207 protein-coding genes, 2 pseudogenes, 1 riboswitch and 2 other annotated features (1 of these 212 cut by a window edge) are annotated in these 230686 nt (G+C 44.2%); of the genes and pseudogenes, 87 read left to right on the forward strand and 122 right to left on the reverse strand.

The features are described 5' to 3' along the window. Positions 1–319 precede the first annotated feature (319 nt). Genes pgsA through uvrY form a run of 3 tightly spaced genes read right to left on the reverse strand, consistent with a single transcriptional unit; the run spans position 320 to position 3416 of the window. The gene (gene pgsA / locus AB6D07_RS00005; RefSeq protein ID WP_012604331.1) at positions 320–877 is read right to left on the reverse strand and encodes a CDP-diacylglycerol--glycerol-3-phosphate 3-phosphatidyltransferase; all 558 of its coding nucleotides are present in this window, start codon (positions 875–877) and stop codon (positions 320–322) included. A gap of 46 nt (positions 878–923) precedes the next feature. Continuing rightward, on the reverse strand, positions 924–2756 hold the full coding sequence (gene uvrC, locus AB6D07_RS00010; protein ID WP_029223126.1) for an excinuclease ABC subunit UvrC: 1833 nt from the start codon (positions 2754–2756) through the stop codon (positions 924–926). A 15-nt stretch (positions 2757–2771) separates the two neighbouring features. Then, a complete protein-coding gene (gene uvrY, locus AB6D07_RS00015) occupies positions 2772–3416 on the reverse strand; it encodes a UvrY/SirA/GacA family response regulator transcription factor (protein WP_004729778.1) in 645 nt (214 codons plus the stop codon). Between the two features lie 426 nt (positions 3417–3842). Between uvrY and AB6D07_RS00020 the strand changes: the two genes are divergently transcribed. Continuing rightward, complete coding sequence (locus AB6D07_RS00020) at positions 3843–6206, forward strand: DNA polymerase II (protein ID WP_017104063.1); 2364 nt, start codon at positions 3843–3845, stop codon at positions 6204–6206. Between the two features lie 133 nt (positions 6207–6339). On the opposite strand, the gene AB6D07_RS00025 is transcribed toward AB6D07_RS00020, so the two are convergent. Further along, positions 6340–7107, reverse strand: coding sequence for an elongation factor P (locus tag AB6D07_RS00025; RefSeq protein WP_017104064.1), 768 nt, complete (start codon positions 7105–7107; stop codon positions 6340–6342). Between the two features lie 137 nt (positions 7108–7244). Here AB6D07_RS00025 and yeiP point away from each other — a divergent pair, with 137 nt between their 5' ends. The 3 genes from yeiP (at position 7245) to AB6D07_RS00040 (ending at position 8735) form a co-directional block, all read left to right on the forward strand. Continuing rightward, positions 7245–7814, forward strand: a complete 570-nt coding sequence (yeiP, locus tag AB6D07_RS00030; protein WP_009848748.1) for an elongation factor P-like protein YeiP — start codon at positions 7245–7247, stop codon at positions 7812–7814. A gap of 10 nt (positions 7815–7824) precedes the next feature. After that, a complete protein-coding gene (locus AB6D07_RS00035) occupies positions 7825–8154 on the forward strand; it encodes an HI1450 family dsDNA-mimic protein (protein WP_012604336.1) in 330 nt (109 codons plus the stop codon). A gap of 89 nt (positions 8155–8243) precedes the next feature. Then, positions 8244–8735, forward strand: coding sequence for an RNA methyltransferase (locus AB6D07_RS00040; protein ID WP_017104065.1), 492 nt, complete (start codon positions 8244–8246; stop codon positions 8733–8735). 161 nt (positions 8736–8896) lie between these two features. Here the strand turns inward: AB6D07_RS00040 and rluB are convergent, their stop codons facing one another. From rluB to rnm, 3 genes are all read right to left on the reverse strand, one after another. Beyond that, the gene (rluB, locus tag AB6D07_RS00045) at positions 8897–9925 is read right to left on the reverse strand and encodes a 23S rRNA pseudouridine(2605) synthase RluB (protein ID WP_017104066.1); all 1029 of its coding nucleotides are present in this window, start codon (positions 9923–9925) and stop codon (positions 8897–8899) included. Positions 9926–10084: 159 nt separating this feature from the next. Then, positions 10085–10705, reverse strand: a complete 621-nt coding sequence (locus AB6D07_RS00050) for an L-threonylcarbamoyladenylate synthase (RefSeq protein ID WP_009848751.1) — start codon at positions 10703–10705, stop codon at positions 10085–10087. Positions 10706–10767: 62 nt separating this feature from the next. Continuing rightward, complete coding sequence (rnm, locus tag AB6D07_RS00055; RefSeq protein WP_009848752.1) at positions 10768–11622, reverse strand: RNase RNM; 855 nt, start codon at positions 11620–11622, stop codon at positions 10768–10770. Between the two features lie 120 nt (positions 11623–11742). Between rnm and AB6D07_RS00060 the strand changes: the two genes are divergently transcribed. The 7 genes from AB6D07_RS00060 (at position 11743) to trpA (ending at position 18877) form a co-directional block, all read left to right on the forward strand. After that, entirely contained in the window at positions 11743–11868 is a 126-nt protein-coding gene (locus tag AB6D07_RS00060) for a trp operon leader peptide (protein ID WP_017104068.1), read from the forward strand. Continuing rightward, positions 11815–11929: a sequence feature (Trp leader region), on the forward strand. (Overlaps the previous gene by 54 nt.) Before the next feature lie 125 nt (positions 11930–12054). Further along, on the forward strand, positions 12055–13644 hold the full coding sequence (locus AB6D07_RS00065; RefSeq protein ID WP_029223127.1) for an anthranilate synthase component 1: 1590 nt from the start codon (positions 12055–12057) through the stop codon (positions 13642–13644). 2 nt (positions 13645–13646) lie between these two features. Next, positions 13647–14273, forward strand: a complete 627-nt coding sequence (locus tag AB6D07_RS00070) for an aminodeoxychorismate/anthranilate synthase component II (protein ID WP_017104070.1) — start codon at positions 13647–13649, stop codon at positions 14271–14273. Positions 14274–14282: 9 nt separating this feature from the next. Further along, positions 14283–15278 (forward strand): anthranilate phosphoribosyltransferase, encoded by a 996-nt coding sequence (gene trpD, locus AB6D07_RS00075; RefSeq protein ID WP_012604340.1) that lies wholly within the window; start codon positions 14283–14285, stop codon positions 15276–15278. Positions 15279–15298: 20 nt separating this feature from the next. Then, complete coding sequence (gene trpCF / locus AB6D07_RS00080) at positions 15299–16750, forward strand: bifunctional indole-3-glycerol-phosphate synthase TrpC/phosphoribosylanthranilate isomerase TrpF (RefSeq protein WP_017104071.1); 1452 nt, start codon at positions 15299–15301, stop codon at positions 16748–16750. 130 nt (positions 16751–16880) lie between these two features. Beyond that, complete coding sequence (gene trpB / locus AB6D07_RS00085; RefSeq protein WP_009848758.1) at positions 16881–18071, forward strand: tryptophan synthase subunit beta; 1191 nt, start codon at positions 16881–16883, stop codon at positions 18069–18071. Then, complete coding sequence (trpA, locus tag AB6D07_RS00090; RefSeq protein ID WP_017080965.1) at positions 18071–18877, forward strand: tryptophan synthase subunit alpha; 807 nt, start codon at positions 18071–18073, stop codon at positions 18875–18877. Before trpB ends, trpA begins: the two co-directional genes overlap by 1 nt. An 89-nt stretch (positions 18878–18966) precedes the next feature. On the opposite strand, the gene AB6D07_RS00095 is transcribed toward trpA, so the two are convergent. Both AB6D07_RS00095 and AB6D07_RS00100 read right to left on the reverse strand, forming a co-directional pair. Then, the gene (locus AB6D07_RS00095; RefSeq protein ID WP_017104072.1) at positions 18967–19764 is read right to left on the reverse strand and encodes a slipin family protein; all 798 of its coding nucleotides are present in this window, start codon (positions 19762–19764) and stop codon (positions 18967–18969) included. Positions 19765–19846: 82 nt separating this feature from the next. Further along, positions 19847–21253, reverse strand: coding sequence for a nodulation protein NfeD (locus tag AB6D07_RS00100; protein WP_017104073.1), 1407 nt, complete (start codon positions 21251–21253; stop codon positions 19847–19849). A gap of 410 nt (positions 21254–21663) precedes the next feature. Here AB6D07_RS00100 and AB6D07_RS00105 point away from each other — a divergent pair, with 410 nt between their 5' ends. Further along, on the forward strand, positions 21664–22983 hold the full coding sequence (locus AB6D07_RS00105; protein WP_017104074.1) for a cation:dicarboxylate symporter family transporter: 1320 nt from the start codon (positions 21664–21666) through the stop codon (positions 22981–22983). Positions 22984–23074: 91 nt separating this feature from the next. Here AB6D07_RS00105 and AB6D07_RS00110 read toward each other — a convergent pair whose 3' ends face one another. The 4 genes from AB6D07_RS00110 to AB6D07_RS00125 form a co-directional block, all read right to left on the reverse strand. After that, complete coding sequence (locus AB6D07_RS00110; RefSeq protein WP_032500848.1) at positions 23075–24019, reverse strand: class I SAM-dependent methyltransferase; 945 nt, start codon at positions 24017–24019, stop codon at positions 23075–23077. Between the two features lie 8 nt (positions 24020–24027). Then, entirely contained in the window at positions 24028–24726 is a 699-nt protein-coding gene (locus AB6D07_RS00115) for a TIGR01621 family pseudouridine synthase (protein ID WP_029223129.1), read from the reverse strand. Positions 24727–24931: 205 nt separating this feature from the next. Next, on the reverse strand, positions 24932–26548 hold the full coding sequence (locus AB6D07_RS00120) for a methyl-accepting chemotaxis protein (RefSeq protein ID WP_069592159.1): 1617 nt from the start codon (positions 26546–26548) through the stop codon (positions 24932–24934). 188 nt (positions 26549–26736) lie between these two features. Beyond that, positions 26737–28170, reverse strand: a complete 1434-nt coding sequence (locus AB6D07_RS00125; protein ID WP_012604350.1) for a sodium-dependent transporter — start codon at positions 28168–28170, stop codon at positions 26737–26739. 367 nt (positions 28171–28537) lie between these two features. Between AB6D07_RS00125 and cls the strand changes: the two genes are divergently transcribed. After that, positions 28538–29992, forward strand: a complete 1455-nt coding sequence (cls, locus tag AB6D07_RS00130; protein WP_012604351.1) for a cardiolipin synthase — start codon at positions 28538–28540, stop codon at positions 29990–29992. A gap of 183 nt (positions 29993–30175) precedes the next feature. Then, positions 30176–31360 carry a cystathionine beta-lyase gene (locus AB6D07_RS00135; protein WP_017104078.1) on the forward strand — a complete coding sequence of 395 codons (1185 nt, stop codon included), beginning with the start codon at positions 30176–30178 and terminating at the stop codon, positions 31358–31360. An 85-nt stretch (positions 31361–31445) separates the two neighbouring features. Here AB6D07_RS00135 and AB6D07_RS00140 read toward each other — a convergent pair whose 3' ends face one another. The 9 genes from AB6D07_RS00140 to pspA all read right to left on the reverse strand — a co-directional run bounded on the left by AB6D07_RS00140 (position 31446) and on the right by pspA (position 40368). After that, positions 31446–31919 carry a hypothetical protein gene (locus AB6D07_RS00140; RefSeq protein ID WP_017104079.1) on the reverse strand — a complete coding sequence of 158 codons (474 nt, stop codon included), beginning with the start codon at positions 31917–31919 and terminating at the stop codon, positions 31446–31448. After that, positions 31910–32932, reverse strand: coding sequence for a winged helix-turn-helix domain-containing protein (locus AB6D07_RS00145; RefSeq protein WP_017100082.1), 1023 nt, complete (start codon positions 32930–32932; stop codon positions 31910–31912). Before AB6D07_RS00145 ends, AB6D07_RS00140 begins: the two co-directional genes overlap by 10 nt. 109 nt (positions 32933–33041) lie before the next feature. Then, positions 33042–33608, reverse strand: coding sequence for a DNA-3-methyladenine glycosylase I (locus tag AB6D07_RS00150; RefSeq protein WP_009848770.1), 567 nt, complete (start codon positions 33606–33608; stop codon positions 33042–33044). A 78-nt stretch (positions 33609–33686) separates the two neighbouring features. After that, positions 33687–36797 carry an efflux RND transporter permease subunit gene (locus tag AB6D07_RS00155; protein WP_009848771.1) on the reverse strand — a complete coding sequence of 1037 codons (3111 nt, stop codon included), beginning with the start codon at positions 36795–36797 and terminating at the stop codon, positions 33687–33689. Next, positions 36790–37875: an efflux RND transporter periplasmic adaptor subunit gene (locus tag AB6D07_RS00160; protein WP_009848772.1), complete on the reverse strand. Its 1086-nt coding sequence runs from the start codon at positions 37873–37875 to the stop codon at positions 36790–36792. The genes AB6D07_RS00155 and AB6D07_RS00160 overlap by 8 nt, the downstream gene beginning before the upstream one ends. A 1-nt stretch (position 37876) precedes the next feature. Continuing rightward, positions 37877–38911 carry an efflux RND transporter periplasmic adaptor subunit gene (locus tag AB6D07_RS00165; protein ID WP_029223131.1) on the reverse strand — a complete coding sequence of 345 codons (1035 nt, stop codon included), beginning with the start codon at positions 38909–38911 and terminating at the stop codon, positions 37877–37879. Positions 38912–39068: 157 nt separating this feature from the next. After that, positions 39069–39455 carry an envelope stress response membrane protein PspC gene (pspC, locus tag AB6D07_RS00170; protein ID WP_032499058.1) on the reverse strand — a complete coding sequence of 129 codons (387 nt, stop codon included), beginning with the start codon at positions 39453–39455 and terminating at the stop codon, positions 39069–39071. Further along, positions 39448–39681, reverse strand: a complete 234-nt coding sequence (gene pspB / locus AB6D07_RS00175; RefSeq protein ID WP_009848775.1) for an envelope stress response membrane protein PspB — start codon at positions 39679–39681, stop codon at positions 39448–39450. Before pspB ends, pspC begins: the two co-directional genes overlap by 8 nt. Before the next feature lie 15 nt (positions 39682–39696). Beyond that, positions 39697–40368: a phage shock protein PspA gene (gene pspA, locus AB6D07_RS00180; protein ID WP_009848776.1), complete on the reverse strand. Its 672-nt coding sequence runs from the start codon at positions 40366–40368 to the stop codon at positions 39697–39699. Between the two features lie 316 nt (positions 40369–40684). Between pspA and pspF the strand changes: the two genes are divergently transcribed. The 7 genes from pspF (at position 40685) to AB6D07_RS00215 (ending at position 47864) form a co-directional block, all read left to right on the forward strand. Further along, entirely contained in the window at positions 40685–41707 is a 1023-nt protein-coding gene (pspF, locus tag AB6D07_RS00185) for a phage shock protein operon transcriptional activator (RefSeq protein WP_017104080.1), read from the forward strand. A 102-nt stretch (positions 41708–41809) separates the two neighbouring features. After that, entirely contained in the window at positions 41810–43432 is a 1623-nt protein-coding gene (sapA, locus tag AB6D07_RS00190; RefSeq protein ID WP_017104081.1) for an ABC transporter substrate-binding protein SapA, read from the forward strand. Next, positions 43432–44394: an ABC transporter permease subunit gene (locus AB6D07_RS00195; RefSeq protein ID WP_009848779.1), complete on the forward strand. Its 963-nt coding sequence runs from the start codon at positions 43432–43434 to the stop codon at positions 44392–44394. Before sapA ends, AB6D07_RS00195 begins: the two co-directional genes overlap by 1 nt. Then, complete coding sequence (sapC, locus tag AB6D07_RS00200) at positions 44381–45268, forward strand: putrescine export ABC transporter permease SapC (protein WP_009848780.1); 888 nt, start codon at positions 44381–44383, stop codon at positions 45266–45268. The genes AB6D07_RS00195 and sapC overlap by 14 nt, the downstream gene beginning before the upstream one ends. Next, complete coding sequence (locus AB6D07_RS00205) at positions 45268–46269, forward strand: oligopeptide/dipeptide ABC transporter ATP-binding protein (protein WP_009848781.1); 1002 nt, start codon at positions 45268–45270, stop codon at positions 46267–46269. Before sapC ends, AB6D07_RS00205 begins: the two co-directional genes overlap by 1 nt. Continuing rightward, positions 46266–47048, forward strand: coding sequence for an ATP-binding cassette domain-containing protein (locus tag AB6D07_RS00210; RefSeq protein ID WP_009848782.1), 783 nt, complete (start codon positions 46266–46268; stop codon positions 47046–47048). Before AB6D07_RS00205 ends, AB6D07_RS00210 begins: the two co-directional genes overlap by 4 nt. Positions 47049–47084: 36 nt before the next feature. Continuing rightward, positions 47085–47864, forward strand: a complete 780-nt coding sequence (locus AB6D07_RS00215) for a DUF2927 domain-containing protein (protein WP_017098171.1) — start codon at positions 47085–47087, stop codon at positions 47862–47864. 93 nt (positions 47865–47957) lie between these two features. Here the strand turns inward: AB6D07_RS00215 and AB6D07_RS00220 are convergent, their stop codons facing one another. Further along, on the reverse strand, positions 47958–48347 hold the full coding sequence (locus AB6D07_RS00220; RefSeq protein ID WP_004734596.1) for a DUF2750 domain-containing protein: 390 nt from the start codon (positions 48345–48347) through the stop codon (positions 47958–47960). A 149-nt stretch (positions 48348–48496) separates the two neighbouring features. Continuing rightward, positions 48497–49402 carry a manganese-dependent inorganic pyrophosphatase gene (locus AB6D07_RS00225; RefSeq protein ID WP_017104082.1) on the reverse strand — a complete coding sequence of 302 codons (906 nt, stop codon included), beginning with the start codon at positions 49400–49402 and terminating at the stop codon, positions 48497–48499. Between the two features lie 201 nt (positions 49403–49603). Between AB6D07_RS00225 and AB6D07_RS00230 the strand changes: the two genes are divergently transcribed. Beyond that, positions 49604–50818 (forward strand): putative manganese transporter, encoded by a 1215-nt coding sequence (locus tag AB6D07_RS00230; RefSeq protein ID WP_012604363.1) that lies wholly within the window; start codon positions 49604–49606, stop codon positions 50816–50818. A 347-nt stretch (positions 50819–51165) separates the two neighbouring features. On the opposite strand, the gene torA is transcribed toward AB6D07_RS00230, so the two are convergent. Genes torA through torE form a run of 3 tightly spaced genes read right to left on the reverse strand, consistent with a single transcriptional unit; the run spans position 51166 to position 55067 of the window. Beyond that, positions 51166–53628: a trimethylamine-N-oxide reductase TorA gene (torA, locus tag AB6D07_RS00235; RefSeq protein ID WP_017100089.1), complete on the reverse strand. Its 2463-nt coding sequence runs from the start codon at positions 53626–53628 to the stop codon at positions 51166–51168. Between the two features lie 24 nt (positions 53629–53652). Beyond that, a complete protein-coding gene (torC, locus tag AB6D07_RS00240) occupies positions 53653–54834 on the reverse strand; it encodes a pentaheme c-type cytochrome TorC (RefSeq protein WP_009848788.1) in 1182 nt (393 codons plus the stop codon). 50 nt (positions 54835–54884) lie between these two features. Continuing rightward, the gene (gene torE / locus AB6D07_RS00245; RefSeq protein ID WP_008222628.1) at positions 54885–55067 is read right to left on the reverse strand and encodes a trimethylamine N-oxide reductase system protein TorE; all 183 of its coding nucleotides are present in this window, start codon (positions 55065–55067) and stop codon (positions 54885–54887) included. A 436-nt stretch (positions 55068–55503) separates the two neighbouring features. Here torE and AB6D07_RS00250 point away from each other — a divergent pair, with 436 nt between their 5' ends. Further along, positions 55504–56298 (forward strand): ABC transporter permease, encoded by a 795-nt coding sequence (locus tag AB6D07_RS00250; RefSeq protein ID WP_017100090.1) that lies wholly within the window; start codon positions 55504–55506, stop codon positions 56296–56298. Positions 56299–56681: 383 nt separating this feature from the next. Here AB6D07_RS00250 and focA read toward each other — a convergent pair whose 3' ends face one another. Both focA and AB6D07_RS00260 read right to left on the reverse strand, forming a co-directional pair. Continuing rightward, on the reverse strand, positions 56682–57524 hold the full coding sequence (gene focA / locus AB6D07_RS00255) for a formate transporter FocA (protein ID WP_009848790.1): 843 nt from the start codon (positions 57522–57524) through the stop codon (positions 56682–56684). A 362-nt stretch (positions 57525–57886) separates the two neighbouring features. Then, positions 57887–59191: a hypothetical protein gene (locus AB6D07_RS00260; RefSeq protein ID WP_017104083.1), complete on the reverse strand. Its 1305-nt coding sequence runs from the start codon at positions 59189–59191 to the stop codon at positions 57887–57889. 259 nt (positions 59192–59450) lie between these two features. On the opposite strand from AB6D07_RS00260, the gene AB6D07_RS00265 reads away from it, so the two are divergent. From AB6D07_RS00265 to AB6D07_RS00275, 3 genes are all read left to right on the forward strand, one after another. Then, positions 59451–59681: a TIGR02647 family protein gene (locus AB6D07_RS00265; protein ID WP_009848792.1), complete on the forward strand. Its 231-nt coding sequence runs from the start codon at positions 59451–59453 to the stop codon at positions 59679–59681. Positions 59682–59795: 114 nt separating this feature from the next. Beyond that, the gene (locus tag AB6D07_RS00270) at positions 59796–60650 is read left to right on the forward strand and encodes an NAD(P)H-binding protein (RefSeq protein ID WP_017104084.1); all 855 of its coding nucleotides are present in this window, start codon (positions 59796–59798) and stop codon (positions 60648–60650) included. Further along, positions 60643–61308, forward strand: a complete 666-nt coding sequence (locus AB6D07_RS00275; protein ID WP_017104085.1) for a YdcF family protein — start codon at positions 60643–60645, stop codon at positions 61306–61308. Before AB6D07_RS00270 ends, AB6D07_RS00275 begins: the two co-directional genes overlap by 8 nt. Positions 61309–61451: 143 nt before the next feature. Here the strand turns inward: AB6D07_RS00275 and AB6D07_RS00280 are convergent, their stop codons facing one another. Next, entirely contained in the window at positions 61452–62030 is a 579-nt protein-coding gene (locus tag AB6D07_RS00280) for a thymidine kinase (protein ID WP_009848795.1), read from the reverse strand. 97 nt (positions 62031–62127) lie between these two features. After that, entirely contained in the window at positions 62128–63513 is a 1386-nt protein-coding gene (gene cysS / locus AB6D07_RS00285) for a cysteine--tRNA ligase (RefSeq protein ID WP_017104086.1), read from the reverse strand. 190 nt (positions 63514–63703) lie between these two features. On the opposite strand from cysS, the gene AB6D07_RS00290 reads away from it, so the two are divergent. The 4 genes from AB6D07_RS00290 (at position 63704) to AB6D07_RS00305 (ending at position 66989) form a co-directional block, all read left to right on the forward strand. Continuing rightward, complete coding sequence (locus tag AB6D07_RS00290; protein ID WP_004734582.1) at positions 63704–64198, forward strand: peptidylprolyl isomerase; 495 nt, start codon at positions 63704–63706, stop codon at positions 64196–64198. 84 nt (positions 64199–64282) lie between these two features. Next, positions 64283–65017 carry a UDP-2,3-diacylglucosamine diphosphatase gene (lpxH, locus tag AB6D07_RS00295; protein WP_017101636.1) on the forward strand — a complete coding sequence of 245 codons (735 nt, stop codon included), beginning with the start codon at positions 64283–64285 and terminating at the stop codon, positions 65015–65017. Positions 65018–65140: 123 nt separating this feature from the next. Continuing rightward, a complete protein-coding gene (locus AB6D07_RS00300; protein WP_017098162.1) occupies positions 65141–66358 on the forward strand; it encodes an EAL and HDOD domain-containing protein in 1218 nt (405 codons plus the stop codon). A gap of 118 nt (positions 66359–66476) precedes the next feature. Then, positions 66477–66989, forward strand: coding sequence for a YchJ family protein (locus AB6D07_RS00305; protein WP_017101634.1), 513 nt, complete (start codon positions 66477–66479; stop codon positions 66987–66989). Between the two features lie 241 nt (positions 66990–67230). Here the strand turns inward: AB6D07_RS00305 and hisIE are convergent, their stop codons facing one another. From hisIE to AB6D07_RS00350, 9 genes are all read right to left on the reverse strand, one after another. After that, positions 67231–67881, reverse strand: coding sequence for a bifunctional phosphoribosyl-AMP cyclohydrolase/phosphoribosyl-ATP diphosphatase HisIE (gene hisIE / locus AB6D07_RS00310; RefSeq protein WP_017098160.1), 651 nt, complete (start codon positions 67879–67881; stop codon positions 67231–67233). After that, positions 67878–68651 (reverse strand): imidazole glycerol phosphate synthase subunit HisF, encoded by a 774-nt coding sequence (gene hisF, locus AB6D07_RS00315; protein ID WP_017104088.1) that lies wholly within the window; start codon positions 68649–68651, stop codon positions 67878–67880. Before hisF ends, hisIE begins: the two co-directional genes overlap by 4 nt. Then, complete coding sequence (gene hisA, locus AB6D07_RS00320) at positions 68633–69370, reverse strand: 1-(5-phosphoribosyl)-5-[(5-phosphoribosylamino)methylideneamino]imidazole-4-carboxamide isomerase (RefSeq protein ID WP_012604374.1); 738 nt, start codon at positions 69368–69370, stop codon at positions 68633–68635. Before hisA ends, hisF begins: the two co-directional genes overlap by 19 nt. A gap of 43 nt (positions 69371–69413) precedes the next feature. Further along, positions 69414–70028, reverse strand: coding sequence for an imidazole glycerol phosphate synthase subunit HisH (hisH, locus tag AB6D07_RS00325; RefSeq protein WP_017101631.1), 615 nt, complete (start codon positions 70026–70028; stop codon positions 69414–69416). A gap of 24 nt (positions 70029–70052) precedes the next feature. Next, positions 70053–71141, reverse strand: coding sequence for a bifunctional histidinol-phosphatase/imidazoleglycerol-phosphate dehydratase HisB (gene hisB / locus AB6D07_RS00330; protein WP_017104089.1), 1089 nt, complete (start codon positions 71139–71141; stop codon positions 70053–70055). Between the two features lie 129 nt (positions 71142–71270). Then, on the reverse strand, positions 71271–72311 hold the full coding sequence (gene hisC, locus AB6D07_RS00335; protein ID WP_017098158.1) for a histidinol-phosphate transaminase: 1041 nt from the start codon (positions 72309–72311) through the stop codon (positions 71271–71273). Positions 72312–72320: 9 nt separating this feature from the next. Beyond that, on the reverse strand, positions 72321–73640 hold the full coding sequence (gene hisD, locus AB6D07_RS00340) for a histidinol dehydrogenase (protein ID WP_372091229.1): 1320 nt from the start codon (positions 73638–73640) through the stop codon (positions 72321–72323). Beyond that, positions 73640–74536: an ATP phosphoribosyltransferase gene (gene hisG / locus AB6D07_RS00345; protein ID WP_029223133.1), complete on the reverse strand. Its 897-nt coding sequence runs from the start codon at positions 74534–74536 to the stop codon at positions 73640–73642. Before hisG ends, hisD begins: the two co-directional genes overlap by 1 nt. A gap of 52 nt (positions 74537–74588) precedes the next feature. Then, positions 74589–74724, reverse strand: a sequence feature (His leader region). A 189-nt stretch (positions 74725–74913) separates the two neighbouring features. Next, a complete protein-coding gene (locus AB6D07_RS00350; RefSeq protein ID WP_029223134.1) occupies positions 74914–76506 on the reverse strand; it encodes a Na+/H+ antiporter NhaC family protein in 1593 nt (530 codons plus the stop codon). A 112-nt stretch (positions 76507–76618) separates the two neighbouring features. Further along, positions 76619–76796, reverse strand: a riboswitch (Lysine riboswitch). Between the two features lie 378 nt (positions 76797–77174). Between AB6D07_RS00350 and AB6D07_RS00355 the strand changes: the two genes are divergently transcribed. Together AB6D07_RS00355 and AB6D07_RS00360 are read left to right on the forward strand one after the other, a co-directional pair. Further along, positions 77175–77585, forward strand: a complete 411-nt coding sequence (locus tag AB6D07_RS00355; protein WP_012604381.1) for an H-NS family nucleoid-associated regulatory protein — start codon at positions 77175–77177, stop codon at positions 77583–77585. A 191-nt stretch (positions 77586–77776) separates the two neighbouring features. Continuing rightward, a protein-coding gene (locus tag AB6D07_RS00360) for an IS3 family transposase (protein WP_139137523.1) occupies positions 77777–78981 on the forward strand; the annotation gives its coding sequence in 2 pieces (ribosomal slippage) (positions 77777–78164 and positions 78164–78981; 1206 coding nt in all). A gap of 66 nt (positions 78982–79047) precedes the next feature. On the opposite strand, the gene AB6D07_RS00365 is transcribed toward AB6D07_RS00360, so the two are convergent. Both AB6D07_RS00365 and AB6D07_RS00370 read right to left on the reverse strand, forming a co-directional pair. Continuing rightward, positions 79048–80352 (reverse strand): inosine/guanosine kinase, encoded by a 1305-nt coding sequence (locus tag AB6D07_RS00365; protein WP_009848810.1) that lies wholly within the window; start codon positions 80350–80352, stop codon positions 79048–79050. Between the two features lie 102 nt (positions 80353–80454). Beyond that, the gene (locus tag AB6D07_RS00370) at positions 80455–80724 is read right to left on the reverse strand and encodes a hypothetical protein (protein WP_004734567.1); all 270 of its coding nucleotides are present in this window, start codon (positions 80722–80724) and stop codon (positions 80455–80457) included. Positions 80725–80927: 203 nt separating this feature from the next. Between AB6D07_RS00370 and mnmA the strand changes: the two genes are divergently transcribed. The 3 genes from mnmA (at position 80928) to purB (ending at position 84242) form a co-directional block, all read left to right on the forward strand. Further along, positions 80928–82064, forward strand: a complete 1137-nt coding sequence (gene mnmA, locus AB6D07_RS00375) for a tRNA 2-thiouridine(34) synthase MnmA (protein ID WP_017098156.1) — start codon at positions 80928–80930, stop codon at positions 82062–82064. Positions 82065–82110: 46 nt separating this feature from the next. Beyond that, complete coding sequence (gene hflD, locus AB6D07_RS00380; RefSeq protein WP_017098155.1) at positions 82111–82728, forward strand: high frequency lysogenization protein HflD; 618 nt, start codon at positions 82111–82113, stop codon at positions 82726–82728. 143 nt (positions 82729–82871) lie between these two features. After that, positions 82872–84242 carry an adenylosuccinate lyase gene (gene purB, locus AB6D07_RS00385; RefSeq protein WP_009848814.1) on the forward strand — a complete coding sequence of 457 codons (1371 nt, stop codon included), beginning with the start codon at positions 82872–82874 and terminating at the stop codon, positions 84240–84242. A gap of 309 nt (positions 84243–84551) precedes the next feature. Here purB and htpX read toward each other — a convergent pair whose 3' ends face one another. Then, complete coding sequence (gene htpX, locus AB6D07_RS00390) at positions 84552–85415, reverse strand: protease HtpX (RefSeq protein ID WP_017098153.1); 864 nt, start codon at positions 85413–85415, stop codon at positions 84552–84554. A 277-nt stretch (positions 85416–85692) separates the two neighbouring features. On the opposite strand from htpX, the gene AB6D07_RS00395 reads away from it, so the two are divergent. Beyond that, complete coding sequence (locus AB6D07_RS00395) at positions 85693–85860, forward strand: hypothetical protein (protein WP_009848816.1); 168 nt, start codon at positions 85693–85695, stop codon at positions 85858–85860. 168 nt (positions 85861–86028) lie between these two features. Here AB6D07_RS00395 and AB6D07_RS00400 read toward each other — a convergent pair whose 3' ends face one another. Then, positions 86029–86919 carry a LysR family transcriptional regulator gene (locus AB6D07_RS00400; protein WP_017104092.1) on the reverse strand — a complete coding sequence of 297 codons (891 nt, stop codon included), beginning with the start codon at positions 86917–86919 and terminating at the stop codon, positions 86029–86031. 95 nt (positions 86920–87014) lie between these two features. Between AB6D07_RS00400 and AB6D07_RS00405 the strand changes: the two genes are divergently transcribed. Then, on the forward strand, positions 87015–88403 hold the full coding sequence (locus AB6D07_RS00405) for an MATE family efflux transporter (RefSeq protein ID WP_050546673.1): 1389 nt from the start codon (positions 87015–87017) through the stop codon (positions 88401–88403). 33 nt (positions 88404–88436) lie between these two features. After that, positions 88437–88652 (forward strand): hypothetical protein, encoded by a 216-nt coding sequence (locus tag AB6D07_RS00410; protein ID WP_017104094.1) that lies wholly within the window; start codon positions 88437–88439, stop codon positions 88650–88652. Between the two features lie 71 nt (positions 88653–88723). Here the strand turns inward: AB6D07_RS00410 and bioD are convergent, their stop codons facing one another. Genes bioD through bioB form a run of 4 tightly spaced genes read right to left on the reverse strand, consistent with a single transcriptional unit; the run spans position 88724 to position 92458 of the window. Beyond that, positions 88724–89407 carry a dethiobiotin synthase gene (gene bioD / locus AB6D07_RS00415; RefSeq protein WP_029223136.1) on the reverse strand — a complete coding sequence of 228 codons (684 nt, stop codon included), beginning with the start codon at positions 89405–89407 and terminating at the stop codon, positions 88724–88726. After that, a complete protein-coding gene (gene bioC / locus AB6D07_RS00420; RefSeq protein WP_009848818.1) occupies positions 89404–90207 on the reverse strand; it encodes a malonyl-ACP O-methyltransferase BioC in 804 nt (267 codons plus the stop codon). The genes bioD and bioC overlap by 4 nt, the downstream gene beginning before the upstream one ends. Continuing rightward, complete coding sequence (gene bioF, locus AB6D07_RS00425) at positions 90208–91419, reverse strand: 8-amino-7-oxononanoate synthase (RefSeq protein ID WP_029223137.1); 1212 nt, start codon at positions 91417–91419, stop codon at positions 90208–90210. Next, positions 91406–92458 (reverse strand): biotin synthase BioB, encoded by a 1053-nt coding sequence (bioB, locus tag AB6D07_RS00430; protein ID WP_010439965.1) that lies wholly within the window; start codon positions 92456–92458, stop codon positions 91406–91408. The genes bioF and bioB overlap by 14 nt, the downstream gene beginning before the upstream one ends. A gap of 159 nt (positions 92459–92617) precedes the next feature. On the opposite strand from bioB, the gene bioA reads away from it, so the two are divergent. Together bioA and AB6D07_RS00440 are read left to right on the forward strand one after the other, a co-directional pair. Next, the gene (bioA, locus tag AB6D07_RS00435) at positions 92618–93901 is read left to right on the forward strand and encodes an adenosylmethionine--8-amino-7-oxononanoate transaminase (RefSeq protein ID WP_017104097.1); all 1284 of its coding nucleotides are present in this window, start codon (positions 92618–92620) and stop codon (positions 93899–93901) included. Positions 93902–94358: 457 nt separating this feature from the next. Continuing rightward, positions 94359–96026, forward strand: coding sequence for a response regulator (locus AB6D07_RS00440; protein ID WP_017104098.1), 1668 nt, complete (start codon positions 94359–94361; stop codon positions 96024–96026). Between the two features lie 110 nt (positions 96027–96136). Here the strand turns inward: AB6D07_RS00440 and serS are convergent, their stop codons facing one another. The 5 genes from serS to lrp all read right to left on the reverse strand — a co-directional run bounded on the left by serS (position 96137) and on the right by lrp (position 103474). Then, the gene (gene serS / locus AB6D07_RS00445; RefSeq protein ID WP_004734554.1) at positions 96137–97444 is read right to left on the reverse strand and encodes a serine--tRNA ligase; all 1308 of its coding nucleotides are present in this window, start codon (positions 97442–97444) and stop codon (positions 96137–96139) included. A gap of 142 nt (positions 97445–97586) precedes the next feature. Then, a complete protein-coding gene (locus AB6D07_RS00450) occupies positions 97587–98942 on the reverse strand; it encodes a replication-associated recombination protein A (RefSeq protein WP_017098146.1) in 1356 nt (451 codons plus the stop codon). A gap of 64 nt (positions 98943–99006) precedes the next feature. After that, positions 99007–99603, reverse strand: coding sequence for an outer membrane lipoprotein chaperone LolA (gene lolA / locus AB6D07_RS00455; protein ID WP_372091227.1), 597 nt, complete (start codon positions 99601–99603; stop codon positions 99007–99009). 75 nt (positions 99604–99678) lie between these two features. Further along, complete coding sequence (locus AB6D07_RS00460; protein WP_017104100.1) at positions 99679–102816, reverse strand: DNA translocase FtsK 4TM domain-containing protein; 3138 nt, start codon at positions 102814–102816, stop codon at positions 99679–99681. 163 nt (positions 102817–102979) lie between these two features. Beyond that, entirely contained in the window at positions 102980–103474 is a 495-nt protein-coding gene (gene lrp / locus AB6D07_RS00465; RefSeq protein ID WP_004734558.1) for a leucine-responsive transcriptional regulator Lrp, read from the reverse strand. 156 nt (positions 103475–103630) lie between these two features. On the opposite strand from lrp, the gene ald reads away from it, so the two are divergent. Then, positions 103631–104755 (forward strand): alanine dehydrogenase, encoded by a 1125-nt coding sequence (gene ald / locus AB6D07_RS00470; RefSeq protein WP_012604392.1) that lies wholly within the window; start codon positions 103631–103633, stop codon positions 104753–104755. Between the two features lie 191 nt (positions 104756–104946). Here the strand turns inward: ald and AB6D07_RS00475 are convergent, their stop codons facing one another. Both AB6D07_RS00475 and cysB read right to left on the reverse strand, forming a co-directional pair. Further along, positions 104947–106149, reverse strand: a complete 1203-nt coding sequence (locus tag AB6D07_RS00475; protein WP_017104101.1) for a methyltransferase — start codon at positions 106147–106149, stop codon at positions 104947–104949. A gap of 158 nt (positions 106150–106307) precedes the next feature. Then, a complete protein-coding gene (gene cysB / locus AB6D07_RS00480) occupies positions 106308–107282 on the reverse strand; it encodes an HTH-type transcriptional regulator CysB (RefSeq protein WP_009848858.1) in 975 nt (324 codons plus the stop codon). 322 nt (positions 107283–107604) lie between these two features. Here cysB and AB6D07_RS00485 point away from each other — a divergent pair, with 322 nt between their 5' ends. Together AB6D07_RS00485 and miaE are read left to right on the forward strand one after the other, a co-directional pair. After that, on the forward strand, positions 107605–108369 hold the full coding sequence (locus tag AB6D07_RS00485) for a hypothetical protein (protein ID WP_017104102.1): 765 nt from the start codon (positions 107605–107607) through the stop codon (positions 108367–108369). Positions 108370–108467: 98 nt separating this feature from the next. Beyond that, positions 108468–109262, forward strand: a complete 795-nt coding sequence (miaE, locus tag AB6D07_RS00490) for a tRNA isopentenyl-2-thiomethyl-A-37 hydroxylase MiaE (protein WP_012604394.1) — start codon at positions 108468–108470, stop codon at positions 109260–109262. 107 nt (positions 109263–109369) lie between these two features. On the opposite strand, the gene pyrF is transcribed toward miaE, so the two are convergent. The 11 genes from pyrF to AB6D07_RS00545 form a co-directional block, all read right to left on the reverse strand. Next, a complete protein-coding gene (pyrF, locus tag AB6D07_RS00495) occupies positions 109370–110065 on the reverse strand; it encodes an orotidine-5'-phosphate decarboxylase (RefSeq protein ID WP_017104103.1) in 696 nt (231 codons plus the stop codon). Positions 110066–110187: 122 nt separating this feature from the next. Continuing rightward, positions 110188–111363 carry a lipopolysaccharide assembly protein LapB gene (gene lapB / locus AB6D07_RS00500; protein WP_029223138.1) on the reverse strand — a complete coding sequence of 392 codons (1176 nt, stop codon included), beginning with the start codon at positions 111361–111363 and terminating at the stop codon, positions 110188–110190. A gap of 12 nt (positions 111364–111375) precedes the next feature. Further along, a complete protein-coding gene (locus tag AB6D07_RS00505; RefSeq protein WP_012604397.1) occupies positions 111376–111648 on the reverse strand; it encodes a LapA family protein in 273 nt (90 codons plus the stop codon). A 129-nt stretch (positions 111649–111777) separates the two neighbouring features. Beyond that, positions 111778–112062: an integration host factor subunit beta gene (gene ihfB / locus AB6D07_RS00510; RefSeq protein ID WP_010439923.1), complete on the reverse strand. Its 285-nt coding sequence runs from the start codon at positions 112060–112062 to the stop codon at positions 111778–111780. 121 nt (positions 112063–112183) lie between these two features. Further along, entirely contained in the window at positions 112184–113854 is a 1671-nt protein-coding gene (gene rpsA / locus AB6D07_RS00515; RefSeq protein ID WP_012604398.1) for a 30S ribosomal protein S1, read from the reverse strand. 106 nt (positions 113855–113960) lie between these two features. Continuing rightward, positions 113961–114641, reverse strand: coding sequence for a (d)CMP kinase (gene cmk, locus AB6D07_RS00520; protein ID WP_017104105.1), 681 nt, complete (start codon positions 114639–114641; stop codon positions 113961–113963). Positions 114642–114919: 278 nt separating this feature from the next. Beyond that, complete coding sequence (kdsB, locus tag AB6D07_RS00525; protein WP_017104106.1) at positions 114920–115666, reverse strand: 3-deoxy-manno-octulosonate cytidylyltransferase; 747 nt, start codon at positions 115664–115666, stop codon at positions 114920–114922. After that, complete coding sequence (locus AB6D07_RS00530) at positions 115666–115845, reverse strand: Trm112 family protein (protein WP_004736429.1); 180 nt, start codon at positions 115843–115845, stop codon at positions 115666–115668. The genes kdsB and AB6D07_RS00530 overlap by 1 nt, the downstream gene beginning before the upstream one ends. Continuing rightward, on the reverse strand, positions 115826–116833 hold the full coding sequence (gene lpxK / locus AB6D07_RS00535) for a tetraacyldisaccharide 4'-kinase (RefSeq protein ID WP_017104107.1): 1008 nt from the start codon (positions 116831–116833) through the stop codon (positions 115826–115828). Before lpxK ends, AB6D07_RS00530 begins: the two co-directional genes overlap by 20 nt. A 14-nt stretch (positions 116834–116847) precedes the next feature. Beyond that, a complete protein-coding gene (msbA, locus tag AB6D07_RS00540; RefSeq protein WP_009847143.1) occupies positions 116848–118596 on the reverse strand; it encodes a lipid A ABC transporter ATP-binding protein/permease MsbA in 1749 nt (582 codons plus the stop codon). Between the two features lie 31 nt (positions 118597–118627). Further along, positions 118628–120760 (reverse strand): DNA internalization-related competence protein ComEC/Rec2, encoded by a 2133-nt coding sequence (locus AB6D07_RS00545; RefSeq protein WP_371701031.1) that lies wholly within the window; start codon positions 120758–120760, stop codon positions 118628–118630. 215 nt (positions 120761–120975) lie between these two features. Here AB6D07_RS00545 and AB6D07_RS00550 point away from each other — a divergent pair, with 215 nt between their 5' ends. After that, entirely contained in the window at positions 120976–121488 is a 513-nt protein-coding gene (locus tag AB6D07_RS00550) for a DUF2062 domain-containing protein (RefSeq protein WP_017104109.1), read from the forward strand. A 212-nt stretch (positions 121489–121700) separates the two neighbouring features. Here AB6D07_RS00550 and lolE read toward each other — a convergent pair whose 3' ends face one another. Genes lolE through lolC form a run of 3 tightly spaced genes read right to left on the reverse strand, consistent with a single transcriptional unit; the run spans position 121701 to position 124839 of the window. Then, positions 121701–122945 (reverse strand): lipoprotein-releasing ABC transporter permease subunit LolE, encoded by a 1245-nt coding sequence (lolE, locus tag AB6D07_RS00555; protein ID WP_017096879.1) that lies wholly within the window; start codon positions 122943–122945, stop codon positions 121701–121703. Next, complete coding sequence (gene lolD, locus AB6D07_RS00560) at positions 122946–123638, reverse strand: lipoprotein-releasing ABC transporter ATP-binding protein LolD (RefSeq protein WP_009847148.1); 693 nt, start codon at positions 123636–123638, stop codon at positions 122946–122948. It lies immediately after the preceding gene. Beyond that, positions 123631–124839, reverse strand: a complete 1209-nt coding sequence (lolC, locus tag AB6D07_RS00565; RefSeq protein ID WP_009847149.1) for a lipoprotein-releasing ABC transporter permease subunit LolC — start codon at positions 124837–124839, stop codon at positions 123631–123633. Before lolC ends, lolD begins: the two co-directional genes overlap by 8 nt. 227 nt (positions 124840–125066) lie before the next feature. Here lolC and AB6D07_RS00570 point away from each other — a divergent pair, with 227 nt between their 5' ends. From AB6D07_RS00570 to AB6D07_RS00585, 4 genes and pseudogenes are all read left to right on the forward strand, one after another. Next, complete coding sequence (locus AB6D07_RS00570) at positions 125067–125636, forward strand: hypothetical protein (RefSeq protein ID WP_009847150.1); 570 nt, start codon at positions 125067–125069, stop codon at positions 125634–125636. Positions 125637–125642: 6 nt separating this feature from the next. Continuing rightward, positions 125643–129104 carry a transcription-repair coupling factor gene (gene mfd, locus AB6D07_RS00575; protein WP_017104110.1) on the forward strand — a complete coding sequence of 1154 codons (3462 nt, stop codon included), beginning with the start codon at positions 125643–125645 and terminating at the stop codon, positions 129102–129104. Positions 129105–129167: 63 nt separating this feature from the next. Beyond that, the gene (locus tag AB6D07_RS00580) at positions 129168–129935 is read left to right on the forward strand and encodes a peptidoglycan binding protein CsiV (RefSeq protein ID WP_017104111.1); all 768 of its coding nucleotides are present in this window, start codon (positions 129168–129170) and stop codon (positions 129933–129935) included. A 136-nt stretch (positions 129936–130071) separates the two neighbouring features. Beyond that, positions 130072–130616 (forward strand): annotated as a pseudogene (locus AB6D07_RS00585) (GNAT family N-acetyltransferase). 110 nt (positions 130617–130726) lie between these two features. Here the strand turns inward: AB6D07_RS00585 and AB6D07_RS00590 are convergent. The 7 genes from AB6D07_RS00590 to hinT form a co-directional block, all read right to left on the reverse strand. Further along, entirely contained in the window at positions 130727–132016 is a 1290-nt protein-coding gene (locus AB6D07_RS00590) for an NAD(P)/FAD-dependent oxidoreductase (RefSeq protein WP_017096883.1), read from the reverse strand. Positions 132017–132643: 627 nt separating this feature from the next. Further along, positions 132644–133183 carry an alpha/beta hydrolase YcfP gene (ycfP, locus tag AB6D07_RS00595; protein WP_012604408.1) on the reverse strand — a complete coding sequence of 180 codons (540 nt, stop codon included), beginning with the start codon at positions 133181–133183 and terminating at the stop codon, positions 132644–132646. Between the two features lie 96 nt (positions 133184–133279). After that, positions 133280–134146: a phosphotransferase gene (locus tag AB6D07_RS00600; protein WP_017104112.1), complete on the reverse strand. Its 867-nt coding sequence runs from the start codon at positions 134144–134146 to the stop codon at positions 133280–133282. A 226-nt stretch (positions 134147–134372) separates the two neighbouring features. Further along, on the reverse strand, positions 134373–134963 hold the full coding sequence (gene lpoB, locus AB6D07_RS00605; RefSeq protein ID WP_009847157.1) for a penicillin-binding protein activator LpoB: 591 nt from the start codon (positions 134961–134963) through the stop codon (positions 134373–134375). Positions 134964–135102: 139 nt separating this feature from the next. After that, positions 135103–135486: a YcfL family protein gene (locus AB6D07_RS00610; protein ID WP_009847158.1), complete on the reverse strand. Its 384-nt coding sequence runs from the start codon at positions 135484–135486 to the stop codon at positions 135103–135105. Then, positions 135486–136877: a COG3014 family protein gene (locus AB6D07_RS00615; RefSeq protein WP_017104113.1), complete on the reverse strand. Its 1392-nt coding sequence runs from the start codon at positions 136875–136877 to the stop codon at positions 135486–135488. Before AB6D07_RS00615 ends, AB6D07_RS00610 begins: the two co-directional genes overlap by 1 nt. Positions 136878–137105: 228 nt before the next feature. Beyond that, positions 137106–137456, reverse strand: coding sequence for a purine nucleoside phosphoramidase (gene hinT, locus AB6D07_RS00620; RefSeq protein WP_012604413.1), 351 nt, complete (start codon positions 137454–137456; stop codon positions 137106–137108). A gap of 275 nt (positions 137457–137731) precedes the next feature. On the opposite strand from hinT, the gene AB6D07_RS00625 reads away from it, so the two are divergent. Continuing rightward, the gene (locus tag AB6D07_RS00625) at positions 137732–139723 is read left to right on the forward strand and encodes a methyl-accepting chemotaxis protein (protein ID WP_017096887.1); all 1992 of its coding nucleotides are present in this window, start codon (positions 137732–137734) and stop codon (positions 139721–139723) included. A gap of 196 nt (positions 139724–139919) precedes the next feature. Further along, positions 139920–141086 (forward strand): DUF1887 family protein, encoded by a 1167-nt coding sequence (locus tag AB6D07_RS00630; protein WP_009847162.1) that lies wholly within the window; start codon positions 139920–139922, stop codon positions 141084–141086. A 345-nt stretch (positions 141087–141431) separates the two neighbouring features. On the opposite strand, the gene udp is transcribed toward AB6D07_RS00630, so the two are convergent. From udp to AB6D07_RS00650, 4 genes are all read right to left on the reverse strand, one after another. Continuing rightward, positions 141432–142190, reverse strand: coding sequence for a uridine phosphorylase (udp, locus tag AB6D07_RS00635; protein WP_009847163.1), 759 nt, complete (start codon positions 142188–142190; stop codon positions 141432–141434). Between the two features lie 313 nt (positions 142191–142503). Continuing rightward, positions 142504–144861 (reverse strand): zinc/cadmium/mercury/lead-transporting ATPase, encoded by a 2358-nt coding sequence (locus tag AB6D07_RS00640; RefSeq protein WP_017104114.1) that lies wholly within the window; start codon positions 144859–144861, stop codon positions 142504–142506. 171 nt (positions 144862–145032) lie between these two features. After that, on the reverse strand, positions 145033–146496 hold the full coding sequence (locus tag AB6D07_RS00645; protein ID WP_017104115.1) for an MATE family efflux transporter: 1464 nt from the start codon (positions 146494–146496) through the stop codon (positions 145033–145035). A gap of 188 nt (positions 146497–146684) precedes the next feature. Further along, entirely contained in the window at positions 146685–147101 is a 417-nt protein-coding gene (locus AB6D07_RS00650) for a CBS domain-containing protein (RefSeq protein WP_009847166.1), read from the reverse strand. Positions 147102–147387: 286 nt separating this feature from the next. Between AB6D07_RS00650 and AB6D07_RS00655 the strand changes: the two genes are divergently transcribed. Continuing rightward, positions 147388–147621, forward strand: a complete 234-nt coding sequence (locus AB6D07_RS00655; protein WP_017104116.1) for a hypothetical protein — start codon at positions 147388–147390, stop codon at positions 147619–147621. 238 nt (positions 147622–147859) lie between these two features. Here the strand turns inward: AB6D07_RS00655 and AB6D07_RS00660 are convergent, their stop codons facing one another. Further along, entirely contained in the window at positions 147860–148846 is a 987-nt protein-coding gene (locus AB6D07_RS00660; protein WP_017096890.1) for a glycosyl transferase family protein, read from the reverse strand. A gap of 167 nt (positions 148847–149013) precedes the next feature. On the opposite strand from AB6D07_RS00660, the gene AB6D07_RS00665 reads away from it, so the two are divergent. The 5 genes from AB6D07_RS00665 to AB6D07_RS00685 all read left to right on the forward strand — a co-directional run bounded on the left by AB6D07_RS00665 (position 149014) and on the right by AB6D07_RS00685 (position 152105). After that, entirely contained in the window at positions 149014–149622 is a 609-nt protein-coding gene (locus AB6D07_RS00665) for a TetR/AcrR family transcriptional regulator (RefSeq protein WP_009847169.1), read from the forward strand. A gap of 149 nt (positions 149623–149771) precedes the next feature. After that, positions 149772–150131, forward strand: coding sequence for a hypothetical protein (locus AB6D07_RS00670; RefSeq protein ID WP_017104117.1), 360 nt, complete (start codon positions 149772–149774; stop codon positions 150129–150131). Positions 150132–150222: 91 nt separating this feature from the next. Then, a complete protein-coding gene (locus tag AB6D07_RS00675; protein WP_017104118.1) occupies positions 150223–150822 on the forward strand; it encodes a thiol:disulfide interchange protein DsbA/DsbL in 600 nt (199 codons plus the stop codon). Positions 150823–151059: 237 nt separating this feature from the next. Beyond that, positions 151060–151554 (forward strand): peptidylprolyl isomerase, encoded by a 495-nt coding sequence (locus tag AB6D07_RS00680; RefSeq protein ID WP_017101604.1) that lies wholly within the window; start codon positions 151060–151062, stop codon positions 151552–151554. Between the two features lie 122 nt (positions 151555–151676). Then, positions 151677–152105: a MarR family winged helix-turn-helix transcriptional regulator gene (locus AB6D07_RS00685; RefSeq protein WP_017101603.1), complete on the forward strand. Its 429-nt coding sequence runs from the start codon at positions 151677–151679 to the stop codon at positions 152103–152105. Positions 152106–152203: 98 nt separating this feature from the next. Here the strand turns inward: AB6D07_RS00685 and AB6D07_RS00690 are convergent, their stop codons facing one another. From AB6D07_RS00690 to AB6D07_RS00705, 4 genes are all read right to left on the reverse strand, one after another. Next, the gene (locus tag AB6D07_RS00690; RefSeq protein ID WP_081324585.1) at positions 152204–153064 is read right to left on the reverse strand and encodes a DMT family transporter; all 861 of its coding nucleotides are present in this window, start codon (positions 153062–153064) and stop codon (positions 152204–152206) included. 110 nt (positions 153065–153174) lie between these two features. Continuing rightward, positions 153175–154272, reverse strand: coding sequence for an alkene reductase (locus AB6D07_RS00695; protein WP_017104120.1), 1098 nt, complete (start codon positions 154270–154272; stop codon positions 153175–153177). A 14-nt stretch (positions 154273–154286) separates the two neighbouring features. After that, complete coding sequence (gene gloA, locus AB6D07_RS00700) at positions 154287–154664, reverse strand: lactoylglutathione lyase (protein ID WP_017104121.1); 378 nt, start codon at positions 154662–154664, stop codon at positions 154287–154289. A gap of 216 nt (positions 154665–154880) precedes the next feature. Next, positions 154881–155816: a LysR family transcriptional regulator gene (locus tag AB6D07_RS00705; RefSeq protein WP_017104122.1), complete on the reverse strand. Its 936-nt coding sequence runs from the start codon at positions 155814–155816 to the stop codon at positions 154881–154883. Between the two features lie 330 nt (positions 155817–156146). On the opposite strand from AB6D07_RS00705, the gene AB6D07_RS00710 reads away from it, so the two are divergent. From AB6D07_RS00710 to AB6D07_RS00730, 5 genes are all read left to right on the forward strand, one after another. Beyond that, a complete protein-coding gene (locus AB6D07_RS00710) occupies positions 156147–157076 on the forward strand; it encodes a hypothetical protein (RefSeq protein WP_017096898.1) in 930 nt (309 codons plus the stop codon). A 633-nt stretch (positions 157077–157709) separates the two neighbouring features. Next, the gene (locus tag AB6D07_RS00715) at positions 157710–158351 is read left to right on the forward strand and encodes a hypothetical protein (protein ID WP_017104123.1); all 642 of its coding nucleotides are present in this window, start codon (positions 157710–157712) and stop codon (positions 158349–158351) included. Beyond that, the gene (locus tag AB6D07_RS00720; protein WP_017096900.1) at positions 158351–159340 is read left to right on the forward strand and encodes an efflux RND transporter periplasmic adaptor subunit; all 990 of its coding nucleotides are present in this window, start codon (positions 158351–158353) and stop codon (positions 159338–159340) included. The genes AB6D07_RS00715 and AB6D07_RS00720 overlap by 1 nt, the downstream gene beginning before the upstream one ends. Positions 159341–159604: 264 nt before the next feature. Then, a complete protein-coding gene (locus AB6D07_RS00725; RefSeq protein ID WP_017104124.1) occupies positions 159605–161581 on the forward strand; it encodes an alkyl sulfatase dimerization domain-containing protein in 1977 nt (658 codons plus the stop codon). Between the two features lie 223 nt (positions 161582–161804). Next, a complete protein-coding gene (locus AB6D07_RS00730) occupies positions 161805–162293 on the forward strand; it encodes a hypothetical protein (protein ID WP_017104125.1) in 489 nt (162 codons plus the stop codon). Between the two features lie 91 nt (positions 162294–162384). On the opposite strand, the gene AB6D07_RS00735 is transcribed toward AB6D07_RS00730, so the two are convergent. After that, positions 162385–165483: an efflux RND transporter permease subunit gene (locus AB6D07_RS00735; RefSeq protein ID WP_017104126.1), complete on the reverse strand. Its 3099-nt coding sequence runs from the start codon at positions 165481–165483 to the stop codon at positions 162385–162387. Positions 165484–165491: 8 nt separating this feature from the next. Beyond that, on the reverse strand, positions 165492–166616 hold the full coding sequence (locus tag AB6D07_RS00740) for an efflux RND transporter periplasmic adaptor subunit (RefSeq protein WP_017104127.1): 1125 nt from the start codon (positions 166614–166616) through the stop codon (positions 165492–165494). A 236-nt stretch (positions 166617–166852) separates the two neighbouring features. Between AB6D07_RS00740 and AB6D07_RS00745 the strand changes: the two genes are divergently transcribed. Then, positions 166853–167467 carry a TetR/AcrR family transcriptional regulator gene (locus AB6D07_RS00745; protein WP_017104128.1) on the forward strand — a complete coding sequence of 205 codons (615 nt, stop codon included), beginning with the start codon at positions 166853–166855 and terminating at the stop codon, positions 167465–167467. Between the two features lie 50 nt (positions 167468–167517). Here AB6D07_RS00745 and AB6D07_RS00750 read toward each other — a convergent pair whose 3' ends face one another. Further along, the gene (locus AB6D07_RS00750; protein WP_241810811.1) at positions 167518–168384 is read right to left on the reverse strand and encodes a LysR family transcriptional regulator; all 867 of its coding nucleotides are present in this window, start codon (positions 168382–168384) and stop codon (positions 167518–167520) included. A 201-nt stretch (positions 168385–168585) separates the two neighbouring features. On the opposite strand from AB6D07_RS00750, the gene AB6D07_RS00755 reads away from it, so the two are divergent. Continuing rightward, entirely contained in the window at positions 168586–168891 is a 306-nt protein-coding gene (locus AB6D07_RS00755; protein ID WP_012604433.1) for a monooxygenase, read from the forward strand. A 74-nt stretch (positions 168892–168965) separates the two neighbouring features. Next, positions 168966–169352, forward strand: a complete 387-nt coding sequence (locus AB6D07_RS00760; RefSeq protein ID WP_017104129.1) for a hypothetical protein — start codon at positions 168966–168968, stop codon at positions 169350–169352. Between the two features lie 117 nt (positions 169353–169469). On the opposite strand, the gene AB6D07_RS00765 is transcribed toward AB6D07_RS00760, so the two are convergent. Then, a complete protein-coding gene (locus tag AB6D07_RS00765) occupies positions 169470–170000 on the reverse strand; it encodes a lipocalin family protein (protein WP_017104130.1) in 531 nt (176 codons plus the stop codon). Between the two features lie 322 nt (positions 170001–170322). Here AB6D07_RS00765 and AB6D07_RS00770 point away from each other — a divergent pair, with 322 nt between their 5' ends. Next, positions 170323–172038 carry an amidohydrolase gene (locus tag AB6D07_RS00770; protein WP_017104131.1) on the forward strand — a complete coding sequence of 572 codons (1716 nt, stop codon included), beginning with the start codon at positions 170323–170325 and terminating at the stop codon, positions 172036–172038. A 101-nt stretch (positions 172039–172139) separates the two neighbouring features. On the opposite strand, the gene AB6D07_RS00775 is transcribed toward AB6D07_RS00770, so the two are convergent. Further along, a complete protein-coding gene (locus tag AB6D07_RS00775; RefSeq protein WP_017104132.1) occupies positions 172140–173396 on the reverse strand; it encodes an MFS transporter in 1257 nt (418 codons plus the stop codon). A 101-nt stretch (positions 173397–173497) separates the two neighbouring features. Between AB6D07_RS00775 and AB6D07_RS00780 the strand changes: the two genes are divergently transcribed. From AB6D07_RS00780 to AB6D07_RS00800, 5 genes are all read left to right on the forward strand, one after another. After that, positions 173498–174265: an ABC transporter ATP-binding protein gene (locus AB6D07_RS00780; protein WP_017104133.1), complete on the forward strand. Its 768-nt coding sequence runs from the start codon at positions 173498–173500 to the stop codon at positions 174263–174265. 17 nt (positions 174266–174282) lie between these two features. Continuing rightward, entirely contained in the window at positions 174283–175194 is a 912-nt protein-coding gene (locus AB6D07_RS00785; RefSeq protein WP_017096909.1) for an iron-siderophore ABC transporter substrate-binding protein, read from the forward strand. Beyond that, positions 175194–177191: a Fe(3+)-hydroxamate ABC transporter permease FhuB gene (gene fhuB, locus AB6D07_RS00790; protein WP_017104134.1), complete on the forward strand. Its 1998-nt coding sequence runs from the start codon at positions 175194–175196 to the stop codon at positions 177189–177191. Before AB6D07_RS00785 ends, fhuB begins: the two co-directional genes overlap by 1 nt. A 281-nt stretch (positions 177192–177472) precedes the next feature. Continuing rightward, the gene (locus AB6D07_RS00795; RefSeq protein WP_017104135.1) at positions 177473–178429 is read left to right on the forward strand and encodes a GntR family transcriptional regulator; all 957 of its coding nucleotides are present in this window, start codon (positions 177473–177475) and stop codon (positions 178427–178429) included. A gap of 602 nt (positions 178430–179031) precedes the next feature. Continuing rightward, on the forward strand, positions 179032–181185 hold the full coding sequence (locus tag AB6D07_RS00800) for a TonB-dependent receptor (RefSeq protein WP_017104136.1): 2154 nt from the start codon (positions 179032–179034) through the stop codon (positions 181183–181185). Between the two features lie 140 nt (positions 181186–181325). Here AB6D07_RS00800 and AB6D07_RS00805 read toward each other — a convergent pair whose 3' ends face one another. From AB6D07_RS00805 to AB6D07_RS00820, 4 genes are all read right to left on the reverse strand, one after another. Beyond that, positions 181326–181805 (reverse strand): hypothetical protein, encoded by a 480-nt coding sequence (locus AB6D07_RS00805; protein ID WP_012604442.1) that lies wholly within the window; start codon positions 181803–181805, stop codon positions 181326–181328. 898 nt (positions 181806–182703) lie between these two features. Further along, positions 182704–183429 carry a DsbA family protein gene (locus tag AB6D07_RS00810; RefSeq protein WP_372091222.1) on the reverse strand — a complete coding sequence of 242 codons (726 nt, stop codon included), beginning with the start codon at positions 183427–183429 and terminating at the stop codon, positions 182704–182706. Positions 183430–183439: 10 nt separating this feature from the next. Further along, entirely contained in the window at positions 183440–183967 is a 528-nt protein-coding gene (locus AB6D07_RS00815; protein WP_009847199.1) for a protein disulfide oxidoreductase, read from the reverse strand. After that, the gene (locus AB6D07_RS00820) at positions 183964–185964 is read right to left on the reverse strand and encodes a protein-disulfide reductase DsbD (RefSeq protein ID WP_139137524.1); all 2001 of its coding nucleotides are present in this window, start codon (positions 185962–185964) and stop codon (positions 183964–183966) included. Before AB6D07_RS00820 ends, AB6D07_RS00815 begins: the two co-directional genes overlap by 4 nt. Before the next feature lie 935 nt (positions 185965–186899). On the opposite strand from AB6D07_RS00820, the gene AB6D07_RS00825 reads away from it, so the two are divergent. Beyond that, the gene (locus tag AB6D07_RS00825; RefSeq protein WP_017104139.1) at positions 186900–188171 is read left to right on the forward strand and encodes an alpha/beta fold hydrolase; all 1272 of its coding nucleotides are present in this window, start codon (positions 186900–186902) and stop codon (positions 188169–188171) included. 416 nt (positions 188172–188587) lie between these two features. On the opposite strand, the pseudogene AB6D07_RS00830 reads toward AB6D07_RS00825, so the two are convergent. Then, positions 188588–188707 (reverse strand): annotated as a pseudogene (locus AB6D07_RS00830) (manganese-dependent inorganic pyrophosphatase); the annotation flags it as partial. A gap of 269 nt (positions 188708–188976) precedes the next feature. On the opposite strand from AB6D07_RS00830, the gene AB6D07_RS00835 reads away from it, so the two are divergent. Beyond that, complete coding sequence (locus AB6D07_RS00835) at positions 188977–189528, forward strand: hypothetical protein (protein ID WP_009847203.1); 552 nt, start codon at positions 188977–188979, stop codon at positions 189526–189528. Positions 189529–189636: 108 nt separating this feature from the next. On the opposite strand, the gene AB6D07_RS00840 is transcribed toward AB6D07_RS00835, so the two are convergent. Further along, a complete protein-coding gene (locus tag AB6D07_RS00840; protein WP_009847204.1) occupies positions 189637–190089 on the reverse strand; it encodes a septal ring lytic transglycosylase RlpA family protein in 453 nt (150 codons plus the stop codon). A gap of 309 nt (positions 190090–190398) precedes the next feature. Next, a complete protein-coding gene (locus AB6D07_RS00845) occupies positions 190399–190890 on the reverse strand; it encodes a VOC family protein (protein WP_029223140.1) in 492 nt (163 codons plus the stop codon). Between the two features lie 454 nt (positions 190891–191344). Here AB6D07_RS00845 and ahpC point away from each other — a divergent pair, with 454 nt between their 5' ends. Both ahpC and ahpF read left to right on the forward strand, forming a co-directional pair. Continuing rightward, positions 191345–191902: an alkyl hydroperoxide reductase subunit C gene (ahpC, locus tag AB6D07_RS00850; RefSeq protein WP_016798107.1), complete on the forward strand. Its 558-nt coding sequence runs from the start codon at positions 191345–191347 to the stop codon at positions 191900–191902. Between the two features lie 198 nt (positions 191903–192100). After that, entirely contained in the window at positions 192101–193693 is a 1593-nt protein-coding gene (ahpF, locus tag AB6D07_RS00855) for an alkyl hydroperoxide reductase subunit F (RefSeq protein WP_372043872.1), read from the forward strand. Between the two features lie 136 nt (positions 193694–193829). On the opposite strand, the gene AB6D07_RS00860 is transcribed toward ahpF, so the two are convergent. After that, positions 193830–194429, reverse strand: a complete 600-nt coding sequence (locus AB6D07_RS00860; RefSeq protein ID WP_017104141.1) for a LysE family translocator — start codon at positions 194427–194429, stop codon at positions 193830–193832. 122 nt (positions 194430–194551) lie between these two features. On the opposite strand from AB6D07_RS00860, the gene AB6D07_RS00865 reads away from it, so the two are divergent. Further along, positions 194552–195037 carry an Lrp/AsnC family transcriptional regulator gene (locus tag AB6D07_RS00865; protein WP_017065258.1) on the forward strand — a complete coding sequence of 162 codons (486 nt, stop codon included), beginning with the start codon at positions 194552–194554 and terminating at the stop codon, positions 195035–195037. Positions 195038–195136: 99 nt separating this feature from the next. On the opposite strand, the gene AB6D07_RS00870 is transcribed toward AB6D07_RS00865, so the two are convergent. Both AB6D07_RS00870 and AB6D07_RS00875 read right to left on the reverse strand, forming a co-directional pair. Continuing rightward, positions 195137–196507, reverse strand: coding sequence for an L-serine ammonia-lyase (locus tag AB6D07_RS00870; protein ID WP_017104142.1), 1371 nt, complete (start codon positions 196505–196507; stop codon positions 195137–195139). Positions 196508–196533: 26 nt separating this feature from the next. Further along, on the reverse strand, positions 196534–198075 hold the full coding sequence (locus tag AB6D07_RS00875) for a sodium:solute symporter family transporter (protein ID WP_017104143.1): 1542 nt from the start codon (positions 198073–198075) through the stop codon (positions 196534–196536). A 348-nt stretch (positions 198076–198423) separates the two neighbouring features. On the opposite strand from AB6D07_RS00875, the gene AB6D07_RS00880 reads away from it, so the two are divergent. The 4 genes from AB6D07_RS00880 to AB6D07_RS00895 all read left to right on the forward strand — a co-directional run bounded on the left by AB6D07_RS00880 (position 198424) and on the right by AB6D07_RS00895 (position 203428). Continuing rightward, the gene (locus AB6D07_RS00880; RefSeq protein WP_017104144.1) at positions 198424–199728 is read left to right on the forward strand and encodes an MFS transporter; all 1305 of its coding nucleotides are present in this window, start codon (positions 198424–198426) and stop codon (positions 199726–199728) included. Between the two features lie 125 nt (positions 199729–199853). Continuing rightward, entirely contained in the window at positions 199854–200870 is a 1017-nt protein-coding gene (locus AB6D07_RS00885; protein WP_017065254.1) for a nuclear transport factor 2 family protein, read from the forward strand. 248 nt (positions 200871–201118) lie between these two features. Further along, entirely contained in the window at positions 201119–202204 is a 1086-nt protein-coding gene (locus AB6D07_RS00890; RefSeq protein WP_372091769.1) for a porin, read from the forward strand. Positions 202205–202402: 198 nt separating this feature from the next. Next, positions 202403–203428, forward strand: a complete 1026-nt coding sequence (locus tag AB6D07_RS00895; RefSeq protein WP_017104146.1) for a LacI family DNA-binding transcriptional regulator — start codon at positions 202403–202405, stop codon at positions 203426–203428. A gap of 68 nt (positions 203429–203496) precedes the next feature. Here the strand turns inward: AB6D07_RS00895 and AB6D07_RS00900 are convergent, their stop codons facing one another. After that, entirely contained in the window at positions 203497–204999 is a 1503-nt protein-coding gene (locus tag AB6D07_RS00900) for an arylsulfatase (protein WP_017104147.1), read from the reverse strand. A gap of 9 nt (positions 205000–205008) precedes the next feature. Beyond that, positions 205009–205398, reverse strand: coding sequence for a DUF4345 domain-containing protein (locus tag AB6D07_RS00905; RefSeq protein WP_017104148.1), 390 nt, complete (start codon positions 205396–205398; stop codon positions 205009–205011). Between the two features lie 139 nt (positions 205399–205537). On the opposite strand from AB6D07_RS00905, the gene AB6D07_RS00910 reads away from it, so the two are divergent. Next, positions 205538–206305, forward strand: a complete 768-nt coding sequence (locus tag AB6D07_RS00910; protein ID WP_017104149.1) for a DUF481 domain-containing protein — start codon at positions 205538–205540, stop codon at positions 206303–206305. A gap of 111 nt (positions 206306–206416) precedes the next feature. Here the strand turns inward: AB6D07_RS00910 and AB6D07_RS00915 are convergent, their stop codons facing one another. From AB6D07_RS00915 to AB6D07_RS00940, 6 genes are all read right to left on the reverse strand, one after another. After that, positions 206417–206836 carry a globin gene (locus tag AB6D07_RS00915; protein ID WP_029223141.1) on the reverse strand — a complete coding sequence of 140 codons (420 nt, stop codon included), beginning with the start codon at positions 206834–206836 and terminating at the stop codon, positions 206417–206419. Between the two features lie 83 nt (positions 206837–206919). Next, positions 206920–207300, reverse strand: a complete 381-nt coding sequence (locus AB6D07_RS00920) for a VOC family protein (protein WP_009847216.1) — start codon at positions 207298–207300, stop codon at positions 206920–206922. Positions 207301–207454: 154 nt separating this feature from the next. After that, positions 207455–207895 carry a redox-sensitive transcriptional activator SoxR gene (soxR, locus tag AB6D07_RS00925; RefSeq protein ID WP_009847217.1) on the reverse strand — a complete coding sequence of 147 codons (441 nt, stop codon included), beginning with the start codon at positions 207893–207895 and terminating at the stop codon, positions 207455–207457. 163 nt (positions 207896–208058) lie between these two features. After that, complete coding sequence (locus AB6D07_RS00930) at positions 208059–208580, reverse strand: NADPH-dependent FMN reductase (RefSeq protein WP_017104151.1); 522 nt, start codon at positions 208578–208580, stop codon at positions 208059–208061. A gap of 248 nt (positions 208581–208828) precedes the next feature. Beyond that, positions 208829–210391, reverse strand: coding sequence for a glutamate synthase-related protein (locus AB6D07_RS00935; RefSeq protein ID WP_017104152.1), 1563 nt, complete (start codon positions 210389–210391; stop codon positions 208829–208831). A gap of 203 nt (positions 210392–210594) precedes the next feature. Then, positions 210595–211152: a DUF1439 domain-containing protein gene (locus AB6D07_RS00940; RefSeq protein WP_029223142.1), complete on the reverse strand. Its 558-nt coding sequence runs from the start codon at positions 211150–211152 to the stop codon at positions 210595–210597. A gap of 286 nt (positions 211153–211438) precedes the next feature. Here AB6D07_RS00940 and AB6D07_RS00945 point away from each other — a divergent pair, with 286 nt between their 5' ends. Then, positions 211439–212782 (forward strand): sigma-54-dependent Fis family transcriptional regulator, encoded by a 1344-nt coding sequence (locus AB6D07_RS00945; protein ID WP_017104154.1) that lies wholly within the window; start codon positions 211439–211441, stop codon positions 212780–212782. 94 nt (positions 212783–212876) lie between these two features. Here AB6D07_RS00945 and AB6D07_RS00950 read toward each other — a convergent pair whose 3' ends face one another. Beyond that, positions 212877–214667, reverse strand: coding sequence for a hypothetical protein (locus tag AB6D07_RS00950; protein ID WP_017104155.1), 1791 nt, complete (start codon positions 214665–214667; stop codon positions 212877–212879). 399 nt (positions 214668–215066) lie between these two features. Between AB6D07_RS00950 and AB6D07_RS00955 the strand changes: the two genes are divergently transcribed. The 4 genes from AB6D07_RS00955 to AB6D07_RS00970 all read left to right on the forward strand — a co-directional run bounded on the left by AB6D07_RS00955 (position 215067) and on the right by AB6D07_RS00970 (position 218271). After that, positions 215067–215453, forward strand: coding sequence for a thiol-disulfide oxidoreductase DCC family protein (locus AB6D07_RS00955; protein ID WP_017104156.1), 387 nt, complete (start codon positions 215067–215069; stop codon positions 215451–215453). 385 nt (positions 215454–215838) lie between these two features. After that, entirely contained in the window at positions 215839–217158 is a 1320-nt protein-coding gene (locus AB6D07_RS00960) for an AarF/ABC1/UbiB kinase family protein (protein ID WP_017104157.1), read from the forward strand. Positions 217159–217261: 103 nt separating this feature from the next. After that, positions 217262–217807: a glutathione peroxidase gene (locus AB6D07_RS00965; protein WP_017104158.1), complete on the forward strand. Its 546-nt coding sequence runs from the start codon at positions 217262–217264 to the stop codon at positions 217805–217807. Then, positions 217804–218271, forward strand: coding sequence for a DUF3429 domain-containing protein (locus tag AB6D07_RS00970; RefSeq protein WP_372091775.1), 468 nt, complete (start codon positions 217804–217806; stop codon positions 218269–218271). Before AB6D07_RS00965 ends, AB6D07_RS00970 begins: the two co-directional genes overlap by 4 nt. A 113-nt stretch (positions 218272–218384) precedes the next feature. Here AB6D07_RS00970 and AB6D07_RS00975 read toward each other — a convergent pair whose 3' ends face one another. The 4 genes from AB6D07_RS00975 to AB6D07_RS00990 all read right to left on the reverse strand — a co-directional run bounded on the left by AB6D07_RS00975 (position 218385) and on the right by AB6D07_RS00990 (position 221947). Then, entirely contained in the window at positions 218385–218999 is a 615-nt protein-coding gene (locus AB6D07_RS00975) for a LysE family translocator (RefSeq protein WP_017104159.1), read from the reverse strand. A gap of 98 nt (positions 219000–219097) precedes the next feature. Beyond that, complete coding sequence (locus AB6D07_RS00980) at positions 219098–219430, reverse strand: hypothetical protein (RefSeq protein WP_029223143.1); 333 nt, start codon at positions 219428–219430, stop codon at positions 219098–219100. A gap of 136 nt (positions 219431–219566) precedes the next feature. After that, a complete protein-coding gene (locus AB6D07_RS00985; protein WP_029223144.1) occupies positions 219567–221003 on the reverse strand; it encodes a lipopolysaccharide biosynthesis protein in 1437 nt (478 codons plus the stop codon). Positions 221004–221020: 17 nt separating this feature from the next. Then, complete coding sequence (locus AB6D07_RS00990; protein ID WP_017104162.1) at positions 221021–221947, reverse strand: glycosyltransferase; 927 nt, start codon at positions 221945–221947, stop codon at positions 221021–221023. Positions 221948–222262: 315 nt separating this feature from the next. Between AB6D07_RS00990 and AB6D07_RS00995 the strand changes: the two genes are divergently transcribed. Beyond that, complete coding sequence (locus AB6D07_RS00995; protein WP_017104163.1) at positions 222263–223411, forward strand: glycosyltransferase family 4 protein; 1149 nt, start codon at positions 222263–222265, stop codon at positions 223409–223411. A 196-nt stretch (positions 223412–223607) separates the two neighbouring features. On the opposite strand, the gene AB6D07_RS01000 is transcribed toward AB6D07_RS00995, so the two are convergent. The 5 genes from AB6D07_RS01000 to AB6D07_RS01020 all read right to left on the reverse strand — a co-directional run bounded on the left by AB6D07_RS01000 (position 223608) and on the right by AB6D07_RS01020 (position 226874). After that, positions 223608–224381 (reverse strand): ribonuclease H family protein, encoded by a 774-nt coding sequence (locus tag AB6D07_RS01000; RefSeq protein ID WP_017104164.1) that lies wholly within the window; start codon positions 224379–224381, stop codon positions 223608–223610. Positions 224382–224464: 83 nt separating this feature from the next. Next, positions 224465–224767 (reverse strand): NIPSNAP family protein, encoded by a 303-nt coding sequence (locus AB6D07_RS01005; protein WP_017104165.1) that lies wholly within the window; start codon positions 224765–224767, stop codon positions 224465–224467. 56 nt (positions 224768–224823) lie between these two features. After that, complete coding sequence (locus tag AB6D07_RS01010; protein WP_009847233.1) at positions 224824–225153, reverse strand: AzlD domain-containing protein; 330 nt, start codon at positions 225151–225153, stop codon at positions 224824–224826. Next, a complete protein-coding gene (locus tag AB6D07_RS01015; RefSeq protein WP_029223145.1) occupies positions 225150–225884 on the reverse strand; it encodes an AzlC family ABC transporter permease in 735 nt (244 codons plus the stop codon). Before AB6D07_RS01015 ends, AB6D07_RS01010 begins: the two co-directional genes overlap by 4 nt. 156 nt (positions 225885–226040) lie before the next feature. Further along, entirely contained in the window at positions 226041–226874 is an 834-nt protein-coding gene (locus tag AB6D07_RS01020; protein WP_009847235.1) for an AraC family transcriptional regulator, read from the reverse strand. Positions 226875–227177: 303 nt separating this feature from the next. Between AB6D07_RS01020 and AB6D07_RS01025 the strand changes: the two genes are divergently transcribed. After that, on the forward strand, positions 227178–227516 hold the full coding sequence (locus AB6D07_RS01025) for a hypothetical protein (protein WP_017104168.1): 339 nt from the start codon (positions 227178–227180) through the stop codon (positions 227514–227516). Between the two features lie 517 nt (positions 227517–228033). Here AB6D07_RS01025 and AB6D07_RS01030 read toward each other — a convergent pair. From AB6D07_RS01030 to AB6D07_RS01045, 4 genes are all read right to left on the reverse strand, one after another. Beyond that, entirely contained in the window at positions 228034–228456 is a 423-nt protein-coding gene (locus AB6D07_RS01030) for a hypothetical protein (protein WP_017104169.1), read from the reverse strand. Positions 228457–228524: 68 nt separating this feature from the next. Then, on the reverse strand, positions 228525–229427 hold the full coding sequence (gene mobV, locus AB6D07_RS01035) for a MobV family relaxase (protein ID WP_017104170.1): 903 nt from the start codon (positions 229425–229427) through the stop codon (positions 228525–228527). A gap of 178 nt (positions 229428–229605) precedes the next feature. Continuing rightward, a complete protein-coding gene (locus tag AB6D07_RS01040) occupies positions 229606–229956 on the reverse strand; it encodes a hypothetical protein (RefSeq protein ID WP_017104171.1) in 351 nt (116 codons plus the stop codon). A gap of 38 nt (positions 229957–229994) precedes the next feature. Continuing rightward, positions 229995–230686, reverse strand: the 3' portion of a protein-coding gene (locus AB6D07_RS01045) for a replication initiation protein (protein WP_017104172.1). It continues 166 nt past the right edge of the window; 692 of the gene's 858 nt are visible here — the last part of the coding sequence; its start codon lies off the right edge, out of view; the stop codon is at positions 229995–229997.

Genomic DNA, 230686 nt, shown 5'->3' on the forward strand with positions numbered 1-230686 from the left:
AACCGAGGTCCACGGATTTGCAATCCGCTGCATAGCCACTCTGCCAAGGCGCCTTAATAACTCCAATCGAATCGCTTATTGCCATCCTCTTGGGTACGGGATGCATTCTACGGATTCGAGCGTTTGAGTCAATATTATTTTTGTATTTTTAATTCGTTTGAATAGATTTTATACGAAACAGGCTAAATAGCTGACTTTGTGTGCAAAGCACTTTGTGGACAGGCTATTCAAAGGAGATCTATATCACATTAGATATCCACTATTGATAATTTAACCTTAGGTTAAAGATCAAAAAAGCGAGCCTCAGCTCGCTTCTTCATCAATGGTGTTTTTCGTCTAACAAATCATCTTTGGCGGCCATCAAGTATTGCGCCATTGACCAGTAAGTAAGAACGGTTGCAACATAGAGTGCAATGTAACCCACCCAAACCATCCAGTCGTCGTATCGCCAGATAAGTACCCAAAGAGCAAACATCTGAGAAACGGTTTTCACTTTACCAACCCAAGATACCGCAACGCTTGCACGTTTGCCGATTTCAGCCATCCATTCACGAAGCGCCGAGATGATAATTTCACGACCAATCATGGTCACAGCAGGAATAGTCACCCAGATCGAGTGATAATGCTCGGTAACTAAGATAAGAGCAGTAGCAACGAGCACCTTATCCGCCACGGGGTCAATAAAGGCACCAAAGCGAGACGTTTGTCCTAGTTTACGAGCCAGCATGCCATCTAGCCAGTCAGTAAAACCCGCTACCCAAAACACCATTGCAGCAGCAAAAGGAGCCCATTCATAAGGTAGGTAAAAAACAACAACGAATACTGGGATTAAAAATAGTCTCAGTAAGGACAAAATGTTAGGTATATTCAAACGCATATTATTAGGCTCTTATCAATTGCGCTTTAATGGTGCGGGATTTTTACTATTGTTTCAATGCTTGATAAATGTTTTCTGCCAAAGAATGACTAATGCCCGGCACTTTGGCTATTTCTTCGACAGTTGCACGCTTAAGTTCTTGTAAGCCACCCATATATTTCAACAAAGATTGACGACGCTTAGGCCCTACCCCTTCAATTCCTTCAAGTGCACTGGTTCTACGCGTTTTACCACGTTTTGCTCTGTGCCCGGCAATAGCATGATTATGGCTTTCGTCACGAATATGTTGGATAAGGTGTAACGCTGGCGCATCACTGGGTAAATTGAACTCTTCGCCTTCAAGAGTCACCAAGGTTTCTAAACCCGGTTTACGCGTAACCCCTTTGGCTATACCCATCATTCTTGGTCGAAATGGCCAATCACCCCAATATTGAGAAATGATCTCATGAGCGCGGTTGAGCTGACCTTTACCGCCGTCGATAAAAATGATGTCTGGGATCTTATCGACATCAAGTTGCTTCGAGTAACGCCTCTCAAGCGCCTGAGCCATTGCCGCGTAATCATCACCACCGGTAATGCCAGTGATGTTGTAACGGCGGTATTCCGGCTTAACAGGGCCTTCCTGATTGAACACCACACAAGACGCTATCGTACTTTCACCCATAGTATGACTGATATCAAAACATTCCATCCGTTTAATCACATCCATCGACAACACTTCTTGAAGCTCTTTAAAGCGCTGGTTGATGGTCATCTTGTGATTAATCTTGGTGGTAATAGCCGCCAATGCATTGGTATTCGAGAGTTTAAGGTAACGACCTCGAGTACCTGAAGGGTTGGTATTGAAGTGAATCTTACGACCCGCCACTTCACACAAGGCTTCTTGAATCGGTGTGATATCTTCCATCAAATCGGCATTGAGAATCAAACGAGTTGGGATGGTTCTAGCTTCATTATGCGCCAAATAATATTGACTTAAAAAGCTCGAAAAGACCTCTTCTCGCACCGTATTGTTGGGAATTTTAGGGAAATGACTTCTACTGCCTAAAACCTTGCCCTGGCGAATCATCAAGATATGAATACACGCTACGCCATTCTCTTGAGCAAAGCCCAACACGTCCATATCTTCCATTGAGTCGTCGGATACATATTGTTGTTCTTGCACGCGTCGAATCGCTTGGATTTGGTCACGGAACGCGGCAGCTTGCTCAAAGCGAAGCTCTCGGCTTGCTGTGTCCATCTTTTCGATGAGCGTCTCAAGCACTAACTTGTCCTTCCCTTGCAAGAACAGACGAACGTAGTCGATAAGTTCACTGTACTCTTCATCAGAGATGATTGAGCTGACACATGGCGCAGCACAACGGCCAATCTGATACATCAAACACGGGCGCGTTCTGTTGGCATAAACCGTATCTTCACACTGGCGAGCAGGAAAGATTTTTTGTAGTAGGTGCAACGTCTCACGCACAGCGCCGGAATCAGGGTAAGGACCAAAGTATTCGCCCTTTTTCTTTTTAGCACCACGATGCATCGACAAACGAGGATGCTTGTGACCGCTAATAAAAATATAAGGGTACGACTTATCATCACGCAAAAGTACGTTGTATTTAGGCAAGTACTGCTTGATGTAGTTATGCTCAAGGATGAGCGCTTCTGTTTCCGTGTGCGTTACAGTGACATCGATCTTGTCAATATTGCTGACTAAAGCGCGTGTTTTTTCACTGTCGACTTTTTTACGGAAATAACTGGAAAGGCGTTTTTTGAGGTTCTTAGCTTTACCGACGTAAATAACAACAGCCTCGGCGTTATACATTCGATAAACGCCGGGCTGCTCTGTTACTGTCTTGAGGAATGAGACTGAGTCAAACAAGTTGGTCACTATACGATCTCAGTGTTAAAGGGTCTCAGTGTCTAACATTCCATGTCTAATCGCTAAATGCGTCAGCTCTACATCGCCACTGATATCCAGCTTACTGAACAAGCGGTAGCGGTAACTGTTGACTGTTTTAGGACTTAGATTGAGTTGTTCTGAAATATCCGTCACTTTCTGACCTTTGGTAATCATCATCATGATTTGAAGTTCACGTTCAGATAAGTCTGCGAATGGATTTTCAGACGCAGGCGAGAATTGGCTCAAAGCCATCTGCTGCGCAATTTCTGGCGAAATGTATCGTTGGCCACTATTAACCACTCGAATTGCATTTACCATTTCATCCGGACCTGCCCCTTTAGTAAGGTAACCAGCAGCTCCAGCTTGCATCACTTTAGTTGGAAACGGATTTTCCGTATGAACAGTTAAAACGATGATTTTAACATCAGGGTTGAAACGCAAGATTTTCTTGGTTGCTTCTAAGCCACCAATACCAGGCATATTCATATCCATCAAAATAACGTCAGTATTGTTAGTACGACACCATTTTGCAGCATCTTCACCGCTTTCAGCTTCCCCTGCTACGTTCATTCCACGGACGTCTTCAATAATACGTCGTATCCCTGTGCGAACCAGCTCGTGATCATCTACAAGGAAAACATTTATCAAACTTGTATCTCCACACTATTAATTGGCTCTGCAACCACTGTGTCATTTCATCTGTTTGAAACAATTGAACAAAGGAACAGTGAATCGCAGCATTGAGTACATCTTAACTTAATTACTAAAAAAAAGCTCTGTTGAATATGTGCTGAAACACGAACTTTAGCAAGTACTTATTAACAAATAAGCCAACTAAAACAACAAGCTTTTTCTAAAAATCAACCAGTTAAAACAACACCCAATAAAATTACACAAGATAAAGATATTTTCAATACCATTGAATAGCCATTCACGACAATTTCACTTATTTGCTTATAGAGTCCCGTTATTTGCCTCTGTTAACTAGAATTTAGTTAGTATTTTTGCTGCCTGTTATGCGCTGAGGGTCGCTAGGTGGTAGTATTCGATTCCCAATTTCAATAGGTTACTACATTGGATATTCAGCAAGGCTTTGTACTCACAAGACAAGCAAGAGACTTTTCAGGGCGCACACAAATCGACTTGTGGTTAAGCACCCCTCAAGGCCCTACTCTACTGACAATTCAAAATGAAAAGCCTGTCTTTTTTGTTGCTCAATCTGATATCGAAACGTGCCAATCTATTGCCGATAAAGAGGCCATAGATTGTCAGTTTAAGCCTTTAGAGTTGGCGACATTTGACCAAACCCCTTTAGCCGCTTGTTACACTTCCTTATCGAGAAGCAGCTTCGGGTTAGCTCAAGCCTTTAACGGTGAAGAAATCCAAACCTTTGAAAGCGATATTCGACTCGCCGATCGATTCTTAATGGAACGCTTTATTAAAGGCAGTATCGAATTCACAGGGACTATCACCCCAAAAAGACAGCATCGCAGAGTATCGAACGCAAAATGTCGAGCTGGCGATTACTTGCCAAACTTGTCTGTGGTTTCGCTTGATATTGAGTGTTCGGAAAAAGGTGTGCTTTATTCCATCGGCCTAGACAGTCCAATGGATAGCCGAGTGATAATGATTGGCGATCTACAAGAAGCCGACACCAATATCCAATGGGTTACCAACGAGAAAGCGCTGCTTGAAGCTATGATTGCGTGGTTCTCCGAGTTTGACCCGGACATCATCATCGGTTGGAATGTCATTGATTTCGACTTTAGGCTGCTGCACAAGCGTTCGGAATGGAACGAAGTGAAACTCAGTATCGGTAGAGACAATCAAGCAAGCTTTTTCCGTAGTTCTGCACAAAACCAGCAGGGCTTCATTACCATTCCTGGTCGCGTGGTTTTAGATGGCATCGACATGCTCAAGACAGCGACCTACCATTTCCGTTCTTGGTCTCTTGAGTCCGTCTCACAAGAGTTGCTGGGCGAAGGCAAAGACATTCATAATGTTCATGACCGCATGGATGAAATCAATCGAATGTTTAAGTTCGATAAACCTTCGCTTGCCAAGTACAACCTTCAAGACTGTGTGCTCGTAAACCGAATCTTCGAACACACTCACCTACTCGATTTTGCTATTGAACGTTCTCGCTTAACTGGTGTTGAACTTGATCGCGTTGGCGGCTCTGTCGCGGCTTTTACTAACTTATACATGCCTCAGATACACCGAGCGGGTTATGTCGCGCCGAACTTAGAACCCGAGAACTGGATCGCTAGCCCCGGTGGCTATGTGATGGATTCGATTCCCAACCTTTATGACTCGGTTTTGGTACTCGACTTTAAAAGCCTGTACCCATCGATAATTCGATCTTTCTTGATTGATCCTATGGGGTTAATTGAAGGGCTAAAGTTAGAGTTAGGCTCTGAAGAAGACCAAGCAGTGGCTGGGTTTCGTGGCGGTCAATTCCACCGTTCTAAGCACTTTCTACCAGAGATGATCGAAAACCTCTGGGCAGCGCGTGATGTCGCAAAGAAAAACAACGAGAAAGCTTTTTCTCAAGCGATTAAGATCATCATGAACTCTTTCTATGGCGTGCTGGGTTCTTCTGGTTGTCGTTTCTTTGATACTCGCTTAGCATCCTCTATCACCATGCGTGGGCATGAGATCATGAAGCAAACCAAGGTTCTGATAGAAGATAAAGGGTATCAAGTAATTTACGGAGATACCGATTCAACTTTCGTGTCTCTTAATGGCAGTTTTGAGCAAGAACAAGCAGACGAGATTGGTCACTCCCTTGTGGCTTACATCAACGACTGGTGGACGAATCACCTGAAAGAGGTCTACAACCTCACCTCGATACTTGAATTGGAATACGAGACCCATTACCGCAAGTTTCTAATGCCGACCATTCGAGGCTCTGAGACAGGATCGAAGAAACGTTATGCAGGTCTAATCAATCAAGGTGACCAAGAGAAGATCATTTTTAAAGGCCTTGAAAGTGCACGAACCGATTGGACGCCCCTTGCACAACAGTTCCAACAAACCTTGTATGAGATGGTCTTTCACGACCAAGATCCAAGTGATTATGTTAGACAGTTTGTCGATGAAACATCCGCGGGCAAACACGATGACCTACTGGTTTATCAGAAGCGCTTGCGCCGTAAGTTGCATGAATACCAGAAGAACATTCCGCCACAGGTTCGCGCTGCTAGATTAGCCGATGAAATCAATGCTCAGATCGGTCGCCCGCTTCAATACCAAAACAAAGGGCGTATTGAATATTTGATTACGCTGAGTGGCCCTGAGCCCAAGGAGTATTTGAAGAGTGGCATCGATTATCAACATTATATCGACAAGCAGATTAAACCGGTCGCAGAAGCTATTTTGCCGTTTATAGGACTGGATTTTGAAAGAGTTAGCGGGCAGCAGCTAGGTCTGTTCTAGATTGAATCCTCTTTTCGAAGCGACATGAGACTCGAGATACCTATTAAAACTCGAGCCAGACATAAAAACGAAAAAAGCAGAGGAGTACTTAACTCGCTCTGCTTTTTAGTATTCATAGGGAGGTTACGAATCTCTATCCGATTCGAAACTCAGTTTTCTGATACTGCTTAACCAGCCATTCACCAAAGCCATCAAGAATCCCTATCACCGAACGTTTGGGAATCGCTCGTCCAGACAGCAGAATACCCAATCTTTGAATCTCAACTTCTTTCTCTGGATGATATCTCAAGAACTGTTGACCGCACTCCATAGGTGCATCGAACCAGTTCTTGTCTCGGTACATAACCAAAGAGTAACTGGCTCGCAGAAGCTTCTTGGCAATAATCACTTGCGCGGCGACTTGCTGCTCTGGCGTTGTTGCTCGGGCAATCTTATTACGATAAACCGCTAACCAATTTTCCGCGTCCATATTCCAGTGCTTGGCAATTTCCCAACTCGTTTCGAAATCGCCATAGCAGTCTGATAAATCTTCACCATGCACACACACAGCTAAATGCTTAAGCATGAAGCCCCACGTAAAGATGTTGTCGAAATCAACTATCTCGCTCACCAAGGTAGTTTTGATCGCCACTTGTGTGACCTGAGGGAAGCTCTTTTGGAAGCGCCATTTAATGGTATTCAGCAGCGTGGTTCGTTGGTCTGGGAAAGAACGATGAGTAACCACAACCACATCTAGATTCGAGCGACCGACAACGGCTTGCTTGCGTGCCACACTGCCATAAACATAGACACTGTGTAGATTAGAACCTAACCCACCTTTTAGAAAGGTAATCAGATCGTTAACCACAGGTTGAAATTCAGGTTGAAATGGCTGTGTTGGGTCAATAACAGGTAGCTGCATAGGTCGTTTCGGTAAATAAAATAATGATTTAACTGTCTCTCTATGATCGCTTAGGTGACTTTATGATTCAAGCTATTCCTATTTATAGCGTCTACGAGATATAATCAACGGATAGACCCAATAAGGACAAACACAAAATGCCTAGAGCAAGTGAGATTAAAAAAGGTTTTGCGATCAATGTTGATGGCAAAACAGTACTAGTTAAAGATATCGAAGTAACAACACCAGGTGGCCGTGGCGGTCAAAAGATTTACCGCTTCCGTGGTCACGATGTAGCAACTGGCGTTAAAACAGAAGTTCGTCACAAGGCTGACGAAATCGTTGAAACGATCGACGTAACTAAGCGTGCGGTGATGTTCTCTTACGTTGATGGCAACGAGTACATCTTCATGGATAACGAAGATTACACACAATTCATCTTCAACGGTGAAATGATCGAAGACGAACTGCTGTTCATCAACGAAGATACGCAAGGTATGTACGCGATTCTTATCGACGGTACTGCGGCGACTCTTGAGCTACCAACTTCAGTTGAGCTAGTAATCGAAGAGACAGACCCTTCAATCAAAGGTGCTTCTGCTTCTGCTCGTACTAAGCCAGCTCGTCTGTCTACAGGCCTTACTGTTCAAGTTCCTGAGTACATTGCAACTGGCGACAAAGTTGTTGTGAACACAGCTGAACGCAAATACATGAACCGCGCAAGCTAAGATACTGATTATGACCGAAGCTAACGACCTAATGTCTTACGACGACGCAATTGACACTGCATACGACATCTTTCTAGAGATGGCTGCTGATAATCTTGAACCTGCAGACGTGATCTTATTCACGGCTCAGTTTGAAGATCGTGGCGCTGCAGAACTTGTTGAAACTGGTGACGATTGGGTTGAACATGTTGGCTTTGAAGTCGACAAAGAGATCTACGCTGAAGTACGCATTGGTCTTGTAAATGAAGCTGATGATGTCTTAGATGACGTATTCGCTCGTCTACTGATCAGCCGTGACCCTGAACACAAGTTCTGTCACATGTTGTGGAAACGCGACTAGGCTCTTCTTAAACCAGCTCAGAGTACTGAGCTGGTTTTCTTACGACTTCATAGCCTCATCACTTTACCAAACTGCAACTCTACAAAATTATGACCAAAGCAAAGACAGATACCCTATCCAAAGGCTATGCCTGTGTTGGATTAGTAAATCCCAAAACCCCTGAAAATGTTGGCTCAGTAATGCGAGCAGCTGGTTGCTATAGAGCAAACTCTGTATTTTATACTGGCACCCGTTATGACCACGCTCGACAGTTTCATACCGACACCAAAGAAAAGCACCTTGAGTTGCCATTAATTGGTGTTGAAGATCTTAAAGATATTATTCCTGTTGGCTGCGTGCCCATCGCGGTTGATTTGATAGAAGGCGCCAAGCCTCTGCCTGATTATAAGCACCCACCTCGTGCTTTTTATATCTTCGGCCCTGAAGATGGGACTCTGAAAAAAGAGATCACAGACTTCTGTCGTGAAACCATCTACGTTCCGACTAATGGCTGCATGAACCTTGCTGCCGCGGTCAATGTTATTTTGTATGACCGCATGGCGAAGGGTGACAACTTCTCGAATCATTTGAAAGTGACCTAATATCAATCGTAGCGAGTCAGCCGAGCTGGCTAAGCACTTCTACCTGATCAAGCACTTCCACATGATTTGAACTGCGCCATATTCAAGACATAAAAAAACCTGCTAAATTAGCAGGTTTTTTTGTATTCGAAACGTTGGATTAAGCTATAGAATCCACGAAATTACTTACGTGATCTCGGCTTAGCCGGTTTAGCCGGGCGTCCGTTGTTCAGTTTAGGCTTTTTGGTAGACTGAGGTTTACCATTGGTCGCTGGAGCACTACGACCTGAATCAGGTGTTGTAGTACCGCGAGTTGCAGGCTTCTTACGCTTAGTCTGGTTGCTACGGCCTTTAGGAGCATTTGCGCGCTCTTCGTGACGCTTAACAGCACGACGAATTTTCTGGCTGCGAGAACGCTCACGCTTACGAGAAGTGTTTGCAGGATCAAGATCCAACAGTGTCTCTTTTTCTGGCTGAAGTTCAACAAGCTCACGCAAGTAGTTTACTTCTTGAAGATCTAGCTCTTTCCAACCGCCACGAGGCAGTTTCTTATCAAGGTAGATATCACCGTAACGTACACGTTTCAGACGGCTTACTGTTGTTTCTTGTGATTCCCAAAGACGACGAACCTCACGGTTACGACCTTCGTTAATTGCTACGTAGAAAGTATGGTTCATACCTTCACCGCCAGCGTAAACCACATCTTCGAAACGAGCCATACCATCTTCAAGTTGAACGCCACGAGTCACGTTCTTAACTTTTTGCTCGGTTACTTCACCAAATACACGTACTAGGTACTCACGCTCAACCTGACGGCTTGGGTGCATTAGGCGGTTTGCTAGTTCACCATCGGTTGTGAACAACAGTAGGCCAGATGTGTTTGCATCAAGACGACCAACTGAAATCCAACGAGAACCACGGATCTTAGGTAGACGATCGAAAACAGTACGGCGACCTTCAGGATCGTGACGAGTACAAAGCTCACCTTCAGGTTTGTAGTAAGCAAGTACACGACAAACCACTTCTTCAGAGGCTTTGCCTGTAATAGTGTGGCCATCGATACGGATCACTGAGTTCTCGTCTTCAAGACGCTCACCCAATTTCGCAACTTGACCGTTAACACTTACACGACCAGATTTAATTAAACCTTCTAGTTCACGACGAGAACCGTGACCAGCTCGCGCTAAAACCTTCTGTAATTTTTCGCTCATTTACTCTTTTCTACCTAATTGTCGTCTTCACAGACGTCGAATGAATTTTTCGCGACCAAATCGCGGTCGCGTATTATCGCAAATAACCTGCCAAAAAGCACTTGTTATTTACTCTGGCAGGTTTGCTGTTTCGTTACAGACTGTTAATCAGTAACGCTATTATTCAAACGGCGCTGGATCGCCGGCACCACGACGTAAAACAACGGCGTCATCGTCACTGAAGTCAATAACCGTAGTCGGTTGCTCACCTAAGTAGCCGCCATTCAAAATGACATCAACCGCATGCTCTAGGCTGTCGCGAATTTCTTCAGGATCCGATTCGGTTGTCTCGTTACCCGGAAGAATCAGAGACGTCGACATCAATGGCTCGCCCATTGCTTCTAGAAGGTCTAGGGCAATTTTGTTATCCGGTACACGAATACCGATCGTTTTACGCTTAGCGTTCATCAAACGCTTTGGCACTTCTTTTGTTGCTTTGAAAATAAACGTGTAAGCACCTGGCGTGTGCGCCTTAAGCAAACGGAAAGCAACGTTATCAACTCGTGCATACAGTGACAATTCAGAAAGATCACGGCATAACAAAGTGAAATTGTGCTTATCATCGATTCGACGAATTTTACAGATGCGTTCGAGTGCTTGTTTATTCTCAAGCTGACAACCCAGTGCATAACCTGAATCTGTTGGATAAACCACAACGCCGCCATTGCGGATAATCGCAACCGCTTGAGTAATTAAGCGCGCTTGTGGGTTATCTGGGTGTACATAAAAAAACTGGCTCATTGTTGATCCTCGTTATCGAATCTCTCGACTCTATCATCAAAAGGAGCTGGCTCACCTAAAGACTATTCAGATGGTGAAACCGTTTGAAACTCCCAATCTTTCCATACTTCTTCGACCCCAGAAGGTAGCCAGAGATTACGTCCAAGTTCCATCCATGGGGATGGGTAATGGAAGTCGCTGCCTTGGGAGGCTAATAGTTTGTATTGTATAGCATAATCCGCAAGTGTGCGTCTTTCTTGTTGCGCTTGCTGAGGTTGAGCCACTTCCATAGCGTCACCATTTGCTTCAACAAATGCAGCGAGAAGGCGTTTAACCCACTTGGCGGTAAGGCCATATCGCGCAGGGTGAGCTAATACCGCTTGACCACCAGCCGCATGAATAGCCGTGACAGCATCACTCATTGAGCACCATGTTGGCGGCACATAACCTGGGTTATTGCGAGTCAGAAACTTTTTAAATACCTGCTGCATGGTTTTTGCGTAGCCATTGTCGACTAACCATTTCGCAAAGTGTGCTCGAGTAATTGGTGCATCACCTGCAATCAACTTAACCTCTTCTAACACACCTTCACGGGTCGCTTTCTCAAGACGTTGAGCAATCATCTCTGCACGTCCGACACGGTGTTGCTTCTGTTGTTCAATTAACGCTTTCAATTCTGGTGATTCAGGATCGACGTTTAACCCAACAATATGGATATCTTTGTTTTGCCAAACGGTTGAGATCTCGATGCCGTTAATCAACTGAATAGGAAGATTGTTATCAGCAATATAGCTGCGTGCTTCTGCAAGCCCATCAGTCGTATCATGATCTGTAATCGCTAACGCTTCGATGTTAAAGCCTAGCGCTCGGTCAATCAGTTCAGGTGGAGTAAGTCGGCCATCTGAGGCTGTTGTATGACTATGTAGATCAATTCTCATATATTCTTTTTCATTGTTTTCAATTTTTATCGTTATATTTGTGTCAACGCACTTGACCTTCAAGCGCAAAACTAGTTAACTAGTACACAAATACGAAGTGTCACATTTGATAGGTTCACTATGTTACAAGAATTTAACCAAAACCATAAAGATAAAGTTTTAGAACTTTCTTCAGTAGAAACAAGTTCAGAGCTTAATTGGTGGCGCACTTGGACAAGTTCTTGGTGGGCCAACGTGTACTTCTAATTAAACAGTTTGTTTATAAAAAAGTTATCACTAAGCCCGCTTTCATAGCGGGCTTTTTAATTTGTCGAACATCTCACATTCAACTGACTAACAAATCAACGAATTAACCATATTCTAGATTGGGTGAAAGGTATCTTTATGCGACTATGTACGGCAGGAAATTTAAAGAATCATAAAGGAGGTCTTGTGAACAAGGCCATTGAAATCAAAAAGCTGGGAACCATTGAGGTCATCAATTCTTCCGTTCCTTACTCGCAAGATCCAACCAGTGTTTTTCATACTCTGTGTGAAAACAAAACAGACAGTCTGTTGTTGGAATCTGCTGAGATTGAATCTAAACAGAACCTGACAAGCCTACTCCTTATCGACTCTGCTGTTCGCATCGTATGTCGCGGACATGAAGTAACCTTTCAAGCGTTGACTCAAAATGGTCAAGCGCTTATCGAACACTTATCTCAAAACGTTAAAACAGAGATAAAATCTGACCTTACGGATAACGTTTTGACGCTGACTTTTGTTGAGCCAAGCAACGAATTAGACGAAGATTCACGTTTAAGAGAAGCGTCTTCATTCGATGCACTGCGTTTGGTTCAACACAGCTTTGAGCAAGACGCGGATAACAAACACGCGTTATTCATGGCTGGCCTATTCGCTTACGACATCGTGGCGAACTTTGAACCGCTAGGCGATGCTGAAGCAACCAACAACTGCCCTGACTTTGTTTTCTACGTTGCCGAGACTCTATTACGTTTCGACCACCAAGAAAACGAAGGCCTACTTCACGCGAGCTTGTTTGCTCAAGATGAAAGCATCAAAGCGCAATTAACAGAGCGCCTAGCCGACATTCAAACACAGTGTCAGTCATTGAAAGCCATCACAGAAGTTACACCACTCGACAACGTTGACGCTGTACCAAGCGTTTCAGATGAAGACTTCTACCAAACGGTTCGTGATTTAAAAGAATACGTCGTTAAAGGCGATGTATTCCAAGTGGTACCTTCACGTCGCTTTACGCTACCTTGCCCTGCTCCACTGGCGGCTTACAAAGAACTCAAGCAAAGTAATCCAAGCCCTTACATGTTCTACATGCAAGACGAGCTGTTTACTCTGTTTGGTGCTTCTCCAGAAAGTGCACTGAAGTACGAAACTGAAACCAACCAAATCGAAATTTACCCAATTGCTGGTACTCGTCGTCGTGGTAAGCGCCCGAATGGTCAAATTGATTTCGACCTAGATAGCCGCATTGAACTTGAACTGCGTACCGACAAGAAAGAAAACGCTGAACACATGATGCTGGTCGACCTAGCACGTAACGATGTAGCACGTATCGCAGAAGCTGGCACTCGCCACGTAGCAGACTTGCTGAAAGTTGATCGCTACAGCCATGTAATGCACTTGGTTTCTCGTGTTGTTGGTCAGCTCCGTGAAGACTTAGATGCCCTACACGCTTACCAAGCTTGTATGAACATGGGTACGCTAACGGGTGCACCAAAAATCCGCGCAATGCAGCTTATCCGTGACGTAGAAAAAACGCGTCGTGGTAGCTACGGTGGTGCAGTCGGTTACCTAACTGGTGAAGGCACTTTAGATACTTGTATCGTAATTCGTTCTGCTTACGTTGAAGATGGCGTAGCACAAGTACAAGCGGGCGCGGGCGTGGTGTTCGACTCTGACCCACAAGCAGAAGCAGATGAAACTCGCGGCAAAGCTCAAGCGGTTATCTCTGCGATTCAAGCAGCTCATACTAAAAACCAAACAACTAAGAAGGAGTCGTAATCATGGCTGATATTGTATTCATCGATAACTTCGACTCGTTCACTTACAACCTTGTAGACCAGTTCCGTTCATTAGGTCACAGCGTGAAAATTTACCGTAACAACATTCCTGCAAAGGTAGTTGAAGCGGCGATCAATGAACTAGACAACCCTGTTGCATTGCTCTCGCCAGGCCCAGGCGCTCCGGCTGATGCGGGCTGCATGCCTGAGCTGATTCAGCTACTAAAAGGCAAAGTGCCAATGATTGGTATTTGCTTAGGCCACCAAGCGATTGTTGAAGCCTACGGTGGCACCGTTGCAGGCGCTGGCGAAATCATTCATGGTAAGGTGTCGATGATGGAGCACCAAAATCATGCGACTTACCAAGGCTTACCTTCGCCGCTGGCTATCGCTCGCTACCACTCTTTAGTAGCAACGCATGTATCAGATAGCTTAACAGTGACAGCTGAAGTCGATGATTTGGTGATGTCTGTCGTTCAAGAACAAGACAAGGTTTGTGGATTCCAATTCCACCCTGAATCAATTATGACGACCTACGGTGCAACGCTTCTAGCAAACGCTATCGAATGGGCTCTTGAGAAACCTATTCATTTAGAGAAAAGCTCTCCCCTTGAGAAGACAGGAAAATAGGACGAAATCATGGAACAGATTAATAAACTTTACGAACAGCAGTCTCTTACTCAAGAAGAAAGCCAACAATTGTTTGATGTGATCATCAAGGGTGAGCTAGACCCAATCTTGATGGCTTCGGCTCTGACTGCATTAAAAATCAAAGGCGAAACGCCTGATGAAATCGCTGGCGCGGCGAAAGCACTGCTTGCCAATGCAAACCCGTTCCCACGTCCTGATTACGATTTTGCAGACATTGTAGGTACCGGTGGCGACGGTCACAACACCATTAACATCTCGACGACTTCTGCTTTTGTTGCCGCAGCGTGTGGCTTAAAAGTCGCGAAGCACGGTAACCGCAGTGTATCGAGCAAATCAGGCTCTTCTGACCTACTGGATTCGTTTGGCATCAACCTAGCGATGACCGCGGAAGACACTCGTACGGCTGTCGATGAGCTTGGCGTAGCATTCCTATTTGCTCCGCAATACCACGGTGGCGTGCGTCACGCGATGCCTGTTCGTCAAACTATGAAAACACGTACTATCTTCAACATCCTTGGCCCACTGATTAACCCTGCTCGCCCTAACATCGAGCTAATGGGTGTTTACAGCAAAGAGCTAGTACGCCCTATCGCGGAAACCATGCTGCAAATGGGCATGAAGCGTGCTGCCGTTGTGCACGGTAGCGGCCTTGATGAAGTGGCTATTCATGGCGAAACCATCGTTGCCGAAATCAAAGACGGCGCAATTCACGAATACACAGTGACACCGGCAGACTTTGGTTTGAACACTCACCCTCTTGAAGCAATCAAGGGCGGCGAGCCAGAAGAAAACAAAGCCATCACAACCGATATCCTAACGGGTAAAGGCACTGAAGCCCAAGTTGGCGCAGTAGCCGTGAACGTTGCTCTATTGATGCGTCTATTTGGTCACGAAGATCTAAAAGCCAACGCACAGCAAGCGATTGACGCAATGAACTCTGGCAAAGCGTACGAGCTTGTACAAAAACTTGCTGCACACGCCTAACGAACGACGAGACAAAGAACATGACACAGACTACCGATAAATTGTCGACCCACGTTTCAGTCAAAGAAGCTGAAATGGCGGAAGTACTAGCAAAAATCGTTCGTGATAAATACCAATGGGTTGAAGCGCGTAAGCAGACTCAACCACTGGACGAGTTTAAAGCATCGTTAACCGCAACAGACCGCAGCTTTTATGATGCATTGAGCGGCGAACAAACGGTTTTCATCACTGAATGTAAAAAGGCATCACCGTCAAAAGGTTTGATCCGTGACGAGTTTGATTTGGACTACATTGCATCGGTGTACAACAACCACGCCAACGCGATTTCAGTGCTGACAGACGAGAAATACTTCCAAGGTGACTTCGAGTTTTTACCTAAGGTTCGCTGCATTGCTAAGCAACCTGTCCTGTGTAAAGACTTCATGGTTGATACCTACCAGGTTTACTTAGCTCGTCACTACTCTGCTGATGCTATCTTGTTGATGCTATCGGTATTAGATGACGAAGAGTACCAAGCACTGGCGGAAGTTGCTCACTCGCTCAACATGGGTGTACTAACCGAAGTCAGTAACGAAGAAGAGCTTCACCGCGCAGTCGCTTTAAAAGCAAAAGTGATCGGTATTAATAACCGTAACCTGCGTGACCTTTCGACGGATTTGAACCGTACTAAAGAGTTGGCTCCGCTGGTTCGCGAACTGGCTCCAAACGCAGTCGTGATTTCAGAGTCTGGCATCTACACACATCAACAAGTTCGAGACCTTTCAACGTTTGCAGATGGTTTCTTAATCGGCAGCTCTCTGATGGCTGAAAAGAACCTAGAGCTTGCAGTGCGTAAAGTAACACTCGGTGAAAACAAGGTGTGTGGTTTAACTCACTCTGACGATGCCGCGAAGGCTTATCAAGCTGGTGCGGTATTCGGTGGTTTGATTTTCGTTGAAGCGTCTAAGCGTCATGTGGATATCGAAGCGGCTCGTTTAACTATGAGTGGCGCACCGCTGAACTACGTGGGTGTGTTCCAAAACCACAGCGAAGCAGACGTTACGAAAACGGTATCTGAGCTAGGCCTATTCGCTGTGCAACTGCACGGTGATGAGTCTCAAGCATTTGTCGATGAGTTAAAACAATCACTACCTGAAAGCGTTGAGATTTGGAAAGCTTACGGTGTGGCTTCTGGTGGTGAAAACGGTGCTAAAAGCGCGCTACCAGAATTACTGAAAAGCAACGTAACTCGTCACCTGCTAGATACTAAAGTAGGTTCTCAAACGGGTGGTACTGGCCAAGCGTTCGATTGGAGCCTAATCAACAACCAAAGCGCAATTATGTTAGCGGGTGGCCTAAACCCAGAAAATGCTAACCAAGCGGCTAAGTTGGGTTGTTTAGGATTAGACCTAAACTCTGGCGTTGAATCCGCTCCAGGTAAAAAAGACGCAGACAAACTGCAACGCGCTTTTGCAGCGATTCGTAATTACTAGTCCAAGCTCGGCTCTAGGAATTAGAAAGCAGAAACTAAAAACATATTTGTGAGCTTTGCTTTAGCGAAGCTCAAACAAGATTAAATGACTTGGTGTGAAGACACATCAATAGAATTGAAGGAATAACACAATGGCTAAACTCGATGCCTACTTCGGTGAATACGGTGGTCAATACGTACCGCAGATCCTAGTGCCAGCACTAGACCAACTAGAACAAGCATTTATCGATGCACAAGCCGATCCTGAGTTCCGCAGTGAATTCATGACGCTTCTGCAAGAGTACGCAGGTCGTCCAACGGCACTAACGCTAACGCGTAACCTGACTAAAGGTACAAAAACTAAACTGTACCTTAAGCGTGAAGATCTACTTCACGGCGGTGCTCACAAGACAAACCAAGTACTTGGTCAAGCGCTGCTAGCGAAACGTATGGGTAAGCAAGAAATCATCGCTGAAACAGGCGCAGGCCAACACGGTGTTGCCACTGCTCTAGCATGTGCTCTACTAGGCCTTAAGTGTCGTGTTTACATGGGTGCAAAAGACGTTGAACGTCAAAGCCCGAACGTGTTCCGTATGAAGCTAATGGGCGCAGAGGTTATCCCTGTTCATTCTGGCTCTTCAACGCTAAAAGACGCATGTAATGAAGCACTACGTGACTGGTCTGCAACTTATGAAGACGCGCACTACCTATTGGGTACTGCAGCAGGCCCTCACCCATTCCCAACGATTGTTCGTGATTTCCAACGCATGATTGGTGAAGAAACGAAAAACCAAATTCTAGCTCGTGAAGGTCGCCTTCCTGATGCCGTTATCGCTTGTGTAGGTGGTGGTTCTAACGCTATCGGCATGTTCGCTGATTTCATTGAAGAAGAGTCTGTTCGCCTAATCGGTGTAGAGCCTGCTGGTAAAGGTATTGATACCGACCAACACGGCGCACCACTTAAACACGGTAAAACAGGTATTTTCTTCGGTATGAAAGCCCCACTGATGCAAGATGAGAACGGCCAAGTAGAAGAGTCTTACTCTGTTTCTGCGGGTCTAGATTTCCCATCAGTTGGCCCTCAACACGCGCACCTAAATGCGATTGGTCGTGCTGAATACGACAACGTGACCGATGACGAAGCGCTAGAAGCGTTCCAATTGATTGCACGTAAAGAAGGTATTATCGCAGCGCTAGAGTCATCTCATGCTTTGGCTCATGCAGTTAAAATGGCTCACGACGACCCTGAGAAAGAACAGCTATTAGTCGTTAACTTATCTGGTCGCGGTGACAAAGACATTTTCTCTGTACACGACATTCTTAAAGAGAAAGGAGCATTATAATGGATCGCTATCAATCACTCTTCACTCGCTTAGCTGAAAAGAATCAGGGCGCATTTGTACCATTCGTAACGGTTGGCGATCCTAACCCTGAGCAATCACTTAAGATCATGGAAACCTTGGTTGAAGCGGGTGCAGATGCACTTGAGCTTGGTATTCCATTCTCAGATCCGCTTGCAGATGGCCCGACAATCCAAGGTGCGAACATTCGTGCTTTAGATTCTAAAGTAACGCCAGATGTGTGTTTTGATCTTATTGGTCAAATTCGCGCTAAATACCCAGAGCTGCCAATCGGCCTACTGATGTACGCGAACTTGGTTTACGCACGTGGTATCGAGAACTTCTACGAACGCTGCGCAAAAGCAGGTATCGATTCAGTATTGATTGCTGATGTACCAACCAATGAAAGCGGCGAGTTTGTTGCTGCAGCGAAGAAGTTTGGAGTTCACCCAATCTTTATTGCTCCGCCAACAGCAAGCGATGAAACACTTCAATCAGTTTCTGAGCTAGGTGGCGGTTACACATACCTGCTTTCTCGCTCAGGCGTAACGGGTGCAGAAACAAAAGCAAACATGCCTGTGACTGCCCTACTTGATCGTTTGAACAAGTTTGATGCGCCACCAGCACTGCTTGGTTTCGGTATCTCTGCTCCTGAACAAGTGAAAGAAGCGATTGTAGCTGGCGCTGCAGGTGCTATCTCTGGCTCAGCGGTTGTGAAAATCATTGAAAACAACGTTGAACAACCAGAAGCAATGCTTAAAGCTCTTGCTGAGTTTGTTACGCCAATGAAAGCGGCTACGCAGAAATAATCGACGGTCACTAAATAGAACCTATGATTCAAAATATTAAAAGGCTCCACAACTGTGGAGCCTTTTTTATAACTCGTCATTCACGCTAACTACTCCTCAGCTTTCATCGCTTTCTTAATCGCTGCCTCATTGAGCGTCGCTTTGATCGGATCGGTTATCTTCTCCACTAGATCGATGGGCATTGGGAAGATGATGGTGGAGGTTCTTTCGTTAGCCACCTCGGTTAACGTTTGCATATATCGCAATTGAATAGCGTTGGGCGCTTGATTCAGCACTTCGGCCGCTTCACGTAATTTAGTCGATGCTTCTAACTCACCCGTCGCATGTATCACCTTGGCTCGACGAGAACGTTCCGCCTCTGCTTGTTTAGCAAGAGCACGCACCATACTGTCATCCAGATCAACATGCTTGATCTCGACATTGGCAATCTTGATCCCCCAGTTATCGGTGTGTTGATCCAGTATCGCTTGTAAGTCTCTATTAAGCTCTTCTCGCTCAGACAACAGCTCGTCCAACTCATGTTGCCCAAGCACCGAACGCAGCGTTGTTTGTGAAAGTTGGCTGGTCGCTTCAAGGTAATTCTCAACGTTGTTGATCGCCATCTTCGGATCCAGCACTCGGAAGTACACCACGGCATTCACCTTAACCGACACGTTATCGCGTGTGATCAAATCTTGTGTTGGAACATCCAACACGATAGTTCGTAGATCCACTCGCACAATTTGTTGGATAAAAGGAATGATGATAATCAAGCCCGGCCCTTTCACACCGTAAAAGCGCCCGAGGAAAAACACCACTGCACGCTCGTACTCGCGCAGCACTCTGAACATGCTGGCTATTAACAAGATAACGAGCACAATGACAATACCTATAGTGTGTATAAACATAACCGCCCCCTAATGGTAACGATGGCTAAGCAATTAATAATTCAATAACGTTTGTACTAGCATTCCACGCTAACAGTCCGCGCTAGCTAGGTTTCGATGATGTCTCATCGGGCAGCGCCTCCACATCCAACAACAACCCAGTCAGTTTGGTCACTCTAATAAGCTGTCCCGCTTGTAATTCACTCGCGCATTTGGCTTGCCAGATCTCACCTTCAACCAATACTCGACCCGCACCGGGGAAGCCGCTTACCACTTTGCCAGTGTCGCCGACAACCGCTTCCATCCCCGTAGTCACCGGCTTGTTTCTCACTCGGACTAGCATTGATATTGTTACGACGATAAAGGCAACAGAGAACAAACTGATCCCAATGATTAGTGGCAATGCGATTTGATAACCTGGCACTTCGGTATCCATCAACATGATCGAGCCGAGCGTAAACGCAGCGACGCCACCCAAACCGAAAATACCGAAGCTCGGGCTAAAGGCCTCTGCGACCATTAAGGCAATTCCAAGCAGAATCAACGCAAGGCCTGCGTAACTCACCGGCAGCATTTGTAAAGAATACATAGCTAATAACAGACAGATACCGCCCAATACACCCGGTAGCCCGACTCCAGGGTTATAGAATTCGAGTAACAAACCGTAGATACCAATCAGCATCAAAATATATGCAACGTTCGGGTTCGTGATCACCGAAAGCAAACTAAAGCGCCAGTCTTGTTCTCGCTCGACAAAAGCAACATCACTCAGTTGGACTTCCTGACTGACACCGTTGATGGTGATGGTGCGTCCGTTGCTCAGTTCAACCAATTGCTGAAGATCGCTGGCAATAAAATCAATCACGTTAAGAGTCAGTGCATTCTCAGAATCCAAGCTGGCTGCCTCTCTTACCGCTTTTTCTGCCCATTCTTCGTTACGTTTGTGCAGCTTAGCCAAACTGACGATGTAGGCAGCTGCATCATTAATGACTTTCTTTTCCATCGCAGTGGTGGCTTTTACTTGGTCTGAGTTCCCTTGTTTGGTTGCGTCTTGCTCACTCGCAGAAGTGTTGTCGTCTTTATTGGTGTCGTCTTGAGGAGATAACGGATTAGTCGGCGCTTTGCCACCGCCAAGAGACACAGGAGTTGCTGCACCTAGATTAGTTCCAGGTGCCATGGAAGCAACGTGGCTGGCAAGTAAAATATAGGTACCGGCGCTCGCTGCTCGTGAACCCGCAGGCCCAACCCAAGTAGCGACTGGAATCGGTGAGGTGGTGATGGATCGAATAATGTCACGCATCGACGAATCTAACCCGCCGGGCGTGTTCATTTTCAAAATAATGAGCTTTGCTTGCTCATCGTGAGCTTGTTCTATTTCTCTAGTGAGGTAATCACTGGTCGCCGGACCTATCCCTCCGTTCACCTCAATCACCCAGACATCATCGGCCTGAGCAAACACTGAGCTGAACAACAGAAGAAACGCAAACAAGTACTTTAATATAAAAGTCATAGCCCCTCTCCTTACAACTGAGATGCTAGATAGACGTTTTATTTAAAGCGCAGAGGTAACATCTTGGTAATAAATAGATACCTTAAGCATAGTTCAGGCTAAATTTCACACAACACGTACCTGTGGATTTACCCCAACATAAACGTTCAAAAAACACTCGCAAATGAAATCAAAATGTTAATGGGACGTTTTCAACACCAACGCTTGCAAATCATTCACAAAATCTCCAGTCAAAAAGCTTTTATAAATTCAACAAATAACATCGCTATAAAAAACCAAGGCAAACGATTGCATTTTTGTGCAAAATCAACAAATGACATTAGACCACCTGTTTTTCAGAGACTTTCACCTCTGCTCATATTGATAAATGTAAAGGATACGTGTAAAACTCGTCGCGAAATATTAATCCAATGGTACATCGTACATTGGTGAGTAGTTCTGGGATTTTTATATTTAGTAGCACAGAGGTTATGGAAGTGTTAAAAGAAAAGAGTTTACTAAGCAACATCGGCATTCAAGTCGTTATTGCAATGATCATCGGTACTGTAGTCGGTGCGATGATGGGTGACAGCGCAACAATGTTCGCTCCACTGGGTGCTATCTTCATCAATTTGATCAAGATGCTGGTTATTCCTCTAGTCGCGGTTGCCCTAATTTCAGGTGCTGCAGGTCTAGGTAATAGCTCATCGGCTGGTAAAGTCGGTGTAACAACACTGGGTTACTTTGCACTAACGTCAGCACTTGCTGTAGCACTAGCGCTTGTAATGGGTGAAGTGTTCGAACCCGGTCGTGGTATCGATGTTTCTGGCGTTGAAGGTATGTTCTCTTCAGAATACGCTGCGAAAGGCGAACTTCCAACGTTCTGGGCAACCATCACTGGCATGATCCCTACCAACGTTTTCCAATCACTGAATGAAGCAAACATTCTGCAAATTCTCGTTTTCTGCTTATTCTTTGGTATTGCGATTTCTAAACAAGCAAAAGAGAAACGTGACCCTATCATCAACGGTGTAAATGCTATCGTTGACGCTATGGTATGGATGATCAACAAAGTTATGATCATTGCACCACTTGGCGTATTCGGCCTAATGGCTGAAGCAGTAGGTACGTTTGGCTTTGGCGCGCTTATGGTCGTGTTCAAGCTGTTCATTGTTTACATCGCTGCGATTCTTATCTTCGGCTTTGTTGCTTACCCACTGATGATTCAAATCTTCACTAAGACTTCAGCTAAGAAGTTCCTAGTGGCAATGAAGAAGCCTCAAGCGGTTGCACTATCAACAGCATCTTCAATGGCGACACTACCAGTAACAATGGAAACGGTAGAGAAAGAACTTGGCGTTCGCAACTCTACGGCTTCATTCGTTCTGCCACTTGGTGCGACGATCAACATGTCTGGTAATGCAATTTACTACGGCCTAGTTGCTATCTTCTTCGCACAGCTGTTCAACATCGACCTTTCTATGGGCGCTTACGTTGCTATCATCGTAACGTCTACGCTAGGCGCAGTTGGTCAAGCGGGTGTTCCAGGTCCTTCTTTCCTAGTGGTTGCGGTTCTTCTAGCAGCTGGTATCCCTATCGAAGGTCTACCTCTATTATTCGCTCTAGACCGTATCTTCGACATGATTCGTACTGCTCTGAACATCACTGGTGATGCAGCATGTGCGGTAATCGTTGATTCTCTAATCAAAGACGAAGTGAAAGAAGCTGAGCTAGAGAAACAACAAGCTTAAACTTCTTCGAAACCTAAAGCCCAAAAAGCCACTCATTGAGTGGCTTTTTTACTTTCAAACGTTGATATTTGTTAACTCCAAATTAAGCGTCTTAAGAAACGTTAAATTTAAATCTCAGGACTTTCAAACTTGAATCGAGGTCAATATCGACAAACTCAGGTGGGTTATCTAGACGCTCGATAAACTCAACATTTGGCGCTTCTTCTACCATCGTCTCAATCAAGAAGTTTGGTGAGACTGCTGGTGAGTTAACACAAGCAATCACTTCACCACCTTCGGTTAGAAGCTCAGGCAAACGACGTAAGATCTTTTTGTAGTCTTTAGTCAGTGCAAAGCTGCCTTTTTGGAACGAAGGCGGATCGATAATAACCAGCTCGTATGGGCCACCCTTCTTGATTTTTCCCCACGACTTAAAGATGTCGTAGCCAAGGAAGTTCACCGATCGCATGTCATGCTCATTCAAGCGGTGGTTATCACGGCCTTTATTCAGTGATCCGCGAGACATGTCTACGTTCATACATTGTCGAGCGCCACCCGCAATCGCCGCCACAGAGAAGCCACAAGTGTATGCGAACAGGTTAAGAACGTTCTTATCCTTGGCATTATCTTGTACCCACTGACGACCATTACGCATGTCTAGGAACAGACCGAAGTTCTGATTGCGGCCAATGTCTAGTTGGTACTTAAGCCCATGTTCAACCACGACTGGTGAGTCGTTCAATTGACCCCACAACACTTCAGAGGGCGCGCCATCAGCATAACGGTGTTGCAGCACAATGCTTGTGCCCTGTTTTACTTGCCAGATATCTTTGTTAGTGAGGTCGACCAATCCAGTCTTTAGAGATGATAAGAACGCTTGGTCCACTTCTTTAAACACGTTAACCAATAACTGTCCATCAACCCAATCACAAGTGAGTTGATCTAGGCCGGGCCAAAACTTGCCACGCCCGTGAAAAATACGACGTAGTTCATTCGGCACTTCATTCAATTGCTGTTCAATATGACTAAAAAACAGAGGTAAAGCTGATGCTTCCATTATTTCACTCACTTAGTGTTTAGCTTTGGCCACGTTAATGACCAAGGTTCAAGCCAACTGTCTAAACCATTAGACACGATCTCTTGATGCCATTTCTCACCCAAAGAGTCGAGGTTTCTTGGATCGCAGACATATTCGTAGGCTTGTGATTGATAGGTAAATCGAATCGCGAAGGCATGCAGATAGCCTCTGTCAGCCTCGTTCGATGGATTGTAAATAGGATCACCAACAATAGCCGAGCCAATGGACTTCATCGCGACACGGATCTGATGAGTTCGCCCCGTATAGGGTTTACATAAAAGTAGACGCTCACCGGGTTCAGCCGTTGCAGATAAAAATTGGGTAATCGCTGGGTTTTCTTTGGTTGTCAGCAGCTTCCAGCTTGAGCGTCGTGAACGCTCCATATCTCCTGAGATCAGCCCCTGCTTTTTCTTCGGCTTCTTGGAGCCTATCGCAAGGTAGTACTTCTCTACTTCACGCTTTGCAAACAACTGTGAAAGTTCACTCGCTGCCGGGGCATCTTTTGCCAGCAGTAGAATTCCTGACGTCATTTTATCGAGACGATGGACTAAATATAGCTTCGGCTCATTGACTGCCTTAGCAACTTCTTGCAATAACATCGTATCACCATCGTCTTTATGGACGCTGACGCCTGGATGTTTGTTTATAAGTAAAAAATCAGAGTGATTCAGAAGAATGTCGAACATGTATAGGCTAGCTCCATTGTAGAACGTGGAGTATACCGTGTCTGAATCCAGATTCCAGCTACGAAAAAGCCCAACGAGTTCAATAAACATTGAATCGTTGGGCTTATGTTTCAATAGTCAACTTTCACTGGGAAGTCTTTAATCAATTCGCTCTAAGCTTATGTTCTAGACTTATGATCCAGCTCTAAGCTCTAAGCTCTAAGCTCTAAGCAAGTTTGAACTTACCTACTAAGCCTTCAAGTTCGGCAACTTTAGCATTCAAACCTGATGTGTTCTCAGAGCTGCGAGTCGCTAACTGTAATGACTGTTCAGAGATATCACTGATTGCCGTAATATCCGCTGCGATTTCTTTTGTCACCGCTGTCTGTTCTTCTGCCGCAGTCGCAATTGAGTTAACCATGCTTTGTACGTTGCCCGCACCGCTAACAATTGCTTCTAGAGCCGATACCGCCCCTGTACTTTGCTCTACACCAATTTCAACTAAGCGACAGTTGTCTTGAGTGTAAGTAACCGCTTCTTGAGTACCAGATTGAATAGATTGGATGATACCAGACACTTCTTGTGTTGCTTTAGTCGTTCTCTCCGCTAGCGCTCGTACTTCATCAGCTACCACGGCAAAACCACGACCGAACTCACCAGCACGCGCAGCTTCAATAGCCGCGTTCAGAGCCAAGAGGTTGGTTTGTTCTGCGATATCTTCGATTACCTTGATAACACTGCCAATCTGCTCACCATGTGAACCCAGCGTGTTCATTTGTAACGACATGTCGCTCATTTGAGTAGACACTTGTTGGATGCTCGCAACCATCTCCACGATCACTTTACGACCGTCTTCTGCAGACGTTTCTGAGCGGCGCGCTTCTTCATAAGTAGAAGTACCTTGTTGCGCTACTTCAGAAATGGTTAAGCTTAGTTCTTCTGCCGCAGTCGCAATCAATGTCGCTTTATCTGCTTGAGCAGAGGCGCCAGATACGATGTCGTGGCTGATTGATGATAGCTCACCAGTAACGGATTGAACTTGGGTAGTCACTGATGAGATAGAACCGAGGAGATCGACCAATGACTTTTGCATCTGGTTGATCGATTGAGCAAGGTCAGCCAACTCATCACCAGATTCATCAACAATGTCACCTGCCGTTAGATCACCATTTGCTACGCGTCGTGCAACTTGCTCTACACGAGTTAAGCGATTAGTAATAGAGCTAGACAATACAAACGCAATTACGCAACCAAACACAATCGCAACCGCAGTCAACACCATAATCGTGCGTTCGATTGTAATAAACGAATCCGTTAGTGTTAGCAGAGCTCGCTCTGTATCAGCAATCTCACTTTCAGATGCTTGATCAAGCAAATTTTCAATCGGGATAAGATTACTCTCATACAAAGAGCGAAGCTGCTGGATATTTGATAACAATGCAGTTTCATCATTAAGCATAGGTACGAGCTTCGATTCAAACTCTTGAGTAAAGCGCCCCATTAGCTCTTCAATTCGCTGAACACGACGATGGTCCTCTGAGCCTTTACTCTCTAAACGCTTTGCTTCTTCAATTGCTTGAGAAAATTGAGTCTTATTAGCTCGATAATCATTGAGCGCATTACCGCCCTGAACAACCGCACCCAAAGCATCACGGTAAACATCACCAGCTTCATCGATCAATATAAGGTAGGTAACAGTTCCTGGAACATCATCCAGTCTAATTTCATCAGAGCTCTCGTGAGCCCCAATCACTTCTATCGATACAATCCCTACTAACGTGACAAGCACCGCCAATATAGATCCAAAACCCAAATATAGTTTTTTTCTCACTGACAATTTCACAGAACACCTACCTAAAATAAATACAGGCCGATATAGCCTAACCGAAAGATATATCGGCCACCACACGGACAACTTTAGGGGACGATGTTTTTATTTCTCGAAAAATAATAAGTACGTCGCATAAAAAACGGGAGCCAATGGCTCCCGCTTATCAATTAACTTTAGTTTGCGATTAGAGTTTCTAAGAATTATAGCTTCTTAGAAATAAGCGCAGAGCCGGCAATGATACCAATACCTAGTAGCATGATTGCACCTTTACCGCTGTCGAAGCCAGAAGAGATGCCCATGAACGCTACGATAGCGATAGCTACTGGGATGATGTACTTAACGAGTGTGTACCATAGACCGAATAGAGGGAAAGATACTTCACCGTCGTTAGTGATTTCTTTCTCTAGGTCAGCACGGTTTAGTCTCCAACCAGCGAAGATACATACCAACATACCGCCAACTGCTAGGAAGATCTTATCCGTTAGTAGGTCGAAGATATCGAATGCGCCAGTACCGAACAGTGTAGGACCGAAGCCACCAAGTGATAGAGAAGCGAAGATACATAGAATCGCCATTACGACACTTGCAGACAGTACAGCTGTTACACGCTTCATGCCTTTCTCATCGATTAGGTACGAAACAACAACTTCAAGTAGAGATACTGAAGAAGTCAGTGCCGCAACACTTAGACCAACGAAGAACATAAGAGCAAATAGAAGACCAACTACGCCGCCCATTTCAGCGAATAGCTGAGGAACAACAACGAATACTAGACCAGGACCTGCTGCAGGTTCCATACCGAATGCGAACATTGCAGGGAACATTGCAACACCAGCTAGGATAGCAACGCCTGTATCCATCGCCGTAACCATAGCTGTAGTTTGAACTAGGTTCTCTTTCTTCTTAAGGTAAGAACCGTAAGTCAACATACAACCCATACCAAGAGATAGTGAGAAGAATGCTTGACCCAGTGCAGCTAGGATTACACCGCTGTCTACTTTAGAGAAGTCAGGGCTGAATAGGAATTCAAGACCAGCCATCGCGCCCGGAAGCATTAGGCCTTTGATTGATACCACGATAAGGATGATGAAAAGAAGCGGCATCAGAATCTTACCCGCTTTCTCAATACCGCCAGAAATACCCTTCATAACGATGACAACGTTAAGTAGTAGGTATAGGCCCATCCACATTAGTGGCTGAACTGGGTTTGAGATAAAGCCACCGAAGCTGTCGCCAATTGCTTCAGGTGCGTCTAGTAGACCACCAGCAATTTTACCGATGTATGCGATAGACCAGCCACCTACTACAGGGTAGAAACCCATGATAAGTAAACCACTGACTACGCCAATAACACCAGCGAACGTCCAGCGACGGTCAGTTGATTTAAATGCACCTACTGCTGATTTTTGCGTATGACGGCCAATCGCAAATTCAGTTAGCATCACACTAAAACCGATGAAGATTACAAAAAACAGATAAATTGCAACGAATGCACCGCCGCCACTTTCACCTGCTGTGTATGGGAATTTCCAGATGTTACCTAAGCCAACAGCAGAACCTGCTGCAGCCATTACGAATCCTAATTTCGAACCCCAGGTATCGCGGGGTGTAGTGGTTGTATTACTAGTAGCCACGTTTACTCCAAACTTTTGTGTTATGTGATGTTGTATTTTGCTTTGTGTGGCGTCATTAAAAGATAAGGTGTATATAATAATTTACACCATTAAAAGATTTGATTGACGCTCGTTATCTAGCAAGTAAACCAGTTTAAGAATACAATTGGAAGCCCGAACCGTATATATTTCGTTATCAATGTAAATCTTTATGGTTAAATGCCGGTTTTTCATACAAAACAATTGCATTCGTCTTAAGTTAACTAAAACTTAACAACTTTAACCTGTTTACAGCTTTTGCTCTATTTTGTAAATAGTTGATTCCTTAAATTCCCATATCCGTAAAATAGCATTACTATCTAAGTGTCTCTTTTTTCGAGTATTCAATGTGGAAAAGCTCTACCATTTTTTAACTTTAGCTTCTGTCGCTTTATACTGGGTCCTTGTCGCCGGTGTGACTTTTCGTGTCGTACTAAAACGACGCTCTGTCAGCGTTTCTCTCGCATGGTTGATGGTTATCTACATTATCCCTATTGTTGGCGTCGCTTGTTACTTCCTTTTCGGAGAGCTAAATCTTGGTAGAAAGAGGGCTGAGCGGGCACATCGCATGTTTACGCCTTTTGGTGATTGGTTCCGCCAATTAAATGATTGCCAAGTCCACCTTCCAGGTAAAGTCGGCTCGCCTATCCACAAAATTGATGAGCTTTGTAACAATCGGATGGGCATTCCAGCTCTCAGCGGAAACACACTTTCACTACAGGCTTCTCCTAATGAGATCCTACACGCAATTATCGAAGATATAGAAAACGCCCAGACTAGTATCAAAATGGTTTTCTATATTTGGCACCCCGGTGGCTTAACTGACTCCGTTGCTTCCGCACTTATTCGAGCAGCAAAACGTGGTGTCGATGTTAAAGTTTTACTCGATTCTGCAGGTAGCCCGCGTTTTTTCAAAAGTCACTGGCGTTCAATGATGAAAGACGCTGGCGTTCACGTTGTCCAAGCATTAGAGGTTAGTCCTTGGCGTATTTTCTTACGCCGTTTAGATCTAAGGCAGCACCGGAAGATCATCGTGATTGATGAGTCCATCGCCTATACCGGGTCAATGAATATGGTAGATCCAGCTCATTTCAAACAGAGCTCAGGGGTCGGCCAATGGATTGATGTCATGGTTCGCGTCACTGGGCCAACCGTTAACGTGTTGTCAGCAATTCATGGTTGGGATTGGGAAGTGGAAACCGGTGAACGCATTCTTCCTGATTTACCAGAGTGCCCGGTTGAAGAAATAATGACGCATCATCCAGTTCAAGTAGTGCCATCTGGGCCGGGCATGCCGGAGTATTTGATTCTGCAAGTTCTTACTATTGCGATTAATCAAGCAAACCATTCAGTTCGTATTACAACACCCTACTTTGTACCGAGTGCCGACTTATTAGAAACACTCAAAATGACGGCACAACGTGGTGTCAGCGTAGAATTAATCATTCCACATAACAACGATTCATTAATGGTTAAATGGGCTTCTCGCGCCTTCTATACCGAACTGCTTGAAGCCGGAGTGAAGATATATGAGTTTTACGGCGGGCTTCTTCACACCAAATCGGTAGTGATTGATGAAGAGTTTTGCTTAATCGGAACGGTCAATATCGACATGCGCAGCCTATGGCTTAACTTCGAAGTAACGCTAGCCGTTGATGATGTGCACTTCACCAAGCAACTGTTTGATTTGCAGCAATCCTATATTGAATCATCTCATCCAGTGGAATTGGAGCAATGGGAGCAGAGAAACCTACGCAACCGCTTCTTCGAAAGGTTGTTTTACTTATTCAACCCGCTGCTTTAATTCCATCAATGCGTCCACCGCGGCTCATCACTCGCCGACTATCGGATTTTAAACCTTTCACGATAAACGACGTGGAAGGTTAAAAAGCGAAAGAAAAGCGCAAAAACTCCCGCTCTGCTCTTGCTTTGAAGGCTATTGGCATGTTTTAAATAGGACATAACCGATTGATAAGGAATTCACAGCATGTCCGAGAACAAAACCACTAAACTGATCACTGCAGGTCGTGATAAGAAGTGGACTAATGGTGTCGTTAACCCACCAGTACAACGCGCTTCAACTGTCGTGTTCAACACAGTAGAAGAGAAACGCAAAGCGACCATTAACCGCGCTAACAAGACACTTTTCTACGGACGCCGTGGCACCACGACTCATTTCGCATTTCAAGATGCAATGGTTGAAGTTGAAGGTGGTGCAGGTTGCGCACTTTACCCTTGTGGTACGGCAGCCATCTCTAATGCCATCCTCTCTTTTGTTGAAACAGGTGACCATATTCTGATGGTCGATACCTGTTATGAACCCACTCGTGATTTCTGTGACACCATAATGAAAAAGATGGGTGTAGAGACCACTTACTACGAGCCAACGATCGGTGAAGGTATCCAAGACCTTATTAAGCCAAATACTAAGGTTCTATTTACTGAATCTCCTGGTTCAGTCACCATGGAAGTTCAAGACATCCCAACACTCGCACGTATTGCCCATGAACATGACATCATTGTAATGCTCGATAACACGTGGGCGGCTGGTGTTAACTTCTCACCGTTCGATTTTGGCGTCGACATCTCAATTCAAGCGGCGACTAAATACATTGTTGGTCACTCTGATGTGATGCTAGGAACGGCAGTAGCCAACGAAAAATGTTGGGATCAACTGAGAGAGCAGAGTTACTTGATGGGACAGTGCGTATCTCCAGATGACGCTTATCTTGGTCTTCGCGGTATTCGCACTCTTGACGTTCGACTTCGCCAACATGCTGAAAGCAGCCTAAAAGTAGCAAAGTGGTTAGAAACACGCCCTGAGGTTGACCATGTTCGTCACCCTGCCCTTGAGTCTTGTCCCGGTCATGAATTCTTCAAACGAGACTTTACTGGCGGTAATGGTTTGTTCTCTTTCGTTCTTAAGAACTCAAACACAAAAGCAACGACTGCTCTGCTTGATGGTATGACGCACTTTAGTATGGGTTACTCATGGGGTGGATTTGAAAGTTTGATTCTAGCGAACGAACCGAGCAGCTTTAATAGCTTGAGAACGGTAGCGAACCCTAACTTCGAAGGAACCTTGATACGCGTTCATATCGGCTTAGAAGACGTCGATGACCTGATTGCGGATCTAGAAGCTGGACTAGATCGTTACAACGCTCTGGTTTAAGTAAAACAATAAACAAGTTTCCACAAAAAGGCAGGGACAACCTGCCTTTTTAGTTCGGTAAGCTCTTGGTGTAGAAGTTATATGACTACTTCTGAACCTTAAAACATACCCAATTAAAAATTTCGAAACGATTTTTATTAAATAAATAGAGTGAGTCATCGGTGACAACAACTGAATAATCAATATTCAGCCCCTTATACGAGCTATACTCTCGATTAATAACAGGGTCATCAGTTTCAGTTGTCGGCGAATAATCAATGATAGAGATAGACAACTCGCCATCTTCTAACGAATAACGACCTGAGGAGTGGTGCTCCAATTTACTCACCTGACCATCCTTCCTTTCAATCTTCACCGACTCTGAAATCATAAACGTATTGTCGGATTGAAAGGTAAAAGTCATACGTTCATACAACGATTGATAAGGTTGAAATGCCTGCGTCATAAAACCTGTTTTGATAGTTTTACAGTGCCAACGAGTACCCGCTAATGTGTTCCTATCAATCATAAAACTTGCAGCGGTGAGTGCTAATACTAATAGCAAACCAATTATTCGCAAAAGTAACTCCTTTGAGCCATGTAATTCACAAACGAATCAAAAGATGACTCAACTTCAAAAATAGATGACAAGTAATTAAGAGCTTCGCCATCCTTTCTCTCAATTAGCATATACAAAGCATCATTTTCAGGTTGGTTGACAGATGGATAAATGCGAACAAAAACATCAACATTACAGTGGCTGGGTATAACTTGTATCAGTCTCTCAGTGATCGCAGGCAACGAGTAGGCTTCATTGCGAACAATATGGAAAAAGTAGTGATTCGTTTCATCTACGAAACTGTCGTGATACTCATTTTTATCAACAAAATATGGCAATGGCTGATAGTAAGCCTGAAATATATTAAACAAAGAGATCAACACACAGGTAAAGGCTAAAAAGTAGCCCACGCAGGCTAAATGACGATGAACAAAAAGCTTAAAGCTAGGTGGTACCGCGTTGACTGAACCCCTCGGGCTAACTGTGGACAATGGCATTTCCATGTCGCCTTCAACGCTTTGTGTTACTGATGCAGGCATAACATGAGCCTGCTCATCTTGCGGCTTTTTCTCAGGTGACTCGCCTGAGGTTTGTGTTTGATTTGTCGTTATTGATGATGGGTTAAGTTCGGCTTGCGATAATCCTATCGTTTGAGGAGACTCTGATACTAAATCCGCCTCAGGGACTGTCGCTTTAGGCTCTGTATTTTGAGGTTGAGATGATTCCTCTATCTCCAGAGAATACCCCATTTTACTGACGGTACGAATCGTGGCGCAACCACAAGTCACTCTGTTCAGTGTTTTTCTAAGCTTAGATATCACGTTGGTCAACGCTTGCTCAGAGACAATCACATCCCCCCAACATCTATCAAAGATCAGGCCTCGCTCAATGCATTCGCCTGTATTTTCAAGCAAGAATAGGAACACTTTACCTTCTAGCGGCGCGATAGTTTCTACGTGGCCATCCTCACGCATAAACTGCCTAAGCAAGGGATCATAGTTAGCATCACATATTTGGTAGTTTTGTTGATTCACTATCGTTGTCTACATTTGAATTTGGTCGCATATAATATTGAAAAGTTTATAAATGACCAGTGAATTTTTCAATTTACACACAATTATTTCGCGTCGAGAAATAACACCTTTATTTATGTGGGCAACCTTCTAAATGGTCATTAACCATACCTGTCGCTTGCATTAACGCGTAACAGATTGTTTCCCCAACAAACTTAAAGCCTCTCTTCTTCAAAAACTTACTCATCGCTTTGGATTGCTCGGTAGAAGCTGGAACTTGAGTCATCTCAATCCAGTGGTTTTCGATCACCTTGTTATCGACAAATTGCCATAAGGCGTTTGAAAGAGAACCAAACTCTTTCTGCAGTTCAAGCGTTGCTCGAGCGTTGTTATACACAGAGGCAATCTTGCCTTTATGCTTAACCACATCAAAGTTCTCTATGACGTGTGGCACATTGTCTTCATTCAATTCGGCTAACTTGTTTAGATCGTAATTATCAAAGGCAGCACGATAGCCTTCGCGCTTTTTAAGGATCGTAATCCAACTCAGGCCCGCCTGAGCGCCTTCTAAAGTAATGAACTCAAACAGAACTTGGTCATCATAAACAGGCACGCCCCACTCTGCGTCGTGGTACTCCCTTTCCAGTTCGTGCTTCAGTGCCCATGCACACGTTCTACCTTCAGTGTTTGTTTCCATGTTATTGCTACCTATTTTAAATCACTCAGAAATGATAATGCCCCTAAACAGGGGCATTAATTCAAAGACTCACTCGTCTTACGAGACTTCAATTTTATGGAATAGACGATACAGCACAGGTACCACGATTAGCGTCAGTACGGTGGCGAAGCCTAAACCAAACATGATGGTTACCGCCATTGGCTTGAAGAAGATATCCGGTAACAATGGAATCATACCGAGAATCGTTGTGATAGCCGCCATACATACAGGACGTACACGACTCAATGCCGCATCAACAACCGCTATATATGGGTCTTTACCTGACTTCATCTCAATCTCAATTTGATCAAGCAGTACGATACCGTTCTTCAGAAGCATTCCAGACAAACTCAAGAAGCCCAGAAGCGCCATAAAACCGAACGGTGTATTCAAGGCTAGCAAGCCTGTCGTTACCCCTATCAAGGCGAGTGGTACCGTTAACCAAACAATCAGAGGCTCTTTCACCGAATTAAACAAGAACACCGTGATTAAGAACATGAACAAGTAGCCTAACGGCATAGTTGTGAACAGTGACGCTTGAGCGTCAGCTGACGACTCGTATTCACCACCCCATTCCAATGAATAACCCGGTGGCATCTCAATCGCTTCTATTTGTGGCTGTAAGCGTTTCTGTAAAGTTGATGCTGTCTCTTCACCCAGTAGGTCAGGATCCGCCATTACCGTCAGCATACGCTTACGGTTCTTACGGATGATCAGTGGATCTTCCCATTCCAATTCGTAGCCTAGTGTTACTTGTTGTAGTGGGATGTATTCACTTAATGCCGGGCTCCAAATCTTCATACCTTCGATGTTGCGAATATCAATTCGCTCATCTTCAGGTAAACGAGCCACAATAGGCATCAGCGTAGTACCATCACGATACACACCAATCGACTTACCAGAGAAAGACATCGCTAGGAAATCATCAACGTCAGATTTGGTAATACCATAACGACGCGCTTGGCTTTCGTTGAACTGAGGTTCCAGTACCTTAGTTCTTTCACGCCAATCGTGACGAACGTTAAACGACCCATTGTCAGCACGCATGATGTCCATAACTTGAGCTGCGATTGAACGTAAAACCGTTGGATCAGAACCCACAATTCGCGCTTCAATTTTAGCACCGCCACCAGGACCTAATTCGATCTGCTTAAGTTTGTAATTAATTTCAGGGAACTGGCCGTTTACATGCTCACGAAAGCGTAACATCAAACCTTCAAGTACTTCATAACTCTTCACACGAACCGTTATCTCACCGTATGCGCTATAACTTTTCTCTGGCGCATAAGTCAGCATGAAACGTTGTAGGCCTTTACCCGCCGTTGTCGTGATGTGCTCAACTTCGTCCTGCTCTGCTAACCAACCTTCAAGCACTTTAAGCTTAGTGTTGGTCGCACGAATATCGGTACCTTCCGGCATCCAAACATCCACTTGGAACATTGGCGTAGTCGAAGATGGGAAGAAGGCTTGTTTTACAAAACCAAAGCCGTAAACACTCGCACCCAAACCAATAATCAGAACGAACATCGTGAGCCACGCACGCTTCATACAGAACTCAAGGAAGTTTTTATAGATAACAAAAACCATCCCGTTGTATGGGTCTTTACCTTCACTATCTGGATCGACTTTCTGGCCTTTGAAGAACATATCGGCAAAGAATGGCGTGAGTGAGATGGCCGTAAACCAACTCAGCATCAAGGAGATAAGTAGAACCGTGAACAAGGTGCCACAATATTCGCCCGTTGAGTCTTCAGACAAACCGATTGGGGCAAAAGCGGTGACCGCAATAACCGTTGCACCAAGCAGTGGCCATTTGGTTTGGGTCACAATATCTGTGGCGGCCTGCATTCGGGTTCGCCCCTTCTGCGTGCCGATCAATATCCCTTCCACCACCACAATGGCATTATCCACCAGCATCCCCAGCGCGATAACCAACGCGCCCAATGAAATACGTTGAAGATCGATTTTGAAGTACTGCATGAAAATAAAGGTACCGAAAACGGTCAATAGCAGTATCAAACCAATCAACAAACCCGATCGTAATCCCATGAAGAACAGCAACACTACGATTACGATCGCAACCGCTTGTCCTAAACTCACTACAAATCCACTAACTGACTTATCGACTTCTTTGGGTTGGTTATAAACCTCAGATATGTCAATACCTACGGGCTGTTGGTATTTCAGCTCGGCGAGCCTTCGATCAAAGGCTTCACCCACTGCGACCACGTTCACGCCTTGTGCAAAAGAAACACCAAGGTTAAGTGCGAGCTTCCCGTTATAGCCAATGATGTTAGTAGGCACTTCAACATAACCACGAGTTACATTCGCCACATCTTTTAGATAGATAAGCCCTTGAGCGCCACCTTCCGTAAGAATCAAATCACCGAGCTGTTCAACATTCTGGAACTCTCCTGTTGGATGGATTCGAATGTACTCGTCACCAATCCTTACAGCACCTGCACTTGAAACAATATTTTGAGTGGATAAAAGGTTAAATACAGTATTTGGAGACAAACCCAGAGAGCTGATCCGTTTCATCGATATCTCAATGAACACTTGCTCTTGCTGTTGGCCGGATACCGAGACTTTACTGACCCCATCAACAAGTTCTAGCTCTCGCCTTAGGTAATCAATGTAATCAAGTAACTCTTTGTAACTGTAACCGTCCCCCGTTACGGCAAGCAAAATGCCGTAAACATCACCAAAATCGTCTATGACTTGAGGGTCATTTACCCCGGGTGGAAGTTGACCTTTCAAATCATTCACTTTACGTCGAAGTTCATCCCAAATTTGTGGAAGATCATCAGGGCCGTAATTATTCTTCATCGTTACCGTAACCTGAGACAGGCCACGACTAGAGATAGAGTTAACTTCATCAACATAGGTAAGCTGTTGAATCGCTTTCTCTAATGGGTAAGTCACTTCCTCTTCCACTTGCTGAGGCGTCGCTCCCGGATAAGAGGTCACTACCATGGCATCTTTGATGGTAAAGGCAGGATCTTCTAAACGGCCCAAACCAAAGAATGCAGACACACCACCAATAAGAAAGATCAGTGATAGCATCCAGCTAATGACCTTATTTCGTATAAAATAAGCCGCCACTCCAGTGATTTGGTCATCACCCTGTTGATCGTCACTTTGGGGCTTGTTATTGACTTCACTCATTGTTCGTCTCCTGAGACAATACTTCCACTGTCATCCCATCTCGCAATCGCGATACGCCTGCAACAACGACATGCTGCCCCATTTCTAATCCTTTGATTATCTGCAATGTTTTCTGATTCGCTTTGCCTAATACGACTTGCTGTTTAGATACTGTATTGTCGTCATTAAGAATCCACACGTAAGAGTTTTGACGAGTTAACTCATCCCCATCGGCATTGAACACAGCCTCAATAGGAATAAGTACGCCGGCTTTTAATTTCAACCCGATATCACGCCCATTTGACGTGACCTCAACGGCCATACCGTCAAGAATCAAATCATCTTCTGGCATAGGTAAAGCAAGCGTGACGGTAAATGTACCTGTGTTTGGATCGGGTTCAGTCGTAAACTCTTTTATCCCCGCACTGTATTCATTCCCACTTGGAACTCTAACTACTGCCTCAATATTCGAGATAGTCGCTTCATTTGGTTGATTTACATAGATTTGGTCAGGCAATTGGATAACAACTTCAACATCCTCAACACTGTGAATATTCACAATCTGTTGGCCAACCTGAATATTTTCGTATTGGTCAACACTGACACGAGAGATAATTCCATCAACCGGTGCGCGAAGCTTGGTAAATGACAAACGCAGTTTTGCCAATTCTAACTCGGCATAAGCGATTTGACGCTGAGCGGCAATCTCATCGAATTGAGACTTAGCCAATAACCCCTTTTTGACCAACGGACTTGAACGTCTGTATTGGCTGTTAATCACTGTGTATCTAGCTTGAGCGTTATCAACGTCCAACTGATAATCTGTTGGATCTAACTCGGCAAGAACATCACCCTTTTTAACTTGTTCACCTTCTTTGACATCAAGTTTAAAAATCTCACCAGCGACACGGAAACTTAGGTGCGCTTTCTCAGCAGCATTAGCCACTGCTGGAAAATAGAGTTTATCGTTAAAGTCTAAGACGGAGATTTCAATGGCTTTAACAAGAGGAAGCTTTTCGACTTCAGTGACACCTTTGTCTTTACAGGCTGTCAACAACGCCAAACATGATAGGCCGATGGCTTTTGATACTGTCTTCATGTTAGAGCCCCCTTTCCTTGATCCACTCACGAACTTTGACACCAGTTTCTAATCCATTAACGCCCGAGGTCACAACGCGATCTCCGTCGTTAAGACCCGAAATAATATGCCGTTTTTCATCAATGACTATCGCGACTTCTTCGACGATACCATCGTTGTTAACGCGCCATACTGAGACATCATCTCCATTGGTCATCATTGCTGAGGTTGGAATTTTTGTCGCCGCTGCTTGTGAAGAAACAAGGTTAACCGTGCCAGACATACCCGGCAGGATGCCTATATCAGTCGGTCTCTCCATTACCATAGTGACCTTGTATGAACCGGTTTTAGGATCGGCTTCGGTATCGACTTCTTGAAAGGTGAGGACATAAGAATGTTCAGGGAAGGCATCGAATACCATAGTTGCGTCTGTCTCAAACCCTGCAGAAAAGCGTGCAATTAATTGATCAGGCAATAAGAAGACAACTTTGAGGATCTGATTCGTTTGGATATTCATTACACCTTGCTTAGCCGCGATGTATTCGTGGTTTTCAGCAGGAATAATAGAAATAGTACCATCATAAGGCGCAACGAGTGTGGTGTAGCGAAGATTAGCTTTTGCTTGATTTAAAACCGCTCTTGCAGAGTTATGATTTGCTTTCGCTTGGTCAAAATCTTGCTCAGAAACCACTCTATCCTTACGTAGCTTGATGGAGCGTTGGTATTGCACATCGGCAAGTTTGAAGTTAGCTCTTGCCTGCTTTTCTAGCAACTGATACTCATCAGGATTAAGCGTTGCCAATGCATCTCCTTTGGAGACCTGTTGACCCGCAGTGACGTCAATCGTTTTTAGTAAACCGGGGACTCGAAATGCCAATACGGCTTTATCGCCCGCTTCAGTAGTCGCTGGAAAATTTCGTTCGAAGGCATTGTTACCGACCGAGACGGTGAAGAGTTTGGCTGGTCGTGATTCGGGTTCTGGAACCGGAGGGAGCTCCTTACCACACCCAGATAACCCGGATAAGGTCACCAATAGGACTAGGGAGGCTTTGTACATTGCGATCATCCATATCTATAAATATTTTATTAACATAGATTAATCACATGTAACTTACCAGTTATCGTAAGATTTATTTAGACAAAATTATTAAAAAAAATAACGGCTTGGGATAAATTTTCCTAAACCGTTATCTAATCTTTTTGAGGCTTGACCACTACATGTTCTTAAATGCACGGTCGACTTTAAAAGTGTCCGAAGTCACATAAGCTTCCATATTGCGTACACTGGTCTCTAACGTCTGGAAATCACCCTCTAAAGTGCCCAACAAAGACTCTGCTGTTTGCCCTTTTTCCCAGGGTTTTTGCTTGAGTGTGTGCTCTTGTTTGGCTTTCATCTGATCGACATATTGAGGTGGTTGTTTTTCCAGCATAAATGTCAAAGCTAAATACGCTAACAATACCAAAAAGCTACCACCTAGCAGTGCGGCTGAGATCACTAAGATACGAACCAACCAAACTTCAAGGCCAAAATAGTTCGCTAATCCGGCACACACGCCAGACAATTTACCGTTAATCGGATCGCGATACAGTTCTCTACTCATAGTTTCGTCTCCAGTTAGGTGACTCCGCATCCAGTATTTTTTCTAACGTTTTCACTCGGTCTTGCATCGACTCAGCTTGCTCAGAAAGCTTATGCAGACGCTGAAGATCCGTTTCTGAAAGACCATTGCTGGATTTCTTCTTGCTGCGGTAGTGTAAGAATAACCATAGCGGAGCCACGAAGATCAAAAATACAATCAGTGGACCTGCAATTAGAAATGTTGACATAGACAACTCCTAAAATTATTTATCGCGGTTTTCAACTTGTTGCTTCAGTTTCGCCAGCTCTTTTTCAATCTCATCTTGAGCTTGTAGCTCTGCAAACTCTTGGTCTAAAGATTTTGCGTTACCGGTTTTTGCGTAAACGTCAGCTTCAGCTTCTAATTCATCCACTTTACGTGAGAATTGCTCAAACTTCGCCATTGCTTCGTTGGTTTTGCTTGAATGCAGATGTTTTTGAACATCACGACGATTGCTCGCCGCATTATTACGAATCATTAATGCTTGTTGCTTTGCGCGAGTTTCTGCAATTTTAGTTTCAAGCTTGCCGATCTCACTGGTTAGCTTTTCGATGGTTTCATGAACCAAAGTTTGCTCGGTATGAAGGCCCTTGATGATATCTTCAAGTTTTTGCTTTTCGATTAGCGCCGCTCTAGCCAGATCTTCACGTTGCTTAGTCAGTGCGAGTGTCGCTTTGTTTTGCCAATCTAGAATCTGAGTTTCGATAGCTTCAACTTTACGTGCTAACTCTTTCTTGTCTGCGATTGCTTTTGCTGAGTTAGTACGAACCTCAACCAGCGTGTCTTCCATTTCTTGGATAATCAGGCGAATCATCTTTTCAGGATCTTCGGCCTTATCTAATAGTGCACTGATGTTTGAATTTACAATGTCTGCAAAGCGAGAAAAAATACCCATGAGGAACTCCTTAATTACAATGATGGCAAATAGGTTTTAAATCGTTTTTCGATTTCTCAATCCACTTGCTCAAAAATCTACGTTTGTTGTTAAACCTACCATAAGTAATCCAAGTAGCGTGCCAACTTTTAAGCCATTGTTTATCAAGCACTTACAATAAAATGGTGATTAACCCGAACCATGCTATGATGAATTTAGCCAAGTATTGGTATTTTTCACCACTACAGCTTTGTGATTAATGCTATTTACATCAAGTGATGTAAATAAAACTCTCTATATCATGCCCATTGGAAATCAGACCATACAAGGACCCATTATGCAGCAGAATCTCATTGGTGAATCCCCTAGTTTTCTCTCTGTTTTGGATAAAGTGTCTCAACTCGCGCCAATCGAGAGACCGATTCTGATCATTGGTGAACGTGGTACAGGTAAAGAGTTAATCGCTCAAAGGCTGCATTACCTTTCAAGACGCTGGGACCAGCCATTGATCTCACTTAACTGCTCAACCCTTAGCGAAGGGTTGATTGATTCAGAGTTGTTTGGTCATGAATCAGGTTCTTTTACCGGTTCAAAAGGTCGTCATCAAGGTCGTTTTGAAAGGGCTGAAGGTGGAACTCTGTTCTTAGATGAACTAGCGACCACCCCCCTTGCCGTTCAAGAGAAGCTATTGCGTGTTATTGAATACGGGCAATATGAGCGTGTCGGCGGACAAAAGGCGCTAAGTGCCAATGTAAGACTGGTGTGTGCGACCAATGCTGACTTACCAAACATGGCGTTAAAAGGCGAATTCAGACCCGATTTATTAGATAGACTGGCGTTTGATGTCATTACTATCCCACCTCTTCGCGAACGAAAAGAAGACATCACGCTGCTAGCAGAATACTACGCCATTAAGATGTGTCGAGAGTTAGAATTGGAGCTGTTTGTCGGTTTTGCTCCATCTGCTGTTGAGGCACTATTGGATTATTCTTGGCCGGGAAATGTGAGAGAACTCAAAAACGTCGTTGAACGAGCTATCTACCAGCACGGTAAAGATCCATATCCTATTGAATCTTTGGTGTTTAACCCATTTAAACCAACATGGCAAATAGATCAAGATTCCACGCACGAAACTGGCAATGATCTGTCCAACAGCCATACTCCATTAGAGCACTCATTTTCTTTGCCGCTTGATTACAAAGCATGGCAAGAACAGCAAGACATTAAATTACTCAATCAAGCTCTAAAACAGAGCAAGTATAACCAGAAGCAAGCAGCAGAATTACTTGGGTTAACCTATAACCAATTACGTGGAATGGTGAGGAAGTACGCGATTGTAGGGCAAGCTAACGATAAATAGCTGTCCACACTTGATTATTATTTGGAGCCGAATAAATAAAATGTTAAATTGTCGGGATCTTGAGGCTCCTCTAACGCCTCGTTTCGAAAAGTATTTCTTTTTATGAAAGCACTAATAAGACTATCACTTAGCATCTGCACGCTTGGCTTTTTAGCTGGATGTGGTGAAAGTGTCACTCACGAGCAAATCCGTGAAAAAGGCTTCATTTATTGCGGCCAAGGTAATCCTAGTACCTTCAATCCACAATTGGTTGATAGTGGCATTACCTCAGAATCGCTGAGCCCTCAAATTTTCGATACCCTGCTCACTCTTGATCCTATGACTTACCGACCAAAACAGAACTTGGCAACAAGCTGGTCTGTCGATAAATCAGGTACAGAGTACACTTTCAAGCTGCGCCCAAATGTTGCGTTTCAAACCACAGATTGGTTTACCCCAACCCGCAGCATGAATGCACAGGATGTGGTCTTTAGTTTTGAACGTATCATTGATAGTTCAAACCCATTTCATTATGTGGGTGGCGGTTTATATCCATGGTTCGCTGGCATCGACTTTCAAAACCTGATTGTTGAAATCACAGCGGTGGATGACCTAACGGTGAAGTTCCAGTTAAGTCGCCCAGATAATTCATTTCTTAACAATATCGCCACCAGCTATGCGGTCATTCACTCCAAAGAGTATGCCAACAAGCTGATTACCACAGATGAAAAAAATGAAATAGACTCCAAGCCCGTAGGCACAGGCCCTTTCTACTTGGATGAATATCAAATTAATGATCTTGTACGCTTGAAAAAGAACAAGCATTACTGGAAGGGTGAAGTACAAATGGACCAAGTTGTGTTCGACACTTCCCAACGTGGTACCGGAACACTGGCCAAGTTGCTTCGCAGTGAATGTGACGTGTTGAATTCTCCGATCTCTAGCCAAATCCCAATTATTCAAGCTCATAAAGAGTTAAAGATTTCCGCCACGCCTGCGGTGAATGTCTCTTTCATCGCGCTCAACACTGAGCACCCTGCACTGCGTGACTCTCGTGTAAGAAAGGCGTTGAATTTGGCCATCAACCGCCAAAACATTCTCGACTCGGTTTATTACGGTACGGGCACGAAAGCCTACACGCTGTTGCCTCCAACTTCTTGGGCTTACCAAAAAGACAGTGTTCAAGTTCGCTATGACCGCAACTATGCTGTTGCGCTTCTTAAAGAAGCTGGCGTAGAACCTGGGCTAGAGTTGTCAATGTGGGTGCCTTTAGAGCCACGCGCATACAATCCAAGTCCAAGAAAAACGGCAGAACTGATCCAAGCAAACTTGGCTGATATTGGTATTGAACTCAAACTCTATACCGACGACCGATTTGACCGAACACAGCTGTCTTCAATTTCCTCAACAGATTTGTTGCTCACAGGTTGGATTGGCAGTACGGGCGACCCAGATAACTTCTTGCGTCCACTTCTATCATGTAGTTCGGAACGCGCGGGATTAAACGTCTCTATGTGGTGCAACTCAGACTTTGATTTCCTTCTCGACTTGGCATTAGAGATTAATCAACAAAGGCATCGCGTGAACTTGTATCGACAAGCCCAAAACATTCTTAATGAAGAAGTTCCTGTGATACCTCTCGCTCATGGCGTGCAATTCCGTGTGCACGATCGTTCGCTAACAGGTTTTAAACGTAGTCCTTTTAATGCTCAACCTTTTGATCAAGTCAGAAGGGAGGTGAACTGATGTTTTGGTATACATTAAGACGTGTAAACTTATTCATTATTACACTTGGAATTCTGACTTTAGTGGGCTTTGCTCTACTTCGATTAGACCAAACCTCACCTTGGGCAATTCAAGATTTTTGGCCCGGCTGGCTTAGCTACGTCACCGAATTATCGACGCTGAATTTCGGCCTGAGCAAACACGGTGTTCCTATCATCGAAGAGCTTGTCGTGGTATTTCCTGCGACGTTAGAATTGTGCTTCTTTGCTTTTCTACTCGCACTGTTTATCGGCATCCCTTTCGGCACAATTGCCGGCATGAGACAAGGTAAGTTTGTTGATACCACCATATCGTTTACTTCAATGGCAGGCTACTCAGCACCTATATTTTGGGTCGCATTGCTAATGATCATGGTGTTCTCACTGCACTTCGAGATGTTCCCTGTTGGGGGGCGATACGATCTACTTTACGAAATTGAACACGTGACTGGCTTTGCAATGATTGATGCCTTCTTTGCCGAAGGTAACTATCGAGCACACGCCCTACAGAGCGTAATAGACCATATGGCGTTACCTTGCCTTGTTTTGGCGCTCGCTCCAACAACCCAGGTTATCCGACTAATGAGAGCGTCAGTGGCTGAAGTGATGGCTCAAAACTACATCCGTGCCGCACGAATCAAAGGTCTTTCAACAAGAGAGATCGTCACTCAACACGTATTAAGAAATGCAATACCACCGATTATTCCTAAGGTCGGCGTTCAACTCTCCAGTATGTTAACGCTCGCTATCATCACCGAGTCTATCTTTAACTGGCCGGGTATTGGCCGCTGGTTGCTGGATGCATTATCCAATCAAGATTACGTTTCAATTCAAGCTGGTGTAATTGTGGTAGCAACCTTGGTTTTGACCGCGAATATACTGTCAGATCTACTGGGCGCGATGGTCAATCCTCTGGTAAGGAAGGAATGGTATGCTAACAAATAACGTCTACCAAGAAGAACAGATTCCAACCCAATTCGAGCGTTTCTGGCGCAGCTTCCGTGGCAATAATCTCGCAATGTTTGGACTATGGTGTTTGGTCTTGATCATTTTGATCACCATCACTTCACCATGGCTAGCACCACATGATGCTCAAGAGCAGACGGGGCACCTACTAACACCTCCTTCTTGGGATCCGGCTGGAACAGTTGAGTATTTTCTAGGCACTGATGATTTAGGGCGAGATATTCTATCCCGTCTGATTATTGGCTCTCAGCTGACATTTGGTGCCGCAGTAGTGATTACCTTTATCGCAGCAGTCATCGGTTGTCTGATTGGCGTACTTGCAGGTATGACTCGCGGGTTGTTATCAAGTACGCTAAACCACCTGCTTGACACGGTAATGTCTATTCCGTCGTTGCTACTTGCGATTATCTTCGTGGCATTTCTTGGCTTTGGCGAGTTTAATATCTTGCTAGCCTTATGTTTGGCATTGATTCCACGCTTTATTCGTTCGGTATACATTGCCGTGCATGCAGAAGTAGAAAAAGACTATATTTTGGCTTCTCGCCTTGATGGTGCGAATGACTTCTACCTGTTATGGAATTCAATCCTTCCTAATATTCTTACTGTAGTGGCACTTGAAATTACACTGGCATTGTCAGTCGCCATTCTTGATATCACGGCCTTGGGTTTCTTAGGGCTTGGCGCTCAAGCACCCAGTACCGAATGGGGCTCAATTTTGGGTGATTCTGTAGAGCTGATTTACCTTGCGCCATGGACAGTAACTCTACCCGGCTTAGCCATTATGTTTACAGTGATCGTGATTAACCTTGTCGGTGAAGGTGTTCGCCAAGCGCTAAATGCAGGAATCGAATAATGCCGTTACTTGATATTCGACATCTAACCATCGAGATTGAGACCCCTCAAGGGATGGTTAAAGCAGTAGATCGAATGAGTATTACCCTCAATGAGGGAGAAATTCGTGGCTTAGTAGGTGAATCAGGTTCTGGTAAGAGCTTGGTTGCAAAAGCGATCGTTGGTGTTTGCAAAGAAAACTGGAAAGTGTCTGCCGACCGAATGCGCCTTGGCAATATCGACCTGCTACAACTAACGCCCAAAGAACGACGCCGTGTGATCGCTCGCGATATCGCGATGATCTTCCAAGAACCATCGACATGTCTTGACCCTTCCGAAAAAGTGGGACGCCAGCTAATAGAGGCGATTCCTTCGCGTTCATTTGAAGGTCGATGGTGGCAACGGTTTAAGTGGCGAAAAAAGCAAGCAATAGCATTACTGCATAAAGTGGGGATCAAAAATCACTCTCACCTAATGGACAGTTATTCTTATGAGTTGACCGATGGTGAGTGTCAAAAAGTCATGATCGCCATGGCGATCGCTGCCAAGCCAAAAGTGCTAATTGCCGATGAGCCAACCAACGATTTAGACCCGATTACGCAGTCTCAAATATTGCGCTTATTGAGCCGAATGAATCAACTTCATAACACGACAATTCTCCTCATTGGGCACGATTTAACGACTATCACTCAATGGGCGACACGAATAACCGTGATGTACTGCGGTCAGTCCGTTGAGTCTGCAGATACGACAAAACTGTTGGATGTACCAAAGCATCCTTACACCGTTGCACTGCTAAAAGCGATGCCAGACTTTAACGACTGGATTCCTCACAAAGAAAAACTGCAATCTTTACCAGGGTCAATTCCGCCGCTGCAGCACCTTCCGATTGGTTGTCGACTTGGACCACGTTGTCCATACGCGCAAAGACAGTGTGTCGAGATCCCGCATACTAAACGTATAAAGACCCACAAATTTAACTGTCATTTCCCTCTGAATATGGAGAAGAAAAAGAAATCATGAGTGCATTATTAGAGGTCAGTGATTTATCTAAAGACTTTACGACTCGCTCTGGTCTTTTCCGTAAAAAGATTCATCAGGCAGTGAAGCCAGTCAGCTTTTCCCTTGAAGCGGGGCAGACTATTGGTTTTATCGGTCAGAATGGGTCGGGGAAATCGACATTAGCTAGAATGCTAGCGGGTATGGTGGAACCAACAGCAGGTGAGATCCGAGTGAACGGTGAAAAGCTAGAACACAAAGACTACTCAACTCGCTGTAAACTGATTCGAATGATCTTCCAAGATCCGAACACCTCGCTAAACCCACGCATCCAGATTGGTCGAATCCTTGAAGGACCATTGAAGCGAAATACCAACATGCCACCAGAAGCCCGCATGCGCCGCGTAAAGGACACATTATTACGTGTTGGGCTTCTACCAGAACATGCTTACTTCTATCCTCAGATGCTTGCTGCAGGTCAGAAGCAGAGGGTTTGTTTGGCTCGCGCATTGATACTTCAGCCTTCCATCATTGTGGCTGATGAAGCGTTGAATGGTTTGGATATGGCGATGCGTTCGCAAATCATCAATCTGTTCCTAGAACTTCAAGAAGAGATGGGCGTATCGTTCGTTTATGTGTCCCAACACATCGGTATTGTTAAACACATCACAGATAAGATCATCGTCATGCACGAAGGCAATGTGGTTGAAAGTGGCGAAACACATGAAGTACTGACTAACCCAACTCACCAAATCACACAAAGGTTAGTTGAGAGCCACTTCTATAAAGCACCAAGCCATTAATCAGTGATCGCGCTATATTCCGCAAAGGGGAAAGATATGTTACCAAGAGCTTCAATGCTTTCCCTCTTGTTGGCGCTGCTGTCCTTTAATGCAGCAAGCACACCACTCACATGGCTAGATAGAACCTTCGTCGAAACTGCCTTTTATCACGTCGCACTTCAACACGAATATTCACAAGGCGACAAGCTCCTCGCTAAATGGAAACAACCTATTAAGATATGGATCGATCACCGAGTCGGCGACGAAGAGCTTCATCAAGAACTCACCGAATTACACGTCCAGCACCTATCGCAAGTCACCCAACATCCGATTAAAATCGTCACACGAGAATCGGATGCAAACGTTAAATGGATATACACAAGGCAGAGTCAGTGGATAGCTGAAGCCAAAACTGTACTCAAACTGAAATCGACACAGCATCTAAACAGCGCTATCTGTACTGCAGGTTATCGAACCAACTCTAAAGGTGAGATTGTATATGCAGGAATTGTGATCCCAGTAGATCAAGCGAGAGCAAGAGGAAAGCTGGTCGCATGTATTGTTGAAGAGATCACACAGGTACTTGGGTTACCCAATGACTCAGATAAAGCCTACCCTTCTATTTTCAATGATCACACGCCAGAAGACTTGTTATCCCCCTTAGATGTAGTGCTGCTAAAGCTACTGTATGAACCTCAATTGAAAGTGGGAATGACAAAAGAACAGGCAAAACCAGTTGTGCGAAAAATACTGAAAAGATACAGCAAAACAGGTGTACTTCAGCAAGCTTCTAAAGCAGCACAGCAGGCGCCTTTGTATCAACTTATTGGGTATTGACGAAAATACGTTGGAAAGTAGCTTAGAAGGGAAGAATAGAACAACAGCGTTGCCCGAGGTAAGACAACGCTGGCTTACAATTTGACGAGAGAATTAGCGCTTAGCAGCCTGCTTCTTCAGCTCGAAGTCGAACTCATCCGGGAACAAGATAACACCTTCTTCCTGTTCGTTCGGGAACACAACAACTGCAAGCTCGTCGTCTTCTAGACCGTTAGTCCAACGGCTATGCCATTTGTTTAGTGAAATAGACTCAGCTTTACACTCAGACCAATCACCCGTCGCCCAAGACTCCGCAAACTCTTGATTTGGCCATACAGGAACACAGTCTTCATCTTCTGTGTTCAGCATTACACAACCGTGTTCATCGGTTAAGATCCATACTTCACGGTTCGCTACGATTTCTTTCACACAGTACTTCAGGCGTTGCTCACCCGTATACTTATTGATTTCAGCGATTTTTTTATCGTCTAGCTGTGTAGTCATCTCAATTTCCTACTTTAGTCAGTAACTATGTTCTTAAAGCTATTTTATGCCGAGTGTTTTTAACTTCAAACACTATCGATGAAGAAGAAAGCCTACTTCAAAGAAAAACGCCTGCTAAATTAGCAGGCGTTTATAATTAAGCGACTTGGTTAAACAAGCTCGCCTTGAAGCCAAGGCCAACCTTGCTTCTTACGGCTCAATGTATTTTCCATCATCAATACACCGTCTTTCTCGAATTTAACCAGCTTATCAGCCCACTCACCTTTGTATAGAAGACGAGTTTGAGCTGTAGTGATATCTGTCAGCATTACTGCAGCGAATGCTAGACCATCTTTCTCACAACGCGCTTCAAGATCAGCTTCTAGCGCTTCGATCATGCCGTCTACTTGCTCAAGAGTCGCAAGCTCAACTTGACCAACAACAACATCACGACCGTTGAATGGATAGCCTTTAAGGTCTTTTTCTACTAATTGTGCCGCAGATAGGCCTTCGATGTTTGTCTTAGCGATTAGAAGCGCTTTGATAAATGCATCAACGTCAGTCACGCCAGCGATTTCAGCAAGCTCAGCAACCGCGTCTTTGTCTTTTTGAGTACATGTTGGAGAAGCAAAACCAACTGTGTCTGAAAGAATTGCAGACATCATCAGTTTAGCGATTTGTTGAGAGATAGCGTGACCTTCAATCTTGAACATGTTGAAAAGTACTGTATTTGTACAGCCAACAGGCCAGATCCAAGCTTCCATAGGGTTAACTGTCATCACGTCACCTAGACGGTGGTGATCGACAATACCTACGATCTCTGCTTCAGCTACATCGTCTGGTGCTTGTGCAAGATCTGAGTAGTCTACTAGCCAGATTTTCTCACCAGCAACAGAAGTACGAAGTTCTGGCTTTTCAGCACCAGCGACTTCTAGAATGTGTTGAGTTTCGCGGTTGATCTCGCCTTGGCGAATTGGTGTCGCTTCCTCGCCACGAGCTTTAAGAAGCTCAGTTGCAACTAACGCACTACAAATACTGTCACTATCAGGGTTTTTGTGACCAACAACTAAAATCATGTTTCTTCCTATTACACTAACAATTATGACTCTACCTTTAGAGTCTCTCTTTATTAGGCATACTTTACCTCATTTTTTTAGATTGGTCATGTTTCGTGGGTTTGGCCAATGGTAACAAAAGATAAAAAAACAACGAATGCAATTGATAATTATTATCATTCGTATATGATTATCTTAATACACAAATTTTGAGTGACACTTATGGATCGACTAATCTCTTTTTTGCCAAGCAGCAGCGCTGCGAAAACAACTCAGTTTTCACTGTCTTTTAAGCGCCTGCTTTTACCTATTTCACTTGCGGCGTTAGTTGCAGCTCCTGCTACGCGAGAATTGACGGTCACTACCTTGTCTGACGCCTTCTGGGCAGTGTCATGTTACGTTGCGCTAACCCTAGCGATTTACCACTGGTTAAGTCTATACATCAACAAAGATAACGTCTTCAATAAGCTCGTCCATCAATCTCGTTCAAACCAAGTTGTATTTGCCGCGCTAATGGGCGCATTGCCAGGCTGTGGGGGAGCGATTGTGGTCACCACACAATTTATTTCAGGCAAACTCGGATTTGGTGCGGTTGTGGCTGTACTCGTCTCAACCATGGGTGACGCGGCCTTCCTGTTAATTGCTAGCGAACCCAAAACAGGTTTAGCCATGATGGCGATGGGTGTAATCGTGGGTACCGCCTCAGGACGAATCATAAACTTGTTTCACGCAGACGACTTTTTACGCCCGAAACAGGCAGAGAGAAATGAAGCGGAAAACAGCTGTACCTCACAACCTCAAGGTCAAAGCCCTGTCTCTAAAAAAGCGATAAACCTTCAGGGTTACCTATGGTCTGTGCTTATTATTCCGGGAGCCGCTGTTGCCCTGCTTGGCTCTTTTCAAATCGATGTAAACCAGTTGCTGACACTGCCTGAGATGTCTATGGAATGGACGGGAACGATTTTACTGATCAGCTCGATGTTTTTGTGGGGGCTTACTCGTGAAATTGAGGATTACAAATCGGCCGTAAGTGAAGATGAAAAATGTATAGGTTCTCACCCACTACAAAAAACAGCTCAAGATACAAACTTTGTCACTGCATGGGTGGTGGTGGCTTTTCTTTTCTTCGAGTTTGGCTCTGTGCTTGCAAATGTCGATTTTGCGACGCTATTCTCAAGCTGGGGGATGATGCTCCCCCTGGCGGGTGTGTTGATGGGCTTACTGCCGGGGTGTGGTCCACAATTGTTGGTCACTAGCCTTTACCTTTCAGGTGCACTGCCACTTTCAGCTCAGGTCGGTAACGCAATTTCAAATGATGGTGATGCTTTATTCCCTGCTATCGCAATGGCACCGAAAGCGGCTCTTGTGGCCACATTATATTCAGGCATACCCGCATTAATCTGTGCATACGGTTATTGGTTTATGTTCGAAATTTAACTCAAGCTGATTCAATTCCATAGGTCTCTATTAGGTCGATACTTTGTATCGGCCTTTTTGTTTCCGTCTGCCTAAGCCCTTACAACAGATTCTTTATACATTCCCTTCCTGCTTCATTGTTCATAGTTCATAGTTCATAGTTCATAGTTCATAGTTCATAGTTCATAGTTCTACAGCCTATCTCAAACGGCACGTCGTTATAGCCGGTCTCAAAAACGCCCCCTGTTGGCGCTATGACAATGCTTAATTACAAATCCCGCACACAGGCTAGAAAAACAAAAAGCCCCTGTAAGAGTGCTTACAGGGGCTTTAATTCAAGCTTTAATCTTGGTTCTTAAGTACAAGACTTAAGAAACTTCGATTGGACCACCGAATGAAGTTACTGGAGGCAGTTTGCCTTGGAACTTCTCGAAGTTAACCAAACATGTGTTTGCTGACGTTGCTTGAGCAAGTTCAGACGTACCGATGTCTTGAGTTAGTGTGTTTGGATCGCCGTATGTATCTAGCGCCCCCACTTTCTCGTTGATCGGGCCATACCAAGCGCCTTCTTCGATACGAACAACACCAGGTGCGTAGCTATCCATTAGAACAGCACCTGCTAGTAGTTGACCACGGTCATTGAACACACGTACTACGTCGCCATCTTTGATGCCTTTCTTCTTAGCATCGATTGGGTTGATGTAGATTGGCTCACGGCCTTGTACCGCGTAAGTCGCACGCCACTCTTCAGATTCACACATCTGAGAGTGAAGACGCTTGTCTGGGTGACAAGATTGTAGCCAGTACGGATGTTTGTCAGAGCCTGGACCACCGTGTGAACGTTCAGATTTCTCAAACCACATAGGGTGTTCTTGACAGTGCTCGTAACCCATGTTGCCAACAGTACGGCTTGTGATTTCGATGAAACCAGAAGGCGTACCTAGTGCGTTGATCTCTGGATCTTCACGGAATGAAGCGTGACGAGTCCATGGCTTACCTTTACCGAAGTCTAGGAAACCTTTCTCCCAGAACTCAGCAAACTCAGGCATTTCGAAGCTGCCTTCGTTTGATGCACGACATTCGTCATACAGAGATTTAACCCACTGCATTTCGTCCATACCACGCGTATAATCGTCGTAACGACCCCAACGCTTAGTTAGGCTAGACATAATCTCGAAGTCAGTTTTAGACTGGAACAGAGGATCGACTAGTTTGTGCATCGCGATCAAACCACGACCAGAGTACGCGCCGTAACCATCAATATCGTTACGTTCCCACTGAGTACATGCAGGAAGCACGATATCAGAGTGACGACAAGTTGCAGTCCAAGCGAAATCAACAGCCACTACAGTTTGTAGGCTCTTGAATGCTTTACGCATCTTGTTGCGATCTTGGTGGTGGTGCCACGGGTTATTACCACTGAATACCATCATCTTGATATCCGGTAGTGTAACCGTTGAACCGTTCGCTTTGATCTTCTTACCTGGCTCTAGCAAGCTATCTACCCAACGAGCAACAGGGATTACACGGCTGTAACCGTTGTAATCAGTGTTAGTGTGCTTAGGCGATTGACCTTGGTCGATGTTCAACGGGAATGAACCCGGAGCAGCGAAGCCAGTTGAAGAAACACCGATACCAGAGTAATGGTGACCGTAAGAGATACCACCGCCAGGTAGACCGATTTGGCCAACCATTGCTGCGATAACGGCACACATCCAGTAAGGCTGCTCACCGTGTTGTTGACGTTGGATACTCCAACCGACAAGAATCTGCGTACGACCGTTAACCAGCATCTTAGCGAATTCACGGATAGAGTCCGCGCTTGCACCACAGATAGCCGAAGCCCACTCAGGTGTCTTCTCAACTTTATCTTTCGTTTCACCTTGAACGTACTTGATAAAGTCTTCAAAACCTAGACAGTAAGTTTCGATGAACTTCTTGTCGTATAGATCTTCGTTGTAAAGAACGTGAGCAACACCAAGCATGAACGCCACATCAGTTTGTGGGTTGATGTACATTTGCTCGTTTTCTAGGTAACGGCCTGTTTTGTTTTTAACAGGGTCAACAGAAACAACGTTGATCTCTTTCTTAGCAACTTTTTCTTTCAGCTGTTCTAAGTATGCGAATGACTCGTGAGTCTCACATGTCCAACCTACTTGCAGGTTTTTAACTGGATCGTTACCCCAAAGAACAATGTTGTCACTGTTTTCTAGGATAAGTTCCCAAGATGTACCTTGTGCGTAAACTTCAGTAGAACCTAGCACGTAAGGCATGATCGTTTGACCAGCACCTGTTGAGTAGTCACCGATTTTCTTCACAGAGTAACCGTGAAGTGCCATTGCACGTTGCATATGGTTAGTACAGCTGTGGAACTGACCCGTTTGTCTCCACCCAGTTTGACCTGTGTGAAGCGCCCATGGACCGTAATCTTTCTGTACGCGCTCTAGTTCGCGGTAAACAAGGTCTAGTGCCTCATCCCAAGTCACACGAATAAAACGGTTGTTACCACGCGTGTCTGCGCTGTATTTATGCTTCTTCAACCAATCTAGGCGAACCATTGGGTAACGCACACGTGATGGGCTGTAGATAATACCTTTAATACCTTTCAACATCTCAGTTGGGTGTTGATCGATTTCTAGAGGTTTAATCTCTTGTACTTTACCCGCATAAACGCGAGCTCGAAATGCACCCCAGTGAGAACCAGAGACTTTCCACGCGCCGTCTGTTTCTGCTGCAGACACTGATGCCGACGCCAATAAGCTTGGACCGATAACCGATGCCGCACTTGTAGTCGCGACACCTTTCAGAAAACTTCTTCTTGTAATTGCCATTGTGTTACTCCAATTGACGTCTTATTAGTGATGGCCTTCAGAAAAATCTGATGAGTGCTTCTGTAGATACTTAAGAACAAGTGCTTCTGTATCTGTATCGAAGTTAACGAATGCAATCATACCATCTAACATGCCTACCCAACCGTTAGCGCTGAAGTGAGCTTCATCTGGCTGTGAGTGACACGTTGAACAGTTAGATTGGTACGCTTGACCCGCTGCGTTCCAGATTGGATCGAAGTTATCAACCATAGACTCTTTCTTCATCCAAAGTGCTAGGTTAACTTCTTCCCATGGAAGGCCAGTAAGCTCATCTTCTTTCTTCTCACCAACAGTGATAACGTCACTTTGAGATACTTCTTTGGTCAAGATTGCAGTTGAGATATTCATACCGAAGTCTTCTTGGATTACACGTCCGAAACCTTTCGCTTTACGCCAACCATCGATTTGAATCTTGATCATGTCGCCTTTTTCGTCGATAACCGCAACTTTACTTGCAGGGCTGAGTAGACCCGCTTCAACTGTTGCTGTTTCATCTGTGTACATTGGTAGGTGACGAATAGAGATCACGTCAGAACCATTTGCGTAAGATGTGCTGCTTGCTACATTTTCTAGCTCGCCAACAATACCGCTTGCTGATGCCATATCCATTGGAAGGTTGTGAGCAATACCTTTGTGACAGTCAACACAGCTTTGATCACGTTCTGCTGCATTCTTCATCTGGATACGCGCTGTTGGGCGCATGTTCTCGAAGTCCATTGAATCGTAGTTGTGACAGTTTTTACACTCTAGAGATTTGTTCGAAGAGAAACGATCCCATTCGTGTTTAGCCAGTTCGATACGACGAGCTTCGAATTTCTCAGGTGTATCTAGGTCACCAAATACTTGAGCAAATACTTCTTTAGATGCTTGCATCTTACGAGCGATTTTTGCTGTCCATTCATGTGGAACGTGACAGTCAGGACAAGTAGCACGTACACCAGAAGTGTTTTTCCAGTGAACCGTTTCTTGTAGCTCTACGTAAACATTGTCACGCATGGTGTGACAACTTACACAGAACTCTTCTGTATTTGTGTGCTCTAGAGCTGTGTTAAAACCGCCCCAGAAAATAACACCGGCGATAAAGCCACCCATAGTTAGTACACCAAGACTGATGTGTACTGCAGGGCGAGTCATTGTGCGCCATAATTTAACTAAAAATGATTTCATGTTTAGCTCTCTTAAATATTGATTTTAAAAAATGTTGTTACTAGAGGGCATTACATGCCGCCGTGAGCACCAGGAGGTCCGAATACAAACACTTGCAGTGCCCAAACTAGGAAGCCGTAACCGCCTACAAAAGCCACACTTAATATTGGAAAGAGAACCACCGCAATGAAGAGGAAAGACTTCCACTCCAACGAGCGTTTTTCGCCAGTTTCAATTTTATTAACATCACTCATACATTTTGCCTATTTTGTATTTAGTAATTTCGAGTAACCCATTCTATGGGGCTAAAGTTCTTGAGTATCTAACAACAAATTTTAGACCATACACAAAGTAGGGTTCAATCAAATCCCCCGTTATAACCCTTGCTAATCAATACTTTTTTGAGGTCATCCAAACTTGTTTTCAGTTAAACAAAGTTATTAAAAAGTATTAACAAATGTGAAGAATTAAGTATATTTCACAAATGTTAAAAACCAACATATACGCAACCATCTGACAACCAATTTTAACTTTTTACCTACTAAGTAGTAGCTAAAAAAGCCTCAAACAACCACTATTTTGTGTTTTGTTTGTTAAATTATTGATCATTTTTAGAATTGGCGACTTTACAGGTGAAATGCATCATTTGGCACTTTCAGATATGATGGAGACCACTTAAAAGGAATCATTATGCAAGACGTTATTGATATATCTTGGTGGCAGTTATTGTTCTTCAGCTCACTTCTCTTGCTACCCATTACCATCAACTACAAGTTAAAACTCGGCCTTGGCAAAGAGGCTTCTGTCAGCATAATCCGTATGGTTATTCAGCTATTTCTAGTGGGACTTTACCTAGAATACTTGTTCACCTTAAATAGCTTATGGGTCAATTTACTGTGGCTATTTGCAATGATCATCGTTGGGGCAAGCTCAATTGTTGAAAAATCTAGGCTCTCCAAAAACCTACTTTTAGGTCCTATAGCCGTTAGCCTTGCTGTAACTTGTGTACCTATTGTCTTGTTTATCTGCTTTTTCATCATTAAACCGACACCGGTTTTTAACGCACAGTACCTTATCCCTATTGCAGGGATGCTGTTAGGTAATAGCTTAAGCAGTAATATCGTGGCATTGCAGAACTTGTTTGGGGCTTTTGAAACGCAGAAATCAGAGTACGAAGCGGCTATCGCTTTGGGCGCATCTCCTTCCTATGCAGCCGCGCCTTTTGTTCGTAATGCGATACAGAAGGCGATGTCACCAATTATGGCCTCTATGGCAACTACAGGCTTAGTCACGCTACCGGGAATGATGACAGGACAGATCTTAGGAGGTGCATCACCGATGATTGCGATTAAGTATCAGTTGATGATCATGTTAGCTATCTTCGTGATGATGAGCTGCTCTTTAGCACTTGCACTTCAGCTCTCATTGAAGACATCTCTTACTAAAGAAGGCCGAGTTCTCGCGCAAATACAGCCTTCGAAATAGCCTCCCTACCCCACTTAGATCTGGTTACTCACTGAATTTGAGACAGGTTATCCACAGAAATTGTGGATAACCAAATCAATATAGATCCTTTTTTGTCCATTCCCACCTAGGGAAAGATCATTACCTTTGATCTTTGGGTGTTTTCAAAGACATATACACACACGGTGATCATCGCTATTGAGCGTTCACATGATAATTTAAGAAATGAATAAGTAGGTTTTCCACAAATAAAAACGGCCTGCAATGCAGACCGTCTTTTAAATGTCATAAGTCAGTTCAGTGTTTTCACTGAGTCCAAGTTACCCAGTTAACTCGTAAACTGGATTAACCGCGTAATCGGAATTAATCACGAAACCTTTGCTTGGTGGATCACGCCACCCTTATTAGTCACGTAGGTAGATCAACCAGTACCACATACCAACAAAGATACCACCGCCAATGATGTTACCAATGGTAACGGGCAGCAAGTTGTTCATCAAAAAGTCCATCATGTTCAGATCAACGTAGTCCGCAGGGTTAGCGCCTGTCATTGTCCAAAATTCTGCGGGAGCAAATGTTTTGATACCGATAGCTAAAGGGACTTGGAACATGTTGGCAATACAGTGCTCAAAACCGGCTGATACGAACATCGCCACAGGTAAAATCATAACTGCGATTTTGTCAGTCAGTGTACGTCCACTAAACGTCATCCATACCGCGATACAAACCAACACATTACACATGATGCCAAGCGCGATAGCTTGGATAAAATCATGGTGCATTTTGTGTTGGGAAATCGCCATGGCATTCAAACCCACTTGCCCATGATCGAACATGTACTGTTTAGTCAGAAGCATACAGGCCACCAGCAGCAATGCACCAATTAAGTTACCGACATAAACCGTGGTCCAGTTCTTAACTAATGTACGCCAGGTAATCTTGCCACTTGCGCGAGCAACAAGCGTCAACACCGAGCTGGTAAACAGTTCACCACCAGTAACAACAACAAGGATTAATCCTAAGCTAAAAGCTAGACCACCCAATAAGCGAGTAATACCCCACGGTAAATCACCAGCGCCGGTAGTCACGATTGTGTAGAACACAAACGCGATACCAATATGTATGCCAGCAGAAATCGCTAGGAGAAAAGATTTGATTGGATCTTTGGTTGCTTTACCTACGCCAATATCTGCAGCGCGCTCAGCCATTTGTGGCGGTAATAATGAGTCGAATTGGTTTAGATTCATGATGATTTACATTTTGAAACATGTCGTCGGGAGCGCGATAATCCTCTCTTTCATTTCTGAATTCAAGAGCTATTTTAGGTTCAAAATGCCTCTCACAGCCTTGTTGAAAGCAAATAGTCCGAGTTATTCCAAATTCATACGACTTTAGTAGTAAAAAGAAAACTCTGCTGAATGATTAGTTATCAGCATAGAAATTGACACACCTATAAATATCAACAAGTTACGTTAAAACCAAAAGAATAACGTACACTAAAATGGCTCACTGAGCGCTTTTATTTCTAGATTTTGACATAGATCAACAGAACGTAAAAAAGCGCCCTTAGGCGCTTTTAACTCAATCACAAATAAAGAAATTAGTGATGCTAAACCGAAGGTTCAACCATTTCTTCTAATGATTGTTCGAGAGATGCATCCTCTAGGCTAGATTCAATACTAGGAACAATCACATCAGAGTCACTTTCGCTGGCAACTTTACCACCTAAGCTTTTCAAACTATCCACTAACTCTTCTAGGCTCTTTATATGAGCATCACTCTTGGTAACCTGATCATCTAACAATTGGTTGTGCTTGGTCGCTTCAACCAATTTCTGTGATTGTTTCTGATTCTCAATTTCTAACTTAGCGAGTCGCTCAGTCAAAGTTTTAATCTCCGACTTTAATGACGCCGTCATGTCTGAGCCTTTCAGCGCTTTAACACTCGCTACAATTTTTTGAGACTGAAGACGCAATACAACATCACGGTGATCTTCATCATTAACCACTCGTGAAATGCTCAATAACTGGTTCTCTGCATTCAAAACCGACTGTTCGAACTGGTCGCCTTTTACGCTCGCCAGCACTTTGACTTCATGAGCAACACTGCGTACGTGGTTTAATTCGAACTCCGCAGCGTGAACTGCGTCTTCAATGATCGACTTTTCACGGGGACTGGCTTTCACTTGGCTTTCTGCCAAAGCAATTTGAGATGCCGCTTTAGCAAACGTCAGTGGAACAACGTCATCGAAATCTTCATCTTCCAAGAACTCCAACTCATCCTTCAAAGGTTCGATGTACTTCTTGTGGGCCACTTTAACTTCTAACAAACTCGCGTTATTAAGAAACTCTACCTGTGCTTCCTGAGCATCTTCAAGTTCGTCGACCAGCACATACTCAAACAGCTCGCTGTATTCTGAATACAAGCGCTTGTAGCTCGATGCAAACATAGTGTCGGCACCAAGAAACTTTAAGTAATCCATTTGCACTATCGAGTCGGCTAATACTCTGTCAGCCTTTTCCTTTAGCACTAAGATCGAGTCATAATTTGATCGAATCAACGCGATTTTTTTATCAAAGGCTTCAGCGTAAGTTAATGTCGAAAAAATCGAGTAACTCTTGGTTAACCGTGTTTGATCTTTCAGTAAGTCCGCATAAATGCTTTCAGCATCATCCCAAGCGTCTAATAGTTCATTGTAATTCTCTGGAGCATAGAGAGACAATTGAGCGTGTTCTTCAAGCTTAGCCTCCCACTCGGAGTAAACACTTTGGACAGACTGAAATGAACGGACCTCTACTGTTGATTCATTGTCATTTGTGGTTTGGTTCGCGCCTGTCTGCTCTGAGGGTGTACTTTGACAACCTGAGATAGCAAATAGCATACTGATCGTTAATGCTACTTTGTTCACTCTCACTGATGCGTTTCCTTTTTATACAATATTAGCTGGATGCAATATATTTCTAGTAACACAATATATTACAACCACTTCCCAATAAACATCGTTCAGAATTTAAGTGGCTGCAAATCACGCAATCTAACTAAAATAAACCCACCATACGACGATTAATCATTCAATTTGGTATCACTTATCAATTCTATTTATTTGCTATTGCTTGAGCCGTGAATGCGCACTAAGGTGAAGGTAGAGAACGTTATGAATATATAGGTTAATTATGAAGTACAACGCTGAACATATTGCTGATTTAAACCTCCTTCTTCAATTTGATGTAAGTAGCGCCGCTACTGGAATTAAAGTTCATCAAGAGGCTGCTCAAGAAACTCAAGACGCTGTTAAGCGCCTATTCGAAAAGAATCTTTGCACTCAGCCAGACGGTGGTTACCTAACAGATGAAGGTATCCAGATGGCAGAGCGCGCAGACAAGTTACTTCGCGTACTGAACTAAAACTCCACGGTTCTAGTAAAAACTCCACTCGCTTCGGCCGTGGAGTTTTTTCATTTTTGGGCAAAGGTTTGTTAGGCTTATTGTAAATTCGTCATTTGCAGTTGTGAGGAACACATGGCTTCTATATTTATTGTTGGTGCAGGATGGGTCGGTGCACCTTTATCTGAACATTTAGAAAAACATGATAACCAAGTCGTCGTGACGAAGACTACCCAAGCAGGCGCTGACGCTATTGGCAACGAACGCATTCCTTGTGAAGTATTCAGTTTTGATGCAATACAACCTGAACGCTCTATTGGCCAACTCTACTCACTCCTATTGGAAAACAATACTGAGATAGTGATTGGTAGCTTTCCTCCAGGCTTTAGAAAGGGAGCAGGACAAGAGTACGCCGACTACTGGCAACAACTGACCAGGGCTTGCCAGAAGGCTAACGTGAAAAAGCTCATTATGGTCAGTTCAACAACCGTATACCCAACTAAACCTGGCGTATTGAACGAACTGGATGCTTCACTCCCCCTTTCAACCTCAGGCAACGAGCTCGCGTCTTCATTCACCGATAGCGCGAGAGTGATGCTGCGAGCGGAACAATCAGTGATTGATTCAGGCATCGACTACACCATTCTTCGCTTCAGTGGATTAATTGGCCCGAACCGTCACCCATCGAGGTTTGCAAGTAAATTGAAGCAGGTTAGTACTCAAGCTCCTGCCAACATGCTTCACCTTAACGACGCGATTGGCGCAGTCGATTTCGCTATCAGTCAACTGCACAACGAAGTGGTCAACGTCACCACACCGAATACGGTGAGCAAAGCAGAGTTCTATGCCGCAGCACTAAAAAGTGCCAATAGCAGCGAACCACTTCCCCCTCTTGTCGATACACCAGACAAACTGATCTCTTCGAAAAAGATTCTCGACTTAGGTTACTCGTTTAAATTCGAATCCACACTGGACGCACTTCATGACTGAGCAATCTACAGCTAAGAGAAATCCCAATATAAAACTGCATCGCTCAGTCGACACCCTTTGGAACTTTATGTCTATGGGTCACAAGGTTACGCCTTCAGACTGTATTTTTGTATTGTGTAGCAACGATACTCGCGTCGCTGAATATGCAGCCGAGCTTTATCACCAAAAGATAGCGCCTTACATCGTTTTTTCTGGTGGTGTGGGACGTTTTACAGAAGGAAGCTTTGAGCGTTCAGAAGCAGAAACGTTCGCTTCTATCGCACGAGACTGTGGTGTGCCTAACTTAGACATTATCATTGAGAAGCACGCGACAAACACTGGGGAAAATGTACGGTTTACCTACGAGCTACTGGATCAGCGAGGATTATCACCTAAACGGCTGACCCTAATTCAGAAGCCCTTTATGGAGAAACGCACTTACGCAACGTTCTGTAAGCAATGGCCTGACGAAACTTCCGAGATAACAGTGACATCACGATGGCAGAATTGGGATGATTACTTTAACGAAGAGTTGCCGTTAGACATGGTGTTAGGTGCATTGATTGCTGATTATGAGCGAATCAAATCCTACCCCGCTCAGGGCTTTCAAATTGAGATGCCCATCCCTGACGACGTTGACCATGCCTATCAAGCATTAAAGAGGCTCGGTTTCGAATAAAGCAAAAGATCGACTAAGAATAAAATAGAAGCTCGGCTTGGAATAAAACAAAAGCTCGGCTCAATAAACAAAAACGGTGACACTAGGTCACCGTTTTCTAATTTGAACGCTATTGGTTTTAGCAATGCCGACTTGTAGGCTGCTTATTTACCTAACGCTTCTTTATAATGTAAACGGCAAGCCGAAACATATTGGTCATTGCCACCAATAGCGACTTGGTCACCTTCAGCAATTGCCACACCGTGCTCATCTGTACGAATTACCATATTGGCCTTACGGCCACAGTGGCAAATTGTTTTAAGTTCTACTAATTTGTCAGCCCAAGACAACAAGTAGCGGCTACCTTCAAATAATTCACCCAAGAAGTCAGTGCGCAAACCGTAACAAAGTACAGGGATGTGCAGCTTATCAACCACTTCTGTTAGTTGGTAAACCTGCTCTTTCGACAAAAACTGACACTCATCGATCAATACACAATGACGCTTTTCTTCTTCGTTGAGTTTTTGAATTGCCTCAAACATATTGGTGTCGTTTTTAAACAATTGAGCTTCAGATTGAAGACCAATTCGTGAACTCACTTTACCGATACCATAGCGATCATCTAATGCAGCCGTAAAGATCACTGGTGTCATACCACGTTCTTGGTAGTTGAATGAAGATTGAAGAAGCGTTGTTGATTTACCCGCGTTCATTGCCGAGTAATAAAAATACATCTGAGCCACAGAAATATTCCTGTTAATTAAAAGTTGAAGATAAAAAGGTGAAATTAGAGAATTTTTGCTAGAAAAAAGGGCTGAAAATCAGCCCTTTTTATAAGATTTACTTACGACGCCAAGTCGTACCTTCTGGACCATCTTCCAGAACAATACCTAGCTCGTTCAGCTTATCACGTGCAAGATCGGCATTTGCCCAATCCTTCGAAGCGCGAGAGTCATTACGTAGCTTAACTAGGCCTTCGATTTCAGCGACTTCGTCATCGTTACCGGCTGCATCGCCTTGCAAGAAAGCTTCTGGATCTTGGTGAAGAATACCGATGATGTCTGCCAGTTCACGCATCAACGCACCTAGTGCACTTGCTTTTTCTATGCTTTCAGTCTTGATACGGTTGATTTCACGAGCCATTTCAAACAGCACTGAATAAGCTTCAGGTGTGTTGAAATCATCGTTCATCGCTGTAGAGAAACGAGTCACATACTCTTCACCACCAGCAGGGGCTGCGGTAACGTCTAGACCACGAAGTGATGTATAGAGACGTTCAAGTGATGCACGAGCCTGATTTAGGTTATCTTCGCTGTAGTTTAGTTGGCTACGGTAGTGACCAGACATTAGGAAGTAACGAACTGTCTCTGCATCGTAATGCTGAAGTACGTCACGGATAGTGAAAAAGTTACCCAGTGACTTAGACATTTTTTCTCTGTCTACCATCACCATGCCACTGTGCATCCAAGTATTCACATACTGGGTGCCATGTGCGCAGCAAGATTGTGCGATTTCGTTCTCGTGGTGCGGGAACTGTAGATCCGAACCACCACCATGAATATCGAAGTGATTGCCAAGAATAGACGAGTTCATTGCTGAACATTCGATGTGCCAACCTGGACGACCTGGCCCCCATGGCGATTCCCACGTCGGCTCACCAGGCTTAGACATCTTCCAAAGAACAAAGTCTAACGGGCTACGTTTTGCAGAATCGATGTCAACACGGGCGCCAGCTTGAAGCTGCTCAAGATCTTGCTTAGAAAGCTTACCGTATTCGTCAAACTTCTTAACTTCGAACATCACGTCACCGTTGCTTGCAACGTAAGCAAAGCCACGTTGAATTAGCTTTTCTACTAACTCAATGATCTCTGTGATGAATTCAGTCGCACGAGGCTCGACATCTGGGCGTTTCATGTTCAATGCATCGAAGTCCGCGTGCATTTCACCGATCAGACGCTCAGTCAGAGAGTCACAAGACTCGCCGTTTTCATTAGCGCGCTTGATGATTTTGTCATCGATATCAGTGATATTACGAACGAAATTCAAATCGTAACCAAGGTAACGCAGGTAACGAGTTACCACGTCAAATGAAACGAACGTACGGCCATGACCAATATGACAGAGATCGTATATGGTTACCCCACAGACATACATACCGACTTTGCCAGCTGTAATTGGTTTGAATTCCTCTTTCTGTCTTGTGAGCGTGTTATATATCTTCAGCATGATCTCTATCTATTTTATGGATTAATCAAAAATAAGATCGCAGTATAACAAGTCATACCTTAATAGGTAATCCCCCAAAGCAGGAATTACCTCAAACATCCGAGTTAAGTTAATGATTTGGTGATTTGAAAGTCCGCCAACATGCGCTAGAATTCGAACTTCATATTAAAAAGACAGTAAGGTAACAATCATGATCATCCTTCACACAAATTTTGGTGACATCAAAGTCCAACTTAACGAAGAAAAAGCACCAGAAACAAGCGCAAACTTCCTACAGTATTGCCGTGACGGTTTTTACGACAACACGCTATTCCACCGTGTTATCGATGGTTTCATGGTTCAAGGCGGCGGCATGACTTCTGGCCTTAAAGAAAAAACAACTCGCGCGACTATCAAGAACGAAGCAAACAACGGCCTAGCGAACAAAGTGGGTACGCTAGCAATGGCTCGTACTATGGAACCGCATTCAGCGAGCTCTCAGTTCTTCATCAACGTTAACGACAACTCTTTCCTAAACTTCCGTAGCGAAAGCCTAGACGGTTGGGGCTACTGTGTATTCGCAGAAGTTGTTGAAGGCATGGACATCGTAAACAAGATCAAAGGTGTTAGCACTGGTTCTATGGGTATGCACCAAGACGTACCTCTAGAAGAAGTGATCATCACTGGTACTACAATCGAAGCTTAATCACTTGCTTTCGGTTAGTATTAATAATTGATGAGCCGATAAAATCAGGATATAGGGAGCGAATCGCTCCCTTTTTTTAGACCTATGAAAACATATTTTATATCAGATCTACACCTTGCTCCGTCGCGACAAGACATCACAGACTGCTTCTTAACCTTCATGAAGAACGAGGCCGTAGAAGCGGATGCACTCTACGTGTTGGGTGATCTTTTCGAATTCTGGATTGGTGACGACGATACAAGCGAGTTCGCGAATTCAATTCGCCAAACGTTTATAGACTTAGTTAACACTGGCGTACCTTGTTATTTCACACAAGGCAATCGGGACTTTTTAGTTGGCAAAAAATTTGCGAAACAAACAGGCGTACAGCTTCTAGATGAAGTTTCTACTATCGATATCTACGGACAAAAAGCAGTGGTATTGCATGGTGATACTCTGTGTACCGAAGATATAAAGTACCTCGCCTTTCGTGAAAAAGTTCATCAGCCCTGGTTACAATGGGTCTTTAATAGAATTCCATTTTTTATCAAAAAGAAAATTGTCTCCAAGGTTCAGTCTGATATCAAAGATGATAAGCAGACAAAGTCACTCGACATCATGGATGTAACACAGCAAGAAGTCGACAATGTGATGAAACAACACAACGTCGATTTGATGATCCACGGTCATACTCACCGTCCAGACATACACTCCTTCAGTGCTAACAATTGCACTAAAACCCGTATCGTACTGGGTGATTGGTATACCCAAGGATCAGTTCTGGTGTTCACTCCGCAAAGTTTTGAACTACAGAATCGCGAGTTTAGCAATCGCTTTTAGCATCACGCTTAAACTTTCACTTTTATTATTATCATCGGTCAGATTTTCTTCACTTGTATATGGTAATTTCTCCTGAATTAGCTATTATTTGTCTATCAAAAATAAACCGAACACAGTACCAAGTTGAAATATTCATACGTAGCGCGTCAACCAATACTCGATGCAGACAAGAAGACCATAGGTTACGAGTTGCTATTTAGGGATGGTCCTAAGAACACTTTCCCTGAAGTAGAGCCGGAGCTCGCTACTAGCCGTTTGCTTTCCGACCACTTCTTATCTACCCACTATAATACATTGGGCGATAAGCTTGGATTCGTTAATTTTCCATATGCAAGCTTGGTTAACCTAGTCCCGACTCTATTTCCGAAAGAGAGCTTAGTTGTCGAGGTACTGGAAGACTGTGAGCCAACAGACGAACTGCTAGAAGCCATCATCACAATTTATGATGCGGGTTACACGATCGCGTTAGATGACTTTGTGCCTAGCAAAGCATGGAAACGCTTCTTACCTTACGTATCAATTATCAAATTCGACATACGTTTGATCTCAATCGCTAAAGCTGCGATGTTCATGAACACTCTGAAAGACTTGAATATCGAGTTTCTAGCGGAGAAAGTAGAAACTCACGAAGAATACCAAGAAGCAATCCAAGCCGGGTTTAACTATTTTCAAGGCTACTTTTTCAGTAAGCCGGAGATGATCCAAACTCGCGCATTAAACCCTGCTTTTTTAACCATTGTTCAACTGTTGAAAGAGATTGCCAACGATCCTATCAACTTTGCCGAAGTAGAGCGTTTGATTACCCTTGATATGACTATGTCGTATAAGCTGCTCTCTTACGTAAACTCCGCTGGTGGCTCATCAACACCGATTCGTTCATTCCACCAAGCGCTTGTTTATCTTGGTGAACAAAAACTACGTAAGCTAGTGTCACTGGTTGCTATCGCATCCGCGAAAGAAGATAAACCAGACTCACTTTATGGTTTAGCCGTGATACGCGCGCGCCAATGTGAACTGTTGGTCGAGAAAATGAACGTTAAGGTTGAGCCCGGGCAAGCCTTTTTAACTGGCATGTTCTCGCTGCTCGACTCCCTATTCGATCTGCCGTTAGTAAAAGTACTGGACTCGGTGCCGATCGATGATGAGATTAAACAAGCCTTGATTCAACGTAAAGGCGTATTAGGTGCCATTTTGGCGATGGTCATAGCTTATGAACAAGCTCGCTGGGATGAAGCAACGCGCATTCGTAAACTGCTCAAACTCAACGAAGCAGAGCTAGGTCAAGCTTATGACGAAGCAACTTCTTGGGCCCAAGACCTGCTGTCTCCTACTTTGAAATAGTTCACATCACACAGCTACTTCAATCGAAACTCAGCTTTGGTGAGCAGTCGTTTCTTGATAAACTCCAACACATTCATTTATGGCCTCTTAACAGAGGCCATTTTTACAGGATTTGACCATGTCTTTATGCCCATGCGGTAGCAAAAATACTTACCAACAGTGCTGTAAATCAGCACACCTTAACCACAGTGCCGTTGAAACACCCGAGCAATTGATGCGCTCACGTTATTCTGCACATGTACTTGGTTTGGTGGATTATGTTGTTGCGACTTACCACCCTAGCTGCAACGCAGAAGCGCAAAGAGAAGGTATTGCCGAATCTATCAACAGTGATTGGGCAGGACTAGAAGTCATCGATACTGCGGTAGGCTCGCACCAAGACGAAGGCTTTGTTGAGTTTAAAGCTTACTTCAATGAAGAAGGCGCACAATACTGCATGCAAGAACGCTCTCGCTTTATACGTGAAGACGGTCTTTGGTACTACATTGATGGTACCTTCCCAGAGCAGGAACAAACTACACAACCAGAAATTGACCCACGCTTAAATCAAACCGTTGAGAGCTTTAAAATCGGCCGTAATGATCCGTGTATTTGTGGCAGTGGTAAGAAATACAAGAAGTGCTGCGGGTAACTCGTTCGACTAAGAAGTCAGATTAAGAGAAGAGATTCCTGATGTCGCTTAGGCTCCTCGGAATGACGCAAAGTCAGAGGTTAGAAAAGTGACGTAGGGCTTAGAAATCTTGAAATCTTGAAATCTTGAAATCTTGAAATCTTGAAATCTTGAAAATTAAAAAACTAAAAAGCCCCGTAAACATGTTTGTTTGCGGGGCTTTTGCCTGTCTTTTACGCGGTTCTATTAATCTAAAGAGAGCTTACTTATGACGCTCTTTCAGCTTGTTTACCACATCATCCATCGATAAGCCTTGATCTTGAAGAAGAACCATTAGGTGGTAAATCAAATCTGCTGATTCACACACTAACTCCGCCTTATCGCCCGACGTCGCCGCAAGCGCGACTTCAACGCCTTCTTCGCCCACTTTTTGCGAAATACGCTTGGTGCCACGGGCATATAGACTGGCAGTATAAGAAGATTCAGGATCGGCGTCCTTGCGGGCAGCCAATAGCTGCTCAAGCTGATGAAGCCACACCATCTGAGACTCTTCTTGCTTGTCTCCATCCCAACACGTTGTTGTACCTGTGTGGCACGTTGGACCAATGGGATTAACTTTAACCAGTAAGGTGTCGCTGTCACAGTCCAAGGCGACGTTGTGCAGTTGCAATACGTTGCCTGACGTTTCACCTTTCGTCCAAAGGCGCTCTTTGGTGCGAGAGAAAAACGTCACTTGGCCAGTCTCGCCTGTTTTCTCTAGTGCTGCTGGGTTCATATATCCCATCATCAGCACTTGGCTAGACTGGTAATCTTGAACAATCGCTGGCACTAAGCCATCGACTTTTTCCCAATCAATACGCTCTGACAATGCGCCTACTTCTGTTTTTGATAAGCTTACGGGTTCAAAACTCATAGTCGCACCTCTACATCTTGTTGTTTTAAATACTGTTTAAGTTCACCAATATTGATGACTTGTTTGTGGAATACCGAAGCCGCAAGTGCTCCATCCACGTTGGTCTTTTTATAAGCTTCAGCAAAGTGTTCCATTGCACCTGCGCCACCTGATGCAATCAGGGGTACATTACACACCGAACGTACCATATTTAACTGGTCGATATCATAGCCGTTGCGAACGCCATCTTGGTTCATCATGTTTAACACGATCTCACCGGCGCCACACTTCTGTACTTCCTGCACCCAATCTTTGGTTTCCCACTTGGTTGCTTTGGTACGCGCTTCATCGCCTGTGAATTGGTAAACCTGATATTTACCCGTCTCTTTATCGAAGTATGAATCGATACCGACAACGATACACTGTACGCCGAACTTATCGGCTAGGTCAGTGATTAGCTGTGGGTTAGCCAATGCAGGCGAGTTGATGGATACTTTATCTGCACCAAACTCAAGAATGCGTGCTGCATCTTCCGCAGACTTAATACCACCAGCCACACAGAAAGGAATATCAATCACTTCTGCTACACGTTTCACCCAGCTTTTATCGACTACACGCCCATCGCTTGATGCAGTGATATCGTAAAATACTAATTCATCAGCGCCCTCTTCCGCATAACGTTGCGCTAACGGAACGATGTCACCAATAATTTCGTGGTTACGGAACTGAACGCCCTTAACCACCTGTCCATCACGGACATCCAAACAAGGGATTATTCGCTTTGCCAACATGCAAATGCCTCCTCTGCGGTAAACTTGCCGTCAAGTAACGCACGACCAACAATCACACCAGCAACACCGCTGCCTTTAAGCGCTTCGATATCAGCTAAGCTGCCAATGCCGCCCGATGATTGGAATTGTACTTGTGGGTACTGCTTACAAAGATCAACATAGAGCTCTACGTTTGATCCTTCTAGCGTGCCATCACGTGAAATATCAGTACACAGAACGTGTTTAAGGCCAACCGTGAGGTAATCTTCAATTAGCGCTTCAATGGTCACGCCTGAATCTTCTTGCCAACCTGAAATCGCGACTTTACGTGTGCCGCTTTCGTCGATGTTAATATCCAGAGCCAGCACGATTTTTTCAGCGCCGTACTTCTCCATCCAACCTTTCACCAACTCAGGTTGCTTAACTGCTGTAGAACCAACTACAACGCGTTGTGCGCCAGCTTCTAGCAGATCAACAACATCTTGCTCGTTACGCACGCCACCACCAATCTGGATGTTTGCAGGCGTGCTAGCCAGTAGCTTAGCAATCAAGTCTAACTGACGAGCCGTTGTGTCTTTTGCACCCGTTAAGTCAACAAGGTGAAGCCAACCTGCGCCAGCTTGGTGGTACAAGTTAAACTGCTCAGCTGGGTCTACTTTGTATTCTGTTACTTGCCCGTAGTCTCCTTGGAATAAGCGAACTACTTGACCTTCAATTAAATCTAACGCGGGAATAATCATTTACATTCCTTATAGGGCAACGTTAGCCGCTGCCTAGTCCTTATTACAATTCCAAGAAATTCTGAATCAGCTTAGAGCCAGCTTTCGAAGATCGCTCTGGGTGGAACTGAACACCATAATAGTTGCCACTTTGCACTGCGGCTGTGAACGGATTGCCGTAATCACATTGTGCGATTGTGTAGTCACCCACCGGCATTGCGAAGCTGTGAACAAAATAGAAGTATTCACCTTCTTCAATGTCTTTAAATAGAGGGTGATTAGGTGTCGCGGTTACTGTGTTCCAGCCCATGTGTGGTAATGGCAAATCACCCGTTTCAAGTAAACGAACTTCACCATCACACAAACCTAGGCATTCAACTAACTCGTCAGCCTTTTGGCCTTTCTCTTGAGACAGTTTGCCTAACAGCTGCATACCTAAACAGATACCTAGCAGAGGCTTCTCTACTTGCTTCACAAGGGTAACAAGGTCACGTTCTTGCAGGTTCTTCATTGCCTCACTTGCTGTACCTACACCGGGTAGGAATAGCTTATCGGCAGCAAGAACAACGTCTGGTTCTTTTGAAATTTCAACTGCGTAGCCTAGACGTTCAATCGCAAACTTCACCGAGGAAACATTGGCACAACCAGTATCAATAATAACGACTTTTTGATCTTTCATTGTTTTTCCTTGCTCACGTTAGCCTTACAGAACGCCTTTGCTGCTTGGTAACTCGTTACCTTCAACTTTGATTGCTTGGCGAAGAGTACGGCCAAACGCTTTGAATAGGCTCTCAATGATGTGGTGATCATTATTACCGTCAGAAGAAAGGTGTAGCGTACAAGCCAATGTATCGGTTAGAGAACGGAAGAAGTGAACCACCATCTCTGTTGAAAGGTCACCCACTTGCTCGCGGCTGAATTTAGCATCGAACTTCAGGTATGGACGGCCAGAAAGGTCTAGCGCACACTGAGCCAAACACTCATCCATTGGTAGGCTGAAACCAAAGCGGCCAATACCACGTTTATCGCCTAATGCATCTTTCAATGCTTGGCCTAAAGCAAGAGCGGTATCTTCTACTGTGTGGTGATCATCAATGTGTAGATCGCCCTTCACAGTCAGGTTCATTTGGAAACCGCCGTGTGTCGCGATTTGATCAAGCATGTGATCGAAGAAGCCCATGCCTGTGTCGATCTTGTTGCCACCGGTTTCATCAAGGTTTACTGCCACCTTGATGTCCGTTTCTTTAGTGGTACGAACCACTTCAGCAATGCGCGAATTAACCGTCAGATCTTTAACGATTTGTGGCCAGTTAAGCGTGCCTTCAGTTTCTGCATCCGGGCCATATTGGATACCACGAATTGCCATGTTCTCAGCAAGTTGAAGATCCGTCATTCGATCACCAATCACGACTGACTTTTGGAAGTCAACTTTACCGCCCTGTAGGTATTCTTTAACCATACCCAGCTTAGGCTTGCGGCAAGAGCAACTGTCTTCATCAAAGTGAGGGCAGATTAGAACATCATCAAACTTAACGCCCTGAGACTCAAAGAACTCCATCATCATATTGTGTGGAGCATCGAACTCTTCTTGCGGGTAGCTATCTGTACCTAGACCATCTTGGTTAGTCACCATCACTAAGCGATAACCCGCATCTTGCAGTGCAAGTAGGCTAGGAATCACTAACGGTTCGAATTTTAGTTTGTCTAAACGGTCTACTTGAAAGTCAACTGGCGGCTCAACAATTAAGGTGCCGTCACGGTCTATAAAAAGTATTTTCTGTTGTTTACTCACTTGAACTTCCTTTTAATTTAAATCTGCTGGCCTAGCTAAAATCAACGCTAACCCAAAATATTGGTTTCACTTGCCAGCCTGCAATTAATCCAATCAAACTGGCAAATGTTATTACTGGTAAGCCTTTCGTTACTGATAAAAGTTACGAATGAATCCAAGTGTCTTTTCGCACTCTTCGCGATTACCAATACTAATACGAACACAGTCTTCAATTGGTGAATTACGCAAAATGATGCCCGTATCCCAAGCCGCTTTAAATAACTCATCGCCGTTCGGGAATTTAACCAGTAGGTAGTTACCCCAACCATCAAATACCGTTACTTGAGGCATGCCTAATAGACCTGCTTGTAAATACGCTCGGTTAGCACTTAAATCCAAAACTTGGAACTTAGCACGCGCTAGTCCTTGCTCTGAAAGAGCTTGAACGGCAATGTCAGCAACAGGGATTGGCACTGGATAAGGAGCAATTACTTTTAACAATACATCGATAAGCTCTTTGTTCGCTAGCGTAAAGCCACAACGTAAACCCGCTAAAGCAAATGCTTTCGAGAGAGTTCGAAGAATCGCTAGATTCGGATACTGAGCAAGCAAATCCACCGTTGATGCTTCAGGGCAGAAATCGATATACGCTTCATCCATCACCACAATCGCTTTGTCTTGTGTCATTTCAAGCAGTTTAACGATGTCTTTACGGTTAACTAAGTTACCTGTTGGGTTATTTGGACTACAAACAAACACCACTTTTACGTTGTCAAGTTGAGCTTCAATAGCAGGAAGATCCAATTGCCATTCAGAAGTCAGAGGCACCACTTTACGCTCAACACCAATCGTCTCTGCACTGATTGCGTACATACCGTAAGTGGGTGGGCAGTAAAGAATAGCGTCTTCGTTCGGCTCACAGAAAGCACGAATCAGTAGTTCAATGCCTTCGTCAGCACCACGAGTAGTCAACGTTTGCTCTGGTGCAACACCCGCATATTGAGCGTAAGCATCGATTAGCTCTTTAGGCTGACACTCGCTGTAGCGATTAAGTCGAGTCAGATTTAAGGTGTACTCGTTATCAAACGGAGATTCGTTGGCGTTCAACCATACATCTCCGCTGCCACCAATGCGTCTTGCAGACAAGTAAGGTGTTAGAGCCTGAACTTGTTTTCTTGCTAACTTTTCCATGCCCTACCCTTATTTCGCTTTATTTAGCTGTTCAAATCGATTTAATTTTTCAACTCGGATGGTCACCGCACGTTTGTGTGCGTCCAAACCTTCGGCTTCCGCCATTGTGACTACCGTTGGCGCTAGGCCTTGTAAGCCATCAGCTGTTAACTCTTGTACCGTCATACGCTTAGAGAAATCCGCCAAACCTAGGCTTGAATAAGTCTTGGTATAGCCGTAAGTCGGAAGAACGTGGTTTGTGCCTGATGCGTAGTCACCTGCAGATTCTGGAGACCAGTCACCCAAGAAGATTGAACCAGCATTGTCTAGTAACGGCAGTAATTCTCGTGGACTCTTGGTCTGAACAATCAAGTGCTCAGGACCATAGAAATTCGAAATCGCAATCGCTTGAGTGATCGATTCAGCAATGATGATTAGACTTGAAGCCAATGCTTGCTGAGCGGTGTTCGCACGAGACAGCTCTTTCAATTGCTTCTGAACCGCATCGGTTACTTGGTCGGCAATAACTGGTGATGGTGTTACTAATACAACCTGTGAATCTGGCCCATGTTCAGCTTGGCTCAGTAGATCAGCAGCAATGAAGTCAGCATCCGCAGTTTCGTCTGCAATCACTAACACTTCAGACGGGCCAGCAGGCATATCAATCGCCGCGCCGCGGAAGTCGTTACTTACTTGGCGTTTAGCTTCCGTTACGTAAGCGTTACCTGGGCCGAAGATCTTATCAACCTTAGCCACGCTCTCGGTCCCGTACGCCATCGCAGCAACCGCTTGACCACCACCAACATTGTAAACCTCATCGATTTTACAAAGATTAGCGACATACAAGATTTCATCAGCAATTGGCGGAGGTGAGCAAAGCACAACCTTACGACAGCCCGCAATTTGAGCAGGTACACCTAACATAAGAACCGTTGACGGAAGTGGCGCGCTGCCACCCGGAATATAAAGTCCAACAGTATTAATCGCGCGCGTCACCTGCTCACACACAACACCAGGCTGTGTTTCAACCTTAATTGGCTGTGGCTTTTGAGCTTCGTGAAACTTAGCAATGTTGCTGTAAGCTTGCTCCAACGCTTGCTTCATCTCTGGTGTTAGACGAGCACATGCCTCTTCGATCTCACCCGAACTAACTCGGATAGATTCTGGAGTCACACCATCGAACTTTTCAGTCAGTTCCTTAAGTGCGGCATCGCCTTCATTTCGTACTTTTGCAATAACATCAGAAACAGTCGCTGTGATGTTTGCACCTTCAGTAATAGCTGGACGCTCTAATACCGAGTCTTGCTGTGATTCACTTAAAGATTGCCAAACAACGGTTCTCATCGTCACTACCCCATCATTTTTTCGATTGGTAATACTAGAATCGAGCTTGCACCCAACTCTTTCAGCTGTTCCATAGTTTCCCAGAACAAGTTCTCTGTACTTACTAGGTGAACGGCAACTTTGTCTTTGTCTGTAGATAGAGGAAGAACCGTAGGATCTTCAGCCCCAGGTAGTAGAGCTTTGATTTGCTCTAGCTGAGACGTTGGTGCGTGAAGCATGATGTACTTCGACTCTTTCGCTTGTTGAACACCCTGCATACGAGTCAGTAGTTTTTCAATCAATGCCGTTTTGTCTGCATCGAAATCACCCACACGTTGAATCAGTGTTGCTTTAGATTGGAAGATAGCCTCTGCTTCCTTTAGACCGTTTGCTTCTAACGTTGCACCTGTAGAAACTAAATCTGCGATAGCATCTGCTAGACCTGCGCGAGGGGCAACTTCAACTGAGCCAGTTAGCATACAAGCGCTGAATTCAACACCCTGCTCGTCCATGTAGGCTTTTAGTAATTGTGGGTAAGTTGTCGCAATACGTTTACCCGCTAGGTCTTGTGGGCCGTTGTATTCTTCATCTTTGTTGATAGCGATAGAAAGGCGGCAACCACCGAAGTCTAAGCGACGTAGTGTACGAAACTCTGAAGGCTCCTTTAGAGCGACACGGTCTAGGCGAACTTCTTCTAGTTCATTCTCACCGATAAAACCAAGGTCAACCACACCATCCATGATAAGACCTGGGATGTCGTCATCACGAACGAGTAACAAGTCGATTGGCATATTTAGTGAATGAACAACTAAGCGCTCACCCATAATGTTAAATTTCACACCACATTTTTTAAGTAGATCTTGGCACTCTTTACTTAAGCGACCTTTCTTTTGAATTGCGATTCTTAGGCGTTGTGTCTGCATTGCTATATCCCTGTGCAAATATTTGAATTTATTGATTATTTAAAGTGCTAAAACTAAAAAACCCTCGGAAGACTTTGTCGTCCCGAGGGTTTAAATCTAAATTCTTTGACTTAACCTCCGGGAGAATTCTTGCTCCCGGGTATACGTAAATCTCCCCGAAAGACTAGATAGGGTGATGATGGTGATGAATGTTCATTACTAATTTACGCATACTTATCAGCTCTTAGGTTGTTTGCTGTCTTGTCTCCACACTAACTAAGCTGACACCCTTTTTCAACCATTTATTCGAACTTTTTTCACGAAATTTAAAATTAAATTAACGAACACAAAAAAAGGGAGGCAAACGCCTCCCTTCTCATTATTCAATCAAATGATGATTAGCTTTTACACGTTGCTATCTTGCAACGAGAGAAATAAGCCAAAGCAAAACATACCGCAACAAACGTTAGAGACGCTGCGCCAAATGCAATGCCAGTTGATGATGTCATTCCTAGGGTGATAAAACCAATACACGATACGAACGCCACAGACAGCGCATAAGGGAGCTGAGTCGATACGTGGTCAATGTGGTTACAACGCGCACCTGTAGAAGACAGAATCGTTGTATCCGAGATTGGAGAACAGTGATCACCAAATACAGAACCCGCAAGAACCGCACTTAGCATAGGAAGAATTAGCGCGATGTCAGAGGCAGCAGCCATGTCACCCGCAATCGGTAACATGATACCGAACGTACCCCAAGATGTACCTGTCGAGAACGCCATTAGGCCAGCAAGAAGGAACAAGATAACCGGTAGCCAGTGGTAATCGATGTTACCTGTTGCTAGAGAGGATAGGTACGAACCTGTTTTCATGTCGCCAATAACAGAACCAATCGTCCATGCAAATACAAGGATAAGGATAGCGCCAAACATTGAGCTTGCACCAATCCACATTGTTCTTGTGATATCAGCCATAGGCAGTTTCTGTTTGAATACCGTTGCTAGCGCAACGAGTAAACCAATAACACCACCGTAAACCAGAGACTTACCTACATCTGTATTTTCAAATGCACCAAGCAAGTTGAATGCTTGACCATCAGCAGTAAGCGCTTGGCCACCGGTGTAAAGCATTGCTGCAACCGTCGCGACGATTAACGCTACGATTGGCATAACGAGATCAGAAACAGAACCGTTTTCGCTCTCTTGAATATCTAGCTCTTCGTTTAGATCGTGCGCTTGCTTTTGATCATTATCACCTTCAAAACCACGGCCTTGAGAGGCTTCAATCTCATGCTCGCGCATTTTGCCAACATCTAAACCAAACCACGCAACGGCAAACACCATTAATAGTGCGAACACAGCGTAGAAGTTCATTGGGATAAGGCGAACGTAAGCACCCAGTGCAGAATACTCTGTCACACCGTGTGTCACTAAGATGCCACCAATGATAGTGATTATGTAAGCACCCCAGCTAGAAGCCGGCATGATCACACACATAGGAGCAGCAGTTGAATCTAGGATATAAGCTAGCTTAGCGCGAGATACGTAGAAGCGGTCAGTTACAGGGCGAGAGATGGCACCTACCGCTAAGCTGTTGAAGTAATCATCAACAAAGATGAATACGCCTAAGAAGGCAGCAAGTAGTTTTGAACCACGTTTGCTCTTAACACGAGACTGTGCCCACTCAGCGAATGCGCGAGTACCGCCAGACAGTGTTAATAATGCCGTTGTCATTCCAAGGATAATTAGGAAAGCAACGATGCTCATGTTCCAAGTGTTAATACCACCATCTTCGATGAAAACACCAGATACTTTAGTAAAGACGTAGCTAGCTGCGTTACCTACTGAGTAGTCAGCAAGTAGAATCGCACCCATGACGATACCGACACCCAAGGAAACTAATACACGACGGGTAACAATAGCAAGAGTCAAGGCAACCAAGGGAGGAAGCAGCGATAAAGGCGATGTTGCAAAATCTATTAAATTCATGATCTTCAAAAACCAGTTTTTTATTTGGCTAGAGATCTACTGCAGATAAACTTGATACGGCTTATCAAGCTCATGTTGAACTAAGCGAAAGGGAAGTGAACACTTCACCCAACCCTACAGTAGCGCTCCATAGTTTAAAATTAAGACTATGGCAGTGTTGTACCTATTGAGCACAACCCCAGCAAATTGCTTAGATATACAATTTACTTCGGCAATTACACCTTTCATTCCCGTTCATTGGCATCACCCCAACGAAAACTACTCTTTATAATTGCACCTCTACGTGCGGTAACATTATTAACCGTGTAAACCAGAGTTTAACAACAGATTAACCAAAGCACCGCATCAGGTAGCCGCAATTGTACCCATCAATAGCAACAATGCAACATATCATTCCGAGAAAAATAGTTTTTTGTTAATGAAGTAATCAATAGAAGAATAGTCAACTTTTACGGATTACTCCACTTAACACATATCAGATCTCACCTGTTTTTTTTAAAGATATTCTTAATAGTTATTATAAGTTCATTAGAGGTCTATCTTTTCATCTTAAAGCACTCGTCTCATTTTTTTATTTAAATAACTAATAGAAGAAATACTATTTGTTTTATTCTTAGCCTCTGTTTATTATTAGGAGGATTATTTAGTTTACCTTGATGGGAAGTATCATGTCTGAATTAACAAAAACTCTATTAAATATCCGTAGCCTTCGTGCGTTCTCACGTGAATTAACTCTTGAGCAACTTGAAGAAGCGCTAGACAAGCTGACTATTGTTGTACAAGAACGTCAAGAGTCTGAAGCTGAAGAACGCGCAGCAAAAGCAGAGCAAGAAGCTAAACTTTCTGCTATCGCAGAACAAATTGCAAAAGACGGAATCGATGTTGCCGATCTTATTGCTGCACTTTCTGGTGAAGCAAAATCTAAAACAACAAAATCTAAACGTGCTCCTCGCCCTGCGAAATACAAATACGTAGACGCGAATGGCGACGAGAAAACTTGGACAGGTCAAGGCCGTACGCCTTCAGCTATCCAAGAACAACTAGATGCTGGTAAATCTCTAGAAGAGTTTGCTCTTTAAGGCATCGAGTTTGCTAAGTGAATAATCAATAACCCACTAAGCAATAGAATTAATATTTAAGTCGACTAAAGTATTATTTACGGCTTCAATATATTCAGAAACAAAAAAGGCTCCTTTCGGAGCCTTTTTTATATTTCATGTACCGTCCTAAATATGGTTGACACATTTCCAACATGAAATTGGAGAGTGTCATGAAAACAACAAGTAGACGTACTCAACGAGATTATTCTCTTGCCTTTAAATTGGCAGTCGTAAGCCAAGTTGAAAAAGGCGAAATGACTTATAAGCAAGCTCAAGAACGTTATGGGATCCAAGGTCGCTCTACCGTTTTAGTTTGGCTTCGTACACATGGTCAACTAGATTGGTCTAAAGGAATAGAACAATCGAGAGCGTTAGGAGCGACTATGTCAAACTCTTCCTCAACTCAAACCCCAGAGCAACGAATCAAAGAACTCGAGCAGCAATTAGAAGAGACTCAGCTCAAAGCTGAGTTCTTTGAAGCGGTTGTAAAAGTCATGGATCGAGATTTCGGTGTCCGAATCTCAAAGAAGCGCAAGGCCGAGTTATTAAGGAAAAAACGGTCAGAAAGTTGACCGTCACTAAAGCTTGTCACTTCATAGGTATTACACGACAAGCTTTCTACAAGCGCTGTGTTGCAGAAATTCATCAGACAAAGAAAGATGAATCAGTACTCGGTTTTGTGAAGGAGCAAAGGATGATGCACCCTCGTATAGGAACTCGTAAGATCAAGTATTTACTTGCTCAGAACGATATTGAAATAGGGCGAGACCGCTTATTCTCTCTGCTGAGAATGAATCGATTATTAGTGCAGAATCGAAGGGCTTATCATCGAACCACAAACAGTAATCATCGCTTTTACTGCCATCCGAATCGTGTCAAAGAAGGCTTAATACCGGAAAGACCAGAGCAATTATGGGTTGCCGATATTACTTATCTAGCAACGCGGCGTGGTAGTACTTATCTCAGTTTAGTGACGGACGCTTACTCAAGAAAAATCGTGGGCTATCACATAAGTGATGATATGAAAGCTCGCACGGTCAAGCAGGCCTTTTTAAACGCGTTGAAAGAACGGAAGAATACAGGTGAGCTTGTACATCACTCAGATCGAGGTGTTCAGTACTGCTCTGTTGAATACCAAGAGTTGCATCGACAGTATGATGTATCTTGCTCAATGACTGATGGCTATGACTGTTATCAGAATGCGTTGGCAGAGAGGATCAACGGAATACTGAAGATGGAGTATCTGTTGAATAAGCCTAATGATTTAGATGAAGCAAAGAAAATGGTCGCCGAATCAGTAAAAATCTATAATGAATATAGGCCTCACACAGCTCTAAAATACAAAACGCCCGATGAAGTACATCGAGCGTTTTAGTCAATCAAGTGTCAACCCATATCAGGACGGGTCATCACTATTAGAAATATAAATCAAAAAAATGCCTTATCTTTCCCAGTACGCTTCTTCTAGACTATCTTCTCTTTCAGGAAGGCCTCGAGATAATCGTGGCGAGTGCTGAACTAATACTTCATAACTTGCGCGGTTTGAATATTTACAAACTTGTGAGAAAGAAGAATACGTCAAGAATGAATGCTGATGCTTACTTGAGTTAGGCACATTTTCTTTATGGTACTTATTAGCGGCCATATCATGTAATAGAGCAGACAACGCAGCATCACCGGCACCATTAGTATTCTTAATCTTTTCTGGGCCGCCCATGTAAGGTGCGATATGCGAATAGATTTTCGTTGGATTTTCGCATAAATCTTTATGTGCGGGACGACTAAACTCATAACGGTTAAATTCAGCAATCGAGCCTGGTAACAACGGTAATGATGTTTCACGCTTCACTGCATCTTCTGTGTAACCCGCCATAAACAAGCCCACAGGGCCTGCTGTACATAGAACTAAGTCTACCCAATCTAGTGCTTTGTCTGAAGCAGCTAGAGGATCGCTTTCACCAGTTAATGCTTCAGCCTCGTCTTCGTTCATTGCAACAACGGTTACATGTTGTTCAAGGAAATCTTTCCAAAACTCTGGATCATCTTGAATAACGAATTTAGTACCAAGCGTTAAAACAACAGGTACATCGTATTTCTTCGCGTACTCAATAGCTTTCATTGTTGCTTCAGGCATAGGGTCACCTGGTTTACAACGAACTAAATACGCCGTTAATACTAAAGCAGAAGCACTTTTGAAAATTTTCTCAGGGATGCTTTCTGGTTTTAATTGGTTCATTTGTCCTTCGCTAATTGCGAAAGTACGTTCACCATCTTCTGTAATTAATGCAAAGCAGCGACCAATTGCGCCATCTACCCCTTGTAAATGGTTCAGATCCATTCTGCTTGATGTATTACATAAATAGCGGTAACCGTAGCTACCAATTTTAATATCTTGGCTCATTACACCTAACAGTGTTGAACGGTCATCCGCCAATACTGAGTAATTGTGTAATGTGTTACCGATCGTGCCACCTGCGTATTCATTAGTGATCAGGCACTGTTCTTTTAATTCTTGATACAAAGATTCAGCAGCTTCATCACCAATAACCAAAGAGTGTCCCTTACTTAAGCCATATTTCTCGATTAGCTCAGAACTCACCTTTGCTTCAATATCCACCAAAGTTTGGTCAATACCGATAATATGGGTACGTGACATTCTTTTGCTCGTTTGAGCTTGGCTTACTAAAGGGTCACGAGCGTGAACCGGAAAATAGTGCTTTGATTTACGTTGTCCAGGGAATTTCATAGGGCTAGTCTAAGTCAAGGGGAAATAGGTGGCGGATTCTACCGCGCTATATTTAACGCGGCAATCTTTCAAACTATAGCAAACGTTTGCTAGGCTATTTTTTTATTCGCCTTCCATAAAGCTAAGATCAGGCAGCATGCCCAAATGCTCGGCGTAACGTTTCTGATTAAACTCTGCGCCGTTTTTCATTACATCAAATACTTCAATTGCCAGTGCACATGCCATCGCTGCAATTGCCTCTTCACGAGGTGTACCTGTCATCATTAAACGCATTAGCGTCTCTTTAACTTTTACTGGTTGTCCATCTTCAAGTTGGTTCTCGATAATCTCGATCAACTGTTCTTCTTGCATAAACTCATTTTGTTCAGACATTTTTTATCTCAGCTCTTGGATTTTGAGCGACTATGCCACATATAGATCTGACATCCTAGCGAGTCTCCTCGCGTTCATGCGATTCTCTAACGAAGTCAGCGCATTATTTGTGCAAATGAAACTGTGATTCCGGTCTCGGATCTGTCACGGTGTTTCTCTTTCTGTTAGAATCTGCGACCAAGTAATAGTAACGGTGTTTAGACATGTCAGATATCAGCTCTGGAAACAGCGAAAAGAAAGTAATTGTCGGTATGTCCGGCGGTGTAGATTCGTCAGTATCGGCGTATCTTCTTCAGCAACAAGGCTATCAGGTAGAAGGCCTTTTCATGAAAAACTGGGAAGAAGACGATAACGAAGAATACTGCACGGCAGCTGAAGACCTTGCTGATGCTCAAGCGGTATGTGACAAGTTAGGTATCCACCTTCACACTATCAACTTTGCAGCAGAGTACTGGGATAATGTATTCGAGTACTTTCTGGAAGAATACAAAGCGGGTCGTACACCGAACCCAGATATCCTTTGTAACAAAGAAATCAAATTCAAAGCATTCTTAGAGTTTGCGGATGAAGTATTAGACGCAGACTACATCGCGATGGGTCACTATGTTCGTCGTACTTTCCCAACACAAGAAGAGCTAGACGCTGGTGCGAAGCCAGAAATGCTACGCGGCCTAGACGGCAATAAAGACCAAAGTTATTTCCTTTATACGCTAAGCTCAGATCAAGTGGCACGCAGCCTATTCCCTGTGGGTGAATTAGAGAAGCCAGAAGTACGACGTATTGCTGAAGAGCAAGACTTGATCACTGCGAAAAAGAAAGATTCAACAGGCATCTGCTTTATTGGTGAGCGCAAGTTCACTGAGTTCTTAGGCAAATACCTACCCGCTCAACCGGGAAACATCGAGACACCAGAAGGCCAAGTTATTGGGCAACACCAAGGCTTGATGTACCACACACTAGGCCAACGTAAAGGCCTGCATATCGGTGGCACCAAAGGTGGCGGCGGTAATGAAGAACCATGGTTTGTTGGTGAAAAAGATCTTAAACGTAATGTTCTGATCGCGGTACAAGGTAAAGACCACCCTCTTTTAAAATCAGAAGGTTTGATCGCTTCTCAGCTTCATTGGGTTAATCGCACACCAATTACTGAAGTTATGACGTGCACGGTAAAAACACGTTACCGTCAGACCGATATTCCTTGTACAATCATCCCAATTGATGATGATAACATTAAGGTTATTTTTGACGAACCACAAATTGCGGTGACCCCAGGTCAATCAGCAGTGTTCTACCTAGACAACGTATGTCTTGGTGGTGGTATCATTGAAAAGCGCATCTAACCAATAATCGAACGACAAACAATAGAAGACAACTAGGAGTTACTACGTGGCTAATACACTTTATGACCGTACTATTGCTTTCGCTGGAATTTGCCAAGCTGTGGCTTTGGTTCAACAAGTAGCGAAAGACGGCCATTGTGATAAAGATGCCTTCGAAGCTTCACTCAGTGCCATTTTAAATACCAATCCAGCGAACACCGTGGGTGTCTTTGGACGTGAAGCGAACCTAAAGCTTGGCCTTAAGTGCTTAGTAAAAGGTATCGATAGTACTCCCGCTGGTAGCGATATTACTCGCTACATCATCAGCTTGATGGCACTTGAGCGTAAGCTATCTTCTCGTAACGACTCTATGTCTCAGCTTGGCGACCGTATTCAAACTGCAGAACGTCAAACTGAACACTTTGATCTGTTTGACGAGCAAATGATCAGCAACCTAGCCAGTATCTACCTTGATGTTGTGAGCCCTATCGGCCCGCGTATTCAGGTTTCTGGTACGCCAGCTGTACTTCAACAGACGTCGAGCCAGCATAAGGTTCGTGCCCTGCTGTTATCAGGAATTCGAAGCGCTGTGTTATGGCGTCAAGTTGGCGGTAAACGTCGCCACCTTATCTTCGGTCGCAAGAAGATGATCGAGCAGGCTCAAATCCTGCTAGCTCGCATGTGATTTATTAGCTCGCGCCTCGTCGCGAGCTTGTTTTTTGTACCAACACAACTCTCACGCAAACGATTGCGCAATATGCGTGACAATTGAGATTGTTACTGGTATAAACCTCTCAAAATTTAGAAAATTCAATTCAGGAGAACACCATGGAACTGTCAGCATTGACTGCTGTTTCACCAGTAGACGGCCGTTACGGAAGCAAGACTGTTGCATTACGCAGCATCTTTAGTGAGTTTGGCCTACTAAAGTACCGCTCTATCGTTGAAGTTCGTTGGTTACAAAAGCTTGCAGCTACAGATGCAATCAAAGAAGTACCAGCGTTCAGTGCAGAAGCTAACCAGTTTCTTGATGAACTAGCTGCTAACTTCAGTGAAGAAGATGCTCTACGTATCAAAGAGATCGAGCGCACGACTAACCACGACGTTAAAGCGGTTGAGTACTTCTTGAAAGAGAAAGTTGCTGGCGTTCCTGAACTTCACGCTGTAAACGAATTTATTCACTTTGCATGTACTTCTGAAGACATCAACAACACATCTCACGCGCTTATGCTTAAAGAAGCTCGTGACACAGTGATTCTTCCAGAAATCCGTAACGTAATTGATGCTATCAAAGCGCTTGCGAACGAGTACCGTGACATTCCATTACTGTCTCGTACGCACGGTCAGCCTGCTTCTCCTTCTACTATGGGTAAAGAGATGGCTAACGTTGCGTACCGTATGGAACGTCAATACAAGCAAATCGAAAACGTTGAGATCCTAGCGAAAATCAACGGTGCTGTAGGTAACTACAACGCACACCTTTCTGCATACCCAGAAGTTGAATGGCACCAGTTCAGCGAAGAGTTCATCACTGAATCTCTTGGCGTAACTTGGAACCCGTACACAACTCAAATCGAACCTCACGATTACATCGCTGAGCTATTCGACGCTGTTGCTCGTTTCAACACTATCCTTCTAGACTTCGACCGTGACGTTTGGGGCTACATCGCTCTTGGTCACTTCAAGCAGAAGACTATTGCTGGCGAAATCGGTTCTTCTACAATGCCGCATAAAGTTAACCCAATTGACTTCGAAAACTCTGAAGGCAACCTTGGTCTAGCAAACGCAGTATTCAGCCACCTTGCACAAAAACTTCCAGTTTCTCGCTGGCAGCGTGACCTTACTGACTCTACGGTTCTTCGTAACCTAGGTGTTGGTGTTGGCTACGCTATCATTGCATACACTTCGACTCTGAAAGGTATTAGTAAGCTAGAAGTTAACCGTGAAGCGCTACTTGCTGAACTAGACAAGAACTGGGAAGTACTAGCAGAACCAGTACAAACAGTAATGCGCCGTTACGGCATCGAGAAGCCATACGAGAAGCTAAAAGAGCTAACTCGTGGTAAACGTGTAGATGGCGAAGGCATGCGTGCATTCATCGACGGCCTTGAAATCCCTGCAGACGAGAAAGTTCGTCTGAAAGAGATGACTCCAGCGAACTACATCGGTCAAGCTATCGAGCTAACTGACAAGCTGTAAGATTCGAATTTCGAATCACAGAATAGACTAAGGCTTCCCATGTGGAAGCCTTTTTGTTGAGCGGAAGAAAGTGCACTGAGCAAGAGCTGTAATCAAAAGAACATAGCCCCCCTCCTAATTACCCTACACATGTCAGTCCGTGCGATATCAACCAATAAATATCGCAACGCTTCATCACTAGTAACCCTCTATCACCAGACACATATCCCTCGGATACTTACTGTCTTGAACACCAAAATCAAAAAAGGCCTCCCGAAGGAAGCCTTTAAAAGGTCTCTTGTCGACTAGCGACTGAGAATTACGTAGCGATTACATGTTACGTAGAGATGCAATACGCTTGTCTAGTGGTGGGTGGCTCATCAGAAGCTCAGTAAGCGATTTCTTGCCGTTGATACCAAATGCCATCATAGAACCTTCTAGTTGTGGCTCATGGCTCACCTTAAGACGTTCTAGTGCTGCTATCATCTTCTCTTTACCTACTAAGTGCGCAGCACCTGCATCGGCATGGAATTCACGATGACGGCTGTACCACATCGTAATGAAGCTTGCTAAGAAACCAAATACTAATTCCAGCACCATAGACACACCAAAGTACACCATCATGTTACTGCCACCCTCTTCTTCGTTGTCATTCGACGCAACAATGTTGGCGATGAAACGAGATAGGAAGATAACGAACGTGTTCACCACGCCCTGCATTAGCGTCATGGTCACCATATCACCGTTCGCGATGTGACTCACTTCATGCGCTAACACTGCTTCAGCTTCATCACGCGTCATGTTGTGTAGCAGACCCGTAGAGACTGCTACTAATGAATCATTACGCTTAGCGCCCGTCGCAAACGCGTTGATGTCTGGCGAATCGTAAATCGCCACCGTTGGCATACCAATACCAACTTGTTGAGACTGACGGCTTACTGTCTCCATCAACCAATGTTCGGTTTCGTTACGTGGACTTTCAATGACCATACCGCCTACCGATCGTAGCGCCATTTTCTTTGACATCATCAATGAAATGAATGAGCCACCAAAGCCAAATACTGCAGCCATCACCAATAAGCCTGATAGGCTACCAGGTTGCATACCTGTAACTGCGTATACAATATTAAGAACAACACTTAGTACCAATACAACCGCTAGGTTGGTTGCAAGGAACAACATTACTCGCTTCATTACTTATCTCCGCATGAAAGCTGTTTTTATAAAACTTATTATTATAGACAAGGCAGACAGCAATTTATTCCAACCTTGAAGACTTATACTTACTTATACATATAGTCTTAGATTAAGAAAACAAGGTTAAGCATTAAATTGCAACATTTGATTACGAGACCATATTCGAATCACCTCCAGTCTATTAGACCTAAGTCGTATGGTGTCGGTATAACAATCCGTTTACAGTGGCTTCAGATGATTTATTGGCTAGTCCATGTACAAAAAGGGAAGAATCATGGTTGAAGGTACTAACACTCAAATGGCTATCGATTTACTGTGCTGTCACCTAGGGATTACTGAAGAAGAAGCAAAAAAGCAGATTGGGATCCTAACACCGCAAGCGGCACAGACAAAAATCACAGAGACACAACAAGCACTAATGGGACTTACAAAAGAACACTAACCCATAGCGACTTGTTCAAAGGCCAGTTGTTTATAAACTCATGGCCAAAAGGCTTAACATAGCAAAAGGGCTGCAATGCAGCCCTTTTCTTGTTGTTAAAACTCTATATTGACTAACTGACAACACCTCAATCTTCCTTACAAGGTCGATAATTGATGGCCTACACCACTATTGAAAATACCGTTTAGCCAGCACAGCACACTCTTCACAAAGCGCTTTAATAAATGGGTCACGTTCTAGCTCAACAGTATGAAACAAACTAAAAGGCACTTTCAAATCGTTACAAAGCAAGCTCGTCTCTTTCTTTTGTACCCCTCCATTCCGCACGCCATTTTCTGCCGCATGATTAGGAAGCAATGCCCACCCTTGCTCTTGAAGCAATTGAATAATGAGATCGCTACTGCTCACAACGCGCGTGCTGTAAGAGAAAGCTTTTATCACTCCCCCTGCTTTTAAGGCATTTTCACTCAAATATTGAGTCCCCAACTGCACATCTTCGAGGTCAAAACTTGCTTTAGTCGCTAATCTAGAATTCGATCCAACGTATAACCCATAATCGACATAACCAAGGTGTTGAAAATAGGCAGGGAACGTCAATGAAATTGAACCTCTTGTGGGGAAAAAAGCAAAGTCTAACTCTGCGCTTTTCAAATCCTCTAGCCCAATTTCACGGTTTCTTGCTAGCCAATTAATACTGACCAATGGAAAAGATTTTGCTGCCCATAACTCTAGGCATTTCAAAAAATCAAAAGGAAAGTCAGTGTCATAGCCGATATTGAAATGTGTTCTCGAATCGGTAAATAAAAACTTACTGATTTCTGCCAACTTACTATCTTGTCGAATGACCAAAATAGCGTGTGGGTAGAGTTTTTCTGCTGCTGAGGTCGCGACTGCCTTTCTTCCTATGATAGTAAAAAGATCATAACCTAATGAATCTTCGTAAGATTTAACCAACTCTCGAATAGTAGTACGGTCTTTCTTTAAACGACGTCCCGCAGCACTAAACGAATGTTCATCGTAGACAGCGACAAAAGCTCGCAATTGTTCCAATGTATGCATACGGCCTCTTGAACGTAAAACCCCATCATAAGTGGTTTTATATGGTGCTAAAGTACAATCATAATTGCTAGCAGTATTTCTTACTTGCTAGTGCTATGACTCCCAAAAAAAGAACAATAACTTCAAATCCATTGGCGCAATTTAATGCTCCACTCTTAAAGCAGCTTTTTGCTCTCGCGATCCCTATAACGCTACAAAGTATCTTTTTTTCTAGCAAAGGAGTAATTGACCTAATCATGATTGGTCAATTGAGCGAAAATGACATCGCTGCCGCAGGCGTTGCTAGCCGAGCCTTATTTGTTGCTACCATTATTCTCTCTGGTGTAACAACCGCCGGAGCGATCTTAATTGCTCAATATTTTGGAAAAAAAGATCACCAAGGGACAAGAAGAGGTACTGCATTAACCTGGTTACTATCAAGCTTACTCGCCTTGTTACCTTTCGGTGTTCTGGCGCTGGCGAATTCACAGGTTATGGGGTTATCTTCCAGTAACATTGAAGTTCAAGCTTTAGGCTCTCAATACCTGATTTTTACCAGCTTTAGTTTATTTTGCGTAGCATTTACAGGCAGCATCGCAGCCTACTTACGCTCGATACATCAAGCCTCAACCAGTCTATATCTGAGTAGTCTTGGGATTATTCTCAATATCGCACTGAATTGGGTATTCATTTTTGGACACTTTGGCGCACCGCAAATGGGATTGAAAGGTGCAGCTATTGCAACGTTAATCAGTTGTGGGCTTGAAGTTGTTATTACGCTTATCTATTTGAAACTGAGTAAAAGCGTAACCTTATTTAATTCCTCAGATATCAAACAAGCTTTACAGTTTCCCCACATAAAGCAACTCACTTGTTTGGCCTTCCCTACCACAGTGAATTTTACATTATGGGCAGGAGGATTGTTTGCCTATACCTCAATCATGGGACAGGCAAGCGATGAAGGTCTGATTGTTTTATCTATCATTACACCGATTGAAGCATTTTCGCTTAGCTTCTTGATCGGCATCGCCAACGCCTCTGCCGTTATTATTGGTAACCATATAGGCGCGAAAGATTTTGAGACAGCCTACCGACACGCTATCGTGCTCATTGCAACCGCATTCTTGGTTACCCTTTGTGTATCTCTATCTTTGTACGTACTCAAAGACAGCATTCTAAATCTCTTTACCTCGATGGAAGCCACTACTAGAGAGCTAGCCAATAAGTTCTATTTGATTTTGTGTGTCGGAATTGTTTTGCGGTCACTCCCAACAACGATGGTTGTTGGCGTGTTACGAGCAGGGGGTGATGTAAAGTTCTGCTTATATCAAGATCTACTCACCCAATGGTGTTTTGGTATTCCTTTGGCTGCAATAGGTGCTTTATTAATGGGTTTGAGCCCGCAATGGATCTTCGCTCTATTTTTCTTGGAAGCTCTGTTCAAATGGTTTGCATGTATTCATCGGTTTAGAAGCAAAAAGTGGCTGAACTATCTAGCCCAATAAAACACTTAACTTAGATAAAATTGAGAGATAAAAATGAATTTAATCACCTTATATGAAGCCTATGGCCTCACCATAGCAACTCTACTTTTCATAGCTATTTATCTATTTGTCCATATTAAGTACATTCGACATCACGAAGCGCATAAACGATTTCTTGAAGCTTTGTGGGTATTAATGAAAAACACAATCCACGGTGAACATATTCGAACGATGGGCTATAAACCAGAGAATCAAGAAGATAAAAAGTAATGTGCTGATGCAAAAATAAAAAAACCGACTGTAACAATTACAATCGGTTTTTCTGATTCAGTTGGCTAAACCTATAAATTAAGAAGCGGGGCAACATCAATATATTTACCGATGTCCTTAGACTCCGCTCTTGGTACGTAAGGGATCTCCCCCAACTTCGGAGCACCTAGCTTATCTTCAAGCATCGCTATAATTTCGGCGTAATGTTCAGTACCTGGGTTAATACGGTTTGCAACCCAACCTACTAGGTTCAGTCCATCAGCACGAATCACTTCTGCAGTTAGCAGTGCATGACTCAAACAGCCAAGCTTAATGCCGACCGTCAATACCACTGGCAGCTGCTCTTTTTTGACCCAGCTAGACAAATATTCTTCATCAGAAACCGGTACACGCCAACCACCAGCACCTTCAACTAACACGATGTCAGAGTTTTGCTTATGCTCTGCCAACTTAGCTGATAATACGGTTTCATCAATCACCACACCATCATGCTTTGCTGCAATGTGTGGTGATGATGGTAGCAACAGCGCATACGGATTAACGTCTTCGTAGGCGATATCTTGCGTCGCAGCTTCTTGAAGGTGCAATGCATCACTGTTACGTAACCCTTCAGGGTATTGTTCACACCCTGCTGCAACTGGCTTATAACCAATTGTTGATAAATCTTGTGCGGCCAAAGCTTGAAGAATCGCTTTTGAAACCACAGTTTTTCCCACTTCGGTATCCGTACCTGCAATGAATAATGCATCAATCATAATTGAATAACCCCTAAACAAACTTGATATGTTGCTGGCAAGAAACCTTGATGGTTTTTAAACTCTCGATATTCCCGTTCAACAAGCTGCAACATGCGGCGACTTGTTAAACCTTGTGAGCGACCACTTACGTGATTAGCGCCGATACCTTTAAGGTCGCGCATCAGTTCAAACGCAGTGTCGTACCAAACGGTGATGGTGGGCAAGTCTAGTTGATGAGCCGTACAGCTAGATTGCGCTAACGCAATTTTTACCTGATTGATTGTAATAAAATGGTTAACGTGTTGATGTGCGTCAATTTTGGACCACGACTTTTTCAGTTCAAACAGTGATCCATCAAGCAAAGTTGAGAAAATAACACGTCCACCAACCGCTGTAACACGCTTCATCTCTCTCAAAGGCGACGACAAGTCGTCACACCATTGCAACGCAAGGCTAGAGAAAACGATGTCAAAGTGCCCGTCTTCAAACGGTAATTGCTCGGCATCGGCTTGTTGATATGAAGAGACTGATACACCACAGCGCTGTTTTGCTTCGTCCAACATTCCATTGGAAAGGTCAGCACATACCACTGCAGCACCTCGCTTAACTAACTGTTCAGAGAAATACCCTGTACCACAACCTAGATCGAGCACCTTTAACCCAGAGAGGTCACTCGGTAGCTTGTCCAATAGTCGGTGGCCTACATCGCGCTGAAACTCAGCGTGTTTGTCATAGGTTGCAGCTGCTTTGCCGAAGGCTTCAGCAATCGCACTCTTATCTTGGCTTACGTAATTATGCACTACTGCTTCTTGTGACATTTACTGAGCCTCTTTCTTTAATTCAAAGCTTGATTCTATGCTTGGTTTGCTTCCAGAGTCGTTGCTTCGCTCTATTGCTTGAAGCAACGAGTCAGTTAACTGAAGAATCTGTTCCTGACTATGGTTCGCCGTTAAGGTAATACGCAAACGAGCAGTCCCAATAGGCACCGTTGGTGGCCTTATTGCCGTTACCCAAACTTGATTGCGCTTTAACTCTTCAGCAATAGATAGTGCAGCTTGGGCTTCGCCGATTAAAAATGGCTTGATCGGCGTCTGAGTATCAATAAAGCCTTTCACGCCACTCATCTGCTCAGCATAAAGGGCGCCAAGTTCTGTCAACTTCTCACGACGCCACTCTTGCGTCTGAATCATCTGACACGCATGAGATAAAGCCACCGCTTGTGAAGGTGGCATCGCCGTCGAATACACATGATGCCGAGCAAACTGAGTTAAGTAATCACCCACCTCTGACGAACAAAGAATCGCAGCACCAGAAAGGCCAAATGCTTTACCAAAGGTCACCACCAAAATATCGGGGGAGATTTGTGCCGCACTGCAGCTCCCTGCCCCTTTATCACCTAATACGCCAATACCGTGGGCATCATCAACCGCCAACCAACTGTCGTATTGACTAGTCAGGCTAGATATCTGACTGAGAGGCGCTTGATCACCATCCATGCTGAACACACCCTCAGTCACGACCAAAGATTGTGGAGTTTTACTCAATAGCGACTCTAAATGTTGCGTGTCGTTATGCTTAAAGCGTTTCATGGTTGCAGGTGAAAGTATCCCCGCTTCTGTCAGGGAGGCGTGGTTAAGTTTGTCTTGCAACAGAAAGTCGTCTTTTTCGAGCAGAGAAAACAACAAAGCTTGGTTAGCACTGAAACCAGAGTTAAAGAGAATGGCGCGTTCAAAGCTGAGCCATTCACACAACTGAGCCTCTAAATTTCGATGAGCAGGACTAAAACCTGTGACCAATGGCGATGCCGCACTGCCGACGCCATACTGAGAAAGACCAGTTTGCCACGCATTTACCAACTCAAGATCGTTTGCCAAGCCTAAATAGTCATTACTCGAAAAATTAATGAAGCTAGAACCTTCGCTAGTAAGCAAAGGGCCATTACTGTTTTCGAGTACCTTAAGTTGACGAGTTAACCCTTGCTCACGGCGATGAGCAAGGGCACTTTTGATGCGCGATTTAAACAGTGGCATCGTAGAACATGTCATCTTTCGTTGGACGAGCAGCAACCCGCTCCACCACTTGATCTAACAGTTCATTTTCTTGAATTTCGTCAGGCTTCTGAGCCACCTGTTGGCTGTTGATACCTAACTTCTTAAACAGCTGCATGTCCGTGTCTTCATCTGGGTTTGGCGTAGTCAGTAGCTTACAGCCGTAGAAGATAGAATTCGCACCCGCCATGAAACACATCGCTTGCATCTGTTCGTTCATGTTCTCACGGCCTGCTGATAAACGAACCGCAGACATAGGCATCATTATACGAGCAATCGCAATCAATTTAATGAAGTCAAAAGATTCAACATCATCGACGTTTTCCATCGGTGTGCCTTTGACTTTCACAAGCATATTGATTGGTACACTTTCTGGGTGAACAGGAAGGTTCGCAAGCTCTACAAGCAGGCCTGCACGGTCATTGGTACTTTCGCCCATACCAATAATACCACCAGAACAGATCTTCATACCGGCATCACGCACATGAGATAGCGTATCTAAACGGTCTTGGTAAGTACGAGTGGTGATGATGCTGCCGTAGAACTCCGGAGACGTATCAAGGTTATGGTTGTAGTAATCCAAACCTGCGTCCGCTAGCTCACCTGCTTGATCAGGCGTTAACATGCCTAGTGTCATACATGTTTCTAGGCCCATGCCTTTCACACCTTTGATCATGTCAGTTAGGTGAGGCATATCGCGTTCTTTCGGGTTTTTCCATGCCGCGCCCATACAGAAGCGAGTCGAGCCTGCGTTCTTAGCTTTTTGCGCCGCATCCAAAACACGCTCGACTTCCATTAAGCGTTCTTTGTCGACATCCGTTCGGTAGTGAGCACTCTGAGGGCAATACTTACAATCTTCAGGACAAGCACCTGTCTTAATTGATAGAAGCGTACTCACCTGCACGTGGTTGTGCTCTTGGTACTGTCTATGAACCACTTGAGCTTCAAACATTAAATCCATAAACGGTTTTTCAAGCAGTGCTCTTACTTCAGCAACTGTCCAGTCATGACGAACTTCCACGTGTCGATCCTTTTTTATTATTTGATGTTACATCTCTATCAATAGAGATTGTATTTATGCTTGGATAGTCTACCGACAAGCTTTAGACTGTCAACACATTGATAATATCAAAAGTTTACATTTGGTTATTTATTAGCCACACCAAGAATGGAAGTTACTATGGATCTCGCCTTTGACCGCCAGCATATCTGGCATCCTTATACATCAACGTTGACACCTCTGACCTGCTACCCAGTCACTAACGCAGACGGCGTTTACCTAGAATTAGAGGGCGGAAAACGAATTATTGATGGTATGTCCTCTTGGTGGTCAACCATCCACGGCTACAATCATCCAGAGCTCAATGCTGCAGCTCACAGCCAAATCGATAAGGTTTCGCATGTTATGTTTGGAGGTATCACCCACCAGCCTGCTATCGATTTATGTAAGAAACTTTTGAACCTAGCACCAAATAATCTCGAGCACGTATTCTTGGCTGATTCAGGTTCAGTAGCCGTAGAGGTTAGTCTCAAGATGGCTCTCCAATACTGGCACGCTAAAGGGCAACCTCGTTCAAAATTCCTCACGTTGAGAGATGGTTACCACGGTGATACCTTTGCGGCAATGTCGGTGACCGATCCAGATAACTCGATGCACAGCCTCTACAAAGGCTTTTTGCCTGAGCACATTTTTGCTGATTCGCCAAAAACGGGGTTTTGGGATGATTGGAATTCAAGTGACATCAATAGCTTTCGAGAGAAACTCACAGCCCATCATGAAGAGGTTGCCGCCGTAATCTTAGAGCCTATCGTTCAAGGCGCTGGCGGCATGCGCATCTACCACCCTGAGTTCCTAAAACAAATTCGCCTACTGTGTGATGAATTCAACGTATTACTTATTTTGGATGAGATTGCAACCGGATTTGGCCGCACAGGGAAACTGTTCGCTTGTGAGCATGCCGATGTCAAACCGGACATCTTATGCGTAGGCAAGGCTTTAACTGGTGGCTATATGACATTGTCAGCGACGCTTGCGAGTAAAGAAGTTGCTGACACGGTATGTGGCGGTGAAGCAGGCTGCTTTATGCACGGGCCAACCTTCATGGGCAACCCTTTAGCTTGTGCAGTAGGTGCGGCAAGTTTGTCCATCATAGAGCAAGGTCATTGGCAAAATCAGACTCATCAGATTGAACAACTCTTTTCTGAGTTACTACCGCCTCTACTCAAGCATGCTCTTGTCAAAGATGTTCGCTGGTTGGGCGCTATTGGCGTCGTTGAAACCCACACACCTGTCGATATGGAAACCATCCAAGCTCACTTTGTTGAACAAGGCGTTTGGATACGTCCGTTCGGGAAGTTGATTTATATGATGCCTCCTTTCATTAGCAAGGCTGAGCACATCGAACAACTTGTTTCATCTATTGATAAAGCCCTCCAACAATCTGCTTGCTTCAAACCAAGTTGATTTAACAAACATCATTTAGAAAACCTATAAGCCGCCCATAAAATACTAATGGCGGCTTCTCCTTCACGTGAAAAACCAGCCAACAAACACACCCCAAGCCATTGTTTTATCTTTGATTTGAACTCGAAAAACCCCACAAATAAATTTAATCCTCTCCATAAAAACAATTAGCAAAAGAGTGTTACCTATCGGGTAAAAAGCCGTCATAAAATACGCGCCATTTTGGTACTGAATATAATGAATGACCTTCCTTATTCGAGTTCATCTCAGAATCAAATTAGCCAATATTTTTAACTCCTATTAGATAAAAATATTCGCAAAAAAAGAATCCAATTCTAGCGAAGGCTTATATCAACTTCGTAGAAACCTAACGCTTCTTGTTTTGTCGGTCGTGCAAGACATCAAGACAATCCGCAATAGCTACGTAATTCACGTCAGTAAATAATTTAAAGTAAGCATGAAATTAACCCAACTAAATGCACTTATCATTGATGACTCAACGATAGTGTTATCAACTATTCGTAACATGCTGGTTCATATTGGTTTTTCAGAACGTTTGATTGCCATTGCGAAATCACCTCGTGTTGCAATGACCATCACGAATGACTCAACTTTTGATGTCATCATTTGTGATTACAACTTTGGTAACACGATCAACGGCAAACAGCTATTTGAAGAATTGAAGCAAGCCAACAGATTAAAAGATGACGGAATATTTATTCTTGTTACAGGTGAAAATTCAGCTCTATCGATACGCCCTATCCTTGAACTACGACCTGACAACTATTTGTTAAAACCGTTTAACCGCGAAACTCTAAAACAGCGCATCACCAGTTCCTTAAGGAAGAAGCTGATTTTACAAGACATTTATAAGGCTGAGAGAGAAAATAACTATGAAGCGGGCCTAGAGCATTGCGAAGGGCTTGCCGCGTTTCATCCCGAATACTTCGCAACAATCCAGCAATTTCGAGGGAGCTTTCTATCAAAACTAGAGCTCTACGAGGAAGCCAAGAATGTCTATCAGAAAGCGATAGATGAAGGCAGTTTTGATTGGGCTCAAGCAGGATTAGCAAACAGCCTTGCGAATTTGGGGCAGCTTAGCGAAGCACAGTCGATGATTGAAAGTTTGATCAATTCTGCGCCAACCTGCACTTTGTATCGAGACCAAGCAGCTCAAGTAAACCTGATCAGCAATAAGGTTCCGGCAGCCATTGCTCACTTCAAGTTAGCGAGTAAACTAACACCAGGTAACTCTGAGAGAGAGCTTGCAATCGCAAATCTATGCTTATCGGTTAATGATACTAAAACAGCGCTATTCCACTACCAAAACCATGTGCAAATCAATAAGGACACCTTTCGAGACAACCTATATATGAAGCTAAGTCATATACGATTCTTGCTCTATTGCGCCTCAGATGGCATCGATAAGCAAGCGAATTTGGGTCACGTCAATTACTTAATTTCGAAGATCCCTACCGAGGCAAGATCAGGGCTTCAAACTGACTTAGCACTTATCGCAGCTCACATCGCGATGGAAGCTAACCAATATCAAAAAGCAGTCACTATACTAACCGCATTGCACGACAAGAATGACTTTGATGCCTTCCCTGTGATTTATCACCATGCATGGTTATTGGATAGGATGAGCTGTGAAAACGAGTTTAAAATTGCGGAAAACCGTTGCAGCATGTTGATAGTGAAAACAGCGAGCGAGACAGTGGTTTCAAGTCAGATAACGATGTGCACTGAGATGAAACATCGCAACACCGCAAAAATGAACTGGCTCAAAGAGAAGAATATCGGCATCAAACTAGCAAAGTCAGACTACAAACAGGTGCTTGTGACTTACTTAGATATTCATAAACGATGTCCGATGATCAAGAACGTATGTATGAATACGATAAAATTGCTCTCTGTTATTTGGCCTGATTCAATGGGTGCAAAACAAGTGCTAACCATCATTAAGCAATGTGACGAAGTGATCACACAGCTTTATACGATTGATGAGCTGACACAAAACAACTATCAAAACTATTACCGAAAGGCGCTTCTGGCATGTAAGCAAGCAGATTTGGCCTGGAAACAAGCAAACAATACTTCCGAGGCTGCCTTCTCATATATGTAGCTTCTATTTAAACAACGTCCGCATACAAAAAAGGCTTTGCCATTACAGCAAAGCCTTTTAACAATTCTAACGAGATAGACTAATCTAAATTCGATGAACCTAAATTGGTATTAACCGATGTGCGTTACGCCGCCCATGTATGGTTGAAGTACTGTTGGGATAGCAATACGGCCATCTGCTTCTTGGTTGTTCTCAAGAATAGCAACCATAGTACGACCAACAGCAAGACCAGAACCGTTAAGTGTGTGTACAAGTTCAGGTTTCTTCTCGCCTTTACGACGGAAACGAGCTTGCATACGACGCGCTTGGAAATCCCACATGTTTGAACAAGAAGAAATTTCACGGTATGTCTCTTGTGCTGGAACCCAGACTTCTAAGTCGTAAGTTTTCGCAGAACCGAAGCCCATGTCACCCGTACATAGAATCACTTTACGGTAAGGAAGCTCTAGAAGTTGAAGTACTTTCTCAGCGTGACCAGTTAGCTCTTCAAGCGCTGCCATTGAGTCTTCTGGCTTAGTAATTTGTACTAATTCAACTTTGTCGAATTGGTGCATACGGATAAGACCACGAGTGTCACGTCCGTAAGAACCCGCTTCAGAACGGAAACATGGTGTGTGAGCTGTCATCTTAAGTGGCAGTTCAGCTTCATCAGTAATCGTGTCACGAACCATGTTCGTTACCGGCACTTCCGCAGTAGGGATAAGCGATAACGTCTTAAGAGGCACGTCACTTACTTGCTCAGTTAGCGGACTTGTGTGGAACAAGTCTTCGCCGAACTTAGGAAGTTGACCAGTACCGTAAAGGCTATCGTGGTTCACTAGGTACGGTACGTACATTTCTGTATAGCCGTGCTCATCAGTGTGAAGGTCCAGCATGAATTGAGCAATAGCACGGTGTAGACGTGCGAATTTGCCTTTCATCACGATGAAACGAGAACCAGAGATTTTAACTGCGCTAGCAAAATCAAGACCGCCAGACATTTCGCCAAGATCCACGTGATCTTTCACTTCGAAGTCGTAAGTCTTAGGTTGCCCCCAACGAGAAACTTCTACGTTGTCGTCTTCATCTTTACCATCTGGCACTTCTGCGTCAGGTAGGTTAGGAATTGACATTGTGATCGTTTCTAGCTCAGATTGAAGCTCAGCCAATGTTACTTTAGCTTGGTCTAGTTCTGCGCCTAAGTTGCCTACTTCTGCAAGGATACGCTCAGCTTCTTCATGGTCGCCTTTTGCTTTCGCTTGACCAATGGACTTCGATCGAGAGTTACGTAACGCTTGTAGCTCTTCAGTTTTCATCTGAAGGGACTTACGTTTTTCTTCAAGTTCACGAATTGTCTCTACATCAAGGGTGAAGCCTCGACGTGCTAATTTTGCCGCTGTTTCATCCAGCTCAGCTCGAAGTAATTTAGAATCCAGCATTGCTAATCCTATGCTTTAGTTATTTGAATATTCAGTAGATTGCTACTGAATCACTGCTAAACCCCTAAAACTGGTGCTATTTCGACCAATTTGTAACGATTTAATTGAATTTTTATGACTAGGTAACGATATCCAAAAAAGACTACTTTTCATAGCGTTTTTGTGGGCTTTTTGCGTCCAAATCCGCCAGATAATCTAGCTTCTCGCCAATTTTGGTCTCTAAGCCTCGTTTTGTTGGGAAATAGTATTGTGTTTCGCCCATTTCAGGCGGCAAATACTTTTCTCCAGCGGCGTAGGCACCTGGTTCATCATGAGCATAACGGTATTCTTGCCCGTAGCCCATGTCCTTCATCAAAGTTGTGGGTGCATTACGTAAATGATGAGGGACTTCATATTCAGGAAGGTTGTGAGCATCCGTTAAGGCTTGCTTCCAAGCCGTGTAAACAGCGTTACTCTTTGGCGCACACGCTAGATAGACAACCGCCTGCGCAATCGCACGCTCCCCTTCTGCTGGGCCAATACGCGTGAAGCAATCCCAAGCCGACATTGCGACCTGCATTGCTCTTGGATCAGCATTACCAATATCTTCAGAAGCAATCGCCAGCAAGCGTCTTACTATATACAAAGGGTCACAACCCGCTGCAATCATTCGCGCCGACCAATACAACGCAGCATCGGGATTAGAGCCTCGAATCGACTTATGAACGGCGGAGATTAGGTCGTACCAAATATCACCCTTGTTATCGAAACGAGCAACCTTCTCACCAGCCACTTCCGCTAACAACTGCAATGTTATCGCTTTCTCGCCTTTGTCGTTGTCTTCCGCCATGTCATACAGCAGCTCTAGATAGTTGAGCGACATACGTGCATCACCGTTGACCAGCTCCGCAAGACGATCTAATACGTTATCAGCAAAATCAGCCGACACATCACCCAAGCCACGCTGTTTATCTTCAATGGCTTGGCGAATGACGAGGGAGATATCCTCAGTATTAAGCGAAGTCAGTTTGTAGACACGCGCACGTGATAACAAAGCGTTGTTTAACTCAAAAGAAGGGTTTTCTGTAGTCGCGCCGATAAACGTAACCGTGCCATCTTCGATATGAGGTAAGAACGCATCTTGCTGACTTTTATTAAAGCGATGGACTTCGTCCACAAATAGAATCGTTCTACGCCCTGCTTGCTTGTTCTCACGCGCTTTTTCAATGGCGATACGAATGTCTTTTACACCCGAAGTCACTGCTGACACGCGCTCGACTTCTGCATTGGCGTAATTAGCTGCCACTTCTGCCAGCGTGGTTTTACCGGTGCCCGGAGGCCCCCATAAAATCATGGAGTGGATATGGCCCGCCTCCAACGCTCTGCGAAGGGGTTTACCTGGACCTAATATATGCTGCTGACCAATATACTGTTCAACAGTTTCAGGTCTCATACGAGCAGCAAGGGGACGAAAATCTTCGTCCCCCGCAAAATCTAAGCTGTAATTACTCAATTGCAATCTCTTGATTCGTTGATGGCACCTGTGCCTATCGACGTACTACCAAACGTTCTGCCAGTTTGGATCAGTTTCTTTGGTCGTCGACCTCGACACCTTCCGGCGCCACAAAAGTAAAGCGGTCTGCAGCAGGTTTACCTAAGTCAACATTGTTAAAGGTAAACTCACCTTTTTGGCCGTCTTGTTCAATCACATTAAAGCCCTGAACAATGCCTTTCTCGGTGATGTTAATCTGGAAATCGCCCTGATTAGAGTCCACAGCCGTTGGCGTTAGCGTAAATTGGTTACCCGTTTGCGCAACATTGTAGTTATCCCAATCACTTGCTTGGTTACGAGTCAGCAATACAAATGGCGTTTGCGATGTGGCTTGTTCTTGCCAGTAAATGCTCACTTGTTCAATGAACGGGCTGTAGTACCACAAGCTTTGACCATCAGAGACCAATAGGTTTTCATCAGGGAAAGTCGTTTCCCAACGGAACAAGCTAGGGCGTGCAATCTCTACAGTGCCCTCGCCTTCCTTCACAACATCACCGTCAGGGCTGGTGACAACTTGTTTAAAGTCAGCGCTAAAACCTGCATTCAGCGACAAGCGGCTACTCAACTCTTCTTTCGGAGAAGCAAATACTGAGAAGCTCATAAATAAAAGTGCGAATACTTTTTTCATCAATAATCCTGTTAGAACATAAGTCGGTCATGTTTTGGTTTTGACCGACTGAATAGTTATGAGTTCCTATTGGAACTAATCTTTTGGTGGCGCTGGCGCCAAGACTTCTCGGTTACCGTTATGTCCTGGCGCACTGACAATACCTTGAGCTTCTAATTGCTCAACAATTCGTGCGGCACGGTTGTAGCCGATCTTAAATCGACGTTGCACACCAGAAACTGAACCACGACGTGAATGGACAACGTGTTCGACAACTTGATCAAACAGAGGATCGACTTCTTCATCGCCTTCCATTTTCTCACCTGGTAACAGTGTTTCTGGGGTTTGGTCGCCGTTCGTAATCTCTTCAATATAGTTTGGCTTACCGCGTGCTTTCCAGTTATTCACGACCGCGTGTACATCATCATCAGATGCAAATGCGCCGTGTACACGAGTTGTGTGGCTTGAACCCGGTGGCAAGTACAACATATCACCCATACCAAGTAGTGACTCAGCACCACCTTGGTCAAGAATGGTTCGAGAGTCTGTTTTGGTTGATACGGTAAAGGCTACACGTGTCGGGATATTGGCTTTAATAAGACCCGTAATAACATCCACTGACGGGCGCTGAGTCGCTAGGATCAAGTGAACACCCGCCGCACGTGCTTTTTGTGCCAAACGAGCAATCAATTCTTCAACTTTCTTACCAACTACCATGATTAAATCGGCGAATTCATCGACGACAACTACGATGTAAGGCAGTTTTTCCAATAATGGAGCTTCAGGGTCCATGCTGTCGCCCGGTTTCCACAGAGGATCATGAATTGGGTGACCCGCTTCCGCAGCCATCTTCAATTTGTCGTTGTAGCCTTTAATGTTACGAACACCAAGTGCCGACATCAGTTTATAACGACGTTCCATTTCGCCAACACACCAACGAAGGGCGTTAGACGCATCTTTCATGTCGGTAACGACTTCAGACAATAGATGTGGAATACCTTCATAGATAGACAATTCCAACATTTTCGGGTCAATCATGATGAAACGAACGTCTTCAGGCGATGCCTTGTAAAGCATACTCAAGATCATCACGTTCACACCCACCGATTTACCAGAGCCGGTGGTACCTGCAACCAGTACGTGTGGCATCTTCGATAAATCAGCAATAACCGCTTCACCTGCAATATCTTGTCCTAGAACAACGGTCGTTGGTGACGTCGCTTCTTGGAACTGAGGGCTACCTACCACATCGGAGAAGAATACGGTTTGACGGCTCATATTCGGCAATTCCAAACCAACATAAGGTTTACCCGGTATTACCTCTACGACACGTACTGCCAATGCAGAAAGTGAACGCGCTAAGTCCATAGAAAGACCAGAAATACGGCTCACTTTCACGCCAGGAGCCAGATCGAGTTCGAATCGAGTGATGACAGGGCCAGGGAAGATATCAACCACATCTGCCTTTATCTTGTAGTCCGCTAGCTTCGATTCTACAAGACGAGCAATCGCCTCTAGTGCATCGCGGTCAATAAAGGTTTCACGTTTTTCAGGGTGGAACAACAGCTCAAGTGTTGGCAATGGCTCGGCAGGTTTGGGCAAATTCACATCTTGCTGTACCAAGAACGGGTTTTGTGTCGCCGCCATATTCGCTTGCGCTTCAGATACCAGATTTTGGAATGCTGCTACATCTTGGTCTTGGTGCACAGACTCATCTTCCGTGACCTCTTCCCATGGAAGCTCAACAGCCTGCTCTTGAGCTTGTTCGTTAGTTTGCTCAAACTCAGCATTACCTTGTTGGGCAGAGAAAGGCTCTTGTTGCTCAGTATTAACATCTTCAATCGATACAGGTTGGAACACTGAAGCTTGTTCATCTTGCTCTTCCGCCATATCAAACGGAGATGCTTGCACAGAAGAATCGTCTTCGATTGTTTCTTCTGTTTCATCCACTGGCGAAGCATATAAAGATTCAGGCTGAACGTCTTCTGCACCGAGTTCACCCTCGACTTCAGAGGAACTATCCGTTGCTGTTTCAGCACTATCAAAGTCACTATGAGTTGGACTAACTTCCGCTTGTTCGTTTTGCATGTATTGTTGATACGCAACCTGAGATTCATGTGCGTCAACTTGCTCTTGAGCCGCTAGATCATCTTCATACATTGCAGCATTCTCTAGCTGCTCTATCGTTGCATTCAACTGCTTCGAACGCTCAATACCTTCTTCTAATGGTTCTTCTGGCGCTTGGTAAACAGGCGCAGCAGGGATCGGCTCAGGTTCAACTTCAGGTTGACGTTGAATATCAGACACTTCTTGAGCTGAAGCGTCTTGCTTCGCTGGCGCCTCGACAGGCATATGAATATTGTAATGGCGCTTCGGCGACGCGGCACTGTCTAGCGCATTTGTAGCCTCGCCTGAAGACTCATTGGTCGCTGAGAAGCTCATCGCAGGATCTAGTAGATCATGCTCTTTTGATTCTTTGTTATCTTCTAAAGCAGGAACATCACGGTAACTCGGCTCTTGATGACGTTCTTCGATTAAATCGCGGTCTGCCGATTCTGTTAACTGAGGTTCAAGCAGCTCTTGATCTTGGCCGCGCGCCTTATTAACGGCTGACGTAAAGAATTTGATTGCACACTCGCCTAACCATTCAACAATACTTAACCAAGAAATGCCCGTTAATAGGGTAAAGCCAGCTCCCCATAAGAAAAGAAGAACCAACGTACTGCCCAGAACGTTCAGCGTTGGAAGTGCAAGACTTGTTAATACATCACCGACTACACCACCAGATGAAAAGTACCAAATATCATCGAAGTTGATATCCGCTAAACCACAGCTAGTAAGAATAAGGACAGTCAGTCCAAGTAAACGAGTACCCCACAGCATGAAATCGATCTGCTCATCTTCATTACGTTTACGGAATAATACCCACGCAGCAACCGTCACCAAGATAGGTAAAGGATAAGCTAAAGAACCAAACACAAAGAAAAGCGTATCCGCCAACCATGCACCTACGTAGCCTCCTGCATTTTGAATATCACCACCCCAAGCCGTTTGCGACCATGATGGGTCAGCAGGGCTAAAAGTTAATAACGCAACGGCAAGTAGAATAGAGAAGAGAACACCTAGAATTAGGCTGCACTCTTTTAGACGTTGAGAACCACTTAAACGAGGAGACTGAGGCTCTTCACTCGTTTTAATGATTGTTTCTACTTTATTACTGCTCTGCTTGAACATAAACCAACTTAATAATTAAACGGGATAAAAACATCTCGAGCGGCAATAGCCGCTCGTTTCAATGAAACTACTGTTGATTTAACCATATCAAACAGAAAAACCCAATTCCAGAAAGCAAGAAAGCGGAACAAATGTCCGCTTTCTTTCATTTCACCAATTGTGATTAACGAGTTTTAATCACAAGTTGATTGGTTTGTTTCACTTCTTCCATTACAACGTAAGTTCGAGTGTCGTTTACGCCTGGTAGACGAAGTAACGTATCACCCAGTAGCTTACGGTAAGCACCCATATCAGATACACGTGTTTTTAGAAGATAGTCAAAATCACCCGACACTAAATGACACTCTTGGATGTCATCCAGTTTCTGCACAGCGGTGTTGAATTGTTCGAACACATCTGGCGCACCACGGTTCAACGTAATTTCAACAAACACTAAAAGTGAAGCATCAAGGTACTGTGGGTTCAGCAATGCTGTGTACCCAGTAATGTAACCTTGACGCTCTAAACGACGAACACGCTCAAGACATGGAGTTGGAGAAAGTCCTACTCGTTTTGAGAGTTCAACGTTTGAGATACGACCGTCTTTTTGCAACTCATTAAGAATGTTGCGGTCAATACGATCTAGTTCCTTGGACGGCTTCTTATAATTGTCTGCCATTTTTTATTCCACCTTATTACTTCCTTGCAAAAAAATATACTACAACTTTTTAATATTCAGTATCAAATTTTACTTAAACATATCTATACTAGATATTAATTCGACAGAATTACCCTACACATAGATAAAACAACCAAAATAAAATGAGGAGTCAGGATGATCATTGGCGTACCTAAGGAAATCAAGAACCACGAATACCGCGTTGGTATGACCCCAGCTAGCGTGAGAGAACTAATCTCACACGGCCACCAAGTTTTTGTAGAAACCAATGCCGGTAATGGTATCGGTTTTTCAGACGATGATTACATCGCTGTAGGCGCATCCATTCTTCCTACTGCTGCTGACGTTTTCGCGAAAGCAGAAATGATTGTAAAGGTTAAAGAACCTCAAGCTGTCGAGCGAGCTATGCTTCGCGAAGGGCAAATATTATTTACCTATTTACACCTTGCACCAGATTTTCCACAAACGGAAGAGCTAATCAAGAGCAAAGCTGTCTGCGTAGCCTATGAGACTGTAACAGATAATATGGGTCGCTTGCCACTATTAGCACCAATGTCTGAAGTCGCTGGTCGCATGTCTATTCAAGCAGGTGCACAAACACTAGAGAAATCTAACGGTGGTTGTGGTCTTCTTCTTGGCGGCGTTCCTGGTGTTGAGCCAGCAAAAGTTGTTGTTGTTGGCGGCGGTGTTGTTGGTGCTAACGCAGCACGTATGGCTGTTGGCCTTCGCGCAGACGTAACCATTCTTGATCGCAACGTAGATACGCTTCGTCGTCTTGATGAAGAATTCCAAGGTCGCGCAAAAGTGGTTTATTCTACTGAAGACGCTATTGAGAAGCATGTTCTAGAAGCAGACCTAGTGATTGGTGCAGTACTGATCCCAGGCGCAGCCGCTCCTAAACTTGTTACAAAAGATCACATCGCTAAGATGAAGCCAGGTTCAGCGGTTGTTGATGTTGCAATCGACCAAGGTGGTTGTTTCGAAACTTCACACGCAACAACTCACGCCGATCCAACTTACATCGTTGATGACGTAGTTCACTACTGTGTTGCCAACATGCCAGGTGCCGTTGCTCGTACTTCTACTTACGCACTAAACAATGCAACACTTCCTTACATTGTTAAGCTAGCGAACAAAGGCTACCGCGAAGCACTTCTATCTGATGAAGGTTTCCTAGAAGGTCTAAACGTAATCCACGGTAAAGTGACTTGTAAAGAAGTTGCGGAGAGCTTTGACCTAGAATACGTAGCGCCTGCAGAAGCAATCGCAATGTTTAACTAATGATGTAATGACTAACTGAACGCAATAACCTTCTCGTTGAAGCGTTCAGTTAACTCATACACATTAAACAAAAAGCCAGTACGACATAATGTCGCGCTGGCTTTTTTGTATTTATCACTTTTTTGTATTTATAGCTTTATTTTGCATTCATGATGTTAGATCGTAAAAACACGTACCAGTGCTGTTTACCGCTAGCACTCGATCTTAACCCCATGAATCAATAGGTTTCTTGGCGTTACACTACGTTCGCAGAACTCTTCAATCGAAGCTTGATAACCTTGTTCTTGCAGATAAATGGCACGATCTAAGGCCAACCATATCTCTAAAGGTCTTCTAAAGACTTGTTGAACTAAACTCAGCTTTTCCATTTCCCAGAAAAGCGCTTCGCCTTGAATTAAATAAGAGTCAAAATCAATATCTGAACCCAGCGATATATCTTTCACTTCAGATGCCCAGCAACAAAATGATTCAAAGCCTTCGGATAGCTCCGATTTCTTGATGCTTGGTACAGGAATGTACTCGTCGACACCAAGCTCACCCTTAAGTAGTTGGCTAAAGCCTAATCGGTAACTCATTTCTAACTGACGGTGTCTTTTTACTCTTTCACCACCAGTGACGGTTTCTTGAAGCGGGATTCTTAAGTCGCTCTTGCTCAACGTTAATGCTGAGCTTTTCGCAACGGATGACATCGCTTGGTAGCTTTCATCGCGAATAAGGTGGTAGCAACATGGAGAAATGGTGACTGCAGGAAGCCCATGTGAAACAGATTTTTTCACTAATTCGACATGAAGGTCACCACAAGCATGAAGAGCAACAGCATGTTGATTTGAGTTAAACACCCTATCTGCATCTTTTGAAAACGCGTCACCTTGAACAAAGTCCATCTCTAGTTTCTGGTCATCTGCAATCTTTTGTCCGCTTTCACACAACGATTGTTGCCATTCAAAGCTAGTGACTTTTTGATCTGATTGCTGAGATAAGATCCGACCGAGAAAGCCTTTGCCAGAACACCATTCAAGCCACTCTTTACCATGATGGTGCTCTAATGAAGCCTCACCCATCGCGACGATTTGTTGCAGCTTTCTGCCGGGAATACCATCAGCAGTACCACGAGGGAGGTCTAATCCAACCAAAGCCGTATTATCAAACTGGATATTTTGGTTAGCGACATCTAGTTGAGGGAGGAAACGAGCCAGTTCCTCGACCAAAAGCTGCGGCTGCTCTTTTAACGTTTGAATGCGTTCAATACTCAAACTATCCAACCAATCAACAAGGGGAAGGTTCACGTCTGTCCATAGCTGATCGTGAGTTTGGCATAGGTGAAAAGGCTCTGAACGCCAATAAACTTGGTGCTCTAGCAAAAATGAATCGAGTATTGTAAATCGTGAATGCATGCTTCCCCCTATGGTGCGTGGATTGTAGGGGTAAGAGGCCAAAATGGAAAGGAAGGTTACAAATTGAGGTTGTATAAAGACTACTTACCAGCAAGCAAACTTAAATGAAAACGGCCTGTAAACAGGCCGAATTGGGAATCTAGGTAAGACTATGACCCTTAGCGAACGGGTAAGTCGATGTCTTTAAACATCTCTTCGATCTCTTCATTCGATTTCAAAGAAATAGCTTGCTCAACTACTGGGCGAGTTAAGTGCGGTGCAAAACGCTCCATAAAGTCAAACATGTAAGAACGCAGGAAAGTGCCTTTTCTAAAGCCAATACTTGTGGTGCTAGCACCAAATAGATGGCTCGCGTCAATAGCAACCAAGTCTGTATCTTGCTCGTGGTCAATCGCCATGCTTGCAATTACACCCACCCCGATCCCCATCCGAACATAAGTTTTAATCACATCAGCATCCGTCGCGGTAAACACAACACGCGGTGTTAAGCCTACTTTGTTAAATGCTGTATCCAGCTCGGAACGGCCAGTAAAACCAAATACATAAGTCACGAGAGAATAAGCGGCAAGATCTTCAATCGAGATATTTCGTTTCTGTGCAAGAGGGTGATCTTTCGTTACCACGATCGAACGGTTCCAATGATAACAAGGCAGCATAATTGCATCTTGATAAAGGTGTAGCGCTTCCGTTGCAATCGCAAAGTTCGCTGTACCCTTAGCTACCGCTTCTGACATCTGGCTTGGCGTGCCTTGATGCATGTGAAGCGACACTTTTGGATAACGCGCCGTGAAACCTTTAATCACATCAGGGAGTGCATAACGAGCTTGAGTATGAGTGGTTGAAATATTCAATGTGCCCATCTCAGGATGAGTGTGCTCACCCGCAACCGCTTTAATACTCTCAACACGAGCCAAAATCTCTTGAGAGATACGAATAATATCCTCACCGGCTTGTGTAACCTGAGTTAAATGCTTACCGCTACGCTCAAATATTTGAATGCCTAGCTCGTCTTCAAGTAATCTAACCTGTTTACTTATGCCGGGCTGAGATGTGTACAAACTCTCTGCTGTCGCTGAAACATTTAGGTTATGGTTTAGAACCTCAACAATGTACTTCAGTTGCTGTAACTTCATATCTAACCTCGTAATCCTTTACTCATTTCTGCGCTAACTTATTTGCAAATAGAGCGTTATAGTCTCGTGTAATATAATTAATAGTTATAACGCTTCGAGAACTAAAATGACAGAAATATCGAGCTTTTAAAGCGTAACAAATAAAAATATCACTGACGCTTTGTAAGCCACTCCTCATTCTCACACATTAGTTAGTAAATTTTGATTGCCGATTGCGCTCAACAAGAGATAATCAAAAATTGTAATTTACAAGTGCCTATACACAATGGAATCGTGTATCCTCTCTAGTTAGCTATAGAAAACAATAAGCAGACACAAATATATGAATATTGGTTTAATAATCGCCTTGGTAGCCGTGCTTTTGGTGTTGGTTTTAGGCTACAACATCATGCTTCAATACAAAGTTAAGGTAGAAACAACGAAGAAACAGGAAGCTTCTCGTTATCTAACCATTATAGATGGAACAGAAGAGTTAATTGGCAATGCTCACCACATGCCGTTTAGCCAAGATCTTCTTATATGCTTAAACAATCGAATTCTTGATGCATTAGTTAATATGTATGAACTCGATCCTAAAAATAAGCAGCTTGCCCAACGCATCGAAAGCGTAAAGCAACAAATCACTCAGCTTAAAGAGAACCACCAAGGGGGCGAAAGCACCGCTTTTCGCATGCCTAATAGTGACAAACAAGCAATTATGATGCTTAAGCTAGTTAAACGCTTGCGTGACACGGTTCGTAACGAGCACAATAAAGGACGTTTTAATACTCAAGCTTTTGTGGTTGAAAACGCTCGCTTAGAAACAATCCAAATTCGCATCAACATCGAGAATGTTATCAAACGTGCAAATGACTCGATATCTCGTGGACAGCCTGGCACAGCAATTCAACTGTTGCGCAAAGGCATCGATGCATTAGCCACTAAAAACGACGCATACTCCAATCAAGCGAAAGACAAGCTACAACAGATGCTTGACGATCTTGATCAGAAGCGCCTAAATAAAAACGCAGAAGATTTACAGCAGATGGAATCGAAAGAGCGTGAAGATGACATGGATGCTCTATTCGGTCAGAAGAAAAAATGGTAACGCTCTAACTCAACACTTAAAGGCCGCTCTATTTAAATTAGCGGCCTTTTTTGTACCTGCGGAATTTCCTTTCTCCATATAGGGGGATCTCTTAAGCTGTGATAAAATCCCGCATTATCAACAAACTTGCCCTTACCATGTATCAAGAATTATTAGCCCCTATACACTCTTTTCTTAAAGCTGAAACGCCAGATTCATGGATAGATGAAGCCAAGAAGCCTGAAAACCTTCATATCATTCTACGCGATCACATGCTTTGTGAACTTAAAGCAGCTCAAAGTGCTTTGTTCCTTATCCGTAAATATGCGGTAGATAAAGAAAGCGCGAAGCAACTGAATGAGTGGATTTTGCCCTACGAGCAATTTGCTTACCGTCGTATTGGAGACTTGGAGTCTCTACGTGGTAAAAGTAATGTATCAAAGCAAATTACAGCGAAAGAAGGCTGTAATTACGGTGCTGACTTGATCGATAAAATGGTATTGCTGATCAAAGAAGAGCTGCATCACTTCTACCAAGTGATGGAATTGATGGTAAAAAAAGGCGTGACTTATCAACCGATCGAGGCGGGCCGCTACGCTAAGGGTTTAATCAAGCAAGTTAAGACTTACGAGCCTGATGCTCTAGTTGATAAGCTTATTATTGGTGCATTTATTGAAGCTCGCTCTTGTGAACGCTTTGCTAAACTGGCTCCTTTCTTAGAAGAAGACATGGAAAAGTTTTACGTATCTCTACTTCGTTCAGAAGCTCGTCACTATCAAGACTATCTTGAACTCGCGGAACAAATCGCAGGGAAAGATATCTCTGAGCGTATTGCTCATTTTGCGCAAGTTGAAGCAGAACTTATCACTTCAGAAGACAGCGACTTTAAGTTTCATAGTGGCGCTCCGGTTTAAGCCGTTTAGAACAAGTCTACTCCAGACCAATTCTGTATTTAGTACACCTATAAGAAGTCCAGCAAATTGCTGGCCTTCTTTATTGGAATTACGACTTAATGATAAGCTTAAGCTAGCGTGCCGTTGATTTCAGCAAGTACTGCTGCAGGGTCCGCTGCTTGAGTAATTGGACGACCGATAACTAAGTAGTCTGAGCCGGATTGAATCGCCTTAGAAGGGGTCATGATACGCTTCTGGTCACCAACATCAGCGCCTACAGGACGAATACCTGGAGTAACTAGCTTGAACTCCTGACCAAGTGCACCTTTGAGCAAAGTAGCCTCTTGTGCGGAACATACAACACCGTCTAGGCCTGAGTTTTTAGTCAAAGACGCTAAGCGCATCACTTGTTGCTGTGGCTCTAGATCCAGACCGATACCCGCTAAGTCAGATTGCTCCATACTGGTTAGTACCGTCACACCGATTAACAATGGACGATCTTTACCATATGGTTCCAAAATTTCACGAGAAGCCGTCATCATACGCTCGCCACCGCTCGCGTGTACGTTCACCATCCACACGCCCATCTCAGCGGCAGCACGTACCGCCTTTGAACATGTGTTCGGGATATCGTGGAACTTAAGGTCCAAAAACACAGAGAAACCACGTTTATGTAATTCACGAACAAATTCAGGGCCAAACAGAGTAAACATCTCTTTGCCAACTTTTAGGCGGCAAGATGCTGGGTCAATACGATCGACAAAGGCTAACGCATCCGCTTGGTTATCATAATCCAATGCTACAATGATTTTTTGGTCGTTCATTTCATCTCCTAACGCAGTTAACTTTCTACAAAATATTTATACCAATCAGGCCATAAATAACAGTCATAAAAATGCAGCCCGAAAGCTGCAATTAATAATTTGGTCTTAAAATGACCACAAATCTATTCACCATCAAGCCCACGAATAGGCTTGATCGTTCCCCACCCCTTACATGAAGGGCAGTGCCAATACATTGAGTGAGTTGAGAAACCACACTGACGGCATCGGTAATGAGGCTTAACCTTGAGTTGTTCACCAACCATAGATTGAAGCGTTGTTAAGCTGTCTTTGGCTCTACCTTCTTCCGCTTCCTCTAGGTGATAATCAATTAATCGATAAAAACCTTTCATGGTTGGGTTTTTAACAAGCTGCTTTGTCAGTAGCTCTTGAGCAGAGCCAACATCTTCATGGTCGGCAACGAGTTGAGCCAGCATCAACTCAGCGGAAACACCGGCTTTCTCCTGAATACACGCTTTAAGGAACTCGACCAACTGCGCTTCTTGTCCAAGTTTGTGGTAACACTCAGCAAGCGTTGGCAGGACTTCGCTAATGAAGTCGATATCTTGCTCCAGAACTGACTCTAAATAAGTAATTGTCTTGTGATAATCTTCATTGGCTAAATGGAATTTTCCTAAAGCAATACTGGCTCGAACACATTTAGGGTCTTCTGAAAGGGCCTTCTTGAAGTGCTGAAGCGCTTTAGGGCGGTTGCCGTCGGCTTGTTCTTGCATCGCAAGTTCACACCAGAAGTGTGCAACCATCGCACGCGTCTTCATTTTCTTCTTGCTCAGCTTAACTAAGATATTCCCGTAATGAATCGCTTTATTCCACTCACGCGTTTGCTGATAAATGGCAACCAACTGCTGTAAAGCGCCTTCTTTATGATCAGGCTCTTCTACAAGCTGTTCAAAAATTTTCTCTGCGCGATCAAGAAAGCCTGAGACCGTATAGTCTTTAGCTAATTGTTGCAATGCGAGGTTTTTTTGATCGAGGGTAAGCCCAGACCGAGAGATAAGATTTTGGTGAATACGAATAGCGCGGTCGACTTCGCCTCTTGAGCGGAACAAGTTGCCCAAAGCCAAGTGAGTATCGATGGTTTCATTGTCTACTTGAAGTAACTCAATGAAGTGATCAACCGCTTTGTCAGATTGGTCTGACAGTAATAGGTTCAAACCCGTCACGTATTGGCGGGAGATCTGGTGTGATTGCTTTTGTTTTTCTTGCTGAGCATTACGATTACCCATATACCAACCATAAGCGGCTGCGATGGGCAAAAGTAAGAACAGTAACTCTAACATCAAATATGGCCTTTAAGCTTTAGTTTCAGCAGCGACCTGCTTTGATTGCTTATTGAGTTGCTTCTTCAAGCGATGAATTTTTAGTTGAGATCGCATGTGCATATTTCCAAAGACTAACCAAGCAAGAGCAAAACCTGAAACGAATACAACACCTAGCAAGCTTGACAGGTGGAAGTCGCCTTGCGCTAGCAAATAATTGAAATTCACGATTGTTTGGTTTTGAGAGCCTAAAGCCAGTGCCATTAGGAAAAGTGCGATAACAGCGACTATTTTTATAATTTTCATAGTTCATCACTCATTGATTAGTTAGCTGTACGATTATGCAGGAAAATTACTAATCAGACCACCATATTATGGTCATAAAAAAGCGGCATACATTATAGTATGCCGCTTTTCTTAATTCCGATAAGTAGCCTACAACCCTGAGTTTACTCGTTCGCGTAGCTCTTTACCTGGTTTGAAGTGAGGAACGTATTTACCTTCCAACTCAACCTTGTCACCAGTTTTAGGATTACGTCCAACACGAGGTTCACGGTAATGCAGAGAAAAGCTGCCAAAGCCGCGAATTTCGATTCGATCACCACTTTCTAGTGTTGAAGCCATGTGCTCTAAAATGTCTTTTACAGCGTCTTCAATTTCTTTTGCAGAAAGATGCGTTTGCTCAGCGCACAGTCTTTCAATCAATTCAGACTTAGTCATAGTTACCCTCGTTGGTTTTCTTTTTAGAAATTATAGACCTATCGGAAAAATAAGCAAAAAAAAAGGAGCCTTACGGCTCCTTTCTTGGCTAGATAGCTATAATTCTCTTAATGAGAAGCTATTATTCGCCTTTAGCAGCTTTGAATGCGTCTGCCATTGCGTTACCGAACGCGCCTTCATCAGACTTGTTCAGTGAAGCCATTGCTTCTTGCTCATCAGCTTCATCTTTAGCTTTGATAGATAGGTTGATTACGCGGTTCTTACGGTCTACACCAGTGAACTTCGCTTCAACGCTGTCGCCAACGCTTAGGATTAGAGATGCATCTTCGATACGGTCACGAGAAACTTCAGAAGCACGTAGGTAGCCTTCAACGCCTTCGATTAGCTCGATAGTAGCGCCTTTAGCGTCAACTGCAGTTACAGTACCGTTTACAAGAACACCTTTCTTGTTGTCAGCAACGTATGCGTTGAACGGGTCGTTTTCCATTTGCTTAACGCCAAGAGAAATACGCTCACGCTCTGCATCTACTGCTAGAACAACAGCAGAGATTTCGTCGCCTTTCTTGTATTCACGTACAGCTTCTTCGCCGGCAGCGTTCCAAGAAATGTCAGATAGGTGTACAAGACCGTCGATACCGCCTTCTAGACCGATGAAGATACCAAAGTCAGTGATAGACTTGATCTTACCAGTAACTTTGTCGCCCTTAGCTTGCATTTCTGCAAATGACTGCCATGGGTTAGCTTTACACTGTTTCAGACCTAGAGAGATACGACGACGTTCTTCGTCGATATCAAGAACCATAACCTCAACTTCGTCGCCAACATTAACAACTTTAGAAGGGTGGATGTTCTTGTTAGTCCAATCCATTTCAGAAACGTGTACTAGACCTTCAACGCCTTCTTCGATTTCAACGAAGCAGCCGTAGTCAGTTAGGTTTGTAACACGACCAGAAAGCTTGTGACCTTCTGGGTAACGCTTAGCGATTGCTACCCATGGATCTTCGCCTAGTTGCTTAAGACCTAGTGAAACACGAGTGCGCTCACGATCGAACTTAAGAACTTTAACTAGGATTTCGTCACCAACGTTAACGATCTCTGATGGGTGCTTAACGCGCTTCCAAGCCATATCTGTGATATGTAGAAGACCGTCAACACCGCCAAGATCAACGAATGCACCGTAGTCAGTAAGGTTCTTAACGATACCTTTAACTTCAGTACCTTCTTGTAGAGTTTCAAGAAGTTCGTCACGCTCAACACTGTTTTCAGATTCGATAACAGCACGACGAGAAACAACAACGTTGTTACGCTTCTGGTCTAGCTTGATTACTTTGAACTCTAGCTCTTTGTTTTCTAGGTGAGCAGTGTCACGGATAGGACGTACGTCTACTAGAGAACCTGGAAGGAAAGCACGGATACCGTTAAGTTCAACAGTGAAACCGCCTTTAACTTTACCGTTGATGATACCAACAACAGTTTCAGCTTCTTCACAAGCTTTCTCAAGTACGATCCAAGCTTCGTGACGCTTAGCTTTCTCACGAGAAAGTTGAGTTTCACCGAAACCATCTTCAACAGCGTCTAGAGCTACGTCTACTTCAGCACCAACTTCAACTTCAAGTTCGCCAGCAGCGTTCTTGAATTGTTCAGCAGGGATAGCAGATTCAGACTTAAGACCAGCGTCTACAAGAACGTAACCGTTCTCGATAGCTACTACAGTACCTTTAACGATGCTGCCTTGTTGGAATTCAGTTTCAGATAGAAACTCTTCAAAGAGTTGAGCAAAAGATTCAGTCATTATTTAATCTTCAATAATTAAACGTCCATGGGTATCCTACCGCATGGGGTTGATAAATTCGCCGGTCATCATCCTTGCGACCAACGTTCGTACTAGCTCGGCGAAATTACCCAGCCAGTTTCGATTCAATATAGTGTAGTGCTTTTTCGACTACCTGCTCAATATTCATTGAGGTGGAATCAAGCACTAGAGCATCCTCTGCAGGGCGAAGTGGCGCCACTGGGCGATTACGATCTCGATCGTCTCGCTCTTGGATCTCGCTCAAAAGGTCGTCAAATTTAACATCTAACCCCTTCTGTTGCAACTGTTTAAGGCGGCGACTCGCGCGCTCTTCAGCACTTGCATCTAAAAATATTTTCGCTTCCGCTTCAGGAAACACAACCGTTCCCATGTCACGACCGTCTGCAACTAAACCAGGAGCTGCGCTAAAAGCACGTTGACGACGTAACAGTGCTTCACGAACGCGAGGTAAAGCAGCGACTTTTGAAGCCGCCATGCCCGTCTCTTCTTTGCGAAGTTCACCAGACACATCTTCGCCTTCTAAGATAACCTTCACTAGCTCACCTTCAGCGATAAACTGAACATCTAAGTGAGTTGCAAGCGGTACTAAAGCATCTTCTGATTCAGTATCCACGCCATGGTGAATTGCCGCTAAAGCCAATACGCGATAGATCGCGCCTGAGTCTAGAAGATGAAAGCCTAGCTTATCTGCTAGTAACATACACAGGGTACCTTTACCTGCACCACTTGGTCCATCAACCGTAATCACTGGGCTTTGAGAAGGCATCTTTTACTCCACGTTTTGTCGTAAGTTTTATTCTGTACTAGCGATTCGCCACTACTTTATAGGCGGCATATTATAGAGAAAATTTGCAAGTCGAGCGAGGTAAATCTCAGATAATTCCGGGGTGATGCTACAGAAACCAATGCAACCAACTCAATATCCGTTAACTTAGATAAATAAGGCTGTCACTCGCTTCTCTTTAGGCATAAAAAAGCCTCGCGATAAGCAAGGCTCATGATTTTGCATTTTTGTAGAGCAAAGAAGTAGTCGCTAAAAGACGCTTAGCCAATAATAGCTCGAACCGCTTCTAGGTCTTCTGCCGTATCAACACCAGCTGCAGGTGCTTCTGCCGCAACGTCTACATGGATTTTTTCACCGTACCAAAGTACACGTAGCTGCTCTAGGCACTCAATACGCTCAAGGGTACTTGGTTCCCAATTGATATAGGTATTAATAAAACCCGCACGGTAAGCGTAAATGCCAATGTGACGAAGCAGTGGAGATTCAGCAGCTGTACTATTGTTCGCGTAAGCATCGCGATCCCAAGGAATAGTAGCTCGGCTAAAGTACAGGGCATACCCATCTTTGTCGGTCACAACTTTTACGGCGTTAGGATTAAACACTTCGTCAGCATGAGTAATTTCCACACCGAGTGTTGCCATCGGCGCTGTACTGTTCGCAAGGTTATTCGCAACCTGATTAATGATTGCAGGTGGAATCAGTGGCTCATCACCTTGAACATTCACGATAATATGATCATCAGGAATCTTCATGACTTCAATCACTTCAGCGAGGCGCTCAGTGCCTGATTCATGATTCGGTGATGTCATACAAACGGTCGCGCCAAATGCTTTGGCCGCTTTTTCAACTCGAGCGTCGTCGGTAGCGATAATAACTTTATCAGCACCAGCTTTCATTGACTGTTCGTATACCCATTGAATCATCGGCTTGCCACCAATGTCAGCCAGAGGCTTACCTGGTAAACGGCTCGATTGGTATCTTGCAGGTATAACAACCGTATAAGACATTACTTACCCTCATCCATTGAAACGGTGCGAGCTTCAGGTTCTAAAAGAACAGGAATACCCTCTTTAATTGGGTAAGCAAGGCGATCAATTTTACAAACAAGCTCTTGCTTATCTTTGTCAAAAGTTAGTTTACCTTTACATACAGGGCAAGCAACGATCTCAAGCAGACGGTGATCCATAGTATTCCATAACCTCTTTTATTCTTTTTAAAATTTGCTGTTGCGAATCTTCATTGAACTGCGCAGAAACTGGAAGATACCACCAGTTGTCTTGAGCATACTCTTCGCATTTTACAGCGTCTTTTTCTGTCATAATCATATTCATACCTTTTTTTGCTAAGGCATGAAGTTCATCTTTATCAAAATCTTGATGGTCGGCGAAGCCCTGCGTATAAACCACATCACCATCAAGATTTTCCAATGTTTTAAAAAAGCGTGGTGGATGACCGATACCAGCAAAAGCCACCAGCTTTTGTAATTCTGCCACAGACCTTTTCTGACCCGTCTTCAGGTTAACCGCTTGGCTTGGAAGTAAAGACATCGAGAACTCTCGCCCGTGCGCTTCACCGCCATTATTAACCAAAAAGTCTACGTCATCTAAACGAGATATTGGCTCTCTTAATGGCCCCAAAGGAATTAGGCACTCACTACCAAAGCGTCTCGCACCGTCGATAACAGCAAATTCAATATCGCGTTCAAGTGCATAATGCTGAAGGCCGTCGTCAGTGATGATGACATTAACCCCTTCGCTCAGCAAAGCCTTTACTGCGTTTGCACGCACAGGGTCAACCGCTACAGGCGCACCGGTTCGCTTACGAATCAAACGAGGCTCATCACCAGAGTGCTCTGCTGGCGTGTTTTCATCCAACACTAACGGATAGTTTGGTGCTTTCGCCCCATAACCTCGAGAAACAACACCTGGCTTAAAACCATGAGCCTGAAGCATCTCTACCAACCAAATCACAACCGGTGTTTTGCCATTGCCGCCAGCGGTAATATTACCAACAACAATCACGGGTAAAGGCGGGCGATAGGTCTCTTTTTTCCCCGATAGATAAGCATCACGACGTTGACCGCTGATCATTTTGAACAGCAGACTCAATGGCCACAATAGCGGCCAGAGAAAGTATTTTAATGGGTGATTGTTAAACCAAATTTTTTCGATCACAACAAGACCTAATCTTATCCGCTGAACTGAATTCGGTGTAGTTGTGCATAAGCGCCATCAAGGGCGATGAGCTCGGCATGTGCACCTCTTTCTACAATATGCCCATCATCAACCACTAGAATCTCATCAGCTTGCTCGATAGTAGAAAGTCGGTGTGCGATAACAAGTACTGTTTTGTCTTTCTGCAGCTCTTCTAACGCAGATTGAATCGCTCTTTCTGACTCGGTATCCAATGCAGATGTCGCCTCATCAAGGATCAGAACAGGTGCATCTCTCAATAGAGCACGTGCAATCGCGATACGCTGTCTTTGACCGCCAGACAGGCTCGCGCCATTTTCGCCAACAACCGTATCGATGCCATTTTCCATGCCTTCGATAAACTCGCTTGCATGCGCAAGTTTAGCCGCGTGTTCGATCTGTTCACGTGAATACTGTTCTTCAGCTGCGTAAGCGATGTTGTTCGCAACCGTATCGTTAAATAGGTGCACATTCTGGGAAACAAGAGCGAAGTGCTCACGTAGATTTCTTAATTCATAATCACGAATGTCGTGACCATCAAGCTCAATAGAGCCAGAGTCTACGTCATAAAAACGAGTAAACAGGTTCGCAATGGTGCTCTTACCCGAACCTGAACGGCCGACAAGTGCGACTGTCTTGCCTTTCGGTATATTAAAACTGACCTTATCAAGCGCTGCTTTCTCTGCTCCCTGGTAAGTAAATGTCACATCTTTTACTTCAACTTCACCCGCTACGGTTTCAGGCTTCAACGTACCTTTATTTTGTTCCGTATCTAGATCCATCAAACCAAATAGGGTCGTACTCGCTGCCATACCACGTTGGAATTCAGACGTTACATTAGTCAGAGCTTTTAGTGGGCGTAGTAAACCAAACATCGCCGAGAACACAACAGTGAACGTACCAGGAGTAAGCTCTGCTTTAATTGAATCAACACTAGCAAGAAATAGAACAACTACGATTGCAAGTGATGCAATCATCTGAATAATTGGGTTAGCGGCCGCTTGAGCAGTGATTAGCTTCATGCTTTGTTGGCGCATTTGGTTACTAACTTGGTCAAAGCGGTGTTTTTCTAGATCTTGTCCGCCATACGTTAGAACGACTTTATGTCCTTTCAGCATTTGTTCTGCAGAAGAAGCGACGTGACCCATACTGGTTTGCATGTTCTTAGAGATCTTTCTGAATCGCTTCGATACGATACTGATTGCCCACGCGACAAGAGGGGCGACAGCGAACAACACCAAAGACAACTGCCAACTATTCCAGAACATCAGCGTCAACAGGCCAATAATACTTGCACCTTCACGGACAATACTGACTAATGCTTTACTGGTTGCCGCAGAGACTTGCTCTGAATCGTAAGTAATTCGAGATAGCAGCGCACCAGTCTGTTCTTTATCAAAAAAAGAAACTGGCATATGCATAAAATGGCTGAATATTTTACGTCGAATTTCCATGACCACATTGCCTGAAACCCAGCTCAAACAATAAGTTGAAACAAAGCCACTGATGCCACGAACGAACATCATGACAAAGATAATGAGAGGGAGCGTACGTAAAAAGTCAGATTCTGCATTACCAAAGCCTTCATCAAGTAACGGCTTTAGTAAGGAAATCATGTAGGTATCAGTGACAGCATTTATAATAAGCGCAATAACCGCAACACCAAGGCCGGCCTTATATAGTCGAATATAAGTCCAAAGTCTTTTAAATGTGACCCAGGTAGTTTCATCTGTTTGTGTTGACATAGAATCGCTTAATTTTCTCACAATAATCTTCCTATTCTACTCCCTTACGAAGCATCTGCCTATACCACTGTCTGCCTTGTTGTTCTCTAATCTCATGATATTGCCAACCTTCTTGACCAATACTGATGGTTATTTGGCCGCTTTCTCCAGTATCAAGCCAAGCACTCCCTGCGTCGTGATAACGTTCAATAACGGATTCACTCGGCATCCCCCATTGATTGCCTTTGGCCAAAGAAGCGATCGCTAACTGAGGTGAAACGGCCTCAATAAAACTGGCGATCGAAGACGTATTGCTACCATGATGAGGAACAAGCATTACGTCACTTCGAAGCCGTTCGCCTTCGCGTGCAAGTAACCACTCACTGACCAATTCAATATCACCAGTAAGTAACATCGAGAACTCTAGAGCGGGGTCAAAAAGCCTGACCACGCACGAATGTGGGTTATACGCCCTCTTCACTTGTTTGGGAGGCCACAAGACCTCAAAAGCAACCCCTTGCCAAGTCCATACTTCTCCTAAAATACATGCTTGAATATTTGACGATTCTTGAATCGTAGATTGTCCTTGTTGACTGATATTCTGACTGGCTCTTACCCACTTAGGGTTGTAATTTTCAAGTAACGACGGATAGCCACCAGCGTGGTCAGAATCGAAATGACTCACTATTACACCCTCCAACTCATGAATTCCCCTCTGATTCAAAGTAGGAATAAGTAAGGATTCGACAATGGAACCTCCTGGCCATGCGTTACCAAGATCGTAAAGAACAATCTGATTGTTCTTTTCTAAGAGCAAAGACAACCCGTGACCAACATCCAAGATATCGATAATTAGTTTGTCTTGTTGAGGCTTGCCGAACTCCCACCACAGTACAAACACGGTAATAATCAATATAGATAGTGCTCGCTTGAAATATCGACTGACAAAACCGAAAAACAAGATGAGGAATACAGACAACTCAATCGTGTGATTATCCACTTGAAACCAAAATCGTTCAGAGAAAGGAAGACTAAATACGAGAGGCTCAAGCGATAAGTCGACCAACATCCATAATTGTTCAGACAAACCATTGTTGAATGTAGTTAAGCCAACGCCACCTGATACTGGCGCCAATATTAAGCTAAAGAACATTGCCAGGAACAATAGTGGAATAACCACCATCGACACCCAAGGTAAAAGGAGCAAGTTGTAGAAAACAGAGACTAAGCTGACCCCATTAAAGAACAGCATCGAAAAGGGAGCAATCAGGAATGTCAGCATTAACTGAATCTTGAAGAGCTGCAGTGCTCGCTCGATAAATGTTGAGTTTGAATCGGATGACTGACTATTTAACGCAATGTAAAGAACGGCACCTAACGCACCAAAAGACAACCAGAAGCTACTCGATAATGCTGAAAATGGCCAAATTAGCAGAACCACGCACAGACTTAAGGCGACATACCGAAACAAACTGATATTTTGCCCACGCCACAAGAAATAGCTGGCGATAATACACATCACCAAAGCTCTCAAGGTGGGCAGCGTGAACCCAGCAAACCAACTGTAGAAATAGGCTAAGCCGACTCCGAATATTGTGGGCAACCAAAGAAGTGAAGATGATAGTAACCTGAATACCTTTCCTACTTGATAGCCGATACCAAAGGCAATCCCAATATGCAGCCCCGAAATAGCCATCAAGTGAATCAAACCACTGCTTTTAAGTAAGTCCCAACGCTGAGAGTGAATAAGGTCTCGATAACCAAAACTCAAAGCCATAATGAGGTCTTGATTTGCCAGTTGACTTAACCTTTCAAGACTGTTTTCAAACCAATAGGACCGTAAGTTGCTATTGGTATGAATGCGATACTTTGTATTAGATCTGTAAATTGCATTGGCAACCACACCTGCGCTAAACAGATACTTTTCTAAATCAAAGCCTGCTTCATTGAGTTTGCCCCATACAGGCTTTATATACACAGATAAATTGACATCATCTCCGAGTGTTAACTTAAAAGGTGTAAACAAACGTAATTTTATTAATTGAGGAAAGATTAATTTTTCGCCGCCAATTGATCTAGCTACTATTACGCTTTCAAAACCGTGGCTATTTTCACTAAAAAGGCTAACAACCGAAGCATTTATGGTAGTATTCTGCCCTGATTGAAATAAGCGACTCGTTTGTATTTCAATTACATTCCCTAGGCAGATAACTAGTATCAATGCTGTTGCTAGACCTCTTGCACTCCGGAAAACGCTATACTTTGTTGATGCTAGTAGTAACAACAGCATCAATGGTGCCCAAACCCAATGAGGCATCACAGGCCAGAAGCTGGCAGACACAACTGTCGCAGCAAATGAAATCAAGAACCAAGTGTTAAACAAGAGAGTAGCTTCCTCCTATGCCAAGAAAGTTTATCAAACGATTTATGCCTGACCATGAGCTAATCAAGCGTCAGAAAGCATTGAAAGTTTTTGGCAATGTTTTGTACAACCCCAACTTATGGTGTCTTAATCGTCGCTCTGCGGCTGGCGCATTCGCTGTTGGGTTATTCATGGCGTTTGTCCCTCTACCAAGCCAAATGATTATGTCTGCAGGCCTTGCTGTCGCATGTGGCGTTAACCTACCTTTGGCTGTCGCACTTGTTTGGATCAGTAACCCGGTCACTATGCCCGTTCTCTTCTACTTTGCTTATAAAATCGGGGCGTTTGTTATGCATGTACCACCTCAAGCCTTCCATTTCGAATTGTCTTGGGACTTCATCTTGGCGCAAATGAATACAATCGGGCCTCCTTTCTTACTGGGTTGCCTGATTTGTGGCGTGGTTTCAGCAATGATTGGCTACTTTGGTATTCGCGGGTTATGGCGTTACTCAGTAGTAAGAAGTTGGAAGAAGCGTCAAGCAAGGTACTGACAACTTTTCCTTGTCGTTCAATCTATCCTTGTATGCGCTTCACTTAAACCGCACACAAGTTAAAGTCAGATGAACCGCAGAACTCTGCAATATTGGGATGTAACCACAGTCGTAAAGAATGCAGATTGAATTCAAAAAAAAGGATCCCATCAGGGATCCTTTTTTGTGTATGCCATTTGTCTATCATGCTACATGACGTATTACTAAGCGCATTACTTCGAGCTAAGCACCGAGGCAGGGTTTAACTTGGCTGCTCGTGATGCTGGGTACCATGTCGCCAATAGGCTCAATACAATCGCTGTACCTGAAACCACAACAACATCCGTCATATCGAGTTGTGATGGCAAGAAGTCGACAAAATAGATGTCACCGGACAAGAACTGGTGATCAACTAGCCTTTCAAGCCCTTTGATAAGTGTCGTGAGATTAAGCGCCACTAACACGCCTATTACACTGCCCACCAAACTACCTAACACACCGGAGAATACGCCCTGCCAAACGAAAATGCGTTTCACAAGGCCGTCCGATGCGCCCATGGTTCTTAAAATCGCGATCTCTGATGCTCTGTCTTTTACTGCCATCATTAATGTCGAGACAATATTGAAACAAGCAACACCAATAACCAGTACCATCACCAGATACATAATGGTGCGAACCAACTGAATATCTCGATACAAGAAGCCAAACTTCTGTTGCCAGCTTCGTAGATACACATACACATCAAGCTGGTTACCCACCTCACGCACAATAGAGTTCGCGTTCAGAACATCGGTCACTTTTAAAGAAACCCCTGTCACTGCCTCGCCTAGGTTTGCGTAAATTTGCGCATCGCCGATCGGGATCAAAGCTAAGCTGTGGTCAATTTGGCCATTAAGCGTCAGCAAGCCAACCACTTTGACTCGAACACGTTTAGGTGCTTGAACCTTAACCGACCCATTCACCGTCGGGATCATCAGAGTCAGGTAATCACCGACTTTCGCGCCAAGTACATTGGCCACACCAGAGCCCAAAATGATTTGTTGTTGCCCTGCCTTAAAATCGCTCCAAGCTTGCTTATCGATAAAACTCGATAGGCTCGATACTTGTTGCTCAAGTTGTGGGTCAACGCCGCGAACTTCAATTGCTTTCAACTCTTTGCCTTTTTCGGCAAGCGCGGTAATTTTCACATAAGGCGCAGCAGCAACGACTTTATCGTGCTTTACCGACTCCTCAATCACATGCTCCCAGCGAGTTACTGGTTTATTCACGCCCTCAAACTCACCGTGAGGAATGACAGAAAGTACTCGTGATTGAAGCTCTCGCTCAAAACCATTCATTGCAGATAAGCCGATAATGATTACCGCGACACCAACAGCAATACCAATTGTCGAAGACAAGGAGATGAACGACACCATTTTGTCTCGTTGTTTCGCCCGGCTAAATCGGCCGCCTATCAATAGAGATAAAGAAGAAAACACTTAGCTCTCCTCTTTTTCTACGTTGACCAGTAAACCATCTTGCATGTGAAGTTGGCGATCCATCTTACCGGCAAGTTCACCATCGTGAGTCACAACCAAAAAGGCAGTATCGTACTCACGGTTCAGTTCGCGCATTAAGTCGTAAATAGAAAGTGCTGTGTTGTGGTCTAGGTTACCAGTCGGCTCATCCGCCAACACTAGCGCAGGCTTGTTCACCAATGCACGAGCAATTGCCACTCGTTGCCTCTCACCACCTGAAAGTTCTGAAGGTCGGTGGTCAACACGATGACTTAGCCCCACTTTATCAAGTAGCAACTGTGCTTCTTGTTTAGCTTTCGCTGGCTTCTCTCCACCTATCAACAACGGCATTGCTACGTTTTCTAACGCTGAGAAATCAGAAAGAAGATGATGGAATTGATAAACAAAGCCAAGATGCTGGTTGCGAAGCTTAGCCTGCTTATTCGAACTCAAAGACGCTAAGTCTTGTCCGAGAAAGCTGACACTACCATCAGAAGCATCATCCAACGCCCCTAAAATATGCAATAGCGTACTTTTACCTGAACCGGATGTACCAATGATTGCGACTAGCTCACCCTTTTCTATTTCGAAGCTGACGCCCTTGAGAACCTCAGTATCTAACGAGCCTTCACGGTACGTTTTACGGATATCATTACATTGAAGAAAATTACTCATAACGAAGGGCCTCAGCAGGTTTCACAGACGATGCACGATAAGAAGGGAAGACAGTGGCAATCAAGCTAAGTGCAATAGCCAGAACCACAACAACGGCGATTTGAATTGGGTTAATTAAAATTGGCAACTGTCCACCAAATGAAAACAGAGCAACACCCATCGCCTCTAAAATAGTATTGAGGTTCGAAGCTAAAATCACGCCCAGGATGCCACCAGATAATGCGCCGATCACACCACTACTTGCACCTTGAACCATAAAGATCCCCATGACTTGACCATCACGCATACCTTGGGTTTTTAAGATGGCGACTTCGGACTGTTTCTCCATCACCACCATAATAAGCGCAGAAATAATGTTAAACGCAGCAACACCAATGATCAGCCCAAGCATCAAACCCATCATGTTTTTTTCCATTCGAACGGCTTGGAATAGCTCGCCACGTTGGTCTCGCCAATCGCTCCACACCCAACCTTCCGGTAGCGGTTGGTTTGATAGTTCTGCCACTTCAAATGGGTCATCAAAAAACAGTCGCCAGCCTGAAATGGTGTCTGATTTATAGCGCATCAAACGCCCAGCATCGTTGATATCTGTCACCATCAATTGAGCATCGATATCCGAACCCGTGTTAAAAATCCCAGCTACGGTAAAATTTCGTTGGCTAGGAATACGTCCTAACGGCGTGTATTGGCTGGCACTGGTCACCATTAAGCGAACTTTGTCGCCCATAGACACTTTCAAGTTTCTTGCCAAGGTATGACCAAGGAAAAGCTGATACTGACCAGCTTTGAGTGAAGACAGTCTGCCAGCAATTAAATGATTCTGAAGAGGGTCATCTGAATTTGGCTCAATACCGATTAACAAGCCCGCAGATAACTGAGCAGGACTTTGGATCACCGCTTCACTGCGAACAATAGGTTCTACGTGGCCATTGAGCGACATTTGCTCCGCAAAGCTAGGTGCTTGAGCAGAAAGTGACGTTGTGCCTCCTTGCTCGTAAACGACGGCTTGAGGAAGGACACCAAGAATTCGGTCTTTTAACTGCGCTTCGAATCCATTCATTACCGACAAAACAGTAACCAGAGACAGCACACCAATGGTAATTCCGGCTGTCGACATATAAGAAACAAAACGGCTAAAGCGATCACCTGAACGGCCTTTCAAATAACGCAGGCCAACAAACAATGAAATAGGATGAAACATACTTTGAACCATCTAAAGGAGATGCGGGTTAATGTAACGGGTATTGCCGTTACTGTGTAGGGGTTAATTGAAAATATAGAGTGAATTAACTCAATTAGTTAGGCTTGAAAAACAGAACCTTGTCAAATAGCTAACTTTCAAACAACTATTTGAGACTTTCAATTAACTGACCTTGATTACTGCGGCCACATAGCGATAATCAATAGATCACTTCAAGGAACTAACGCATGACAGAACAAGAGTTTTTTACCGTTCACCACAGCCTTACCGCTAATATTGAGCCAATGGACAGTAACTTCGCTTTACCTTCTCAGATTCAGTTCGAATCAGAGATCCCTGCCCCTTTTGTAGTGGCAAGTGAATTTAGCCAATTGGATCTATTAGCTGACAGTGCTCGCAACGAACTGAAAAACAGCGACTTGAAGAATGTCATCAGTTTATTGGATGCACAGAACTCTAAATTAAACCTCTTGTTGAGCTTTATGTTATCGCAACAAGATGATGAACAATTTCGCACCCATACGTATTCATTTGGCGCGAGTCAGTTCTCGTGTTTTTCCAAAACAGATATCGAAGCGGGTCGCTTAGTTAAAGCCAAGCTCTTTATCGAGCACCCTGCCGCCGCTATCTATTGCTACGCGGAGGTCTTCGCTAGCGAACCTAAAGATTCAGGCTTCGAAATCAAATTCAAATATGCTCATCTTCGTGATACTGACCAAGACTTGTTGATCAAGGCTGCGCTCCATCAACAACAAAAGCTCTTACGTCAACGCTCTCTAGAACGAGATAACAAGTAAATAGACATGACAAAACAATCCATTTTCACACTACCTAAGCTCAAAGGTGCCGGTGACAAAAAGCACATCGGTAACCTAGTTGGTTCATCTCTCGCGCTTACTATCGCTAAACTAGCGGAGCAGCATAACAGCCATACTTTACTTGCAGTGCCTGATCCTCAGATCGCACTCAAGCTTCAATCTGAAATTGAACAGTTTACGGCACATGAAGTTGCGTTGTTTCCTGACTGGGAGACGCTGCCATACGATAGCTTCTCGCCGCACCAAGAGATCATCTCAGATCGTATAGCACGCCTTTACGCACTGCCAACGCTAAAAGATGGCATCACGATCGTTCCGATCAGCACGTTATTGCAACGCCAGTCACCGCGCGACTTCTTACTACAACACACGTTAATGGTGAAAACAGGCGATCTCTATTCACTAGAGAAATTACGTCTGCAACTCGAAAAGTCGGGCTATCGCTATGTTGACCAAGTGTTTGGCCCGGGTGAATACGCTAGCCGTGGTTCTATTCTCGACCTGTTCCCAATGGGCAGCAAAGACCCGTATCGTATCGACTTCTTCGATGACGAGATCGACACGATCCGTACTTTCGATCCTGAAAACCAGCGCTCTATCGAAGACATCTCTGAGATTCGACTGCTGCCTGCTCACGAATTCCCAACCTCGGAAACAGCGATTGAAGATTTCCGTATTCGTTGGCGCCAACAGTTTGATGCGCGCCGTGAACCAGAATCGGTTTATATGCAGGTTTCTAAAGGCACGTGGCCTGCTGGTATTGAGTATTGGCAACCGCTGTTCTTCGAGCACACCGAAACCTTGTTTGATTATGTTGCAGATGAAGCGCAAATCCTCGTTCTAGGTGATGTCGAGACCGCAGTAGATTCGTTCCTAACCGACGTTTCTCATCGATACGAACAACGCGGTGTTGATCCATTACGACCGCTGCTCACACCTGAACAACTGTGGTTAAAGAAAGACGAACTGTTCGCACACTTCAAACAAAAGCCACAGGTCAATCTGAGCTTAGATTCAATTGAAGAAAAAGCTGGGCGTACCAACCTTCCAGTTACGTCTCTACCAGATCTCAGCGTTCAACATCAGAATAAAGAACCGTTGTCTAACTTAAGAAAGTTCACTGAAGCCTTCGACGGAAAAGTGGTCTTTTCGGTTGAGTCTGAAGGCCGCCGTGAAGCTCTAAGTGAATTGCTTCGAGGCATCAAAGTTCGTCCAAGCGAAGTTGAAAACCTCGACGCGGCAATTAAAGGTAAAGATAAGTTCACCCTGATCCTAGGTTCTGCTGAGCATGGCTTTATCCACGAAGAGCAAAACATCGCCCTTATCTGTGAAAGTGATCTATTGGGTGATCGCGTTATTCAGCGTCGTAAAAAAGACAAAAAAAGCGTAAACAGCGACACCGTAATCCGTCACTTAGCGGAACTTAAACCGGGCCAACCGGTTGTTCACATTGACCACGGTATTGGTCGCTACATAGGCCTGCAGACCCTAGAAGCGGGTGGTATGAAAACCGAATACGTAACACTTGAGTATCAAAACGATGCCAAGCTCTACGTACCAGTTGCATCTCTGAACTTAATTGGCCGCTACTCTGGTGGTGCTGAAGATTCTGCACCGCTACATAAACTTGGCGGTGAAGCATGGCAGAAAGCTCGTAAGCGCGCCGCAGAGAAAGTCCGTGACGTCGCAGCCGAACTGCTCGATGTTTACGCCAAGCGTGAGCTTAAGCCGGGTTACAAATTTGTGCTCGATCGTGGTCAGTACGCAACCTTCAAATCTGGCTTCCCGTTTGAAGAAACCGATGACCAAGCGATGGCAATTAATGCGGTAATGTCTGATATGTGCCAAGCAAAAGCCATGGACCGCTTAGTGTGTGGTGATGTTGGTTTTGGTAAAACAGAAGTCGCAATGCGTGCCGCGTTCGTGTGTACCGATAACAGCAAACAAGTGGCCGTGTTAGTACCGACAACGTTACTTGCTCAGCAACACTTTGAAAACTTCCGCGACCGTTTCGCCAACTTGCCGATTCGTGTTGAGGTTCTGTCTCGATTCAAATCAGCCAAAGAACAGAAATCGATCATGCAAGATGTCGCCGACGGTAAGGTCGACATCTTAGTGGGTACTCACAAGTTACTTTCAAGTGACCTTCAGTTTAAAGACCTTGGCCTGTTGGTTGTCGATGAAGAGCACCGCTTTGGTGTGCGTCAGAAAGAAAAAGTGAAAGCAATGCGTGCGGATGTCGATATCCTAACGCTCACCGCGACGCCAATTCCACGTACATTGAACATGGCAATGAGCGGCATGCGTGACTTGTCAATCATCGCAACACCACCAGCACGACGCTTAGCAATAAAGACCTTTGTCCGTGAGAGTGATGACGCGATCGTCAGAGAAGCGGTACTTCGTGAAATCATGCGTGGTGGTCAAGTTTACTTCTTACACAACCAAGTCGACACGATTGAAAAGACGGCTGAGTCACTACAGAAACTGATTCCAGAAGCGCGTGTCACCGTGGCTCATGGCCAGATGCGAGAGCGCGAACTAGAACGCATCATGAATGACTTCTACCACCAGCGTTTTAACTTGCTAGTGTGTACAACCATCATCGAAACCGGTATCGACGTACCAACAGCCAATACCATCTTAATGGACAGAGCCGATAACCTTGGTTTAGCACAGTTGCACCAATTGCGTGGGCGTGTGGGTCGATCTCACCACCAAGCCTATGCCTATCTGCTAACACCTCCTCCGAAAGCAATGACCAAAGATGCGGTTAAGCGATTAGATGCCATAGCTTCACTTGAAGACTTAGGTGCAGGCTTTACACTAGCAACCCATGACTTAGAGATTCGTGGCGCGGGTGAGCTGTTAGGTGATGAACAGAGTGGTCAAATCCAATCGGTTGGTTTCACCTTGTACATGGAGATGCTTGAACAAGCAGTTGAAGCATTGAAAGAGGGGCGAGAGCCATCGCTTGATGACCTACTGCGTGAACAAACTGAAATTGAGATGCGCCTGCCTGCGCTATTGCCTGATGACTACATCCCAGACATCAATACACGTTTGTCTACTTATAAGCGTATTGCGAGTGTGAGTGACACCGACGAATTGGCAGAGTTGAAAGTCGAGCTGATTGATCGCTTCGGCCTTCTGCCGGATGCTACCAAGAACTTGTTGTCAGTTTCAGAGCTAAAATTAGCCGCGGCGTCTATCAAAGCGAAGAAAATTGAGGCTCATGATAAAGGTGGATTCTTAGAATTCTACCCGGATGCTGACATAAACCCGACCTACCTTGTTAAACTGTTGCAATCTCAACCGCAAAAGTTTTCAATGGAAGGACCAACAAAGTTCAAGTTTACGATACCATTGGTCGACAGACGGAAACGAATTCAATTTGTTAGTGATTTATTGGGCGAATTCAGACAGAACTTGCTTCCTTCGGCATAAGACCCAATCCACTTGCACATATAAATTATCCAGCCGGTAGTTCGGCTGGAAGACGGAGTAAAAATGAAAAGACTGATCCCACTGCTACTATTGTTCGTCTCACTGCCAAGTTTGGCGCAGAGACAATTTGATATAGAAGTGATCATTTTTAAGCGTGCTGTTGATGCAGAAAAAGTGAATGAATCTTGGCCAAACACACAGCCTCAGATTTCACTTGAGCGCGTAGGTTCATTTCAAGATACCCAATACCGAGCGAAGAAAGGCGTGCAGATGCTGCCTTACTCGGAATACAAGTTAACACCTCAGAAAGACAAGCTACGCAAACACGCAGGCTTTGAAGTTCTGATGCATACCGCTTGGCGTCAAGGCGACCAAGGCAAAAGCTCGGCACCGGTTTTCCATGTTCAAGCCGGTAAAGACTTCTCCAAACAGTTTAATGCCGACGGTTCTGAGAAAGGTGTAGTAACAGCAGTAAATACTGATGGTTTTCAAGAAGAGACTATCGATAAGCCGCTTTACGAGTTAGACGGCAAGCTGCAAATCTACGTTCAGCATTACCTCTACGCTGAAACAACATTGGATTTAAAAGCGCCGAGCGTTCGTGAAGTGACTCTTCAAGAGCAACAAATCGAGCTAGATTCACCAGTAAGTGGCGCCGAAAGCAATGTTCAAGTGGGCAACCTCACTGAAATCTCTCCGACGGTTGAAGTGGAAGAGTTCCTTAAGAGCTACCGCATGGACCAAAAACGTCGTATGCGCAGTACTGAGACTCACTACCTTGATCACCCGCTTCTAGGCATGGTGATTCAAGTTCGACGTGTAGCGCAGTAAGTTACTTGCCGATTCGGCTATAATTATATAAATAATTCAATCCGCCCTCCTAGTGAGGGCGTTTTATTAAGTGCTATCTATCTTTATTCTGCACTGAATCCTTTGTTCAGTACTTACATGTAATTCGGTATTTCTTATGAGCCCTGACTTTCAGATAAATACTCAACACCTCAACCTAAAAATCATTGAAGCCTCAGACGCTCAAGAGTTTTCGCAGCTGGTTAAATCCTCCCCGAGTTTATTGCCATGGCTCGACTGGTGCCACGACGAGTTTTCGACCGTCGAGGCCGAGAGATTCATTCTTGCGACTCGCTTAAACTGGGTTAAAGCCGATGCGTTTGGCTTTGGTATCTTCGAACGAAAAAGCGAAAAGTTAGTCGGCATGGTGGCCATAAATGAGCTTTACCACACCTTTAATATGCAAGTTTAGGTTATTGGGTGGGTGATCAATTTCAGAGAAAAGGGATAGCGAAAGAAGCAATGCTTGCCCTATTTGAATTTTGCTTCGCAATGCTCAAGTTGACGCGTTTGGAGATTGTCTGCGATACAGAGAACCTACCCAGCCAAAAGCTGATCGAGAAATGTGGCGCTGAACGTGAAGCCATTGCAAAGAATCGCTTTATCTTTAACGGTAAACCGAAAGATGGCGTGGTTTATTCTGTGTTACCTCCATTATCTTAATCGCTTAATAGAGTAACAATCCGAAATAACACGTACTCGACACGATCGAAAAAGAGCTCCGAAGAGCTCTTTTTTATTATCAGCGTAATGACCTTAGAAGGCTTACCTGATTAGTGAAGCTTTAGGTTTGGACGAAGGACACGGTTAATACGACCCACCAACATCATCAGTGATGTTTTGATTAAGCCGTGAAGTGCCATCTGGTGCATTCGGTACAAAGAGATGTAAACCACACGAGCAATACGTCCCTCAACCATCATCGAACCTTTAGTCAGGTTACCCATCAAGCTACCTACTGTAGAAAAACGGCTTAGTGAAACCAGTGAGCCTTTATCTTTGTAGATGTAGTCTTTCAGGTCACGACCGTTCAGCTTAGCAATGATGTTGCTAAATGCGCAGCTTGCCATTTGGTGAGCAGCTTGCGCACGTGGTGGAACAAACGAACCATCCGCTTGTGTACATTGCGCCAAATCACCGATAGCAAAGATGTTGTCATCAAGCGTAGTTTGCAGCGTGTTTTTGACAACCAACTGGTTGATACGGTTCGTCTCAAGACCACCGATATCTTTCATGAAATCTGGCGCTTTAATACCAGCAGCCCATACCATGATCTGTGCTGGGATCTTCTCACCATCTTTGGTCGTTAGACCGTCAGCGTCAGCTTGTGTAACCATTGTCGTTGTACGCACGTTGACGCCAAGCTTAGTTAGCTCAGAATGTGCTGCGCTGGAAATACGAGGAGGTAGAGCTGGAAGAATACGCTCACCCGCTTCAACAAGGTTAACGTTCAGCTTGCTTGAATCTAGGTCGCCAAAACCGTATGTACGAAGCTCTTTCACAGCGTTGTGAAGCTCAGCAGACAGTTCAACACCAGTAGCACCCGCACCAACAATCGCAATGTCTACCGTACCTTGACCATTCTTAGCGTGCAGCTTTAAGAACTGGTTGTTCATTTCTGTACGGAAACGGTGTGCTTGCTCTGGGCTATCAAGGAAAATACAGTTGTCACGAACACCTGGGGTATTGAAGTCGTTTGACGTTGAACCTAACGCCATCACAAGAATGTCGTATTCAAGTTCGCGGCTTGGCATCAGTAACTCACCGTGCTCATCAGTCAACTCGCTCAACGCAATCACTTTACGTTCACGATCGATATCGTTCAGGCTGCCCATTTGGAAATCAAAGCAATGGTTTTTCGCGTGTGCGCGGTAGCTTAGCGCGTCAACACCTTCATCCAATGAGCCAGTGGCTACTTCATGAAGCAATGGTTTCCATAGGTGGCTTGCTTTACGGTCTACCAGAGTAATCTGGGCACGTTTCTTACGACCTAAAGTGCGGCCTAGCTTAGTTGCTAGTTCTAAACCACCAGCACCGCCGCCTACTACGATAATTTTTGTCACAATGACAATCCTCTACAAAATGAATAAATGGGGTTCGGCTCGATTACTCCAACCGATAAATTCTATGTATCTACTCGGCCTCAATTCCAAAGGCTGCGGCTCATTTGATGACTGTGATAATAAGTAACAACAGCTCACTGAGTAGTTAGAGGGATTACAAGCAACAAACATTGGTTTGTCACTTTGCTCACGAGGATGAAAAAGGTGTCTACCTGAGAGGCAGAGCACAAATTATGGGCAAGTTTTATCACTCGCTCTCAATTTTTTTTGACATTTATCAAAATATTTTGCTTTAGAACATTATATATAGCAAAAAGATGACCGCAACAAAAATCCTTACCCACAATGAGGATTCGTGACTGATTAGTTAACGTTTGCGCAAACTCATCGATAAAATCTATATGACTAGGGCACATTGACCTTTTCACGGTCAAATTTCGTTCGATATAAAAGCGTTTTAATCGCGGCAAGGGGGAAGTAGCCTGGTCATTCTAAGCAAATCTCCCTCAACAAAGAGTAAAACGCTTTTTGCGGGGTGCTCAGCTCGAACCCTTCGGGCATCGCTTGCTAATTTGGATAAAAAAACAGCACTCAATTGAGTGCTGTTTTATAAAATGACGGTAATCCTTAAGCGTTTTTAAACGCCTTCATTGCCTGTAAGTGTTGAGAGATCTTTTTGAACTTATGACTCTCTTTTTCGTCCCAGACAACTTCGTAGTAATCTTCTAGAGCAGAAGCTGTTTTCGTATTGTCGTGAATTTCATCTTCACGAGAAAGCACCACTAAACAGCGTCCTTTGTTCTTCATACGATACTGAGCGACACACTTAGTCGCGATGTCTTCGTACTCTTCTGGGCGATCAATTCGACCTACCATGTTGTTCTCAGGGTGCAGATTAGGGTTGAACACCACCTGCTTAATCCCACATAAGAAACCAATACGCTCAGACCAAAAACCACCCAAACCTACACCACAAATGATTGGATGTGGATCATCGGATTGCTCTATCACTTTATGCACTTCTTTTAGCAAATGCTGCATATCGTGTTTTGGATGCAAAGTACTGTAGTTGATGAAACGAACGTCATCATCAATGAATTGCAACTGCAGTATTTTTTCGTGATTGCCCGGGCTTGTTGAGTCGAAGCCGTGTAGATAGATAATCATTGTACCTCCCCCATTGAATATTGGTACGTTTTGATCAATCTAACACGAAAAACAAGGTTTTAAAGGGAAGACCTCTGAAATTATATTTTTCACTTCCTAAACGTGATCATAGCTACATAAAGTGTGACTAAGAGCCTCTGCTTCACGCTGATAACTGTCATCGCCCCATAGCTGATGAGCAAGTAAATACCACAGCATTGCCATCATTTGGCTTCTTGGTAACCAGGCTTCTACTCCGTCAAGCCAAGATTGGGGATCATGGATACCTCTTAGCTGACAGTACTTATTAACAGCTTCTGTAACTGGTAATCGGGCAACAGCAATAGTCAGCGTAAGATCAAGCCTTGGGTCTGCTAGCGCTGCGTATTCCCAGTCAATGATCTTAATCCCATCTTGATTCTTCACAAGGTTATAGCCACCGAGATCAAAATGACACAAAGACAGGCCTACACTTGGGATACTTGGAGCCACGCGCCACTCTTGATAAATCTTGGTGCAGGTTTCAGTCTTATGAACCGCATCAAGCTGAAGCCAGTAGTGGTCAACTCGAGCCGTATAGCTGAACGGTTGGAGCGGCAGTCGCGCAGTATTAACCAAATGCACTGAGATCAGCGTCTTCAGTAAATCATCCTGCTCGAGTCCTTCGTACAACGTCTCACCCGCGATCCATTCAACCAGTAAGCCTTGCTCATTGACCACTATCGGACTTGGTCCGATATCTAGACGCTCAATAGCAGACAGTACTTGATACTCTTCATGGCGAGAGATGAAGAACGCTTTGGTGATGGGGGTAATTGGACGCCAAACATACGCGGTGCCATCGGCTAAAACCAATTTCCAACATCGATTAGTCAACCCACCTGTCAGTGTCTGTGCTCTGATTGGAGGCTCAGAAAAGTAGCCATCAAGAGAACTCAAACTGGTATCAAGAAGCTTTGCTTCAGACCAAGAAAAAATCGCCATATTTACTCCCTATAAACGTCTTAACTGCCCTATAAACGTCTTAATTTCCCTACAAAAAAGGCACTGACCAAAAGCCAGTGCCTCTTCATTAATACCAATCACAGCAAATAACATGTACTGCGTTGAGGCATGACTAAGCCAGGTTAATAGCACACTAAGCCATTTAAGAAGCTCAATAAGCTAAATTAAAAACTCAGTAAGCTAATTAGAAGCCAAGTAAACTGAATTAAAAGCCCAGCAAGCTCTTAGATTGTTGCTTACGGATTTCAGTTTCGTCAGCCCATTCAATCAAGCCTGACTCAAGATCCATTAGGCGCATGGTCATTTTGTAGTATACGTCTTCGTCGCTGCCCGCTTTCTTAACGATGCTTGATAGGTTGCCGTACAACATGTACTGAGCACCAACCATTTTACCAAATTGGATTGCTGAGCTTTGATTTACAAGCTCATCGTTATTTTGGAAATTCAACTGTTCACGAACAGACTCTACACGGTCCATATCAACGAAACGGAACTTACCAGAGTTCAGCATTTTAGTACTGATGGTATCAGTGATTGACTCAGTATCGATGTGCTCACTTGTTTTGTTCTTGATTCGCTCTACGAACACGATTGGACGTTGCTCACGAGTAATATAAGACACAGAACCAGACGCCATCATGCTATCGACCATTTCGCCCGCAATCGTTTGAAGGTCAGTTGAACCGAAATCGATTGTCGTGGTTTCTACTGATTGTGCATCACCGTAGCTTACCTTGTTTGAACAACCGCCTAAAATAACCGCTAAACCTAGTAGCGCAATGACACTCTTTTTCATTTTGTTTCCTTAACTAATCACTAAGTGGGGTTACCCACTCTCTTAAATTTTTGTATTTTCGAATCCTTAGACCCGTTCTATCTCGTCTTTGCTATAAAGCTTGGAACCACTCTAAATATGAGCGGTTCCAAACGAAAGTTTACTGCTCTCTGAACTGAACTCTGAACTGAGTCGCTTTCGGATTTACCGACACTTCCGACAACGAAATACTTTCAAAGCCACGAACAATCGCTTGCTTCCAAGGGCCTTGCTTTAGGTTGACCTCAAGACCAGCATCGTCGTACCAGTAAAAGCGATAAAGGATATGTTGATCGCCTTTATAGTTACTGTTTAAACGCACGATTCCTCGCGTATGACCGTCGACGAGGTCAGTTCGGATATCTTCAACCTGTAAGCGGCTACCCAATACCTTATCACCAAAGAAAACGTTCTGAGTTTGACTATCTACCCTTACGCCAGCTGTATTATCAGCACAACCAGCCAGAGCCATAACCGCTGCTAAGCTCACTAACCACTTTTTCATTACAGCCTCCCTAGCTGTTTATGCCACATTGTTGCATTGTTTCCTTGTCGAGAAATCCACACCAAAGTGGTCTGCCCTTCTCGAATATCAAAGTCATACGTTTTAGTGCCCGCTTCTAACGTATATTGACCACTGTTTGCTACAAACGTGCTGGTCTTTATTTCCGCAGGTAAAGATTGCCAGCTTCGAGTGTCTGGTTGTTCCGTGAATGCATTCCAGACATTGAACAAAATGTTACCGACATCGTTACCTTGAGTGGCTTCTTTACGGATGCGGTCTTTCGCGACCACACGTAACGCTTGGCGAATAACAATGCTCGTCATACGTTCAGATAAATCATTCTGCGCCATCGCATTCACATCCGTAATCAAATGCTCAGACAACGGTTGCCCGCTGATTCGTAGCGCAGAAAAACGTTCTACGTTTTGGCGCGGGTAATATGGCAGCGCCAGAGAGTATATTGCGCCCTGATCGCGACTGTCATAAATAGGTAAATCTAATCGCCAACTGTCCATCGCTTGAACTGCACTTTGTTCTTGAAGCACAATTACTCGCCCTTCGCTTGCCCCTAACTTAGATGACTGCTTGTAGCGCTTTTTCAGTGTAGCTAAATCTTGTCGCATGCCTAAGCGAGCAGCTGTTGCCATGGTTCTATCGATGATTTCTTGGTTCTCAGGCATGATGGCCAAAGCACGTCGATAGTCCACATAAGCGCTGTTCAGATCGTTAGATGCTTCGTAAAGCAGGCCAGACAAAAACATCAAATACGCATTTTGCACAGATTGCAGCTTTTTACCCGCATCAGGATAATTCGCAAGAATACTACCCACGTTGGCAGACAACCCTTGAGATTTTGCATCGCTTGCAGCACTTTCTAACTCAGCTTCACGTTGTTTCTTGGCTTGCTCCTGAACTTGGTTAGCGCGACGCATTTCGATCACCGCACCTTCTAAGTCGTTTTTCTTTAAATAATTTAAACCAAGATATAAATGCAGAAAGCCCAACTCATAATCGGCTGGCACATACTCGGTAATATTGTCATTCACAGCCAACGCGCCGACACTGGTTGCACTGTCTGATACAGAGATCACCGCTTTACTTTGCTGATCTTTTACTGCCTGATCGGCCAGTTCGAGCGACGACTTACTCTCAGGATATTTTTGATCAAGTAGATTAATTCTACCTTTTTCAAAGTTATCAAGAATGTCACCTGCTACGTAATCTGGTAACTCTTGTTGAGCCGTTGAATAATCCCCAGACTTGACTGCTTGGTAAATTTCTTTGTTTTGCGCGCTGTAATGACTGAACAGGCTCCCTGCCGACATATTCGCACAACCCGCTGTCAACGCCGATAACAGGGCAATGGAAGCGAATCTAAACTGGTGCTTCACTTATCGTCTCCGTGCATGTTTAAAATGCCAACTTTGTTAAAAGGATCTTAAGCAAGTGGATACCTTGCTTTTTAGGCTCAACCTAATCGATGCCGATATTCAGACAACAGATAAAACTAAAAGTTGGCATACAAACAACAAATTTTCCAACTCGCTGTTTATGTTAATTAACCATTAACTTGTATTAACGAGACCATTAACTGTTTCGTTAGCTTATTAGCCTTTTAATTAACTCATTAAAAGCGGACCAAGCGGGCGGCCACCAACCAAATGCATGTGAATATGGTAAACCTCTTGGCCACCGTGAGAATTGCAGTTCACAATAAGACGATAGCCATCTTCTGCAATGCCTTCTTCTTTTGCTAACTTACGAGCAACAGTAAACATACGTCCCATCATTGCTTCATCTTCCGTTTCAACATCATTCGTTGTTGGAATCAGCTTGTTAGGAATAATTAGAATATGACTAGGAGCACGAGGGTTAATATCGCGAAATGCGGTTACTAAATCGTCTTGGTATAGTAGATCTGCTGGGATTTCTTTATTGATGATCTTACTAAAAATGGTTTCTTCAGCCATGTGTCTCTCCGATAAAACATTTATTTTTTAATGCTTTGAGTATGCGCTATGCCGCATCAAACCACAATAAACCTGCTTTAAAGCATAATAAAAAACACCGTTCAAATCAAAAAAAACACGCCTTATCTCTCAAGAACGGCATATTGGCTAGGACAAAGGGCTATTTTTGACGTGTGCGTCATAAAATGCGTAAGCCGAGCTCAATAGAATCCTGATAATTTTGTTAGTTTCGTTTTGACCTGGTATTAGGTCCACATTTATTTAGGGAGAAAGTCATGAAGGGATCTGTGATCAAGCGTATGTACGCTGGTTTCGCACTGATCATCATCATGTTCGCAGTCACGATAACCATCATGATGAGCAGCATGAATCAGATACATAGCAATTTTGAGAGCGTCTCAAAAGTATCATTGCCGCTGGTTGCGCTTTCAAACCAAACAAGTGTCCAATTACTTTCCGCTGACAAGTCATTTAAAGACTTCTTAACCACACAAAATTCTGAGCGTATGTCTGCAATGCGTACAGAGTTTGCTGCATCACAAAACGCTTTTTCTGAAGTTCTAGGTAGCCTAGAAACAGCAAGCCAAGACAATACCTCGCTCACTGAGCGCATCACGCAATTAAGAGCGATGGAAGAACGTTACTTCACCGAAGCAGATGAAGCGATGAACAATTATATCGCTATGTTTGAGGCGCAAGAGCAAGTACAAAAAGCATCACGTGATTTCCAACGCTTACATTCAGAATTGACCGTTGGCATGAAAGAGTACGTTGCCGACCAAAAAAGCATCTCTGTAAAAGTGATGGCAAAGAGCTACTTTATTAAACTACAAGACGCCGAGGTGATTACCTCTGATGCACTAGCAAGTTCTGATGTTGCCTTCGTACAAAAAGCCGTTAACCAAAACAAAAAGGCCGTTACCCACCTAAACTACGCGTACCGTGGCTTAGCGACACAATTGCCTGCGATAAAAAATGTTTTCGATGAATCGGTTAAAAACTTCACCAAAGACGTGGGACAAAAAGGCGGTGTTTTAGATAAGCATAATAATTATCTGAAAGCGAAAGAAGCCTTGTACATCAACATTGCTAATCTAGCCGTTGAGGTCGACCAAGCAATGGCGGTACTGGATTCTTTCAACGTCACAGCGGAAGAGCAACTCAACTCATCATTAGCAGATGCGAGCAGCATCTACGACAACGGTCTATTCAAAGCGATTGCAATTGGCATTGTTGTCACCGTATTCGCTGCAGCAATTGGTTACCACATTGCACATAGTGTAAGAGAACCACTAACGCGCATCCTCGGTACATTAGAAGGCCTGACCGAAGGAGATATGACTCAGCGTATCGATATTCGATACGACAACGAATTCAGCCGAGTAAGCCGTCACATCAATACCTTAGCCGACAACCTGCACAATATTCTGGTGAAACTGAATGACGCTTCAGATGACCTAACCAATACTGCAAGCGTAAACCAAAAAACCTCTTCTGAGACACAGGCTCAATTGAACAGCCAGCGTGAACAAACAGCAACTGTCGCAACGGCAATGACACAAATGTCTCACTCTGTACAAGAAGTAGCAAACAGTGCACAAAGCTCATTAACTATGGTTCAACAAGTAGAATCGGCTTCTGAATCAGGTCGTCAGGTCATGAACACCAACATCAGTACCATTAATCAGCTTGAGGTGCGCCTGACTGAATCCGTGGGTGCTGTAGGCGAGCTACAACAAATGAGTAGCCAGATTGGCTCTATCCTCGATGTTATTCGTGGTATTGCAGATCAAACCAACCTACTTGCACTCAACGCAGCAATCGAAGCCGCGCGCGCAGGTGAACAAGGCCGTGGATTTGCTGTAGTTGCAGATGAAGTCCGAGTACTGGCACAAAAGACAACTCAATCGACGTCTGAAATTGAGACCATGATCAGTAACCTACAATCAAGTTCTAAAACAGCAAGCAATGTGATTGAAAGCTGCATGAGCGATATGGATATGTCGGTTGAACAAGCTTCAAGTGCTAATAGTGCTATGGAAGAAATTCAGGCATTGATTCTAGAAATCAGTCGAATGAGTACGCACATTTCTCAAGCCGCGGCTGAGCAGAGTGAAACTTCGGGTGATATCGCGCGTAACATTGAAGACATCAACCAGATTGCTGATAAGAGTTATCAAGCGATGTCATCAATTGCAGAGGCAAGCCAAAACCTAACAATTCTGGCAAACCAGCAAGGCGATTTAGTTCATCAATTCAAGCTATAAGTAAACGAAGAACCAATAGATATTCACCTGAAATGTTGGGATATCTCACCCAATAGTGATAACTAATTGAACAAGGGCAACTTTTATCAAGGGTTGCCCTTGTTTTTTATGAGCTTTGTCATTATATGATTGTAAAGGCTTGCTGCTTCCCGTTTTTCTTTCACCTTTATGAGCGAGCCGCTATTAAGGAATTTATATGGCTGTTCATGTTGGCATTATCGATCAAGACCCCATTCGGTTGATCACCCCACTACTCGACAACCGAACGATCAGCACTCACATCGTGTTCATCGGTGACAAAAATCAAATCAGTATCTATCAACGCTTAGACAGCGTTTTGCAGAAGCGTGATATTACGAGTGAATTTTTCGAGATTCCAACTATCGTAAACACCTCTGCAATTAAAGAATCGATCCAAAACCTTGCTGAAGACTTAAAAGCTCGGGGACAAGAAGTGAAGCTCAACGCAAGTTGTGGCCTTCGTCACCGCCTACTGTCTGTCTACGAAGTATTTCGTACTTACCACTGGCCAATCTTTGTTGTTGAACCAAACAGTGACAAACTGTGCTGGCTTTACCCGAATGGTAAAGAAGACGCACAAGTTCAAGACCGCATCACTATCGATGACTACTTAACGGTATTCGGTGCTCGTGGTGAATTCAGCGATGTACAACTGTCTCCGCAACTTGACCAAAAACTGTATGAACTGGGTGAGCGTTGGGCAAGTAACGCATTAGAATTAGGCCCAGGCCTTGCTACATTGAACTACCTTGCAACGACCTGCCGTAAAGAACAAAGACTTGATGTGGGCTTGTCTGAGAAGCAACAAGGTTATCGCGAGCTGAACATGCTGTTGAGCGATTTGGTTGAAGCTAAGATTGCCACTTATGACAATGGTATTTTGACGTTTGCCAATGAAGACGCGCGACGCTTCTCAAACGGCGAATGGCTTGAAACATTGGTTCATAGCACCGTTAAGCAGATCCAAGATGACATGCCGACCATTCAAGATCGCTCTTTGAATGTTCAGGTTTATCGTCAGCTCGGTGAGCGCGAAGTTCGTAATGAGCTTGATGTTGCTTCTGTAGTGAACAATAAGCTGCACATCATCGAGTGTAAGACCAAAGGTATGCGAGATGATGGCGATGATACCTTGTACAAGCTGGAATCGCTCAGAGACCTGCTAGGTGGCCTACAGGCCCGTGCAATGTTGGTGAGCTTCCGCCCTCTTCGTCATAATGACATCACACGAGCAGAAGATCTTGGCCTAGCATTGATTGGCCCTGACGAATTAAAAGATCTTAAAACACATCTCGCGGCATGGTTTACCGCTGCCGGTGGTGATGAAGATTTGGAGTGCTAATTTAAGAAACTCGAACATATCGAATTCTCAAAAAACAAAAAGGCGAATGACCGCTTAAGTCACTCGCCTTTTTTGTACCCGTAACGATTATGCCAATCGTAGTAAATGACTTATATCCACTACCCCGCCCGTATTGACAAGGTCTAAACTTTACAGCATCTAGATGTTCACAAGGTTTAGAGCTCACAAGGTCTACGTTTACAAAGTCTAAAGCTCGCAAGGTAAAAAGCTCAAAGGACTTGTAAACACCCAAAAAAATGGCCACATCATTCGATGTGGCCATTTTCAAAATTTGAAGTCGTTTTAAGACTTAAAGCACTTGAAAACTAAAAGTACTGTTACGACTCAAAGCATTTTACGAGCAGCTTCTACAACCACTTTGATTGAGCGCGCTTCCGTTACTTTTAGTGTCTCGTGATCAGGTATCTCTTTTTGAGTACGGTTGATGATCACACCAGCAACACAACCTGCTTTCAAACCAGAACTTGCACACATTGTTAGTAGCGTTGCAGATTCCATTTCGAAGTTAAGAACACCCATGTCTTGCCATTCTTGCATAGAACCTTGGAAACGCTTAACCACGCGACCAGAAAACGTGTCGTAACGCTCTTGACCTGGGTAGAAAGTATCACTTGAAGCGGTTACGCCCATGTGAACTGCTGCGCCTGATTCTTCAACTGCTGCTTTCATTGCTGTAGCAACTTCGAAGTCAGCAACTGCTGGAAACTCCATAGGAGCGAAGTGTAGGCTAGCGCCGTCTAGACGAACAGAACCCGTAGAAACAATCATGTCACCCACGTTTACGTGAGGTTGGATCGCACCAGTCGTCCCAACACGTAGGAAAGTACGAACGCCAAGCTGAGCAAGCTCTTCAACTGCGATAGAAGTAGATGGGCCGCCGATACCTGTTGAACATACAACAACTGGCTTACCGTCTAGCTCTGCGCGATAAAGCGTGTATTCACGGTGACTCGCAAGAAATACGGGATTCTCCATCTCTTCTGCAATTTTTTGCACACGAGCAGGATCACCAGGAATGATCGCAAGAGTAGCACCGTTAAGATCTGCTTCAGTAACACCTAAGTGGAAAACAGCTTGAGACATAGTTCGCTCCTTTTGGCTTATTGGGCTTTTTACCCTTATTTAAGCTCATAGTAAATTCGTGGGGTACGAACACACTCTAACCAAGCTCATAATGAAATGAAGTGACGAACATCACACCAATGATCGCAACAACACTTCAGGTTTCACGAAAAACCGATTGGCATCACAAAAATAAGCAATCAGAACGGCTGCGTTGCATACTAATGAGACAAAAAGCGCCTTTAACGTATGACCGCTAAAGGCGCTTTTATGCGAGATGCTTCTTATATAAGACGCTTTTAAAATTAAGAGCGTCTATGTCTGAGAGCTGAACTTAATCCGCTTTAGACTTGAATCGAAGCAGGCGCAGTGCGTTGAGTGTCACCAGTGCTGTCGCGCCACTATCTGCAAGAACGGCAACCCAAAGCCCGGTAATACCAAGCAAACTGGTCACCAAGAACACACCTTTCAAACCGAGCGCTAGTGCTACGTTTTGACGAATGTTATTCATGGTCGCTTGCGACAATTCAATCATCGCGGGCAGCTCAGTTAAACGGTTGTGAGTCAGTGCTGAATCTGCCGTTTCAAGCGCAACATCAGTACCACCACCCATAGCAATACCGACATTCGCCGTTTTCATTGCTGGCGCATCGTTGATGCCATCACCGACCATAGCAACGTGTGACTGTTGAGATAACTCTTCAACATAAGACACCTTGTCACTTGGAAGCAGGCTCGCTTTATATTGCATACCAATTTTGCTGCTGATCGCTGCTGCGCTTCGTGGGTTGTCCCCTGTGAGCATGATAGATTGAATACCCAAGTCATTAAGTCGTTCAATCGCAAGCTTAGCGTCACTACGTAACGTATCTTGCCAAGCAATCAAACCAATCACAGTCGTAGCTTGTTCTGTTGACTCTTCTAGATCTTTAAGCTCAAGAGCAACCACAACCGTCTTGCCCTCGCCTTCCAATGCTTCTACCTGAGAAACCACATCGGGTCCAAGAGCAAACGTGACTTTAGACGGTGATAAAACCTGATACTTAACACCATCGACATCGCCTTCAACACCGCTACCAATGAGCGCTTTCTTGTTGTGTGACTCAGGGATCTCAACATTCAGCTCTTTAACTTTAGCGACAAGCGATTGCGCCAAAGGATGAGTCGAACCAACTTCAATCGCCCCAACTACACGAAGCATCGCGTCTTGTTTCCAACCTGATAGAGGTTGAATATCCGTAACCTGAGGCTTGCCTTCAGTCAGCGTACCTGTCTTATCAAAGGCAATCGTTTGAATTTTCCCTAACTGCTCTAGTGCCGCGCCGCCTTTAATTAATGCGCCACGTTTCGCCGCTGCTGCTAAACCAGAAGTAATTGCAGCAGGTGTTGAGATAACCAACGCACACGGACAAGCAATCAACAATAGAGCTAGACCTCGGTAAACCCAGGTTTCCCAAGGCTGCGCGAACAGCAATGGTGGGGTGATGATGACCAACAGAGCCACCAACATCATTAGTGGTGTGTACCAGCGGCTAAACTTATCGAGGAAACGTTCAAGCGGTGCTTTACGAGATTCTGCTTCTTCAATCAAGTGAAGAATACGGTCGATCGCATTCTCACCCTGTTTTGACGTGATGGTGATACGAACGACTTTATCGACCACCACAGCACCAGCCATGATGCTGTTGCCTGCTATATGTTCGACAGGAACAGACTCACCCGTTAGCGCACTTTCATCAAAGCTCGCAGCGTCGGTAATAAGTTGACCATCAGCAGGTAAACGAGAACCCGCTGCCACTTCAATCACGTCACCAGGAGCAAGTTCACTTACTGCAACGTCAACACGGTCGCCGTTGATAATCTTGGTGGCATTTTCTGGCACCAATGCCATTAAGGCTTGAACACCACTTCTTGCTCTTGATGAAGCAAATGCCTCTAGACGCTCACCAATCAAAAACAGTAACAGAACCATCGCAGCTTCAGCGGTTTCGCCAAGGTATAAAGCACCGAGCGCGGCAACACTCATTAAGGTTTCGATTGCAAACGGCGTACCTGAACGTGCCAACTGAACTGCTTTCTTGGCCACTGGATACAAACCAAGCAAACAGGTTACGGTAAACAAACCTTCACTTAGTTGAGGAGAAATACTTTTCAACAGTGCTGCGAAGAGCATTGCGGCTGCAATCGCTATAATTTCTAAATTAGGTTGGATATGAGCTTGCCAAAAAGTCTCGGGGTGCTGTTTTTCTTTTTTAGAACCAACTTCCGAAAGAGGGAAGCCCGTTTTGATAGAGACCTGTTCAATGGTGTCGGCAAGACTTTCATTGTCGAATTTCACAACTAGCTTTTCGGTGGCAAAGAGAACTTTGGCTTGAATAACACCTTCAATGTTACTAACGGCTTTCTCTATTTTTTTAGCACAAGCTGGGCAGTCCATTCCTGAGACCAACCAACTTTTAGAAAATTGGGCATTTAAAGTTTGAGTAGAGGACTGACTGTCTTCTTCTCCACTGTCTGAACCACAACAATCATCTCCTGACGATGAAGACGCAGTAGCAGAAGAGCTGCAACATGAAGATGAAGTACCTGCTGCGGTAATGCTTGAAATTTTAGGGCTAGAGCAACTTGCTCCAGTCGCTTGTGGTTGAACGTCCACTTTTGTTGAGCGGCACGCTGCGTGTTTTGCGCACATAATGTATCTCCTTAATACTCAAAAGCCTTGAGGTTATTGCTCACTCATGAGCAACAGAACCTTAAGTACAACAAAAGTATAAACCTTGGAGACTACTCTAAGGTCAAGAACAAATTGTCCAAGACCAAGAAGAAATTTACAAACCAACTAATCTATATTGGAGTGTCGCTGTTATTGCGACTTGAGCTCTTTACACTCTTCTCTGTTCGCCGATACATCATCAATAAGAACGGCATCATGTGAACAGAATGGTTGTGTATTCAAGCTGACTATCGACACATCGTCTTCTACAGGATCAACTTGGGAACCTTGCATAAGCTCGGCAATATGATAGCGAAGCACTAGGGTACCGAGTATTCCGAACAAAACATTGCCCAAGGCTTGCCCATACAGCACACCCAATGCGCCATACCATTGCGAGCCTAAGTAAACGAACGGCAATGTACCGAGAGTGGCTTTACCCAGATTCAGTGCCGTCGAGTAAAGCGGTTTACCTAAGTTATTAAAAGACGTGTTGGCAACAAACAGTGCGCCGTTGAAGGTGAAGGTTAACGCCACATAGGTACAGAATGCGGCAACAATAATTGCTGCATCACCTTGTAGGCTAAAGCCTTGGATCACATAGTCTTGGACAAAGTATAAGAGAATACAAACGGTGATGGTGTACGCCGTTGTAACCAACAATGAGTTGTTGAGTGTTTCTTTTACTCTGTCCATTCGCTCTGCACCAAAGTTTTGCCCAATGATAGGGCCCACAGCGCCAGACAAAGCAAAGATAACCGCAAAACAAACCGGCGTCAGACGACCTATCACAGCAAAGCCCGCGACAAAATCCTCTCCGTATTGTGCAATCCCCGTCGTTACAATCGCATTACCGATAGGCGTTGCGGTATTGGTGATAATAGCAGGCAGCGCAATAGCCAATATTGGTCGAATATTAATGCGCCATTGTACAAGAGAAGGGGGAGCCACCAGCTGGTGACTGCGAATCAAAGGGTAAAGCGAGAAAAAGAGTACTGAAAAACGAGCAAAGACAGAAGCGATAGCCGCCCCTTCGATGTTCCAACCAAAACCAAAAATAAACAAAGGGTCGAGAATCGCGTTAACAATGCCGCCCGACAAGGTCGCCCACATCGAACGTTTGGCATCACCTGCAGCTCTCAAGCCTGCACCCGCAGCCATCGCTAGCGCTAGAAATGGCCCGCTTGGCAATAAGATCTGCAGGTAAGCTTGCGCGCGCTCTGCGGCAACCCCCTTTGCACCAATCGCAGCAAGCAGCTCTGGGATATAGGCGAACATCACCGCAGTAATCGTCAAACTGATGACAAAAGCGGTCAGCATAATACTCGTGGCGAGGTTTCGAGCGTGTTCTTGATTCTTTGAACCAATAGCTTTGGAAACCAACGCACCCATAGCAATAGAAGTACCGATCGAAACGGAGGTAGAGAAAAATGTCAGTGTGCCAGCAAAACCAACAGCCGCGGCCAATTCGACTTGTCCCAACATACTGATGAACAACATATCGAGTAAATCGACCACGAATAACGCCATCAAACCAACAGAGCCAGCCCCCGACATCACCAATATGTGGCGCATCGTTGAACCTTCTACAAACTTCGCAGTTTGATTTGACATGAAACCTCCAAAAGTTGGAACACCACAAAATAAAGCTCTATAAGCTAGTCAGCCACAAACTAGGGATCTACAAAAAAGATCCACCAAGAAAAGCTCTACAAAGAAAAAAGGCGCTAGTGCGCCTTTTCAATTGAGGGTATTGAGAAAAATAATCGTTCTTAACACACCACTATACATGATGTTTAAAACTATACCTGATGTTTAAAGCATTCATCTAAGTTCTTGCCGATTGCTCTCAAAACATCGGTTCGAGTGATCATTCCCACTAGCTTTTTGTTATCGAGTACTGGATAAGCTTTGGGTTTTCCAACTTGCATCATATCTGCCAATTCAATAATGGATAATTCTGGTGATACCGAGAGAACTTCTTGGTACATACAATCACCTACAATATGCGTGTCTTGGCAGAAATAGCTCACCTTCACTAACTTCTCGAGTAAATCTTGTTCAGAAAGGAAACCAATCACTTGTTCATTATCATCAATGACTGGACCACCCATATGATGACTGCGCATTACTCTGTCTAACGCGAGACTTAACGGCATGTCAGGAGTGAATGTCACAACCTGCGGCGTCATGTAATCTTTCACTTTAATAGAATGCATTGCGTTCTCCCTAAAATACGTTTTGTTATCGATTTTTCTATCGTGTTACCTTAATTGTTGTCTAAAATCTTGATTTTACTAAATGGATTTCAACAATTTTATTGATAGGCAAAACCTACCAAAGCAAAAAACGAGGTAACAAAAGGCTTGCACGCATGCCTATGAAGCAAAAATTTAAACACCGCTTACAAACTCTTACCTTTGATTCCTCCCATAAGCTAGCCTGAATACATAAATACTGTAACCTTCATCACACTAATAATAAAAAGCTCAACTTAGGTAATTTATGCAACACGACAACAACATGTACGCGTATGTTTATGCAGACAGCGAAGGTACAGAGAACACACTTATCGCTACTGTCGACAACCAAGAAAAGCCCCTAATCTCAAGCTGTTTTAATGAGATAAAGCGCATGTCTAACTTAGCTATTGATCTTGCAGCAGAACACAACTTGAAAGTGAAACTGGTTAAATACGGAAGAGAACAAGAGATCGACTTCGGCCTATTCCTAAAATAGCGCAGTCATAACGCATGTCTTGTTCGGCAAGCTTAAGCAGCACGGTCAACAGCACAGAACACAGTTGAATAACATGTTATGAGTAGGCAATCACCTTGACAACGATTGCCTACTTAATTCAACAGCGAATACCGACCACGGTAAATATACGAAAAAGGCCAGCATTCGCTGACCTTCTCATTCACGATTTCAATCGCTATACGTTATTTGCTAGCTCTTAACGACTGGCTAGTAGCTACTAACGAGTGCAATAGGCTTCCCACAAACGCGCTGCCTTTGAGTAAGCTTCAGCCTTATCGTGCGTTTCTGCGAATAAAATCGCCGTCATACTATCCACAACACTATTCGCCATCAGCTCCATCTCATCTTCCGGTGTACCCAGTACACATTCAGAAGGTAGAGGCAGCTCAGCATTCATCGTGCCTTCCCAGTAGAAAGATTCCACCTTTTCAGGAGAACTCATCCAGACAGTTTGGCTTACCTTGGGGTTGTATTCTGATTCACCATTCATGCCTTTAAATGAAATCACCGAGTGGGATTTATTGCCAATCACATGCTCAACTTCTGCATGAAGCTGTGGGAATCCAGGGTGAAAGCTGCCACGCAAGCCTAAACGTCCACCACCAGGGTTCAATGCACGAACAACGGTATTAATCGGAGTTCTCAGTCCATAACGATGTTTCCAACCAATCATAGTTTGAGCTTGTGGGGCGAAGTTCGCCAAAGGCAAGTAAGCAATACCATCGGCTTCTAGAATCTGCTTTGCGTCTTGCGGATCTTGCGCGCTGCGAACGCCGACACATTCTAAATGCGTTTCGGCATGCGTACGACCACTGGGTTTGTCCATGTAGCCATGCATTAATACTTTATAGCCGTTGTCAGCTAGAATTTTTGCTGCCAACAGGTTCCAAGGCTTTCCACTGGCGTTATCGTTACGCTTACCTGCATAACACGGCCAATCGATATCAGCACCTAAGTCTGGCACTCGAGATTGAAACGCTTTTACAAAGCCTGCGATTTCTTCATTGGTTTCATTCTGCACACGAATCAACATCAGTAGCATAGCCATTTGGTCGTCACCGACCTCTCCGCTTAAATACTCATCCATGATGCGGTAGGCTTGTTCGAACGACAAAGGCTTACGACCTCTTTCCCCTCGTCCAACTGTACGAATACACTCTAAAATACTACTCATTGATTGTTTATTCTCTTCCGTTGATATCAATAAAATTCGAATACGTTTTCGATTCTATGACACCCGCAGTTCATTGCAAAGCGATTCAGGTGCTAGCGTGCTAATTACCAATACACTGATTGGTATTCTAAAAGTAAACTTACTGGTGTAAAATTAGAGTATGCAATGCTAACCGCGACATATTGAGTAATATCCAGATGACGGTAAAAAAAACACTAAGCCAAAGAAAACGCGAATCTATCGTGGCCGCTGCCATCGCAGAGTTTACCGAGCATGGCTATAAAGCCACCAGCATGGATAAAATATCGAGCCGCGCGGAAGTATCAAAGCGCACGGTTTACAATCACTTTGCGAGTAAAGAACTGCTACTGGATGAGATTTTAGACAGCATTTGGAGCAAAACACTCGCAGCGACTCAGTTCCCCTATCAAGCCGAACAACCGCTAGATGAACAACTTACCTCTATAGCCAACCAAGAACTTGAGCTTCTCGAGTCTGAAGGTTTCATCGACTTATCTCGCGTACTGTTCTCTGAATATTTTCATAACGCAGAACTCGCGCATCAAGCGATGGAAAAATATTCTCAAGCAGAAAGCGGCCTGACGACTTGGATCAAAGCGGCATTGGCTGATGGGCGTTTGGTTGAACTCGACCCATTGTTTGCATCCACTCAGTTTATCGCCCTGCTGAAATCTTTTGCATTTTGGCCACAGATCATTGGTCATGCGCCCTCTCCTGATAAGCAGCACAAGCAAATAATCATTAATTCCAGCGTCGAGATGTTCCTTAAACAGTACCAAGCGTAATAAAAGTTGAGCTCTGCTTAGTTTTGTTGGGTTTAATTAGAGATGCGTAAACGAGTGATGTATCATGCGCTCGTTCTACGCTTTCCTGTTTAGCGGTTGCAGAATGTGATTCATACCAACCTTAATTCGGACACAAAGACCAATATTCCATGCCAAAGTTGATAAGCAAAATTTGGGTACATGCTTTTATGCTATTCGCTATGTTAGTGGCCACCGTCAGTGTGGACAGTATCGCGAACGCCAATGCTATGCAGGTAACTCAAAATCTATCAACCTTATCGCTGAACACCGATTCCTCATTCGACACCAGTGACTCATTCTCATATTCCAGCGCGCAACCCAATGTAGAACACCACTGCTGTGGCTCTGTATGCTTACTTAAAATGCCACCGTTGATTGTGTCAGAGTCTTTTGATACCCAAATTGGTTCATTGGCTTTGATCGAGAAAGAGCCTTCACACAAGGCAATCATGTCGCCACAAGCTCCTTATCGCCCTCCTATTTCTTAATTGTTTGTCCCTGTTTGGCAACGCTTGCCAACGTATTACTAATACAGCTCTATCGCTGTAAACAATGACATCCAAATTTAGGAAATAACACATGAAAAAGCTATTTAGCCTATTCGCAGCTCTGATCATGAGCGCCTCAATTAATGCCGCTCAGTTTGAAGAAGGTACTCACTACAAGATCCTCGACGTAGCGAAAGCAGATAAGCCAGTCGTTACCGAATTCTTCTCGTTTTACTGCCCTCATTGCTACAAATTTGAAGGCGTCATTGAGTTCCTTAAACAAGATCTACCAGAATCAGCAAGCTTTCAAAAAGTGCACGTAGCGTTTATGGGCAACGACATGGCTGTGCCTATGGCAAAAGCTTACGCGACCATGATTGCACTCGACGCTGAAGACAATATGGTTCCAGCAATGTTCGCCAAAATTCACGAGAAGCAACAGACCCCAAGAAACGAAGCCGAACTGCGCCAGATCTTCATTGATAACGGTGTCGATGCGAAGAAATTTGATGCGGCCTACAACGGTTTCGCAGTTAACTCAATGCAGAAGCGTTTTGATAAGCAGTTTGATGCGAGCACATTAACTGGCGTTCCAGGCGTATTAGTTAACAACAAATACATCGTAAAACCGGATCAAATCAAGAGCTACGAAGAGTACAACCAGCTGGTAAATTACCTTCTAACGCTTTAATCAAAAGCAATAATCTTTAAAACCTCAAAAGCCAGCGACCTGTTCGTTGGCTTTCTTGTCTATACAAGTGAAGTGAGCGCGCAACGCACGCTCGAAGATCATTCAGATCACCCTTGAATACACGTCAAAATCACTGTTCACTGGCATCCGTCGTTATTTCTCATATACTGCACCCTATTACGTCATCCACTACTCTGTAGTACTCAAAATATTAGTACTCGAACATTGGGCACCTTTATGATTATTCTGACCACTAACTTTGGCGACATCGAAATTGAACTTAACCTTGAGAAAGCGCCAGTAAGTTCAAAAAACTTCCTTAAATACTGCCAAGAAGGCTTCTATGAAGGCACCACATTTCACCGTGTAATTGAGGGTTTCATGATTCAAGGTGGTGGACACACTATAGACATGACAGAGAAGCCAACACACGCACCTATCGTCAATGAAGCAAATCGTGGACTAAAGAACGTGATTGGCTCAGTGGCAATGGCTCGTACAGACGCACCACACTCAGCAACGGCGCAGTTCTTTATCAACCTTGACGACAATGATTTCCTTGACCATACCGCGACCAGCAACGCAGGTTGGGGTTACGCAGTGTTTGGCAAAGTATCGGCAGGCATGGACGTGGTCAACAAGATTGCTGTCGCTCCAACGACCACTCGCTGGGGACACGAAGATGTACCTTGCGAAGATATTATGATTACCAAGGTCACGATTCGCGATTAATTCAAAATTAGCAGTCAATTCGCTTTTTTATCAAATAACGAAGCAATGTTGGTGCTAATTGCATCGCTATTAGTTACGATGACAATAGTTGTAATGTCATCGTAAGAATTAGGTACTGACGGATGTCACAAGAATTTGATAGGCAAAATAGCTTTGGTTGGATGATCAACGTGATCGCCAATAAAGCGAGCAAAGATTTCGACACAGAATTGAAAGAACATGGCTTAACCATTGCGCTCTGGCCAACCTTGATGTGCCTATGGGAAGAGGAAGGTATTACTCAGCGTGATATCGCGGCAAAGTCCAAAGTCGAGAATTCAACGACGACTCGCACACTAGACAAGCTAGAAAAGCTTGAGCTGGTTGAACGCAGAGCCGATCCAAACAGTCGTCGTTCTTTCAGAATCTACTTAACGGAAAAAGGGAAAGCACTCGAAGAACAGTTGATTCCAATCCCTACTCGTTTAAACAAAGAACTGATGAATGAGTTGGACGCTGAAGAACAACAGCAGATGATCAAGCTACTTCAAAAGATGGTCGCAGCAATCTGATCTTACTGTGACCGGAGCTTACTGCTAGTACATGCTTAATGAGTTCTAAACATGCACGCGCTAACAACCAACGAGCACTCGGCCTTGCGCCGAGTGTTTTATTTTCGTCTCGACCATTTGATATAACAAAATAACGAACCAATAATTACCGCTCCGCCTAGTAGCTTTTGCATCTCAACCGTTTCTCCCAACACGCTGACACTCAATAACAATGTCCACACCGGCTCAAGAATCATGATCAATGCCGCCACTTCCATGTTCACGGAGTGCTGACCGACAGTTTGCAATAAGTAACGGATCGATGTCGCCACAACCGCTGATACGATAAACCAGAATATTAAGGTTTGAGTTATTTCAAACTCTGGTTGAGTAGTCATCGAAGCAAACGCTAACCCACTAACACCCACCACAAAAAGCTGCACGCAGATTGAAGCTATAGGTTTGATATTAGTAATCACTCGCTTATTCATCACAAAGTGAACCGAAAGCAACATCGATGCTAATAGGAAATAGAGCTGACTCTGCTCAACGTGCCAACCGTTAGTTAGGGTCAGTAGCAACATACCGATAATCGCAATTGGAAATGACATCCAGAAGGCACGATTAGGCTTAACTCGAAATATAACCCAAGAGACAAACGGCGCGATGATCATGGCTAAGCTCATGATAAACGCTCCTTCCGACAAACTTTCCGTCATTGATACCGCAAATACCCAGACTTGCAATGAAGCAGACAGCAACAAGCCAACGCCGCAAAGAGAAAATATCTGCTTAAGCGAAAGCTTACGAATGTGATGAATACAAAATGGCAAAAGAATCAAACTCGCGACGAAGAATCGCACACCAATGAACACTGGCCCAGGCATTTCTAACACCACCAGCTTAGATGCAATCCATCCAATCCCAGCTAACAAGGTAGCAAATAGGAGATAAAGCTCTCCGCGCATCGCTTTCGTCATCTTACTTGGTCCAATAACAAAAAAAGCAACCCGACTCTGCAAGGTTGCTTTTTATAAACATTCAACAGGATCGAGATATTATCTCAATACTCTGCTTCAGGCAGCTATTTTTAGCCTGCGTATTTTGGGTAATCCGTTAAACCTTTTTCAGCACCACCAAACAATGTGTTTGGATCGTGCGCTGCTAATGGGTAACCATTTTGAATACGAGCGGGTAGATCTGGGTTTGCGACGAATGGACGACCGAAACCAACCATATCAGTTACGCCTTCAGCAACCGCTTTTTCGCCGCGCTCGCTGTCGTATTTACCTGCGTAAATCAGGACACCTTGGTAAGCATTACGTACTGCTGATTTAAAGGTTTTCGGTGTTTCAGGTGCATCGTCCCAATCGACTTCTGCAATGTGCAGGTAAACAATTTTGTATAGGTTAAGTAATGCTGCCGCCGCTGTGTAAGTCTCTACTGGCGTAGCGTCAACCGTACCATTCAACGATGTGAACGGAGCAAGACGCACACCAACACGGTCAGCACCAATCGCTTCAACCATAGCCTCAACCACTTCACCTAGGAAACGTAAACGGTTTTCGATTGAACCACCGTATTCGTCAGTGCGATTGTTTGCTTCAGAGTCGATGAATTGGTTGATTAAGTAACCATTCGCGGCGTGAAGTTCGATACCATCAAAGCCTGCTTCAATCGCGTTCAAAGCCGCTTGGCGATACTGTTCAACCACTTCTTTGATGTCTTCTTTCGTCATCTCACGAGGTTCAACCACATCCACAAAACCCGGTTCATCAGTGCCGTTATCGATGAATACTTTTACGTTTTCTGCTTTAAGTGCAGAAGACGAAATTGGTTGTTCACCATCAATGTTGTCTGGGTGTGTGACACGGCCTACATGCCAAAGTTGAGCGAAGATAACACCCTCTGTTTCATGTACGGCATCGGTGACTTTTTTCCAACCCGCAATCTGCTCATCAGAATAGATACCCGGAGTCCAAGCGTAACCTTGGCCCATAGGTGAAATTTGTGTGCCTTCCGCAATAATCAAACCTGCAGAAGCGCGTTGAGCGTAGTAAGCCGCCATCATGTCGTTTGCTGAATTACCAGGTTGCGTTGCGCGAGAACGCGTCATCGGTGGCATAACAATACGGTTTTTAAGCTCGATATTACCAAGTTGAATTGGTTGAAATAGTGCATTTGTCATTGTTATATCCTCGATTAACCTAGTTGAATCAGTTCGATTTGGTAGCCGTCTGGGTCAGTAATAAAAGCGATATGAGTTGAACCGCCTTTCACTGGACCAGCTTCGCGAGTCACGTTGCCACCTAGCGATTTGATCTTGTCGCATGCTGCGTAAATATCGTCTACACCCAATGCCAGATGACCGAACGCGCTGCCCATCTCGTACTCATTCGTATCCCAGTTGTGCGTTAGCTCGATAGTCGTGCCACCTTGCTCGTAGCCAACAAAAACCAATGTGTAGCGGTAGTCTTTGTTTTCATGGCGTTCAAGTTCCTTCATTCCCAATACCTTGGTGTAGAACTCGATAGACTTGTCTAAATTAGTAACTCGGATCATTGTGTGTAGGAATTTCATATTTCGCCCTTATTAGCACCACAAGCATGGCGCCGTTATTATTTTGAGTGGAGGTTATCCACTAATCTCTGAGTGAAATAATACGATTCAGCGAGGAATTAAGGAAATTATCAAAAATTCTCAATGTGATAATTTTTTGTTATGAACTTTATGACTAACACGAACTCAATGACGCAAAAAAGGGAAGCCAATGCTTCCCTAGAATTAAACTCTCAATTAAAACCGCAAACGCCTATCTTTAAGCGCCTTCGACATTGCATCTGATGTACTGATGACTTGTTCTCTGAACCATTTATGAGCGGGGTCGCTGTTCTGCTTCTTCAACCAAATCAGGTAGTGAGACATCGGCTGATATTCAAAAGGCGGCTTGAACAGCTGCAAACTTAACTTTTCTTGGAACTGCACGGCCATAGATAAAGGCACGACAGTAATGTAATCGGATTGGCTACACAGCAAGATATTACTGAACAGTGAACGCCCATGAAATACGATTTTACGTTGGGACAGATCCAAAGAAGTGTAGTGATTTAAACTGCGAACTTTGCGTCGTGTTCTGTCTAATACAGCATGCTTTTCACTCAGGAACTGAGCTTCGCTGATTTCACCTTGGATTCGTGGGTGATCAGCTCGACACACGATCACAAACTCGCCTTCATAAAGTGTTTCACTGACGATACTTGGGTGTTCAGGCACCACAATATCGATCATCGCATCGAACTCTTGCGTCAAAAGATCTTCGTAAATGCGCTCATCACTGTCTGGTTGATCAAACACTTCTAACGACAAATTTTGATTGGGAAGCGCCGCGAAACTATTGAGTAATACCCACTGTAAGTGCTCAGGCGCAGAGATCACAAACTTACGCTCAGAGGATTGCTCATCAAAATTAGCCATCGACTGAAACACACCATTGAGTTCATTGATCGGCGCTTTGATTTGTTCATACAAACTTTGAGCATAAGAAGTAGGCGTAACACCTCGTCCTTTACGAACAAAAAGCTCTTGGCCTATCTCTTTTTTCAGTCGTGCCAATGCGGTACTAATGGTCGATTGATTGGTGCTGAGTTGATCCGCAGCTTTACTCAAACTGCCCTGCTCCATCACCGCAGAAAACACAGCAAGTAGGTTGAAATTGGGGATTTCGTTGCTCATATATCATTACTCGTTAGGCGACCATAAACACCATGCTATCGTAAAAACGATTAAATATCGTCAATAAAAACATTTATTAAAGGTATAACGCATCGATTATTTTGCTAATAAATAGCATATTAACCAGACTTTACTCACACTCATCAACCCTCAATAAATCTTCATATATTGAGACAATAAAGCCCTCCCTTCTCCGTAAGCCCTTTAATAATGGGGCGTACTTCATGCAACGCGCTTTGAAACCACAACATTGTCTCAAATTACATGACACTGAGTTTCCGTTCGGTACATATACATTCCTTTTGTGAATACTACAATGGCACCAAAATAATGACCCTCGGTATCAATATGAAAAACACTAAAATAATTTCCCTACTCTTAAGCGGTGCGGCTATCGCTTACTCTGGTTCTGCGCTGGCTGAAAAGGAACAACTCTCAGTTCAGGAAGCCGCAAAAAAATCGGCTAACCCGGTATCTGACGTATGGATGCTAATCACTCAGAATGATTACACCTTTCTTGAGAAAGAAGATGGCCACCATGAAATGCAAAACCGTTTCAGCTTTCAACCAGTAATGCCTGTTCCTATCATGGATGGCGAATGGAACTTGGTGAACCGTCTGGTAGCCAACCACTACAGTTCACCAGGTGACCGTGAAGACGGTGATTTCTTTGAAGGTCGTACAAATGGCATGGGAGACACCGTCTTTCTATCAATGGCAGCGCCTAACCGTGATGACGGCTGGATTTGGGGTGTTGGTCCAACGGTGATCATGCCAACTGGTACTGATGGTTTAACCCAAGATAAATGGCAAGTAGGCCCTGCGGCAATGGTCGCTCGCCTTGGTAAAGAAACCGGTAACCCAGCAAGTATTGAAAGCTGGAACGTTGGTTTCTTAGCTCAGCAATGGTGGGACGTAGGCGGTAGCGACAGCGTTACTGAATCAACCAATCAAGCGGACATCCAGTACTTCTTAAACTATCGTGTCAGCAACACCGCGTTAATTGGTATGACGCCTAATATTCAAATTGATTGGACAAAAGATGGTTCCGACCAATTTACTGTACCTGTCGGGTTAGGCTATATCGATATGTTTAAGATTGGACCGATGCCTGTTCGTTGGGGTGTAGAACTTCAATATTACGTAATGAAACCAGACGCAAATGTTAATACGACCAATCCAGCTGAGTATGTGCCATATGCACCAGATTGGAACCTAAAATTCTTTATTGCTCCTGTTACATTAAACCCGTTCAAATAATCGATTAAAATCCTCCCTAGAGCTGGTCTAATTTATTCAATATTTTAGGCCAGTCTTTTTAGTACTTTTCATCGACTTCTATGATCCAAACCAAGTTAATGAACAATGTTTTCTATCTGTATATGAGCCTTTTCAAATAAATCACTTTACCGATTTAGAGTTATAACTACTAATCGTAATTACGATATTATCAAATCGTAATTCTGGGTAGATACTGGTCAAAACTCTTCCTATTATCCTGCTAACAAATCAATCACCAGCCCAAATAGAAAACTGACAAATGTTTTACTTTGGTATGTCAATTGTCATGGAAGAGCCCCTCGATTGTCGAGGTAATACACGTAATAAAAACAGTCGCTAGAAAACCGCGCGAATATTAATTCGAACGCTTCATAGCCATTTCATTTACGTCTGCTGACAAATAATAAAGATTGATTTGTAGAGAAGCATATTCGCTTCTTGATACCGAGAATCGGTTGTCTGGACTGTACAATATCACTTTAAATATCATCTATTACTTTTGTTTATTATGGGCACTAATCTACCCACATAATAGACATCTACTTTTTAAGATGTCATTAAAGGTGACTTCTAGGCTGCAAATTCTCTCTTCTTATTGATGTAGGTTGAGATATGAACTTTATAAAAATCATTTTCCAGAAAATCTGGGCCGTTGTGATGGTCTTGATTAAATTCTGCCTGTTTATGGCGGTAATGTTTGCTGGTGCATGGGCTCTTGCACCGTTAGGCACTATCCATTCTAAAGACATCGACATGTCTCAATTCAACAATCATCCCAATGAAATGATGATGAACTTCTTCCAGATGGAGTACTTCTCTGGTTACTTGTTCTCGGTGACCATTGCTGTGGTATTAGCCGGTGTTTACGGCATGTGGCAGTTGCATGAACTGGGTGTGCATAAAGCAAAAGAACACAAAAGCGCTCACGTACAGATCGTTTTTGCACTGTCACTTTGCGGGCTCTTCATCAGCAAAACATTCTGGGTTATCGCCTTGGTTATCGCGCTAGCGAACTGGAAACATATTGGTCAATCACTGAGTGATGTCATTCGCCGTGGTGTGCAGCCTAAACAAGACGCGACCAATTCAGAGGCAGCCGCAGTCCACGTATCACCTGAAAAATCGGCAACAGAGCCGTCTCAAACACAACAGTCTCCAGTAGAACCGTCTTCAGAAGCTCAGCCTTCAAAAGAACAGGCTTCAGAAGAAAAGACTCCAACAAAACCATCCCCAGCAGAAAAAGAGGTCGCATAATGAAAGAGATGATGATTCCATACATCCTAATTGTATGGTCACTGTTTGCGACAGGCGCACTGAAGAAGAACTTCAAAAACTACACGTGGGCTGCCATTGGCGGCGTAACGATTCTTGCGGTATTGGCGGTTATTTCTCGCTTGTGGGCGCCGGTTGATTTAACGAACTCAACCACAGTAAAAGCACCACACGCGGTAATGTCGCCTGTATTTGGCCAACAAATTGATGAAATCCATGTTGACCACAACCAACGAGTAAAAGAAAACGATGTACTTTACACACTCGTCGACATTAACTCTGCAGCTGACAAAGCAAAGATCGAATCTGCCATTGTTAAGAAGGAAGAACAGATCAAGCAGATGACACGAGATCTTGAGCGTGCTGAAACATCACCGCAAATCTTTAATGCGCGTGATGTTGAGAAATACGATTCTGACCTACGTGTAATGAACGCTGAACTTAATTCATTGGTTGCCGATCTTCAAAAAGTGAACTGGGCGCAAGAGAAAAAGACGATTCGTGCTGAGTTTGATGGACAAGTCGCGATTGTCAACATTGCCGAAGGTTCAGTCATGGGCAACATGCACCTTTACAACACCAACAAGAAATTTTTAGAAATGCGAGTTTCTGATCAAACTTACGGATATGTTCAAAAAGGCGATTTCGCAGAGTTTTTCGTTGATGCATACCCAGGTCACGTGTTCAGAGCAAAAGTACACAGCTTCACAACCGGTACTGGCGAAGCGGCTATTTCTCCATTTCAAGGCCCACAGAGTGTTGGTCAACACGTTGTAAGAAATAGTAACGGATTAGGCCGTACCATCGTTCTTGAGATCATCGAACCAGAAGGTTTCGATATCCCAATTGGTGCGGCTGGCGCGGCTTGGATCTCGGCTGAGAAGCCGCATCCGTTCTGGGGCTTCATCGATGTAATCGGCGCAGCAACGGTTCGCCTACAATCTTACAAGTCTTACTTAGGTGCTTGGTAAGTACTCAGATTCTCGGTAAACACTTATATAACAGCCATTAGTTCCAATAGATGCCCTGAATTTCAGGGCATTCTTGTGTCTGTAACAAGCCCCACTTACTAATTGATTTAGATCAAGATAAATCGCCAATACAATCATTAGATAAATAAATCATCGAAAAAACGATATATCGATATCCTATTAGCGCGTAGATAGCGATCTCTCCCACCTCTATTATTTGACTCAAGAAATCCAATTCCTGTATCCAAACATAAGGTCACGACCATGACTAATACATTCAAAAAAATGGCGCTTCCTGTTGCTATCGCGAGCGCTCTATTTGCTTCTGGTTTTGCATCTGCAACGCCAACTGTAGAAGCGACATCGAAAGTAGGCCAAGAACTTCAGACAGCAAATGCTGCGCAATACCAAAACATTGACCTTGATGCTCGCTACAAGAGCGAGGTTCTATTCGAACACAAGTCAAACATGTTCTGGGGCAAAGGCGAGCGCATCCAAGTTGTTTCGAAAACGGGCGACTCACTGGCTTACACTGAAGAATCTGACCACGTTCATCCAATCCTAACCAAGCATGGTCGTAAAATGGACCAAGCTATCATCCAAGTAGATGACAATATTTACCTTGGTTACGGCTTCGGTCTAGACACACCAGTCATGATTGAAGGTACTGACGGCATCATCATTGTTGATCCAGGCGAGTCAGTAGAAATGGCTCAATCGGTTAAAGAGCAGTTCCGTCAAATCACAGACAAACCGGTTAAAGCAATCATCTACTCTCACAACCACATCGACCACATCTCTGGCGTGCGTGCATGGGTTACTGACGAAGAAGTAGCATCAGGTGAAGTAAAAATCATCGCTGAAGAAGGCCTAACAGCTGCAGTGGCTAACTGGTCTTCAAACCTAGGTACTCTATTTGGTCACCGCACTTCTTACACAGGTGCTAAGCACGTAGAAGAAGGTGAGCACGGTACAGTAAATGACGGCCTTGGCCCACGCTTCATGCAAGGTGCTATTTCGTTCATCGAACCAAACCTGCTTGTACCAAGCCAAAGCCACATCGAAATCGAAATCGCTGGCGTGAAAATGCACATTGAGAACGTGCCATCTGAAACGAAAGATGAGTTAGTGGTTTACTTCCCAGATCAGAAAATCCTGCACGCTGCGGAAGTACTTCAAGGAGAGAACTTCCCTAATCTTCACACTATTCGTGGTACTAAATTCCGTGACCCATCAATGTGGTTCAAGGGCATCGACGTAATGCGTAAGTTCGACACTGAGATCATGATTAACTCTCACGGTCGTCCAGTTGAAGGTAAAGAAGCGGTAGCTGACGTACTAACGGCTTACCGTGATGCGATTCAATACACGCATGACCAAACTATCCGTTACATGAACAAAGGTATGACGCCGGACGAGCTAGTTGAAGTCGTTAAACTTCCTAAGCACCTTGCTGAGCACCCTTGGTTAGGAGAGCACTACGGTACCGTTGCACATGCTGTTCGTCAGATCTACGTTGGTTACAACGGTTTCTTCGAAGCAGATCCATGGCAATTAGAGCCAATGGCTTACGAGCAACGTGCTAAAGCGTTCGTAGAGATCATGGGCGGCCGTGAGAACATCCTTACGACTGCACAAGCAGCAATTAAGGCTGAAAACTACACATTTGCAGCAGAAATTCTTTCTTACCCAATCACGGTAAACAAGCAAGATATGGAAGCTCGCGAGATGAAAGCACAAGCTTACAAAGCATGGGCTGCAGACCAAGTGAACATCAACTGGCGTAACTGGGCGCTTAACGCGGCGGCTGAACTAGAGAACAAACGTGACTTCTCTAACATGATCAGCTTCGCTTCTGTTGACGTGCTTACTGCGCTACCAAGTAAGCAGATCTTCGACATGATGACTTCAACGCTTATCGCAGAAAACTCGTTAGACGTGAACATGATGCTAACGTACAACTTCTCTGATACGAACGAAGCATTCACTATCGAAATCCGTAACGGTATTGCTCAGTTACACGAAGAAGCAGTAAAAGGCGCAGACGTTCAAATCGACACCACTCGTGCAGTACTGAACCAAATCTTGATTGCGGGTCCAAACGCTCAACAAGTGATTGGTACCAACCTACAGTCTGGTGCATTCACGTTCTCGAATGGCGACATCAAAGGCTTCGGTCAATTCATGAGCTACTTCGATAAGGCAATGACTCCAGAAGAGATCATGCTCATCGTTCGCTAATAGCGAGCTCGAACGGTCACTCTTTGGCGATAGATCTTCGACGATGGCTCTTTGACGAAAGCTACTTAGCAAACAATCTCGCTAAATAGCTATCAATCGATTCGCTGACCGTTTCACATGGACGATAAACAAATACAGGGACCCTTTGTGGTCCCTTTTTTTATCGTCAGGTTCGGCTGCTGCCGTCAGATTCTTAATCCTGTTATAGGTTTCGATAACCATTATGTTAAAACGATTTGCTTTGATTCTTTCGCTTATCTCTTCACTCACGTTTGCCTGTGGTCTTCACCAAGATACCGGATTTAGTTTAGTGACAGAGCCCGGTTCACTAGAGGTATTTGACAACGTCATCACAGCCAGACAAGACAATGAATTCAACAACCTCAATAAGCCGGATCATTTTCGACTCTTTGCCATCAAGGCTGCGCTTGCGAAACCCCACCCAAGCAAAATTGAGTTCAACTTATTCGAAGCAATTAAAGGTCATTACAGTCAAGTGAAACTTGAGAAGGGCGCCGATGTTTCAGGTAGAGATACTTTGCCTACCGAGGAAGATCTATTACTGATTACGGAACTCGATGTGTTCGATGCGCTAGCAACTGGCACCATCTCTTGGGATCACGCGACACTAAACGGTTTGGTGATCATCAATGGCCCACAAGATAAACGAGAGCAACTTGAAGATTGGCTTAGTGATATTTTTGAAGGGTAGTTGGAATGAATTTAGTGAGAGAACAACGCCATAATCGAACCAGATACGGCTCGATTATGGGTAATTGAAGAGCAGTTAAATTGAAAAACAGTTATGCCGCTTGAGTAGCGATGGTTTTTCGCTGATTTTTAGTCATTAAATGATAAACCACCGGCACAAAGTAAAACGAAATAAGCGTGGTTAATACGGTACCGCCCACAATAGCGACCGCAAAAGGAGGCCAGAAACCGCCACCAGCAATAATCAACGGCATAAAGCCACCAACGGTTGTAATCGTGGTCGAGCTGATATGTCGAGTACACGACATCACCGCCTCAACTACCGCATCCACATTCCCAGAGGAAGCCTCCTTGTCTAGCTTCAGTTCGGTCAGAATCACAATGGCCGCGTTAATTGCTAAGCCCGCAATCCCGAGCATGGCGATGATCACCGTAAAGCCGAACGGATAACCGAAGATCCACACCGACAACAACCCTAGCCCACCAGCCAATCCTGCTACCATGAAGATGATGCTACTCATTCGGAACGAGTTGAATGACATCACCACCACCAGCACCATCAATACCACCACGACTGCGACATTCGAGATGAGACTGTTGACTGAATTGTCTCGTTCAGCAGATTCACCACCAAAACCAATCGTGTAGCCTGATGGCATCTGATAGCTTTCTAGGCGTTTTTGGAATTCATTGAGCACGGTTTGAGGCAATACACCCGCTTCAATATAACCCTCAATGGTATTCACACGTTGCCCATTACGGCGGGTGATTGCACCTCGACTTGTGGTCAGTTCAAGCTCAGCTAAGGTAGACACATTGATACCCGTAGAATAGACATCAGAGCTTATCGGCAAACGAATATTACTCAGGTGAGCCAAGTTTTCACGCGCATCATCCGCGACACGAACACGGATAGGCACCGACTCACTGCCCTCGATCACCGAACCACTTTCACGACCTGTCAGCGTAGTTTGCAACATACCAGCAAACTGATTGAGTGAAATACCGTTGAGTTTCGCGGTGTCTTCATCGACCTTCAACCACACCTTCGGCGTACCCGGTTGCAGCGTTTCCCTTGTGTGCGTGACATGAGGAACACCTGCCAGAATCAATCGCACATCTTCACCAATTGCTTTTAGGGTATCGAGGTTTTCACCGTATACTCGCAGTTCAACGGGCGCGGTAAATGGAGGCCCTTGGTTGAGCTTACGTACCAAGATTTGTGCTTCAGGAACCTCTTCATCCAACACCTTTTGCAACTGTGGAATTAGCGCATTGGCTTGGTCAAAGTTCTCTGTTTTCACCATCGCTTGCGAGAAGTATGGCGCATTGTTTTGCCTTGCTTGCAGGTTGTAATAGAAGGATGGGAAGTTTGCGCCCACTAGCCAATCAATGCGTTCCACTTCAGGGTAACGATGAATGATGTCGTCTATTTTTTCCGAGGTATTTTTCGTCGCATAAATGCTTGCTTGAGGTGGCATGTAAACCTGAATCTCAAACATGTCTCTATCTGATGGCGGGAAGAATTGCTCAGTCAGCTGAGACATACTCCAGTAACCGGTAAACGGTACCAATAACACAAGAGCTATCGTGATGATTGGATGCGTGACACCAAAGCGGACAGAAGACGAGAACCAGCGTGTTAAAGCAGGAATTCTTAAGCCTGTCATGTACCAATGGTGCTGGCCTTTCTTATCAACGTCGCTGAGTTGTTTCGGCAGTAGCTTGGTCGCTAAACCCGCAATTAAGGTATGCGAGATAATGTAAGAGCCGATCAACGAGAAAGAAACGGTAATCGCAATACCACCGACAAATTCACCCGATGCACCCGGCATCAAAATAATCGGGGCAAACGCCAACACGGTGGTTAAGGTTGAACCTAATAGCGGCACCCATAAATGCTTCAATGCGTTCATGGTTGCTTCAGCTCGCTGTTGCCCTTTCAAACGATAAGCTTGAATGGTATCAACCATCACTACCGCGTTATCGACCATGATCCCGAGCGCCACAATTAGGCCTGTCACCGACATTTGGTTAATCGGCACACCGGTCATTTTCATGATCGACAGGGTCAATAATGAGGTTAACGGCAGAGAAATGGCGACTAAGATCGCGGCACGCACGCCTAAAGTGACAAACAGCACAATCAAAATCAAGCCAAAACCGATCATCAAGCTTTTGCCTAAATCGTCTAAGCGGGTTTCGGTATAACCTTGCTGATTAAATAACACCGTCACCTTAACGTTACTTGGTAACTCTTGTTCAAACTTGCCAATCAGAGCATTAGCTCGCGACGTCCAATTATCAACTCGCAGATCAGGATGCATTCTTGCCGCGACAATCACCCCCGGCTCACCATCAATAATCGCAATTTGATCTTGTGGGGTTTTCTCACCACGCTTCACAGAAGCAATGTCTTCCATGCGAATGATGTGACCATTACTGTCGGTAGCGATTGGGACTTGCTTGATACGTTCAATGGAGTCCAGTTCCGACTCAATTTCCAAACCAAAACGGGAATAGGCACTGACCAGTTCACCCGCAGAGTTCTTGGCGTCTGCCCCTTCGAGCGATTCAGCGATATTGGCACTTGAACGCCCTAGAGCAGCGGCATCGGCCGTACGTAAACTGATTTGAATCTCTTCTTGCGGCATCCCGTATTCATCAACAAATTCGGTACCCGACAAGGTTCGTAACCGCTTGGCGAGCTCTTTGGCATAACGGCCCAGCGTTAACCTGTCAGGCTCGCCTGCACCAGACCAAGTTAGAGATGCAATGGTCGTGAAAGCATAGGTATGGTCGCTATCGAGATCGGGAGATTGAGCACCCGCAGGCAAAATGGATTCGATGTCAGATAGCTTGTCGCGAGCTTGGGACCAGACAGGTTCTGGCTCGGTAATGGTGTCGTTAAGTTCTAGCGTGACAATTGATACGCTCGGCCTAGAAGTCGAACTTACCAATTTAACTTCACTCAATTCACGCAGCTTATTCTCGATTACCTCAGTAACCAAGGTTTCAACACGCTCAGCACTGGCGCCGGGGAAACTGGTTGTGATGTTCGCATAACGGTTGATGATTACTGGGTCTTCTGCACGTGGCAAGGTCATGAACGCCGAAATGCCGCTCACCATCAGCAGTGCTGTCATCAAGATAAGCAGTCGAGTGTTGGAAATAGTCTCTATAATTTTCATACTATTACCTATTCAGCAGTAACGCTTGCTGGCTTCACGATTTGGCCGGGAACTAATCGATGTAAGCCACTGGCAATCACCTGTTCACCGTCTTCAATCGCCCCACTTACGTACGCTTGTTGATTGTTAGCAAACAACACCTGAACGCTTCGACGTTCGACCTTGTTGTCTTCACCAATCACAAAGATGTTCCACACACCGCGCAATCCATCAATCAAACCAGTTAATGGCACCCAGTAGCCTTGGTCATCAATCTGCTCATCAAATTTCAAATAGGCAAGTTGCCCTTCTAACACCGACGATTGTTCAGGAAACAAGTAACGCAAACCGACACTACGAGATTGGGTATCCACCATTGCGCCGGGATTCAATAGCTCCACGGCATAATCTGTTCTCCCAACTCGGATGTTAGGCGAAGAAAGTGAGGTGACTTTTTGCATTTGGTGAGCAGGAATACCGATGAAGGCCTCTTTGCCCTCAGAAGCGAGCAGTGTAAGGGTTGGATTACCGACATTCACCACATCTCCGAGCGAGACATAGCGGGTTGCGATAGTGCCAGAATAAGGCGCAAGCACTGTCGATTTCACCAACTTCAATTCGTTGCCTTTTACCGATGCATCGATGCGCAGCAAGTTCGCCTGCAATACGCGTTGCTCACTGGTGAGAGAATCAATCTCCGCTTCGGCACTGAAGCCTTTCGCTTTCAATGAACGTTGACGCTTTAAGTTAGCAGCAACAAGACTCAACTGAGCTTTCACTTCTTCAGCCTGCGCTTTCAGTTGGCTAGACTCGGTTTCCAAAAGTTGAGTATCCAATCGAATCAACGGCTGACCGGTTGTGACTGTGTCACCGACATCCACCAGAATCTCATTGACCTTGCCCGCCAATTCAAAACCCAAATTCGCCTGTTGACCCGCCTTTACCACACCGACATATTCACGTTGTACTGCATACGATGGAGAGCGCTCCAAAGCGACAGTTTCTACTGTTAAGACTGTCGACGCTGCACTATTCGATTCCACTGCAGCATTATCTGCATCGGATGCTATCTCGGCTTGTGTATTTTCACCACACCCGACAAGAAGAGTCGACAACGCCACTGCCACTGCGCTTCCCTTCATCAATTTATACATACGTACTGTTCCTATGCGGTACTCAATTATGTTCTTTTTTTAGACTAACCAAATCAAACTAGACTGTCTAGTTTGATTGTGTTAAAAATAAGTTTCATCGTTAATGATTGATAAAACCATCACAAAAAGCATAATGCTTAGCGTAAAACGAGACACATAGAACTGAGCACCAACAGGCACCAAGCAACGAGACAAACTAGGTAACGAGACAACACTAAGTAACGAGAAGCAAGCACGTGACTAAAATCATCAAGAGTGAACAGAAGAGATCGCAGATCTTAACCGCAGCCAGCCAACTTTTCTCTGAACATGGCTTCAAGATCAATATGGATCAGATAGCCAAAGCAGCGAACGTTTCCAAGCAAACGGTCTACTCTCACTTTAAAAACAAAGACGAACTTTTCGAAACCTGCATGCAAACTAAGTGTGCCGAGCGTGAACTCAGCCCTTCTGCCTTTGATATGGATGCTGCGGTGGGTGATGAGTTGGTGAAATTTGGTGTGAAGTTTCAAGATTTATTACTTGATGAACAATCTAGACAAACCTTTCAAAATGCCATTAGCCAAGCGAATACGCATCCAGAGATCGCCTCTATCTATTTAGAAACTGGGCCTCAGAAAACCACCAAGTTACTTGCTGATTATTTGCAGTCGAAAATAGACTCTGGTGATCTCACACTGTCGACATCAAGCTCGCCAGTCATTGCAGCCAGACAACTGCTGCTTATGTTCCATGGTAAGTCAGCGTATTGGGGATTCTTCGGACACGATAGCGGAGAATCTGAAGAAGAAAGACTTCACTACACTCGCGAATGTGTCGCGCTGTTCTTAAACGGCAATCAGCCTCGTTAATCGTTCGAGACCCATAGTTAATCGTTCAAGATTCAAGGTTCATGTCGCCGTTAGATCGCATTAGAAGCTGACTCAAGAAGTAACTCATAGAAACGTTTAGCAGCAGGGCCTGTCTTGGCTCCTTTTGGTAAAGTCAGGTGCAGCGGAACGTGATACCCACTGCCATTTTCGACATTCAACACAGTGAGCTTGTCGCAACCTCGACTTTCAACAATGTGCTTTGGTAGTCGACAATACCCGACTCCCTGCTCTACCGCGCCAAACGCATGGTCGAAATTATCCACCGTAATACGCTGACTCGACTTCAACCAACCCACATCCTGTTTGTTGCCTTGGCTTTTAGTGCCTTGATTAGATCGTGTACCTAAATCTCGCACCACAATTTGCGGCAAAGACGACAGTTGATTCAACGACACCGAAACGGCACTTACTAACGGATGTGAGCTAGCAACTACTGGCTCCATCAGCGTAAAACCAAAGGCTTCGGCTGAGTAATTAGTAATAGGCAAGTTGATGATAGCCACATCAGCCAGTTCTTGAGTCACCATTTCCGTTGTTTTAGACAGGGATGTTTCAATCACTTGTATCGATGTGGTGTTGTTCTCCGTCAAAAATGCAGCCATCGGTTGATAAAGGCGTTCAAGGCAGCACAAGTGATCAACAGCAACCACAATTTCAGACTCAACACCTTTCGCTAGCTGTTCACTGATCAACTCTAGCTCGCGAGCTTGTTCCAACATACTGCTTGCACGGCGCAACAGTGATTTCCCATCCTCCGACAAGACCGCCCTACGACCTTCAACCTGCACTAAAGTCACGCCTAATTGGTCCTCCAATTTTCTCAGCGCATAGATCAGCGTGGTGTGACTCTTGTTCAATTGCAGTGCCGCTGCCTGAATACTGCCTGCGCGGTCAATCTCGTAAAGGGTTTGTCATTGGTCGAGGGTGGTTTTCAATCTCATCGGTCTAAAATCCTGACAGTTAATAACTACATTATGAACTTTTCTGTCTGTTTTTTACAGGTAATATCTATTTCAACAGGCAATAAAGCCTCCTATGTTTTGCGAAATGACCATCAGTCTCAGCGCAATACCAAGTAACTGTTTGGAGAAATAACCATGAAATTATTACAAGTCGATTTTGAATTTAGCGGCCCATTTGGTGAAGAGATGTCAAACGCACTCGTTGACCTAGCAAAGTCTATTAACAACGAACCGGGTATGATCTGGAAAATCTGGACAGAAAACGAAGCTGAAAGACTGGGCGGTGGTGTCTATCTTTTTGAAGACCAACTCAGTGCAGAGGCTTACCTAGCGATGCATAGCGCTCGCTTAAAAGAGATGGGTGTTGAAGAAGTGCGTGGTGTGATTTTTGACGTCAATCAGCCATTAACTACCATTAATAAAGGCCCAATCAACGGTTAATCAAACTTGTTCATTCGCTGAATGACGACAAAGATACTGAATAGCTAAGTAATAAATAGAGAGAGATATACGTAATGAACAACAAAACTTTTCTTAGCCTACACGGCATTATTTACGCAGGGTTTGCCATCGCACTGTTTTTTATCCCAACGGTAATGTGGCCCATGTACGGCGTAGAGATCAATGATAAGTACGCGTACTTTCTCTCTCAACACACCAGTATCTTTCTGGGTGGTATCGCAGCGATAAGCTGGTTGCTTAGAGACATTGAACCCGGCGTATCAGCTAAAAAGCTCATCCAAGGTTTGGTGGTTACGAATATGCTTGGCGCCATCATCACACTGTATGCAGCGTTTACAGGAATCTTTGTTGGCTTTGGCTGGAGCGATCCAGCATTCTTCATTTCACTATCGGTACTCAGTGTTTTGCAGGCTCGTCGACAACGTTACTTACTTACTTAACGAGCTAGCAAACACAAAGAACAAAGCCAAACCAAAAAAGGCACCGGTGAATTGCTCATCGGTGCCTTTCTTTAATTACATGTCACAGCTCTCAAGAGCCAAGCGTTAGAACTCTTCTCAAGAACTAGGCTTATTGTCATGCTCCACAAAAATCAGCTCATCGGTATTGAAGCCACGCTCTTTCGACATCGCTTTGAACTTCTCCATCACTTCTGGCGCAACCTCTGGTGTTCTTGAAAGCAGCCATAAGTAATCGGTGTCTGGGCCAGAAACAAACGCGTATTGGTAATTCTCTTTGTCCAACTCGAATACCACATAAGCGCCATAGAAAGGGCCAAAGAAAGACACTTTCAAATAGCCTTGTTCAGAACCTTCAACAAAATACGCTTTGCCTTCCGCTTCGTTCCATTCACCTTCTTCAGCCGAATAGCCACGGTTAATCACCTTCACGCCGCCATCATCACGCAAGCTGTACTCAGCGCTAATGTTGTCTAAGCCACGCTCAAACGAGTGATCCAAACGAGCCACTTCGTACCATTTGCCCAAGTATCTATCCAATTCAAACTGTTGAACGGGCTTTACTGTTTCAGGCATGCCCACGCAACCACCCAATAGAATCACACTAAGCAGCAATAATATTTTTTTCATCCTAACCTCGGCTTGTTTTTATTAGTAATGCGAGTAAGCCTTGTGAAAACATAAACTTACATCCTTGGTAATACGTTAAATCCATTTTTAAAGTTCACCTAACTGTAATTTATTCAGAATCTTATGTGAATTGTTTAGTCTGCGAATGAATCAATGGTGTTTCATTGATGTTCGATATTGAGTCGGAGTCACCGCAAAATATACGGCAAGTTAACTTAATCAGGAGAGCAACTATGGACACTTTATTATTAAAAATCCGCGATATGATTCTTACCACTCGCTTTCTATACTTACTAAACAGTGGAACATGGAATAAATAACAATGAACAATAAGCTCACTTTGCCACGCACTGCATGGATTGCATTATTCGCTAGCCTAGTCTCTGTGCCATCGGCTTTTTCTCAAAGCCTAACCGCAGACCAGATCTTTACCAATGCCGACATATATGGGCATCGCGAGTCAGACTCGATCGTTACCCATAAAGGCAAGATCATCTTCATCGGTGACCACGCTCAGGCGCAATCTTTTCAAGGTCAGAGTACCGATGTCATCGACTTGGAGAGTGCCTTTGTTTTGCCGGGGTTCATTGATAATCATAACCATGTGTTTGAAGCCGCCTCAGAGCTGGGTGGCAATTGCGAACTAGACTCTGAAGCCACATTAGAAGAGCAAATCCCTTACTTAGAAGCGTGTAAAATCAATGCCGAAACCAATGGTCGAGGCTGGCTGATGGGTTATGGCTTTTCTCTTGAGTCGACACTCGACAGCGACTCTGAATACACACCACTTGAGATCATCGACAGTATCTTCCCTGATCGCCCCGTGGTGCTTATGGAGCAAACCTCTCACTCTATGTGGGTCAACTCAAAAGCCTTAAAAATAGCCAAAATAAGCCAACAATCTCCTGATCCACAAGGTGGCGCTTATTTAAAAGACCAAGACAGCGGCAAGCTCAATGGCATCTTATTAGATAACGCTGGCGACCAAATTATGGAGATGGCGTGGAACAGCCAAAGCGAGCTCTTTGAACAAAGCTACCAAGGGTTAATGTTCGGTCTTGAAGAAGCCGCTGCGCACGGCATTACCACCATCGGTGACGGCCGGATGTACTGGAAACGAGGCTGGTATGACGTTTGGCTAGAGGCCGAGCAAAATCAAGACTTAACGGCGCGCGTGTCGCTGCGCCCTTGGGTATACCCATCGATGGCAATACCTTCTCAATTAGAAGTCTTTGAGAAGATGTATTCCGACGATAAAAGCCGTCTGTTACTTGTCGATCAGGTGAAAATGTACAGCGATGGCATCTTCATCAATGGCACCGCCAAAACGCTCGCACCCTACTTAGATACTTATCTGCCCCAGTCTCCTAATGGCTTGAACTATATTCCACCAGAACAAATGAAAGAGTGGCTAACTGCGCTCGAAAAAATAGGTTTTAGCGCCCACATTCATGCCATTGGTGATGGTGCCGTTCGTGAATCACTAGATGCGATTGAAAGCGTGCGTAAACAAGGTTCGCAAAAGCCTTATACCCTAACTCATATAGAGTTAATCAATGATGAAGACGTTCCCCGCTTCAAGCAACTCAATGTCTCGGCGGACTTCCAAGCTGGTTCCGATTACGTAGCCAAACATCAACACCAATGGGCAGAAGCCTTCCTTGGTGCTCGCCGCGCCAAAGCCATGATGAACTTAGACGCGATACTTAAAACCGACGCCAATATCACCTTGAGCAGTGACTGGAACGTACACGACATCAACCCTCTAGTTGGCATTGCAAATAGCTTAATCATGGGCAAAACAGGCCTAACTGATATCTACACAGCTATCGACGCTTACACGCTCAATGCAGCAAAGAGCCTTGGTATCGAAGACATCACGGGGTCTATTGAGGTTGGGAAATCAGCGGACTTCGCGATTCTCAACAAAGACATCACTACAGTATCGGCAAGACAAATAGCCAAGACTCAGGTGTTGATGACAGTGTTAAGAGGGGATGTGGTTTTCGAAGACGCTGCTTTCAAAGACATAAATTAGCAAACCAACGTTCGACACAAAGCCGTTTGCTACCAGTTAATTTGCTATCCGTTAGCTCACTTCCAATTGATTCACTAAAAAGTATCAGGGGAAATATAAGATTAAGCTTGCTCAGCGAGCTTGGTATTTCCCTTTATTTTTACAACATAAGTCGTCGCGAAAATCAGTAGAGAAAAAAGCCCACATAAGTAGATGGGATACTGAGGGTTCAAGGTTGAAGTAAACGCAAGTAATGAAGCGACGCCATAGCCTAGAGTATGAGACATAGCGATGTACCCTGCGGCTGCGCCCGGTGTACCACTTTGCTTTTCAGTGGCAAACAACGTGTAAGCAGGAACAAGCAACGCTGCGCCAATCGCTGTCAGTACCACCGCCACAGCTAACGCCCACATACTGGGAATCAAGAACACTCCAAAGCCGACAAGCAAACCCAATGCCCCCCAACGGTACATAACAAACGGTTTCAGCTTTTCTTTTTTGATAACCAAGAGTTGAGTAGCAAAAGTACAGGCAGCACTGATAGTCAAAAGAATCCCGATCGTGTCACTTATTTGATCGGTAGGCCAACGGGTGATCGAATAGATAAGTGGAGAAAAACTGTATTGCAACAACGCGACTGCGGCACACAACAACAACCCGCAAGATAAAAAAGGCAGTAATGTTTTATTCGGTAACCAAGGTGCTTGCCCTATTCCTTCTGCCTTCCGAGTTTCTTCTTTAGGGGTTGGTAACAACATCGTGACAAGTAAAGCAACACACGGCAAAAAGATCATCACGATCAGGGGAGCAAAAGGCGATAACTTTAACGCTAAAATGGAGACCAAAGGCCCAATTAATCGACCAACACTTAGACCAAGACTCACCGAAGTAATAGCCTGTAAACGGTTTCTCTCACCACACAACAATATCGCCCAATGTTGACTCGCGGGCACCATTCCAGACACCGTACAGCCATAAATTATTCGCGCCACCACCAGTCCGATCAAACAAAACACTAGCGCCTTTTCTTGGTCACTATTCATCGCAAAAAAACACAAAAAAGCAAAGCTGACGGCCATGCCTACCAATGCCTGAATGACGACTTGTTTAGGTCCATATTTGTCGCTCTGCCTTCCCCAAAAAGGCGCAGACGGCAGAAATAATATGCTTCCTATTGCGATAAGAATCGACCACGTAGGCAAGCTGAATGCAGACTGTTCCACAAGAAAAGGCAGGGAAACGAGTAAGCCGTTTTGCCCAATTCCCATAAGAGCCGAAGCAAGACCAATAGCCAATAGTTGAAATTTTTTATTTTGTATCACAGACATAATATCGAAGGCGCTAGATAAGGTTGGTAGGTTCGTAGTGGGCACGAGCATATTACAATGATAAATAGATTGATTTAGCGAATAATTATCATTTTGATTTCACTGTGTTACATTAGCGGCTAGCAGCCCATAACTCAACTTCATATTGCATTATGTACACACTTACCAATGCCTCGTTCGAAATCGACGGTAAGAAAATCCTTTCGCCAACGACTTTGACCTTTGAACCAAAGAAGATCACCACCTTGCTTGGTCATAATGGATGTGGCAAATCGACACTCATTAAACTGTTAAGTCGACAAAATACGCCAACAGAAGGTGACGTTTTCTTCAATGAGCAACCACTCGCCTCATACAGTAACCTTGAATTTGCACACCAAGTCGCCTACCTGCCGCAGCACCCACCGATTACTGATGGCGTGACCGTTCGTGAACTGGTTTGCTTTGGCCGTTATCCATGGAAAGGCGCATTTGGACGTTACAGCAAAGATGATTATGCCATCGTAGACGAAGCGATTGAGAAAGTTGGCCTTAATGCCTTTTCTGACCGATTTGTCGCAACACTTTCCGGCGGAGAAAGACAAAGAGCTTGGGTCGCCATGCTACTTGCTCAGCAAAGCCAATGTATTTTGCTTGATGAACCAACCTCAGCACTCGATGTCGCGCACCAGCATGAATTGCTCGCTTTGATCAGAGAGCTTAATCAGTCACTCGGCTTAACCGTGATCATGGTGCTTCATGATGTCAACATGGCCGCCAAATTCAGTGACCATTTGATTGCGCTTCATTCTGGAAAAGTGATTGCTTCCGGTTCGCCTAAAGATTTGATGACGCCAGAAACACTAATGCAAATCTACGGAATGGAGCTTGCGCTCTTTAAACACCCTGAGACAGGGCAACCTATCAGCTACATCCCTTAAATCAAAAGGAACCTGTTGTGAAAAAGTTCATCACCATGCTGTTCACAGTATTAGCTTTCAACGCCCTTGCTCTAGAGAGCGTTCACGCACTAGAAATCAAACATGAAATGGGCAGTGTCTCTTTCGATGCTACACCTAAAAAAGTGGTGGCTTTAGATTGGGCACTCACCGAAACCGTATTAAGCCTAGGCGTTGAGTTGCAAGGTGTGGCAGACGCACAAGGTTATCAGCAATGGGTGGTAAAACCTGCGTTAAATGCAGACGTGACAGATGTGGGATCTCGAAGAGAACCAAACCTAGAGCTACTAACAGAACTCAAACCTGACGTCATTTTAATCAGTGAGCATATGGCGGCGGCCTACCACCAGCTCAATAAAATCGCACCTGTCTTGGTTTACAGTGTCTACAGCAAAAAGAAACAACCTCTTGAATCCGCAACTTCGGTTACCCTCTCTTTAGGCAAGCTATTTAACAAAGCACAACGCGCCCAACAAGTGATTGATGAGACAAACAAGAGATTAAGCGATAACGGTGAAAAAATACGTGCCGCAGGCAACTCAGACAAACCACTGATTTTTGCACGCTTTATCAACGACAAAACCTTACGCATTCATAGCCAAGGTTCATTAGCGCAAGCCACCATAAGCAGCATGGGTCTTAAAAACGACTGGCAAGAGCAGACAAACCTCTGGGGTTTTACCACTACAGGTACTGAAAGGCTCGCTGAACACCAACAGACGAATGTGATGATCTTTGGCCCGCTAACGGAAGAAGAGCATAAGAAACTGACTCAATCCCCTCTTTGGCAAGCGATGGCGTTTACGCGTACAGACTCCGTTTACGAACTTCCTACCATCTGGACCTTCGGTGGGCTAATCGCCGCTCAAAGGTTTAGTGACCACATTACCGAACTGCTTATCCAAAAATAATGGCTACCGCAAAGATCGAAAAAACCGTCACCGGGCGATTCAATATCAAGGCAGCGGCACTACCTGTCGCTGCTGTTTTGTTGATCAGCTCGCTACTGCAAATTACCGCTCCTTACTCGAAAGGGGTTGGCTTGATTTGGGATACGCTGTTTCACTTTGATTCTTCAAATTATCAGCATCTGATTACTCACCTCACCTATTTACCTAGGCTTACCGTCGCTCTCATTTGTGGTTTTGCACTGGCAGTCGCTGGGTGTGTGATGCAATTTGTACTGCGTAACCCCATTGCCTCACCTACCACATTGGGTGTTGCTGCGGGCGCAGAACTCGGCATGGTATTAGGGATCCTTTTAATTCCTGCTAACCTAGCTATCCCAGGGTTTATTCCCGCTTTCATTGGGGGCTGCCTTGCAACAGGCTTAGTTTTTACCTTAAGTTCTGCACGAGGCTTTTCACCATTACACATGGTGTTAGCCGGTATGGTGGTCAGCCTATTTTTAGGCTCACTCAACACCATGTTGCTCATGCTGCATGAACAACGGCTTACCAGTATTTTTGTTTGGGGTGCAGGTGTACTGAATCAGAATGATTGGTCGAGCGTGCAGGTTCTCATACCTTTAGTCTCGATCCCGACGCTGTTATTACTGGTTTTACAGCGTCCATTATCAGCGCTGCAATTTGGCGATAATGTCGCCACTTCGCTTGGTGTAAACATCAAACAAATCAAATTGCTTTGCTTATCGTTGGCGATCTTTATTACTGCAGCCGTAGTCAGTGAAGTAGGCTTAATCGGATTCGTTGGCATTGTGGCTCCTGCTATCGCTAGGCTTATCGGTGTAAGAGCACTCGCGAAACAGATTCTGGTCAGCGGGTTGGTAGGCAGCTTCATTCTATTGATTGTGGATTTAGTGATTCAGCCCTTCTCTGGCTTCGGTGGCGAACTTCTCCCTACCGGCGCAATGACGGCGCTACTGGGTGCTCCTTTCTTATTGTGGTTACTGCAACGTACCAAGCTGCAGTCCGATCTCAAAAACCGCAGTGAAACCATTGAGCACTACAAATTCGTCAGTACGCGTAAAGTACTTGCCGCGATGTCAGTACTATTGATGGCAATGTGTGTTCTTGCCCTTACAGTAGGTAAAAACCAGTTCGGCTGGAATCTTGAACTCAACCCATCGCTATTCGATCTACGTCTACCGCGTGTATTAGTCGCGCTATTGGCAGGGATCGGGCTTGCGTTTGCAGGCACGATTATTCAACGCATCTCAAACAACCCAATGGCGAGCCCCGAAGTATTGGGGATCAGCTCAGGGGCTGCTCTGGCGTTAGTGCTCGGCACACTATTTGGCACAGCAGTCGGCCGAGAAGAGCAAATGCTGCTTGGTACACTCGGCGCAACTTCAGTGACTGCCGTGGTTTGGCTGATGGGAAGAAAACACAATTTTGCCCCAACGCAAACCTTGTTAACTGGCATCGCGCTAAGTGCGGGGCTCGACGCTCTATTGCGCATCACAATGAGCTCGGGTAATGAGAATGCAACCGCGCTCCTCACTTGGCTTTCAGGCTCGACTTATTTAGTCGTTAATCAAGATGTCATTTTGCTCGCCGTTGGGGTTACCATCATCAGTGCAGTGGCGCTGTCTTTGAATCGCTGGATAGAGCTGATTAACTTAGGCGACGTCACCACAAGCAGCCTAGGTATGAACACAACCGCTGTTCGATTGGCTTTGCTTTTGCTAGTCGCGGCACTAACAACTCTGTGCACCATCGTCATTGGGCCATTAAGTTTCATTGGATTATTGGCGCCGCACATGGCGCGTTCGCTTCACCAATATCGCGCGATTCCTCAAATGCTCACTGCAGCATTATTAGGCGCTATCATCATGGTTGCTGCCGACTGGATTGGTCGTACGCTATGGTTCCCTTGGCAGTTCCCTGCAGGTCTATTAGCCTCTCTGATTGGTGGCGGCTACTTCCTCTATCTAATGAGAAAATAAGCACACACGAGAAGTCACTTTCTCCGCTTAAAGCCCCGTTTGAAGCCTCCATTTGAAGTCGAGACTTTAAGCGGACTCTCTTCTTACCCACTCATCAACGCACTTACCAACAAAGCTATCACTAACCGATCAATTCCCTATGAACCGCTAAATTACCAACCAACCTATCCATTGCAACAGGTTAATTAACATTGTCTTTTGGTTACAAAAACACAATTTATGGTATTTAAGCCTTTTTGTGTTTACCATGGAATCAAGATTAAACACATACTCTGAGCGTCATGGACATAACGACAATTACAAAGCTCCAACAAAATTTGTTATTCAAGGTCATCGCGAGGCTAAAAGCCGACAACGCGAAAGCGGGAAGCAGCCTAAATGAATCATCTTTGGCGCAGCAATTCGAAGTATCAAGAAGCCCTATTCGAGCGGTGCTAAAACACTTGTCAGCGCAAGGCATCACTAAAGTCGTCCCTTATAAAGGGTCTGTATTACAAACCGATGCGGCAGATATCGAAATTTCAGGCCAAGACAACGACCAACAACCTCGCCAAGAACAATTATACCTGCGCGTACTCATGGATTTATTTTTTAGTGAGTTAGGTCAGTCGTTTTCCGAGAAAGACCTGCAACAACGTTATGATGCCAACCGTGGTGAGATGCAAAGCGTACTGCGCCTATTAGAAAACGATGGTATTTTTCGTCGCAGTCCAGGATACAAATGGCAGCTTGATGGTGTGTTGAACACCCTAGAAAGACACACCGAAAGTTATCGCTGTCGACTCATTTTCGAGCCTGCAGGCCTACTCGAACCAACATGGACACTTGATAACAGTGCAATTGAAAGCTGCCGAGATCGCCATGCTCAAGCGATTAACGCCCCAGAATCAGTCAACGCCAGTCAACTCTTTAGCCTCAGTGCTGAGTTTCACGAGCAACTTGCCGCATGTTCAGGAAATCGCTTCTTATTGAGCACCATGCAACAACATAATCGCCTACGCAAAGCGACCGATCTCGTCTCGATGCACATTCAATCTTCGGTCACTAAATCGTGCCAGCGTCGCCTAGAGATCATCGAATTGGTGCTAGAAGGTGACAACCAAACGGCCTCGACAAAATTAGCTCAGCTACTGGAAAATGACATTCGAGTCATGAAACGCACCTACAACGACGTAATGACGGTCTCTATGGAGCAGCGAGAAAGTTTAATCAACAGCGTCATTGCAAAAAACAGTTAACTACGTGAGCAGTCAAATCATGGCTGCCCTTATCGTGTCCTTCTACCATCGAAAATGCCATTCTGACTTCATGAACACACGAGGCCTGTTTACCTTTCGTTGTTAAATTTTGTTCAAAAGATCAACAGGCCCTAATACCTGCACTTTCACACCTTCTTAATTATATGGTTCACACACGCATAAACACTTGCGGAACAAGGCACTGGCTCTGTTCCGCCCGAGTGACTCCCCCCCCGGCAAACAAGTGTTTCCAAATCTATAAAATAAAATTGCATTTTCATATTGTATTTTCGCAACAAAAACACAATAATAATGATTCTTATTTAGAATTGATAAACTTAACGATAATACTTCGTACTTTAACTATTGAAGTAGTAACCGCTTAGGTGGCGTGAATGCGAACGTATACAAGCTTGAAAGATATCGAGATGAGTATGTTTGGGGCCATAAGTAAGTGACCACTGTTAACCTCTTTTCTAATTTAGGAGGCTTCATTTATTACTAACCAGTAAAGATGAACGCTTGTTTACTTATAAAAAACAAAGTCATCGCACAAATATGAGTCTTTGTGCAGCCTTTTATTGATCAAGATTGAGAACAAAATGAAAACCGAAAAAGGAAGTTTCAAGCTTTCCACCGTTACGCTAGCGATTGTCGCAGCAAGCACAGTGTTTACAGCCCAAGCACAAGAATACACAACCGAAGAGAACATGGTGGTTGTCGCAAGCCGAACGCCTAAAGCGATCAGCGATATTCCGGGAACAGTTTGGTACATCGACGCAGATAAAATCGAACAGGAATACCGTGGCGGTAAATCATTAGGTGAAATTCTATCGGCGAGCATTCCCTCTTTAGATGTAAGCAGCGGCGCTCGTACTAACTATGGTCAGAATCTACGTGGCCGTAAGATGCTCGTTATGATCGATGGCGTATCACTGCAATCCTCTCGCCAAATCAGCCGCCACTTAGATTCAATCGACCCATTTAACATTGATCGCATCGAAGTGTTATCGGGTGCAACATCTATCTACGGTGCCGGTGCTTCTGGTGGTGTCATCAACATCATCACCAAAAAAGCACAAGGTGAAGAGTTAGAATTCGAATCTTATGTCGGTGGCTCATCGGGCTTTAATTCAGGTGAAGATTTCGATTACAAAGTCGGTCAATCTATCTCTGGCGGTAACGACAAAGTTCAAGCTCGCTCTTCCGTGGTTTACACCGAGACACAAGGTGTATTCGATGCTGATGGTGATATTGTTACTCCTGACATTTCACAAGGCTCACTGCAGTTCAACAAGACGGTAGATTTCCTGACAACTGTCGGCGTGAACCTGTCTGAGACCAAAAAGCTCAACTTCCTAGCACAATATTACGATAGCCAGCAAAACTCTCCTTACGGTCTATACATCACCGGACGCGATTTTGTTGACGTACGTAAAGGGTTTTACTCGGATCGCGAACACGGAACTGAGCGCATCATGCTGAGTGCCTCTTACGTCGATGATCAATTCCTTGGGCATCAATTTATTGCTGAAGCTTCATACCGTAAAGAAGACCAAACTTACACGCCTTACTTCCAATCTTCTGGTCAACAAATTACCGATGTTATTTCATTAAAAACAGCACTGGCTAAGAGCTTCAATAAGTTCAATATTGTTTATGGTATCGATGCGTATCAAGATCAGCTTGATAGCAATCAAGCACTTTACGATCGCACCATTGCGAACAATTCAGGCAACTTAGTCAACAAGACCTATGCACAAGTGGGTCGCTATGCCGGTGTTAAAGTCAGCTCTATCGCAGGCTTTATACAATCTGACTATGCGATCACCGATGATTGGACGGTGGAAGGTGGATTCCGTTACCAATACATCTCTAACAAGATTGATGATTTTGTCGGCTACAGCCAGCAGAAGAAAATTGCTGCCGGTAAAGGGAAAACGGCAGACGCAGTACCAGGTGGTGAAACTGATTACGGTGTTGGCTTATTTAACCTAGGTACGATCTACCACCTTAATAACGAGTCTCAAGTTTGGGCAAACTTCTCACAGGGCTTCGACCTTGCAGACCCAGCTAAATACTACGGACAAGGTAGCTACAAGCTCGTTGGCGATCACTGGAAACTCAACGACAGCATCAACGTTAATGACTCAAAAATGTCTGGTATTAAAACCAACAGTTTCGAGTTAGGTTACCGCCTCGATACTGGCGAGCTAAGCTTACAAACCGCGGCTTACTACTCACAATCTGACAAATCAGTGAAGTACAACAGAAAGACATTCCTGATTGAAAACATCAATGACAAAAAGCGAGTGTACGGGCTAGAGGCGATGGCTTCTTACTGGGTACATGACAACATTCAACTGGGCGCTTCTGGTCACTACGTCACCTCTGAAGTGAAAGGTAACGACGGTTGGAAAGATGTATCTGCAGGAAGTGCAAGTACTTCTAAAGCAAGTGCTTGGGCAGGTTGGTATGACACAGACCTATCTGTAAAAGTACAAAGCCAAACTATGTTTGATTACGAAGACGACAAAAACAAACTTGATGGCTACACCGTGTTTGATCTAGTGAGTACCTATCAGCTTCCTGTCGGTAGTCTAGGTTTTGGTATTCAAAACTTACTGAACAAAGACTACACCACAGTTTGGGGTCAACGAGCTCAGATCCTTTACTCGTCTCATTACGACTCAGCAGCGTATGACTACAAAGGCCGCGGCCGTACTTACACTCTGAACTACCAAGTTAAGTACTAATTAATCGGTCAACATAAGCTGAATTAGTCGCTTACTCTAAAGTGTGGGATGGCTAAAAGACAAAAAGGGTTGGCAAACATGCCAACCCTTTTCAATTGAGAGTTCATTCCGAACTCCCCTATGTTTAATTCTACTCATGCTTAAGCTGTCTTTTCTTTCAAGTTTGATTCTTGTTTATCATCAAGCGCAAAGTAGATCTTCGATACAATTACTTCAGCAATGAGAATCGTAAATACCACGGCGAAGAACGCCACTACACCATTCCAAGGGCCTGTAAAGCTCACCTTCTCGCCGAACAATAAGTTAATCGCCTCTAGCATCACGAACTTTGAACCCACCAAGATGATGTAAGTAGTGATGGCTCGATAAACCTTAGGCGCAGTACCCGGTTTACTTTTGAAGTGCTCGGCAATCTTGTGCTCTAAGCCAATAGAGAGTTTCAACAATAACTGCAGTAATAACGCCGCTATCAAAGAAATAGTGAAAGACTCAATGTTGACGAAGTCCCAGTACTCATCGAAAAAGTTAAGTACCACTAAGTCCACCAGCACAGCTAACGTGTAACCTACGAATAGACGTTGTGGTGTGTTGAACCCGTAAACTTTGTCTGATTTAGTCATTCTGTCTCTCTCTAATTTGATAAGTCGCCTTGATTTGAAATACATCTTATCGCTCGAAAAGGAGCAAAACTTACCATTTTGTGACACCACCAATAATCATTATTCAAATTAATGATTCGACAGAAATCCCCCTTCCTTCTCTTATAGCAATAGCAAAAACACACCCAATTCATCACTGTCACCAAATGGCCATTCTTCAAATGCTGCCCCCATATGATGACTCCATCAGCGACACACACTCATTTCCAAAAGGTGCAGACTAAGAAAAAGCTAATCACTAACGTGAACGTATTTAACGGTGTTGATAACAACTTAATCGAGAGCGTATCAGTCCTCATCGAGGATAACTTGATCACCCAGATTAGAGAAATTAACTTCCATTCTACGAGTTAGTTTCCGTTTTTCGAGTTAATTCCCACTCTATGAATCAATTTACATTCACGTATTACCCACCCAAATAACAACCACACAAGAAACAAAATGGAATATCAACCTGTAAAAATTAAAAATAAACAACCTCTAATTACTTCGTAAAAAACACAGAGTAAAGGGAATTATTTCAGCATGGAAAACTCTAACTAAATGTTAAGTGATAGTTTATCTGAAGGTGCTATTTTAATATAACCTTGTCAACCCCACGCCCTTAAATTGCACATAAGACAATTTATAAAAGTAAATACTATTAATAATTTTTTGTAATCAGGAATTAACAATGAGACTGTTGTTGTACTCGACATGTGGTGTTCTGAGTTTTCTAGGCATATTTGGACTAGCTGCGTTGTATATTGTTTATTAATTTGTAATCTACTTTTACAATTAATATTTAAATGATAGAAAGCCCTAATCAATAGGGCTTTTTATCCATCAAAGATAATAATTAAGTTATCGTAAATTTATTCTATTTACTTTTCTCTTCTAGCTTAGCCTTTACTATTGGATATAGTTTTTCGTATGGCAAGTAGCCGGGGAGCAATGTTCCATCAATTAGCATCGCTGGTGTACCCCGAACACCCAGCCTCGTAAATAAGTTATAGTTTTCAGCAACTTCAATCGCCATTTCACTGTCTGAAGAAACATAGTCGGTGGCTTTGTTCTTCTTCGCTACTTTCATTATCGAACGAACGTTGTGAATACCAGGCTTACTGATCAACATCTCTTCAACTGCTTTGTATTTTTCTTTGTCATTGTTCCAGACATTGAGTCCAAAAGTTGCTGAGTTCAATGGCGAATCTCTCTCCTTTAGAGGGATATAAATATTTATCACCTTGATGTCATTAGGGAACTCATCCGCTATTTTTCGAAGAACAGGGTCTAATTTTTTACACCACGGGCAACTAAAATCAGTCATATTTACGATCGTCAGTTTTGGATGTTCGGAACCATACCAAGGGTGATGTGGGTTGTTATAAATAAAGTCATGACTCTCAACTAACGTTTTATCAAAGCTACTTTGTTGATCTATGTAAGCAGCTAGACTGTCGTGAACTGAATCGATAATACCTTCGTTCGTTTCTAGCATTTGCGTTATCTCGGCAATTTTTTCTTGTTTTGTCATTGCGAAAGTGACGGGTGAGAAAGCCAGAGTAACCAATAGTGTGATGATGCTTTTTGTAATGAATTTCATATTTCTCCCATTAATACTTAGCTAACCAAAGTCGGGCTGCGATACCTATTGGCGTAGTAATTCCTGAAGTAACACTTGTTACTTTTCCATCATTAATAACAATGAGTGTTGGCGTTAAGGAGATTCCCCAATCGCGTGCAATTTTACCTTGAGTGTCATTAATGTTGTCGTAGCTATACCCTTTAGCATTCATATAGCGTTGAACTCTTTCATCTTTACCCGAAGTCAGTGATACACCAACGACGGGATAGCTCGATGAAAACCAATCAACCACTGGCGTCACAAATTTGCAGGCGACGCACCATGTCGTCCAAAAATAAACTAATACCGGCTCTTTCTTACTCATCTCTATTACATCTATCGGTTTACCGGATAACGACATCCCAACCATTGGCGGAACGTTCTGCATTGGAACGTCTTTTGTACGCCAATAATCAACACCAAAGACCACGACCAATGCGAACAAGGTATACAGTAATGCCGATCTCAACTTCTGCTTTTTGGACTGAGGTTTTGCCTTAGCTTTTTTTCTCATCATTCGTCACCACCTTTTGCTTTCTCAATGGCTTCCATCACCGCATCACTGGTTAAGATGACAGGAAGATCAATACCTTCCGGAGCGTTAGGGCCATAAACCATGTTGAACGGAACACCGAAACGGTTGTGATCTTGTAGGTATGACGTGACACTATCACTTGGGACTGTCCAATCGCCCTCCATCGGCACTACATCACCTTCAGTCAATACGCTGTAAACAGGATCTTGTAAGAGAACCCCGATCTTGTTTGCTTTACAAGTCACGCACCAATCAGCGGTAACATCAACGAAAACTACTTTGTCGTTAGCAACATGATCATCAATGGCTACGGTCGACAAAGCTTCCCACTCAGGTTCTGGTGGCAGAATTTTGGATGTTGCCTTCTCGACAAATAACGAGGCAGAGATAACACTCAACAGCAGCAAGGCAACAGCACCCGCAGTCTTGATTCCATGCACTTGAACCAACCTGACAAGCAATAGGCAAACACTGACCGCCAGTATTGCGTATAGCCACAATTGAGGGACATGAGGTCGAAGCAAGCTAAAGAGCCAAACGCTAGTGATTAGCATCATTCCGCCGAACAGGTATTTAACACGGTTCATCCATGCTCCTGGTTTAGGCAGCGCCAAAGCTATCGATGGGAATGCAGCAACGATGATCCATGGAAGTGCCATACCAACGGCAAGTGCGGTGAAAATACCAAACATCGTCGGGATAGTCGTGGCAAGAGCAAATGCAACGGCTGTCCCAAGAAATGGAGCAGAACATGGCGTAGCCAATAGCGTTGCGAACATGCCTTGAGTAAAGTGTCCGACGTAACTACTGTCTCCCTTGGTTGCCATCCACGTACTTGTATTCGATGAAAGACGGATCTCGAAAAGCCCTAACATGTTGGCGCTGAAAAGGGCTGTGACGATAAACATCCCACCGATAAACCAACCATTTTGGAACTGAATTCCCCAACCGATAACGCTGCCTGATATTTTTAACACAGCCAAGAAAGTGGCGATTAACCAGAAGGATGCGAGGATGCCACTCGCAGATGCAAGGAATTGGAACCTAACCTGTTTTCTTGCCATGCCTTGAGCAGAAATAACCCCACTCAGTTTCATTCCAAGTACAGGGAATACACAGGGCATGATATTGAGAATCAACCCTCCTAATAGCGCCAAAAGCACCATACTTATCATAGAGCTATTACCCACTATGCCGTTGGTAACGGTGGCTGGGTATTCTGTGATGAAGTCTTTGTCTTTGATGCTGACACGAATGTGTTGGTTGTTGAGATCGGGTGTGCCCATCCAGCTGCTTACGTCATAAGTCGCAATGGCTTGGTTACCTTCAATTTCAATGTGAGGAATACCAAATTCAGCATCTTGCATTTCATCTGAATCACCATCCACGATTATATCGGGTGCAGTCCAACCAATTTGATGTGTAGCAATAACTTGAAGTTGCGACTTGTGAGCATCCCAAATCGTAGATGTGCCCTCTACAAGCGGTGAGTCTTTCGGCACTTCGCTCATTGCTTTTGCGTAGACAAGCATCGCGTCGTTATTCACGGTCATCTCACTTGGGTTAAACACCAAGTTGATGTCAAAATCCGTGAGAATACATATGGTGGTGCATGAAGACATCGTCAGCACTGCATGGAGCTCAACAGGTTTGTTCATATCATCAATATGAAGATTCATCGGAAAGATGATGTTGTGCTTGTAGCCCAGCGTATCTATGCCGAGCAAGTTGAAGCGTTGAGGAAACTTCCAAAACCATTGCAGTTGCGAAACGTTCTTAGAGTCGGCCCATTTAATTTTGGGCGCAATGCCTCCTTCGCCAGGACTTCTCCAGTAAGTTTTCCATTCATCAGAAAGGTTCACTTCCAGATAACCCGCCGCGGTTTTATCTTCTTTATTAATTTGTCCTGTCATGACAAAACGCGTTTCTACATACGGATGTAACTTGTCTTGCATCCAACCCGTTGTAACAGGAGTCATCGATTCGCTCGCACTTGCGTTCACATGAATGTTGAACACAGCGCAACGAATAGCCAAAGCACAACAAAGCGCAATGACATTTTGCTTTTAGGCATGTCTAATTTTTCCTTAAAAAATGAATAATATGAGTGTAAGTTAAACGCTCTTATTCTCATTCTTTAAAGACACAGACCTTGAGATGGATGCGCCTACCTTTGTGGAGGATTGGCTCAGTGAAGGGAGGGAAATACGGGACAGTACTTAGCAGCCACAATACGACGACAACGAGTATGAAGTACGTGAATATTGCTTGATCATTGACTTGGTGGTGATCAAAGTTTATCAGGTGTTCTGATAACTCACATTTTTGGACGGATTGGCCGTCTTGGGATTGAGATGCCCCATCAATAAAAACGCCACTATCGCTAATCTTGTTTGCCTGCACGGCAGTAGAAATAGCAGAATCACTGTTGTCATAATTTACTTTGCAGCCTTGGATAAAACTCATATTGCTGGCGAGACAGAAACAGATAACCCAACCCACTAATAATAGTGCGCTACGAGTTAGCTGATGTGTGTTTCGACTTGAGATCATATCTAAACTGCAGATGTCTTGTTATGGTAAACGTAGCAATACGACTTAACTAAAATAATAAAGTTCAATTTTTTTCTTAATGTCGATAATTTTCATGAATCAAAGCGATTGAGAATCGTAAAAATCATATACCAACAATCAGGGTCGGAAAGACAATCAGTATCGAAAAGACAATCGACATCAGCCATACCGCGGTCGAGCAGCGTGAACTAAGTAAACTCGGACCAAGACAATACATGCTCAAGAACAACGTACGACCTAACTCTCTGTTTTCTTGCTAGTATTAAACTCATGCTGTTTGTTTATGTATAAAAATTATTGATTGAATGACGAAGCTTGTTGATATGGGGATGAAATTAGAATGAGGCGATTACTTACTGCAATATTTTTCAGTTCAGCATTGTTACTCAGTTCAGTGCTATCAGGGTGCAGTAATTTTAGAAATCTATCGAATGAGATAGACGCAATTGATGCCTATACCGATCAGTACCAAATCATTTTGACCGAACCAGCGTCGGGCTCAGCCGTCGTTATTCAACAGATAAAAGATATCAATAAAAGCGAAGTTGATGGCTACGACGGCATAATAGATAGCGACAGTATTCAATTGCAGCTATCTAGAAAAATACACTACCTACTTGTCTTTGATGATAAAAACCAAGATTTAACCCTACAAGCTTACGAACCATTCAGTGTCGTTAATCTGCACGATCACCAAGACAATTCTACAGTAAGAATTTCACTCGCCATTGACGAAAACAAAGCGCCCAGAGCCTTTGTTAATCACTCACTGTCCTCTTTACTGAAAGTGGAATTGGATCTTGTCGATATAGGCACTGTTGTGAGTTTAACGGATCCGCCCTTTAAGCGAGAAAACGCTAAGCTCGGCATGTGGCAGCCAGTAACATTCTTTTTTGAAGGGAATGCTGGACTCTACTTTTTGTCGGAATACGACCCAACTAAAATCCCTATCCTATTTGTACATGGTATCAACGCAACCGCTTTAGATTTTGCTCCATTAATCGAAAAAATCGATCAATCTAAATACCAAATATGGGTATTCAACTACCCTTCTGGCTTATCTCTGGTTTTAAGTTCGAAAGGCTTAAATAACCTGCTGCATACCATAGTGACGGAATACAAGATCCAACAATTACACGTGGTGGCACACAGCATGGGTGGGCTTATCGTGACAAACAGTGTTCGTCAGTGCCAAATCGGGCAGTTGTGCAATTTTGTCAGTAGCATCACCACCATATCTTCCCCGTTTGGGGGTGTGGCATCTGCCAAGCAAGGAGTTGAATACTCCCCTATCGTGATGCCAGCCTGGGTAGATTTAAATCCAGACGGAAAATTTATCGCCGAGTTATTTGGTAGTAAAACTAAAAACCATACCCCGCACTTTTTAGCGTTTGGATACAATTCAGGGGAGTTATTTAATACCAACAGTAATGATGGCGTAATTGACCTATCAAGCCAGCTTTCGCGCCCAGCTCAATTAAACGCCGACCAAATTTTCGGGTACGACGAAAATCATTTAAGCATTTTGGATAACGACGACCTATTTGAAGATCTTTCTGAGTTTTGGTTGAGAACCGAACAAGGCTATAATGCCAATGAAAATAATTTTTAAGATTAATTGACTGCTGGTTGTCCACAATTGATATTGTTTATTTAGACACCACTACCACAGTAAATACTAACTCCTGTAGGAATGCGGACAGCACCGTTGGTTGCACAGCCAGATATATAAAGACAAAGAGCGGTTATTATTAGTTTTCTCATACAGAATAAAATCCTTTATGTAGAAACATTGTGTGTTTTGGACAACAGAAAATGCATTTCTACTCAAATAAAAAGAAATTTTTATTTATACACTTCATATAAACAACCAAACTCTACTTTTTACCATATTTATACAATGCGAGTATTAGTATTTTGCCAACGAAAACACTGGTGAATTTAGTCCTAAAGTCCAAGTTAATTAGCTTATCAAAAAGAAGGGGGGGGGGATCTATACCAATCCCTCTCCCAAAAATCTCTTTCTACTTACAAGCTCTCAATTGCCTTTTGCACTGCAGGGCCAATCTGGCGCTTACGAGAAGTGACGCCCTCCAAAGTCAGCATGTCACTTGTTGGTTCAGCATTGAAAGCCGATTTTTTAATCTCCTTAATTCACCTAAGTTCACTTATTTTTGCCCCTAATCATCCTCACCCTATATGTAGATTTTCGACGGGAAAATATAGACATAGCGAATCAACTCATGCCTCCTGCGCACTTGTCAAATACATTAAAACCGAACATATATGAACACTGAGTAATATTGCTAGGTAATGCTTGGTGGTGATATTGTAAGAAAATAATAATAGATATTTTTCAGACAGTTATTCGATTCGCAAATTCAATTATTTATAATGAATCACGCAGGAGTATTAAAGTGATACTAAATCATAATTTAGACTGGAGTATTGTTGGCGCTATACCAACTGGCCCTGGAACATTTGTAAGAGATGCCTTTCAATTACAATATGGCCAACCCACTAGAGAACTCCTTCCAGCTGGGACATCGATATATAAATTTAATGGTTATCCAACTTTAGGGCGAGGCGAAATTACAGATGAGACCACACTCTCACCATGGTGGTCACCAACCGACCCTTTCCAACATGATGCAGGACTAGAACAAAAGAAAAAAATTGCGCAGCGTAATGGCGTATCTCTTAGAGAATGGGGACGTTTGACCTCAGTTATCAAAGAGAACTGGAGTTCATTGGATTACTTATTGGAGATGAGACTAAAATCTCCGGTTTATGCTTGGTTTGGCGGTTTTAAAGGGATGGACCGTATTGATGCAGGCTCACAATCCAAAAGAAATACAGCTCTTGAAATGAGAGGTAATTCGCAAGGCCTACCTGGCGGAGCGACTCAATTCTATATTCCCAACTTAACCGTCGGCCATTTTATGTCTCACAAGTTTAGTAAGATGTGAGCCTGCTTAACGAATACAATTTCACTTTTGATTACTAACCAGTACCGGCCTAGCTCTTAGCACCGTTTATAGTAGTGGTTGACAATTCAAAGGAATACTTGAAGTTGGTTAGTGCTTATACCTAAAGGTATTACTGTCATCAACAATCTCAATTTTGACAGGCACAGTGCCTTGCTTAACGTTACCTATTTGTGCAAATGCCTTGTGAGAAAGGTCGATAACTCGGCCTTTTACGTAAGGGCCTCGATCGTTAATTTTCACATCGACCGACTTGCCATTGTCTGTATTGGTCACTCTCACGATCGTCCCAAAGGGCAAGGTTTTATGAGCCGCTGTGTAGGCATTCATGTTGTATGTCTCACCACTTGCTGTGAGTTTTCCATGGAATTTATCGCCATACCAAGAAGCTTTACCCACAAGAGCATGTGACTTGGCATAGTCCTTTGTTTTAGAACTGCCGACAGCCGACGTTGAGGTGCATCCAGCTAATATCATAAGAATAAGAGCGGTAAAGATGATATGTCGTTTTTTCATGTGATTTGGGAACGCTAATCTCTGCATGTATCTCTATTTTCGTTGTTGTTGGTTAGCAATATTGTGCTGAGTATAGTCACAACTCAATCAAGGCTACCATTCGGTATGATGGCGCAATGTTTTCATGAACAACGCTTTATTCCGTCATATTCATGAAAGGTTTTATCTTCAAAACGTCAACTTTAGCAACGCCTTAAATCTGTACCTTTCTTAATCACTTCATATAGATAAGTCACTCAACCAAACATCCAAACACAAAAAAAGGACTGATATCTCTACCAATCCTCTTTAGGGGGTGTTTCGGTTTTTCCACCTTATGCAAGGCAGGCGACACTATTACTCGTAATCAGTCGCGTAGGTGTCTTCGTATGTGTGCGAGTAAAATTCGAATAGGTTGCCAAACGGGTCTTCTAGGTAAACCATTTGTGCTTGTTTTAGTTCGTCTTCTGGGTGGTAACGCATGATGTCCATACGAACCTTACCGCCATACTCTTCAACACGCTTAATAGCTGAATGAAACTGCTCTTTTGGAAGTTGCAGACAGAAGTGGAAGATACCTAGGCGAGAGAAATCAACTTCGTGACGCTCTTGGCGATCTTTCATTTCGAACAGCTCAACACCAATACCATCAGAAGTTACTAGGTGTGCAATGTTGAAGCCTTTAAAGCCTTCACCGAACACAGCGATACACATACGGCCGATTGCTGATTCGCGCTCTTCCATCACTTTAGTGTTGTTCATTACGATTCTTAGACCCAGCGCTTTCGTGTAAAACTCGACTGCTTGATCCATGTCACCCACCATGATGCCTACGTGATTCATTTTCATAACTTACTCCAAATTCGTTTTTAATTCTGTGCGTTTCGAAGACTGGCTTCGATGTTTCGTTTCGATGGAGAGAGTATATGGAGATGTAACGATTAACTGAAATTATCATTAATTATATTAATGATAATTTTTTGTTATTTACAGATTTAGCATCAAATCCCAGCTCGCTTATAGAAGCCACGCCTGCCCTTGCCTACTTAGATACATAGATACATAGAGGCTTACGTGAATAGAGATAAGCCGAAATAGAGAACAACCTAAAGAGCATAGCTACTCAAATCGAGTATTGCTGAGGTTTGATAGCTTTTGTCGATAACTTTCTCCTTTCAAAGATAGGAATCACCTATTGAATCTATAGAAATGTCCGATTTCACTAATTTTCGGTGCGGATGCAATATATCTCCATCGACGCGGGATAGCGTTAAACACTACAAATTAGAAAGAGAGTCAAAACATGATCAACACAGAAATCAAACCATTCAACGCAACAGCATTCAAAAACGGCGAATTCGTAGAAATCACTGAGCAAGACGTTAAAGGCAAATGGGCTGTATTCTTCTTCTACCCAGCAGACTTCACATTTGTATGTCCAACTGAGCTAGTTGACCTACAAGACAAATACGCAGAACTTCAATCTCGTGGCGTAGAAGTTTACTCAGTATCAACTGACACTCACTTCTCTCACAAAGCATGGCACGATACTTCTGACAAAATCGGCACTATTGAATACTTCATGGTAGGCGACCAAACAGGCAACATCACAAATAACTTCAACGTTATGCGTGAAGGTCAAGGCCTTGCAGACCGTGCAACGTTCCTAATCGACCCTGAAGGCGTTATCCAAGCGATGGAAATCACAGCTGAAGGCATCGGCCGTGACGCAGAAGACCTACTACGCAAGGTTAAAGCGGCACAATACGTAGCGGCTAACCCAGGTGAAGTTTGCCCAGCTAAATGGAAAGAAGGCGAAGAGACTCTAGCTCCATCTCTAGACCTAGTAGGCAAGATTTAATCTAAGCCTAGCTAACAAGAATAGCTAAACGGTTCTACAGGCGCGCTTCGGCCCCCCTCCTAAAGGGCAGTTGCGCGCCACCCTTTCAAAACATCAACACCACAATATTTGCCGACTTGCGCCCCCTTTTTATTTTCCTTTTTCAGCAAGAAGGTATTGGTCAATACCAAAACACAGAATTTAAGAGCAGGCACGATTATGTTAGATCAAGCAATGAAGCAGCAGCTAAAAGCATACCTAGAAAACCTAAAAACCAATGTTCAGTTAGTCCTTAGCCTGGATGGGAGCGACACCGCGAACAAACTTCAAGATCTGGCGAACGATATCGCGTCTTTAACCGACAAAATTGAAGTGACTCGCGATGACAGCGCAAGCACTCGTAGCCCTATCATGCAGGTCGTGAACCAAGAGAAAGGCACCGCGATCGGTTTTGCCGGTTTGCCAATGGGTCACGAATTTACGTCACTGGTTCTAGCACTGCTTCATAGTGGTGGTCACCCTATCAAGCTTGAAGCGGACGTAATCGAGCAAATTAAAGAGCTCGATCAAGAGCTTAATGTAGAGATTTTTATCTCGCTCTCATGCCAAAACTGTCCAGAAGTGGTTCAAGCATTCAACATGATGTCGGCGATTAACCCTCTAATTAAGACAACGATGATCGATGGCGCAGCATTCCAAGATGAAGTGAAGTCTCGCGACATCATGGCAGTACCAAGTGTATTCGTTAATGGTGAGCTATTTGGTCAAGGCCGTATGTCACTGGCTGAAATCCTTAACAAGGTTGATTCAGGCGCAGCAGAAAAGAAAGCAGCAAACCTAAACCAACAAGCACCCTTTGATGTATTGGTTGTCGGCGGTGGCCCTGCTGGTTCTTCAGCGGCAATTTATGCAGCACGTAAAGGCATTCGCACTGGTGTGGTTGCTGACCGATTCGGTGGTCAAGTAATGGATACTATGGCGATTGAGAACTTTATCTCAGTGAAAGCGACCACCGGCCCTAAGTTAGTGGCAAGCCTTGAAGAGCACGTAAAAGAGTACGGTGTTGAAGTGATGACTGAGCAGCGCGCTGCAAACATCATTGCGGCAGAAGACACAGAAGACGGCTACATCCACGTTGAGCTAGAGAGCGGCGCAACACTGCGATCTCGCACGGTTATCACAAGTACCGGTGCTCGCTGGCGTGAAATGAACGTTCCGGGTGAGCAAGAGTACCGCAATAAAGGCGTCGCTTACTGCCCACACTGTGACGGTCCTTTATTCAAAGGTAAGAAAACAGCAGTTATTGGTGGTGGTAACTCAGGTATCGAAGCGGCAATTGATTTAGCGGGTATCGTTGAACACGTAACTGTACTTGAGTTTGCAGACACATTGCGTGCCGACCAAGTACTTATCGACAAAGCAAACGCAACACCAAACATCGAAATCATCAAGATGGCTCAAACGACGCAAGTAATTGGTGATGGCAACCGTGTAACCGGTCTGGAATACAAAGACCGCAACACCGATGAATTTAAACAGATAGAACTAGCAGGTATCTTTGTTCAAATCGGCCTGATGCCAAACAGCGAATGGTTGAAGGGTTCGAAAGTTGAGCTCTCACCACGCGGTGAAATTGAGATTAACGCTCATGGTGCAACATCGATGAAAGGTGTATTTGCAGCAGGCGATGTGACAACCGTACCTTACAAACAGATCATCATTGCGATGGGTGAAGGAGCAAAAGCAAGCTTAGGTGCATTTGACCACCTAATCCGTAACTCAGCTCCAGTTAAAGAGGCTGAAACCGCTTAACCTTTAAACTGAAAAGCTCAAAGCTTTTAACTCAAGTTCCTTAAATATTTGTTAACTTAATTCTTTACTGTTAACGACTTAGTCGACATTTAGACGCCACTCCTATGGATTTAGGAGTGGTTTTTTTCTTTGTGATTTATGCAGGTTGATAAAGCATGAAGGCGACCACCATCGCTAAGCTTCCACCCAAGCAACGGTTCACAAACATCATCTGTTTTGGTGATTGCAGCAATTTTTTAAGCATTGTGCCGCAATACGCCCACACCAACATGCACGGTACGCCTGTGATCACCATACCCGCGATAATGGTCACGACTTGAATCAAGTAATCGGCATTCGGGGTGATGAACTGTGAAAACACAGTTAATGACGCAATCCAACCTTTAGGGTTCAACACCTGCACCAACACGCCTGACATAAAGCCCGAGCGATTGTCGGTGGTGCTTTCTTCGATTTGCATATTCGCAATCGACCATGCCATCAACAGCAAATAAGCCGCACCCGCGTATTTCAAAATGTTGTATAGCTCTGGGTAAAGGGTAAATAGGCTCACCAAACCGACACTAGAACCCGCCAGTACGATGATGATGCCCACAGCGTTCCCAGAGATAAAAGGTAAAGTCGCAGCAAATCCATAACGACTTGAAATCCCAAGTAATGCGATATTGCCTGCCCCAGGGGTAATTGCTATTGATGTTGAAAATAGCAAGAACGCCAGCATTAATTGAGAGCTCATCTCCTCTCACTCCTAATAAGTAAAGTAATTATAGGGGGAGAGTTTACAGATTCGACTAGGAATTAAATTGCTATATAGGCTAATATTAACCCAAATTTGAGCAAGACTTTTCTAAAATAGCCATGAAACAGAAAGAATCCACCAAAGAAGTATTAGATGACACAGATATCGCCATCTTAGAACATATCCAGCAAGACGGACGCATGAGCAACAGCAAGCTCGCAGAGAAGGTCAACCTCAGCGAAACCCCATGCTGGCGTCGTTGGAAACGCATGGAAGAAACTGGCTATATCGATGGTTACGCCGCTAAACTGAATCGTAAGAAATTAGGCTTTCATGTGGCTGGTTTTACTCTTGTTACTTTAGGCAACCATGAAGTAGAAAACACAGAACCGTTCGAAGAGTTTGTCGCGGTAACCGATTGGATTCCAATGTGTCACTGCATTGCAGGGGGCGCCGATTACATGGTGCAAGTGTTGGCGAAAGATTTGGAAGAGTACTTTGAGCGTATTAGCTCGATCAGACGAGTAAAAGGCGTGAGTGCGATTCAGTCGAACATCTCGGTGAAAGAGTTGAAAAACAGCTATCGATTGCCGCTTTCAGATTAGCTCCCTAAAACACATCAAACAAAAAGCCCAGCCGCGATAGATGTCTGAAATCTAGAGCTCTGGGCTTAACGTTATTATTTACTGGGCTAACTGGCTTAGTTATTCACAAGGGTGAGCAAGATGGATCAAGGCTAAACCACCGAGTGACGTTTCACGATATTTCTTGTTCATGTCTTTACCCGTTTGATACATGGTCGCAATAACCTTATCTAACGAAATCAAAGATTTACTATTACGCTTCAAAGCCATGCGTGATGCGTTGATGGCTTTCATCGCGCCCATCGCATTTCGCTCAATACACGGCACTTGAACCAAGCCGCCAATTGGGTCACATGTCATACCCAATGAGTGTTCCATCGCGATTTCTGCCGCAATACAGATTTGCTCATTGCTGCCACCGCGTAGTGCCGTTAATCCAGCCGCCGCCATAGAAGACGACACCCCTACTTCACCTTGGCACCCGACTTCCGCACCCGAGATTGAAGCATTGGTTTTGTACAGAATACCAATCGCGCCCGATACCGCTAAGAAGTCTTTTAACTGCTTGGTATCCAACTCTTTAATGAAGCGATGGTAGTACATCAACACGGCAGGAATCACGCCCGCTGCACCATTGGTTGGTGATGTGACCACTTGGCCACCAGCCGCATTTTCTTCGCTAACCGCAAACGCAAACAAGTTAATCCAATCCATGATTTCCATTGGGTCGTTTTCAACTGCCGCATTTGCTTCGAGCTTCTTAAGCAAATTAGGCGCACGGCGTGTCACGTTCAAACCACCATCAAGAATGCCTTCGGTTTCAAAGCCACGCTCCATACAACGACTCATCACTCGCCAGATTTGATCCGCTTTCTCTGAAATAATGTCAGCGCCTTCGAACTCCGCTTCATTTTTTAGAATCATGCCACCGAGGCTCATCCCACTATTATCGGCTTGTTGCAGCATTTCATCGGCATTTTTGAATGGAAATGGGACTTCTACTGCTTGGGTTTGAGTGCCATTTTGCAGTTCGTCAGCAGTTGCGATAAAACCGCCGCCAATCGAATAATAAGTTTCATCGACAATCACGTTTCCACTCTGGTCGAACGCAGTAATCATCATGCCATTTTCATGCAGAGGCAGGTTGTCTTTGTGGAACAACATGTCGGTTTCGTAGTTGAAGGCAATATGCTTTGTGCCCGCTAAATCCATCTCACCACTGTCTACGGCATGACGCATTGCTTGGTTTGCACTGGTGATTTTGATGGTGTCTGGCTTATTACCGAGTAGCCCCAATATTGTTGCTCTGTCGGTGTGGTGACCTATGCCAGTCAATGACAAAGAACCGTATAAATCCACCTGAACACGCGTCACTTCAGCGATTTTATCAGCGATTAATTGTGTGAAATGGAAACCCGCAATCATTGGGCCGTTGGTGTGAGAGCTCGATGGCCCAACACCAATTTTGTAGATATCAAAGATCGATAACATAGATATACCAGTAAAAAATCGGTCAATTAAGAAAGAGCGGCATAAAGCCAATCAGGGATAACAGTACAAGCAGCAATCGTCACAACAGCGAACACCAACAAGCCATAATGACTCGCGGTAGGCTTTGCAAACAAATGCTTTTGCTTGGCTATAAATTCATTTTGTTGCTCGGTTACCTCTCCCCAGAAGCGGCTCACAACAACACCTAACACTAAGAAAACCACAGTGCCAATCAAGGCAAACCAAGGCCAAGCTATTCCGCTGTATTTGGCGATGAATACGACGGCCATACTGCCAATACTGCCCGCAATTACCCCCTTCTCGTTTGCTTGTTTGAAGAACAAACCCAAGATGAAAGAGCCAAGGCGAATACCGACAAAAATGGAGGTTAAGCTCGCAATCGTTTTAAGTACTGATTCATTAGAAACAGCCAGTAATGCAGGCACAACAACCGATGCTGCAGCAACCAGGCTCATTTTTCTAGCCACTGATTCATAGTGCGCGTCAGAGGCTTGCTTGCGGAAGAAGCGCTTATAGAAATCGAACGTTGCGACCGTCGCCATCGAGTTATAAGTGGAATCCAATGTCGACATTGCCGCAGCCGAAAGTGCTGAGATCACCAAACCAACAATGATTGGGTTGGTATGGTTAAACACAAAATCGAGAATCACTTCGTTGCTGTTTTCAAAACTGCTGTCTTGATAAAAGACACTTAACAGCACCCCCATCACAGCAAAGAACAGATAAACAAAGAATGCACCGTAGCCACAAAGCAACATCGACTTTTGCGCTGTTTTAACACACTTAGTCGCCAACGTTCTTTGAATAATCAGTTGGTTAGTACCATACACACTCAGGTGTAAGAAGCTCACAGCCACTACGCCGGCCCACAATGTGGTATCGACGCCTAAGTCAAAATCGAGATTGATGATATTCAAATGTTCAGGAGACAACATCTCGCCCGCATCGATTTTCATCAGCAATAAAACAAAGATCGCAATGCTGCCGATAATCAACACTGCTGACTGAAGCATGTCAGTCCAGATTACTGTCGAGATACCACCCGCATAGGTATACAACGCAGTAAATACGCTGATGTAGATGATCGCCTCAGAGATACTCACTGGCAGCACTTGCACTAAGATCAGGGCTACCGCATACAGAATAACCCCTGCCGAAATACACTGAACCACAATGAACACGATGGAATTGATCGTGCGAGCAACAACGCCAAAGCGGTGCTCTAGGTATTCGTAAATCGAGGTTAGGCCGAGCTTGTAAAACACCGGAACAAAGAAAAGCACAGTGAAAAAGATCACTATTGGATAGTTCAAATGTACGCTCATCGCTTCCATACCTGAGCTATAAACCCAGCCCGGCATGCCAACGAACGTCATTGCGCTGATGTAGGTTGCAAGAATCGACACACCTGCCGTAAACCAACCAAACTGTTTTCCACCAGTCGAAAAGTCGCCACCGACGCTATAGCGCCTATTAACTAAGTAGCTGATAAACAAAGTAGTTAGCACATAAAGAGCAATAACCACAAAACTTGAGTACGTAACCATTTTTAGATTCCGTTTATTGTATGTCGCAAATCATTCGCCGCCAATAGTACTCAAAAATGGATATTTTCCCTCAAAAACCCACAATAAGTGTGACTATTATCACTAAGATAGACGATTAAACACTCAAATCGCCCCACAAAGCACAAAAACTCAGTTAAATGAGATCAAGATCACTAAAATGCACAAAATGGGTGCGCACTCATTTTAAAATTGACTTTGATCACGGATCTAATAACCACAAAAATTCTATTATCTCTCCCGAAATGAAGACGGTGTGATGAAGCTAAATAATCAACACACAATAATTAAAACCAAAACCACCCTATATAAAATAAAGGTTTATCGGTCATGACCATTAAAAAACACATGAGCGAAGTTCCTATGATTCAAAGGGTAGCCGCATATCTAGCAATTCTAGTGGGTTACTTTTTTTATTGTTATAACTTTGTAATTATTGACTACGTACGCCCATACATCGTGGAAGAATATGCTGGTATTAGCCTTTCTGATACCGCTCAGTTCTACACTTGGCAGTCTGTTGGTGCTCTGATTGGTGCACTGAGCTGTGCATGGTTCGCAACCAAGTTCGGCAAAAAGTCCACGCTAGTAGCAATTACGGCACTAAACGGTGGTGCAACCATCATCAACATGATGTTTACCGACTACGCCACTTGGGCTGCAATGCGTTTCATCATTGGACTATCTTTAGGTGGTTACTTCACTGTAGCTGTATCTTTGATGATTGGCCTATTTACACCAACGGTTCGCGGTAAGTTGACTGCTTTTGCTTCTTCAATGTTCTCTGTTGCTTTAGTGGCAATGGGCGCTTATGCAGCCTTCATTACAAGTGTTGATGCACCTTGGCAGAGCCTAATGTGGGTAGGTGGTATTCCACCGCTTGTAGCAGCAGCGTTAATGATCTTTGTATTACCAAGCGACAAAACAGTGATCGCCTACGGTGAAGAAGATCAACAAACAACAACCAATGCAGCTGGTGAAGTAACCGAAGCTAAAAAAGGTTCTTGGGGTGAGATGTTAAGCAAGCCTTACCGCAAAATTACGATTACTTGTTTACTTCTTTCTGGTCTTAACTTCTACGGATTCCAATTCTTCGGTGGCTTTGTAACTACCTACCTGAAAGATGTTCGTATGTTTGATGGTGCAACCATCGGTTTGATCTTCTCTATCTCAGCATTTGGTTCACTTTTCGGTGCTTGGTTCTGGGGATGGGCAGCAGATAAGTACGGTCGTAAGATCAACGCGTTCGGCTTCATCCTCGCAGGTATCATGGTTTCTATCTTCTTTGTCGCACCTGGCGACATGATGATTGGCGGCCTAAACATGCTGGCTCTTCTAGGTCTTATCTACAACTTCGGCCTGTCTGCTTCTGCAGTATGGGGCGGTTACTTCTCTGAATTGTTCCCAGCACGCTTGCGTAGCTATGGTGCAGCTTTATTCCATGGCGGTCGTATTATCGGCATGTGGGCACCAATGGTTCTTATCTTCATCCAAGAGCGTACCGACCTACAAACAGCAATGTGGGGCTCACCAATCGTATGGATTATCGCCGGCCTACTATGGCTAACACTGCCTGAAACTCTAAAAGGTGGCGTCTTCGATAAGAGCAAAAAAGCTGAAGCAGCAAAAGCTTAATTCGACACTCATACGCTGAAGTTTAAATACGAAAAGTTTAAAGCCGGCTGATAAGTCAGCCGGTAACAAAATCCAAATCGAGTCCTGTTCCGAATGTTGACTCGACAACACAAAGAGAAATTATTATGTCTAAATATCAAGAAGCGAAACGCATTGTTCGTGAATACTTCGATGCAATGGAAAACGCAACTCACGAGAACGTTGCTGAAGTTTTAAAAGCACACACTTCTGAAGATTACTTGTGGCGCGGTGTTTACCCATTCCGTGAGCAAGAAGGCGCACAAGCAGCAGCTGACGTATTCTGGGCACCAATGATGAAGTCAATGACTCGCATGCAGCGTCGTCAAGACATCTTCATCGGTGGTAACAACGAAGTTAACCCAGATGAGATTTGGGTAATGAGCATGGGTCACTTCATGGGTCTATTCGACGCTGAATACCTAGGCATGCGCCCAACTGGCAAGATCATGAACGTTCGCTACGCAGAATTTAACTGTGTTGTTGATGGCAAAATCACTAAGACAGGCCTGTTCCTAGACCTACTAGGCATGATGGATCAAGCGGGTTGCTACCCACTTCCACCATCAACTGGTAAGCACTTCGTATACCCTGGCCCACGTAACCACGATGGTCTGCTATTCGAAGACGCGGCTCCAGAAGAAGGTGTTGCGACACTTGCTCTAGTAAACAAAATGGTTGATGACCTGTCTGCTCTTAACGACAGCGGCGCTATGGGTTGCCCACCAGAAGTACTAGCGAAGAGCTGGTCAAAAGACATGATTTGGTACGGCCCATGTGGTATCGGCGCGTCTTACACAATTCCTCGCTACCAACAACAGCACCAACTTCCTTTCCGTAACAACCTGAAAGACAAGAAGTTCAACGGCCACGTTTGTCGTTTCGCTGAAGGTAACTTCTCTTGTTTCTTCGGTTGGCCAAACCTATCAAACACACCAACAGGTGGCTTCCTAGGTATGACTGGCGGTGAAGTACGTGCAAACATGCAAGTAGTTGACGTTTACTACCGTGACGGTGACAAACTGTCTGAGAACTGGGTTCTTATCGACCTTCCTTACTGGCTACAACAGCAAGGTCTAGATGTGTTCGAACGCACTTCAAGCATCATGAACCCAACGCTGTAATCGATACGCTTTAATCCAAAAGATTGAAACGAAATAGTGGCAACCTAAATAGACATCTGATTTAGGTTGCCACGCTTACTGGGGGACCCTTCTCGCTCCTAGTAAGTGCTCCAACCAATTCATTATTGCTCCACTAATAACTGAATCTACTAGTGCCTCATGGATGGGGTACACCCTGCCAAACCATTACCAATATAACGGGCTTGAAAGCACGGTGGCTTTCTACGGCCTGAATAAAGAGAATTACAATGAAAAAGTCGATTCTTTCAGCAGTGATCCTGACAGCACTTACCTCAGGCTCTGCTTTTGCTGCACACACTTTTACCAATGACGCGGGCGATAGCCTTACTTTAGACGGTCGTTTTGACGTTCGTTACCAAGATAAGGGCGGCGACCACAACGGTGAGTGGAACAGCGGTAGCTCTCGTTTCGGCCTTAAAGGTCAAATGGGACTCGATAACGGCTGGACTGGCTTTGGCCATGCTGAATGGGGTTACAACTCAGGTGCTAACGGCGACAATATTTACGACCGACTTCTATACGCAGGCGTAGAGCACGACAAATACGGCAAGATCGCAGCAGGTACTATGCAATGGTCTACTTTTTATGACGTAGCATGGTACACCGACTTAGGTCGTGTCTTCGGTACTCGCGGCTCAGGTGTTTACAACCTTTCTGACTGGGGTATTGCATCTGGTACAGGTCGAGCAGAAAACTCCATTACTTACCGTAACTCGATCAACGACCAAGTAAGCTACGGCTTCACTTACCAAACAACACGTGAAGAAGTGGCACTAGCGAGTAATGCGACAGCTTCATTGAAAAACGGTGTGGGCGCGTCAATCACTTACAAACCGGTTGATGGTGTAACACTTGGTGCAGCTTACCACCAAAATGAAATTGCAGACCTAGACTCAGGTGTGGTTGGCGTAGAAAATGGCGACAACATGCGCATCATGCTATTGGGTGCGAACTACAGCAACGGTGGCTTCTACGCAGGTGCCACTTTCCATGTTGGCGAAAACTGGGAAGCAGTAAGCCAAGGCGGTACGGATGTAATGTTCGATACCCTAGGTGGTGAAATCTACACTTACTACCACTTCGACAATGGCCTACGCCCTACGTTGAACTACAACTACATGGAAGATCGTGATGACGAGACAGATGGCTATGAGCGTAACTTGCTTATCCCTGGTGTTGAATACCACTTCCAGAAGAACAAATTCCTAGTTTGGACTGAGTACCAATTCGACCTAGGTAAAGATCAGTTCGTTGGCGGTAAATTCGAAAACAGAGACGACCAATTCGCTGCAGGTATTCGTTACTACTTCTAACACCCAGTTAGTCGATTAATAAATTCTCTAAACAAAGCTCTGCTCTTAACGCAGAGCTTTTTTGGGTCATACCCAGAATAATATTCAACACTCTCTATCAACCCTTATTTTTCATCCAGTCATGGCATATTGTATTTTTGAGTACGTACCTAATTATGTTACTCTATGCACAATCAATTTGGTTCAAAAGTATGGTCTATGAACTCTCCAAAACACTCCACGGTGTCAAAGCCAACCGTCACATCTAAAGATGTCGCTAAACTTGCTGGCGTTTCTCAATCAACTGTATCTCGTGTATTTGTCCCGGGCAGTTCAGTGTCTGAAAAGACCAAGCAAAAAGTGTTCGATGCAGCAAAATCGTTGAATTATCGTCCCAATGCCTTTGCCCGCAGTCTGACGACAAATGAATCCAAATTGATTGGCTTAGTTTTCCCAGATGCCGACTACCCTATCCACATGAAAACTCTGCAGCTTATCTCTACTGAACTACAAAAACAGGGTTACTCTGCGGTATTGATTCCTTGGCAAGTTGATGGAAACGACAACCACTCGATTCCTAATATCTTCCAATACCGAGTTGATGGCGTAATTGCTGCTTCGGCGACCTTTAATAAGTCGCTTTATGAAGAGTGTGAAGAGTTCAACATCCCCATTGTTCAGTATGCTCGTGTAGTTGAAGGGACTAAGAGTAGCCATGTAATAAGTGACAACTACGCCGCTGGCCAAGTCGCCGCTCAGCATTTACATAGCGTAGGAACAAAGTCAGCGGTTTACCTGACAGGTAACGTGCCAACCTACACCAACGGCGAGCGTGAATCGGGCTTTTGCTCAGAATTCGAAGATCTAACAGGCAAGCAAGCTCGTGTTATTGAAGCTGACTATGACTACCTTGATGCTCTAGATACCATTCGGACTCTGTTTTCAGAACCCACACATCCTCAAGCGATTTTCTGTGCGACAGATAACCTCGCGATGGCAGTAATGGATGTGGCGCGCTTAGAATTTAACCTGCGTATTCCAGAAGATCTTCAAGTGATTGGTTTTGATGATATCCCACAGACTCAATGGTTGAACTACCAACTCACTACCTTCAAGCAAGATTTCAGACGCCTTGCACGTGAATCAGTGAAAATTGTCGTTAGCCAGATTCAAGAGCAAGACACAAGCTTGGTTAAGCTGATGGTGCCAGTGAAGTTCATTGAACGAAACACGACGCTAAAATAGAACCAACGTTAAGACGCTTTCAAACAAAAATCCCGCTCAGTGTGAGCGGGATTTTTTATGATATCTAACTAGTTACCTACACCACCGGTCTTCTCTGCCGGAGAATCAGGCGTTACTGGAGGCCACTCTTGGAAGGTTGCTAGATGTTGTTGGACAGCAGCTTGTGCCGGGCCAAATGCCCACATTTTTTGTCCCATCCATTTTAGGTACATGCCCGACTCTTCCGCCGCTCGCTCGTATGGGTCACGACGTAAGTTAAACAATAATGGTGCATTTAGCTCCTCTTTCGGACCACTCCAGCCATGATTTTGGACCACAAAGTGCGCCTTCCAATCACCAACACGAACCGCTTGCAGCTTGTCTCGTTCGTAGTAGTAGATCTCTTTACGGTTTGACTCGCCTTTCTCAGTCAGCATATCCACTTGGTTGTAACCATCAAGGTGCGCTTTAAAGCCATCGTGACCTTTCAGCAGTTTTTCTTTTAGATCCGTTGGACCACCAGCCGCAGCGACCAGAGTGGGTAACCAGTCCATACCATCAAAGATGCCATTGCCTACAGTACCCGCAGGGATTTTACCCGGCCAGCTAACCAGAGCAGGGGCTCTTACGCCACCTTCCCAAGTTGTGCCTTTCTCACCGTGATAAGGTGTCATGCCGCCATCAGGCCAAGTCATGATCTCTGGGCCGTTATCGGCAGTGAAAATGATGATGGTGTTGTCGGCAATACCGAGTTCTTCCATCTTCGCCATCATCTCACCGACATGATCATCAAGATCTTTCATGACCACTTCTTGAAGCCCCCAACCGTTTTGGCCGAGCATCGCTTCGTATTCAGGTGAAAGGTGCGTCCAAACGTGACCGCGTGATGGACAGTACCAAGTGAAGAAGGGCTTATCCGCCTCAACCGCCCTTTCGATGAAGTTGATCGCGTGTTTATTTACTTCGTCATCGAGTGTACGCATACGCTCGATCGACAATGCACCATCGTCTTCGATCGTTTGACCACCTTTACCGTCTGATCTTGCGTAAATCACATTACGAGGCGCAAACGCATCCAAAGAGCCATCTTTTGGCCAATCAGGATCTTCTGTGTATTCCATTGCATTCAAGTGATACAACCAACCCCAATACTCATCAAAACCGTGCATTGTCGGTAAGAATTCATCTCTATCACCAAGGTGGTTTTTACCAAACTGCCCCGTGACATAACCCATGGTTTTAAGAATCTCAGGAAGCGTTGGCGTGTCGGCACTTAAACCAACTGGGCCACCTGGCAACCCTACTGAGTGCATGCCTGTTCGAACAGGAAGTTGACCCGTTAAGAATGCAGAACGACCCGCCGTACAAGAGGGTTGTGCGTAATAATCAGTCAATAGCATGCCCTTTTCAGCAATACTATCGATGTTCGGTGTTTCGCTGCTCATCACACCATTGTGATAAGCACTCAGGTTTGAGATCCCAATATCATCCGTGAAGATAACAAAAATATTCGGTTGCTCTTGGGCTGACCATGCCGATAGCGAAAAGCTACTCAACACACTCATCACAACAAGGTGGAAAATCCTTTTCATAGAATGTCCTTATACTGTTTCAGATTGCTCTTTGTGAACCATTTTTATTCCAACCAAACCAAAGCCAAGCTCCAATAGTAGATAAACGACAAGTAGCCAGTGAGGCATGCCATCTATCACCAAGCTAATGACTCGGCCGGCAGCCAAACCCAACATGAAGACCACCAAACTGTAGAGTGCTGGCAGTCGGTATTTCTTTAGTAACGCCCCTGCTATCCAAAACAGAGCCAACGCTAAGTACAACCCCATCACAGCACGAAAGATATGAGTGACATTGATAGGGCTAGCATCAATTCCGAAAAGATAATCAAGGGAGACAACGGGGGCATAACCGTACGACAACGCAATCGGTGTTAAACCCAAAACAGCGACGAACAAAAAAACACTTTGTGGCTTCATATCCTTACTCTTTTAATTTGGCTCTTTTCAAAAAACATAGTCTACAATCAGCAATATACAAGTTGCATATGTGGGAAATGGATAGTTAAAACACACATTCACATTCGTGCTATTTCACATCGAAGATAAGGATATCAATATGGCTAAATGGCATTACCTACTCGCATCAGCATTGGCTGCCAGCTCAACCGTAAACGCTCAGGAAGCAAGCACACAAGCGGATACAAAAAAGTGGCAACATAGCTTCGAAATTTACGCGCTCGCACTCAACATCCGCGGAGACAGCACCATTGGTGATTTGTCTGCAGATGTCGATGTTGATCCTGCATTCATCATGGATCACCTTGATATGACCGCAATGGTGCGTTTAGAGGGTATCTATGACAATCAATGGGGCTATTACATTGACTACAGCTTCATGAAATTAAGTGGAAGCACACACTTTACGAGAAACATAGGTATTCCACTTACAGGCGACCTTGAAATTCGACAGGGTGTATTGGATGTAAAAGGCTTTAAGCGCTACCAGTATGACTTTGGGTCGATTGATTATCTATTTGGGCTTCGTTGGTGGGATAATGACATTGATACAAAGTTCTATCGTACAAACGGCACACGTGAGTTCGACAATTCATTAAAAGAAGATTGGGTTGATTACCAAATAGGTGTGAGATGGATAACGCAGATCAATAAGGATTGGAAGTTTCACGCAACCATTGATGCAGGGCTTGGCAGTGACACCAACTTTACCTCATCTCTGTTAACTGGCGTGCGATACCAGATAAACAGTTGGTCTGACTTAAATGTTGCCTACAAATCAACTTGGGTTGATTACGAGAACAAGGGCACCTTTGAATACGATACCGCATCGCAAGGGTTCCTGATTGGTTGGGCTGCTCATTTCTAGTCAAACAATAAGAGGTAAGCCTGATATCGTTAGGCTTACCTGACAATGTCAATCTTTCAAGAGTTAATGCCGGTTTTAACTAACGAACAAGCAAAACTACCCATCAACGACCTAGTTATTCACAGTGTTTGGAACTACGCACTCTTTCTTCATGATAGTTAAGCCGGCCTCGAGAGTTTCTGTCCAAGCTTGTTCAACGCTTTCATCGTAGTGAGGGTCGTATTTTTTAACCGTATTAAGTAACGAATTGAACCACTCGTTGAGCTCTTGCTCAGAGATATCCATTCCTAAATCTTTATGTCGCTTCCCAAGCTTTCTCACCGAGTTTCGTACGCTCGGCAGACCTGCAGAGTTATAGATAAGGATGATTGAAGCTTTAAGCATCTTGGTTTGTTGCTCTAACCCTATGTTTTCAAATCGCTCTGAAAACCTAGGGTTGTGTTCGCAGAAGTCCGCCAAAAATGTTTCTAGAAATTCTTCATCGATCCTGCAACGCTCAAAGCTTTCATAAAACAGTTCATTAGGTGTCATTTTGTTGGTTCTTCGCATTCGCCAGCGATCCTTAACAGTCCATGTCATCTAAGTATAAGCCATTATGGTATAAGTATACGCCACTATGGCATAAAGTGAGTTGCACAGATCTTGTTTCCATCAGGATCTCGCAAATAAGCCATGTACAAGCGACGCTCGTCAGAACCTCTCGCTCCGGGGCCATTTTCAATACTGGTACCGCCATTTTCGACGCCAACACGATGCCACTCATCTACAACTTCTGGGGAGGATGCAAGAAAACCCACCGTCATACCGTTGCCGTGAGTCGCAGGCTGACCATCAATCGGCTTCGTTAAACCCAACACACCCGTTTGGCTAACGTAAACACAGCGCCCTTTGGGATCAACAGAACCTTCGCTATAACCAAGCACTTTCATGATTGGGTCATAAAAAGCCTTCGCGCGTTCAATATCTTTGGTACCGAGAAAAACATGGCTGAACATAACTAACCTCTTCTTTTATTGAAAGAACCACCTAAACTAGACCTATAATTCGTGATTGTCTAGGCACGCTATTCGGCCACAACTGTTGCTTAACCCATTGAGTAAAAGCTAAAACTTAGCCCGTTGCTCCATGTCTTTCAGGAACTCAGTTAGTCTAATCAACAATGCGTTGTGCGCCCTGTCCTTGGTCATGCAGAATATCTTCAGGGTTCAACAATTGGCATTTCTGCATACTCAAACACCCGCAACCAATACAACCAGTTAGGTTTTCTTGTAGCGATTTAATCTGCGCCATCTTGCTGTCCAGTTGCCCCTGCCATTTCTTCGCAACGCGTTCCCAATCTCGCTTAGTCGCGGTATGGTTCATTGGCAGTGTTGATAACTCTTCGGTGATCTCTTCGAGCGTGAAGCCTATCGACTGCGCGACTTGTATCAACGCAATTCGTCTCAACATCGCCGACTGATACCGGCGTTGATTTCCGTTAGTACGAATCGAAGCAATCAACCCTTTGGTTTCATAAAAGCGCAGCGCTGAAGGTGCCACACCACTTCGCTCCGCCAATTGGCCTATGGTGAGATATACGATGTTTCTCATTACGAACTATCCTTGAGATCATAAATATTTAAAGCTTACTTTAACTTTATAATAATGACCAATTCTCATCTTAACTAATTAATGTCCTTAAACTTTGACTGCGGGCTCAACGAAAAGCAGTCATGAACATGGCTGCTTTGTCTAATTGAAGGTCATTCGATTTCTAAATCTGACTCATGATCGATTTCAGGCTCTCGGCCATTTCGGCATTGATGATCTCACCCGTTTCTACATTAAAGTTGTCGTAGAAACTCGGCACCGACATCGAGCCCTTCACATCAGCATCAAAATAAGGTGCCGAATTTACCGCAGACGACAACACAGAGCTTGCGCCGCCTGGGCCTGGTGATGTGGAGAGCATAACAACAGGTTTGCCTTGATACACTTTCATGTCGATTCGTGATGTCCAATCAAACACATTCTTAAAGGCTGCGGTGTATGAACCGTTGTATTCTGCAAACGAAATGACGACAGCATCTGCTTCGCCAATCTTGCTAAAAAAGCGCTGCGCGTGCTGGTGAATACCCGACGCCTTTTCTCTGTCTTCACTGTAAATCGGCATTTCAAAATCATTAAGATCAAGCACTTCAACTTGCGCGTTGTTCGCAAGGCTTGCGGTATAAGCCGCTAATTGTTGGTTAATCGATGTCTTACTGTTGGTGGCGCCAATCGCTAATACTTTCATTATTTACCCTCGAATTCGGTTAGAAACATTTCTTGAAAAATGACAAGGTGATGCTTGATGTTTTTGGATTAAGCAGGATGATAAAACCTCAAGTTAACTTTAGGTAAAGCTATATTTTCAAGAAATAGGAAATAATTTAAAAACGCTGATAAAGCAGTGGATTACAGCATGTGGAATATGGGTTTGTATTGCATGGCAAGAATAAGCACACCCAAAAGTGCAGTGGGTGTGCTTTATTGAGGTGTGATTTACTTAGATTGATTTAAAGGGCTGACGCCCGAATAAGTAACGCCTGACAACTCTGCCATTTCACGATTCCACGTCGCTAAATCGTGCGGGTTAAATTGATTCAAATGATCATGGCCGCACGCTCTCGCCATCACTTGCATTAATTCTGTCGAGGCTTCGAAGAAGTTCTTGAGTTGATTCGATGCCTTCTCGACATTCAAGCGTTGGCGTAAATCGGTTTTTTGAGTCGCGATACCTGCTGGGCAATTGTTGGTATTACACATTCTCGCCGCCACACAACCAATCGACTGCATGGCGCTGTTCGAGATAGCGACCCCATCTGCACCAAGCGCCATCGCTTTTACGAAGTCCATCGGAACACGAAGTCCGCCAGTAATGATTAAGGTGACTCTGTCACTTACACCTTGTTTATCTAGATAAGATCTGGCACGAGCAAGTGCTGGAATGGTGGGAACACTGATATGGTCTCGGAACATTTCAGGCGCAGCGCCTGTACCACCTCCGCGCCCATCCAAGATGATGTAATCAGCACTGGCATCAAGCGCGAACTGAATGTCTTCTTCGATGTGATTAGCACTCAACTTGAAGCCTATTGGGATCCCGCCCGTCACTTCTCGAACTCGGTCGGCAAAATTTTTGAAATCCTCGACGGTTTTTAGATCAACAAAGGTTGGTGGAGAAATCGCAGCCGTACCCGCTTCAATGCCACGTACCTCCGCAATCTTACCGATGTTCTTAACTCCCGGCAGATGACCGCCGGTTCCGGTTTTCGCCCCCTGCCCGCCTTTAAAGTGGAAGGCTTGAACGTTTTTGAGCTTAGCTTCATCGTAACCAAACTGAGCACTGGCTAGTTCATAAAAGTAACGTGAGTTCGCGGCTTGCTCTTCGGGTAACATACCGCCCTCTCCAGAACAGATACCTGTGCCTGCGAGTTCCGCGCCTGTCGCCAACGAGACTTTTGCTTCTTCAGACAAAGAGCCAAAACTCATATCAGACACAAACAAGGAGATGTTCAACTTGAGCGGCTTCTTCGCTTTAGGGCCAATAATCAGTTCCGTACCCACAGGCACATTTTCAAGCCGAGGTTTGGTCGCCATTTGAGCAACCATGACCTGAATATCATCCCAATGCGGCAATAGATATCTTGGTACACCCATTGAGGTCATGGGTCCATGATGCCCAACCTTAGATAAACCATCGCGCGCCAGTTGATGGATAAACTCGACCGTGGGTTCTTCTTTGGTTGCCGATGCAGCAGGAGACAAGTCTGGCGCAGCCGCTTGGATGTGAACCTCTGGGCCTTCTTGCCCCACCTGTTCCGCCGTAAACTGTTTATGAGTACCATCGCAAAAAGGTAGGTTGTTCGAATATTTACAGCGGCATAGGTAAGCGTCGCCGTTTTCTTCGGCCACAAAACTCTTCGGTTTAAAGCCGGTACCGGCATGAGAGCCGTCGCAGTACGGCTGGTTTTTCGATTTACCACAGGTACAGAAGTAATACTCCTCCCCTTCAGTTAGCTCCACTTTGATTGGCTTGGTATCCGCTATTACTGGATTCTTCATAGTTCGTTCACCTTTATCTTTTTTATCATTTGATGACTGAAGCGATGGCTTGCTCACAAGAGTAAAGTAAAGGTGAGATGCGTGACGAATTCAATAAATGAGATAGTTCGATAAGATTAATGAACCGCTCAACACATACAAAAATGGCCACCTAATCGGCAGCCATTATGTTCAAATCTTAGTCCAAGCTAAAACGAAAAAGGTTAATCAAACAATTCGATAACCAACTTATTATCTCGGATCACTAGATTCGGTTCCGATGACTTAATCAACGACTCTTGCACTTTATTGCTGTCGAGCTTGTAAACGGGAGACTGGGACAAAGCAAAACCAATCATGGAAACGGCAGGCTTAAGCAGTTTGGCAATCTCTGGCGAAAGCTGTTTATCTTTTTCTTCAAAGCGCTCTAAACGCAGTGATTTCAAATAAATCTCGCCGCTCTCTTTGTCGTATTCAGGAATCGCACTGAACTCGATATCCAAGTCCAACCCCATATTCGGCATATTGAACACCTGAACTTTTGCATTCGTGTTCGCTAAAACAGACACACGCTCGGTATCAGCTCTACCAATCTGCACCGCTAAATCATCAACAGCGACTTGCGCATACATAACGTTTTGCACACCGACTTCTTGTTCTAACATCACCGAATCTTGCAGGTAGTTCGTCATTTCTTGTTCAGTCACACTGTAGCTAACACAACCGCCGAGCATCAGCGCAGAAGCTGCTAAAATGAACTTTTTTGCTACGTTAATTATCATCAATATCAGCTCTTTATTGTTAGTGATTAGCGCGGGGTTTACTGTGTGTTCATCAGCAAACAAAAAGTAAAAACACGATATCCGTGAATATATTTACTAATAGCATGAATATCAGTAAGTAAAGCACCAGATTAACTTTCTCGCTTGAAAAAATGCCCACTTGTCAGCTAAACACCGTCAAATTTGTGTACTCGAATTAATTGAATTTTGCTTCTAAGCTTATGGGATATTTAGGGGGCTTACTGAAGGTTTCATCATGGACATCGAAACATGAAGAGTGAGCACAATGCCATCAAAAAGAGTATCACCTGAGCCAATAACTCGTTCTGTGATTTTGTTATGCAACACCGCGTGCCTGCACCATAGTCAGTGGGTTGGAGAACTGCGTCTCCATAACTGGGAAGCTCAAGTTGCAGAAACGACCGAACAGGCCATTCACTTACTCGAGACACGCAGCGAAAGCTACGCACCAATTGTGGTTTCTTGTCTAACATCATCCTCAATCGACAAACAATGTGAGCAAATATCAGCGTTAAAGGTTCTCTCTCCAAGTTTAAAAGCAATCGCTATCTGCAACCAACCACCAAGCCGCAACTTATCACTCATTAAGCAAACCTTTTGGGATTATTACCACCTGCCTATTGATACAGAATGGCTTTGTCGAAATTTAGGGCATGCGTATGGCATGGTAGACACCAAGCAAACTAAACCTAAGCCTGCCTCGTGCCATGAATGTCAATTGGTAGGGCAATCCAGAACCATCCAACAACTTAAAAAGAAGATAGCCAAGATCGCTAACAACGATTTTCCAGTACTGATTCAAGGGGAAACCGGAACAGGAAAAAGCCTATGTGCGCGTTTAATACATGAGGCCTCAGCCCGCAGTCAAAAACCTTTCATCGCTGTAAATTGTGGCGCAATTCCACAATCCTTGATTCACTCAGAGTTATTTGGCTTTGAAAAAGGCTCGTTCACGGGTGCAAACAAACGCTACGTCGGACACGTGGAAAGAGCGAATGGTGGCACGCTATTTTTGGATGAGATCGGCGACCTTGAACTGTCGCTGCAAACTTACTTACTCCACTTTCTAGAAAATAACTTGATAGAGCGACTCGGCAGTAACAACCAATTGCCCGTAGATTGCCGTGTGATTTTCGCCACCAACGTCAATATCGAACAAGCCGTTGCTGCGGGTAAATTTCGAAAGGATCTCTTTCATCGCATCAATGTACTTCCATTAGACCTAGTACCACTCAATGATCACAAAGAAGACATTGAAGATTTGGTTCGATTTGAACTGAAGCACAATTACGCATCCAAAACCAAACTGCCTAGTGACACCCTTGAGCAAATGAAACAGTACCATTGGCCGGGCAATGTTAGAGAGTTATTCAACTGCATAAAAAGGGCGATTGTTCTTTCTAATTCAAGCGCCCTCTCTACTCGTCATATGGGGATTCAATTAAAAGACGCGTCGCCCGATACTGAGAGTGACACTCGACTTTCTTCAAAAAATGTTCGTCGAGTGATTCAGCAACACCACTACAATATTTCCCAATCCGCTAAAGCGTTGTCTATTTCTCGGACAACCTTATACAAGCTGATCAAGAAACATCAGATAGTAATTTAAGTCGCCTAACTAGCTAGCTAACTAAATAACTAATAAAGCAGCCTAACGAACTAGGCTGCTTTGGAGTTCAGTTGTACTCAATTAATGAAAGTACTTATGGCTCAGGAACAGTAAATGGACAAACATCACAGGTTGCAATGTTCGATGTTTCCATAAATGCTTGTTGTAAGAACAGCGAGTCAAACGTTGCTGTCACTTGATTAGATAGCATCCCTGCAGTTCCGGTTGGTAACACATTTGGTGCATAAGTTTTACTTACTTGTGTACACACTTGACCAATCGCATCACCAAAGTTCGGTATCCACTCTCCTTCACCCGTTTTACAAGCAAACAGCTCAGGGTCGGCACTTAATGCACTACACATATTGCCAGCACCACATGTGGTCACATCGTCAAGATCATCACAAGGCAAAGCAAAGTCGAGGTAATAACTGCTGTTGACTACTTCAGTAGGTAAATCAGAACGGCTCAAAGAGTCATCCTTAGAATCCACCAGCGATTCAATGGCCAATGGGATATCACCAGTATTACATATTTCAACATCATAGGTTTTCTTAAGCACAACTTGACCGCCATCAACCTCTAAGAAACTATTACATACCTTAGAAATCTCAACCATTGGACTCAAGTCTATTGGTGGACAATTGTAGGCCACTGGCGCTTGAGCATTAACGATAAGCCCATCAAGATCCACCGCACCATCTATGACACCGACAGCACCATTATTTACAGACAAATAATTCCCCATGAATGAGAATGACTCGCCGACACTCCACACTTCATCACCGTTACCAACGACTGGAAGCGCACCTAAGATTGGTGACTCAGATAAAAAGGCCACTTCGTAATCACCATTGGTGCCTAACGAACCAGGACCGGTATTGGTTACCGTCACGGTGTAATCGATGTTAAACATGCCATCAACCGTAAAACTGGTTGTGTTACAAGTCGCTGCTATATTGATGCTACATAAACTGAATGAACCGACAACGAAGTCAGCCAAAGATGCATCAATCGAACGTGAAGCTCGTGACTCTACTAAGAAGCTACTGAAACAAGGAATGTCGCTGATACCAAACTCATCGTTCAACAACGCAGATAAATTCAGACGTCCTTCTACAAAGCTCTCTGTCGGAATAGAGGTTGTTTCCCCCGTTTTCGCAAGATACTCCCAACCTTGTACATTCGGTAGCGGTATTGCTCCAATAGAGTCATCATTTGAAATCGCACAGATCTTATCGACACCGACAGCGCCACTGCCACATCTTGCTCCCACGAAATCATTCGATTTAGGGTCACCGTCCGTTTGGAAAATTCTCGTCATGTTGTCGGTGACATCACCATTATTTAAATCCCACTGCAACACTTCTATATACGGATTACCGCCACTCGCTTGTGGGAATGAAATCAGCACGAGGATGTCTCCATTGATATGCTGCCCAACAAAGTCGCCTTTGGTTTTCCCATCCGGTAATCCAACCTGGTCTTGTAAGAACCAGAAGCCAATGTACATATCACCATTGTTCGCATATCGGTCTGCACCAAAGTAAATCAGCAAGTCACCTTCGCTTTCAAAGGCAGCGGCATACGCATTGGTAAAGTCATCTTTTGGTTGTGGTGACGCGGTACGGAACGCCCAATCTGTAATGTCGGAATCATCTTTTGATCCACCCTTCCAAAAGATTTGGTCGATACCGTTACGGTCTTTTTGGAAAAATTCTGCAATCCCAACCATGCTGTTAGGATCATTTACGTCATCCCAATCGATACCACTATTATCACTGGTCGCGTTACCATCGAGTTCCATCACATCAACAGTAGCCCACGCCAACTGGGGGCTACTAAACAACAAAAGCACACTAAGTAAATAATTTATAACCTTCATGTTCTCTCTCCATTTGTTCATACTTATGCTTTTAGGGTTTTCTGCCTGCCCAAATTAGAGAAAATCCTTTGGCAATTCGTAGGTTCGATAGAGCATATTCCAAGCCAAGTTCAACTAATTGATTTGATTGATGTTTATATATTGAAGGCACACCTTTATTGGACGCTTTGTTATCCTTTGTCCATAAACCCGAGATTTAACCAAACAATCAAGGACTTAAAAGGATGAACAAAGTGTCTACGTCAGACATTTTTTTAGCTTTGATACGAGGAGAGTGATCTTAAAAAGGTACAATCACGTAGCCATTGCTAGATTATTGAATAACAAGCGATTGAATTGACGGGTGCCGACTTAACGGGTAACTGAAGGTTCACTCGTGAAATGATAGGCGAACAGACGATGACACAACTTACGATATTTTACGATGGGACATGTCCATTGTGCGCAAAGGAGATGGCGGCACTTGCAAAGCATGATGTCGAGAATAAGATTCAAACCATCGATATCTACAGTGAAGCCTTTTCAGACTACCCTCAGATTGATGCCGACGCAGCCAACACCGTTTTGCATGCACTGGATGAGAATGGAAAACTGCTGCTAGGTTTAGACGTGACCTACCAAGCGTGGCGCTTAGTAGGAGAAGGTTGGCTATACGCCCCTTTACGTTGGGCGATATTCAAGCCAGTGGCCGACTGGTGTTATCTTCGGTTTGCCAAGAACCGATACAAAGTCTCTTTCTGGTTAACCGGAAAGTCGCGCTGCGATGGTAACAGCTGCACAAAATAGCGCTTGGTTAAGACATACCACTCGCGACTTTGTAATACACCACACCAAACAGCGCAGCAAAAACTAAAACGGTAACCGCAACTTTTAACCAAATAAACTTCATGTTTTGCCCTTTAAATTCTGTTTACTGTTTCGCGAGCCACGTTACCACAACAAAACATTCGGTTGGGTAATGATTTATAGAACTTTGTAGTCATACCAATCACAGTAAGTAAGTGGTCAAAAATAGCGCAGGGAAAAAGCTGGAGAACAAGGCGGCTTTTTTCGATAAGTAGTTATTCTACAATCAAAAAATCTAACGACGTTATCGAGATTTTTAACAAGCTAGGGTGAACAGTTATTTACTACGATTGGTATCAAACTTGATAACTAAGTGAGAACCTTTATGTCGGCAAAAGAGAGAAACCTTCCCACTCATCGAATTTCTAGATTCAGTAAGTTTGCCTCGCTGGCAACAAGGGTCGCGGGTAATGTGCTAACGGAAGGCACCAAGCAAATAGCACAAGGCAACAGGCCCAAAGCAAAAGACTTACTGCTAACGCCACAAAACATTGCTCGTCTAACCGATCAACTCGCACACCTGCGCGGTGCAGCAATGAAACTGGGGCAGATGCTATCAATGGATGCAGGCGATGTCTTAGAACCTGAACTCGCCGACATTCTTTCTCGCCTGCGCTCAGACGCAGATCCTCTGCCAACAAAGCAGCTCAACCAAGTGTTAGAAAGTTCGCTCGGGAGCCATTGGAAAGCCGAATTCCTTTCCTTCAACTTTAAACCTATCGCCAGCGCATCTATAGGCCAGGTTCACCAAGCCTATAGCGATGCGGGAGACAAACTCGCCGTCAAAGTCCAATACCCTGGCATTCGAAAAAGCATCGACAGTGATGTGGACAACGTTGGTACATTGCTCAATATTGTTGGGTTGATACCAAAGTCAGTCGATTACAAAGGCTTGTTAGAAGAAGCGAAGAAACAGCTCCATGATGAAGCGGACTATGCTCGAGAGGCCGACTATGCGACTCGTTACTATCATGCGCTTAAAGAGCACTCTCACTTCGTCGTGCCTAAGATTCATACGCAAATCTCATCAGAATCGGTGCTCGCCATGGACTTCATTGAGGGCATCTCGATAGAGCAAATTGAAGGTTATGATCAAAGCACCCGTGATTTTGTGATGCACAGCTTGCTCGAACTCATGTTCAGGGAATTGTTCGATTTTAAAATGGTGCAGACCGACCCTAACTTCGCCAACTACCTTTACGTTGAAAACACGCGCCAGATTGGGCTATTAGATTTTGGGGCAACCCGAGAATACAGCGACCGCTTCAGTGATGGCTATCGTTTGGCCTTTACTTCTGTTGTTAATAAAGACGAATCAGGGCTCAATCAAGCACTCGAACAGATTGGATTCTTTAGCGAAGTCATACTGCCCGATCAGCGCCAAGCGATTCTCAACTTAGTGAAAATGGCCTGTGAACCTATGTTAGTCGACGAAGACTACGATTTTAAAGCCAGCGGACTCGCTCAACGACTTCGTGAAGCTGGTACCATCTTGAGCATGGAACAAGAGTATTGGCATACGCCACCAGCAGACGCTCTATTCCTCCACCGAAAGATTGGAGGCATGTACCTGCTGGCATCTCGCCTTGGAGCCAAGGTAAACATCAGGCGCTTGGTGGCGCCCTATTTGCTAAGCGACAATTGACACTTAAACGATAGCTGATACTTAAGCGATTCTGGTCTTTAAAGTGATCATTTCAAGTCGCTGAACAGTAATACAGTTATGCCAATTAAAATGAGTCAGACTTATGAAACATTCACTGCTGTGCTCCACCACCCTAATCGCGAGCCTAACAAGTTCATTCGCTTTTTCAGCAAGCTGCCCAGAGATACTCAAAGGCAAACAAAGACTGTTAAATTCAAACGAAGAAATTGAGCTGTGTGAAGAGTTTCAAGGTAAGACTTTATTGATCGTAAATACGGCAAGCCAATGCGGTTTCACGCCTCAGTTCGAGCAACTTGAGCAGCTTCACCAAACGTATAAAGATCAAGGATTCACGGTTGTTGGTTTCCCAAGCAATGATTTTCGCCAAGACAGAGGAAGCGAGAAGCAATCCGCCAAAATCTGCTACCTAGATTATGGCGTCACCTTTCCGATGATGGCGCGCGCTTCACTCTCTGGGCCAGACGCAAACCCTGTGTTTGCAGAAATACAGCAGCAAGCAGGTGTGACGCCCAAATGGAACTTCTACAAATTCCTAATCAGCAAAGAAGGCAAAGTGGTCGCCACCTTCCCTAGCTCAACATCTCCAGTGAGTGCAACACTCAAAAACGCGATTGAGCAACAGTTATGAGGGCGAATTACATGGAGACAACTCAAACACGCAACACCATGGCCAAGCTGGGTTATATGGGTTTAATCCCCTTTTTGTTCGGCCTACTGTTATCACTCACCGACAGCCAATTCTTTAGCTTGAGCGGCGAAACATTCTTCATCACCTACAGCGTGGTTATCTTGAGCTTTTTGTCGGGCATTTTGTGGGGTAATGGGATAGAGAACTTCGAAAGCCAATCCAGCAACAAGGCTCTGATTCTAAGCAATGTTATTGTGTTGGCAGCCTGGCTAGCGGTGCTACTCGGTGAGCAGCAAGAGTTCCTCACCACTCTGATTCTGATCATTGGCTATATTGCGGTTTGGCGAGCGGAAAGGTCGATGAGAGAAGAAAATCAAAGCGAAGGCCCGGATGGCTATTTTGATATGCGAACCCGACTGACCTCTAGTGTCGTATTAATGCACGGTATCGTGATGTTGACCTAGGCGTGCATACGCCCATATTTAAACCGGCATCAAGATGCGGGCTCTAGATAGGCACTCTCTTCTTTAATGGCACCAAAACCATCGACAAATACAACTCACAAACCAGTCAATTTCTACTGACGACTCACCAATAAATTCGCACCAGACAAGGCAAGAAACACAGAACATGCTTTATTGAAGCGCTTGGCCATTTGAGGTTTTGAAAACCAATGTCGTAGATATAAGCCAAAGGCTGCATAGATAGAAATTGCGAGCATTTCTAATACAAGAAACGTACTTCCCAAAACAAAGAATTGAGTATTTACGTTCGCAGAAACATCGACAAATTGAGGAAGGAATGCAGTGAAAATGAGTATCGCTTTTGGATTGCCCGCAGCGAGTGCGAACTCTTGTTTAACAAGACCAAACCAGTTCTTATTTCGCTCGATATCCGCGACCGGGCTGGCTTGAGATCGCCATAGGTTAAACGCGATCCACAACAGATACATTGCACCAAATAATTTGATCAGGAAAAACAGCGTTTCAGAAGTATAAAGCACAACCGCTAAACCAGATGCAGCCAAAGCAATCATGCCGGAAAAAGCAAGGATTCTTCCTAGACCAGCGACAAAGGAGGCCTGAAATCCGTAACAACGAGCGTTGTTCATTGATAACAAATTGTTTGGGCCCGGTGTCATGTTGAGCGCGAAACAAGCGGGGATGAATAGCATTAACTTCCAGATTTCCATTTTTCGTCCTTGTTAAAAACTTCGTAAATATTTAATCAATGAACGAATGCAGAAAGCTCTGTATTTACCGCTTCACATGCCGCAATTTTAATTAATCATTACTCGACAATATAATGCTCTTCGTCTGGTTCAATCAAATTCTCTGCAATACCAATTTCGCCCGCGATGAAAATCGCACTCGCTATCGTTTCTAATGTTTTATTCGGCTCTCTATCCGGTACTTCGCCCACTTCAGGAACGGGCTGCGATCGCGAGATTGAATTACAAACGACACTTTCACAAACGATATTGTGTTGTTCCTGTTGAGAAACTTCAGGTGGCTTAAAATCCGGTGAATTGAAGTCGGGAGCAGTAATACCCTCATTTGAAAACTCAGAGGCGCTGTATGAGGCAGCTGAAAACAGAGAGAGGAGCAGCATCCACTTATTCATATATCTTTCCATAGTTAGTATTCACTAGATTTATAAATACTATCTAATTAAAACAATTATGAACAGTGTTTTATTGTTAATAATTCATATTTCCCTAGACGCTTATCAGAATACCCTCGCTCTGGGTGAAATCGGTTCAACTTACGTGGGAATGTTTACCTAACGTGAGCTTATCGAGCAACGCTTGTGGAACAGGAATAACAGAGTATCGAACAAAGGCGACTAACGTCACTATTGCCACAAAACTGCCTAAAACAAAGTCATGAACATCAACCAGCACCCAACCAAGAAGCTGGTCACTGGTAATCGCAAGTATGGCGATACTCACCGCAGCCATCCATTTACGATGTTCATAAGGCAAGTACTCCATCTTTTGACTCACGATATAGAGCAGTGACAGTCTCACGGCATAAGTGCCACAAAGCACCACCACAACGCCCCACACTCCATAACTCGGTGTAACAACAAAATAACCAATCGCAGCTAGAATCGCACACCCGCCTTGTATCCACATTTGCGATTGGCTTGAGTGACCGCTGAAACAACCAAGGTTGAGGTAATCTCCAGCGTTCTTAATCACACCAATCGCCAAGAGTGCTACAACAATCGTGCCTGCATATTGATAACTGCTTGGCAAAATCAATGTAATAAAACCAGGTACAGTAAGGATCATCAAACAACCCAATACAATGGCCAGATTAACACCGACTAGCGCTCTGTCCGCACAGACTTTTTTACCGCCAGATTGTTGCAGCATGGCCACCCGATTTGGAAACCACCACAGAGCATAAGGCTGCAGTAACAAGCCAAGCAGCAACGCAAACTTGCCACTGACCGCATAGATTGCAAGTTCTTCAACACCCACAAAGCTTGCCATCACCCAACGGTCTAGCCCTGTAATCATGTAAATAGAAGCACCACCAACTAAAGTAGGCAATCCAAATTTTAGGATCTTAGCGGAGTACTTGAGGCTGCCAAATGAGCCCATCTCCTGCCATTGATAACGCAGTAAACACAGCATCAACAACACACTCGAAACAGCGGAAGATATGAGTACACCATCGATACCATAGCCTGCTTCAAGCAATACAAACGTCATAACAGCTTGCACACTCGCCTTCATTACATTGAGCATGCAAAAGCGCTTAGCCATCGCATTCATTCGCATCAGTGTTAGCGGGATAGAAATCGCACCATCTAACATGGTCGGTATTAACAGAAGTAGGATCTGATAGGGTTGGAACTCGACGGGCAGCATCAATAATAACAGCGGCATACTAAGAGCAATTAAGCTTCCCCCGAGCACACAGACCAAGACACTCAGCGTGAAACAGTTCGAGACCAGTTTCCTCTTTTCTTCACCCTCAGCGACACCCACATAACGGTACATTGCCTCAACAATACCGAAACTAAATAGGATCGTCCCGATGTCAGCCAACAAGACGATGGCTTCTAAAGAACCGTATTCAGCCAACGTCATCTTATGGGTGATATAGGGGATCATCACGAGTGAGATCCCTTTCATCATCACAATGCCAATGGCGTAGTAGGCAGACTGTTTTAGTGACCCCATAGCAGACACCTATTCCTTTACAATGCAGGCATTAGGAAACTCTTACAGTCTCCAAGAAGGTGTCGTAACGTTCGTTTTTGCGGAGCCAAAACTAACGAGCGGATACTGTATGAGATAGCCAATCGGTTTTTTTGTAAGCCTCGATAATAGTCAGCGTAGCCTTCCAGTATTCTCGCCTTTGCGATTTTGAAGCTGGAAGTGGGTAGATTCCATCGTTGACTGTCATTTTGGTAATGTTGAAGAATAGTCTCTATAGACTGCAAATTTCTCAATTTAAGACTTTCAGTTTGGGTAACAGAGCTCGCTCTCATCAAGTAACCAACCTGCACGGAGTTCAACACACCGATCTGATGGCTTTCACTCATTCGAAGCCACAGCTCCCAATCTTCCCCATACTTAATGTCAGCATTGAAACTGTCTGTTTGAGAAAACACATCCGCTTTCACCATCACCGTTGATGTTCCAATAACATTGTTTTCAATGATGAACTCTAATGGGTTTTCTATATTGATAAACGCTTCATCTTGGTCTTGAAACTGCGACCAATAACTAAAGCAATCAACTATCACTTGATAGTCTTCATTAAGGTGTTCGTAGTTAGTAAAGCTCATCGCAAGATCTGGGTATCGTTGATGAAATTCGAGTTGGCGCTCAATTTTTTCTGGAAACCAGAAGTCGTCCGCGTCTAAAAAAGCGATGTATTCTCCGGTCGCCTTTTCAATCCCTAGGTTTCTCGCTTGAGGCGCACCCACGCCCAAAGTAGATAAGGTAATAATGCGTTCATCTTCTATCGAAGCGAGATACGTCGACGTTCCATCGTTGCTGTTATCGTCAATGACAATGAGCTCAACATCTTGATGAGTCTGCTTCAGTACGCTGCCTATTGCCTTCGGCAGGTAATCCAAACAATTGTAGGTAGGAATAACAACACTTACTTTAGCCATAATGACGCCCTCAGATTTATACGTGATATGGCTGACGTTGCATGTTCTATGCCGAGAGTGCCTTGCTATGAAATCACTTTTAGATCAGTCGCCTACGCAGACACTCTCAAAATGACGAACAGGGTGATCAGACATGAGCGTCAAAACTCCAATTTGATTATCAATTTGAGAAAACGAGCGACGTCTTAAGGGGTAACCTTCGGAAAGCAATCGAAAAGCCCTCCAAAGCTACGATTTGATCTTGGTTCGTATCTTGCTTTGTTGGTTATTACCTTGGCTTGATAGCTTTAGTCATATGGATTTGAGGAGTAAGGAATGAAGAAAGTAGCATTTGTGGCGCCAACCTACCCTGTACTCAGTGAGACCTTCATTCAAACAGAAGTCGACTCAGTGAAAGCTTGTGGACACGATGTTTGCGTGATGGCATTTGAGATAGAAGAGAGTGAAAAGTCATTTGACTATGACATCATAAAAATTGGTAAGGATGTTCGGGCGGGTAAGATAGCCAGCATCAATTGGTTTGGCTTTCTCCGGGCGGTATCCTTTGTTTCCAAGCAAACCAGTATGCCAAAAAAATCACTGTTCGCTTATGGATTCAAACTGGCGCTGCAACTCGCCGAGAACGACGTCGAACACGTTCATGCGCATTTCTGTCAGCACACTACAGCTCACGCCATCGTCGCGGCAAAGCTTCTGAACATAACCTGCTCGTTCGTTGCTCATGGTCATGATGTTTACGAGTTCGCTTATGATATTGAACATAAAATCTCATCGAGTGATTTTGTGGTTGCAGTGTGTAAAGACATGCTCGCTGACTTCAACACCATGGCGAAAGGAAACATTAAACTCCTGCACTGCGGAGTTAATACCAAACAATTCCAACTCAACCCAAAAGCCGAAACGAAACAACTTCGCTTTGTTTTCCTTGGCCGATTAGTGGAGCAAAAAGGCATCCACCATCTTATTGATGCATTGGCGCCGATTGCCGAACCTCTCGACATTCATCTCGATATCATCGGTACGGGCGATTTAGAGCAACAATTAAAATTGCAGGTCAAAGAGCAAGGGCTCACTCGAAACGTGACCTTTCTTGGCGCGAAACCTCACGAATGGGTAAAAGAAAAACTATCGAACTATGACAGCCTAATCGCACCCTTCTGTTTTTCCGAAACCGGCTGTGTGGATACGGGACCACTGGTTTTAAAAGAAGCGATGGCCGTGGGCACACCCGTCATTACCACCAACATCATGGGATGCAAAGAGATCGTATCACCAGAGACAGGTTTTGTGGTTAGCGAAAAGAACGTAGAGGAATTAAGAGAAGCGATTGAGCGTTTCGCGCAGCTAAGCAGCAACGATAAAACATCGATGGGTTTAAAGGCACGTGAGAGAGTGAAAGACAGTTTTAATTCGATCAAACAAGCTCAGCAATTATCTCGTTGGATAGAGAACCCAGCTCAATAAGGAATAGCTCAGACGGCTGAGCATCGCAAGAACGGCTAAGCACCATACGAGCTACTAAGCACATCAAAACAACTGAGCACCACAAAAACAGAAGAGCGCTACATCCATTTGAAATGTAACGCTCAACTTAGCACAGCCTAATGATGGCAACTTATGCTTTCAGTAACTTTTATTAGCTTTTCATTAAGAAGCCTAGCTAGCCGGCTCGAAGAGCCAAAATAGACTCAAGATCTTCGATGTCACGATATTGAGCTAGCTCCTGCTCTTTCGATGAAATAGCCACAATCGACATTCTATCGGCCAATTCGTTACCTTCAATACCAACGTGACCGTTCACATGGTAGATGGTGATTTTTGAAGCCAGTTCTTGGTAGAGAGCATACGCAGGCTTAATAATATCGAGGTTTTTGATCTCGCCACCCGACTTAGTCCAGCCCTTTTTCTCCCAGCCCGTTGCCCACTTAGTAATACAATCAATTGAGTACTTAGAGTCACAATAAATCGCAACAGAGAGGCCTGCGTTTAACTTCTCTTTCGCGAGAATAAACGCTTGCTTAAGCCCATGTAACTCGGCGGTATTATTGGTACCAACAGGTTGATACAAGCCATACCATAATTCGGTTAATTGGTTGTTTTGGTATACCGCTAAACCCGTCCCCGCTTCACCAGGATTTGGTTCACACGCACCATCGGTAAAGATCTTGATATCAAAAGGCATATCAGTAATTTGCTGCTCCGAAAGAGGCGGCACCTTAGCTTTCGTCGCCTTACCCGAAGAGCTTGGCTTTGTAGCCGAAGAACCTGACGCAGACGACGTTTTACCACCGAAAGCAGACTCAGCCTCGCCTAGTGTTGGAAACGATTTATATCTCGCCCCAGCAAAGCCATCAACTTGGGATTTACACTCGTTCCAAGTGGTAAAAATACCCAGTGTGCGACCTTTCCAAACCACATAATATTTCTTAGCCAAACTAACTCCTTACCAAAACCTAAACACACAAACAGTGAATCAGTACATTAGATGCCACCACGCTATACGTTGCAAGGTCTACACTATAAAACAGGTCTAAAAAAGCTGCGTTCATAACTCACGATGCAATCAACTTCGTCTGCAAATTCAAACGCTTTAATACACTCAGCATCGTTCAACGATTTAATCCGATATTCTTCATAGGCAGCCAAACTTTCAAAGGTAAACAACGCCAATGCAATATTGTTCGCCCCTTCCGACGGTAAGAAATAACCGTTGTGTTGACCTCCGAATTTAGCGACCAGAGGAATCCACATTTTTGCGTATGCCTCAAACTCACTTACCTTTTTAGGATCAATTACATATCGAACATAACAAGTAATCATAGTTATTCAGCCCTTAAATAATAGGAGAAACACAAAGCCGAAGTTGACGTTGAAGCTCAAGAAAAAAGGTAATCAACCGCAACGAGGTTATAGAACAAAAACACGCCCATACTGACGCCAATCGTTAGCAGCACATTGCCTGTTTTCCAAATCAACAGACCTGTGACCACCGCGCCTATCAAGTATGGGTTTTCAAGGCTTGGCCAAAATGTTTGTTCTGGTGCAAATACAATTGGCCCCCAAATCGCAGTCAGTACCGCAGGGCTTGAATAACGCAATAGGCGCCTTGCGGTTTGATTGAGTCGAAGCGGGATTGCAGGCTCAAGAAACAAATACCGACTAAAGAAAACAATCGCCGTCATAAGTAATATCGTTAACCAAATCATCTCGATTTCCCCTCCACGATTGTCTTGTTACCGTTGTTTCGCTCTTGGAACGATTCGCTGAAAAAGCCCGCTAACATACCAGCGATCGCTGCAATCATTAGCCCGCCCTCAATATTGTTAACCGACATGGCAACCGAAGTGACCAGTGAAACCACCACACACACAACGACGGGTAGAGTTCGGATTAATGGGAACACCAAGGCGATAAAGGTTGCTGCGACCGCAAAGTCGAGCCCAATTTCATTGAGTGAAGGAATTTGGCTTCCCGCGACAATGCCAGCAAAGCTCGCAATATTCCAAACGAGATAAAAACCGCCGCCTACACCCGCAGCATACCAGCGATTAAATTCTTTCTGAGACTGCCCACTACAAATCGCAAACAACTCGTCGGTGAGCCAAAATCCGAGTAATAGACGCCAACGCGTAGGAAGATGGCTGATTTTGTCACGCATCGATACGCTATACAGAAAGTGTCTAGACGTGATGAATAAGGTAGTCAACAACATGGTGCCTAGACCAATACCCGCTTTAAACATACCCGCAGCGACAAGTTGTGCTGAGCCAGCAAATAGAATAGCCGACATCGCTTGCGCTTGAAGCTGACTCAATCCAGCATCTATCGCATATGAGCCCGCTAGAATTCCCCAAGGGATTACCGCAATGCTCAAGGGCATTCCCGCTAAAACGCCCTTCCATAACTGTGTTCGTCTATCCATTGTTTCACTATCCATATCATTCTTTTCTCTCTTCACATTGGCTATTCAATGTAAGAGGAGTTGAGTCGGTTCGATTGTACAAACTTGCTCGATTTCATGCCCCAATTCACCGTACCTTAGCCACACTTAACCGCACTTAACACAAGTTAGCCATGCCTTAGCCACGCAAGTTTAGAGCATTTTGATGTATTGCCCCGGCGTGTATCCATTGGCCTTTTTGAAGTGTCGATGAAAATGGCTTTGATCATGAAAACCACACTCTTGCGCGGTATCAGAAATGGTATGTCCTTGTTTCAATAACTTACGCGAAAGCCTTAACCGAGATTGGATTTGATACGCATGCGGCGGAAGACCAAATTCTTTCTGAAAAGAACGCACTAAGTGAAACGGGCTCAATGCCGCTAACTTAGATAGTTCGTCTAGCGACACATCGGCTTGTGGGAAATCATCTAAAAACTCTTTCACCAACACAAGCTGGCGCTGAGTTTTCCCATCGAGTTGAGGGTTAAGCGGCGATTTTCCATGTCGACTAATCAGCTTAACCAACATCCCATACATCAAGGTCTCTCTTAACAGGCGATTGTCGGATTCATCGATCGTGTTAAAGACCAACCTCAATTGATTAGCGAGTTCAGGGTCTTCAACCACCGCTCTTGGGAAGTAAGGCGCACCGTAGTTCGGTAGGTTAAGCTCTTGAGTGATCTTGGCAAGTTGCTCTGGGAGTGGATACATGGCTCGATACGCCCAACCGCCTTCAGTGGCAGAGTGACCGCTATGAACTTCGTCGGCATTGACCAGAATAATCGCATTTTGTGGCGCGATATGATGCCCGCCTGTTCGATAAAAGCGCTGCGCCCCCTGCTCAATAACCCCAAGCGTGTAGCCCTCATGGCTGTGGCGTGAGAAGTTCTGCTTTTCGTATTCAGCATCAAGAATTTCAAGGCCACCGAGCTCTTCCGTTATCTTATATTCGGCCTTTTCTTTAGAGCGTTTCTTGTTCTCCATAACAATCCCCAAGCCTGTTAATTATCGAGCGACTTATCAGTCTACTCTATAGGCTCTTTCAGCTTTTGTACAAAATTGCGCATTCATCAATTAAATTAAAGAGCATTTTAACATTTGGTGCATTTTTAATTCACCGTCTCCGGCATGACAAGATGAGTATCAGAGATAACATATAGCGTTAGCCATGCCAGAAGAACTGGTACCGAGATCCCGCTAATCCGTCGTTTGGCAAAATACTGACAAATAGCATTATCGTACATGCTCATAATTACGTATCAGCCATCGTTCGTGAACCTAAGATCCATGAAAATAGCTCTAGCTACCTTGTTTCTGTTAAGCCTAACCGGATGCACTCACAATCAATCGAAAGCACTAAGCATGAACTCATCATCGGTTAATTCATACCCACAATCGATGTCGAACCTGCAACTGTGCGACACCTTGTATTACGGTAGACCAAGTAACCAAACACTGGCTGCAGTTGGTAGTGAGTTTAATCGAAGAGGATTATCAAAGAGTTGGTGTGATACCGAAACCAACAAGCTTTATCTAACAAAGACGATTGATTGGGTAACTGAAAAAGTCGAAGACAAAGAAGATTCAGAGGAAGAAGCGTCTGCGGTGGTGCTACCTGCGAATTAAGAGAGATGAACCGTTCTTGAACAAGAAAAAGGCAAACTGCAGATAGCAAAAAGCCGCTCATTAAGAGCGGCTTTTTTAATGGGTGGAAGCCCCAGCCCCTTCCAAAGATTCACCCCTAAACCCTTGTTGTATAAGGCCTAGAAAGAAAAGGTCATCGTTGGAAAAACCAATTAGTACCAGTTTTTAGTACCAATCATTTATAGTCTCCAAGCTACCTTATAAGCCCGTCAAATTCAATCTTGTTTCATTTATACTAACAAAAATTACACGGGTGAAGTGGGCTTGAATCATCAAGGTGTCCAACGGCATTAACCAAGTTTTGCTTGCCTACAAAGCATCTATTTCGGCTTTTCTTGCTCGGGTCTGCATTTGGTGTTTCTTCATGATTACGCACAAAGAGCGGGCTTTGCAGGAAAGGGGATGTTCATCCCATTTTTACCCCTGCTCGCTACGCGCCCAATCAGCTTTTTCGTTACTCGATAACACCACCGAGGGGCTTGTACCTCCACTCCATGCCTCAGGCATACCGAGGGTTGCTGTAATGTTTGCTGTACCAAAATAACGCCTCTTCACGCTGCACAGCCTTGGTTTTTTCTTTTGCGCCCGGATTATGGCTTAAATATTCATCGACCATATGCGCTAGCGTGGCAATAGCTGTGTAGTTTAAATCCATGGTTTTTGTAGTAGCTTCGCTTGTTCTTTTCCCTTTGAATTTCACCTGACGCCATGCTGCCTTAAAGCGTTTTTTAAAGTTATCGGGTAACGTCTCGAAAAACTCGATAATTGCTATATAGTCCGCTCCGCTAGCTAGATCCGCCAAATGCTTAACTTGCACCTCGCGCAAGCCTGCGTTGCGACCATTAGCCAAAGTGTAATCCTTCAGATAGATCATTTTTTCAAAATTTTCACTAGCATCCACTTCCCAAAATTGTTTTCTCATAACTCTTCCCGTCATGTTATTTTTGACAAGCATACAAAGCGTTACCCGATAACGCAACCCTGTAGTTTTTACTTGCCCATTCTCATGCGCCTTGGCTTACCTGCTGAAATCTCAACCTTGGAATTTTGGATCTTATCTTCTACCTTGGCTACTAAATTATCAACGCTCGGAGTGTTATCAAAAGCATTATCCACGCCCTTTCTAATAACCTCGGACATTTCTTTTTTAACCTTAGCCTTCATCTCATTTGTTAAACGCCCATCAAACTCATCCACAAGGTTCTGAATAACATCATCAATCCTAGGTAAATATTTATTAAACAAGGCTTGCTTACATTCTTTTTTTATTTCCCCAAGCATATCAACGCCCATTAATTTTAAATCAGCTTTGATTTCATCAAGTTGAATATAAAACTCTTTCAGGTCTGTGTGCTTGCGCTTTGAACCATGACTAGGCGAGTCAAGGTCAGGGAATATAGTTTTCATTTTCGCAAAATATGATTTCTGATAATGACTCAAATTAAACTTATTAAACAAATCACGAGCATTAAGCCGATTTTCACCTTTGTCATTTTTGCTCATCGGAATAATCGTAAAATGAATATGGGGGCTTGATTCGTCCAAATGCACTACTGCATTAACCAAGTTATCGCCATAGGTCTCTTTGAGCCACTCCTGCGCCCCTACGTACCACTTGTTAAGGTTTTCTTTACCCTCTAGCGCCTCGGGGCTTAACGTTAACAAACCATCGATGCACAGCACTGCGTTCTTACGTGGCTGCTTGTCCAACTCATCTAATTTAGCCTGAACATCAGCACCTAAGTTGTGCGTTCCTACAAAGCCTCTATTTCGGATTTTCTTGCTCGGATCTGCATTTGGTGTGTCTGCGTGATGGCGGTACTGGTGCGCTCCTGCGCTTCTAACGTTTACCATATTTTTAATTTTTTCAAATCGTAATATTGTCGTTCCCATAATTCTATTTATTTATAATTATACTAACTCATTACCTCTTCCCCAAATTGCATATATATACAAAACCACATCATAGGTATATATACATAGCTCCGCGAAAGTATATATACATATAATGTATACTCACTATACAATCTTCGATTGTGCTCGGCTGCAAGCAGCATGAAAGGGCGGTACGTTAATGCGCTAGCGTGTTACGTTGCGATGTCGCCATTGGCAACTCGACCATCAACAGATAATAGATCCACAGGCCGTCTTGCTCTCGTTCGATTGCTTTCAATAATTCCTTTCGGGCTTCGGTGCGCAGCCTCAACACGATCAAACGCAACTCTCGATCCGTTTTAAGTTTATCTTCCAACAATTCTCGTATGTACGCTTTACGCATCGATCTATATTTGTCGTCACGACTTTCAAGCAATCTATTCAACTCATTAATGACACTAAACAATTTAAGCTTGAGTTTGTCATCATCGATGAGCGGTTCAATAGCTCGGTTAATTGTGGATACCTTCAGGTCAAATAACTTCATTTTCTTTTAGTGTAGAAAACTAATGACCTGCAATGCAATCAGGTCGATTGGGCTTTCACCCTAAAAATAACCCTTTCTAGGGGATAGCCCCTCTTCTGTTTATTCACCACCTTTTCAACCTCGATCTTCAACTCTGTCTGTTCCATTACTTCAGCAAGTGGCTTCTCTATCGCTCTTTTGTAAAAGTGTTTTTGCTTAATGCCATCTTCCAGAGCAAACCGATTTCTCAGAGTATCAATACTAATTGCAAACTGGGCTTGCTTGCGATCCCCCTTGAGGCTGTGAATCATCCAATGGTAGTATCGCATCGCCATTGATGATTTGAATTTAAGCATCTGACTTAAATTTACTTTTCTATAAGAATCCATGCCTACAATAAAGGACATGAATTCTTCGGAGAAAGAGAGCAATAGGCATTTTAATTTGGAGTAGGGACACTTAACGACCGACATAGACTCCACCACTTTTATAGCCTCAGAAGGCTTATTAATATGATTTAAGCGGATTTCTTTATTAACAAGCGAATTAGCCGCATTAATTATTGGGCTATAAGATTTGCTCTTACTATCACACGATATGGCTCCGTGTATGTCGGTAAGCGGAAGCAATATAGAGCGATGCTCAAGGATTCCATGTTTGTGTATATCATAGCATTCCGATGAAGACAGAAAACGCCCGTCTTTCGCAAAATATTCCGACACATCGAAGCGATTTATCACATAGTAAATCA

The organism is Vibrio sp. 10N.239.312.C11 (genome assembly GCF_041466065.1).
In the GTDB taxonomy this organism is placed as follows: Bacteria; Pseudomonadota; Gammaproteobacteria; order Enterobacterales; family Vibrionaceae; genus Vibrio; species Vibrio tasmaniensis_A.

Excerpts from the sequence above, each read along its gene's own strand:
- pgsA (WP_012604331.1), bottom strand. The coding sequence starts at position 877 with ATGCGTTTGAATATACCTAACATTTTGTCCTTACTGAGACTATTTTTA.
- AB6D07_RS00025 (WP_017104064.1), bottom strand. The coding sequence starts at position 7,107 with ATGCAGCTACCTGTTATTGACCCAACACAGCCATTTCAACCTGAATTT.
- yeiP (WP_009848748.1), top strand. The coding sequence starts at position 7,245 with ATGCCTAGAGCAAGTGAGATTAAAAAAGGTTTTGCGATCAATGTTGAT.
- AB6D07_RS00035 (WP_012604336.1), top strand. The coding sequence starts at position 7,825 with ATGACCGAAGCTAACGACCTAATGTCTTACGACGACGCAATTGACACT.
- AB6D07_RS00040 (WP_017104065.1), top strand. The coding sequence starts at position 8,244 with ATGACCAAAGCAAAGACAGATACCCTATCCAAAGGCTATGCCTGTGTT.
- rluB (WP_017104066.1), bottom strand. The coding sequence starts at position 9,925 with ATGAGCGAAAAATTACAGAAGGTTTTAGCGCGAGCTGGTCACGGTTCT.
- AB6D07_RS00050 (WP_009848751.1), bottom strand. The coding sequence starts at position 10,705 with ATGAGCCAGTTTTTTTATGTACACCCAGATAACCCACAAGCGCGCTTA.
- rnm (WP_009848752.1), bottom strand. The coding sequence starts at position 11,622 with ATGAGAATTGATCTACATAGTCATACAACAGCCTCAGATGGCCGACTT.
- AB6D07_RS00060 (WP_017104068.1), top strand. The coding sequence starts at position 11,743 with ATGTTACAAGAATTTAACCAAAACCATAAAGATAAAGTTTTAGAACTT.
- AB6D07_RS00070 (WP_017104070.1), top strand. The coding sequence starts at position 13,647 with ATGGCTGATATTGTATTCATCGATAACTTCGACTCGTTCACTTACAAC.
- trpD (WP_012604340.1), top strand. The coding sequence starts at position 14,283 with ATGGAACAGATTAATAAACTTTACGAACAGCAGTCTCTTACTCAAGAA.
- trpCF (WP_017104071.1), top strand. The coding sequence starts at position 15,299 with ATGACACAGACTACCGATAAATTGTCGACCCACGTTTCAGTCAAAGAA.
- trpB (WP_009848758.1), top strand. The coding sequence starts at position 16,881 with ATGGCTAAACTCGATGCCTACTTCGGTGAATACGGTGGTCAATACGTA.
- trpA (WP_017080965.1), top strand. The coding sequence starts at position 18,071 with ATGGATCGCTATCAATCACTCTTCACTCGCTTAGCTGAAAAGAATCAG.
- AB6D07_RS00095 (WP_017104072.1), bottom strand. The coding sequence starts at position 19,764 with ATGTTTATACACACTATAGGTATTGTCATTGTGCTCGTTATCTTGTTA.
- AB6D07_RS00100 (WP_017104073.1), bottom strand. The coding sequence starts at position 21,253 with ATGACTTTTATATTAAAGTACTTGTTTGCGTTTCTTCTGTTGTTCAGC.
- AB6D07_RS00105 (WP_017104074.1), top strand. The coding sequence starts at position 21,664 with ATGGTACATCGTACATTGGTGAGTAGTTCTGGGATTTTTATATTTAGT.
- AB6D07_RS00110 (WP_032500848.1), bottom strand. The coding sequence starts at position 24,019 with ATGGAAGCATCAGCTTTACCTCTGTTTTTTAGTCATATTGAACAGCAA.
- AB6D07_RS00115 (WP_029223129.1), bottom strand. The coding sequence starts at position 24,726 with ATGTTCGACATTCTTCTGAATCACTCTGATTTTTTACTTATAAACAAA.
- AB6D07_RS00135 (WP_017104078.1), top strand. The coding sequence starts at position 30,176 with ATGTCCGAGAACAAAACCACTAAACTGATCACTGCAGGTCGTGATAAG.
- AB6D07_RS00150 (WP_009848770.1), bottom strand. The coding sequence starts at position 33,608 with ATGGAAACAAACACTGAAGGTAGAACGTGTGCATGGGCACTGAAGCAC.
- AB6D07_RS00155 (WP_009848771.1), bottom strand. The coding sequence starts at position 36,797 with ATGAGTGAAGTCAATAACAAGCCCCAAAGTGACGATCAACAGGGTGAT.
- AB6D07_RS00160 (WP_009848772.1), bottom strand. The coding sequence starts at position 37,875 with ATGAAGACAGTATCAAAAGCCATCGGCCTATCATGTTTGGCGTTGTTG.
- AB6D07_RS00165 (WP_029223131.1), bottom strand. The coding sequence starts at position 38,911 with ATGTACAAAGCCTCCCTAGTCCTATTGGTGACCTTATCCGGGTTATCT.
- pspC (WP_032499058.1), bottom strand. The coding sequence starts at position 39,455 with ATGAGTAGAGAACTGTATCGCGATCCGATTAACGGTAAATTGTCTGGC.
- pspB (WP_009848775.1), bottom strand. The coding sequence starts at position 39,681 with ATGTCAACATTTCTAATTGCAGGTCCACTGATTGTATTTTTGATCTTC.
- pspA (WP_009848776.1), bottom strand. The coding sequence starts at position 40,368 with ATGGGTATTTTTTCTCGCTTTGCAGACATTGTAAATTCAAACATCAGT.
- pspF (WP_017104080.1), top strand. The coding sequence starts at position 40,685 with ATGCAGCAGAATCTCATTGGTGAATCCCCTAGTTTTCTCTCTGTTTTG.
- sapA (WP_017104081.1), top strand. The coding sequence starts at position 41,810 with ATGAAAGCACTAATAAGACTATCACTTAGCATCTGCACGCTTGGCTTT.
- AB6D07_RS00195 (WP_009848779.1), top strand. The coding sequence starts at position 43,432 with ATGTTTTGGTATACATTAAGACGTGTAAACTTATTCATTATTACACTT.
- sapC (WP_009848780.1), top strand. The coding sequence starts at position 44,381 with ATGCTAACAAATAACGTCTACCAAGAAGAACAGATTCCAACCCAATTC.
- AB6D07_RS00205 (WP_009848781.1), top strand. The coding sequence starts at position 45,268 with ATGCCGTTACTTGATATTCGACATCTAACCATCGAGATTGAGACCCCT.
- AB6D07_RS00210 (WP_009848782.1), top strand. The coding sequence starts at position 46,266 with ATGAGTGCATTATTAGAGGTCAGTGATTTATCTAAAGACTTTACGACT.
- AB6D07_RS00215 (WP_017098171.1), top strand. The coding sequence starts at position 47,085 with ATGTTACCAAGAGCTTCAATGCTTTCCCTCTTGTTGGCGCTGCTGTCC.
- AB6D07_RS00220 (WP_004734596.1), bottom strand. The coding sequence starts at position 48,347 with ATGACTACACAGCTAGACGATAAAAAAATCGCTGAAATCAATAAGTAT.
- AB6D07_RS00225 (WP_017104082.1), bottom strand. The coding sequence starts at position 49,402 with ATGATTTTAGTTGTTGGTCACAAAAACCCTGATAGTGACAGTATTTGT.
- AB6D07_RS00230 (WP_012604363.1), top strand. The coding sequence starts at position 49,604 with ATGGATCGACTAATCTCTTTTTTGCCAAGCAGCAGCGCTGCGAAAACA.
- torA (WP_017100089.1), bottom strand. The coding sequence starts at position 53,628 with ATGGCAATTACAAGAAGAAGTTTTCTGAAAGGTGTCGCGACTACAAGT.
- torC (WP_009848788.1), bottom strand. The coding sequence starts at position 54,834 with ATGAAATCATTTTTAGTTAAATTATGGCGCACAATGACTCGCCCTGCA.
- torE (WP_008222628.1), bottom strand. The coding sequence starts at position 55,067 with ATGAGTGATGTTAATAAAATTGAAACTGGCGAAAAACGCTCGTTGGAG.
- AB6D07_RS00250 (WP_017100090.1), top strand. The coding sequence starts at position 55,504 with ATGCAAGACGTTATTGATATATCTTGGTGGCAGTTATTGTTCTTCAGC.
- focA (WP_009848790.1), bottom strand. The coding sequence starts at position 57,524 with ATGAATCTAAACCAATTCGACTCATTATTACCGCCACAAATGGCTGAG.
- AB6D07_RS00265 (WP_009848792.1), top strand. The coding sequence starts at position 59,451 with ATGAAGTACAACGCTGAACATATTGCTGATTTAAACCTCCTTCTTCAA.
- AB6D07_RS00270 (WP_017104084.1), top strand. The coding sequence starts at position 59,796 with ATGGCTTCTATATTTATTGTTGGTGCAGGATGGGTCGGTGCACCTTTA.
- AB6D07_RS00275 (WP_017104085.1), top strand. The coding sequence starts at position 60,643 with ATGACTGAGCAATCTACAGCTAAGAGAAATCCCAATATAAAACTGCAT.
- cysS (WP_017104086.1), bottom strand. The coding sequence starts at position 63,513 with ATGCTGAAGATATATAACACGCTCACAAGACAGAAAGAGGAATTCAAA.
- AB6D07_RS00290 (WP_004734582.1), top strand. The coding sequence starts at position 63,704 with ATGATCATCCTTCACACAAATTTTGGTGACATCAAAGTCCAACTTAAC.
- lpxH (WP_017101636.1), top strand. The coding sequence starts at position 64,283 with ATGAAAACATATTTTATATCAGATCTACACCTTGCTCCGTCGCGACAA.
- AB6D07_RS00305 (WP_017101634.1), top strand. The coding sequence starts at position 66,477 with ATGTCTTTATGCCCATGCGGTAGCAAAAATACTTACCAACAGTGCTGT.
- hisIE (WP_017098160.1), bottom strand. The coding sequence starts at position 67,881 with ATGAGTTTTGAACCCGTAAGCTTATCAAAAACAGAAGTAGGCGCATTG.
- hisF (WP_017104088.1), bottom strand. The coding sequence starts at position 68,651 with ATGTTGGCAAAGCGAATAATCCCTTGTTTGGATGTCCGTGATGGACAG.
- hisA (WP_012604374.1), bottom strand. The coding sequence starts at position 69,370 with ATGATTATTCCCGCGTTAGATTTAATTGAAGGTCAAGTAGTTCGCTTA.
- hisH (WP_017101631.1), bottom strand. The coding sequence starts at position 70,028 with ATGAAAGATCAAAAAGTCGTTATTATTGATACTGGTTGTGCCAATGTT.
- hisC (WP_017098158.1), bottom strand. The coding sequence starts at position 72,311 with ATGGAAAAGTTAGCAAGAAAACAAGTTCAGGCTCTAACACCTTACTTG.
- hisG (WP_029223133.1), bottom strand. The coding sequence starts at position 74,536 with ATGCAGACACAACGCCTAAGAATCGCAATTCAAAAGAAAGGTCGCTTA.
- AB6D07_RS00350 (WP_029223134.1), bottom strand. The coding sequence starts at position 76,506 with ATGAATTTAATAGATTTTGCAACATCGCCTTTATCGCTGCTTCCTCCC.
- AB6D07_RS00355 (WP_012604381.1), top strand. The coding sequence starts at position 77,175 with ATGTCTGAATTAACAAAAACTCTATTAAATATCCGTAGCCTTCGTGCG.
- AB6D07_RS00365 (WP_009848810.1), bottom strand. The coding sequence starts at position 80,352 with ATGAAATTCCCTGGACAACGTAAATCAAAGCACTATTTTCCGGTTCAC.
- AB6D07_RS00370 (WP_004734567.1), bottom strand. The coding sequence starts at position 80,724 with ATGTCTGAACAAAATGAGTTTATGCAAGAAGAACAGTTGATCGAGATT.
- mnmA (WP_017098156.1), top strand. The coding sequence starts at position 80,928 with ATGTCAGATATCAGCTCTGGAAACAGCGAAAAGAAAGTAATTGTCGGT.
- purB (WP_009848814.1), top strand. The coding sequence starts at position 82,872 with ATGGAACTGTCAGCATTGACTGCTGTTTCACCAGTAGACGGCCGTTAC.
- htpX (WP_017098153.1), bottom strand. The coding sequence starts at position 85,415 with ATGAAGCGAGTAATGTTGTTCCTTGCAACCAACCTAGCGGTTGTATTG.
- AB6D07_RS00395 (WP_009848816.1), top strand. The coding sequence starts at position 85,693 with ATGGTTGAAGGTACTAACACTCAAATGGCTATCGATTTACTGTGCTGT.
- AB6D07_RS00400 (WP_017104092.1), bottom strand. The coding sequence starts at position 86,919 with ATGCATACATTGGAACAATTGCGAGCTTTTGTCGCTGTCTACGATGAA.
- AB6D07_RS00405 (WP_050546673.1), top strand. The coding sequence starts at position 87,015 with ATGACTCCCAAAAAAAGAACAATAACTTCAAATCCATTGGCGCAATTT.
- AB6D07_RS00410 (WP_017104094.1), top strand. The coding sequence starts at position 88,437 with ATGAATTTAATCACCTTATATGAAGCCTATGGCCTCACCATAGCAACT.
- bioD (WP_029223136.1), bottom strand. The coding sequence starts at position 89,407 with ATGATTGATGCATTATTCATTGCAGGTACGGATACCGAAGTGGGAAAA.
- bioC (WP_009848818.1), bottom strand. The coding sequence starts at position 90,207 with ATGTCACAAGAAGCAGTAGTGCATAATTACGTAAGCCAAGATAAGAGT.
- bioF (WP_029223137.1), bottom strand. The coding sequence starts at position 91,419 with ATGCCACTGTTTAAATCGCGCATCAAAAGTGCCCTTGCTCATCGCCGT.
- bioA (WP_017104097.1), top strand. The coding sequence starts at position 92,618 with ATGGATCTCGCCTTTGACCGCCAGCATATCTGGCATCCTTATACATCA.
- AB6D07_RS00440 (WP_017104098.1), top strand. The coding sequence starts at position 94,359 with ATGAAATTAACCCAACTAAATGCACTTATCATTGATGACTCAACGATA.
- serS (WP_004734554.1), bottom strand. The coding sequence starts at position 97,444 with ATGCTGGATTCTAAATTACTTCGAGCTGAGCTGGATGAAACAGCGGCA.
- lolA (WP_372091227.1), bottom strand. The coding sequence starts at position 99,603 with ATGAAAAAAGTATTCGCACTTTTATTTATGAGCTTCTCAGTATTTGCT.
- AB6D07_RS00460 (WP_017104100.1), bottom strand. The coding sequence starts at position 102,816 with ATGTTCAAGCAGAGCAGTAATAAAGTAGAAACAATCATTAAAACGAGT.
- lrp (WP_004734558.1), bottom strand. The coding sequence starts at position 103,474 with ATGGCAGACAATTATAAGAAGCCGTCCAAGGAACTAGATCGTATTGAC.
- ald (WP_012604392.1), top strand. The coding sequence starts at position 103,631 with ATGATCATTGGCGTACCTAAGGAAATCAAGAACCACGAATACCGCGTT.
- AB6D07_RS00475 (WP_017104101.1), bottom strand. The coding sequence starts at position 106,149 with ATGCATTCACGATTTACAATACTCGATTCATTTTTGCTAGAGCACCAA.
- cysB (WP_009848858.1), bottom strand. The coding sequence starts at position 107,282 with ATGAAGTTACAGCAACTGAAGTACATTGTTGAGGTTCTAAACCATAAC.
- AB6D07_RS00485 (WP_017104102.1), top strand. The coding sequence starts at position 107,605 with ATGAATATTGGTTTAATAATCGCCTTGGTAGCCGTGCTTTTGGTGTTG.
- pyrF (WP_017104103.1), bottom strand. The coding sequence starts at position 110,065 with ATGAACGACCAAAAAATCATTGTAGCATTGGATTATGATAACCAAGCG.
- lapB (WP_029223138.1), bottom strand. The coding sequence starts at position 111,363 with ATGTTAGAGTTACTGTTCTTACTTTTGCCCATCGCAGCCGCTTATGGT.
- AB6D07_RS00505 (WP_012604397.1), bottom strand. The coding sequence starts at position 111,648 with ATGAAAATTATAAAAATAGTCGCTGTTATCGCACTTTTCCTAATGGCA.
- ihfB (WP_010439923.1), bottom strand. The coding sequence starts at position 112,062 with ATGACTAAGTCTGAATTGATTGAAAGACTGTGCGCTGAGCAAACGCAT.
- rpsA (WP_012604398.1), bottom strand. The coding sequence starts at position 113,854 with ATGACTGAATCTTTTGCTCAACTCTTTGAAGAGTTTCTATCTGAAACT.
- cmk (WP_017104105.1), bottom strand. The coding sequence starts at position 114,641 with ATGCCTTCTCAAAGCCCAGTGATTACGGTTGATGGACCAAGTGGTGCA.
- kdsB (WP_017104106.1), bottom strand. The coding sequence starts at position 115,666 with ATGTCTTATACGGTTGTTATACCTGCAAGATACCAATCGAGCCGTTTA.
- AB6D07_RS00530 (WP_004736429.1), bottom strand. The coding sequence starts at position 115,845 with ATGGATCACCGTCTGCTTGAGATCGTTGCTTGCCCTGTATGTAAAGGT.
- msbA (WP_009847143.1), bottom strand. The coding sequence starts at position 118,596 with ATGTCAACACAAACAGATGAAACTACCTGGGTCACATTTAAAAGACTT.
- AB6D07_RS00550 (WP_017104109.1), top strand. The coding sequence starts at position 120,976 with ATGCCAAGAAAGTTTATCAAACGATTTATGCCTGACCATGAGCTAATC.
- lolD (WP_009847148.1), bottom strand. The coding sequence starts at position 123,638 with ATGAGTAATTTTCTTCAATGTAATGATATCCGTAAAACGTACCGTGAA.
- lolC (WP_009847149.1), bottom strand. The coding sequence starts at position 124,839 with ATGTTTCATCCTATTTCATTGTTTGTTGGCCTGCGTTATTTGAAAGGC.
- AB6D07_RS00570 (WP_009847150.1), top strand. The coding sequence starts at position 125,067 with ATGACAGAACAAGAGTTTTTTACCGTTCACCACAGCCTTACCGCTAAT.
- mfd (WP_017104110.1), top strand. The coding sequence starts at position 125,643 with ATGACAAAACAATCCATTTTCACACTACCTAAGCTCAAAGGTGCCGGT.
- AB6D07_RS00580 (WP_017104111.1), top strand. The coding sequence starts at position 129,168 with ATGAAAAGACTGATCCCACTGCTACTATTGTTCGTCTCACTGCCAAGT.
- ycfP (WP_012604408.1), bottom strand. The coding sequence starts at position 133,183 with ATGATTATCTATCTACACGGCTTCGACTCAACAAGCCCGGGCAATCAC.
- AB6D07_RS00600 (WP_017104112.1), bottom strand. The coding sequence starts at position 134,146 with ATGGCGATTTTTTCTTGGTCTGAAGCAAAGCTTCTTGATACCAGTTTG.
- lpoB (WP_009847157.1), bottom strand. The coding sequence starts at position 134,963 with ATGAAAAAGAGTGTCATTGCGCTACTAGGTTTAGCGGTTATTTTAGGC.
- AB6D07_RS00610 (WP_009847158.1), bottom strand. The coding sequence starts at position 135,486 with ATGAAAAAGTGGTTAGTGAGCTTAGCAGCGGTTATGGCTCTGGCTGGT.
- hinT (WP_012604413.1), bottom strand. The coding sequence starts at position 137,456 with ATGGCTGAAGAAACCATTTTTAGTAAGATCATCAATAAAGAAATCCCA.
- AB6D07_RS00625 (WP_017096887.1), top strand. The coding sequence starts at position 137,732 with ATGAAGGGATCTGTGATCAAGCGTATGTACGCTGGTTTCGCACTGATC.
- AB6D07_RS00630 (WP_009847162.1), top strand. The coding sequence starts at position 139,920 with ATGGCTGTTCATGTTGGCATTATCGATCAAGACCCCATTCGGTTGATC.
- udp (WP_009847163.1), bottom strand. The coding sequence starts at position 142,190 with ATGTCTCAAGCTGTTTTCCACTTAGGTGTTACTGAAGCAGATCTTAAC.
- AB6D07_RS00640 (WP_017104114.1), bottom strand. The coding sequence starts at position 144,861 with ATGTGCGCAAAACACGCAGCGTGCCGCTCAACAAAAGTGGACGTTCAA.
- AB6D07_RS00645 (WP_017104115.1), bottom strand. The coding sequence starts at position 146,496 with ATGTCAAATCAAACTGCGAAGTTTGTAGAAGGTTCAACGATGCGCCAC.
- AB6D07_RS00650 (WP_009847166.1), bottom strand. The coding sequence starts at position 147,101 with ATGCATTCTATTAAAGTGAAAGATTACATGACGCCGCAGGTTGTGACA.
- AB6D07_RS00655 (WP_017104116.1), top strand. The coding sequence starts at position 147,388 with ATGCAACACGACAACAACATGTACGCGTATGTTTATGCAGACAGCGAA.
- AB6D07_RS00665 (WP_009847169.1), top strand. The coding sequence starts at position 149,014 with ATGACGGTAAAAAAAACACTAAGCCAAAGAAAACGCGAATCTATCGTG.
- AB6D07_RS00670 (WP_017104117.1), top strand. The coding sequence starts at position 149,772 with ATGCCAAAGTTGATAAGCAAAATTTGGGTACATGCTTTTATGCTATTC.
- AB6D07_RS00675 (WP_017104118.1), top strand. The coding sequence starts at position 150,223 with ATGAAAAAGCTATTTAGCCTATTCGCAGCTCTGATCATGAGCGCCTCA.
- AB6D07_RS00680 (WP_017101604.1), top strand. The coding sequence starts at position 151,060 with ATGATTATTCTGACCACTAACTTTGGCGACATCGAAATTGAACTTAAC.
- AB6D07_RS00685 (WP_017101603.1), top strand. The coding sequence starts at position 151,677 with ATGTCACAAGAATTTGATAGGCAAAATAGCTTTGGTTGGATGATCAAC.
- AB6D07_RS00690 (WP_081324585.1), bottom strand. The coding sequence starts at position 153,064 with ATGACGAAAGCGATGCGCGGAGAGCTTTATCTCCTATTTGCTACCTTG.
- AB6D07_RS00695 (WP_017104120.1), bottom strand. The coding sequence starts at position 154,272 with ATGACAAATGCACTATTTCAACCAATTCAACTTGGTAATATCGAGCTT.
- gloA (WP_017104121.1), bottom strand. The coding sequence starts at position 154,664 with ATGAAATTCCTACACACAATGATCCGAGTTACTAATTTAGACAAGTCT.
- AB6D07_RS00705 (WP_017104122.1), bottom strand. The coding sequence starts at position 155,816 with ATGAGCAACGAAATCCCCAATTTCAACCTACTTGCTGTGTTTTCTGCG.
- AB6D07_RS00710 (WP_017096898.1), top strand. The coding sequence starts at position 156,147 with ATGACCCTCGGTATCAATATGAAAAACACTAAAATAATTTCCCTACTC.
- AB6D07_RS00715 (WP_017104123.1), top strand. The coding sequence starts at position 157,710 with ATGAACTTTATAAAAATCATTTTCCAGAAAATCTGGGCCGTTGTGATG.
- AB6D07_RS00720 (WP_017096900.1), top strand. The coding sequence starts at position 158,351 with ATGAAAGAGATGATGATTCCATACATCCTAATTGTATGGTCACTGTTT.
- AB6D07_RS00725 (WP_017104124.1), top strand. The coding sequence starts at position 159,605 with ATGACTAATACATTCAAAAAAATGGCGCTTCCTGTTGCTATCGCGAGC.
- AB6D07_RS00730 (WP_017104125.1), top strand. The coding sequence starts at position 161,805 with ATGTTAAAACGATTTGCTTTGATTCTTTCGCTTATCTCTTCACTCACG.
- AB6D07_RS00735 (WP_017104126.1), bottom strand. The coding sequence starts at position 165,483 with ATGAAAATTATAGAGACTATTTCCAACACTCGACTGCTTATCTTGATG.
- AB6D07_RS00740 (WP_017104127.1), bottom strand. The coding sequence starts at position 166,616 with ATGTATAAATTGATGAAGGGAAGCGCAGTGGCAGTGGCGTTGTCGACT.
- AB6D07_RS00755 (WP_012604433.1), top strand. The coding sequence starts at position 168,586 with ATGAAATTATTACAAGTCGATTTTGAATTTAGCGGCCCATTTGGTGAA.
- AB6D07_RS00760 (WP_017104129.1), top strand. The coding sequence starts at position 168,966 with ATGAACAACAAAACTTTTCTTAGCCTACACGGCATTATTTACGCAGGG.
- AB6D07_RS00765 (WP_017104130.1), bottom strand. The coding sequence starts at position 170,000 with ATGAAAAAAATATTATTGCTGCTTAGTGTGATTCTATTGGGTGGTTGC.
- AB6D07_RS00770 (WP_017104131.1), top strand. The coding sequence starts at position 170,323 with ATGAACAATAAGCTCACTTTGCCACGCACTGCATGGATTGCATTATTC.
- AB6D07_RS00775 (WP_017104132.1), bottom strand. The coding sequence starts at position 173,396 with ATGCTCGTGCCCACTACGAACCTACCAACCTTATCTAGCGCCTTCGAT.
- AB6D07_RS00780 (WP_017104133.1), top strand. The coding sequence starts at position 173,498 with ATGTACACACTTACCAATGCCTCGTTCGAAATCGACGGTAAGAAAATC.
- fhuB (WP_017104134.1), top strand. The coding sequence starts at position 175,194 with ATGGCTACCGCAAAGATCGAAAAAACCGTCACCGGGCGATTCAATATC.
- AB6D07_RS00795 (WP_017104135.1), top strand. The coding sequence starts at position 177,473 with ATGGACATAACGACAATTACAAAGCTCCAACAAAATTTGTTATTCAAG.
- AB6D07_RS00800 (WP_017104136.1), top strand. The coding sequence starts at position 179,032 with ATGAAAACCGAAAAAGGAAGTTTCAAGCTTTCCACCGTTACGCTAGCG.
- AB6D07_RS00805 (WP_012604442.1), bottom strand. The coding sequence starts at position 181,805 with ATGACTAAATCAGACAAAGTTTACGGGTTCAACACACCACAACGTCTA.
- AB6D07_RS00810 (WP_372091222.1), bottom strand. The coding sequence starts at position 183,429 with ATGAAATTCATTACAAAAAGCATCATCACACTATTGGTTACTCTGGCT.
- AB6D07_RS00815 (WP_009847199.1), bottom strand. The coding sequence starts at position 183,967 with ATGATGAGAAAAAAAGCTAAGGCAAAACCTCAGTCCAAAAAGCAGAAG.
- AB6D07_RS00820 (WP_139137524.1), bottom strand. The coding sequence starts at position 185,964 with ATGACTCCTGTTACAACGGGTTGGATGCAAGACAAGTTACATCCGTAT.
- AB6D07_RS00825 (WP_017104139.1), top strand. The coding sequence starts at position 186,900 with ATGAGGCGATTACTTACTGCAATATTTTTCAGTTCAGCATTGTTACTC.
- AB6D07_RS00840 (WP_009847204.1), bottom strand. The coding sequence starts at position 190,089 with ATGCAGAGATTAGCGTTCCCAAATCACATGAAAAAACGACATATCATC.
- AB6D07_RS00845 (WP_029223140.1), bottom strand. The coding sequence starts at position 190,890 with ATGAAAATGAATCACGTAGGCATCATGGTGGGTGACATGGATCAAGCA.
- ahpC (WP_016798107.1), top strand. The coding sequence starts at position 191,345 with ATGATCAACACAGAAATCAAACCATTCAACGCAACAGCATTCAAAAAC.
- ahpF (WP_372043872.1), top strand. The coding sequence starts at position 192,101 with ATGTTAGATCAAGCAATGAAGCAGCAGCTAAAAGCATACCTAGAAAAC.
- AB6D07_RS00860 (WP_017104141.1), bottom strand. The coding sequence starts at position 194,429 with ATGAGCTCTCAATTAATGCTGGCGTTCTTGCTATTTTCAACATCAATA.
- AB6D07_RS00865 (WP_017065258.1), top strand. The coding sequence starts at position 194,552 with ATGAAACAGAAAGAATCCACCAAAGAAGTATTAGATGACACAGATATC.
- AB6D07_RS00870 (WP_017104142.1), bottom strand. The coding sequence starts at position 196,507 with ATGTTATCGATCTTTGATATCTACAAAATTGGTGTTGGGCCATCGAGC.
- AB6D07_RS00875 (WP_017104143.1), bottom strand. The coding sequence starts at position 198,075 with ATGGTTACGTACTCAAGTTTTGTGGTTATTGCTCTTTATGTGCTAACT.
- AB6D07_RS00880 (WP_017104144.1), top strand. The coding sequence starts at position 198,424 with ATGACCATTAAAAAACACATGAGCGAAGTTCCTATGATTCAAAGGGTA.
- AB6D07_RS00885 (WP_017065254.1), top strand. The coding sequence starts at position 199,854 with ATGTCTAAATATCAAGAAGCGAAACGCATTGTTCGTGAATACTTCGAT.
- AB6D07_RS00890 (WP_372091769.1), top strand. The coding sequence starts at position 201,119 with ATGAAAAAGTCGATTCTTTCAGCAGTGATCCTGACAGCACTTACCTCA.
- AB6D07_RS00895 (WP_017104146.1), top strand. The coding sequence starts at position 202,403 with ATGAACTCTCCAAAACACTCCACGGTGTCAAAGCCAACCGTCACATCT.
- AB6D07_RS00900 (WP_017104147.1), bottom strand. The coding sequence starts at position 204,999 with ATGAAAAGGATTTTCCACCTTGTTGTGATGAGTGTGTTGAGTAGCTTT.
- AB6D07_RS00905 (WP_017104148.1), bottom strand. The coding sequence starts at position 205,398 with ATGAAGCCACAAAGTGTTTTTTTGTTCGTCGCTGTTTTGGGTTTAACA.
- AB6D07_RS00910 (WP_017104149.1), top strand. The coding sequence starts at position 205,538 with ATGGCTAAATGGCATTACCTACTCGCATCAGCATTGGCTGCCAGCTCA.
- AB6D07_RS00915 (WP_029223141.1), bottom strand. The coding sequence starts at position 206,836 with ATGACACCTAATGAACTGTTTTATGAAAGCTTTGAGCGTTGCAGGATC.
- AB6D07_RS00920 (WP_009847216.1), bottom strand. The coding sequence starts at position 207,300 with ATGTTCAGCCATGTTTTTCTCGGTACCAAAGATATTGAACGCGCGAAG.
- soxR (WP_009847217.1), bottom strand. The coding sequence starts at position 207,895 with ATGAGAAACATCGTATATCTCACCATAGGCCAATTGGCGGAGCGAAGT.
- AB6D07_RS00930 (WP_017104151.1), bottom strand. The coding sequence starts at position 208,580 with ATGAAAGTATTAGCGATTGGCGCCACCAACAGTAAGACATCGATTAAC.
- AB6D07_RS00935 (WP_017104152.1), bottom strand. The coding sequence starts at position 210,391 with ATGAAGAATCCAGTAATAGCGGATACCAAGCCAATCAAAGTGGAGCTA.
- AB6D07_RS00940 (WP_029223142.1), bottom strand. The coding sequence starts at position 211,152 with ATGATAATTAACGTAGCAAAAAAGTTCATTTTAGCAGCTTCTGCGCTG.
- AB6D07_RS00945 (WP_017104154.1), top strand. The coding sequence starts at position 211,439 with ATGCCATCAAAAAGAGTATCACCTGAGCCAATAACTCGTTCTGTGATT.
- AB6D07_RS00950 (WP_017104155.1), bottom strand. The coding sequence starts at position 214,667 with ATGAAGGTTATAAATTATTTACTTAGTGTGCTTTTGTTGTTTAGTAGC.
- AB6D07_RS00955 (WP_017104156.1), top strand. The coding sequence starts at position 215,067 with ATGACACAACTTACGATATTTTACGATGGGACATGTCCATTGTGCGCA.
- AB6D07_RS00960 (WP_017104157.1), top strand. The coding sequence starts at position 215,839 with ATGTCGGCAAAAGAGAGAAACCTTCCCACTCATCGAATTTCTAGATTC.
- AB6D07_RS00965 (WP_017104158.1), top strand. The coding sequence starts at position 217,262 with ATGAAACATTCACTGCTGTGCTCCACCACCCTAATCGCGAGCCTAACA.
- AB6D07_RS00970 (WP_372091775.1), top strand. The coding sequence starts at position 217,804 with ATGAGGGCGAATTACATGGAGACAACTCAAACACGCAACACCATGGCC.
- AB6D07_RS00975 (WP_017104159.1), bottom strand. The coding sequence starts at position 218,999 with ATGGAAATCTGGAAGTTAATGCTATTCATCCCCGCTTGTTTCGCGCTC.
- AB6D07_RS00980 (WP_029223143.1), bottom strand. The coding sequence starts at position 219,430 with ATGAATAAGTGGATGCTGCTCCTCTCTCTGTTTTCAGCTGCCTCATAC.
- AB6D07_RS00985 (WP_029223144.1), bottom strand. The coding sequence starts at position 221,003 with ATGGGGTCACTAAAACAGTCTGCCTACTACGCCATTGGCATTGTGATG.
- AB6D07_RS00990 (WP_017104162.1), bottom strand. The coding sequence starts at position 221,947 with ATGGCTAAAGTAAGTGTTGTTATTCCTACCTACAATTGTTTGGATTAC.
- AB6D07_RS00995 (WP_017104163.1), top strand. The coding sequence starts at position 222,263 with ATGAAGAAAGTAGCATTTGTGGCGCCAACCTACCCTGTACTCAGTGAG.
- AB6D07_RS01005 (WP_017104165.1), bottom strand. The coding sequence starts at position 224,767 with ATGATTACTTGTTATGTTCGATATGTAATTGATCCTAAAAAGGTAAGT.
- AB6D07_RS01010 (WP_009847233.1), bottom strand. The coding sequence starts at position 225,153 with ATGATTTGGTTAACGATATTACTTATGACGGCGATTGTTTTCTTTAGT.
- AB6D07_RS01015 (WP_029223145.1), bottom strand. The coding sequence starts at position 225,884 with ATGGATAGTGAAACAATGGATAGACGAACACAGTTATGGAAGGGCGTT.
- AB6D07_RS01020 (WP_009847235.1), bottom strand. The coding sequence starts at position 226,874 with ATGGAGAACAAGAAACGCTCTAAAGAAAAGGCCGAATATAAGATAACG.
- AB6D07_RS01025 (WP_017104168.1), top strand. The coding sequence starts at position 227,178 with ATGAAAATAGCTCTAGCTACCTTGTTTCTGTTAAGCCTAACCGGATGC.
- AB6D07_RS01030 (WP_017104169.1), bottom strand. The coding sequence starts at position 228,456 with ATGAGAAAACAATTTTGGGAAGTGGATGCTAGTGAAAATTTTGAAAAA.
- mobV (WP_017104170.1), bottom strand. The coding sequence starts at position 229,427 with ATGGGAACGACAATATTACGATTTGAAAAAATTAAAAATATGGTAAAC.
- AB6D07_RS01040 (WP_017104171.1), bottom strand. The coding sequence starts at position 229,956 with ATGAAGTTATTTGACCTGAAGGTATCCACAATTAACCGAGCTATTGAA.